Raw genomic sequence first — 224,909 nt, 5'->3', positions numbered from 1 at the left:
ACTCAGCTCGACACCCCGGGGCCGGCGATGAAACAGGCGCAGCCCCAGGCGCTCTTCCAACTGGCGAATCTGCTGGCTCACCGCGCCGGGGGTGATGTGCAGTTCTTCGGCACAGCGAGTGAAGGACAGGTGCCGCGCGGCACAGGAAAACACATGCAGCCAGACATAGGTCTGGGCATGAAACTGACGACTCATCGTTTAGTCCTGCTAAAGGATCTCTTAGGAATTTTCGTTGGTCAGCCGCGACTGACCCGGGCAGTATCGCCGACATTGCGCTTGGCCTACAAAAAATGGCAGCGATCCACCTTCCATTGCTTGTAAGGCTTTAGCATGGCTATCAGTGTTTTCGATCTTTTCAAAGTCGGTATCGGCCCCTCCAGCTCCCACACCGTAGGCCCTATGCGCGCCGCCGCCACCTTCGCCCAGGCACTGTTCGACCAGGGCCTGGAGCAGCAGGTGCAGCGGGTGCAAATCCGCCTCTACGGCTCGCTGTCGGCCACCGGCGTCGGCCATGCCACCGACCGCGCCAGCGTCATGGGCCTGATGGGCCAATGGCCAGACAGCATCGACCCCAGCAGCATCAACCCTTGCATAGCGCAACTGCGCGAAAGCGGCCAACTGCTGCTGGGCGGACGCACGCCCATCGCCTTTGACTGGCAGCAGGACTTGCTGCTGCTGGACGAAAGCCTGCCCTACCATCCCAACGCCATGTCCCTGAGCGCCTCCGGCGAGCAGGGCATGCTGCTGGAGCAGACCTACTACTCGGTGGGCGGTGGCTTCATCATCGAGGCCGCCCAGGTCGAGGCCGGTGCCGACGCCGCTGCCAGCGTCGAATTGCCTTACGACTTCAACAGCGCCGCCGAACTGCTGGCCCTGTGCAAGACCCACAAGCTGCGGGTCGGCGAACTGATGCTGGCCAACGAACGGGCCTGGCGCAGCGATGCGGAAATCCGCAGCGGCCTGTTGCATATCTGGTCGGTGATGCGTGAGTGCGTCGAACAGGGCCTGCGCCACGAAGGCACCCTGCCCGGCGGCCTCGACGTCCCGCGGCGCGCCGCCAAGCTGCACCGCAGCCTGCTGGAAATCGGCAAGCCGAACGTCATCACCTCGACCCTCTCGGCCATGGAGTGGGTCAACCTCTACGCCCTGGCGGTGAACGAGGAAAACGCCGCCGGCGGCCGCATGGTCACCGCACCCACCAATGGTGCGGCGGGGATTATCCCGGCGGTGCTGCACTACTACATGAAGTTCAATCACCAGGCCTGTGACGACGACGTCGTGAGCTTTTTCCTCGGCGCCGCGGCCGTGGGCATCCTGTGCAAGAAGAACGCTTCCATCTCCGGCGCCGAAGTCGGTTGCCAGGGTGAAGTGGGCTCGGCCTGCGCCATGGCCGCCGCCGGCCTGGCGGAAGTTCTCGGCGCCACGCCCGAGCAACTGGAGAACGCTGCCGAGATCGGCCTGGAACACAACCTCGGCCTGACCTGCGACCCGGTGGGCGGCCTGGTGCAAGTGCCGTGCATCGAGCGCAACGCGATTGCCGCGGTGAAGGCGATCAACGCCACCCAGATGGCCCTGCGCGGCAACGGCCAGCATTTCATTTCCCTGGACCGGGTGATCCGCACCATGCGCGATACCGGCGCCGATATGCACGACAAATACAAAGAAACTTCACGGGGCGGCCTGGCGGTGAGCTGGGTGGAATGCTGAGGAGCCTTGCCTGACCGTCCGTAAAACGTGAGCCCGAGCAAAAATAATAACGAGGCGATACCGATGACCGATGTACCGACACCTGCTGCCGAACACCCTGCTGTAGCCACACCCCGCGACACCGCGACAGCCCATCAGGGCTGGAGCAAGCACGACACCACCTGGATGCTCGGCCTGTATGGCACCGCCATCGGCGCCGGCACCCTGTTCCTGCCGATCAACGCCGGGGTCGGGGGCTTCTGGCCGCTGATCGTGCTGGCGCTGCTGGCCTTTCCCATGACCTTCTTCGCCCACCGCGGCCTGACCCGCTTCGTCCTCTCCGGACGCTCCGGGGACATCACCGAAGTGGTCGAGGAACATTTCGGGATCGGCGCCGGCAAGCTGATCACCCTGCTGTACTTCTTTGCCATCTTCCCGATCCTGCTGGTGTACAGCGTGGCCCTGACCAACACCCTGGGCAGTTTCATGGAGCACCAGCTGCACATGACGCCACCGCCCCGGGCGCTGCTGTCGCTGCTGCTGATCCTCGGCCTGATGGCCATCGTGCGTTGCGGCCAGGGCGTGATCGTGCGGGCCATGAGCCTGCTGGTCTATCCGTTCGTCGCCGCCTTGCTGCTCCTGGCCCTGAGCCTGATCCCCAACTGGAACGGCGCCTTCTTCGCCTCGGCCAGCGAAGGCATGGCCCTGCCGCTGTTCTTCAAGACCCTGTGGCTGGCGATTCCGGTGATGGTGTTTTCCTTCAACCACTCGCCGATCATCTCGGCCTTCGCGGTGGACCAGAAGCGCCAGTACGGTGCCCTGGCCGAGCGCAAGAGCAGCGGCATCCTGGCCACTGCCCACGGCATGATGGTGCTGACGGTGATGTTCTTCTGCTTCAGCTGTGTGCTGGCCCTGTCGCCGGCGGACCTGGTGGCGGCCAAGGAACAGAACATCTCGATCCTGTCCTACCTGGCCAACCACTTCCAGACCCCGGTGATTGCCTACGCCGCGCCGCTGATCGCCCTGGTGGCCATTACCAAGTCGTTCCTGGGCCACTACATCGGCGCCAGCGAAGGCTTCAAGGGGCTGATCGTGAAAAGCCTGCGCAGCCGCGGCCGTGTCCTGTCGGCCGGCAAGCTGGAAAAGATCACCGCGCTGTTCATGGTCCTCACCTGCTGGGCCGTGGCCACCTTCAACCCAAGCATCCTCGGCATGATCGAAACCCTGGGCGGCCCGGTGATTGCCTGCCTGCTGTTTTTGATGCCGATGTACGCGATCCAGCGGGTGCCTTCACTGCGCCAGTACTCGGGCCAGCTGTCGAACCTGTTCGTGGTGTTGATCGGCCTGATCGCACTGTCTGCGATCATTTACTCGTTCCTGCCCTGAAACGGACCGGAATAAAAAAAGCGGACCTTGCGGTCCGCTTTTTTATCCCTGCAATCATTGCCTCCCGCGGTTCCCGGCATGCCCCTTGCTTTGTTCGTCCTTGAGCCACACGGACGTAGACAACCCTCGGCGAACGACCGGCCAGTGGTCTGGAATCGCGAACCTATTGCGCGCCCTGCCGGTCAATGACTGCACGACCCAATCAAGCGGTGAGGCATCATGGACAACCCCTTCCAACTGATTACCGACACCTTCACCCCGGACTATCAGGTCAACCTGAGCATCCAGGGCCTGGACGGCAGCATCATGCTGACCCTGTCCCAGGCCGGTCGGGTGGTGGCCAAACGCATCATCAGCGCGGCCCAGCGCAATGACCCGCAACGCATCAAGCGCCTGGTGCAGAGCATCCAGTTCGGCATCGCCATCGAACAGGGCCACAGCGCCGTGGCCATCCTCGAAGCCATGACCAACGGCGACAACCTGGCGCAGTTGCCGCCCGCCGGCCACAAGCCCGCGCCCCAGGCCCTGAGGATTTAAAGCTCGCCCTTCTCCACTTCCGGGTGCTCGCCGGAGCCGGCGCCGAGCTTGCGCTGCGGATGCTCGATCTTCACCGAGGGAAATTGCGACGAGGCGTAGCGCACCACCAGAATGGCGAAGGCCAGCAACAGGATGCCGCCGCACAGGTAGATGATCCCCAGGTCCGGCGGATTGTGGTGGGAAACGTTGGAGATCAGCAGCCGGGTCAACGCGGTGATCGCCACGTAGATCAGGAAGCGCACCGGCATGTGGTTGGTCTTGAAGTAGATACCAACCATCGCCCCCAACTCCAGGTAGATGAACAACAGCAGGATATCATCGATCTTGATGTGCCCCGCCTCGATCATCTGCAAGAATTCCATCACCGCGGCCCAGGCGGTCACCGCACCGATGGCGAACAGCGCCAGGTAATGGAATGTCTCGACGAACAGGTTGCCCAGGGATTCGGCCAACTGATGGACGTTCTGCCGCAGGTTCTCGGCCCAATTGATTTTCACGATGGTTCTTCCTTAGGTCGGTTCGACCGGATGATGCGGATTGGACGTGACGGTTGTTCTGCATGCAGAAAAAAGGCCAGGAGCCGTCAATGAGATGGTGGCCGCCCGCAACGAGGCACGGCCCCGTCACAATCGGCCCGGGAAAAAAAATCCGTCTACATTAAAAAGCCACTATCCAAGGGAAAAGGATTCGCCTATTCTCTCGAACTGTATATAGATACAGTGTTTATACAGACCCATTATCGTGAAGGCATGTGAGGTGGTGAATGGCCGTCGAAGTGGTATACCGCAGCAGCCGAGATCTGGAGCGTTTGTTCATGGATAAAGCCGAAGCTGACCGTCATGACAAAATGCTCGAACTGGCTGAATTGCTGGCGCAAGTGTTGCAGAAAGCCGTGCCGTCGTTGAGCGAGCAGCAGGTGGAAGAAGCCGGGATCTACATGGCGAAAAATCGCGATGTGTTCGCCAAGGCATTCAAGAGCCAGCCGGATGCGTTGTCCGAGTTGCTCAGCGCCCCCGCACCCGTGGTGGAAGCGGTCGAGGCGCAGCAACCTGCCGAAGCCGAGGCGCCAGCCAAACCGGCGAAAGCGGCCAAGGCGGCAAAGTAGGTTTCACGCGAATTGAATCAGCCCTGTGTCCATGACCCAGGGCTTTTTTCATGCCTGCGGATAACCGAAAGCGGCGTGCACAACGGCCGCTCAAATGGCCCTTGGTCCTGGCAACTCGGGCAGATCGAGAGACTGGCCACGCAGTATGGAAGTGATCTTGCGCACAAAGGTCACCGGCAAATCAGTCGATTCGCCAAACAGGTCGACAAGGCCAACCTCCACCGCGCTGTCGACGAGGCTGGAGAACGCCTCGGTCTCCGAGGGCGGTATCAGAGCGACAAGGTCCTGTGGCCAGTCATCCCCGCGACCATTCAACGCCAGCAAGGCCCCGGCCCTCTCCCAGGCCAGTACAGAACCCCTGTCCGGATAATCCTTGAGGTGCCGGATCAGCGCATCGACAGCGCAATGGCGAATGCCCTTCCCCTGGCAGTACGCCTCCAGGCAGGTCGCAGCGTATCGCTGCAGATCCCTGACCGAACACTCGGCAAACCCCTGGTTCGCATCTGCCACGGTCATTGCCCAACGCCCCATACCCTGCAACCTGCCGAGCAATGGCCGGACGCGATATCCATGGCTTCCAGGATTCGGTCCTCGACCGCATCGGATGCATCAAGCCTGAGTAATGCCAGGTAGTTGTACACCGCCGCCGCCGAAAAGCCCCTGTCCCGGTACAGCACAAGAATATTGCGCACCGACTCCATATCCGCCCCCACCCGCAACAGGCAAGACAGCTGCTCATCCAGCCCACTATCCAGCGCTTCACGCATCGTCGAATACATTCCTTGTCCATTGGGCCCGCCAGGGGGCGGGTTCAGCGCCGCATTTTCGGGGCCAGATACTACAGAGGGCGTGGGCAAGGATGAAGGCCTGGGCCTAGCGATACAGCACCCGCTCCGCCAGCTCATCGGCCACCCGCGCCGGGGAGCGTTTTTCCGCCTGGGCGTGGGCGAAGACTTCGGTCAGCCGTGAACTGATCTTCGAGAGGTGGGCGGTGATGGTCGACAGCTCCTCGCCCCGGTGCTTGAGCGAGACATAAATCAGCCCGCCGGCATTTATCACATAATCCGGCGCATAAAGGATGCCACGACGTTCAAGCTGGTCGGCCACCTCCAGGTTGGTCAGTTGGTTGTTGGCCGACCCCGCCACCGCCGCGCAGCGCAATTGCGCCACGCTATGACTGTTGAGCACGGCCCCCAGGCCGCACGGCGCAAGGATGTCGCAGGGGGTGCTGAGCAGCGCATCGTTGGCAATCGGATGGGCGCCCAGTTGCTCCATGGCCAGTTGCACCTTGCCGGCATCGATGTCGCTGACCAGCAGTTCGGCCCCGACCGCATGCAGTTGTTCGGCCAGGGCGAAGCCGACGTTGCCCAGGCCCTGGATCGCCACCCGCAGGCCTTCCAGGTTGTCGCTGCCCAGGCGCGCCATGGCCGTGCTGCGGATGCCGGCGAACACCCCCATGGCAGCGTGGGGCGAAGGATCGCCGGCAGCGCTGGTGCTGGTGACATAGCGAGTCTGCTGGGCGATGCAGTCCATGTCGGCCACCGAGGTGCCGCTGTCGATGGCGGTGATGTAGCGGCCGTCCAGTTGCTCGACGCAGCGGCCAAAGGCCTCGAACAGCGCGGCGCGATTTTCCACATGGGCCGGGCGGATGATCACCGCGGTACCGCCACCTTGCGGCAATCCGGCCAGGGCGGCCTTGTAACTCATGCCCCGGGCCAGGCGCGCGGCATCTTCCACAGCACTGGTGGCATCGGGATAGGCCAGATAACGGCAACCGCCCAGGGCGGGCCCCAGGCGGTTGTTGTGGATGGCGATCACTGCCTTCAACCCGGTGCTGGGGTCGACGCTGAGGTGCAGCGATTCAAGGCGGGTGCTGTGCATGAGAGCAAACATCGACAGGCTCCCGAATCACTTCTGGTAGTCGCCAGTATAGGCTTGCGCCTGGAATTTGCTGCGCCGCGCAGGAATAAGCCGAGAGTGTTTGCAGGCATTGGGAAATAACCTGCAACCACCTGTGTCAGCACTGGACGAAGCGGCGCCACGAGGCTAAAACGAGGCATCCGTCGGAGGTTGAGATGAACCCGCGCCAAGCCTTTTTCGCCTGCCTGCACCGCTCGCCGCCCGCTCTGCTGGAGGCGGCCCTGTGGATTGCCGCCGAACACGCCCCGCAACTGGTCCCCGAACGCCAGCTGGAAGCCTTCAAGGAAATCCAACTGCAGATCGGCCACAGCCTGCCCCCTCTGCCGGCAAACGAACTGGGCCAGCCGCTGTTGCGCCGGATGAACGACCTGGGCTTCCAGCAGGACGAACACCTGCCCCTGCGGCCCCAGGCAGCGTTGATGGACAAGGTCCTGGAGACGCGCCGCGGACAGCCCCTGGCCCTGGCGCTGATCGCCCTGGAGCTGGCGCAACGCTTGCAGATTCCCCTGGTGGGCGTGAACTTCCCCGGGCACTTCCTGCTGCGGGTGCCCGGCGCCGATCATTTGCTCGATCCCTGCGGCGGACGCCGCTTGTACCCCGCCGACTGCCGGGAACTGCTGCAACGCCAATACGGTGCCCACATCAAGCTCAGTGCCGAACACCTGGTCAGCGCCGAGCCCACGCAGATGTTCCAGCGCCTGTCGCGCAACCTGCGCCAGCTGCACCTGTCCTACGACGACCACCTGGGGGCCCTGATCAATGCCGAGCGCGTACTGGAGCTGGGCAATGGTAGCGCCGCCGACTACCTGGCCCGGGCCAGCCTCTACCAGCGCCTGGAATGCCCGAATGCCGAGCGCTTCGACCTGGAGCACGCCCTGCTGCTCAGCGACGACCCGATCCAGCGCCTGCGCCTGACCGAACGCCTGGGGCACCTGCCGCCCAACACCATCGTGCACTGAATCCCCCCGCGGTTCCGCGCCTGCCGTGCAACAATGCCCGCCGCCCACCCGCCTGCTGCAAGGATGAAAAAGCATGAACAGCGCCGAACGCTTCCTCCAGGATTTCCACCAGCGCCACCCCGGCACCACGCCACCGGCCTTCGCCGGGCTGAGCCTGGCAGGGCGTGGTTCCTCCTACGACATACTGGCAACCACCCTCAAGGCCCTGCCACCCGAGGCGCGGGTGCTGGACCTGGGTTGCGGCGACGGTTTCCTGCTCGACCTGCTGGCCAGGCACCACCCCACGGCACGGTTGCTCGGGGTCGACATGAGCGCCACCGAATTACAGGCGGCCCATGTGCGCCTGGCGGGCCGGGGCCTGCTGCTGGAGGAGCGGGCGCAAGCCCTTTCCCTCGCCAGCGCCAGCGTCGACGCGGTGCTTTCCCACCTGGCGCTGATGCTCATGAGCGATATCGAGCAGGTGCTGCAGGAGGCTCATCGAGTGCTGGTCCCGGGCGGCCAACTGTCAGCGGTGGTCGGCCGGAAATTTCTCCTCGGGGAACTGGGCCAGCACTACCTGCAGGTGTTCCGCGCCGCTGCCCGACGCGACCACCTGGCACACCTGCCCCTGGTGGACCCACGGGCGCAGTCGGAGGATGGCTGGCGGCAACTGCTGGGTCGGCACTTCACCGCGCTGCACTTCGAAGACCTGGACCTGCCCTGGACGCCAACCTTCGAGGAACTCTGGGTTGCCCTCGGCGACACCTACGACCTGGATCGCCTGAGCCCTGCCAACCGCGCCAGGATGAAGCAGGAGCTGCACGACGCCACCCGGCACTTGCAATGCGCAGACGGCACCCTGCCCACCGGCTGGGGGCTGTTGCTGATACAGGCCAGGGCCGCATGACAGCAGCGCCCGGGCTCTGGCAGGATGGGCGGCTAACTCCAGGGAACGGACACAGCATGCTCATCAGAAAAGCCCACGGCGCCGACGCGCAACGGGTCTTCGACATTCGCAACCAGGCCATCAACCAGCAGTGCGCCGGCCATTACCCCGAAGCGGACCTCCAGGTCTGGACGGCTGGCGAACTGAGCGACTACTTCATCGAAGTGGTGGAAAACACCGGCCATGTCGCGGTCATCGACAATCAGGTGACCGCCAGCGGCATGCTCGACCTGGAGACCGGGCAGGTCGACGCGGTGTTCGTCGACCCGGCCTACATGGGACGCGGCATCGGCCGCAAGATGATGGAGTACCTCGAAGAACGGGCGCTGGAGGCCGAGTTGCCCCACCTGATCCTGGATTCGACCCTGAACGCCGCCGACTTTTATCGCCGCTGCGGCTTCGTCGGTGAGCGCATCGCCCAGTACCAGTCGCCCCGGGGCCTGACCCTGGCCTGCGTGCCGATGATCAAGCACCTGGCACGCTGAACCACCCTGCCCCTCAGGACTTGAGCGGGGCCTGCCGTTGCACGGCCGGCCCCGCCTCACCCGAGGCCGACGCCAGGGGCGAACGCACCTGGATGATCAACAACGCCGCAAGCAGGGCCGGAATCGCGCAGAAGAAGAAAATCTGCTGCACCGGAATATGCATCGCCAGCAGCATGCTGCCGAACAGCGGACCGAGGATCGAACCGAAACGCCCCACGCCCAAAGCCCAGCCGGTGCCGGTGGCGCGCACCTGGGCCGGGTAGAAGTTGCTGGCGAAGGCGTTCAGGGTCAGCTGGCCACCGATGATGCAGAAGCCCGCGGCAAACACGAACAGCACCAGGTAGCGCGGGTTGTCGTGGTTCAACCCCAGTAGCACGGTGCACAGTGCGGCGGCGCTGAGCACCGCGGCCAGCAGGCGCACCTTGCGTTTCAGGCGGTCGGCGAACCAGGCCATGCAGATCGCGCCGAGGGTGCCGGCAAAGAGGAACATCGAGGTCACCAGGTTGGCCTGCTGCAGCGCCAGGCCGCTCTCCAGCAGCAGCGTCGGCAGCCAGCTGATCATGAAATACAGCAGGATCAGGCTGACGAAAAAGGTCGACCAGATCAGCAGGGTCGGCCGCGCATAACCGTGGCGAAACAGTTCCAGCACCGTGAGCTTGCTGTCCGCCTGCGCTTCGTCGCGGCCCAGCTCGGCAGCCGGCGGCTGCCAGCCCGGAAGCATCTGTGCGGTGAGCTTGCGCAGCCGCGCATAGGGCGGTGCGTCCCGCAGCAGCCGCGGCAGCGATTCGGGCAAGCGCCAGAGCAGGAAAGGAAACAACAGCAGCGGGGTGATGCCACCGGCAAGGAACACCGCCTCCCAACCAAAGCGATCGATAAAGCCGGCGGCCACAAAACCACCGGCAGCACCGCCAAAGGAGAAACCACAGGCCGCCAGGGTGACCATCAGGGTGCGCAGGCGCGGCGGCGAGTATTCCGACATCAGCGCCATGGCGCTGGGCATCGCCCCACCCATGCCGATGCCGCAGATAAAGCGCGCCACCATCAGGCTCTGCAGAGAATGGGCGAACACCATCAGCACCGTTAGGCTGGCGTAAATCAGCACACAGCAAAGCAGGATGCGCCGCACGCCAAAACGGTCCGCCAGGGGCGTCACTGCCAGGGAGCCCAGGGTCAGGCCCAACAGGTTGGCGCTGAACACCGGGCCGAAGGCAGCATTTTCCAGGCCCCAGTCCTGAGCCAGAGCCGGCACCACATACCCCAGGACCTGGGCATCGTAGCCATCGGTGACCAACAGCAAGGCGAGAAGCAACAGGAGCAACCACTGGTAGCGGGACACCGGGCGGGCGTCGAGCGCCGCGCGAAAGCTGGCAATCTGATTTTGCATCGCAAGGTACCTGTTCGGTTTTTTATGGTGATGGGCAGCGGTGTTGCACAGGTCACCGGTGGTGACCGCTCGGGCCCCCTTGCGGGGCCCGGGTGATGCGGATGCCGCGCGGCCCCGGATGCCGGGGCCGCGCGCAGGCTCAGGCCGGGGTGTCCGGCTGGTTGGCCGGGTGCGCGGCCTGGAACGCCGGGTGTTCGGCCGCCAGGGCCGCGACCCGGAGAATCCGCGGGTAGTTTTCCAGGGACACCTTGAAACGCTCGGCCGCGTACAGCTGGGGAATCAGGAACACATCGGCCAGCCCCGGCTCGGCGCCGAAACAGAACCCCTGATCGCCGATCAGCTGTTCCAGGGCCGCCAGGCCCTGGCTGATCCAGTGGTCGATCCACACCAGCAACTGCTCTTCCTCATGCCCCCACTCGCGCAGCAAGTTGAGGGTGCTGGAGTTGTGCAGCGGATGGACGTCGCAGCCGATGATCGCCGCCACCGCCCGTTCCCGGGCACGGCTGGCCAGGTCCTCGGACAGCAGCGGCACCTGTGGATAACGTTCCTCCAGGTACTCGATGATCGCCAGGGACTGGATCAGCAGGTCGCCGTCATCGGTGCGCAGCGCCGGTACCCGCCCCTGGGGGTTGATCTCCAGGTATTCCGGCTGGCGGTTGGCGCCGCCCTTGGGCACCAGCAGGTTGACCGGGATGGCCTGGAAATCCAGGCCCTTGAGGGCCAGGGCAATCCGCACCCGATAGGACGCGGTGGAACGGTAGTAGGTATAGAGCTGCATGGGGCTCTCCCTTAACGCGCCGGTTGGACCGTGCCACGGCATTCGCCGAAGCCGATGGAGGCGAAGCCTTCGCGGCGGCAACGCCCGCGCAGGATGATTTCATCGCCGTCTTCGAGGAACTTGCGCACCTCGCCGGAGGCCAGCTCGATGGGTTTCTTGCCGCCCTCGGTGATCTCCAGCAGGCTGCCGAACTGGCCGCTCTGCGGACCGGACAAGGTGCCCGAACCAAACAGGTCGCCCGCCTGCAACTGGCAACCGTTGACGCTGTGGTGCGCGACCATCTGCGCCACGGTCCAGTACATGTACTGGGTGTTGCTCAGGGTCAGGCGGTGAGCCGGCAGGCCCTGCTCGCGCATGGCCTGGGTGATCAGCAGCACTTCCAGTTCGATGTCGAAGCCGCCAGCGGCCTGGTCGCGCGGGTCCAGCAGGTACGGCAGCGGTTGCGGATCGCCTTCCGGACGCTGCGCCTGGGCCTGGCGAAACGGCTCCAGGGCTTCGGCGGTCACCACCCAGGGCGAAATGCTGGTGATGAAGCTTTTCGACAGGAACGGGCCCAGCGGCTGGTATTCCCAGGCCTGGATATCCCGCGCCGACCAGTCGTTGAGCAGGCAGAAGCCGGCGATGTGCTCGGCAGCGTCGCCAATCGCGATCGGCTCGCCCATCTCGTTGCCCTGGCCGATCCAGATCCCCAGCTCCAGCTCGTAGTCCAGGCGCGCGCAGGGGCCGAAGGTCGGCTCGCTCTGCCCGGCCGGCAGGGTCTGGCCCTTGGGCCGGCGCACGTCGGCACCGGAAACCCGGATGGTCGAGGCCCGGCCGTGATAACCGATGGGCACGTACTTGTAGTTGGGCAGCAGGGGGTTGTCGGGGCGGAACAGCTTGCCGACGTTCTGCGCGTGCTCGATGCCCACATAGAAGTCGGTGTAGTCATTGATCTTGGCCGGCAGGTGCATCTGGCAATCGGCCGCCAGGGGCAGCAGTTTCGCGCCCAGGGCCTCGATCTTGCCGCGCAGGCTGCTGCCTTCGCCGAGCAACTCCAGCAGGCGCTCACGCAGGGCGACCCGGGCCGGGCGGCCGAGCTCGAAGAACGCGTTCAACTGACCACCACGGGCGGCTTGCACCGCGGCCTTGGCCTGGCCTTCGAACAGCCCGGCCTCCAGCGCCGCTTCCAGGTCGAAAATCTGTTCGCCGATGGCGACCCCGCTGCGGGGCGCCGAACCCTGGGTGCTGAAGACGCCCAGGGGCAGGTTCTGCAACGGGAAGTCGGGGTGACCGTTGGCGGACTCGACCCAGCTACGGGTGATGGTGGGCAAGGTCATGGGTTATCTCCGATTCGGGTTGAAGGTGACGGGCAGCGAGGCCCAGCAAGCATCGTAGTCGTTCTGCAGCTCCGGGCATTCCAGGGCGAACTGGCTCGGGCGCAGCACCTGGCTGGTTTCGAACATGAAGGCCATGGTGTTATCGATCTTGGCCGGCTGCAGCTCGACGTTGATCGCCTTGGTGCAGGTTTCGCCGTCCGGGCCGTGGGCGCTCATGCAGCTGTGCAGCGACGCCCCGCCGGGCAGGAAGCCTTCGGCCTTGGCATCGTAGGCGCCCTGGATCAGGCCCATGAACTCGTTCATCAGGTTGCGGTGGAACCACGGTGGACGGAAGGTGTTCTCGGCCACCATCCAGCGTGGCGGGAAGATCACGAAATCCAGGTTGGCCAGGCCCGGCACGCTGGTGGGCGAGGTCAAGACGGTGAAGATCGACGGGTCCGGGTGGTCGAAGCTGACCGTGCCGATGGTGTTGAAACGGCGCAGGTCGTATTTGTACGGCACGTTGTTGCCGTGCCAGGCGACGACGTTCAGCGGCGAGTGGTCGAGCTCGCAGCCCCAGAGTTCGCCGAGGTATTTCTGGATGAGCGTGGTGGGCTGGCGCAGGTCTTCGTAATGGGCCACCGGCGCCAGGAAGTCGCGAGGGTTGGCCAGGCCGTTGCTGCCAATGGGCCCGAGGTCCGGCAGGCGCAATGGCGCACCGTGGTTCTCGGCGACATAGCCACGGGCTTGCGGGTCCAGCAGCTCGACGCGGAATTTCAGGCCGCGGGGCAGCACGGCGATCTCCAGCGGCTCCAGCTGCAGCACGCCCAACTCGGTGACGATGCGCAGGCGGCCCAGTTCCGGCACCAGCAGCAACTCGCCATCGGCGTTGAAGAACACCCGCTCCATCGAGCGGTTGGCGCGGTAGTGATAGACGCTGATACCGGCCGGATGCTGCGCCGCCGAGTTGGCCACCATGGCCACCAGGCCGTCGATGAAGTCGGTGGGCTCGCCTGGAATCTGCAAGGGGCTCCAGCGCAGGCGGTTGGGGGTGACTTCGCCCAACGGGCCGCCTGCCAGTTGCCGCGCCAGCTTGGCAAAAGCCGGGTGCTTGGCCGAAGGCTGGATGCGGTACATCCAGGTGCGCCGGGCTTCGCTGCGGGTCATGGTGAAGGCGGTGCCGGAAAACAGTTCGGCGTACAGGCCGTAAGGGGCTTTTTGCGGGGAGTTCTGGCCGACGGGCAGTGCGCCCGGCAGGGCTTCGCTGGCGAATTCATTGCCGAAGCCCGATTGGTAGCTGAGGGCCGACGCCGAAGAATCGAGGTTCATGGAGCCTCCTGGAAGTTGGAATAGGCAGGGGCCCACTACTCCTTCACAAGAGTTATCGGCACGCCTGGGTTATTTTTATCGTAATCCAATTACGCATAACGTAATTTGATTGCCTATGAGCGTCAAGCTATAAAGACCGCCACTTGTCACGGGACCCCGACACCTCCATGGAAAAGCCGCGCAGCACCAGCGACAGCACCGGTAAACAGAAAGTCCGCTCGGCCGAAGTCGGCACCGACATCCTCAAGGCCCTGGCCGAACTGTCACCGGCCACTTCTCTTTCGCGCCTGGCCGAACATGTGCAGATGCCGGCGAGCAAGGTGCACCGTTATCTGCAGGCGTTGATCGCCAGCGGTTTTGCCGAGCAGAACACCGCCACCAATCATTACGGCCTGGGTCGCGAAGCCCTGCGGGTCGGCCTCGCGGCCCTGGGCAGCATGGATGTGCTGAAGGTCGGCGCCCTGCCCCTGGCGGAACTGCGGGATGAGCTGAACGAAACCTGCTTCCTCGCGGTGTGGGGCAACCAGGGCGCGACCGTGGTGCACATCGAACCGGCGGTACGGGCGGTGACCGTGGTCACTCAACTGGGTTCGGTGCTGCCGTTGCTCAGTTCATCCACCGGCCTGGTGTTCAACGCCTACCTGCCACAACGGGAAACCCTCGACCTGCGTCAGCAGGAACTGGCCGGCAGCGAGCCCCATGCACTGGCCGACCCCCAGGTTCACGATGCACTGGCGCAGCAGATTCGCCAGCGCGGCCTGCACCATGTCCACGGCCTGCTGATGCCCGGGGTCGATGCGCTGTCGGCCCCGGTGTTCGATGCCACCGGCAAGATCGCCGCCGTGCTGACCGTGGTGGGACCGACTTCGCTGTTTCACGCCGATGAACATGGGCCGGCGGCCCAGCGCCTGCTGGCGGCCAGCGCCGCCGTGAGCTGGCGCATGGGTTATCAGCCGCAGCCCGAGTAACCGCCCCCCCTCAGCTCATCAGCCCCAGGGCCTGGGCCTTGGCCACGGCCTGGGTGCGCCGCTCCACCCCCAGCTTGCTGTGGATCCTGCGGCCGTGGGTCTTCACCGTGTGCAGAGAGATGAACAACTGCTCGGCAATCTGCTGGTTGGAGCAGCCCTGGGCGATCAATTGCAGCACCTGCAGCTCCCGCAGGCTGAGCAGGCTCTCGTGATGCTCTGGCGGAGCCTGGGCCGCCATGGCTGGCGGGCTGTCGGCTGTCGCCAGCAAGCCGGGTTGCCGCAGGCGCAACTCGTGCAGGGCGTGGGGCAGATTGCAGCGCGCCGCCAGTTCCTGTCCGGCCTGCAGGGCCTGGGCCGCCAGAGCCTGGTCGCCGAGCCTGAAAGCCACCTCGGCCAGCACCAACTGCACCTGGACCTCCAGGCCCAGCATGCCGTGGCGCCGGGCCCGGGCCAGCAGCCCCTGCAAGCTGGCCACCGGTGCCTGGGCCCGCCCCAGATGCACCTCGGCCAGCACCAGCAGGCATTCGATACTCGGGATCAGCTCCAGACTGGCCGGCGGCGCCTGCAGTGCCTGGGGCCCGCGATAATGCCGCAGTACCCGGCTCAGGGCTTCGTGAGCCAGATCCGCCCGCCCCTGCTGCAGCCAGAGTTGGCTGCTGACCTGTAACAGCACGCCACGGTAGACGCTGTCCGGGATCTGCCGTTGCTGCATCAGTCGCTCGGCGTCTCGCAGGCGGACGAAGGCCTGGGCGTAGTCGCCCTGGTTGGCCGCCAACTGCGCCTCGCCGAGAAAGCCATACAAGGCGCGCTTGTCATGACTGACCAGGCAATCCTCAAGGCCCCGGCGAAAATACCCGGCCGCTTGCTGATCCTGCCCCTGGCGCAGGGCCAGACGCCCCAGGCGCAAGGCCAGGCGCCCCAGCAGGGGCGTGCCCCGCAGCGCTTGCCCGGACAATCGCTCGAGCACCTGCTCCAGCAGGCTTTGCGCCCGATGCGGCGCGCCGCGCTGTTCCAGCAGTTGGGCATGGTCGAGTTCCAACAGGCCCTCGAACAACTGCGCATCCTGGGCCCGGGCCAGGCACAGGGCTTGCCGATTGAGGGACTGGGCCACATCCAGCTCGCCGCACAGCAACGCTTGCTGGGTCAGGCCGGACAGACACAGCAAGCGGATGGTCCAGGCGCTGTCGTCCAACTCGTTCAGGGCTTCGCGAAAGTGCTGCCGCGCGGCCTCCATGCGCCCGCCCAGATGCAACAGCCAGCCCTGCTGCGCCTGCCAGCGGGCCAGCAGCTGGCGCTGGTCGGCGGCCGACGCCTGCGGCGTGAAACGGGCCATCTGGGCCATGCACTGCCCGGCCTGCTCGAAGCGTCCGGCAAACAGCATGGCCGCCACCAACAGCCCCAGTAACTGCGGACTGCCCAGCAACAACTCGGCGCCCTGGCGCTCGTGCAGTTGCAACAGCAGCAAGCCATTGTGGCGCTGGAACAGGAACTCGACATTGAAGTGCTCCAGCAGGCTGACCGCCACTTCATACTCCTGGGCCAGCAGCGCCTGCTCAAAGGCCGACTGCCAATCCTCCTGGGCGGTAAACCACTGGCAGGCCCGACGATGCCAGGAGCGTCCCGCAGGCCAGGCCTCATCGCGCATCAGCCGGGCCAGGGGCGCAAACACCTGCAGCCAGTCGGCACCGCCTTCCCAGGGTTCGATAAAGCAGCCCAGGTCCTGCAGGGTCCGCAGGTACCGGGCCCCTTCTCCGGCGCCGAACAGGTGCTCGCACAGCTCGGCGTTGAACCGCGGCATATGGGCCAGCACTTGCCAGACTTCCGCCAGTTCCGCCGACAGCACGCTGAACAGCTCGTGCTCCAGGTATTCGAGCAAGGTGTTGGGACGCCCGGGCTTGCAGGGTTGGCTGACCCACTCGCTGCCGTCGAGCAAGGCGATACGCACCCCCGCGCACCAGCCGCCGCTGCGTTGCAGGACGCGGCTGGCGGTCTGGGCGCACAACGGCTGCGGCAGGCGCTGCAGCAAGCGCTCGATATCGTCCTGGCTGAACGCCAGGGCGCTGCCGTCCAGTTCATGCAGCTGGTCGTCCAGCAACAGTCGTGGCCAGTTGCATTGAGGCCGGCGGCGACTGCCGATCCACCAGGTGAGCGCGGGGTTGTCGACGCTCAGCAAGCGGTCCAACAGCAGGTCCAGATCGGTCGCCGGCAGCCGGCAATAGTCATCGAGACACAGCCAGGCCGGGCCCGGCAGCTGGGCCAGATGAGCCAGCAGCGCAGCCGGTTCGGTCGCGGCCAGGCCCAACGCCTGGGCCAGGGCGCGACACAGGTCCTCGGGCGTCTGCCGGGTGCCGCCCAGGGGCAACCAGATGACCCGGCAGCCCTCGGGGGCCTGCTGCAGGCATTCGCTGAGCAGTGCGGTCTTGCCGCTGCCGGCGGGGGCGCACAACAATTTGACCCGCGCGCTGGAGAGCAGCAGGGGCTCACTCAAGTGGCGGCGTGGAGAATGATGGGAAGACAAACGGGGCATGAACCCGGGACGCTCTGGACAACGAGTCATGGCAGTCATTGCGGCGAGCCTTTTTATAGTTTTTGCCAGCGTGCCCCCACCCTAGCCCCGACCTCCCGGCCTGTTGAAGAAGTATTCAGCGGGCTGATCCCCTGCCATAAAAAAGGCGACCGGGCGGTCGCCTTTCGAGCGCCTGCGTCACCTGCGGCCTAGCGCACCCCGCTGGCGCGCAAGGCGGCCGGGGTGTAGTCGGCCGCCTTGGCGGCAAAGCCGAATTCCAGGCTGTGCTTTTCCTCGTTCTTCATGCCCAGGGCCAGGTAGCGACCGGCGTTGAGGTCATACAGGGCTTCCAGGGTGTAGGCCGGGACCTGATGGTCGTAGTAGTACTGCGCGTGACCTTCGGCGACCCGCCACAGCTGGCCACGGCCGTCGTAGTGATCCACCAGGGCCACCTGCCAGCTGTCCTCGTCGATGTACATGTGCCGAGTGGCGTAGATGTGCCGCTGGTTCGGCTTGACCGTGCCCACCACCTCCCAGACCCGGTGCAGCTCGTAGCGGGTCAGGTCCTGGTTGATGTGTCCGGCCTTGATGATGTCGTCGTACTTGAGGCTCGGCGAGTCCAGCTTGTAGCTGTTGTAGGGGATGTACATCTCTTTCTTGCCCACCAGCTTCCAGTCGTAGCGGTCAGGGGCGCCGGAGAACATGTCGAAGTTGTCCGAGGTGCGCAGGCCGTCGGCGGCAGTGCCCGGACCGTCGTAGGCCACTTGCGGGGCGCGGCGCACCCGACGCTGCCCGGCGTTGTAGATCCACGCCGAGCGGGGCTCCTTGACCTGGTCCAGGGTTTCATGGACCAGCAGCACGTTGCCCGCCAGCCGCGCCGGGGCGGTCACCGACTGCTTGAAGAAGTTCTGCACGTTGGCACCCTTGGCCGGGTCCAGGTCGGGAATCAGTTGCGGCGCCGCCACTTCCTCCTCAAAGCGGATCGAGGTGTAGCTGCCATTGGTCTGCGGGGTGGCCTGGGTGATGATGCGTTTCTGGTTGCCGCCGTGATAGCGGGTCAGGTGGTTCCACAGCACCTCGATGCCGTTCTTCGGAATCGGGAAGGCGTAGTAGCGGTTGCCGGTGAAGTTGGCCAGACCGTTGCCATCGTTGGTGGTGGTCACGTTCAGCGCGCTGCGCTTGGCCGACTCGTAGATCTCCGGTGGCAGGCCGACGCTGCGATGGGTCGGGTAGACCGGAATCCGGTAGCTGTCCGGGTAGCGCTTGAACATCGCCAACTGACCGTCGGACAGCTTGTCCTTGTACTGGTCCGCCGTGGCCGCGGTGATGATGAACAGCGGCTTTTCATTGGCGAACGGGTCGGCGAGAAAGCCCTTGCTGTCCACCGCCCCGGCGTTCTTCGGGAGGCCGCCGGTCCAGACCGGGATCGAGCCATCGGCGTTGCCGGCCTTTTGCGCCCCCAGGGGCGTCAGGCTGGTGCCCAACTGGGCGGCTTCTTGCGGGCTCACCGCGGCCATCAGGTTGGCCGCCCACAGGCTCAGTGCCAGGGCGCTGCATTGCAGAATCATGTTGCGCATTCAAGTGCTCCTTCTTGTGCCGGTTCAGAAATTCACGCCAAAGCTCAAGGCGAGGAAGTCCCGGTCGGTGAGGGTGTTGTAGCGCCCGCCAAAAAAGTCGGTGTAGCTGAGGCTGGCGGTGTAGGTATTGCGGTAGTCGGCATCGACCCCGACGCTCAGGGCCTTGGCGCCCTGGTTGAACAGGCCGTTGGGACCGTAGCCGTTGACGTCATGGGACCAGGACAGGTTGGGCTTGAAGTTGATCCCGGCGATGACGTTGCTGTAGTCGAGGATCGCCCGGGCCCGATAGCCCCAGGAGGTGGCGGTGACGAAACCGCCGGTATCGCCGCCATAGCCGTACTGGCCGTAGGCCGAGTCACGGCCGTAGCGCAGCTTGCTCTTGTCTTCCAGGCCGCCGACGTGGACGACCGCAGCCTCGCCCACCAGGGTCAGGCGGTCGGCCCCCAGCACCTGGTCGAAGAACTGGGTCATGGAGCTCTGGATCTGGGTGATTTCCTTGCGCCGGTAGCCGGTGTTGTCGGCGCCCAGGGCGGTCTTGATCGGCGACGCCGCGCCGCCGGCAATCGGGTTGAGCAGGGCCAGGGTCAGGTCGTTGGTGTTGACCTGCACCGGGGCGTTGGGGCGGTAGCTGATCTCGCCGGTCCAGGCGGTGCCGGTGGGCAGCGTGGTGGAGAAGCTGGCGCCATACAGGCGGATGTCTTCGGGGTATTCCAGGTAGTACTGGCCACGGCCGAGCATCACGCTTTGCACCAGGCTGGCTCCCGCGCCGGGAACCGTGGGCGCGGCCGCAGCTCCTGCGGCACCAATAGCCCCCAGGGTGGCCGGACTGATGTTGGCCGTGGTGGTGCTCACCACCGGGCTGCGCGCATGGTAGTTCATGAAATACAGGCCGTACTCGGTGTCATCGCCGAGCCAGCGCAGAGCGGCGCCCCACTGCCCGGAATCCCGGGCATCGCGGTCGCCGCCACGTGGCAGGATCACCCCTTCACGGGACACCTGAAAGCCCTGGCCGAACGCCGCGGCAACCGGTTGCAGGGGCGCGATCGCCGGGCTGCCGACGGTGTAGCCGGTGGTGCAGCCGTCGGCCACCACATCGTTGCCGAAGAAGGTGCCGCAGTTGTCCACCACGGTCTGGTCCCACTCCAGCTGATAGAAACCTTCCACGGTCAACTGGTTGGTCAGGCCCTGGGAGGCGAACAGCATGTTCACCGGCACCAGGCCTTCCTTGATCTCGGCCCCCGGGCGGCGAAAGGCCGAGACGTCCACCGGGTTGATGCTGTTGATGGAGTTGCCGATGAAGGTGCTCTCGCCCCAGCTGACCACCTGCTTGCCGGCGCGCACGGTGCCCGGCAGGTCGGCGATGGAGTAGTTGTGGTAGACGAAGGCGTCGAGGATCTGCCCGCCTGCGGACTTGGCGCCTTCCTTGCGGTTGTGATCGCTGATGGGCTTGAACTCGCGATCCTCGTCCTTGAGCTCGAAGTCGTACCAGTACTTGCCGCGCACGAAGACGCCGGTGTCGCCGTACTTGAGCTCCAGGTCATGCAGGCCCTTGAAGATCTTCGAGAAGGTCTCGCCCTTCTTGAAGTTCAGGCGGCCATCGTCGCCGGTGGAAGACTGCGCGGTCCCGCCGTTGACCGTGCCGACGAACGCGCGGTCGGCATCGCGCATGCCCCAGCTGGCGCCGACCGATAGCGACGAGTCGAACTGCCCTTCGATTTCCCCGATGTTGAACGAAACCGCTTGCACCTGGCTGCAACAGCCCAGTGCCACCGCGGCGGCCAACGCCTGCGGTGTGAAGATGGCGCGCATTGTTGTTTTTGTCATGCGTCTTCCCCGGTGAATGACAGGAGAAGTCACCCTACTGCCGGGGTGCCACGGCCGATAAGCGCACCAAGGAGGTATTCGCGTTGTCGCTCGAAAGGATGAATGCCCTTGCCTCTGGGGCGCTCCAGCGGTCTATCCATGGGCTGGATACGCCCCCATCAGGGGCGTCGATCCGATTGGCGGGCGCTCACTTGGAACTGTTGCTCAGGCTGTAACAGTCCTTGTCCTGAATCGCTATTTTTCCACGGCGGGCCAGGGCTTATTCTTGCCCCGCAGTCACGGCAAACAGCACCACGCCACTGCCACGGGAAGCACCCGGCAACCGGGTTCCCCGAATCAGTTTCCAGGCGGCTTGAAGGGGTTGGGTTCAGGTCGCGACACCGGGTTCACTGACGTTGATTTTGTAGCTCCTTGATCTAACGTCTTACTTTGGCCGCTGCTCTTGCAGCGGCCTTTTTTATGCGCGCAAGACAACCGCCACGTTGAACTTACAACCTGTCGTCATCCCCTTCGTCGTAGTGAAACTTGTGCAACAGACGATGCGCCACCGGAGACAGAATCAAGCCCAGCGTGGCGGCGAACACCAGGTTGGTATAAAGCCCGTAGGTGGCAAAAAACAGTTTGCCGCCAGGGGTTTGCGGCATGTTGATGGGCCCGATGCCGCCGAGGATCATGGCCGCGTCATACAAGGCGTCGTGAAAGGAAATGTCCTGCTCGAAGTACAGCAGACCGCTGATCCCCAGCAGCACCGAAAAGCTGATCAGGGCCAGGACCACCAGGCCATGAACACATAGACGCCGGATAAACAGCAGTCGCGACAGTACCGGCTGATCCTTTGATTCATACATCTCAAGCGCTCCTTGTGCGTTCGCCAACCGTCGAGCATAGAGACGAACGCCACAGGAGTAAAACCGCCGGGGCCCAGGCTCCGGCGGGTCATTGAACGGCTGTTTTCAAGCCGGGGAAGAGTGCCCGCCGATCAGCGCCGGACAACGCTGGTCCGCGCAGCGTCAGAGGGCGTACTTTTGCAGATTCTGCATCATCTCCTTCAGCGCCTCGATGTTGTCCTTGGGATGGGCCGCCCCTTCGAAATCGCAGATCTGCTGCCAGTGCGCCGCCACATCGTCGGGCGAAAAGCCCTGGCGCGGATCGAAACCGACGCCCAGGCTGCGCTCCCAACGCACCTTGCCGATCCAGCCGCCGCCCACTTCGAACAGGCCGGAGGTTTCCTGGCATTGCTCGCTGCCCAGGTACACCACCAGCGGGCTCACCAGTTCGGGCTTGAGCTGTTCGAACACTTGCGGCGGGATCAGCCCCTCGGTCATCCGCGTGCCACCGGTCGGGGCAATGGCGTTGACCAGGATGTTGTTCTTGCGCCCTTCGATGGCCAGGGTCCGGGTCAGGCCGTACAGGCCGAGCTTGGCCATGCCGTAGTTGGACTGGCCGAAGTTGCCGTAGATGCCCGATGTGGAGGCGGTGAAGATCACCCGCCCGTAGGCCTGGTCCCGCAGGTGCGGCCAGGCGGCACGGGTGACCTTGTAGGCCCCTTCGACATGCACCCGGTACACCAGGTCCCAATCGCTGTCGTCCATCTTGTGGAAGGTCTTGTCCCGCAGGATGCCGGCGTTGTTGACCACCACATCGACCCGGCCGAAGACGTCCAGAGCGTTCTGCACGATCTTTTCGCCATCGGTGACCGAGTCGTGGTTGGCCTCGGCAATGCCCCCGGCCTCACGGATCTGTGCCACCACCTTGTCGGCCGCGGAGGCGCTGGCGCCTTCGCCCTGGGCCGAGCCCCCCAGGTCGTTGACCAGCACCTTGGCCCCGTGCCTGGCGAACAGCAAGGCATGGGCCCGGCCCAGGCCGCCGCCGGCTCCGGTGATGATCACTACTTTGTCTTGCAAGCGCACAGATTCACTCATACCGAACTCCAGCAGGGCCAATGGACAATGGGCCGAGTGTCAGGCAGCCGGGCGGCGGTCACAATAAAAACGTCCGGACCTGAATGGTGCGCAATAAGACAGCGGGATAATTGCCCCGAGCGCTCAACAACGGGCTCCGGCAAGGGGCCACGGTGTGGCCCTGGTACTCAGGAGCCCACGGCCTGACGCGATGGCGACGACAGCCTGTCGCGAAAGCCCAGGTAATGCTTGAGCACCGGCAGCGGCGCCTCGATCTGCGGGTAATGGCCGATGCCCGGCAGCAGCACGGCGTCCGGCTCGGGGATCAGCTGGCGATAGCGCTCCACCATGTGTGCGCCGGAAATCGGGTCCTGGGCGCCGTCGATCACCCGCAGCGGCACTTCGCCGCGTTGCATGGCACTGACCCAACGCTCGCGCTGCAACCGCCGCTCGGGAATGTAGGCGATCAGCTTGTGCAGGATGCGCGGCCCGTTGTTGCTGTGCACCAGGCTCCAGAAGTCGTCCAGGACCGACTCGCTGGGACGGGTCTGGGGGCCGAAGATCTGCCGGAAGCTGTTCGCCAGGCCGTGGCGGCTGAAGGCCCGCCCAAGCATCCAGCCCAGCGGGCTGAGCAGGAGCTTCTGGGTCAGCACCGGGCGATGGGTTTCCGGAAACAGGCCGCCATTGAGAAACACGCAGCTGGCAATTGCGATGCGCTGTTCATAGTGCCGGGCCAGCAGCTCCTGGGCGACGCTGTCGCCATAGTCATGGGCCAGCAGGTGCAGCGGCTGGCGGACATGCAAATGAGCCAGCAGCGCCTGCTGCAAGTCCGCCTGTTCCAGCAGGCTGTACTCATGCTCCAGGGGCTTGTCCGAGTCGCCGAAGCCGAGCATGTCGCAGGCGATCACCTGATAACGCCGCGCCAGGGGCTGCCACAGGTAATGCCAGTCCCAGCTGGCCGTGGGAAAGCCATGGATCAACAGCAGCGGCTCGCCATGCCCCGCCACCCAGTAGCGAATGCGCCGGCCGCGGAACTCGAAGTCCTTGCCGCGCTTGCGCCAGACACATAGAGGAATCTCGGCAATAGGCATCAGACTTTATAACCCCGGTCGAGTTGATCGAGTTTGCGCAGCAGGGCCGGCCAGGCCAGCACCCCGCCCATGCCCTGGGCACTGCGGGTGACCCCGGCGATCATCGCCTTGGCCCCGCTCAGGATCGCCGGGGAAATGGCGATCAGCTCGGCGCCGCCACTCTGCGCCAGCACCTGAATCTCACAGGCACGCTGGAAGATGAACATCATCAGAAAGGTATCGGCGATGCTGGCGCCGCAGGTCAGCAAGCCATGGTTGTGCAGCAGCAGAAAGTTGTTGTCGCCCAGGTCGGCCTGCAGCCGCACCTTTTCCTCGGGGTTCAGGGCCACTCCTTCATAGGGGTGATGGCCCAGGCTCGACAGGACAAACAGCGACTGCTGGCTGATGGGCAGCACGCCCTGCTTCTGCGCCGACACTGCGACCCCGGCGGCGGTATGGGTGTGCAGCACACAGAGTGCATCGTGGCGCACCGCATGCACCGCGCTGTGAATGGTGTAGCCGGCCGGGTTGATCTCGTAGGGGCTGTCCATCAGCTTGTTGCCGGCCTGATCGACCTTCACCAGGCTGGAGGCGGTGATCTCGTGGAACATCATGCCGAACGGATTGATCAGAAAGTCTTCGGTGCCCGGCACCTTGGCGGAGATGTGGGTGAAGATCAGGTCATCCCAGCCATGCATCGCCACCAGGCGATAACAGGCGGCCAGGTCCAGGCGGGTTTGCCACTCGATGGCACTGACCTGGTTTTTCACACTCGCTGTCGATTGAACGGGGGCTGAGCTCACGGCAAGGACCTCGGTGACAGTTCTTATTGGAGGAAGAGGACCCTCAGAGTCTAGACAGCCCGCAGCGCTGGCGGAGTTGCATTGCCAGCCAGCTTGATGACCGAGCGGGTCAGCCGGAAAAAAGGCTCTGGCCCGGGGCTTTCACGTCAAAGCACCGACGCCAGCAAAGGGGCGGCGAACAAGTTCAACAGCCCGGTCAGCACCATCACCAGCCCGGCCACGGAGCCCTCTTCGCCGCCGACTTCGTGGGCCCGGCTGACTCCGGCACCATGGGCCCCCACCCCAAACAGGGCGCCCCGGGCCAGGGCGCTGCGCAAGGGCAGCCAGCGCAGCAGCACACCGCCAAGCATGGCGCCGAACACCCCGGTGAACATGACGAACACCGCCGTCAGTTCGGGCACGCCGCCCAGGTCATGGGCCAGGGGCATGGCGAACGGCGTGGTGATCGAGCGTGGCACCAGGGACAGGGTCACCGAGCTGTCCAGGGCCAACATCTTCGCCAGGCCGAAGGAACTGCCGATGGACGCGGCGCTGCCCGCCAGCATGCCCAGCAGCAGGGCCGACCAGTGGCGCATCAGCAGTTGCCGCTGCTGCCAGATGGGAATCGCGAAGGCCACGGTGACCGGCCCCAGCACCAGCATCAGCCAGTGGGTGTTGGCGGCGTATTCGGCGTAGGCGGTGTGCAGCGGCACGGCAATCGCCAGCAACAGGGCCGGCACCAGGATCAGCGGCGACAGCAGGTAGCGCCCGGTGCGCCGATAGATCCAGCGGCTGAACAGATAGGCCCCCAGGGTCAGGGCCAGCCAGAACATCGGCATCAGCTCAAGCTTCATGGCGCATTCTCCAGCGGCACACCCATTCCACGGTCAGTGCGGTCACCAGCATCACCAGCAAGGTGCTGATGCCGATCACCAGAAGGATCCGCCAGCCGTCCTCGCGCAGCAGGCTGCCGTAATCCAGCAGGCTCATCAGCGCCGGAATGAAAAACAGCAGCATCTCCGCCATCAGCAGGCCGGCCCCCAGTTGCAGCGCCGCCGGCTTGACCCAGCCCAGGGCGAAGGCCAGCAGCAACAGCCCCAGGCCGATGACTCCGCCGGGAATTGGCCAGGGCAGCCAGGCGGCCAGTTGGCAACCGAGAAAATAGATGGCCAGCAGCACCGCCAGCTCGTAAATCAGGCGGCTCAGGCGTTTACAGGTGGAAATGTTCATGGGATCAGGTCCTCTCAGGGGGCTATTTTATGAAAAGCCCCCGCATCACCGAAGCGAATTGTTAGACTCGAAACCATTCCAATCTGGAATCACCACCATGGATTTCAAACAACTGCGCAGCTTCGTCGAAGTGATGCGCCAGGGCGGGTTCACCCAGGCCGCCAAGACCCTGCACATCAGCCAGTCGGCCGTCAGCAAACAGATCGCTCAGCTGGAACAGAGCCTGGGCACGCCCCTGCTGGAGCGCCAGGGCTCGCACATTCACCTCACCGCCGCCGGCCAGGTGGTGCTGCAACGGGCCGAGGGCATGCTGCGCCTGCGCCACGAGCTGCTCAGCGAGCTGGACGACCTGAGCCAGCTGGCCCGGGGCGAACTGCGCCTGGGCCTGCCGTTGCTGGGCAGCGACGCGCTGTTCGCCAGCCGCTTTGCCGAATACCGCCGGCGCTATCCGAACATTCAGGTGTCACTGCTCGAAGGCGGCAGCCTGAATGTCGAGCAGGCGGTGCGCAATGGCGAGCTGGAACTGGGCGGCAGCCTGACCCCCAAGGACCCGGCGTTTGCCTACCAGCCCTTTTGCGATGAGCCGCTGGATGCCTTGCTGCCCGCCGATCATCCCCTGGCGATGAACGCCCAGGTGCGCCTGGAAGAACTGGCGGATACCCCCTTCCTCCTCTATCAGCGCAGCTTTGTGCTCAACGACCGGTTGCTCCAGGCCTGCCAGCAGGTGGGCTTCACCCCCAAGGAGGGCGGGCGCAGTGGTCAGGCGGATTTTCTCGCGGCGCTGGTGGCCGCCGGCCAGGGCGTGGTGTTGCTGCCCAGTGTGGTGGCCCGCGGCCTGGTGCGGCCGGGGGTGGTGCGCCTGACACTCAAGGCGCCGGACTACCTGCGTTGGGATATCGCCTTCATCTGGCGTCAGGGCGCTTATCTGTCCAAGGCAGCGCAAGCCTGGCTCGCGCTGCTGCGGGAACAGCCGGTCAGCCCCGCAGGGCGCTGATCAGCTCGGCCAGCCAGGGCTCGGCGTCGGTTTCCGGGGTCACGCTCTCGCTGGCGTCCAGGCGCAGCATCGGCAGCACTTCGCGCACGCCCAGTTCGGCGAACAATTCGCGCATCTGCTCACCGCCACCGCAAAAGGTATCGCCATAGCTGGAGTCGCCGAGGCCGATCACCGCCCCCGGCAGCCCGCGACAGGCGGCGGGCAACTGATCGCGAAGGCTCGAATACAGCGGCAGCAGGTTGTCGGGCAGTTCCCCCATGCCGGTGGTCGAGGTCACCGCCAGCAACGCCTGCGGCGCGAAGGCCTGGAGCTCGGCCAGACTGGCCCGTGGGTTGTGCCAGGCCTCCAGGCCCGCAGCGTTGAGGAGCTTGGCGGCGTGCCGGGCGACTTCTTCAGCCGTGCCGTAGACCGAGCCGGAAAGGATGGCGACTTTCATCAATCTGTTCCTGAAGCTGACTAAAAGACTGGGATATTACCAGCTACGGAGTAAAATCCCCTTCCTGGCATCCCGCGCCTCTGGAGAGCCCCAGTGGACAGCGTGCCAGCATGTCTTAGAATCCAGCACCAACTGATCGATAGCGGAACTTCGGGATGATCAACGCGCATCTTCTGCAACGGATGATCGACGCCTCCAACGACGGGATTGTGGTCGCGGAACAGGAAGGCGAAGACAACATCGTGATTTACGTGAACCCGGCCTTCGAGCGATTGACGGGCTACAGCGCCGATGAGGTGCTTTATCAGGACTGTCGTTTCCTGCAGTCCGGAGACCGTGACCAGCCGGGACTGGAGCGGATTCGCCAGGCCCTGGGCAAGGGCCAGCCGTGCCGCGAGGTGCTGCGCAACTATCGCAAGGACGGCAGCCACTTCTGGAACGAGCTGTCGATCACTCCGGTGTTCAACGACAGCGACCAGCTGACCTATTTCATCGGTGTGCAAAAGGATGTCAGCGCACAGATCAAGGCTCAGCAACGGCTGCTCCAGCTGGAACAACAGTTGGCCGCGGCACAGGCCGAACTGGCCGCGTTCAAGGCGACCGACGGACACTAATAAAATCCATCTTTCGTGGTCTGTAGGGATATTCCCCGCCGATCTGTACTCCACCCTTCGAGCAACATCATGCAGCGTGACGCCCTTCTCACTCAGGATGAACTGGATTTCATCCGGACCATGCAGCACAACCCGCAGCTCAATGTGCGCGACAGCACATCCAGCCTGCTGGTCAATGGCGGCTCGCAGATCCGTGACTTGCTGACCCGCCTGGCCGCCAACGAAAAGGTCACCATCCAGGCGCACTTCGACAATCAGCAGATGACCTTTCCCCTGCAATTGGTGGAAGACGAGTTCCATGCCCTGCATCTGCGCCTGGGTGTGCCGAGCATCTTCGAGGACGGCCCGATGGTCCGGCCCTGGCGCCTGGCGCTGGAAGAACCGGTGGCCCTGGAAAACGCCAAGGGCCAGCCGGGACGCCTGTGGGTGCGGGAAGTGTCGTTCAAGGGCGTGTTGCTGGAGATCCGCAACCGGACCCGGCCGCCCAAGCAGTTCGCCCAGTGGTTCAGCCCCTCGGGGTATGAGCGGATTGCCCTGCATGGGCGCTTCGAGCGCCAGACCGAAGCCGGTTTCTATGCCTATCGCCTGGATCAGCGTGATGTGGAAGAAACCGAGCGCCTGCGCCAGTTCATCCTCCAGCAGCATCGCCACAGCCATCCAGCCCTGCACGCCTGAGGCGGGCGGGCCAACGGCGGGCTCAGGTATCCAGGCGCCCGCTGAGGAACTGCCGCAGGCGCTTCTGCATCAGGCGTCCTTCATTCCCCAGGCAGGCCACCGGCGAACCGCTGAGACGCTCCTGCGTCAGGTCCGCCGCATCCCCGGCCAGCATCAGCGGACAATCCAGGGTCAGCGCCAGACGCTGGAGACGCTTGGGCAGTTCCGCCGTGGGCGCATGATTGGAAAACACCACCAGGGCCACGGGCTGGAGCTTCTCGCAGACCAGGGTCAGTTCCTCCAGAGGCGCCCCCGGACCCAGCAGACGCACACCGAGCTGGTCATGCCCGAGCATCAGCGCCGCCACCAACAGCTCCAGCTCGCGACACTGTTCGTTGAGCGCGGTCAGCAACAAGTACCGGCTCTGCCCGGCCCGCTGCAACAACAGACGCTGAGTGATCCGCGCGCGCAGGAAACCGTCCAGAAACAACCACTCGCTGGTCTGGCCGAAACCGTCCCGAACCTGCAGCAGTTGCTTCCAGAACGGCAGGAAGATGTCCTGGAACACCACTGACAGGGCGTAACTGGAAAAAATCTGCCCGTACAGACGCTCCAGCAACTCCTCATCGAAGGCGCTCACCGCCAGCTTCAACTGATCGCGCCACTGGCCGTACTCGCCTTGCAGGGCATCGTCCAGCGGCGCCTTGCCCTGCGCCTGGACAGCGCGGTTCTTGGCCAGGATCTTGCCGACCTTGCTCACCGCCACGCCACGCTCGATCCAGCCCAGAATCTCCCGCACCGCCTCAACATCGTGCATGGAATACAGGCGATGCCCACTTTCGGTGCGCGTGGGTTGAATCAGACCGTAGCGTCGCTCCCAGGCCCGCAGGGTCACCGGGTTGATGCCGGTCAGGCGCGCCACCTCACGAATCGGAAACAACTCGTCCTGAGCGACAGGGTCGGGGGCGGGCGTGACAGGGGCAAGTTCAGTCATGACGGGCATCTGGGGGAGAACACACCGGTAAACAAAGTGGCGCTCATTCTACTCTTCCCCGACGCAAATGCTTCAAGCCCGAGAAAAACCGACCGGCGTCGTTGGTCCCGCGCCAGCAATCGGGAATAATCCTTGCTTGTTTCAGGCGCGGCCCACTACCCCGGTGCCACGTCAAGCGCCTGCCTTATCCAGGCAGCGCACTGGTTTTACGGAGATACATAATGTCTACCTCACCCGTCACCCTGATGGTTGCCCGGCGCGTTGCCGACGGCCGTTACCAGGACCTGATCGCCTGGCTGCGCGAAGGCGAACAACTGGCCACCGACTTTCCCGGCTACCTGGGTTCCGGTGTCCTTGCACCACCGCCCGACGATGACGAATTCCAGATCATCTTCCGCTTTGCCGACGAACATACCCTGCACACCTGGGAGCACTCCGCCTCGCGTACCGCCTGGCTGGCCCGGGGCAGCGATCTGTTTGCCCACCCGTCGGAGCACCGGGTCAGTGGCATCGACGGCTGGTTCGGCGCGGCCGGACAGCGGCCGCCACGCTGGAAGCAGGCCGTGGCCATCTGGCTGGCATTCTTCCCGGTATCGCTGCTGTTCAACTTCGTCCTCGGCCCCTTGCTCAGTGATCTGAGCCTGCTGCCCCGGGTGTTTGTCAGCACCCTGGCGCTGACCCCGCTGATGGTCTATTTCTTCATTCCGCTGTCCACCCGCCTGCTGGCCAACTGGCTCAACAGCACACCGGCGCGCGTATTGCCGAGCGCCCCCTCGACGCAGAATCCGTGATTCGCCGGCAAGCCGGCTCCTGCAGCACCTGGCGCAACATTCGCGCTGAGCGCAGGAGCTGACTCGCCAGCGAAGAGCCGCGCAAGGTCGCTTTCGCCGACCAGCCCGTTGCCTGCAGGCACAGGTCCGCCCCTCGCTGGTATAGTTTTCCCACTACCCGCGACGCGAGCCCTCCATGAACGCCTCCCCCGCCCCGATCCTGATCACTGGCGCCAGCCAGCGTGTCGGCCTGCATTGCGCCCTGCGCTTGCTCGAAGACGGACAGCCGGTGATCGTCACTTACCGCAGCCTGCGCCCAGGCCTTGAAACCCTGCGTGAAAAAGGCGCGACCCTGCTGTTCGCCGACCTGTCCAGCGAGGCCGGAATCCTGGCCTTGATCAGCGAGCTGAAAACCCAAACCGACCGCCTGCGGGCCATCGTCCACAACGCCTCGGAGTGGCTGGAAGAAAGCCCGGGCGAGGAAAGCGCCGCCTTTACCCGGATGTTCAGCGTGCACATGCTCGCGCCCTACCTGATCAACCTGCACTGCGCGGAGTTGCTGCAGCGCTCGAGCCCCGCGGACATCATCCACATCAGCGACGACGTGACCCGCAAAGGCAGCAGCAAGCACATTGCCTACTGCGCCAGCAAAGCCGGGCTGGACAGCCTGACCCTGTCCTTCGCGGCGAAATACGCCCCGACAATCAAGGTCAACGGCATTGCTCCGGCCCTGCTATTGTTCAATCCCGACGACGACGCGGCGTACCGCGCCAAGACCCTGGCCAAATCCGCGCTGGGCATCGAACCCGGCAGCGAAGTGATCTACCAGAGCCTGCGCTACCTGCTGGACAACCCCTATGTCACCGGCACCACCCTGACCGTCAACGGCGGGCGACACATCAAGTAAGCCGGCCCCGCGAGGACCATGCATGAGCCTTTCCCTGCCCCAGCATTACCGCGAGATCCTCAAGGATCTGGGCGAAGACCCCGAGCGCGAAGGTTTGCTCGACACCCCCAAGCGCGCAGCCAAAGCCATGCAGTACCTGTGTCACGGCTACAGCCAGTCGCTGGAGGAGATCGTCAACGGCGCGCTGTTCGCCTCCGACAGCGATGAAATGGTGATAGTCGCCGACATCGAACTGTATTCGCTGTGCGAACATCACCTGCTGCCCTTCATCGGCAAGGCCCATGTGGCTTATATTCCCACCGGCAAGGTGCTGGGGCTGTCGAAGATCGCCCGCATCGTCGATATGTTCGCCAGGCGCCTGCAGATCCAGGAAAATCTCACCCGGGAAATCGCCGACGCGCTGCAGAGCGTGACCCAGGCCGCCGGCGTCGCGGTGGTGATCGAGGCCAAGCACATGTGCATGATGATGCGCGGCGTCGAGAAACAGAATTCCACCATGCACACCTCGGTGATGCTCGGCGCCTTCCGCGATTCGAGCACCACTCGCCAGGAATTCCTGCAATTGATTGGACGGAGCAAGTAGCAATGCCACAACTTCAGCCAGGAATGGCTCGTATCCGAGTCAAGGACCTGCTCCTGCGGACCTACATCGGAATCAACGAGGAAGAAATCCTCAACAAGCAGGATGTGCTGATCAACCTGACCATCCTGTACCCCGCCCAGGAGGCGGTGCGTGACAACGATATCGATCATGCGCTGAACTATCGCACCATCACCAAGGCGATCATCGCTCACGTCGAAGGCAATCGCTTCGCCCTGCTGGAGCGCCTGACCCAGGAACTGCTGGACCTGGTGATGAGCAACGACTCGGTGCACTACGCCGAGGTCGAGGTCGACAAGCCCCACGCCCTGCGCTTTGCCGAATCGGTGTCGATCACATTGGCGGCAAGTCGCTAGCGCCAAGCGGCCGGTCAGGGCGATTGGGCTTTGACTGGCCGCCGGCAGCTTGTAGCTTGCAGCTGTTCCCATCCTTCTACGTGCAGTGAGTCTTATGTCCCCTCAACAACGCCTGGAACTGGAAGCCGCGGCCTTTCGCCGCCTGGTGGCCCACCTGGACAACCGCAAGGACGTGCAGAACATCGACCTGATGAACCTGGCCGGGTTCTGCCGCAACTGTCTGTCCAAGTGGTACAAGGCCGAGGCCGATGAACGCCAGATCGAGGTCAGCCTCGATGAGGCCCGTGAAGTGGTGTACGGCATGCCTTACGCCGAATGGAAAAATCTCTACCAGAAAGAAGCCAGCGCCGAGCAGCAAGCGGCGTTCGCCAAAGGAAAGCCCCATGACTGACCTGAACACCCTGCGCGCCAGCCTGAACAGCGGCGAACATGCTTTTGCCGACACCCTGGCCTTTGTCGCCGCCGGTTACCACTACCAGCCCCAGGCGTTCAGCAACGGCGGCGTGGAAAACGCTGCCGGACAGAACGAAGGCTCGTGCAAGACCCTGGGCCTGGCCCTGCTGGAAGGCCTGAGCGACAACGAGGCCCTGCTGGCCTTTGGCGAACACTACCGCTCGGTACTGGCCACTCCCGAAGGCACTGATCACGGCAACATCCGCGCCCTGATCGCCCACGGCCTGGCCGGGGTGAAGTTCGCCGCCCAGCCGCTGACCCGCCGCTGATCCGGAGCCTGTAGCAGCCGGCTTGCCAGCGAAGGCGACAGCCTCGCCACCGACAAACCGGCTCCGACAGTGCAACCCCCATAAAAAAACCGGCTTGCGCCGGTTTTTTTATTGCCTGGAAATCAGTGTGCCGCGTTCTGCAGGCCGTCCAGGTAACGCTCGGTGTCCAGTGCCGCCATGCAGCCGGCGCCGGCAGAGGTGATGGCCTGACGGTACACGTGGTCGGCCACGTCACCGGCGGCAAAGATGCCTTCGACGCTGGTCGCGGTAGCGTTGCCGTCACGGCCGCCCTGCACCACCAGGTAACCGTCCTTGAGGGTCAGTTGGCCTTCGAACAGCGAGGTGTTCGGGGTGTGGCCGATGGCGATGAACACGCCGTCGACTTTCAGTTCGTCGAAGCTGCCGTCGTTGTTCTTCAGGCGCGCACCGGTCACACCCATGTTGTCGCCCAGGACTTCGTCGAGGTTGGCATTGAGCTTGAGGATGATCTTGCCTTCGGCCACACGGGCGTTGAGCTTGTCGATCAGGATCTTCTCGGCGCGGAAGGTTTCGCGACGGTGGATCAGGGTCACGGTGCTGGCGATGTTGGCCAGGTACAGGGCCTCTTCAACCGCAGTGTTGCCACCGCCGACCACGGCCACCGGCTTGTTGCGATAGAAGAAGCCGTCGCAAGTGGCGCAGGCGGAAACGCCCTTGCCCATGAAGGCTTCTTCCGAAGGCAGGCCCAGGTAACGGGCGCTGGCACCGGTGGCGATGATCAGGGCATCGCAGGTGTAGGTCGCGCTGTCGCCGGTCAGGGTGTAAGGCTTGGCGGCAAAATCCACGGCGTTGATGTGGTCGAAAACGATTTCGGTTTCGAAACGTTCGGCGTGCTCGCGCATCCGCTCCATCAGCGCAGGGCCGGTCAGGCCGTGCACGTCGCCAGGCCAGTTGTCGACTTCAGTGGTGGTGGTCAGTTGGCCGCCGGCCTGCATGCCGGTGATCAGCAGCGGCTTCAGGTTGGCACGGGCGGCATAGACGGCGGCGCTGTAACCGGCAGGGCCGGAACCGAGAATAATCACACGCGAATGACGTACTTCAGACATGACTCACTCCTATCGACCGGCCCAGGTGACCTGGCACGGAACGCCGGATTGCCGGCTGGAATAAAAAAGGACGGCGATACCTTGGGGAAGGCTTTGACTCGTCCGTCCAAAAAATAATGGGTGAAGCGTATAGAGGGGGCGAAGATTAAGGAAATACGGTTTAACAATCCAGCTCATAGGCGGTCTCTATCCTCTGCGGACTCATTTGAAAGGGTCTTTGTTACCGTTGATGTCGAGCTGATCGCACCACTTTCGCCCCCTGGGCAAAGCCGGTAAGGTCGGCGCGTTTTCCATCTGCTCGGAGCGCTCTATGCCCGCCCCCGTACTGTCCGGACCGCAATACCTGCGCGAAGGCCTGAAGCTGGTCCTCAGCCCTGGCCTGCGCCTGTTCGTGCTCCTGCCCCTGGCGATCAACCTGATACTGTTCGTCGGATTGATCTATTTCGCCGGCCACCAGTTCAGCCTGTGGATCGACAGCCTGATGCCGACCCTGCCGGACTGGCTGAGCTTTCTCAGCTACATCCTCTGGCCACTGTTCATGGTGCTGGTGGCGCTGATGGTGTTTTTCACCTTCACCATGCTGGCCAACATCATCGCCGCGCCCTTCAACGGCTTTCTATCGGAAAAGGTCGAAACCGTGGTCCGCGGCACCGATGATTTCCCGGCCTTCAGCTGGGGCGAGCTGATCGCCATGATCCCCCGCACCCTGTCCCGGGAAATGCGCAAGCTCGGCTACTTCCTGCCCCGGGCCATCGGCCTGTTCATCCTCTCGCTGATCCCGGTGATCAACCTGGTGGCCGCGCCCCTGTGGCTGCTGTTCGGCATCTGGATGATGGCTATCCAGTACATCGACTACCCGGCGGACAACCACAAGATGAGCTGGCAGGACATGCTCGCCTGGCTGCGGCAGAAGCGCTGGCAGAGCCTGGGCTTTGGCGGCATCGTCTACCTGGCGCTGATGATCCCCTTCGTCAACATCCTGATGATGCCGGCCGCCGTGGCCGGAGCGACGCTGTTCTGGGTGCGCGAACGCGGGGTGGAGAACCTGCCGGGCAAATAGGCTGCCGGCGTCATAAATCCATCATCCGCACGTCACAATGGCGACATGGCCTCAGTCGACACTGAGGCCATGACGACCGCTCTGCATATCACCCTCATCACTGAAACCTTCCCGCCGGAAATCAATGGCGTGGCCAATACCCTTGGCCGCCTGTGCGATGGCCTGCGCGCCCGCGGGCATCAGGTGGAGCTGGTGCGCCCGCGCCAGGGCTGCGACCAGAGTCGGCCCAGCGATGAAGCGCTGCTGCTGTGCCGCGGCTGGCCGCTACCGGGCTATCCGGGGCTGCAATGGGGTCAGTCGTCGATGCACAAACTGCTGCGGCGCTGGAAACGCCAGCGCCCGGACGTGCTCTACATTGCCACCGAAGGTCCCCTGGGACTGTCTGCACTGCGGGCCGCCCAGCGCCTGGGGATCTCGGTGGTCAGCGGCTTCCATACCAACTTCCAGCAGTACTCCAGCCAATACGGCCTGGGTTTGCTGACTCGTCTGCTGACCCACTACCTGCGCTGGTTCCACAATCGCTCGAAGCTGACCCTGGTGCCCAGTGTCAGCCAGCGCCTGGAGCTGGAGCGCCGCCACTTCGAACGCCTGGCCCTGCTGTCCCGAGGCGTCGACAGCCAGTTGTTCCATCCGGCCAAGCGGCTCAATGAGTTGCGCAGCCATTGGGGCCTGGGCAACGACGACCTGGCGGTGATCCATGTCGGGCGCCTGGCGCCGGAGAAGAATCTCGGGCTGCTCAAGCGCTGCTTCGAACAGCTCAAGGCCAGTTATCCACAGCGTCGGATGAAGTTGATCGTGGTGGGTGACGGCCCACAACGTGCCGCCCTGGAAAAAAACCTGCCCGAAGCCCTGTTCTGCGGCAGCCAGCGCGGCGAGGCACTGGCGGCCCATTACGCCTCGGGGGATGTGTTCCTGTTTCCCAGCCTGACCGAAACCTTCGGCAATGTGGTGCTGGAAGCCCTGGCGTCCGGCTTGGCGGTGGTGGCTTACGATCAGGCCGCGGCAGCCCAGCATATCCGCCATGGCTACAACGGCGTGCTGGCCATGCCCGGGGATGAAGGCGCGTTCTGTGAGGCTGCCGGCTGGCTGCTGGAGGAAGCGGAAACCCTGCGCCGGGTACGTCTCAATGCCCGGCAACACGCCAGCCGCCAAGGGTGGCCCGCCGTGATCGAACAGTTTGAAGATCAGTTGCGCAATGCCTGCCAGCCGGCTCCGGCCGGGGACTACGAGGCAATGATCGAAGCGGCGCTGCAAAAAACGCCAGGTACGGTCAAGACTCTCCAGGCGGTGAGAGGGCTGCCCCCCTCGCCGCCCGGAGCCGGACGTTAGACCAGGGTCATCAGGGCTTCGCGGCTGAACGGCAGAATGTCCTGCTCACGGCCTTCACGGACTTTCTGCGCCCAATCCGGATCCACCAGCAGGGCCCGGCCCACGGCCACCAGATCGAACTCGTCGTTGTTCAGGCGCTGCAGCAGGTTTTCCAGGCTGGCCGGCTGCGCCACCTTGTCGGTGTTGACCATGAACTGCAGGAACTCGCCGTCCAGGCCGACGCTGCCCACGGTGATGGTCGGCTTGCCAGTGAGCTTGCGGGTCCAGCCGGCCAGGTTCAGGTCCGAACCTTCGAACTCCGGCTCCCAGAAGCGCCGGGTCGAGCAGTGGAAGATATCCACACCGGCATCCGCCAGCGGCTTGAGGAATGCGCCCAGGGCTTGCGGAGTCTGTACCAGACGAGCGCTGTAGTCCTGCTGCTTCCATTGGGAAAAGCGCAGGATGATCGGGAAGTCCGGGCCGACGGCGGCACGCACGGCCTGGATCAGCTCGATGGCGAAACGCGAACGCTGGGCCAGGTCGCCGCCATATTCATCGGTGCGCTGGTTGCTGCCTTCCCAGAAGAACTGGTCCACCAGATAACCGTGGGCGCCGTGGATTTCCACGCCGTCCATGCCGATGCTCTGGGCATCCTTGGCGGCCTGGGCGAAAGCGGCGATCACCTCCCGGATGTCCTCGTGGGTCATGCCATGCACCACCACCTTGCCATCCTTGAGCTTCTCACTGGGGCCGTAGCCGGGCACGCTGGCATCCGGCTCGGTGCCCAGGCGCCGCACATTGCCCACATGCCACAGCTGCGGGACGATCTTGCCGCCCTCGGCATGAACCGCGTCCACCACCTTCTTCCAGCCGGCCAGGGCCGCTTCGCCATAAAACTGCGGCACGTTGGGGTAACCGTTGGCGGCCTGGTGTCCGACCGTGGTGCCCTCGGTGATGATCAGGCCCACGCCGGCGGCGGCACGGCGCCGGTAATACTCGATGACCTTGGCGTTGGGCACCCCACCCGGGGAAAACGAGCGGGTCATGGGCGCCATCACCACGCGGGTCGGCAGCTCCAGCGCGCCGAGTTGAAAGGGTTTGAACAAGGCTTGAACAGGCATGCTGCACTCCGACAAAAAGGCTTGAGTCGATATTCGACGCACAAGACTGCGCCGGGTACCGGCCCCGGCGCACTTATGATGGGGATAATATTCATCCCCCCAAGCCCTGCACAGCATTATTGATTTAAGTGATTTAGATGCAAAAACGCCGCATGAGAGCGGCGCGAGGCAGGCAAGAACAATGGGCCGGGCGGGTGCACCCGGCTGGCCGCTTCAGCTCAAGGCCTTCTCGATAGCCTGGACCACGGTGGGATCATCCGGCGCGGTGCGTGGCGAGAAGCGCGCCAGAACCCGGCCATCCTTGCCCAGGAGGAATTTTTCGAAGTTCCAGGTGATGTCCCCCGGAAACTCGGCCCCCTCGCCCGCCAGCAAACGGTACAGCTGATGCCGCTCGGGACCGTTGACCTCGAGCTTGCTGCTCAGGGGAAAGGTCACCCCGTAGTTGAGGCTGCAAAACTCCTGGATCTGCTGCTCGGTGCCCGGCTCCTGCCCGGCGAACTGATTGCAGGGCAGGCCCAGTACGCTGAACCCCTGGCCCTTGTATTGCTGGTAGAGATTTTCCAACGCCGCATATTGTGGTGTCAGACCACATTTGGAGGCGACGTTGACCACCAGCACGACTTGCCCCTTGAAGGGCGCGAGCGGCAGCTCCTGACCATCCAGGGCTTTCAATTTAAGGTCGTGAAAAGCACTCATGACGAACTCCAAATTCCTGTGTTCTTCCAGAAAACAGCCTCTCGACAGTACAGCCAAAAGCCGCGGACTAAAAAGGCGCCCTCGCAGGCTGTGTGAAAACGTCGCGAGTGCAGGCAAGACAAGGCAAAAACAGGCGAGGAAGCGGAGTTTAGGAGCCTAAATGAGCATTCCGAGCCTGTTTTTAACGCAGTATTGCCAAACGCAGTAGTTTTCACACAGCCTGCTCGGGCGCCTCTCCAGCACGCTTGAGCTTAGCGCAGAAAATCAGTGGTGATGGCCACCTTCGCCATGGACGTGGCCATGAGCGATTTCTTCCTGGCTGGCATCACGGATGGCAACGATCTTGACCTGGAAGTTCAGGCGCTGACCGGCCAGCGGGTGGTTGCCGTCGACGGTCACGTCGTCGCCGTCCAGGTCACGGATGGTCACGATCTGCATCTGGCCGTCCGGAGCGGAAGCGTGGAACTGCATGCCCACTTCCAGCTCGTCGACGCCTTCGAACATGCTGCGGCTCAGGGTGCTGACCAGTTCGGCAGCGTATTCGCCGTAGGCATCTTCAGGTTCTACGGAAACGTTCAGCTCGTCACCGACTTGCTTGCCTTCCAGAGCCTTTTCCAGACCAGGAATGATGTTACCTGCGCCTTGCAGGTAGACCAGCGGGGCGCCGCCGGCAGAGCTGTCGATGACCTCACCAGCGTCATTGGTGAGGGTATAGTCGATGGAGACAGCCTTATTGGCGGCGATCAGCATGGGGCGGGACCTTTTGCATAAGAATGAAGAGCGTCGAAGTTTAGCGAAGCAATCGCTCGAAAGCGAACGGAACCCGGACCAACGGAACGGGAAAAGCCGGCCGACAATTCGTGGATTTCATCAGGATGAAGACGGCCACTGGGTGGTGGAGCTGTCCTGCGGCCATACCCAGCACCTGCGCCACCAGCCCCCCTGGCAATCCCGGGCCTGGGTCCTAGACCCACAGCGGCGGGCAGAAAAAATAGGCCAGCCCTTTGACTGTGGCTGGTGTGCTCAGCCCCCGGGAAGCGATAACCTTAGCGCCTGACGATTCGGCAGACGGCCTTAGACCGTCGCCCTTGCCATGCACCTTCCGAGAATTCGCATGCAAACTTTTTTTATCGCGCCCACCGATTTTGGTGTGGGTCTGACCTCCATCAGCCTCGGGCTGGTGCGTACCCTGGAACGGGCCGGCCTCAAGGTCGGCTTTTTCAAACCCATTGCCCAGCCTCATCCGGGCGATACCGGTCCCGAGCGCTCCACCGAGCTGGTGGCCCGCACCCACGGTCTGAAACCGCCACAACCCCTGGGCCTGGCCCATGTCGAGCGGATGCTCGGCGACGGTCAGCTGGATGAGCTGCTGGAGGAAATCATCACCCTCTACCAGCAAGCCGCCATCGGCAAGGACGTGCTGATCGTCGAAGGCATGGTGCCGACCCGCAGCGCCAGCTACGCCGCCCGGGTCAACCTGCACCTGGCGAAAAGCCTGGATGCCGAGGTGATCCTGGTGTCCGCCCCGGAAAACGAAGTGCTCACCGAACTGTCCGGCCGGGTCGAGCTGCAGGCACAGTTGTTCGGCGGCCCGCGGGACCCGAAAGTGCTGGGTGTGATCCTCAACAAGGTGCGCACCGATGAAAGCATGGAGGCCTTCTCCGCACGCTTGAAGGAGCATTCGCCATTGCTGCGCAGCGGCGACTTCCGCCTGCTGGGGTGCATTCCCTTCCAGCCGGAACTCAACGCCCCACGCACCCGCGACGTAGCGGAGCTGATGGGAGCCCAGGTGCTCAACGCCGGCGACTACGAAAGCCGGCGCATGACCAAGATCATCATTTGCGCCCGCACCATGCGCAACACCGTGGAGCTGCTCAAGCCCGGCGTGCTGGTGGTGACGCCGGGGGACCGCGACGACATCATCCTCGCCGTGAGCCTGGCAGCGATCAACGGCGTGCCCCTGGCGGGCCTGCTGCTGACCAGCGACACCCTGCCCGACCCGCGGATCATGGAGCTATGCCGTGGCGCCCTGAACGCCGGCCTGCCGGTGCTGTCGGTCAGCACCGGGTCCTACGACACCGCCAACCAGCTCAATGGCCTGAACAAGGAAATCCCCATCGATGACCGCGAGCGCGCGGAAATCATCACCGACTTCGTCGCCAGCCACCTGGACGCCAACTGGCTGCACCAGCGCTGCGGCACCCCGCGGGAAATGCGCCTGTCGCCGGCCGTGTTCCGCTACCAGTTGATCCAGCGAGCCCAGCAGGCCAACAAACGCATCGTCCTGCCCGAAGGCAGCGAGCCGCTGACCGTACAGGCCGCCGCCATCTGCCAGGCCCGTGGCATTGCCCGTTGTGTGCTGCTGGCCAAGCCGGAGGAAGTTCATGCGGTGGCCCGGGCCCAGGGCATCGAGTTGCCCGAAGGCCTGGAGATTCTCGACCCGGACCTGATCCGCGAGCGCTACGTGGAGCCCATGGTTGCCCTGCGCAAGAGCAAGAGCCTCAACGCGCCCATGGCCGAGCAGCAACTGGAAGACCCGGTGGTGATCGGCACCGTGATGCTGGCCCTGGATGAAGTGGACGGCCTGGTATCCGGGGTGATCCACTCCACCGCCAACACCATCCGTCCGGCCCTGCAACTGATCAAGACCGCCCCGGGCTGCACCCTGGTGTCTTCGGTGTTCTTCATGCTGTTCCCCGAGCAGGTGCTGGTCTACGGCGACTGCGTGATGAACCCGCACCCCAGCGCCAGCGAGCTGGCGGAAATCGCCTTGCAGAGCGCCGATTCGGCGGCGGCCTTCGGCATCACCCCACGGGTGGCAATGATCAGCTACTCCAGCGGCGATTCGGCCAGCGGCGAAGAAGTGGAGAAAGTCCGCGAGGCGACCCTGCTGGCCCATGAAGCCCAGCGCTCATTGCTGATCGACGGCCCGCTGCAATACGACGCCGCGGCCAACGAGAACGTCGCCCGACAACTGGCGCCCAACAGCCAGGTGGCGGGCAAGGCCACGGTGTTCGTGTTCCCCGACCTGAACACCGGCAACACCACCCACAAGGCCGTGCAGCGCAGCGCCGATTGCGTGAGCCTGGGCCCGATGCTGCAAGGCCTGCGCAAACCCGTGAATGACCTGCCCCGGGGCGCCCAGGTGGACGACATCGTCTACACCATCGCCCTGACCGCGATTCAAGCCGCCAACCGACCCATGGATGTCTAAATGCTGGAATTTCTACCTGCCGTCGTGCGCGGGATCATTGCCTCGATCCTGCTGGCGCTGAACACCCTCCTGCTGTGCTCGTTCCTGTTCTGCGTGGCGATCTGCAAGGCCCTGCCCTTCGCCCTCACCCAGCGCTTGACTCACTGGCTGATGAACCACACCCACGAAGCCTGGATCAGCAACAACAAGGCCTGGATGCAGCTGGTGTGCCGCACCCGCTGGCATGTGCAGGACCTGCAAGGCCTGGATTACCAGCACTCCTACCTGGTCACCAGCAACCACCAGAGCTGGGTCGACATCATGGTCCTGCAGTACGTGTTCAACCGGCGCATTCGCCCGTTGAAGTTCTTCCTCAAGCAGGAGTTGATCTGGGTGCCGGTGATTGGCCTGGCCTGGTGGGCTCTGGGCTTCCCGTTCATGAAGCGCTACTCCAAGGCCTACCTGGAAAAGCATCCGGAGAAGAAAGGCAAGGACCTGGAAACCACCCGCAAGACCTGCGCGAAGTTTCGCAACAACCCGGTGGGCATCTTCAACTTCGTCGAAGGCACGCGCTTTACCGACGCCAAGCACGCCCAGCAGCAATCACCGTTTCGCTACCTGCTCAAGCCCAAGGCCGGTGGTATCGCCTTTGTGTTGGACGCCATGGGCGAGCAACTGCAATCGATCATCGATGTGACCCTGCACTACCCCGCTGGCCGGCCCGGTTTCTGGGACCTGTTGTGCGGCAGGGTCAAGGATGTGGTGGTGCGCTTTGAAGAGGTACGGATTCCGCCGCAGTTCATTGGCAAGAACTACGAACAGGACACGGCCTATCGCCAGGAATTCCAGGGCTGGATCAACCAGCAGTGGCTGGCCAAGGATGCGCTGCTGGAAGTGCTGCATCGAGAGTATCCGGCAAAATCCTGAGGGCCTCTTCGCTGGCAAGCCAGCTCCTATGGAGCTGTACCGTCCTGGCCGGGGAAGGCTAATTCAAGCGCACAAAAAAGCCCGCAGCCGATCACTCGACTGCGGGCTTTTGGCTACGGCTTAGATCGCGCCGCGGCTGCGCAGCAGGTCCAGCACCTGCTTGACGCTCTCTTCCACCGACAGCGCCTGGGTGTCGATCACCAGATCGGCATTGAGCGGCACGTCGTAAGGGAAGGATTCGCCCGGGATGTTATCCCCACCCGCCGCGTACAGGCCTTGCGGATCACGCTCGGCGCACACCGCAGGCGATGCCTGGACATACACCGTCAGCAGACGCTCCTTGCCGATCAGGTCCTTGGCCTGCTCGCGCCCTTCGGCACTCGGTGCCACGAACGCGGCCAGGGTCAGCAGGCCGGCTTCGTTGAACTGACGGGCGACGTGGGCCGCACGGCGCCAGTTCTCGGTCCGCCCGGCACGGTCCTGGGGCAGGCCCTTGTTCAGGTCGTGCCGCAGGTTCTGGCCATCGAGCACGTACACCGCACGACCCATGTCGAACAGCTTGCGCTCCACGGCGTAGGCCAGGGTGCTCTTGCCGGCGCCCGACAGGCCGCTGAACAGCACGGTGGCCGGTTGCTGGCCGAAGCGCTGGGCACGTTCTTCGGTGGCCACATGAGCCAGCTTGCCATGGTGGGTGGCGCTGCCATGGGCCACCGGCTGGGCGATGATCATGCCGGCGCCGACGGTGCCGTTGGTCAAGCGGTCGATGACGATGAAAGCGCCGGTGGTGCGGTTGCTTTCGTAGCCATCCAGGGCGATCGGTGCATCGAGGCTGATCTTGACCTTGCCGATCTCGTTCAGTTGCAGCGCGCTGGCCGCGCCCTCTTCCAGGGTGTTCACATCCACCTTGTGGTTGATGCTGGCGATCGAGCCCGGCACGTAGCTGGTCGCACGCTTGATGTCGTATTTCTTGCCCGGCAGCATCGGCTCTTCGGCCATCCACACCAGCATGGCTTCGAAGCTGTCGGTGACCGGCGGCACGTTGTCGGCATGCACCAGCAGGTCGCCGCGGGAGATGTCGATCTCGTCTTCCATGGTCAGGGTCACGGCCTGGCCAGGACCGGCCTGCTCCAGCTCGCCCTCGAAGGTGACGATGGACTTGACCCGGCTGCTCTTGCCCGACGGCAGCACCACGACTTCGTCACCCTTGTGCACGATGCCGCTGGCCAGGGTGCCGGCAAAACCACGGAAGTTCAGGTTCGGACGGTTGACGTACTGCACCGGGAAACGCAGGTCGGTGAAGTTGCGGTCACCGGCCACTTCCACGGTTTCGAGGATTTCCATCAGCGACTGCCCGGTGTACCAGGGCGAACGCTCGCTCTTGTTCACCACGTTGTCGCCCTTGAGCGCCGACATCGGCACGAAGTGCAGGCTGGTGGGCTGCAACTTCAGGCCCTGGGCAAACTTCAGGTAGTCGGCCTTGATCGACTCGAACACGCCTTCATCGAAGTTCTTGAGGTCCATCTTGTTGATGGCGACGACGATGTGCTTGATGCCCAGCAGCGAGGCGATGAAGCTGTGGCGACGGGTCTGGGTCTGCACACCGTAGCGGGCATCCACCAGGATGATCGCCAGGTCACAGGTGGAAGCACCGGTGGCCATGTTACGGGTGTACTGCTCATGGCCTGGGGTGTCGGCAATGATGAACTTGCGCTTGGCGGTGGAGAAATAGCGATAGGCGACATCGATGGTGATGCCCTGCTCGCGCTCGGCCTGCAAGCCATCCACCAGCAACGCCAGGTCGATGTCGTCACCGGTGGTGCCGACCTTCTTCGAATCCCGGGTGATGGCTTCCAGGTGGTCTTCGTAGATCATCTTCGAGTCGTGCAGCAGGCGCCCGATCAGGGTGCTCTTGCCGTCGTCGACGTTGCCGCAGGTGAGAAAGCGCAGCAGCTCTTTGCGTTCGTGCTGGCCCAGGTACGCGAGGATGTCCTCGCTGATCAAATCAGATTGATGGCTCATAGCGTTCAAGCTCCAAGCTGTAAGCTTCAAGCGGCAAGCTTGTCGGCGTACAGCTAGTCAGAATTTTTTTTGATCAAGCCGCAGAGCATTTTGGAAAGCTCGCGAGTTTCTTTAATCCAATTTTCAGCCAGCGGCTTTGCTATGTAGGCAATCTCACTGCCGATGATGATCTGCGTGCGCAACTCCCCGTTGGAAGCTTTTGCAATCCAGAGAAACCAGCTTTTCTCCCTGGCACTACGTCGCTCCATACCTTCAGCGATATTGGAGGGCACCGAGAGTGCCGAGCGAGTGATTTGATTCTTGAAACCAAAGTCCTCGCATCGTGCCATCTCTCTATAGATATCTACCGCCAGAGCCTTGCTTCTCTGCCAAACAACCAGTTTCTCGAAGTCCATGACGAGTCACTCGATGCTGGCTCACAGCAACCCGCTGTAAGCATCAAGCTGCAAGCTACGCATCACGCTTCTAACTTGCAGCTTGCCGCTTGTAACTTGAAGCTTAAAAGTACCCTTGACGTTTCTTGTCTTCCATCGAGCCGGCGCCATCGTGGTCGATGACCCGGCCCTGGCGCTCGGAAGTTCGCGTCAGGAGCATTTCCTGGATGATGTCCGTCAGGCTCTCGGCCTCGGACTCCACCGCGCCCGTCAACGGGTAGCAGCCAAGGGTACGGAAACGCACTTTCTTCTTGACGATGCGGGCTTTCTCTTCATCGGACAGATGCTCGAGGATGCGCTCGTCATCGATCATGATCAGGGTGCCGTTCTTCTCGATCACTTCACGCTCGGCGGCGAAGTACAGCGGCACGATCGGGATGCCTTCCAGGTAGATGTACTGCCAGATGTCCAGCTCGGTCCAGTTGGACAGCGGGAACACGCGGATCGACTCGCCCTTGTTGACCTTGCCGTTGTAGACGTTCCACAGCTCGGGACGCTGGTTCTTCGGGTCCCAGCGGTGCTTGCTGTCGCGGAACGAGTAGACGCGCTCCTTGGCGCGGGACTTCTCTTCATCGCGGCGGGCACCGCCGAACGCGGCGTCGAAACCGTGTTTGTCCAGCGCCTGCTTGAGGCCCTCGGTCTTCATGATGTCGGTGTGTTTGGCACTGCCGTGGGTGAACGGGTTGATGCCCTGGGCCACGCCATCCGGGTTGACGTGGGTGATCAGGTCCAGGCCCAGTTCTTCGACCATGCGGTCGCGGAACTTGTACATTTCCTGGAATTTCCACTGGGTATCGACGTGCATCACCGGGAACGGCAGCTTGCCGGGGAAGAACGCCTTGCGGGCCAGATGCAACATCACGGCGGAGTCTTTACCGATGGAGTACAGCATCACCGGGTTGTCGAACTCGGCGGCCACCTCGCGGATGATGTGGATGCTTTCCGCCTCCAGCTGTTTCAGATGCGTCAGTTTGTCGACCATGGCTACTCACGAAAGCTTTCTTATGGACGGCCATCGGGCCGTGTTCGAGCGGGGCATGCTAGCACAGCGACCTGCTTCTAATCAGGGAGCCAACTAGAACGAAACGATATATGAATATGCCGCCCGGTTAGGCAGCTAAATCGCATGCCCGGGCGGCCCATGCAGGGGTTAGATCGGGTTGGGGCAGTCGATGAACAGGTGCTCCAGGGCAAAGCGCCGGGCCAGATAGTCGCCCAGGGCCTGGACGCCGTAACGCTCGGTGGCGTGGTGGCCGGCGGCGATGAAGCTGATGTCGTTTTCCCGGGCACTGTGGAAGGTCTGCTCCGAGGCCTCGCCGCTCAGGTACAGGTCGACGCCGGCCTGCACCGCCTGGTCGATGTAGCCCTGGCCACCCCCGGTGCACCAGCCGACCCGGCGGATCATTTCGCTGCCTTCGATCAGCAGCGGTTCACGGCCCATCGCTTCCTGCACCCGCCGGGCAAAGTCCCGCGCCGTCATGGGTTCGCCCAAGGAACCGACCAAACCGACGACCTTGGGGTTCTCCGGGTCCAATGGGCCTTCCACGGTGATATCCAACTGCCGGGCCAACTGCACGTTGTTGCCCACCTCGGGGTGCAGGTCCAGGGGCAGGTGATAGGCCAACAGGCTGATGTCGTGCTTGAGCAGGGTTTTCAACCTACGCTGCTTCATGCCGGTGATGCAGGGGTTCTCGCCTTTCCAGAAGTAGCCGTGATGCACCAGCACCAGATCGGCCTTGGCCTCCACGGCGGCATCCAGCAAGGCCTGGCTGGCAGTCACGCCACTGACGATACGCATCACCTGCGGGCGCCCTTCGACCTGCAGGCCATTGGGGCAGTAGTCGGCAATGCGTGAACTGCCCAGATAACGGTCCGCTTCTTCCACCAATGTGCTCAGGGCAACGGCCATAAAAGACTCCTAAATATCCCGTTCAGAGGCGCGCGCGGCCTCGTATAATGCGCGACATTATGGGCCGTGCGCAGCCCTTCGTAACCACCCAGGACTTGCTCAATGCTCAAGGCTCTGCGTTTTTTTGGCTGGCCGCTTCTGGCCGGCGTGCTCATCGCGTTGCTGATTATTCAGCGCTACCCCCAGTGGGTCGGCCTGCCCAGCCTGGACGTCAACCTGCAACAAGCGCCTCAAACCACCAGTACCCGGCAGGGACCGGTGTCTTATGCCGATGCGGTGCTGATTGCCGCGCCTGCGGTGGTCAACCTGTACACCACCAAGGTCATCAACAAACCGGCCCACCCACTGTTTGAAGACCCGCAGTTCCGCCGCTTCTTCGGCGACAACCTGCCCAAGCAGCAGCGCATGGAGTCGAGCCTGGGTTCCGGGGTGATCATGAGCCCCGAAGGTTACTTGCTGACCAACAACCACGTGACCTCCGGCGCCGAACAGATCGTGGTGGCGCTCAAGGATGGGCGGGAAACCCTGGCCCGGGTCATCGGCAGCGATCCGGAAACCGATCTGGCGGTGCTCAAGATCGACCTGAAGAACCTGCCTTCGATCACCGTCGGCCGCTCGGAAAACGTCCGCGTCGGCGACGTCGCCCTGGCCATCGGCAACCCGTTCGGAGTCGGCCAGACCGTGACCATGGGCATCATCAGCGCCACCGGACGCAACCAGCTGGGCCTGAACAACTACGAAGATTTCATCCAGACCGACGCCGCGATCAACCCGGGCAACTCCGGCGGCGCCCTGGTGGACGCCAATGGCAACCTGACCGGGATCAACACCGCGATCTTCTCCAAGTCCGGCGGCTCACAGGGCATCGGCTTCGCCATTCCGATCAAGCTGGCCATGGAAGTGATGAAGTCGATCATCGAACACGGCCAGGTCATCCGTGGCTGGCTGGGAATCGAAGTGCAACCGCTGACTCAGGAACTGGCGGAGTCCTTCGGCCTGGCCGGACGTCCCGGGATCGTGGTGGCGGGGATCTTCCGCGATGGCCCGGCACAGAAAGCCGGCATGCAACTGGGTGACGTGATCCTCAGCATCGACGGCGAGCCGGCCGGCGACGGCCGTCGCTCGATGAACCAGGTGGCGCGCATCAAGCCGATGGAAAAAGTCGCCATCCTGGTGATGCGCAATGGCAAGGAACTCAAGCTGACGGCGGAAATCGGCCTGCGTCCGCCACCCGCACCGGTCAAGGAAGAAGACTAAAGCTGGGCCCGGCAATGCCGGGCTAACAGCATACATTCTCATTGGTCATGTTATATTGTTTCAATATTGCTATTGGAACAGCCCCATGACGTCCCGAAAAATCCTCCCCCTGGCCGGTCTGGCACTCGGCCTGCTGGCCGACCCCCTGCTCGCCGAAGAACCGCAAACCCTGGAGCTGGAAACCACCCGCATCAGCACCGAGTACGAGTCCGCCACCGGTCCGGTCAAGGGCTACCGGGCCACCCGCTCGGCCAGTGCCACCAAGACCGATACGGCAATCCGCGATATCCCGCAGTCCGTCAGCGTGATCCCCGCCAGCGTGCTCAAGGACCTGGGCAGCCACAATGTCGAACGCGCCCTGGAGTTTGCCGGCGGAGTCGCCAAGCAGAACAACTTCGGCGGTCTGACCCTGTATGAATACAGCGTGCGCGGCTTCACCACCTCGGAGTTCTACAAGGACGGCTTCAGCGCCAACCGCGGTTACCCCAGCACCCCGGACGCCGCCAACATCGAGCGCATCGAAGTGCTCAAGGGCCCGGCCGCCAGCCTCTATGGCCGCGGCGACCCTGGCGGCACGGTGAACATCGTGACCAAGAAACCCCAGCCCGAAGCCTTCACCACCCTGCAGACCAGTGCCGGCAGCTGGGACCGCTACCGCACCGCCCTGGACCTCAACACCCCGCTGGATGCCCAGGGCAACCTGCTGTCCCGGGTCAACCTGGCGGTGGAGGACAACCACAGCTTTCGCGACCACGTCGACAGTCGCCGGGTGTTCGTCGCCCCCTCCTTCAGCTGGCAGTTGAACCCGGACACAAACCTGCTGGTGGAAAGCGAATTCGTGCGCCACAGCTCGACCTTCGACCGCGGCATCGTCGCCCCCAACAACCGCTGGAGCGGCGTCTCGCGCTCGACCTTCCTCGGCGAACCCAGCGACGGCAACATCGACAACCACAACACCATGCTCCAGGCCGCCCTGGAACATCACCTCAACGACAGCTGGAAGCTGCGCCTGGCCAGCCACTACAAGGAAGGCAAGTTGTGGGGCTTCGCCTCGGAAACCCGCCCGTTGAATGCCGACCAGCACACCGTCAATCGGCGCTACCGCGAGCGCGACAACAACTGGCACGACAGCATCACCCAACTGGAACTGCGCGGCCTGTTCGACATCGGCAGTTGGCAGCACGAAGTGCTGATCGGCAGCGAATACGAGAACTACCGCAAGAACGAGCGGGTCACCACCCTCGCCGGCGGCGCCTACGCTGTCGACATCTACGACCCGATCTACGGCCAGGCCAAGCCCAACGGCAAACGTTCCGGCACGGACTTTTTCGAACATGTCGAAAGCCAGGCCCTCAACCTGCAGGACCAGATTGTCTTCAACGACCGCTTGCGCGGCATGCTCGGCGCCCGCTTCGAACATTTCGAGCAACGGATCGACGACCACACCACCGGCAAGCGCAGCCGCCAGAGCCACGACGCCCTGACCCAGCGCGCCGGCCTGCTCTATCAACTGACGCCGCAAGTGGGCCTGTTCGCCAATGCCTCCACCTCGTTCAAGCCCAACAACGGGCTGGATGCGGCCGGCAAGACCTTCAAGCCCGAGGAAGGGGTCGGTTATGAAGTGGGGATCAAGAGCGAGCTGTTCGACGAGCGTCTGAGCGCCACCCTCGCCGCCTTCCGCATCGACAAGGAAAACGTCCTGGCCCTGGACCCCGGCAGCGACTTCAGCCGCGCCGTGGGCAAGGCCCGCAGTCAGGGCTTGGACATGCAAGTGAGCGGCCAGTTGACTGACGCGGTGCGGGTGATTGGTGCTTATGCGCTGATCGATGCCGAAGTGACCAAGGGCGACCAGACGATCCCGACCGGCAGTCGCATACTCGGCGTGGCCAAGCACAGTGGCAGCCTGCTGGGCGTCTATGAGTTCCAGGACGGACGATTCAAAGGCTCGGACGTCGGCGCCGCCCTGACCTACGTCGGCGATCGCTCCGGCGAGGCCGGCGGCAGCTTCGAGCTGCCGGCCTATCGCACCCTGGACCTGCTGGCCCATTACAAGGCCAGCGACAACCTGACCCTGGGCCTGAACCTGAACAACCTGTTCGACGAGAAGTACTACGAGCGCTCCTACAGCAACTACTGGGTCACGCCCGGCGAGCCGCGCAACTTCACCGTCAGCCTGACACTCAACCTGTAGCCGGAAATCGCCATGCACAACCTCAAATCAATCGCCCTGCTGGGCCTGCTCGCCACCCTGGGTACAACCCAGGCCTCGGCCCACGGTCTGTGGACCGAACAGCGCCGCGGCAATATCGAAGTGATCTACGGCCACGGCGCCGAAGACGACGCCTTCAAGGCCCAGAAGATCAGTGGTGCCTGGGCCTACGACGCCGCAGCCAGAATGATTCCAGTGACCGTGCAACGCCTGGCTGACCATGCGCGCCTGCAACCACTCAAGCCACCGGCGGTGCTGGCGGTGGCGCTGGACAACGGTCCGTGGGCACAAACGGCGGACAAACGCTGGGTCAACCAAGGGCGCAGCAAAGTTGCGGGGGCCATCGCCTCGACCCACACCTTCAAGTACAGCCTGGCGATCTATCAAGCGGGGGCGAAGCTGCCCAGGCTGGAACAGCTCAAGCTGCTGATCCTGCCGGAAGTCGACCCGCTGACCGTGGGCCAGGGCAATAGCCTGCCGGTGCGGGTACTGCTGGATGGGCAGCCCGTGGCTGGGGTCAAGTTGATCGGCGACTACCGCAATGCACCGAGCACCCTGAGCACCGAAACCGATGCTCAGGGACGCGCTCAAGTGTTGGTGAGAAATGAAGGCTTGAACGTGATTGCCGCAGAGCTTGACGTGCCGCTCAAGGACGACCCGGATGTGGCTTCACGCGGCCTGTTCAGCTCCCTGACCTTCCTCGGCGAGCCGCACCACGAGTGAGAGCAGCCGGGGGGCTGCAGCTACAAGCGGCAAGCTTGTAGCTGCAGGCGAGAGGCTCCAAGCATTGGCTCTGGGCTTCTAACTTGCCGCTTGCGGCTTAAAGCTGCCCCAACCCGTCGATCAGCGCCTGGTTCTGCTCCGGCGTGCCGATGCTGATCCGCAGGAATTGGGCGATCCGTTCCTGCTTGAAGTGACGCACGATCACCCCTTGCTCACGCAGCTTGGCCGCCAGGCCGGCTGCGTCGTGCTGGGGGTGGCGGGCAAAGATGAAGTTGGCCGCCGACGGCAGCACTTCAAAACCCTTGGCCTGCAACTGCGCCACCACCCACTCGCGGCTTTCGATCACCAGCTGACAGGTCTTGGCAAAGTACTCGCGGTCCTCGAAGGCCGCCGCTGCACCCACAATGGCCAGGCGATCCAGCGGGTAGGAGTTGAAGCTGTTCTTGATCCGCTCCAGGGCCTCGATCAGGTCCGGATGCCCCACTGCCAGGCCCACCCGCAAGCCGGCCAGGGAGCGCGACTTGGACAGGGTCTGGGTCACCAGCAGGTTGGGGTAGCGGTCCACCAGGCTGATGGCAGTCTGGCCACCGAAGTCGATATAGGCTTCGTCCACGACCACCACCGAATCCGGGCTGGCCTGGAGGATCTGCTCCACCGCGTCCAGGGCCAGCAGGCAGCCGGTGGGCGCATTCGGGTTGGGGAAGATGATCCCGCCGTTGGGCTGGGCGTAGTCGGCCACACGGATCTGGAACTGTTCGTCCAGGGGCACCGCCTGGTAGTCGATGCCGTACAGGCCGCAATACACCGGGTAGAAGCTGTAGCTGATGTCCGGGAACAGCAGCGGCTTATCCTGCTGCAGCAGGCCATGGAAAATGTGCGCCAGGACTTCGTCGGAACCGTTGCCGAGGAAGACCTGATTGCCCTGCACCCCGTAATAGCGGGCCACCGCCTGCTTGAGCAGGTCGCTGTTGGGATCGGGATACAGGCGCAGGTTGTCGTTGAGCTCGGCCTGCATCGCCGCCAGGGCCTTGGGCGACGGGCCATAGGGGTTTTCGTTGGTGTTGAGCTTGACCAGCTTGGTCAGCTTGGGTTGCTCGCCCGGCACGTAGGGCACCAGGTTCTTGACGAACGGACTCCAGAATTTGCTCATGTTCATTGCCCCTGATCTTGGTCATCGACGATGCGGTATTCGGCGCTGCGGGCGTGGGCGGTCAGTGACTCGCCACGGGCCAGCACCGAGGCGGTCCGGCCCAGCTCGGACGCACCCTGCTCGGAGCAGAAGATGATCGACGAGCGTTTCTGGAAGTCATACACCCCCAGCGGTGAGGAGAAACGCGCAGTACCGGACGTCGGCAGCACGTGGTTCGGCCCGGCGCAGTAATCGCCCAGCGCCTCGGAGGTGTGACGGCCCATGAAGATCGCCCCGGCGTGGCGGATCTGCGGCAGCCAGGCTTGCGGGTCGGCCACCGACAGCTCCAGGTGCTCGGGGGCAATGCGGTTGGCCACGTCCATGGCCTGCTGCATGTCGCGAACCTGGATCAGGGCGCCACGGCCATTGATCGAGGTGTTGATGATTTCCGCACGCTCCATGGTCGGCAGCAGCTTGGCGATGCTCGCCGCCACCTTGTCGAGGAACTCGGCGTCCGGGCTGACCAGGATCGCCTGGGCGTCTTCGTCGTGTTCGGCCTGGGAGAACAGGTCCATGGCGATCCAGTCCGGATCGGTCTGGCCGTCACAGACCACGAGGATCTCCGACGGACCGGCGATCATGTCGATGCCGACCTGGCCAAACACATGGCGCTTGGCGGTGGCCACATAGATGTTGCCCGGGCCGACCACCTTGTCCACCTGGGGCACGCTTTCGGTGCCGTAGGCCAGCGCGGCCACGGCCTGGGCGCCGCCGATGGTGAAGACTCGGTCGACCCCGGCAATGCAGGCCGCCGCCAGCACCAGCTCATTGACCTCGCCACGCGGGGTCGGCACCACCATCACCACCTCGGTCACGCCCGCCACCTTGGCCGGGATCGCGTTCATCAGCACCGACGACGGGTAGGAAGCCTTGCCCCCCGGCACGTACAGGCCGGCGCGGTCCAGCGGCGTGACCTTCTGGCCCAGCACCGTGCCGTCGGCCTCGGTGTAGCTCCAGGAGTCCTGCTTCTGTTTCTCGTGATAGCTGCGCACCCGCGCCGCGGCCTTTTCCAGGGCTTCGCGCTGGGCCACAGTGATTCGGGTCAGGGCCAGCTCCAGGCGCTCGCGCGGCAGGATCAGGTCGGCCATGGAGGCCACTTGCAGGCCGTCGAAACGCTGGGTGAACTCCACCAGCGCCGCGTCACCGCGCTCGCGCACGGCCTTGATGATGTCCAGCACCCGCTGATTGACCGAATCGTCAGAGACACTTTCCCAGCTCAGCAGATGATCCAGATGACGGGCGAAATCCGGGTCGGCAGCGTTGAGTCGGCGAATTGCAGTCGGAGCGGTCATAGCGAAGGCCTCAATGATTGGCGAGTGCACAAAAGGGCAAGCTTGGATTTGCAAAGCTCAGGCGCCGCAAGACTACCAAGCCATCCGCGTGGGCACCTGAGCATTCTGGCTATGACGCGGATAGATGGGCGCGGCTCAAGGCCACGCATGTGAATCAGCCGCGGTGTCGCGATTCCACTGCCTTGCGCAGGGTGTCGATCAACGCCTGGATACGGGCGTGCTGCATCTTCATCGATGCCTTGTTGACCACCAGGCGGGAGCTGATGGTGGCGATCAGTTCCTGGGGCTCCAGGCCGTTGGCCCGCAGGGTGTTGCCGGTGTCGACCACGTCGATGATCTTGTCCGCCAGACCGATCAGCGGCGCCAGCTCCATCGAGCCGTAGAGCTTGATGATGTCCACCTGGCGGCCCTGTTCGGCGTAGTAACGCTTGGCCACGTTGACGAACTTGGTGGCCACGCGCAGGCGCCCCTTGGGTTCGACAGCGCCAATGGCACCTGCGGTCATCAGCTTGCACTGGGCAATCTGCAGGTCCAGCGGTTCGTACAGGCCCTGGCCGGAGTACTCCATCAGGACGTCCTTGCCGGCCACCCCAAGGTCGGCAGCGCCATGTTCGACATAGGTCGGCACATCGGTGGCGCGTACGATCAGCAGGCGAACATCGTCCTGAGTCGTGGGGATGATCAGTTTGCGGCTCTTGTCCGGATTCTCGGTTGGCACGATGCCCGCTTCAGCCAGAAGCGGCAGCGTGTCGTCGAGGATACGGCCCTTGGACAGTGCGATGGTCAACATGAGTAACGTAAGTCCTTCTGCGGCGACTGATGCCCGGACGCAAACGGCGCCAGACATGCGTCGAGCCTGAAGACAGGCTCGACGTGGAACAGATTCGGCTGTGGGCACCTCCCTGTGCCCGTCATGCTACTAGCCCGGTACGCGGCGGATCTTGGCGCCGAGCATCTGCAGCTTCTCTTCGATGCACTCGTAACCACGGTCGATGTGGTAGATGCGGTCGATCAGGGTGTCGCCTTCGGCCATCAGGGCCGAGATCACCAGGCTGGCCGAGGCCCGCAGGTCGGTGGCCATGACCGGCGCGCCCTTGAGGATTTCGGTGCCGGTGACGATCGCTGTGTTGCCTTCGACCTGGATCTTGGCGCCCATACGGTGCAGTTCGTACACGTGCATGAAGCGGTTTTCGAAGATGGTCTCGATCACCGCGCCCGTGCCTTCGGCAATCGCGTTCAGGGAAATGAACTGCGCTTGCATGTCGGTCGGGAACGCCGGGTACGGAGCAGTACGCACGTTGACCGCCTTGGGGCGCTTGCCGTGCATGTTGAGCTCAATCCAGTCGCTGCCGGTGGTGACTTCGGCGCCCGCTTCCTTGAGTTTTTCCAGTACGGCTTCAAGGATGGTCGGATCGGTGTCCTTGACCTTGACCCGGCCGCCGGTGACGGCAGCCGCCACCAGGTAGGTGCCGGTTTCGATACGGTCGGGCATGACCTTGTAGATCGCCGAATGCAGACGCTCGACGCCATCGATGGTGATGGTGTCGGTGCCGGCGCCGGAAATCTTCGCGCCCATGGCGATCAGGAAGTTTGCCAGGTCGACGACTTCAGGTTCGCGGGCGGCGTTCTGCAGCACGCTGCGGCCCCGGGCCAACGCCGCGGCCATCATGATGTTCTCGGTACCGGTCACGCTCACGGTATCGAAGAAGAAGTTCGCGCCGCGCAGGCCGCCTTCAGGGGCCTTGGCCTTGATGTAGCCGCCTTCGACATCGATCACCGCGCCCATGGCTTCCAGGCCGCGGATGTGCAGGTCAACCGGGCGCGAGCCGATGGCGCAACCGCCTGGCAGAGCCACTTCGGCCTCACCGAAGCGGGCAACCATCGGGCCCAGCACCAGGATCGAGGCGCGCATGGTTTTCACCAGCTCGTAAGGCGCCACCAGGGTCTTGATGGTGCGCGGGTCGATTTCGACACTGAGCTTCTCGTCGATCACCGGTTCGATGCCCATGCGACCGAACAGCTCGATCATGGTGGTGATGTCGTGCAGGTGCGGCAGGTTGGCCACGGTGACCGGGCCATCGCACAGCAGGGTTGCCGCCAGAATCGGCAGCGCGGAGTTCTTGGCCCCGGAAATGCGGATCTCGCCATCAAGGCGAACGCCGCCGGTAATAATCAATTTATCCATAACAGTCTCGACGCCCTTGGGCTCAGGTGCGCTCGGCCCAGGCCGCGCGGCTGAAAAATTTCATGGTGATCGCGTGGATGCTGCCATCGGCAATCCATGGATTCAAATGGGCATAGATGCTCTGCTGACGCTTGACCGGGCTCAAGGCCACCAGTTCGTCGCTAATCACGTTCAGCTGAAAGTTGCAGCCTTCGCCCTCAACTTCTACCTGAGCTCCGGGCAGCTTTCCCTCAAGAAAGCTCTTCACTTCGTTGGCCTGCATGCTCAACCTCAATCGGCGCCCTGTGCGCGCGGGTCGGACATCATACAAAAAAGCCCCGCGCCTGCGAACCCCGCATAGCAGGACTCTGACGGGGGGCTTCTATATAGATGTGGGTTACTACGGATGGAGGAGGATCTCGGTGACCCCGGATACCTCGGCGATTTCCCGCATGTCCTCGGGCAGGGCGCGAACGCTCACCGTCTTGCCCAGCCCCTGACCATCGCGAATGAAGGCCAGCAACAGGGCCAGACCGACACTGCTGGATTTTTCCACCGCCGAGCAATCGAGTACCAGGGCGGTGCCCGGGCTCGACTTGATCAGCGCCAGGCCCTGCTTGCGCAGGCCAGGGCCGCTGCGGTAATCCAGCACGCCGCTGATCAGCAGCTCCCCGGCGTCACCCAGGCGTACGGCCGACTCACTCATTGTGCAGCCTTATGGGCGGCATCTTCGGTGACTTCCTTGGCCTTGGCCACTTCGCCGGCCCAGCCGTCGATGGTCTTGTCCAGGTTGTTGCCGTTGCGCTGCATGGCGTCGGCGAACTGATCACGGAACAGCTTGCCGATGTTGATGCCGTTGATGATCACGTTACGCACTTTCCACTCGTCGTTGATCTTTTCCAGGGTGTAGGACACCGGATAGATAGCGCCGTTGTTGCCTTTGACCTGCATGTCCACGCTGGTACGGGTGCCGCTTTCATCCTTGGCCGGAGAAACGGTGATGCCCTGGTTGTTGTACTCGAGCAAGGCGTTGCCATAGAACTGCATCAGGCTGCGCTTGAAGTTCTCCTGGAAGCGCGCCATCTGCTCCGGTGTGGCCTTGCGCGAATACTTCACGGTCATGATGCTGCGGGAGATGCCGTCGGCATCCACCACCGGACCGACAATGCCGTTCAGGGCGTTGTAGAAATCGTTCGGGCTTTGCTTGTACTTTTCCTTGTTGGCCGCCAGATCCGCCAGCAGGCGGGTCGTGGTGTCCTGCACCAGATCGTGTGCGGAAGGTGCACCGGCCGCATTGGCCAGCAACGGCAGGGCCGCCAGCAGCACCAACAGGCCACGTCGCAAGATAGAGATCATCGAAAAACTCCTCATTTGGCGTCTTTGCTAACGGTATTGAGCAGGAATTTACCGATCAGGTCCTCCAGCACCAGCGACGACTGGGTGTCGTGGATGGTCCCGCCATCCTTGAGCAAGGCTTCTTCCCCGCCCACGCTGATACCGATGTATTTCTCACCCAACAGGCCAGCCGTCAGGATAGATGCAGTGGAGTCGGTCGGCAGATTATCCACACGTTTTTCCAGTTGCATGGTGACCCGACCGGTGAAGCTGTCGCGGTCCAGATCGATCGCCGTGACCTTGCCGATGGTTACCCCGGCCATGGTCACCTTAGCTCTGACCGTCAAACCGGCGATATTGTCGAAGTAGGCGTAAAGCTTGTAGGTATCGGTGCTTGCGCTCGGAGACAAGCCACTGACTCGCAGGGCAAGCAACAGCAAAGCCAGGATGCCGGCCAGCAGGAAAAGGCCGACACCGATTTCCAGGGTGCGGTTTTGCATCAGAAATCTCCAAACATCAAGGCGGTCAGAATAAAGTCCAAGCCGAGTACGGCCAACGAGGCGTACACCACGGTCTTGGTAGTGGCACGGCTGATCCCCTCTGAAGTGGGCTCACAGTCGTAGCCTTGGAATACGGCGATCCAGGTCACTACAAACGCAAAAACGATACTCTTGATCACACCATTGAGTACGTCACCGCTGAAGGTCACGCTGTTCTGCATGTTCGACCAGTAGGAACCTTCATAGACACCCAGCCAGTCCACGGCAACCCAAGAGCCGCCCCAGATGCCCACTACGCTGAAAATCATCGCCAGCAGCGGCAGGGAGATGAAGCCGGCCCACAGGCGTGGCGCGATGATGTACTTGAGCGGGTCGACCCCGATCATCTCCAGGCTGGAGAGCTGCTCGGTGGATTTCATGTTGCCGATCTCGGCCGTCAGCGCCGAACCGGCACGACCGGCGAACAGCAGCGCGGTAACCACCGGCCCCAGCTCACGCAACAGGGTCAGGGCGACCATCTGCCCCACCGCCTGCTCCGAACCGTAGCTGGAGAGAATGTTGAAGCCCTGCAGCGCCAGCACCATGCCGATGAAGACTCCGGACACGACGATGATCACCAGGGACATCACGCCCACGGAGTGCAGTTGCTTGATCAGCAGGCCGAAACTGCCGCCGATGCCGCCACGTCCCAACAGCGCGTGAAACAGGAACAGGGTGGAACGCCCCAGTACCGCCAGGACATCGATGCCTGAGCGACCGAAGAGGCGAACCCTCTCGATTAGCGATATTTTGCGCATCAGCGCTTCCCCAGAAGATCTGCGCGGTAATCCGTCGCTGGAAAGTGAAACGGCACCGGGCCGTCGGGATCCCCCTTCATGAATTGACGGATACGCGGATTGTCGGAGTCCATCAGTTCGTCAGGAGTTCCCTGACCCAATACCTGGCCATCACCGACTACATAGAGGTAATCGGCAATGCTCGCGGTTTCCGCAAGATCGTGGGACACCACGATGCTGGTAATGCCCAGGGCATCGTTGAGCAGGCGGATCAGCCGCACCAGGACGCCCATGGCGATCGGGTCCTGACCCACGAAGGGTTCGTCGTACATGAGAATCTGCGGATCCAGGGCGATGGCCCGGGCCAGGGCGACCCGACGCTTCATGCCGCCGGACAGCTCGTCGGGCATCAGGTCGACGGCACCACGCAGGCCCACCGCCTGCAGCTTGAGCAGGACAATGTCGCGAATCATCTCGTCCGGCAGTTCGGTATGCACCCGCAGCGGAAAAGCCACGTTCTCGAACACATCCAGATCGGTAAACAGTGCGCCACTCTGAAACAGCACGCCCATTTGCTTGCGCGCATCGAACAGATCGCTGCGCGAGAGGGTCGGCAGATTCTGGCCGTTGACCCACACTTCGCCGCTGCTGGGCCGCAACTGCATGCCCATCAAGCGCAACAGGGTGGTTTTTCCGCAGCCGGAAGGCCCCATGATGCCGGTGACCTTGCCCCGCGGAATACGGATATCCACGTTATTGAAAATGCTGCGCGCACCGCGCTTGAAGGACAGTCCCTTCAGCTCGACCGCGTAGGCGTTATCGGCACTCATCTAAACTCCTTGCGATGCAGCCTATCACTCGGACGCTTGGCTCCCTGCCGGGAGTACGTGCCCCTGGGCAGGCCGAACTGGCGGCGAACTATATCACTGCTGATACGACGCCCCCAAGGCCGAAGCCGTGAACGTTCAGGTCCAGGACAGGCGAAATCGGAGGAATCCTGATACCGGACGGACAAAGGCTGACGAACTTGCGTGAGGGATTTGTTCATTACCGCTATAATCGCCGCCTTTTCATCGGGCTATACGATTTCAGACATGAGCCAATCCAGCGACCTGATTCAATCAGCACAACGCACCATCCGCCTCGAACTTCAGGCCGTAGAAGGCTTGCTGCCCCATATCGACGCAGATTTCGTACGCGCTTGCGAGATGATTCTGGCCAGCAAAGGCCGAGTGGTCGTGGTCGGCATGGGCAAGTCCGGGCACATCGGCAACAAGATCGCCGCGACCCTGGCGAGCACCGGAACCACCGCTTTCTTTGTCCATCCGGCCGAAGCCAGCCACGGCGACATGGGCATGATCACCCGCGACGACGTGATCCTGGCCCTCTCCAACTCGGGTTCCACCAACGAAATCGTCACCTTGCTGCCGCTGATCAAGCGCCTGGGCATCCAGCTGATCAGCCTGACCGGCAACCCCGAGTCGCCGCTGGCCAAGGCCGCCGACGTCAACCTCAACGTCCATGTCGAGCACGAGGCCTGCCCGCTGAACCTGGCCCCCACCTCCTCGACCACTGCCGCCCTAGTCATGGGCGATGCCCTGGCCGTGGCCCTGCTGGAAGCCCGCGGGTTCACTGCCGAAGACTTCGCCTTCTCCCATCCTGGAGGCGCCCTGGGCCGTCGCCTGCTGCTCAAGGTCGAGAACGTGATGCACGAAGGCAACGACCTGCCACAGGTGCAACGGGGCACCCTGCTCAAGGATGCGCTCATGGAAATGACCCGCAAGGGCCTGGGCATGACCGTGATCCTCGAGGCCGACGGCCGCCTGGCCGGGATCTTCACCGACGGCGACCTGCGCCGCACCCTGGATCGCGCCATCGATATCCACCACGCCACCATCGATTCGGTCATGACCCCTCATGGCAAGACCGCCCGTGCCGATATGCTGGCCGCCGAAGCCCTGAAGATCATGGAAGACCATAAAATCAGCGCCCTGGTGGTGGTGGACAAGGAAGACCGGCCGATCGGCGCCTTGAACATGCACGACCTGCTGCGCGCGGGAGTGATGTAAATGAGTGCCGACCTGCTGCAACGCGGTAAACACATCAAGCTGGCGGTCTTCGACGTCGATGGCGTCCTGACCGACGGTCGCCTGTACTTCCTTGAAGACGGCAGCGAATTCAAGACCTTCAATACCCTCGATGGCCAAGGCATCAAGATGCTCATGGCCGCCGGGGTGCAGACCGCGATCATCAGCGGGCGCAAGACCCCTGTGGTGGAACGCCGCGCCAAGAACCTGGGGATCCCCCATCTGTACCAGGGCCGCGAAGACAAACTGGTGGTACTGGACGAGCTTCTTGCCCAACTGGGCCTAAGCTATGAACAGGTCGCCTACCTGGGTGACGACCTGCCCGACCTGCCGGTGATCCGCCGTGTCGGCCTGGGCATGGCGGTGGCCAACGCTGCCAGCTTTGTCCGCGAACACGCCCACGGCATTACCGTTGCCCGCGGCGGCGAAGGTGCCGCACGGGAGTTCTGCGAGCTGATCCTGCGCGCCCAGGATCGCCTTGAAGCAGCCAATGCCGCTTATTTATAGAGCCCTCCCATGCTGAGTAAAAAGATTCGCACCATCCTGATCTTCGGGACCATCGCCCTGCTGTTCGCGGCGGTCGGCTACTGGAACATCAGCCCGGAACGCTTCCTCGACAAGCCAGTGGTGCAGGTCGACGAGAGCGCCATCGACTATTACGCGATCAACGCCCGCAGTGTGCAGTACCTGCCCGACGGCAAACTGCAGTACGAAATGACCTCGGACAAGGTCGAACACATCAAGGCCAGCGAAGTGACACTGCTGACCAAGCCCGACCTGCAGATGTACCGCGGCACCACTTATCCCTGGCACGTCCAGAGCGAGCGCGGCGAAGTCAATCCGGACGGCACCGAGGTCGAGCTGATCGATTCGGTTCGGGTTTCCCGCACCGACGAGCACAACCGCAACCTGCTGATCACCACCAGCCGCATGACAGTATTCCCGCAGAAGCAATATGCGCAGACCGAGCAAGCCGTTAGAATCGACGGCGCCGACGGCGTGACCACTGCCAAGGGAATGAAAGCGTATTTGAAAGACGGCAGGATGAACCTGCTATCGAACGTAAGAGGACAGTATGAGGCTCGTTAAAACCCTCCCTATTTTGCTCAGTCTGGGCGCAGCACTGGGAAGCGTGAGCGCCTGGGCTCTGCCGAACGATAGCCAACAGCCAATCCGCATTCAGGCAGACGACGCCCAGCTGGACGACAAGAACGGCGTGGCCACCTACAAGGGCGATGTGATCATCACCCAGGGCTCGATGAAGATCACCGGCAACACCGTGACCATCACCCGATCCAAGACCGGCGAAATCGATGTCGTGACGTCGGTGGGCAACCTGGCCTACTTCGAGCAGCTGCAGAAGCAGACCGACCCGAAACCGGTCCAGGCCTACGCCGTGACCATCCAGTACCATGCCCAGCAGAACCGCATCGTGCTGATCGACAAGGCCAAGGTCATCAACGACGGCAACACCACCGAAGGCGAGAAGATCGTCTACGACACCGTCAAGCAAGTGGCTAACGCCGGTCGCGCCAACGGCAGCTCGGTCACCGCGCCACGTCCGCGGATCGACATGGTCATCCAGCCGAAAAAGAAAACCGACGAGCAAAAGGCCCAGTAATGGCAACTCTGAAAGCCCAGCACCTGGCCAAGAGCTACAAGAGCCGCCAGGTCGTGCGTGATGTCAGCCTGTCCATCGACAGCGGGCAGATCGTCGGCCTGCTCGGCCCCAACGGCGCCGGCAAGACCACCTGCTTCTACATGATCGTCGGTCTGGTCCAGGCTGATCAGGGCCGCGTCCTGATCGACGACCTGGATGTCAGCCACCAACCGATGCACGGTCGCGCCCGCGCCGGTATCGGCTATCTACCTCAGGAAGCCTCGATCTTTCGCAAGCTGTCGGTCGCAGACAACATCATGGCCATCCTCGAGACCCGCAAGGAGCTCGACAAGGCCGGCCGCCGCCAGGAGCTGGAAAGCCTGCTGCAGGAATTCCACATCAACCACATCCGCGACAATCTCGGCATGAGCCTGTCCGGTGGCGAGCGCCGCCGCGTGGAAATCGCCCGGGCGCTGGCGACCGCACCCAAGTTCATCCTGCTGGACGAACCCTTCGCCGGTGTCGACCCGATCTCGGTCGGCGATATCAAGCAGATCATCCATCACCTGAAGGCCAAAGGCATCGGTGTACTGATCACTGACCACAACGTCCGGGAAACCCTGGACATCTGTGAGACTGCCTATATCGTCAATGACGGGCAACTGATCGCCGAGGGCGACTCCGAGACCATCCTGGCCAACGAACTGGTCAAGGAAGTCTATCTGGGCCATGAGTTCCGCCTGTAACGGCTGAGGTGTCGGGCCAGACGCCAGAGCGCCGCAAACGATAAATCCCCACAAACTTTATTGTTACAGCGCTCTAGGCAAACACTTCAGTTTCAGGCATATAATTTGCTTATGTTTGGCGCTTCGGCGCCCTGTAGTGGATGGCGCATGTGCGCCGGCAAATAAGGTGTTAAGCCCCTGCCATGAAACCATCGCTAGTCCTGAGAATGGGCCAGCAGCTGACGATGACACCGCAGCTGCAACAGGCCATCCGCCTGCTCCAATTGTCGACCCTGGACCTGCAACAGGAAATCCAGGAAGCCCTGGAGTCCAACCCGATGCTCGAACGCCAGGAAGACGGCGACGACTTCGACAACAGCGACCCCCTGGCCGACAACACCGAGTCCAAACCCAATACCGAAATCCAGGAACCCTCCTACCAGGAAACCGCCCCCACGGTGGACAACCTCGAGGAAGGCGAATGGAACGAACGCATCCCCAACGAGTTGCCGGTGGATACCGCCTGGGAAGACGTCTACCAGACCAGCGCCAGCAGCCTGCCCAGCAGCGATGACGACGAGTGGGACTTCACCACTCGCACATCGGCCGGAGAAAGCCTGCAGAGCCACCTGCTCTGGCAACTGAACCTGGCCCCGATGTCGGACACCGATCGCCTGATCGCCGTGACCCTGATCGATTGCATCAACAATCAGGGCTACCTGGACGAAACCCTTGAGGAGATCCTCGAGGCCTTCGATCCGGAGCTGGACATCGAACTGGACGAGATCGAAGCCGTCCTGCATCGCATCCAGCAATTCGAACCTGCCGGCATCGGCGCACGCAATCTGGGCGAATGCCTGCTCCTGCAGTTGCGCCAGCTGCCGGCGAAAACTCCCTGGCTGAGCGAGGCCCAGCGCCTGGTCAGCGATTACATCGACCTCCTGGGCAGTCGCGACTACAGCCAGTTGATGCGTCGCATGAAGCTCAAGGAAGACGAACTGCGCCAGGTCATCGAACTGGTGCAAAGTCTCAACCCGCGTCCCGGCTCGCAGATCGAATCCAGCGAAGCCGAGTACGTGGTTCCGGACGTCATCGTGCGCAAGGACAACGAGCGCTGGCTGGTGGAGCTGAACCAGGAATCCGTGCCACGCCTGCGGGTCAACGCACAGTACGCCGGTTTTGTTCGCCGCGCCGACACCAGCGCCGACAACACCTTCATGCGCAATCAGTTGCAGGAAGCCCGCTGGTTCATCAAGAGCCTGCAGAGCCGCAACGAAACCCTGATGAAAGTGGCCACCCAGATCGTCGAGCACCAACGGGGCTTCCTCGAATATGGCGACGAAGCCATGAAACCCCTGGTTCTGCATGACATTGCCGAAGCGGTCGGCATGCACGAATCAACGATTTCCCGGGTGACCACGCAAAAATTCATGCATACCCCCCGGGGCATATATGAACTGAAATACTTTTTCTCCAGCCACGTCAGCACCTCGGAAGGCGGCGAATGCTCGTCCACGGCAATCCGCGCGATCATCAAAAAACTGGTGGCTGCGGAAAATCAGAAAAAGCCGTTGAGTGACAGCAAGATCGCTGGTTTACTGGAGTCACAAGGCATTCAGGTAGCCCGCCGGACCGTCGCCAAGTACCGCGAATCCCTTGGGATCGCGCCTTCCAGCGAACGGAAGCGGTTGATGTAACCGCCGGGCCGGCCACAGCGTTTCGGAGTGTGCCTGCAAGCTGGCTCAGCCAGCTGGTTGCAGGCATGGTCTAGGTGGCAGGCACCTCAGCCTGCCGCGTTATGCACTGGCAACGAAGGAGAAGCTGTATGCAAGTCAACATCAGTGGACACCAACTCGAAGTGACTGAACCTCTGCGCGCTTACATCGGCGAAAAACTCGACCGGCTGGAGCGGCATTTCGACAAGATTACCAATGTGCAGGTCACCATGGCCGTCGAGAAACTGAAGCAGAAAATCGAAGCCACCCTGCACATCCACGGTGGGGAGGTCGTCGCCAATGCAGAACATGACGATATGTATGCCGCAATCGACCTGCTCACGGACAAGCTTGACCGCCAACTGAAAAAGCATAAGGAAAAGCAACTCCACCTTCTCCAAGGCACGGGTCGCTAACACTCCCCTCCCATGATCCGACTTGAAAGCATCCTGACCCCCGGCCGTTCCCTGGTGAACGTGCCGGGCGGCAGTAAAAAACGCGCCCTCGAACAAATTGCCAACCTGATCAGTCGTGAAGTGCCTGATCTGGAGATGCAGGACGTCTTCGAGAGCCTGATCGCCCGCGAAAAACTCGGCTCCACCGGTTTTGGCAATGGCATCGCCATTCCCCACTGCCGCCTCAAAGGCTGCGAGTCGCCCATCAGTGCACTGATGCACCTGGACGCTCCCATCGATTTCGACGCCATCGACGGCGCCCCGGTCGACCTGCTGTTCGTCCTGCTGGTCCCGGAAGCCGCCACCGATGCTCATCTGGAACTGCTGCGGCAGATAGCCAGCATGCTCGATCGCAAGGAAGTCCGCGAGCGCCTGCGCAATGCCACCAGCAACGAAGCCTTGTATCAGGTTGTCCTGGACGAGCAAAACGGTCAGTAATCATGCGTTTGATCATCGTCAGCGGCCGTTCCGGCTCAGGTAAAAGCACCGCCCTCGATGTTCTTGAGGACCACGGCTACTACTGCATCGATAACCTGCCCGCCGGCTTGCTGCCCGAGCTGGCCGAACGCGCTTTGATTCACACTGAACTGGCGCAACCGCTGGTAGCGGTGTCCATCGACGCCCGCAACCTGCCCAGCCATCTGTCACGCTTCCCTGAACTGCTGGAAGAAGTGCGCAGCCGGCATATCCAGTGTGACGTTCTTTATCTGGATGCCGACGAGGAAACCCTGCTCAAGCGTTTCTCGGAAACTCGTCGTCGTCACCCGCTGAGCAGTGCCAATCGCTCACTGGCCGAAGCCATCCACGACGAAACCCAGCTGCTGGGCCCGATCGTCGATCTGGCCGACCTCAAGGTCAACACCACCAATCTGAACCTCTACCAACTGCGGGACACCATCAAGCTGCGCCTGTTGAACCAGCCGGAACCCGGCACCGCGTTCCTGGTGGAGTCCTTTGGTTTCAAACGCGGCATGCCGGTGGATGCCGATCTGGTGTTTGACGTTCGCTGTCTGCCCAACCCGTATTGGAAACCCGAGCTGCGTGCCCAATCCGGACTGGACGCCCCGGTAGCGGAATACCTGGCTGCGCAACCCGATGTCGAAGAGATGTTCCAGGACATCGAAAGCTATCTGCTCAAGTGGCTGCCGCGCTTCGCCGCCAGCAACCGCGCCTACGTGACCATTGCCATTGGCTGCACCGGCGGGCACCACCGCTCCGTGTACCTGACCGAGCGCCTGGGCAAGGTGTTGCAAAAAACCCTGAAGAACGTCCAGGTTCGCCACCGCGACCTTAGCTGAAAGGATCTACCCCGCGATGCCAGCTCTGGAAATCGAGATCATCAACAAACTGGGCCTGCACGCCCGCGCCTCAGCCAAGTTCGTCGGCGTGGCCGGCCAGTTCCCCTGCCAGATCCGCGCCGGCAGGACCCCGGAATCCATGGTCGATGGCAAAAGCATCATGGCCATGATGATGCTCGCCGCCGGCAAGGGCACCAAGATCCACCTCAAGACCGAAGGCGAGCAGGAACAGGAAGCACTGGATGCACTGGTTGCCCTGATCAACAACTACTTCGACGAAGGCGAGTAAGCACGAGCGGCATTCAGGCCAGTGCGGTATCCATCACCATCATCAGGCAGAAACCGATACACAGGCCGAGACTGGCAAGCTTGTCATGGCCATTGCGACGCGACTCCGGAATCACTTCATGAGTGACCACCAGCAGCATCGCCCCCGCTGCCAGGGCCAGGCCCAAGGGCAGCACCACCTGCGCCAGGCTCACCAGCCAGGCACAGAGCAAGGCAAAGACCGGCTCCACCAGGCCTGAAGCGGCGCCGATCAGGAACGCCTTGCCCCGCGACATCCCCGCCCCCGCCAACACCAGGGCAATCACCAGCCCTTCTGGTACATCCTGCAGGGCAATGCCCATGGCCAGACTGTCCGCATCCGGCATGCCGCCTCCGGCCGACACCCCCACCGCCATCCCTTCAGGAATGTTGTGGGCAATGATCGCGAAGACGAACAACCAGATCCGCGGGGCAATCACTGGATGCTCCGGCGTGCCCACCAGCAACTCCGGGCTGCCGCCGGAAATCTTGCGGTCCACCAGGAACAGAACAAGGGCCCCCAGCATGATGCCGGCACAGATCAGGCCGCTGGAGCCCCAGGCAGACAAGCCCAGGTCCTGGGCTGCGGCAATGCCGGGGACAACCAGTGAAAACGCCGTCGCCGCCAGCATCACTCCGGCACCAAAACCCAGCAGGGTGTCGCTCACCGCCACCGGCATTTGCCGGATCACCAGCACCGGGACCGCCCCCAGTGCCGTACCCAGCGCGCAAATGGAACCGCCTTGCAAGGCACGCAGCAGGCGCGGTTCCAGGCTTAGCCAGCTCAGCCCTTGAGCCACCAGCAAAGCGGTCCCCGCCAACAGCAACAGCGAACCGAAGGCATAGCGAAACATTCGTCCGCTGCTGATCGCCAGTGTTTCAGTGCCCATAGTCGGCCTTAGATCTTGTTTTCAGGATAAGGGATCAAGCCATCGCGGCCCGGTAGCGCTGAGCCACTTCCGGCCAGTTGATCACGTTGTAGAACGCGTTGATGTATTCCGGCCGCCGGTTCTGATATCGCAGGTAATAGGCGTGCTCCCACACGTCCAGCCCCAGAATGGGCGTATTGCCGTTCATCAGCGGACTGTCCTGATTGCCGCTGCTTTCCACCACCAGCTTTTTCTCCGGGGTCACGCTGAGCCAGGCCCAGCCGCTGCCGAAACGGGTCAGCGCGGCCTTGGTGAAGGCCTCCTTGAAGCGTTCGAAACCGCCCAGTTGCTGCTCGATGGCCTGCCCCAAGGCACCTTCGGGCTGGCCACCGCCGGCCGGGGTCATGACGGCCCAGAACAGTGAATGATTGGCATGCCCACCACCCTGGTTGATCACTGCGGCCCGGAGCGGCTCAGGCAGTTGCTGGACGCTGGCCACCAGTTTGTCGATCTCCCAACCGGCCCATTCGGTGCCCTCCACTGCGGCATTCAGGTTGTTGATGTAGGTCTGGTGGTGCTTGCTGTAGTGAATCTCCATGGTCTGCGCATCGATGTGCGGCTCCAGGGCGTCGTAGGCGTAAGGCAGTGCAGGCAAGGTAAAGGACATATCAATGAACTCCGAAAAAGGTGCCGCCGGCGCGCGGGCTGTCGGTCGACAGGCCCGTGACGTTGCCGCCCAGCAAGCGATGAGTGCGGGGGTATTCACCGTGCTCGCCGATGAAATTCAGCAGCTCGACGTAAGTCTTGCTGCTCTGGCGCCAGGCCGCTTCGCGCAAGGCCGGGTTCAGGCGACTGTCCTGCATGGTCTGCAGCAGGCGCTGATGGATGGCACAGAGGTATTCCGCGCTCTCCTCCGGCTGGTTCAGGCGTAGATGCAGGTCCGCCAGGTTGTGATGGGAAATCACGCAGGCCGCCACCGCTTCGTCGGCATCCGCCCAGCGCTCGAACAACACCTGGGCCAGCGCCAGCGCCTGCAGGTAGAACTCGCGAGCATCCACCAGTTCGCCCTGCATAAAGAGACGATTGGCCCTTTCGATCGTGCGTTTCCAGTGCTCCATGGTGCGCCTCCAAAACGGTGTCGAGGGTTACAGGCCGCCTGCGGTGAGTTTTTCCGGATCCAGCAGAGTTTCGAGCTGGCTACGCGGCAGATCGGTGAGTTCCAACGCCACATCGATCACCGGCCGTCCCTGCCTGTAGGCGGTCTTGGCAATTTCCGCGGCCTTCTGGTAACCGATGATCGGGTTCAGGGCGGTGACCAGGATCGGGTTGCGCGCCAGCGCTTCCTTGAGCTTGGGCTCATTGACCTTGAAGCTGGCAATAGCCTTGTCCGCCAGCAGCCGGCTGGAGTTGGCCAGCAGCTCGATGCTGCCCAGCAGGTTCTGGGCGATGACCGGCAGCATCACATTGAGCTCGAAGTTGCCCGATTGGCCGGCCACGGTGATGGTGCTGTCGTTGCCAATGACTTGGGCGGCAACCATCGCCACCGCCTCCGGAATCACCGGATTGACCTTGCCCGGCATGATCGACGACCCCGGCTGCAACCCTTGCAGCTCAATCTCGCCCAACCCCGCCAGCGGGCCGGAGTTCATCCAGCGCAGGTCGTTGGCGATCTTCATCAACGACACCGCGGTGGCCTTGAGCTGACCGGATACCGTCACTGCGGTGTCCTGCGAACCGATCAGGGCGAACAGGTTCTTGCCCGGGGTGAACGGCACCTGGGTCAGGTGGCTCAACTGCTGGCAGAAGCGCGCAGCGAACTCGGGGTGGGCGTTGATCCCTGTGCCCACAGCGGTGCCGCCCTGGGCCAGGGCCTGCAGGCTCGGCAGCAGATCCTGCAAGTGAGCGATGTTGGCCTTGAGCTGTTGCGCCCAGCCGTCCAGCACCTGGCTCATGCGCACCGGCATGGCGTCCATCAGGTGAGTACGCCCGGTCTTGATGAAGGGATGCACCTGCACCGCCTTGCGTTCGATGACGTCCACCAGGTGCACCAATGCCGGCAACAAGCGTTCGTGCAGGCTCAGGGCGGCGCTGACGTGAATGGTGGTGGGAATGATGTCGTTGCTGCTCTGACCACAGTTGACGTGGTCGTTGGGATTGACCGGTTCGCCCAACAGGCGGCCGGCCAGGGTCGCCAGCACTTCGTTGGCATTCATGTTGGAACTGGTGCCGGAACCGGTCTGGAAGATGTCCACCGGGAAGTGCTGCATGAAGTCGCCCTCCAGGAGGCCCTGAGCGGCATCGACAATGGCCTTGCCCTGGGATTGGCTCAGTTGCCCCAGCTCGACGTTGGCCCGGGCCGCCGCGGCCTTGGCCAGGATCAGAGCCCGGATGAAGGCTGCCGGCATGCGCTGGCCGCTGATGGGAAAGTTATCCACCGCCCGCTGGGTCTGTGCGCCGTACAGCGCCTGCTCCGGGACCTGCAGTTCGCCCATGCTGTCACGTTCGATACGGAAGTTACTCATCGGGAAATCCTTGCACCAGTTCAATCAGGGGAATGGAAGGCCGCAGCGACACCGTCGCCAACCGCCAGGCATGGCTTTGCCAGCGCTTGAGCCGGCACTTGCACAAAGACAACCGCTCCATGTCGCGCAGCGGGCGCCAGGCCTGATCCAGGCACAGGCTGCGCCAGTGCCAGGGCAATGCGGTATCGGTAGCGGTATCGATCAATAAACGGAAGGAGGTTTCAGCGACGCGCCACGCCGACATGGAGGTGCAACACGCCAGATAGCGCCCTTCGGCCAGGTAGTGCTCAATCAGACGCGGCTCATCCGGCTCCAGCGCGCAACGGATCTGGCGACTCATCCAGCGCCAGCTTTCGAGGTAGGGCTGCTCGTGCAAGGCAGAACTCATGACCTGGGCTCATTGAATAATGATTTTAATTATTAAATGATAATGAGAATCAAATCAATCTGACTTGTACGATTTTTGCCCAACTTCTGTAGGAGCCGGCTTGCCGGCGAATAGGCCCTTGAACCTGATATGGGGCGTCAGGACGCCTTCGCTGGCCAGCCAGCGCCTACGAAAATTGCGCGCATAAAAAAACGCGCCACCCGGGAAAGGTGGCGCGTTTGGTTGACTCAGGAGGAGGATCAGCTGCCGGCGACGGTCATGCGCTCGATCAGCACCGAGCCGGTGCGGATGTTGCTGCGCAGTTCCAGATCGTTACCCACGGCGACGATCTGCTTGAACATGTCGCGCAAATTACCGGCAATGGTCACTTCCTGCACCGCGAACTGGATCTCGCCGTTCTCGACCCAGAAGCCTGCCGCGCCACGGGAGTAGTCGCCAGTGACCATGTTCAGGCCATGGCCCATGAGTTCGGTGACCAGCAGGCCGCGTCCCATGCGCCGCAACAACGCAGCCTGATCTTCATCGCCATGGGTGACGAACAGGTTGTGCACCCCGCCGGCGTTGGCAGTGCTGGGCATGCCCAGTTTGCGCCCGGAATAGGTGCCGAGCACATAGGACACCAACTCGCCGTCCTTGACGAAGGGCTTGGCATAGGTGGCCAGGCCATCGCCATCGAATGCCGAACTGCCCATGGCGCGCATCAGGTGCGGCCGCTCGTCGATCGTCAGCCACTGGGGAAACAGCTGCTGGCCCAGGGCGCCTTCGAGGAACGAGGATTTGCGGTACAGGTTGCCGCCGGAGATCGCGCCGAGAAAACTGCCGAACAGACCGCCGGCCAGTTCTGCGGAAAACAGCACCGGCACTTCGCAGGTCGGCACCGGACGGGCACCCAGCCGGCTGGCCGCACGCTGGGCCGCGCGCTGGCCGATGCTCGCCGGATCCGCCAGCAACTGGCCCTGGCGATTGACGTCGTACCAGTAGTCGCGCTGCATCTGGCCGTTGGCCTCAGCGATCATCACGCAGCTCAGGCTATGGCGGGTCGAGGCGTAACCGCCGATGAAACCATGGCTGTTGCCATACACCCGGCACCCCTGGTGGGTGCTCAAGGTGGTGCCATCGGCATTCTTGATCCGGCTGTCGGCGGCAAAGGCTGCCGCCTCACAGGCCAGGGCCTGCTCGATGGCTTGCTCGGGCGTGATGTCCCAGGCATGGAACAGATCGAAGTCCTGCAGGTCCTTGGCCATCAGGGACGCATCGGCCAGGCCCGACGCTTCATCTTCCGACGTGTGCTTGGCTATCGCCAGCGCCGCAGCCACGGTTTCACGAATGGCCTCCGGACCGCTGGCAGAAGTGCTGGCCGAGCCTTTGCGCTGGCCCACATAAAGGGTGATGCCAAAGCCTTGGTCGCGGTTGAACTCCACGGTTTCCACTTCCCGCTGGCGCACCGACGTCGACAGCCCCTGCTCCAGGGACACCGCCACTTCGCAGGCACTGGCCCCCTGGCGCTTGGCCTCGGCAACAATCTGCTCGACTTGCTCCTGCAGGGCCGGCAAAGCCTGTGGGCCGACGCTTTGTGCTGCACTCATGCTGTTCTCCACTCAAATTCTGCTTTCGATTAAGGCCGGCGAGCGACCGAGCCGGACAAGCGGCCCTCGACTGGTTATCATGGCGGCGTTTCTTTGCGGACTGCCACCATGGTTGATTCTTACGACGACTCCCTCGATGGGGAGAAAAGCAAATCCCAGGTCAAACGCGAGCTGCATGCTCTGGTTGATCTCGGCGAGCGCCTTACCACCCTCAAGCCCGACCTGCTGAACAAACTGCCTCTGACCGACGCCTTGCGCCGGGCGCTGGCGGATGCGCCCAAGCACGTCGCCCATATCGCCCGCAAACGCCACCTGCAATTCATCGGCAAGCTGATGCGGGACCAGGACACCGACGCGATTCTGCAACTGCTTGACCAACTCGATGCCTCCACCCGGCAGTACAACGAACGCTTCCATAACCTGGAACGTTGGCGTGACCGCCTGATCGGTGGCGGCGATGACGTCCTGGAAAAGTTCGTCAACGAGTACCCGGATGCCGATCGCCAACAGCTGCGTTCCCTGATCCGTCAGGCCCAGCACGAGGTGGCCCATAACAAGGCGCCGGCCTCCAGCCGTAAAATCTTCAAGTACATCCGCGAACTGGACGAGACTCAACGCGGTCTGCGTTGAGCCCTCCACGGGCGAGCTGCCCGGCAGCTCGCCCGACGCCCTCCTTCCTATGCCCCAGTGCCACCCACGGTGATCGCATCGATCTTCAGGGTTGGCTGGCCGACGCCCACCGGCACCGATTGGCCATCCTTGCCACAGGTGCCAACGCCGCTGTCCAGGGACAAGTCATTGCCCACCATCGACACCCGGCTCATGGCCTCGGGGCCGTTGCCGATCAAGGTCGCGCCCTTGACCGGAGCGGTGATCTTGCCGTCTTCGATCAGGTAGGCCTCGCTGGTGGAGAACACGAACTTGCCGCTGGTGATGTCCACCTGGCCGCCGCCGAGGTTGGCGCAGTAGATGCCCTTCTTCACCGAAGCGATGATTTCCGCCGGGTCGCTCTCGCCCCCCAGCATGTAGGTGTTGGTCATGCGCGGCATCGGCAGGTGGGCATAGGATTCGCGCCGCCCGTTGCCAGTGCGGGCCACGCCCATCAGGCGGGCATTGAGCTTGTCCTGCATGTAGCCCTTGAGCACGCCGTTCTCGATCAGCGTGGTGCATTCGGTCGGGGTGCCTTCGTCGTCCACGCTCAGGGAACCACGGCGCCCGGCCAGGGTGCCGTCGTCGACGATGGTGCAAAGCTTGGAGGCCACGCTTTCGCCCATGCGCCCGCTATACGCCGAACTGCCCTTGCGGTTGAAGTCGCCTTCCAGGCCATGGCCCACGGCTTCGTGCAGCAGCACCCCGGACCAGCCGGAACCCAGCACCACCGGCAAGGTGCCGGCCGGTGCCGGAATCGCTTCCAGGTTGACCAGGGCCTGGCGCAACGCTTCACGGGCATAGCCCATGGCCCGGTCCTCGCTGAGGAAATACCGATAGTCGGTCCGCCCGCCACCGCCGTGGCCACCGCGCTCGCGGCGACCGTTCTGCTCGACGATGACGCTGACGTTGAAGCGCACCAGCGGCCGCACATCCGCCGCCAGGCCTCCGTCGGTGGAGGCCACCAGGATGCGCTCCCAGACCCCGGCCATGCTAACGCTGACCTGCTGGATACGCGGATCCAGGGCCCGGGTCGCAGCGTCAACGCGCTTGAGCAGCTCGACCTTTTCGGCGCGGCTGATGACCTCCAGTGGATTGTCCGGTGCGTACAGCTGAGCCACGTCCTGGGTCGAGAACGCCTGCACCGTACCGTTCTGCCCGGCCCGGGAGATCGAACGCGCCGCTCGGGCGGCGAGGCCCAGGGCTTCCAGGGTGATGGCGTTGCTGTAGGCAAAGCCGGTCTTCTCACCGGACTGCGCCCGTACCCCGACCCCCTGGTCAAGGTTGAAGCTGCCTTCCTTGACGATCCCGTCTTCCAGGGACCAGGACTCGGAAATCTGTCCCTGGAAATACAGGTCGGCGGCGTCGATGCCCGGGCCGGCCAGATCCCCCAGCACGCCCTGCAGGCTTTCGATGGTCACGCCGCCAGGGGCTAGAAGATGTTCACTGACTGAGGACAACAACCCGCTCATATGCTTTGGCCTTAAATTCGTCGTACTTATGCAAGCCGTTGAACGCCTTGCGAGAAAATGCGCCGGTGACTGAACACCGGCATCCGCGCCCGAATGGACGCCTGCTCACTGCTGTCGCGCTCGGCCAGCAGCACAGCCTCACCTTGATCCTGCTGCGCCAGCACTCGCCCCCAAGGGTCGACGATCGCGGCGTGGCCGTAGGTTTCCCGAGGGCCCGGGTGCACGCCCCCCTGGGCCGCCGCCAGCACATAGCACTGGGTCTCGATGGCCCGGGCCCGGATCAGCACCTCCCAATGCGCGGCACCGGTCACTGCGGTAAAAGCCGAAGGCGCGCTGATCAATTCGGCGCCGGCAGCGCGCAACTCGCTGTACAGCTCGGGAAAACGCAAGTCATAACAGACCGTCAGCCCTAGGCGCCCCACCGGCGTATCCGCCACCACCACGCGGTTTCCATGAGCATAGTCATCGGATTCGCGATAGCGGCCGCGATTGTCGGCCACGTCGACGTCGAACAGGTGCAACTTGTCGTAGCGCGCCACCCACTGCCCCTGGTCATCCACCAGCAACGAACAGGCGTTGGACTTGGCATCGGGCTGATTCTCAGGCGGCAGCGGCAGGGTGCCGGCGACAATCCATAACCTGAGGTCGCGGGCGGCCTGTTTCAACCACGGCAGGATCGGTCCCTCGCCCAGGGCCTCGGCGCGACCGATGGCGGCCATGTCGCGACGACCCATGGCCGCGAAGTTTTCCGGCAGCACCGCCAGCTTGGCGCCACCGGCGGCAGCGCGTTCGAGCAGGCTGCGGGCCTGCTGCAGATTGGCCAGAACATCGCTCTGGCTGACCATTTGAATCACCGCAAGAGACATGGCGTACTCCGTGTTGGGTAGGCCGCCATGCTACTCCATAGGCACGAATCGAGGATTCTCAAAACGGCTTGTCGAAGGTGATTTTCGGCTCTTTCCACGGGCCCTTGACGTTGTACTTGACGCTGGCGAAGCGCGCCACGCGGTCACCGATCAGCTTGTCGATCAGGAACAGCGCCCCACCCACCGCCGGAGCGCCGACAATCAGCGCGGCGATCGGCAGGTTGTTGGTCACCGGCAAGGTCACCAGCAACTTGGCGTCCACCTGATCGGCCACCATGTCCAGGGTGCCATTGAGCTCCAGATTGCTCGACGGCCCGGTCAGGGTGATCGGTTCACGGGTGACATAGACGCCGTTGCTCGCCACCAGCACGCCACGCACCCGGTCGTAGCTCAGGCCCTTGCCGAACAGATCGGAGAAGTCCAGGCGCAGCCGCCGGCCGATGGAGTTGAAGTTCAGCAGACCGAATACCCGCAGCGCCTGGGCGCCGCCCTCGACTTCAACGAACTGGCCCTTGCGCAAGGTGGCGTCCAGGCTGCCGGAGTAGCGCTTGAGGCCGACCCAGGCCGGCGAGCCCGGCCAGCGACCGTCAACATCCAGATGAAAGTCTTCGCTGGTTACCGTGGGCGCAAAGCCCCAGCCCTTGAGTACGTCGGCCAGGTTCTTGCCGCCAATGCGCCCGCGGTACCAGCTGTTGCTGGCACCGGCCTGGCCTTCCCAACCACCCTCGCCTTGCAGCTGCATGCCCTTGAGCCCCAGGTCGAGGCTGTTGAAGCTCATGCCCTTGGCGGTAGGACGCACCTTGAGCGCCCAGCGGCCGATCAGGTCCGGGCCCTGGAACAGTTGCTCGATGGCGATATCCAGCGGCGGCACATTCTTGGGGTCCACCGAAGCCAGCGGATCGGGCGCATTCTCGTCGGCCTGGGCCGCCGGGTCTGCGGCCGGCAAGCGCACGTATTGCATATTGATCGCCATCGGCGCCGCCTTGGCATCGGGGATGCCGACAGTGCCCTTGGCCTGCTGACTGTCAATCTGCAACGTCCAGGCGGCGGGCTGTCGGGTCAGCTGCAGGTTGACCTGATCCAGGCGGGTGCCAAAGGCGCTGAGCGTCCCGACCTTGAAGTCAGCACTGCTGAGCAACTGCTTGGCGCTGCCTCCCGGGTCCTTCCCGGCATAGCGGTCCACCAGGTTCTTCCAGGGCTCGACGTCCAGCTCGGACAAGATTCCGCGCACCCGCAGCCCTTTGCTGGTGGGCAGCAAGGCCGCGCCGTCGCCGAGAAACAGTTCCCCACGGCCCTCGCCGAGCTTGCCGCTGGGGGCGGCGAACGTGAAGTCGGCCAGCTCGCCGTAATCGAACCAGTAGCGGCGCTCGGCCCCTTGCAGGGTCATGCGGAACACACTGTTGCGACCGGTGCTGGCGCTCATGCCGAACGGTGCCGGCAGGTCCACCGCCACCCCCTTGAGACTGGAGCTGACCATCAACTGACTGTCGGCGCCATCGAGGTTCAGTTGCAACTGATAGGGCAGCTCGCCAGAGACCGGCAGCGGCTGGCTGACCTGCAACCAATCGGTGAGTTTCTTGATTGCCACCTGCCCCTTGGCCACCACCCGCGTATTGGGCTTGCCGGGCTTGCCATCGGCGAAAATCTGCGCGCTCACCGGCCGGTCGAAGGCCTGGGCACTGATGCCCTCGCCACTGAGCCCCTTGCTGCTGTCAAAGCGGAAGTCGCCCTTGAGCTGACTCAGCTCCAGTGCCGGCTCACTGAGCTTGAGGCGCGCCTTGTCGGTCTTGAAATCCACCACGATCTTCGGCTCTTCGCCCTTGACCAGCGGGATGTCCAGATCCAGCTTGCCTTGCAGGTCACCCTCGCCCTGCCAGCCGGCAAAGGTCGAGGCGGTGCCGATCGGCGCCTCCTGCAGGATCTTCACCCCATCGCCCAGGCCGCCGGCAAAACTGCCGTCGATCAACATGTGGCTGCTGTGCCCGCTGGCCACATGGGGAATATTGACGAAGACATCCCGCACCTTGGTGTCCAACAACTGGCCCTTGCTGGCGACGATGCGCACGCCGCTGTCTTCGACGAACACATCGCCACTGATCTTGCTCAGGTGCGGCCAGCCCGGCTGGAAGGCCAATTCAGCGTCATGCACCTTGAAAAACAGGCTGATGCTACGGGCCGCTTCGATGGCGTCATGGTTCAGCGAGCCCTGGTACTGGAAGAAGCCCTCATCCACCGCGCCCTTGAGAATCGCCGTGCGCAGCCATTCATCCAGCGCCGGGCTGAGTACCTGGGGCAGGTACTTGGCGGTGTAACGACCATCGCCCTCCACCAGGCCGACCCGCAGGTCCATGTAGTCTTCCTGGCTGTGGTCCAAGTGCAGCCGGATCAGGAAATCGCCGGCAATCTTGCCCTCCTCCCCCAGCACCTTGAGATACGGAGCGATCAGGGTGAAACCTTGTTTGTCCAGTTTCCAGGTCAGGGTGGCGTTGGCCTGGATGTACTGCCAGGGCTTGGCGAAGATCGGGTACAGGTGCAGGGAGAAATCCTTACTGTCCATGCGCAGCTCGCCCTGCCCCAGGTCGCCGCTGATGCTGCCGCTGACATTGCGGGCCGCCGGAGCGCCGTGATAGGCGTCGAAGCCGACCCGATCAAGGTTGGCGGCGAAGCTCAGGCGCTGGTCGCCGGTGTTCTGCGGGCGATAGTCGAGCAGCACATTGCGCAGCCCGCCGGTGACCTTCAAGCGCTCGACGGTGGTGGCCAGGCCTTCCGGCAGGGGTGCCAGGGCATTGAGGATCGGCGTGAGCGGTGTCAGATCCAGGCGATCGGCCTGCAGATGCCAGAGTTCTTCTTGATTGTCGCCGGCCAGGGTTTGCTGCAGTTGCAGGCGCGACTCCCAACGGGTCTCGCCAAGGCTCAGCGCCAGGGAGTCCAGTTGCACCTGCATGCCCTGATCACTGCGCTGGAAGAAGGCGTTCAACGCCAGGTTCTTCAGGGTGACCGGCGTGCGCTCGGCATAGGCGCCAGTGAGCTGGGGCGCATTCAGGCGCAGCGCCCCGCTCTGCACGCCGCCCTTGGCCCAGTTCAGCCACAGCTCACCGCCGGCCTTGAGTTCGGAGAGTTTCCATTGCTGAGTGACACGCGCCGGCAGCCAGCGTGACCAGTCGCTTTGCGGCAGGCTCAGGTACAGCTCGGCCTGGGCGTCGCGCCAAGCCTGCGCCTGGATCCGCGTGCGCAGATTGACGGCCAGGGGCTGCCCGTCCGGCAGGGTCAGACGCAGGTCAAGACGCTGGCGGCTGGGACCGGTGCGCAGGTTGAGGCCGACATAGGTCAGGGCCAGCGGCGCATGATCCTGCGGCAGCAAGGTGACCTGGCTGTCCAGCAGGGACAGTTCGGCAACCTGCTGCAAGCGGGTCAGCAGTTGCTCCGGGTCCATGGGCTGGTCCTGCTGCATCGGCAGGCCCTGCAATTGCCACTGGCCGTCCGCGCCTTCCTTGAGGCTCAGGCTCAGGCCACTGAGTTCCAGGCGCCCTATGCGCAGGTCACGGGCCAGGAGGCTGCCGAGCATGTCCGGGGCCACGCTGACCTGATCCAGGCGCAGGGCATTGGCCCCGTCGCCCACCGTCACATCGTGGGCCAACAGGATCGGTGACAAGCCGCTCCAGCGGCCCTCCAGACTGCCGATCTGCACCGGCAAGCCCACAGCCTGCTGCACCTTGGCTTCGACCTCGGCCTGGTACTCGGCCACCAACGGAGTCAGCTCCCGCCCCAGACTGACGTACAGGGCAATCACCACCAACAGCAACGCGCACAGGCCCAGGCCCCAGCGAGTCAGCGTGGCGAACAGACGGATCAGCCGCTCCATTTCAGTTGGCTCCCACGGCAAAAGTCATGCAGAAAGCTGAAGCCAGCCATTTCCACTGAGGTAAGACACGGGGACTCAGAGCAGCACCACGTCGTATTGTTCCTGGGAATACATGGTTTCGACCTGGAACCTGATGGTCCGGCCGATAAAACCTTCCAACTCCGCAACGTTGCCCGACTCTTCGTCCAGTAGACGATCCACCACTTTCTGATTGGCCAGCACTCGGTACCCTTCTGCCTGATAAGCCCGGGCCTCGCGGAGAATTTCGCGGAATATTTCGTAACAGATGGTTTCCGGGGTCTTCAGCTTGCCCCGCCCCTGACAACTGCTGCAGGGCTCGCAGAGCACCTGCTCCAGGCTTTCCCGGGTGCGTTTGCGAGTCATCTGCACCAGCCCCAGCTCGGTGATGCCGATGATGTTGGTCTTGGCGTGATCGCGCTCCAGCTGCTTCTCCAGGGTCCGCAGCACCTGGCGCTGGTGTTCTTCGTCTTCCATGTCGATGAAGTCGATGATGATGATCCCGCCCAGGTTGCGCAGGCGCAGTTGCCGGGCAATGGCGGTGGCGGCTTCGAGGTTGGTCTTGAAGATGGTTTCCTCAAGATTGCGATGACCGACGAAGGCGCCGGTGTTGACGTCGATGGTGGTCATGGCTTCTGCCGGATCCACCACCAGATAGCCGCCGGACTTGAGCGGCACCTTGCGTTCGAGCGCCCTTTGCACTTCATCCTCGACCCCGTACAGGTCAAAGATCGGCCGCTCGCCGGGATAGTGTTCCAGGCGGTCGGCAATTTCCGGCATCAGTTCAGCCACGAATTGCGTGGTCTTCTGGAAGGTTTCCCGGGAGTCGATGCGGATCTTCTCGATCTTCGGGTTCACCAGGTCGCGCAGGGTGCGCAAGGCCAGGCCCAGGTCTTCATAGATCACATTGGGTGCGCCGATGGTCTTGATCTGCGCACCGATCTGATCCCACAGCCGGCGCAGGTAGCGGATGTCCATGAGGATCTCGTCGGCCCCGGCCCCCTCGGCGGCGGTGCGCAGAATGAAACCGCCCGCTTCCTTGATGCCTTCCTGGGCCACGCAATCGCTGACCACCTGTTTCAGGCGCTCGCGCTCGGCCTCGTCCTCGATCTTCAGCGAGATGCCGACATGGGCGGTGCGAGGCATGTACACCAGATAGCGCGAGGGAATCGACAACTGGGTGGTCAGGCGCGCGCCCTTGGTGCCGATGGGGTCCTTGGTGACCTGCACCACCAGGCTCTGCCCTTCATGGACCAGGGCGCTGATGCTCTCCACCGCCGTGCCTTCGCGGGTGGAGATTTCCGAGGCATGGATAAATGCCGCGCGATCCAGGCCGATGTCGACAAAAGCCGCCTGCATGCCGGGCAGAACCCGTACCACCTTGCCTTTGTAAATGTTGCCGACGATGCCACGGCGCTGGGTGCGCTCGACGTGAACCTCTTGCAGCACTCCGTTTTCGACCACCGCCACCCGCGATTCCATCGGCGTGATGTTGATCAGAATCTCTTCACTCATGGCAGTGTCTCGTTCAGGCGTGTTCATAGAAGGCCGCAGCTGTCTTACACGGCGCTTTAGCGCACTGGAAGGTTTTGCCAACAGGGTATGCCGAAATGGCCGAGCAATTCTGCGGTTTCGCATACCGGCAAGCCGACCACGGCGGAATAACTGCCATTGAGCCCTGCGACAAACACCGCTGCAAGTCCCTGGATCGCATAACCACCGGCTTTGTCCCGGGGCTCGCCACTGGCCCAGTAGAGCGCCGCTTCTGCTGCCGAAACGGGACGAAAACGCACCAGGCTGCGCACCACTCGCGACTCGCAACGCTCGCCGTCGAGCAGGGCAATGGCGGTCAACACTTCATGCTCGCGGCCGGACAGGGCCATGAGCATGTCCAGGGCGTCGGCCTGGTCCCGCGGCTTGCCCAGGATCCGTCCATCGAGCACCACGGCGGTATCGGCTCCCAGCACACAGGCCGGAGCCTGGGACTCGCTGCTGGTGATCAGGGCGCGGCCGGCAGCCGCCTTGCCCCGGGCGAGGCGCTCGACATAGGCGGCCGGAGATTCGTCGGCCAGCGGCGTTTCATCGATATCGGCGCTGATGACGGTGAACGGCACGCCGATCTGGGTGAGCAGCTCACGTCGACGGGGCGAACCGGAGGCGAGGTAAAGCGGATTCATCAAGACATCTCCCTGTCGAGGTGCGGGCCAATGCCTGACCGAATTAGTTGATTTTGAAACGTCGACGCAAGCCACGCAGGCCAAAGCTGACCCAAGGCCATAACAAGGCGCTGACCAGGGCCGGCAGCACCAGGGCCAGGGTTGGCTGGCGATTGCCGGTCAGGGCGCTGAGCCAGAGCTGGACCAGCTGCGCCAGACCGAAGATCACCAGGATCACCAGGCTTTGCTGCCACATCGGGAACATCCGCAGGCGCTGCTGCAAAGACAGCACGAGGAAAGTGATCAGGGTCAGAATCAGTGCGTTCTGTCCCAGCAGGGTGCCGTAGAGCACGTCTTCCGCGAGCCCCAGGCACCAGGCCGTGACCATGCCGACCTTGTGCGGCAGGGCCAGGGCCCAGAAAGCCAGCAACAGGGCCAGCCACAACGGGCGCAGGACTTCCATGAACTGAGGCAGCGGCGACACGCTGAGCAACATGCCGATCAGGAACGTCAGCCAGACGATCCAGCCGTTTTGTGAATAGGGGGTGCCCGCCATTATTCTCTTCCTCCGGTGGTGGCCGGTGCTGCTGCCGCAGGCTTGGTTGCCGCCGGCTTCACCACGGGTTTATGGACCGGCTTGGCCGGTGCGTGGGCCGCGGGCTTGGCTGGAGTTGCTGGCGCAGCGGGCGCCGTGCTGGCGGGTGCAGCAGCATTTGCCGCCGGCTTGGGCACCGTGGCCGGCACCACCGGCGCCGCGTTGCCACCTTGCTGATCCTGGGCTTCCTGGGCCTGAGCGGCATCGTTGGCCCGTTCCTCGGCGGTACGCGGATCGCTGAACACCAGCAGCAGGTAACGGCTGCGGTTCAATGCGGCAGTGGGCACCGCCCGCACAATGGCGAACGGCTGGCCGGAGTCGTGGATCACTTCCTTGACCGTGGCCACCGGATAACCCGCCGGGAAACGCTGGCCGAGGCCGGAGCTGACCAGCAGGTCGCCTTCCTTTATATCCGCCGTATCGGCCACATGCCGCAGTTCCAGGCGCTCCGGATTGCCGGTGCCGCTGGCAATCGCGCGCAGACCGTTGCGATTGACCTGTACCGGAATGCTGTGGGTGGTGTCGGTGAGCAGCAGCACGCGGGACGTGTAGGGCATCAACTCCACCACCTGGCCCATCAGGCCACGGGCATCGAGCACCGGCTGACCGAGAAAGACGCCATCGCGCTCACCTTTATTGATGATGATGCGGTGGGTGAAGGGGTTCGGATCCATGCCGATCAACTCGGCCACTTCGACCTTCTCGTTGACCAGTGCCGAGGAGTTGAGCAGTTCGCGCAGGCGCACGTTCTGCTCGGTCAGGGCGGCAAGCTTTTGCATGCGCCCCTGCAGCAGCAGGTTTTCGGTCTTGAGTTTTTCGTTTTCAGCGACCAGTTCGGTACGACTGCCGAACTGACTGGCCACGCCTTGCCATAGCCGCTGCGGCAGGTCGGTGATCCAGTAGGACTGCATCAGCACCAGCGACATCTGGCTACGCACTGGCTTGAGCAGTGTGAAGCGGGCATCGACCACCATCAGTGCGACCGACAGCACGACCAGCACCAGGAGGCGCACGCCTAATGAGGGGCCTTTGGCGAAAAGCGGTTTAATAAGCCGCTCCTCCCAGGCAAATGTTGTGTTTATTCATACGGCATCAAACCGGCCTGGATGCAGATTGACAGAAGATAAACGCCACAGGCAGCACTGCAAAGTGCTGCCTGTGAGCGCAACAGCATAGATGCCCGCCGCGAAGTTATTCGCTGGAGAGCAGGTCCATGGTGTGTTTGTCCATCATTTCCAATGCACGGCCACCGCCGCGAGCAACACAGGTCAGCGGATCTTCGGCGACGATCACCGGCAGACCGGTTTCCTGGGCCAGCAGCTTGTCCAGATCACGCAGCAGGGCGCCACCACCGGTCAGCACCAGGCCACGTTCGGCGATGTCCGAGGCCAATTCCGGCGGCGATTGCTCCAGGGCGCTTTTCACCGCCTGAACGATAGTAGCCAGGGACTCTTGCAGAGCTTCCAGCACTTCGTTGGAGTTCAGGGTGAAGGCACGTGGCACGCCTTCGGCCAGGTTACGACCGCGCACGTCGACTTCGCGCACTTCGCCGCCCGGGTAGGCGGTGCCGATTTCCTGCTTGATGCGCTCGGCGGTGGACTCGCCGATCAGGCTGCCGTAGTTGCGGCGCACGTAGGTGATGATCGCTTCGTCGAAACGGTCGCCGCCAACCCGCACGGATTCGGCGTAGACCACACCGTTCAGGGAGATCAGGGCGATTTCAGTGGTACCGCCACCGATGTCCACGACCATCGAACCGCGAGCTTCTTCAACCGGCAGGCCGGCACCGATGGCTGCGGCCATAGGCTCTTCGATCAGGAACACTTCACGGGCACCGGCACCAAGGGCCGATTCACGGATGGCGCGACGCTCAACCTGGGTGGACTTGCATGGAACGCAGATCAGCACACGAGGGCTGGGCTGCAAAAAGCTGTTTTCATGAACCTTGTTGATGAAGTACTGCAGCATCTTTTCGCAGACGCTGAAGTCGGCGATCACGCCGTCCTTCATCGGACGAATGGCGGCAATGTTGCCCGGAGTACGACCGAGCATGCGCTTGGCCTCAGTACCAACCGCGACAACACTTTTCTGATTACCGTGGGTCCGAATGGCCACAACCGATGGTTCATTCAGGACAATACCGCGCTCGCGCACGTAAATAAGGGTGTTGGCAGTGCCCAGGTCAATGGAAAGATCGCTGGAAAACATGCCACGCAGTTTCTTGAACATGGGAAAGGGACCCTAGGCAACGCGTGGGTAAAAAAGTGCGGCAAACTCTAACAACGACAGGGATTTTGGGCAAGGCGCCAATATGTTAAATTGGCCGCTTTTCTGTGCACCAAACCCCACAATCGCGGCCATAAGACCGTAGAAATGCGGTAGTGTTCCGACAATCTAACACGCGGACGAAATCCGTTTTTGTTTTCCACTGGAGAATCCCATGGCGCTTGAACGCTCCGACGTGGAAAAAATCGCTCATTTGGCCAGCATCAAGCTCAATGAAGGCGATCTTCCACACATCACCTTGGCCCTGAACAGCATTCTCGGGCTGGTGGATGAAATGCAGGCAGTCGATACCGACGGTATCGAGCCCCTGGCCCACCCCCTGGAAGCCAGCCAGCGCCTGCGCGCAGACGTTGTGACCGAGTCCAATCATCGCGAGGCTTATCAGTCCATCGCACCAGCGGTCGAAAGCGGCCTGTATCTGGTTCCGAAAGTCATCGACTAAAGGGAAAGAGCCTGCAATGCATCACATGACTCTGGCCGAGATCGCCCGCGGACTCGCCGACAAGAAATTCTCTTCCGTAGAACTGACCCAGACCCTGCTGGCGCGCATCGCCCAGCTGGATCCGCAGATCAACAGCTTCATCAGCCTCACCCAGGACCTGGCCCTGAGCCAGGCCCAGGCCGCCGACGCCCGTCGCGCCAACGGTGAGAGCGGTGCCCTGCTGGGCGCGCCGATCGCCCACAAGGATCTGTTCTGCACCCAGGGCATCCGCACCAGCTGCGGCTCGAAGATGCTCGACAGTTTCAAGGCGCCCTACGACGCCACCGTGGTCGCCAAGCTGGCTGCGGCCGGGGCCGTGACCCTGGGCAAGACCAACATGGACGAATTCGCCATGGGCTCGGCCAACGAGTCGAGCTGGTATGGCGCGGTGAAGAACCCGTGGAACCTGGAACACGTGCCCGGCGGTTCGTCCGGCGGTTCCGCCGCAGCGGTTGCCGCACGCCTACTGCCGGCCGCCACCGCCACCGACACCGGCGGCTCGATCCGCCAACCGGCCGCCTTCACCAACCTCACCGGCCTGAAGCCGACCTACGGTCGCGTTTCACGCTGGGGCATGATCGCCTACGCTTCCAGCCTCGATCAGGGTGGCCCGCTGGCCCGCACCGCCGAAGATTGCGCAATCCTGCTGCAAGGCATGGCCGGCTTCGACCCGAACGACTCCACCAGCATCGATGAACCGGTGCCGGACTACAGCGCCGGCCTCAACGGCTCGCTGCAGGGCCTGCGCATCGGCGTGCCGAAGGAGTACTTCAGCGCCGGTCTCGACCCGCGCATCGCCGAGCTGATCCACAACAGCATCAAGGAGCTGGAAAAGCTCGGCGCGGTGATCAAGGAAATCAGCCTGCCGAACATGCAGCACGCGATTCCTGCGTACTACGTGATCGCCCCGGCGGAAGCCTCCTCCAACCTGTCGCGTTTCGACGGCGTGCGCTTCGGCTACCGCTGTGAGAACCCGGCCAACCTGGAAGACCTGTACAAGCGCTCCCGTGGCGAAGGCTTCGGCAGCGAAGTGCAGCGCCGGATCATGGTCGGTGCCTATGCCCTGTCCGCCGGCTACTACGACGCCTACTACCTCAAGGCACAGAAAATCCGTCGCCTGGTGAAGAACGACTTCATGACCGCGTTCAACGAAGTCGACATCATCCTCGGCCCGACCACGCCCAACCCGGCCTGGAAGCTCGGCGCCAAGAGCAGCGACCCGGTCGCTGCGTACCTGGAAGACGTCTACACCATCACCGCCAACCTCGCGGGCCTGCCGGGCCTGTCGATGCCGGCCGGTTTCGTCGACGGCTTGCCGGTCGGCGTGCAACTGCTCGCCCCGTATTTCCAGGAAGGCCGCTTGCTCAACGTTGCGCACCAGTATCAGTTGAACACTGACTGGCACACCCGCACCCCAACCGGCTTCTGAGGAGACACACATGCAATGGGAAGTCGTGATCGGGCTGGAGATTCATACCCAGCTCACCACTCAATCGAAGATTTTCTCCGGTAGCTCCACCGCCTTCGGTGCCGAGCCCAACACCCAGGCCAGCCTGATCGACCTGGGCATGCCCGGCGTGCTGCCGGTGCTGAACCAGGAAGCGGTGCGCATGGCGGTGATGTTCGGCCTGGCGGTAGACGCCGAGATCGGCCAGCACAACGTGTTCGCCCGCAAGAACTACTTCTACCCGGACCTGCCCAAGGGCTACCAGATCAGCCAGATGGAGCTGCCAATCGTTGGCAAGGGCCACCTGGACATCCCTCTGGAAGACGGCACCATGAAACGCGTCGGCATCACCCGCGCGCACCTGGAAGAAGACGCCGGCAAGAGCCTGCATGAAGAGTTCAACGGTTCTACCGGCATCGACCTGAACCGCGCCGGCACGCCGCTGCTGGAAATCGTGTCCGAGCCGGACATGCGCAGCGCCAAGGAAGCCGTGGCCTACGTCAAGTCGATCCACGCCCTGGTGCGCTACCTGGGCATCTGCGACGGCAACATGGCCGAAGGCTCGCTGCGTTGCGACTGCAACGTCTCGGTCCGCCCCAAGGGCCAGGTCGAGTTCGGCACCCGCTGCGAGATCAAGAACGTCAACTCGTTCCGCTTCATCGAGAAGGCCATCAACTCCGAGATTCGTCGCCAGATCGAGCTGATCGAGGACGGTGGCAAGGTGATCCAGCAGACCCGCCTGTACGACCCGAACAAGGACGAAACCCGTCCGATGCGCAGCAAGGAAGAAGCCAACGACTACCGTTACTTCCCCGATCCGGACCTGCTGCCAGTAGTCATCGAGGACGCCTTCCTCGACCAGGTGCGCGCCACCCTGCCCGAGCTGCCACCGCAGAAACGCGAGCGTTTCCAGGAGCAGTTCGGCCTGTCGACCTACGACGCCAGCGTCCTGGCCACCAGCCGCGAACAGGCGGACTACTTCGAGAAAGTCGCCAGCATCGCTGGTGACGCCAAGCTCGCCGCCAATTGGGTCATGGTCGAGCTGGGCAGCCTGCTGAACAAGCAGGGCCTGGAAATCGACGAAGCCCCGGTTTCCGCCGAACAGCTGGGCGGCATGCTGCTGCGGATCAAGGACAACACCATCTCCGGCAAGATCGCCAAGACCGTGTTCGAAGCCATGGCCAATGGCGAGGGCACTGCTGACGAGATCATCGACAAGCGCGGCCTCAAGCAAGTCACCGACACCGGCGCGATCTCCGCGGTGCTGGATGAAATGCTCGCGGCCAACGCCGAACAGGTCGAACAGTACCGCGCCGCCGATGAGGCCAAGCGCGGCAAGATGTTCGGCTTCTTCGTCGGCCAGGCGATGAAAGCATCCAAAGGCAAGGCCAACCCGCAACAGGTCAACGAACTGCTGAAAAGCAAGCTCGAAGGCTGATCGCGGTTTAACCGCAAGCGGCCCGGGCCGCTTGCGTGTGACGAGGGAGCGGGCTCCCGTTCGGTCGCGCAGCAACGGCATACCGGCCGGCGTCATTCCTGCAAGGAACATCGCCGCCGGCTTGCGGTCTGCCAGACAGACCGGCGGGAGCCCGCTCCCTCGCCACATCAACCATCGGAGCCCCCGAATGAAGCGTCTGGTTGCCACTAGCGCCCTGCTCGCTCTGCTCACTGGCTGCGCCACCAGCCACGTCATCGACCCTCGGGGCTATGACGAAACCGGCACGGCCTCCTATTACGGTGCTCGCCACCACGGCAATCGCACCGCCAGCGGCGAATCCTTCGATCAGAACGGCCTGACCGCCGCCCACCGCGAACTGCCCTTCGGCACCCGAGTGCAAGTCACCAACCTGGGCAACGACAAGAGCGTCGTGGTCCGTATCAACGATCGTGGCCCGCACACCCGCGGCCGCCTGATCGACCTGTCCCGCGCCGCCGCGCAACAGCTGGACATGCTGCGCAGCGGGACCGCCAAAGTGCGGGTCCAGGCCCTCAGCGACTGACCGACGGAGCCCAAGCCATTACCGCCTTTGCCGAACTGCCCCTACTCAGCCTGATCCAGCTCATCAGCGGCCTGGTGATGCTGATCGCCGGTGCCGAACTGCTGGTGCGCGCGGCCGTGCGCTTGTCGGCGCGCCTGCGGGTGCGCCCGCTGATCATGGGCCTGAGCGTCGTCGCCTTCAGCAGCAGCGCGCCACAGATGGCCATCAGCCTGCAAGCGACCCTGGCCGACAACACCGATATCGCCGTGGGCAGCGTGATCGGCAGCAGCATCTTCAACATCCTGGTGATCCTTGGCCTCTCGGCATTGATCATTCCCCTGCGAGTGTCCCGGCAGCTGGTGCGCCTGGATATCCCGCTGATGATCGGTGCCAGTGCGCTGGTCTTTGTCCTGGCCTATAACGAACGCCTCACCCCCTCCGACGGCCTGATCCTGCTGGCGGCCCAGCTGCTCTATCTGGTTCTGCTGCTGCGCCAATCCAGGCACCCGGCACGCCCGCCGCTGCCTAGCGCCACCGACCGCCGTGGCTACGCCCCGCGCCTGAGCAGCATGTTGCTGGTGCTTCTGGGGCTGGGGCTGCTGGTGTTCGCCGGTCACCTGCTACTGGGAGCGGCGGTCACCGTCGCCGACGACCTTGGCTTGTCGGAACGGGTCATGGGACTGACCGTGATCGCGGTCAGCACCTCCCTGCCGCAACTGGCCACCTCGCTGCTCGCCGCCGTGCAGGGCCAGCGGGACATTGCCGTGGGCAACGTGATCGGCAGCAACCTGTTCAATCTGCTGGGCGTACTGGGCTTTACCGCGCTGGTCGCGCCGACTCCGCTGTCGGTATCGCCCAACGCCCTGGACTTCGACCTGCCGGTACTGCTCTGCGTGGCCGTGCTGTGCCTGCCGGTGTTCTATTCGGGGTATCGCATCACCCGCGCCGAAGGCCTGCTGTTTCTCGGGCTGTACCTGGCCTACGGGCTGCACGTGGTGTCCTTCACCACGGGCATGCCGCTGGCCGGCAAGCTGGAACACTTGATGCTGTTTTTCGTCCTGCCAGCGTTGGTAGCGTTTCTGCTGTTCAGTTCGCTACGGGCCTGGCGCCGCCAACACAAGAGAGAAGCGCCATGAGCGAGAACAAGAAAAGCGGACTGCAAATGCGTCGCCAGGTGATGGGCGATGCCTTCGTCGATCGCGCCCTGGGCAACGCCACCGAGTTCACCCAACCGCTGCAGGACTTCGTCAACGAGCATGCCTGGGGCGGGGTATGGAATCGTGAGGGGCTGCCGCTGAAAACCCGCAGCCTGATCACCCTGGCCACCCTGACCGCCCTGAAATGCCCGCAGGAGCTGAAAGGCCATGTGCGCGGCGCCCTGAACAATGGCTGCACCGTGGAAGAAATACGTGAAGCCTTGCTGCATTGCGCGGTGTATGCCGGAGTGCCGGCGGCCATCGATGCGTTTCGCGCCGCCCAGGAAGTGATAGATACCTATCAACAAGCGCAGTGAATCCGCTGTTCGCCGACCAGTCGGCTCCTACCCTCGCCCTGTAGGAGCCGGCTGGCCGGCGAACAGCGTCAGATCCACCCGCCCCACTGCAAGACAAAGATCCCGATGTTGGTGGTCACCGCCGCCATCACCGTGGTGATGACGATAATGGCTGCCGCCAGCTCATGATTGCCATTGGCCGCCCTGGCCATGACAAAGCTCGCCGCCGCGGTGGGGCTGCCAAAATACAGAAACAGAATCCCCAGCTCCGCACCACGAAACCCGCACAGCCAGGCGCCGAAGGTGGCCAGCGTCGGCAGGCTCACCATCTTCAGCAAGCTCGAACTCATGGCCATCCGCCCACTGTTGCGCAAGGCCGCCAGGGACAGCGTGCCGCCAATGCAGATCAACGCCAGGGGCAGGGACATCTGCGCCAGATAGCGGCCCGAGGTTTCCAGCCAGCCGGGCAGGCCGATCTGCCAATAGGCGAACGGCGCGGCCACCAGCACGCTGACGATCAAAGGATTGCTGAACACGCTCTTGCAGATGCTCCAGGGATCGGACTTGATCACCGGGCTGTAGACCGCCAGGACAACGGTCGACAGGGTGTTGTAGAACAGAATCACCAGCGCCGCGAGCAACGCCCCCAGGGAAATCCCGTAATCCCCGTACATGCTGGCCGCCAGGGCCAGACCGATGATCGCGTTGTTGCCGCGAAATGCCCCCTGGGTATAGATCCCCCGATCCTCCTTGGGACAGCGCCAGATAGCCCAGCACCAGGCAAGGACGAAACAGGCCAGGGTGGCCACGGAAAAGTAGATCAGCACCCCGGGTTTTAACGAGGCATGCAGATCGGCGTGGACGATGCCGAGAAACAACAGCGCCGGCATGGTGACGTTGAAGACCAGGGCCGACGCGGTGTGGATGAAGCTGTCGTTAATCCAGCCGACGCGCTTGAGCACCAGCCCAAGAAACAGCATGGCAAAGACCGGCGCGGTGATGCTCAGGGTTTCGAAGAAGATTGCCAGCATGCGCGGGGGACCTTGAGCCTGTCGTTAGGGCGCTAATGATAATCCAATCGAACAATGCCGTCGCAATCGGCTTCTTGACGCCCGGTGATTTTCGATTATGCTGAAATTACTGTATATACATACAGTTAAATCAAGCATGACCATGACATATCAAGGAGCTAGAAATGTCAGGAATCTCTGCACAGATGCAGCAACAGTCACAACCGGCGGGCCAGATCATTGCCGACCTGGATCACCTGTTCAGTGAACAGGGCATCGCCATCACCGGCGATGGCGACACCCTGGTGCTGACCGCCGACGGCCACCACACCGTCAAGTACCACCGTCCGCAAGACCTTCCCCTGCCAGCGCACAACCCCCGCAAGGCATTGCCACAATTGCGTTTCGAGGGGGGCGAACACACCGCCATCGGTGACAGCACCCTGCTGCGCTTCGTCAAGGATGGCCCGGCCATTCCCGCCTGGCAGGTAGAACTGCACCTGCCCAACGGCCTGGCCCTGACCTACGGCCAGGTGGTGGCCCTGGGAGGCGACTTCTACGGCATTCCCGAGCAACCCATCTGTGACGGCGCCACCGCCGCCGAGCGGGTGCAGCGTTTCAACGCCGCCTTCAATTCCCTCGCGGTGCTGCCGGCCTCCAGGGACGAAGCCCGGCAGATCCTGGCCGTGATGCAGAAGGAGGTCCTCGCCGCCAATCAGGCGATCCGCGACGGCAAACAGCCCCACGAAGCCTATGACGCCCTGGGCGATACCTTGTCCGAAGAGTGGAACCGGATTACCGGCGGCGGCAGCGTGGTGTCCGCCCTGTTCCCCCTGGGCCGCTACCTGAAGCTGGCGGCCAACAACGCCGACCACTTTGGCGAATGGGCCCTGGCCGCCTATGTCGCCGGGCATACCGCCGCCCTGCAACAGGCGGCTCTGGCGGGCAAAACCGCGGACGACAAGCAACTGGAACTGGCCTACGCGATGAACGCCTTCGCCGACCACTTCCTCACCGACCTGTTTTCCGCGGGCCATGTCCGAGTGCCGCGCAAGCAACTGGCCGCGGTGGTCACCCCCAGCGACCTGGGCTCGTTGATCACCCGCTTCATGCACGACGAAGACAGCAAATTCGGCCTCAATGTCAGCAACGCCCTGGGCGAGCGCTGGCATGCCTACGGCGACAAGCGCTACTTCGACAGCGTCGATCACCGCAATCGCCAGCAGGTGAAGCAGGCCGTACAGCGTTCGGCGGATGAGATCTTCGCCTGCTACCTGAGCGGCAACTTGCCGGCTGCCGGCAGCTATGGGGCGCTTCAGGCACTGCCGGATCTGAACGCAGCGAAAACCGGCAATTTCTCGCCACTGTTCGTGATGAGCGGGGACAAAGTGCTGCGCCGCAGCGACGTCAACAACCTCAACGACAACAAGACCATCGACAACTGGTGGGGCTGGAGCACCTACCTGCTGCTGAAGAACTACAGCCCGAACAAACCGGCGGGCTATCTGGACACTCCAAGCGCAGTGCCGTCGATCCTCGCCGACGGCTGGCAGAGCCACAGCCCCAGTGAACTCAACTGGCTGCCAGGCCAGGCAGTGCGTTATGCCCTCAGCGAAACCAACGGCTTGAACGAGTCTTACATCGGCCCCTGGTCGGCCTATGTCGAACTGAGCGACAGCTTCCAGCCCACCCTGAACATCCCGCCTGGCACCCACAACAGCAGCGCCAGCGGACGCAATGTGTTCCGTCAGTTCCGCGGAGGCTCACCGGAGCTGATCGGCTCCATCGACAAGAACGCCAGTCGCTTCATCGATCGCAACGCCTGATAAGGACATCACCATGACAATCAACCTGAACCTGCAACTGGCCTCCGGCCAATCCCTGAAGGATGCACCTCTGGAGCTGTTGCTCAATGGCGCGCCCATTGCCCGGGCCCGCGTGGATGAACACGGCAAGGTGGTGTTCAACGCCAAGCCGGGCAGCGGCCAACTGGCCGTCCGCGTCGACCGTTCGATCCTCCATCAGCCCTGATCGCCCCTAGCGGGCTTGCCCGCGAAACGGCCTCAGCGCCATGGCTACGCCATGAGCCTGGGGCCAGCGACGCCCTGCCGGCAGCGCCCTCAAGCGGTGACAACCTGCTCCTGCAGATGCCCCTGCTCGATGCGCACATGCCGCGGGTGGAAACGCTTGAGACTGCTGCGGTGGCCGACACTGACAATGCTCAAGCCCGGCAGTTGATCGATCAGTGCCTGGTACAGACTGGCCTCGTCTTCCTCATCCATGGCCGAGGTCGCCTCATCCATGTACAGCCATTGCGGCGCATAGAGCAGCGCCCGGGCAAAGGCCAGACGCTGCTGTTCACCCGGGGACAACATGCGTTGCCAGTGGTTGCTTTCGTCCAGGCGCGCAACCAGGTGCGGCAGGCGGCAAGTCTCCAGGACCTGTGCATAACGCTCCTGGGCATAGCTGTCGCCGGCTTGTGGATAACTCAAGGCGTCACGCAGGCTGCCAATGGGCAGGTAAGGTTTCTGCGGCAGGAACAGGTAACGCTGATTGGGCAGCAGAATGCTGCCACGTCCTGCCGGCCATAACCGTCCCATGGCGCGCAGTAAGGTGCTCTTGCCACTGCCGGAGCGGCCACTGAGCATCAACCGCTCGCCGGGATGCACGGTCATCTGGGCTCCGGCCAGCAGATGACGGCCGTCTGCCAGGTCCAGGCTCAGGTCACGCACTTGCAATTGCTCGCCCTGATGCTGCACATCGATTGCCGGCGGGCACTCTTCGTTTTCGCTCATGGCCTGACGAAAGCTCAGCAGACGATCACAAGTGGCGCGCCAGGCGGCCAGATCCGAATAGGCGCTGATGAACCAGCTGAAGTTCTCCTGAACGTTGCCGAAGGCCGAGTTGATCTGCATCAGCTCGCCCAGTTCGATCTTGCCGGCGAAGTAGCGCGGCGCGGCGACGATGAACGGAAAGATGATCGCGATCTGACCGTAGCCGGCGGTGAAAAAGGTCAGGCGCTTGGACACCTTCATGATGTCCCAAAAGTTGTGCCAGACCTTGCCGAAGCGGCTGCTCAGGCGCTGGTTTTCGTTTTTCTCACCGTCGTACAGGGCAATACTCTCGGCGTTCTCCCGGACCCGCACCATGGAGAAACGCAGATCGGCTTCAAAACGCTGTTGCTGGTTGTTGAGGCCGATCAAGCGACGTCCGATCAAGTGGGTCAGCCAGCTGCCGACGGCGGCATACACCAGCGCACACCAGAACATGTAGCCGGGAATGGTGTAGCCGAACACCTCGATGCTGCCGGACACGCCCCACAATATGATCGAGAAAGACACCAGGCTGACCAGGTTGCGAATCAGCCCCAGGCCCAGGGACAGGGTATTGCTGGTGAAGCTGTTGAGGTCTTCGGAAATCCGCTGGTCCGGGTTGTCGGTGTAGCCGCCCTGCTCCAGCCGGTAGTAGTTCTTGTTGCCAAGCCAGCGGGCAAAATGTCTTTCGGTCAACCAGGCCCGCCAGCGGATGGTCAGCATCTGGGTCAGGTAGAGACGATAAACCGCCCCCAGAATTGCCACCGCGGCGATCCCGCAGAAATACAGGATCAGGCTCCAGAAGGCCGCCTCGTCCTTCTTCTGCAAGGCGTTGTAGAAGTCCTTGTACCAACTGTTGATCCACACCGAGATGGCCACGCTGAACAGTGACAAGCCAATCACGGCAATCAGCAGCAACCAGGCCTTGCCCTTTTCCTCACTGCGCCAGTAAGGAGTGATCATGGCCCAGACCCGTCGGAAGAATTGACCGCGCACAGCATCGTTGACCGCAGAGTATTCAGCGTTCTGATTCATCGTTGAGGCTCGATTGGAAGGAGGACAAGCATTGAGCCGATCTTAGTAGATCGGCTCGCTTTTTCACGATGTCCGGCGGACATTCGTTCAGTCGCGGTTCAGCGACGGACGGGGCGCTTCTGCAGTTTGCGCTGCAAGGTGCGGCGATGCATGCCCAGCGCGCGGGCGGTGGCGGAGATATTGCCTTCGTGCTCGGTCAGCACACGCTGAATGTGCTCCCATTGCAGGCGGTCCACGGACATCGGGTTTTCCGGCACCAGGGTGTCCAGGTCAGCGTGTTCGGAGAGCAGTGCGGCCAGCACATCATCGGCGTCCGCCGGCTTGCACAGGTAGTTGCAGGCGCCGCGCTTGATCGCCTCCACCGCTGTCGCAATGCTCGAGTAGCCGGTGAGGATCAGCACACGCATTTCCGGATCCAGCTCCAGCAGCTTGGGCAACAGCACCAAACCGGAGTCGCCGTCCATCTTCAGGTCCAGCGCGGCGTAGTCCGGCAGATCCTGCTGGGCGATGCTCAGGCCCTCCTCGGCAGAACCTGCGGTACTGACGCGAAAGCCCCGCCGGCTCATGGCCCGGGCCATGACCCGGGTAAAGGTGGCGTCATCGTCCACCAGCAACAGATGCGGCAGTTCTTCGCCTTCGACTTGGATCTCTTCACTCATGGTCGTCTCCTCGGGCGGCACGGGGCAGGCGTAGCTCAGTGAGCGTTCCGCCTTCCTCATGACTGTAGAGTTTCACTGAGCCGCCAGCACGGGTCACGCTGGCCTTGCTCAAAAACAGGCCCAGGCCGAAGCCTTTGCCCTTGGTGGTAAAAAACGGCTTGCCGATCTGCTCGGCGATGGCCAAGGGTACTCCGGCGCCGTGGTCGCGAATACTGATGGTGAGGTTTTCCGCATCCCAGTCCAGACGCACTTCCAGGCCCTCGGCACAGGCATCGGCTGCATTGTTCAACAGATTGAGCAAGGCCTGGGTCAGGTCCGGCGGCGGCGCCAGGCGCGGCACCGGCCCCTCTCCCAGGAGATGAAAGCGGTAGCTGGCCTCGGGGCGCATCAGGTGCCAGCGATTCAAGGCTTCGTCCAGCCACTGGGTGACGTCCTGCATCTCCACCGCCAGCCGGCGATTGGCCTCGGCGGCGCGCACCAGCTGTTGCAGGGTTTCCTTGCACAGCTTGACCTGGTCCTGGAGCACACTGAGGTCATCCTGCAACAGCGGGTCGGGATGGTCCTGGCGCATTTCCTTGAGCAATACGCTCATGGTCGCCAGCGGTGTACCCAACTCATGGGCGGCGCCGGCGGCCTGGGTCGCCACGGCCAGCAATTGCTGATCCCGCAGCCCCTCTTCGCGGCGGATCGCCCTCAGCTCTTCCTGGCGGCGCAGCTCTTCGGCCATGCGCGCGGCGAAGAAGGTGATCACTGCTGCCGCCAGGGCGAAGCTCAGCCACATGCCATAGACCTGCAGGTTTTCCCGGGCGATGGGGAAGGTCTGCAAGGGGTAGAAGCGGGCCAGCAGCAAGGTATAGAGCGTCAGCGCAATTCCCGAGAGCACCACCGAATAGCGCCAGGGCAAGGTCACGGCGGCGATCGTCAGGGGCACCAGGTAATAGGAGACGAAGGGGTTGGTGGACCCCCCGGAGAAGTACAGCAGCACGCTGTGGATAAACAGGTCACAGGCCAGTTGCAGGGCATATTCCAGCTCCGTCACCGGCCAAGAGGTGCGCAGGCGGATGGCCGTGAAGGCACAGAGCACCATGGAAAACATCAGGGTCACGCCCAGTTGCAGCCAGGGCAGGGGCAACAGGTCCAGCCAATAGGCGAGCCCTACCGAACCGGCCTGAGCGGCCAGCACCAGGGTGCGGATGAAGGTCAGCCGCCAGAGATTCTGACGGGTGGCGGACAGCAATTTTACGGGGGCGAGCATGAGCTCTCCTGATGAGCGCTCCAGGGCAATCGGCGGGAGTATAACCAAGCAGCCGCCGACGCAGGCAAAACTGCGGCAAAGCGTCACAGAAAAACAGTTGCAAGCCGCAGGCTTTCAGCTACAAGCGTAGTGGCTTGCCGCTTGCGGCTTGAAACTTGCCACTGCCTTACCTGTCTGAAGGTTTCACGCAGGTCGGGATCAACCCTGCGGACCGCACTCAAGGAGTTTCCATGCAGCATTTCAGTCGCAGCCTCGCCCTTCTGGCCCTCAGCACCGGCACGCTCACCAGCCTGCCCGCCCTGGCCGCCGATGAACTGCACTACAACCAGATTTCCCTGCGCGCCGAAGTCAGCCAGGAAGTGGCCCGCGACCTGATGATCGTGACCCTCTACAGCGAATCGCAGAACAGCGACCCGGCCAAGCTCGCCACGGAAATCACCACCACCATGAACAAGGCCCTGGAGCAGGCCCGCCAGGTCAAGGACGTGACCCTGCGCCAGGGCAGCCGCAACAGCTACCCGATCTACGACGGCAAGGGGCAGAAGATCACCGGCTGGCGTGAACGCGCCGAACTGCGTCTGGAAAGCTCCGACTTCGCCGCGCTGTCCAAGCTCACCGGTGAGCTGCTGGGCGACCTGAAAATGGGCGGCATGGACTTCGCCATCGCCGATCCGACCCGCAAGGCCAGCGAAGATGCCCTGCTCAAGGACGCGGTCAAGGCGTTCAAGGCCCGCGCGCAACTGGCCACCGATGCCCTGGGTGGCAAGGGCTACAAGATCGTCAACCTGAACCTCAACAGCAACGGTTATCCACAGCCCTACATGCGCGCGCCGATGATGATGAAGGCCGCCAGCATGGACTCGGCACCGGTGACTCCGGAAGTGGAAGCCGGCACCAGCCAGGTCAGCATGACCGCCGATGGCGCCATCGAAGTGCTGATGCCGTAACCCTTTCCCTGCCTCTTCCAGCGGCGATAACCTTCTGCAGAAAGGTTGTCGCCGTTTTTCATTACCAACTATTTCAATCCGGACCCGGGGAACTCGGTTCGCTGATGTTAGAGTTATGGCCCCGGTATGGGGCAGGTCAGATGTTACTGACGTCCGCCGGGTATACTGCGCCTTTCCTATAAGAGCCTCGTCAATGACCGCAGATCGCATCGGCGAACGCCTGCGTCGCTATCGCCGCGCCGCCAAGAAAACCTTGCGTCAGATCGCCAGTGAATCGGGACTGACCGCCAGTTTTCTCTCCCAAGCAGAACGCAACCTCACCGGGGTCTCCATCTCCTCCCTGGTCAACATTGCCAAGTCTCTGAACGTTCCCCTGAACGCCCTGTTCGACCAGCCGATTCAGGCGCAGCCCGACTCCCACGACGGCAAGCGGGTGCGCTACACCATCGAGGGCCAGCCTTTGGCCTACGAACGGCTGTCCAGTTCCTTTCCCGGCAACCTGATCAATGCGGTGAAGATGAACATACCGGTGGGTTATCAGTCGGAGCTGATCTCCCATGACGGTTCGGAGTTTTCGTACGTGCTTTCCGGGCAGATCGTCTACACCATCGAAGGTCAGCAATACCCGCTCAGCGCCGGAGACTCGGTGCACTTCGACGCGACCAAGAGCCATTTCCTGGCCAATGCAGGCCCTGGCCCGGCGGAAGTGCTGACCGTCACCACCATGGGCCTGTTCGACGATCATTCGGCGGCCTGAGCCAAGTCCACAGCCGTCAATGGAACCTCACAAGCGGCACTGCTGCGCAGAGAAATGTTAGTGAGGCTTAATTTTCGTTGACCACGATTTCAGCATGACTTAATTTCGGCATCGGCGAATCGACAATCAATCACATAACAAGCGATCGCCGTCGCCGCACAGGGTCGATGGGGCTGGATCAACGCCCCATAGCAAGGCGAGTTGCCACGGCCCACAAGGCCAATCCTCAGATCTGCCCTAGAAGAAGAAAAAATGAGGTTTGCATGTGTAAGACCTTTGCGCTTCAGGTTTGGCAAACAACGAGGCTGACCCACCCCTGCGGACGGTCGAACGCCTCCCGCAATCTCCACAGTGACAACCTCACTGCGAGCCAAGACTCCCACACCGCCGACGATGCGCTGTTCACTCGCCATCGCCTGCAAGGTCCCGGGCATCCGTCTCCCACGGCCTCCCCTAACCAAACGAACACCGTCATCCGCTCAGGCGGATGCCCCGCGCCCCTGTGTGCGCCAGCCAGGGCCTGGCGGCAGCCGGTCGGCACCCGCGCCAGCGACGCCCCCATTGGAGGCACGGCCCGCCCTGCCTGCCCAAGAAAAAGGCGACGTATGCACCAGAAACACCCCGCGCAAACGGTCAAATGCGTCAAGTTTTATACAAATGCGTCATTCCTGTACGTTCGTTCCACTCTTTGAGACTTGTGACAGCCCCGCATCTTGCATTGGGTATGGGGCCTGCATAAGTATCGGCGGGTCGACTCACAAGGTCGCCCTCTACACCAAAAATGACAACAAATCATGAGGCCACCATGTTCAAGAAAGCAGTCCTTCCGTTCTTAGTCAGCGCCGGCTTGCTTGCCAGCGCCCCCTTCGCCCACGCGGCGACTAACCTGGTGTTCTGCTCTGAAGGGAGCCCGGCCGGTTTCGACCCAGGCCAGTACACCACCGGAACCGACTTCGACGCCTCAGCCGAAACCCTGTACAACCGCCTCAGCCAGTTTGAACGGGGCGGCACCGCCGTCATCCCGGGCCTGGCCACCAGTTGGGACATCTCGGACGACGGTCTGACCTATACCTTCCATCTGCGTGAAGGCGTCAAGTTCCACACCACGCCGTACTTCACCCCGACCCGCACCTTCAATGCCGACGACGTAGTGTTCACCTTCACCCGCATGCTCGACAAAGACATGCCGTTCCGTAAGGCCTACCCCACCGAATTCCCGTACTTCACCGACATGGGGATGGACACCAACATCACCAAGGTCGAGAAAGTCGACGACAAGACCGTCAAGTTCACCCTCAAGACCGTGGACGCCGCGTTCATCCAGAACCTGGCCATGAGCTTCGCCTCCATCCAGTCCGCCGAGTACGCCGACAAGCTGCTCAAGGAAGGCAAGACCAGCGACATCAACCAGAAGCCGATCGGCACTGGCCCGTTCGTGTTCAAGAGCTACCAGAAAGACTCCAACATCCGCTACACCGGCAACAAGGACTACTGGAAGCCTGAAGACGTGAAGATCGACAACCTGATCTTCGCCATCACCACCGACCCATCGGTGCGCATTCAAAAGCTGAAGAAGAACGAATGCCAGGTGACCCTGTTCCCGCGTCCGGCCGACCTCAAGGCCCTCAAGGAAGACAAGGACCTGAAGATGCCTGAACAGGCAGGCTTCAACCTCGGCTACATCGCCTACAACGTGATGCCGGTGCTCAAGGGCCGTACCGACGCCAACCCGCTGGCCGACCTCAAGGTTCGCCAGGCCCTGGACATGGCCGTCAACAAGCCGCAAATCATCGACTCCGTCTACCAGGGCGCGGGCCAGCTGGCGGTCAACGCCATGCCGCCGACCCAATGGTCCTATGACACCAGCATCAAGGACGCCAAGTACGACCCCGAGAAAGCCAAGCAGCTGCTCAAGGAAGCCGGTATCAAGGAAGGGACGCAGATTACCCTGTGGGCCATGCCGGTACAGCGCCCCTACAACCCCAACGCCAAGCTGATGGCTGAAATGCTGCAATCCGACTGGGCCAAGATCGGGCTCAAGGTCAACATCGTCAGCTACGAGTGGGGCGAGTACATCAAACGCTCCAAGGGCGGCGAGAACCAGGCCATGATCATCGGCTGGAGCGGTGACAACGGTGACCCCGACAACTGGCTCGGCACCCTGTTCGGCTGTGATGCGCTCAATGGCAACAACTTCTCGAAATGGTGCGACAAGCCTTACGACGCACTGATCAAGCAAGCCAAGGCCACGTCGGATGTGGCCAAACGCACCGAGCTGTACAAGCAGGCGCAACACATCCTCAAAGACGCCGTTCCGATGACACCTATCGCACACTCGACGGTGTTCCAACCCATGCGCGCCAACGTGCAGGACTTCAAGATCAGCCCCTTTGGCTTGAACTCCTTCTATGGTGTCAGCATCGGCAAATAAGGCCCGGCAACGGCGGCGTCGCTGACGTCGCCGTTGTTTTACCGGCCCACACCGTAAGCACCCGGCCTACCTTCGACACACCGCCTCGACAAAGAGCGGTCCCACGAATTTAGAGCCGATTCTTACAGGGCTTTCAGGCACAGCGGATATACGCCCCGGCCTTCGACCCTTAACGTCGAGGCGAGGCAAGACTGCGTCTGTCGGCGGGCATTTGCTACAGCCATGGTTTGGCATCAATGACCTGTACAGGCTCCAGGAAGAAGCCATGGTCCATTGATCATCACAACAAAAAATGGAGATGGACCGTTATGCGTCATTCCCTGATTTTCTCCGCCCTGATAGGGGGCAGCCTGCTGGCCTCCAGCGCCATCTGCGGCGCCGCCGAGCGCAGCCTGGTGTTCTGTTCCGAAGGCAGCCCGGCGGGCTTTGACACGGCGCAATACACCACCGCCACCGACAACGACGCCGCCGAGCCGCTGTACAACCGCCTGGTGGAATTCGAGAAAGGCGCCACCAACGTGCTACCCGCCCTGGCCAAAAGCTGGGACATATCCGAGGACGGCCTCACCTACCGCTTTCACCTGCGTGAAGGGGTGAAGTTCCACAGCACCCCGTACTTCAAGCCCAGCCGCGACCTCAACGCCGACGACGTGCTGTTCACCTTCAATCGCATGCTCGACGCCGGACATCCGTTCCGTAAGGCCTACCCGACGGAGTTTCCCTACTTCAACGGCATGAGCCTGAACAAGAACATCGCCAAGGTCGAGAAAACCGACCCGCTGACCGTGGTCATGACCCTCAACACCGTGGACGCGGCGTTCATCCAGAACCTGGCCATGAGCTTTGCTGCGATCCTCTCCGCCGAATACGCCGAGCAACTGCTCAAAGCCGGCACCCCCGCCCTGATCAACCAGAAGCCCATCGGCACCGGGCCGTTCGTATTCCAGCGTTACCAGAAAGACTCGCAGATCCGCTACGCCGCCAACCCGCACTACTGGGACCCGAGCCGGGTCAAGCTCGACCGGTTGATCTTCGCCATCAACACCGATGCCTCGGTGCGGGTGCAGAAGCTGCGGGCCGGCGAATGCCAGGTGACCCTGCACCCGCGTCCCGCGGACATCGATGCGCTGAAAAACGACCCGAAACTGCAAGTCATCGAGAAGCCCGGCTTCAACCTCGGCTACATCGCCTACAACGTGCAGCACAAGCCCTTCGATCGCCTCGAAGTGCGCCAGGCCCTGGACATGGCGGTGAACAAGCCCAGCATCCTCAACGCCGTGTACCAGGGCGCCGGCCAGCTGGCGGTCAACGCCATGCCGCCGACCCAGTGGTCCTACGACGAAACCATCCAGGACGCGGCCTACAACCCGGAAAAGGCCCGCGAACTGCTCAAGGCCGCCGGGGTCAAGGAAGGCACGGAGATCACCCTCTGGGCCATGCCCGTGCAGCGCCCCTACAACCCCAACGCCAAGCTGATGGCCGAAATGCTGCAGTCCGACTGGGCGAAGATCGGCCTCAAGGTGAAGATCGTCAGCTACGAATGGGGCGAGTACATCAAGCGCACCAAGAATGGCGAGCACGACATCAGCCTGATCGGCTGGACCGGAGACAACGGTGACCCGGACAACTGGCTGGGCACCCTGTACAGCTGTGACGCCATCGGCGGCAACAACTACTCCATGTGGTGCGACCCGCAGTACGACAAGCTGATCAAGCAAGCCAAGCTAGTGACCGACCGCCAGCAACGCACAGAGCTGTATAAACAGGCCCAGCAGTTGCTCAAGCAGCAGGTGCCGATCACGCCGGTGGCCCACTCGATGATCAATCAGCCATTGAGCGCGAAAGTCGAGGGTTTCAAGGTCAGCCCGTTCGGCCGCAACACCTTCTCGGGTGTCAGCCTGGCCCCATAACCGATGAGCCAAAACCTTGGGGACGATTTTCGTCCTCACGCAGACGCTTTGCCTGAATTCGGCGATCAAGCCATATGCAAACGTTTGCGATGCCATGAATGAGTTCCAAAAACCAGCCGGCCGAAAAAAACCGGCATCTAAAAAAGAAAACAAAGGAGCTTCACCCATGAAACTGAGCAGCAGCGCATTGTTAGCCTTGGCTATCGGTAGCATCACCGCCACGGCCCATGCGGAGAGCGTCAGCCAGGACTTCGTCCCGACTGTACAGAACAGCACCAATGCCCAGGCCGAGGCCAAGGGTTTCATCGAAGGGCAGAGCCTGTCGGGCACCACGCGCAACTGGTACGCCAACGAGCTGAAACGCCGCAATGACCGTTTTTCCTACAACCACAATGGCGTGGACACCTCGACCCCACGCCGGATCAACTGGGTCCAGGGCACCATCCTCAACTACAGCTCCGGCTTCACCGAAGGCACCGTGGGGGTCAGCACCGAAGTCGCGGCCTACAACGCCATTGCCCTGGATCGTGACCGCAAGGACATCGCCGGCAAGAACAACCGCACCCTGACCCATTCCGACGGCGACGCCGTGGGCCAGTGGAGCAAGCTCGGCCTGGCCAACGTCAAGTTCCGCGTATCCAACACCACCCTGACCGCCGGCCGGCAGAACTTCAGCACGCCGATCGTCGACGTCATCGGCAACCGTGCGCTGCCTTCGAGCTTTGAAGGGGTGAGCCTGCACAGCGAAGAGTTCAACAACCTGTCGTTCGATGCCGGCACCTTTGACCGGGTATCGCCACGGACCGAACAGAGCCTGTCGAAATTCCGCTCCGAGTACACCAGCAACACCGCCGAAACCGACCGCGTGAGCATCGTCGGCCTCAACTACCAACCGCTGAAAAGCCTGAAGACCAGCCTCTACGCCTCCAAGGTGGAAGACTTCTGGAACCAGTACTACTTCGGCGCCACCCACGAGCTGGGCGACAGCTCGGTGCTGAGCCTGACCACCGGCCTGAACTACTACAAGACCGTCGACACCGGCAAGAAAGAGATGGGCGAGATCGACAACGATACCTACTCCCTGTCCATGGGGCTGACCCACCAGGCCCACAGCCTGACCTTCTCGTACCAGGAAGTCAGCGGCAACGAGTACTTCGACTACCTGCATGAAACCAACGGCATCTACCTGGCCAACTCCCTGCTCTCGGACTTCAACGGCCCGAACGAGAAATCCTTCCAGATCGCCTACGGCCTGAACATGGCCGAATACGGCGTGCCCGGCCTCAAGTTCAACGTCTACCAGGCTCGTGGCTGGGGCATCGACGGTACCCACTACACCGGCAGCGCCTACGGCGGCATCAACTCCGAAGGCAAACTCTACGGCGTGAGAACCATGGATGGCGAAACCCACTATGAATACGGCATCGGCGCCTCCTACGCCGTGCAGAGCGGGCCACTCAAAGCCACCGCGATCCGTGCCACCTACACCACGCACCGCGCCAGCAAGAACCAGGCCGACGGCAACATCAACGAATTCCGTCTGGTTACCACCATCCCGTTCAACATTCTCTAACCCACCAGTTGAAGGGCGGGTTCATGACGAATCCGCCGTTCAAGCTAATCTGGTTCAATCGATTGCAGAGGGTTCCTGATGAACATGCTTCCCCTGAAAGCGGCCATTGGCGCCGCCCTGCTGAGCGCCGCCCTCGGCGCCACAGCCAAACCCTTGGTGGTCTGTACCGAAGCCAGCCCGGAAGGCTTCGATATGGTCCAGTACACGACTGCAGTCACGGCCGACGCAGTGGCGGAAACCATCTTCAACCGGCTGGTGGACTTCAAGCCCGGCACCACTGACATCGAACCGGCCCTGGCCGAGTCCTGGGACATCAGCCCGGACGGCCTGCAATACACCTTCCACCTGCGCAAGGGCGTCAAGTTCCACAGCACCGACTACTTCACCCCGACCCGCGACATGAATGCCGACGACGTGCTCTGGAGCTTCCAGCGCCAGCTGGACCCAAAGCACCCCTGGCATGACAAGTCCAGCGTGGGCTTCCCCTACTTCGAAAGCATGGGGTTCAAGGAACTGCTCAAAAGCGTCGAGAAGATCGACGACCACACCGTGGTCTTCACCCTGACCCGCCGTGAGGCACCGTTCCTGGCCGACATCGCCATGGCCTTCTCATCGATCTACCCGGCGGAATACGCCGACAAGCTGCTCAAGGAAGGCAAGACGGCCGACCTCAACAGCAAGCCCATCGGCACCGGCCCCTTCATCTTCAACCGCTACGCCAAGGACGCCCAGGTACGCTTCAAGGCCAACCCGGACTACTTCCGCGGCAAGCCACCGGCCGACCCGCTGGTGCTGGCGATCACCATCGACAACAACGTGCGCTTGCAGAAGCTCAAGGCCAACGAGTGCCAGGTCGCCCTGTACCCCAAGCCCGATGACATCCCCAGCATCAAGGCCGACGCCAACCTCAAGGTCGACGAACTGGCGGCCATGACCACCGGCTACATCGCCATGAACACCACCCGCAAATACATGAGCGACGTGCGGGTACGCAAAGCCATCGACATCGCCTTCGACAAGGAAGCCTACGTCAACAGCCTCTACGGCAAAGGCAATGCGCTGGTCGGCACCGGCCCTTATCCGCCGACCCTGCTGGGCTTCAACAACAGCCTGAAGAACCCGCCCCGGGATCTGGACAAGGCCCGGGCCCTGCTCAAGGACGCCGGGGTGCCGGACGGTACGGTGATCACCCTGTTCACCCGCAACGGCGGCGGCCCGACCAACCCCAATCCCCTGCTGGGTGCGCAGATGATGCAGGCCGACCTGGCCAAGATCGGCCTCAAGCTCGAGATCCGCGTCATGGAATGGGGCGAGATGCTAAAGCGTGCGAAAAACGGCGAACACGATATGGTGTCGGCCGGCTGGGCTGGGGACAACGGCGACCCGGACAACTTCCTGACCCCGAACCTGAGTTGTGATGCAGCGAAAAACGGCGAAAACTACGCCCGCTGGTGCAACAAGGAGTTCCAGGAGCTGATCGACCAGGCCCGCGCCGACGCTGAACCTGCCAAGCGCGCCGCGCTCTATGAAAAGGCTCTGCTGGTTTTCCAACAGGACCAACCCTGGATTCCCATGGCCTATCCAAAAATGTTCACCGCCATGCGCAAGAACGTCGAGGGTTACCACCAGAGCCCCCTGACCACCAACAACTTCGCGACCACCCAAGTGAAGTGATAAGAAACGCCTGCCACCCTTGACCCCAAGGGTGGCGGGTACGCCTAACCGGCTGATTGAGGTACTTCAGAAGATGTTTAGTTTTATTGCCCGCCGTGTGGGGTTGTTGATCCCCACATTCTTCGGCATCACCTTGCTGACCTTCGCCTTGATACGCATGATTCCCGGCGACCCCGTGGAAGTCATGATGGGCGAGCGTCGGGTCGACCCCGAGATGCATGCCCAGGCAATGGAACGCCTTGGATTGAACAAGCCGCTGTACGCCCAGTACCTGGACTACATCGGCAAACTGGCCCACGGTGACCTGGGTGAGTCCCTGCGCACCCGCACCAGCGTGTGGAGCGAGTTCACCTCGCTGTTCCCCGCGACCCTGGAACTGTCCATGGCCGCCCTGCTGTTCGCCGGCATCATCGGGCTCTTGGCCGGGGTGATCGCCGCCCTCAAGCGAGGGTCGCTGTTCGACCACGGGGTCATGGGCATCTCCCTTGCGGGCTATTCGATGCCGATCTTCTGGTGGGGCCTGATCCTGATCATGTTCTTCTCGGTGAGCCTGGGCTGGACCCCGGTGTCCGGGCGCATCGACCTGCTCTACGACATCGAGCCCAGAACCGGCTTCATGCTCATCGACACCCTGCTGGCCGAAGACACCAGCGCCTTCTTCGACGCCCTGCACCACCTGATCCTGCCGGCCATCGTCCTGGGCACCATTCCCCTGGCGGTGATCGCGCGGATGACCCGCTCCTCGATGCTCGAAGTGCTGCGCGAGGATTACATCCGCACCGCCAAGGCCAAGGGCCTGTCACCGGCGCGGGTGGTGTTCGTCCACGGCCTGCGCAACGCCTTGATTCCGGTACTGACCGTGGTCGGCCTGCAAGTCGGCACCCTGCTGGCCGGTGCGGTCCTGACCGAAACCATCTTTTCCTGGCCGGGCATCGGCAAGTGGCTGATCGAAGCCATCGGCGCCCGGGACTATCCCGTGGTGCAGAACGGCATCCTGCTGATCGCCTGCCTGGTGATCATGGTCAACTTCGTGGTGGACATCCTCTACGGCTTTGCCAACCCACGCATCCGTCATCAGCGCTGAGATCAAGACCAATGAGCACTCCAACTACCTCAGTAGCAGTCGATCAAAGCCTGCTCTATCCGTCCGTGTACAAAGAATTCTGGCAGCACTTCTCCCGCAACAAAGGCGCGGTGGCCGGCCTGCTGTTCATGCTGCTGATCGTGTTCTGCGCGCTGTTCGCCCCCTGGGTGGCGCCGCACAACCCCAGCGAGCAATATCGCGACTTCCTGCTGACCCCGCCGGCCTGGCTCGAAGGCGGGCAGATGCAATTTTTGCTGGGCACCGATGAACTGGGCCGCGACCTGCTGTCGCGCCTGATCCAGGGCTCGCGCCTGTCGCTGCTGATCGGCCTGTCGTCGGTGGTGATGTCGCTGATCCCGGGGATCCTCCTGGGGCTGTTCGCCGGGTTCTTCCCACGTCTGCTGGGCCCGACCATCATGCGCCTGATGGACATCATGCTGGCCCTGCCCTCGCTGCTGCTGGCCGTGGCGATTGTCGCCATCCTCGGCCCGGGCCTGATCAACACCGTGATCGCCATTGCCGTGGTGTCCCTGCCCTCCTATGTGCGCCTGACCCGCGCCGCGGTGATGGGCGAGATCAACCGCGACTACGTGACGGCCGCGCGCCTGGCCGGTGCCGGCCTGCCACGCCTGATGTTCATCACCGTGCTGCCCAACTGCATGGCACCGCTGATCGTCCAGGCCACCCTGAGCTTCTCCTCGGCGATCCTCGACGCCGCCGCCCTGGGCTTCCTCGGCCTCGGCGTGCAACCGCCGACTCCAGAGTGGGGCACCATGCTGGCCTCGGCTCGCGACTACATCGAACGCGCCTGGTGGGTGGTGAGCCTGCCGGGCCTGACCATTTTGCTCAGCGTGCTGGCAATCAACCTGATGGGCGACGGCCTGCGCGATGCGCTGGACCCGAAACTCAAGAACGCCGCCTGAGGAGATTCCCATGTCACTGCTCGAAATCAAGAATCTCAATGTCCGTTTCGGCGACGCCAAGGCGGTGCCGGTGGTCGACGGCCTCGACCTCAAGGTCGACAAGGGCGAAGTGCTGGCCATCGTTGGCGAGTCCGGCTCCGGCAAATCGGTGACCATGATGGCCCTGATGGGCCTGATCGAGCACCCCGGCATCGTCACCGCCGACGCCTTGAGCTTCGACGGCCGCGACATGCTCAAGCTCAGCGCCCGCCAGCGCCGGCAGATCGTCGGCAAGGACCTGGCCATGGTCTTCCAGGACCCGATGACCGCGCTGAACCCGAGCTACACCGTGGGCTTCCAGATCGAGGAAGTGCTGCGCCTGCACCTGAAGATGTCCGGCAAGGCCGCGCGCAAGCGTGCCATCGAACTGCTGGAGAAGGTCGAGATCCCCGGCGCCGCCAGCCGCATGGACGCCTACCCGCACCAACTGTCCGGCGGCATGAGCCAGCGGGTGGCGATCGCCATGGCCATTGCCGGCGAACCCAAGCTGCTGATTGCCGACGAACCCACCACCGCCCTGGACGTGACCATCCAGGCGCAGATCATGGACCTGCTGCTCAACCTGCAACAAGAGCAGAACATGGGCCTGGTGCTGATCACCCACGACCTGGCCGTGGTGGCCGAAACCGCCCAGCGCGTCTGCGTGATGTACGCCGGACAAGCCGTGGAAGTCGGCCAGGTGCCGCAGTTGTTCGACATCCCCGCACACCCCTACAGCGAAGCGCTGCTGGCGGCGATTCCCGAGCACAGCCTCGGTGCCACCCGCCTGTCGACCCTGCCGGGCATCGTCCCCGGGCGCTACGACCGGCCCCAGGGTTGCCTGCTGTCACCCCGCTGTCCCTACGCCCAGGACAACTGCCGTCAGCAGCGTCCAAGCCTTGATCCGAAAGCCGCCAGCCTGGTGCGCTGCTTCTATCCGCTGAATCAGGAGGTGGCGTAATGGCCGTCGTTCTTACCGCCCGCGACCTGACCCGTCACTACGAAGTGTCCCGAGGCCTGTTCAAGGGTCACGCCACCGTGCGCGCCCTCAACGGCGTGTCCTTTGAGCTGGAGGCCGGCAAGACCCTGGCCGTGGTCGGCGAGTCCGGCTGCGGCAAGTCCACCCTGGCCCGGGCCCTGACCCTGATCGAGGAGCCGTCCTCCGGCTCGCTGAAAATCGCCGGCCAAGAAGTCGCCGGTGCCGACAAGGCCCAGCGCAAGCAACTGCGCAAAGACGTGCAGATGGTGTTCCAGAGTCCTTATGCCTCGCTCAATCCGCGGCAGAAGATCGGCGATCAACTGGCCGAGCCGCTGTTGATCAACACCAAGCTGTCGGCCGCTGAACGCCGGGAGAAAGTCCAGGCCATGATGAAACAGGTGGGCCTGCGCCCCGAGCACTACCAGCGCTACCCGCACATGTTCTCCGGCGGTCAGCGCCAGCGCATCGCCCTGGCCCGGGCGATGATGCTGCAACCCAAGGTGCTGGTGGCGGATGAACCGACCTCGGCCCTGGACGTGTCGATCCAGGCCCAGGTGCTGAACCTGTTCATGGACCTGCAGCAGGAATTCAACACCGCCTACGTGTTCATCTCCCACAACCTGGCGGTGGTGCGTCACGTCGCCGACCAGGTGCTGGTGATGTACCTCGGCCGGCCGGTGGAAATGGGCCCCAAGGAGGACATCTACACCCGCCCGCTGCACCCCTACACCCAGGCCCTGCTGTCGGCGACCCCGACCATTCATCCGGACCCGGACAAGCCGAAGATCAAGATCGTCGGTGAATTGCCCAACCCGCTGAACCCGCCACCCGGCTGCGCCTTCCACAAGCGCTGCCCTTACGCCACCGAGCGTTGCAGCACTGAAGAGCCGGCCCTGCGACCGCTGGACAACCGGCAAGTGGCCTGCCACTACGCCGAGCAATTCGTGCTGTAGCGGCCATGAAAAAGGCGCTCCCGATTACCTTCGGGAGCGCCTGAACCTTGTTCGACCCGCCCCTGGCGACGGATTGCGCATCAGTCCGTCGCTGGGGGTTTCTTTTAGCCCTGGCTGTCGCCTTCGCCCTCGTCGGTGGTCTGGTCGTCATCGCCGGAACTGCCGCCCTGGCCTTCATCGCCCGGCTCCGAGTCGGACTTGGCAAGCATCTGCACCGGTGCGCTATGGCTCGACTGATAACCCGGCTCTTTCACCTGCAGCAGGTTGTGGGCCCAGGCCGCCGAGGTTCCGAGCGACAGCATCACCAGCACTTTGATCAACAGCACAACGCGTTGGAAAATTCTCATGGTCGATTCCATCCCTTCATAGGTGAATCTTCGAAGGCTGCGAACCCTGCCGAACAGTGACCACAGCACAGTCTGAAACTAGTCGTGATCTCCCGGCTTTGCCAGATAGCCCCCTATCGATACCCAAGCCGTCCAAGCCCTTCCGACTAACGGCGTGCCCTGAAAAACACCACCCTCCGTAGGAGCCGGCTTGCCGGCGAAGAAACCCGCCAGCCATGCACCACAGCGTCCGCCGCCTTCGCTGGCAAGCCAGCGCCTGAGGGGCGGTGGGCCATTGCTGCGCGCAACAAAAAGCCCCGCTGTCTGCACAGCGGGGCTTCGGGGCTTGCCGGCGAACTTAGTGGTGTTCGCGGGTGGCGCGGAATTTCACGTCCGGCCAGCGCTCTTCCATCAGCGCCAGGTTGACCCGGGTCGGCGCCAGGTAGGTCAGGTGACCACCGCCGTCCAGGGCCAGGTTTTCCACCGCCTTGTTGGAAAACTCTTCGAGCTTCTTCTTGTCGCTGCAGTCGATCCAACGGGCGGACCACACGGTGATCGGCTCATAGGAGCACTCCACCTTGTATTCCTCCTTCAGGCGGCTGGCCACCACATCGAACTGCAGCACACCAACGGCGCCGAGAATGATGTCGTTGCTGCGCTCGGGGAAGAACACCTGGGTCGCGCCCTCTTCGGCCAGCTGTTGCAGGCCCTGACGCAACTGCTTGGACTTGAGCGGATCCTTCAGGCGCACGCGGCGGAACAGCTCCGGGGCGAAGTGCGGAATCCCGGTGAAGCCCAGGGCCTCGCCTTCGGTGAAGGTGTCGCCGATCTGGATGGTGCCGTGGTTGTGCAGACCGATGATGTCGCCGGCGTAGGCTTCTTCCAGTTGCTCACGCTCGGAGGAGAAGAAGGTCAGGGCGTCGCCGATGCGCACGTCCTTGCCGGTGCGCACGTGACGCATCTTCATGCCCTTCTCGTACTTGCCCGAGCAGATGCGCATGAAGGCGATACGGTCGCGGTGCTTGGGGTCCATGTTGGCCTGGATCTTGAACACGAAACCGCTGAACTTTTCTTCCTGCGGCGCCACGGCGCGCTCGTTGGCTTCACGGGGCAGCGGCAGCGGCGCCCAATCCACCACGGCGTCCAGCACGTGGTCGACCCCGAAGTTGCCCAGGGCGGTACCGAAGAACACCGGGGTCAGCTGGCCGTCGAGGAACTCCTGCTGGTTGAACTCGTGGCAGGCGCCCTGCACCAGCTCCAGCTGCTCGATGAAACGCTCGTACTCGTCACCCAGGTGGGCGCGGGCTTCGTCGGAATCGAGCTTCTCGATGATCTTGGTTTCGGTGCGCTCGTGGCCGTGGCCCGGGGTGTAGACGATGATGTAGTCGTCCGCCAGGTGGTACACGCCCTTAAAGTCGCGGTAGCAACCGATCGGCCAGGTGATCGGCGCGGCCTTGATCTTCAGCACCGCTTCGATTTCATCCAGCAGCTCGATCGGGTCGCGAATGTCGCGGTCGAGTTTGTTGATGAAGCTGACGATCGGCGTGTCCCGCAGGCGGCAGACGTCCATCAGGGCGATGGTCCGGGGCTCAACGCCCTTACCGCCATCGAGCACCATCAGCGCCGAGTCCACCGCGGTCAGGGTGCGATAGGTGTCTTCCGAGAAGTCTTCGTGGCCCGGGGTGTCCAGCAGGTTGATCATGTGTTCGCGATAGGGGAACTGCATGACCGACGTGGTAATGGAAATACCCCGCTGCTTTTCCATCTCCATCCAGTCGGAGGTGGCGTGGCGGTCGGACTTACGCGATTTGACGGTACCCGCCACCGCAATGGCCTTGCCCATCAGCAACAGCTTCTCGGTGATGGTGGTCTTACCCGCATCCGGGTGGGAAATAATGGCGAAAGTGCGGCGTTTCGCGACTTCGGCGGCCTGTTTGGTCATGGGAAATCGCCTGGCGGTGATCAAAAAAGGGCGCAGATTATAGCCCAGAGAACACCCCGCGGGCCACCGCTGCCCCCGTTGCCGGGGTCGCCGCGCGGCAGATAAACGGTGGCTAAATGCTGCCAAGTATGGAACCTTTTAAAACCTGGAGACGTCCACTCCCCTGTCACGCACTGTCGTCAGGGGCTGAAATATCAGCAAGTTAGCTTGACGAAGCTGCGCTCATGGCTCGTTCACCCGCCGCTTTGCCGGCATTCGACGAGCTGCTTTTCGCGCGCACTGTCCCGGCAGCCAGGAATGGCCCTGCCACACGGGAAAGTGCCCGCCGACCGACAAAAGGAGTCCGCCTGTGGCTATTCGCTATGGCAAAGGGCTGATAGGAGGGGTTGCGGTCATCGCCCTCCTGGCCCTGCTGGTCCACTGGATCGGCATCACGACGATCGAACACTACCGCGACGATCTACTGTTCTACCTGCAAGCTCATCTGTTCCTGGTCCTGGCGTCCATGCTCGCCGCATTGCTGGTGGGCATCCCCGCCGGCATCTTCCTCAGCCGCCCGAACATGGTCGGACGCGCCGAACGCTTCATGCAGGTGTTCAACATCGGTAACACCGTTCCCCCTCTGGCCGTCCTGGCCATCGCCCTGGGGATCCTCGGCATCGGCAGCGGCCCGGCCATCTTCGCGTTGTTCCTCGCCTCCTTGCTGCCCATCGTGCGCAACACCTACGAAGGCCTGAAAAACGTCCGGGGTTCCCTCAAGGAAGCCGCGGTCGGCATCGGCATGACGCCGCGCCAGGTGCTGTGGAAAGTCGAATTGCCCAACGCCGTGCCGATCATCATCGGTGGCGTGCGGGTGGCCCTGGCGATCAACGTCGGCACCGCGCCCCTGGCCTTCCTGATCGGCGCCAACAGCCTGGGCAGCCTGATATTCCCCGGCATTGCCCTGAACAATCAGCCGCAACTGCTGCTCGGCGCCGCCTGCACCGCGCTGCTGGCCTTGCTCCTCGACGGCCTGGTCACCCTGGCCAGCCGCCTCTGGCTGGAACGCGGTCTGCGCCCGTCCTAAGCCCGTCAGAGACAAGGAATCGACATGAAAAAACTAAGCCTGATACTCGGCTGTGCCCTGCTGTTCGCCGGGCTGGCCCACGCCGCGGAAAAACCGCTGATCCGCATTGGCGCCCGGGTCTTCACCGAACAGACCCTGCTGGCGGAAATCACCTCCCAGTACCTGCGCAGCAAGGGTTACGACACCCGCGTCACCGGCGGCCTGGGCAGCAACCTGGCCCGCAGCGCCCAGGAAAGCGGACAACTGGACCTGATCTGGGAATACACCGGGGTGTCGCTGGTGGCCTACAACCACATCGACGAGAAACTCGACAGCCAGCAGTCCTACGCCCGAGTCAAAGAACTCGACGCGAAAAAAGGCCTGGTCTGGTTGGCGCCGTCCAAGTTCAGCAACACCTACGCCCTGGCCCTGCCGGAGAACGTGGCCCGGGAACATCCGCAGATCAACAGCATCAGCGACCTGACCCGAGCCCTGGCCGAAAAACCCGAGGAGAACCGCCTGGTAGCCCTGGACACCGAGTTCGCCAACCGCTCCGACGGCATGGCCGGCATGGTTAAGCTGTATGAGATGAACCTGACCCGCAAAAACACCCGGCAAATGGATGCCGGCCTGGTCTACACCGCCCTGCGCAACGGCCAGGTGTTCGCCGGCCTGGTCTACACCACCGACGGTCGGCTCAACGCCTTCAAGCTCAAGCTGCTGGAGGACGACAAGCACTACTTCCCGGACTACACCGCCGCCCCCGTGGTGCGTCAGGCGTATCTCGATGCCCACCCGCAATTGGCGGCGGACCTCAAGCCGCTGGCGGCGCTGTTCGATGACGAAACCATGCGCCAGCTGAACGCGCGGGTCGACGTCGACCATGAAAGCCCTTCCGCCGTGGCCGCAGATTTCCTGCGCCAGCATCCGATCAACCACTGATAGAGAGGAGAAGACATGGAATTTTTAAACGCCTTTTCCCATCTCGATTGGGCCCAGGTCCTGCACCTGACCTGGCAGCACATCACCCTGGTGGGCATTGCCGTGAGCCTGGCGATTGTCTTCGGCGTGCCCCTGGGCATCCTGATGACCCGCTTCCCGCCCCTGGCCGGCCCGCTGCAGGCCAGCGCAACGGTGTTGCTGACCATTCCGTCCATCGCCCTGTTCGGCCTGCTGCTGCCGTTCTACTCCAAGTTCGGCCAGGGCCTGGGCCCGCTGCCGGCCATCACGGCGGTGTTCCTCTATTCGCTGCTGCCGATCATGCGCAACACCTACCTGGCGCTGACCGGCGTCGAACCGGGGATCCGTGAAGCCGCCCGCGGTATCGGCATGACCTTCGGCCAGCGCCTGCGCATGGTCGAGTTGCCCATCGCGGTGCCGGTGATTCTCGCCGGGGTACGCACCGCCGTGGTGATGAACATCGGCGTCATGACCATCGCCGCCACCATTGGCGCCGGCGGCCTGGGCGTACTCATTCTTGCTTCCATCAGCCGCAGCGACATGTCGATGCTGATCGTCGGCGCGGTGCTGGTCAGTCTCCTGGCCATCTTCGCCGACCTGCTTCTGCAATGGCTGCAACGCTCGCTGACACCAAAAGGACTGCTCAAATGATCGAACTTCAAAAGCTGACCAAGACCTTCCAAAGCAACGGCAAGACCATCACCGCCGTTGACTCCGTAAGCCTGACCGTCAATGAAGGCGAAATTTGCGTATTCCTCGGCCCTTCGGGCTGCGGCAAAAGCACCACGCTGAAGATGATCAACCGCCTGATCAAACCCACCTCGGGCAAGATCCTGATCAACGGCGAAGACACCACCGACCTCGACGAAGTCACCCTGCGCCGCAACATCGGCTACGTGATCCAGCAGATCGGCCTGTTCCCCAACATGACCATCGAGGAAAACATCGTGGTGGTGCCCAAGCTGCTGGGCTGGGACAAGCAGAAATGCCACGACCGTGCCCGCGAGCTGATGAGCATGATCAAGCTCGAACCCAAGCAGTACCTGCACCGCTATCCGCGGGAACTGTCCGGCGGCCAGCAGCAGCGCATCGGCGTGATTCGCGCCCTGGCGGCGGACGCCCCGCTGCTGCTGATGGACGAACCCTTCGGGGCGGTGGACCCGATCAACCGCGAGATGATCCAGAACGAGTTCTTCGAGATGCAGCGCGCGCTGAACAAGACCGTGATCATGGTCAGCCACGACATCGACGAAGCCATCAAGCTGGGGGACAAGATCGCCATCTTCCGCGCCGGCAAGCTGCTGCAGATCGATCACCCGGACACCTTGCTCGCCCACCCGGCGGACGACTTCGTCAGCAACTTCGTCGGCCAGGACAGCACCCTCAAGCGCCTGTTGCTGGTCAAGGCCGAAGACGCGGCAGACAACGCCCCGTCGGTGAGCCCGGAAACCCCGGTGGCCGAAGCCCTGGAATTGATGGACGAACACGACCGCCGCTACGTGGTGGTGACCTGCGCCGAGAACAAGGCCCTGGGTTATGTACGCCGTCGCGACCTGCACCGTCAGACCGGCACCTGCGCCCAGTTCCTGCGCGAATTCAACGCCACCGCCGCCTACGACGAGCACCTGCGGATTCTTCTGTCACGCATGTACGAGTTCAACCGCTCGTGGCTGCCGGTGCTGGATGCCGAACGAGTGTTCCTGGGGGAAGTGACCCAGGAATCCATTGCTGCCTACCTGAGCTCGGGGCGTTCACGGGGGATGAAGACCAATATCGTCTCACCGGCTGAAGCGGTGGTTGCCTGATCAATAAATAGCCAACAACGAACCTGTGGCGAGGGAGCTTGCTCCCGCTGGGCCGCGAAGCGGCCCCTCTTGGCAAAAAAGAGTGGAACTGCTGCGCAGTCCGCGAGAGCAAGCTCCCTCGCCACAAGGTTTTTTGTCCGCCAACACGCCGGAAAAAAATATCAACAGCCACTCCCTTGATCGCTGTCCGGCGACACCTTCCGAAACAGCCAAAATCCCCCTCACACCCGCCTCTCGCCGCTAACGTCGCCGATGTTGACGACTTGACACTTACCAGCCACTTGGCGCGCAAAAGCGTCGAACGTGCAGGTATTTTTAACACCCGTGAATTCTTCGGGAACATCTGTCCGTCATCTGTGTCGGCTACAAAGAGAGGTGTCGTCAACGCACGTCAGACAAGTGCAAAAACGCGACATTTTTTGTTGATCTCAGGCCCCTCACCGCCTAAAGTTCGCGCCGAACGTCCATGCTGGAAACGATCCATCCGGCTCAAGTACTGACGACGAGACAGCAAGGCCAAGGGCAGATTGCCCATGGCCTTTTTGCTTTCGGCGACATGCCTTGGGAAGTAGGCGAACCAAAGTGGGGATACGGAGGACGTTCATTTGCACCCATTGATTTCTAACGTTTGCCAGTAGGAGCTCCCAACGCATGTCGATTAACGTCGAAGACTATTTTGCGCGCGAAACCTTTCAAAAAATGAAGGCGTTCGCCGACAAGCAAGAAACCCCATTCGTGGTCATCGATACCCAGATGATCGCCCAGGCCTACGACGACCTGCGCGCCGGTTTCGAATTCGCCAAGGTCTACTACGCGGTCAAGGCCAACCCGGCCGTCGAGATCATCGACCTGCTGCACGAAAAAGGCTCCAGCTTCGACATCGCCTCGATCTACGAGCTGGACAAAGTGCTGAGCCGCGGCGTCAACCCGGCCAACATCAGCTACGGCAACACCATCAAGAAGTCCAAGGACATCCGCTACTTCTATGAGAAGGGCGTGCGCCTGTATGCCACCGACTCCGAAGCCGACCTGCGCAACATCGCCAAGGCCGCCCCGGGTTCGAAAGTCTACGTGCGCATCCTCACCGAAGGCTCCACCACCGCCGACTGGCCGCTGTCGCGCAAGTTCGGCTGCCAGACCGACATGGCCATGGACCTGCTGATCCTCGCCCGCGACCTGGGCCTGGTGCCTTATGGCGTGTCGTTCCACGTCGGTTCGCAACAGCGCGACATCAGCGTCTGGGACGCGGCGATCGCCAAGGTCAAAGTGATCTTCGAACGCCTGAAGGAAGAAGACGGCATCGAACTCAAGCTGATCAACATGGGTGGCGGCTTCCCGGCCAACTACATCACCCGCACCAACAGCCTGGAAACCTACGCCGAGGAAATCATCCGCTTCCTCAAGGAAGACTTCGGTGACGACCTGCCGGAAATCATCCTCGAGCCGGGCCGTTCGTTGATCGCCAACGCCGGCATCCTGGTCAGCGAAGTGGTACTGGTGGCGCGCAAATCCCGCACCGCCGTCGAGCGCTGGGTCTACACCGACGTGGGCAAATTCTCCGGCCTGATCGAAACCATGGACGAGTCGATCAAGTTCCCGATCTGGACCGAGAAGAAAGGTGAAGTCGAAGAAGTGGTGATCGCAGGCCCGACCTGCGACAGCGCCGACATCATGTACGAAAACTACAAGTACGGCCTGCCGCTGAACCTGGCCATCGGCGACCGCCTGTACTGGCTGTCCACCGGTGCCTACACCACCAGCTACAGCGCAGTGGAATTCAACGGCTTCCCGCCGCTGAAGGCGTTTTACCTGTAAGGGCAGTGGCTAGCTGTTAGCGGCAAGCTGCAAGAAAAAGCCCATGACGTGTCATGGGCTTTTTTATGCGTGCGATTCAGTGGCTCAACGATCTTCCCGGACATGCCAAATACGCAGGATGGACAAGGCCATGCCTTGAATCTCATAACGCACCTCGTAATGCCCCACCAGCAACCGTCGAACATCCCTCGGCTTGAATTCCTCCAACTGCTCTCCCAATCGAGGGTTGGATAGAAGCGCATCTGGAGCCCGCACGAGGGATTGCACGGTCCGAGCAGCAGCCGAGCGATTAACCTGAGCGAGAAATTCAAACAGCCGAGCCAGATCGGATAGCGCCTTGCTCGTCCATTTCAACTGTCTCATTTTGGTAAAGGCAGAGGCTTGTCGCCAGACAGACTCTCTGCCCAAGCCAGCACTGACTGATGATCGACAACCCTTCCAGCATCGACATCTGCCAAGGCCTCAAGCGTCAGTCGGCGGCGCTCTTCTTCCTGGTCAACCCAGGCCACCAATGCTTGCTTCACGATCCAGGCACGGGAGCGCTCCAAGCGAGAAGCCAGTTGATCGACCTTATCCGCCAGATCCAAAGGAATGTGGGCGGTCAGTACTTTTGTCGCGGGCATGAGGTAGACCTGCATCAGAATGATTAAAAGCGATTAGCCTTGAATCATAGTGATTTAAGCCAACACAGCAAGCCGCTCTACGTCCCGTTCATCACCCAATTGCGCTGCGCGCTGCTGATAAGCCTGGGCCAGTTGGCGAATCTCGGGATGCGTGGCATTAAGCAACTCGGCGCAAGCCACCCGCAGGAAGTTCAGATTGCCGCCGACCAGGGCGCGCTTCAGCCAATCCACCGCTTCGTCGATCCGCCCGGCATCGGCCAGCACCGCCGCATAGCTGAACTGTCCGCGAAAGTCTCCACCCTCGGCCGAGCGCCGGTACCAGTCCCGGGCCGCCTCGGGGTCGGCCGGACAGACCAGCCCTTCCTCCAGGTAACGCCCCAGCAGGTTCATCGATTTGGCATGGCCAAGGTCCGCCGCGCGGCGGTAGCAGGCCAGGGCCTGGGCATGGTTCTGTGCCACGCCACGGCCAGTGGCCAGCAGGTTGGCGTAGTTGTACAGGCCCCAATCCAGCCCCGCTTCGGCGGCCAATCGATAATGCCCGGCAGCGCGGGCGGCATCGGCCGGGCAGCCCCAGCCATGTTCATGGCAGCGCCCGAGCATGTTGCGGGCCATCAGGTGCCCGCCTTGGGCGGCGATGTCGAACCAGCGCAAGGCCAGGGCCTGGTCCTGCTGGATGCCGTGGCCGTCGAGGAGGATCTGCCCCAGCAGCGCCTGGGCCTCCACCAGGCCCTCGCCAGCAGCCACCAGGATCGCCTGGGCCGCGCGGGACGGGCTTTGCTGGAGCATGGCGCTCAGTTGTGCGCCGTCGAGGACTTCCTTGCGGCGAAGTTGAACAGTCACCGCCTACACCTCGACCCAGCGCCGCAGCAGGTTGTGATAGGTGCCGGTCAGGCGGATCAGCGAAGGATGCTCGGGCACGTCCCGGGTCAGTTCCTGGATCGCCCCGTCCATCTCGAACAGCAAGGCGCGCTGGCTGTCCTCGCGCACCAGGCTCTGGGTCCAGAAGAACGAGGCGTAGCGAGCGCCACGGGTCACCGGGTTGACCTTGTGCAGGCTGGTGCCGGGGTACAGCACCATGTCCCCCGCCGGCAGCTTGACCCGCTGCAGGCCGTAGGTGTCCTGGATCTCCAGTTCCCCCCCGTCATAGTCCTCGGGGTCGCTGAAGAACAGGGTCGACGACAGGTCGGTGCGCACCCGCTCCGCGCTGCCCTTGGGCTGGCGCACGGCGTTGTCGATATGAAAGTCGAAACTGCCGCCGGCGGTGTAGCAGTTGATCAGCGGTGGGAACACCTTGTGCGGCAAGGCGGCGGACATGAACAGCGGGTTCTGCCACAGGCGATCGAGCATCGCTGCGCCGATCTCCTGGGCCAGCGGATGCCCTTCCGGCAGTTGCAGGTTGTGCTTGGCCTTGGCCGACTGGTAACCGGCAGTGATCTTGCCATCCGCCCAGTCCGCCTGCTCCAGGGCTTCGCGGATGCGCCCCACTTCATCACGGGTGAACACGCCGGGGATGTGCAGCAACATGGCCAGGTACCTGAGCAGCGAAAGGTCGTCAATGATATTGATTCTTATTGACTGTGTAAAACCCGGTGACGAATGAGAACGCAAAAACCGTAAGGATAAATTGTAAAGATTGTAAATTCAGTGCGAATAGTAACGTTTCGCAATTGATAACGATTGTTTCTTTCCCCTATATTCCGCGACCTCAAATCCTTGGGGAGGGGAACCACCATGTCACGCCAACAACCACCATCCGCTGTCAGTTCACCGCGCCTGCTGGCCTCCGCCATTGGCGTGGCGATTACCGCCGGCTCCGCGGGCCATATGGTTCAGGCCGCCGAAGACACCCAGCAAAAGGCCGCGGGCAAGGCCATTGCCCTGGATGCCACCAGCATTAGCGGTGAGGCCCAGGACAACACCTCCTACCAGGTCGAAAAAGCGTCCTCACAGAAGTACACCGCTCCGCTGGTGGATACGCCGCGTTCGGTCACGGTGGTTCCACAGCAAGTCCTCAAGGACACCGCTGCCACCTCCCTGCAAGATGCGCTGCGCACAGTACCCGGCATCACCTTTGGTGCGGGTGAAGGTGGCAACCCTCAAGGCGACCGTCCGTTCATTCGTGGTTTCGACGCCCAGGGCGACACCTATCTCGACGGTGTGCGTGACACCGGCGGCCAGAGCCGCGAGATCTTCGACATCGAAACCATTGAAGTGAGCAAAGGCCCGAACTCCGCCTTTGGTGGGCGTGGCTCGGCAGGCGGCAGCCTGAACCTGACCAGCAAGATGCCCAAGCAGCAAGACTTCCTCAATGGCGGTTTCACCTACGGTTCCGACCAGACCCGACGCTACACCCTGGACGTCAACCGGCAGTTCCTAGAGGGTGCCGCGTTCCGTCTGAACCTGATGAGCCACGAACAGAATGTGGCTGGCCGCGACGCCGTCAATTACGACCGCTGGGGCGTGGCTCCCTCGCTGACCTTCGGCCTGGGCACCCCGACCCGGGTCAACGTCAGCTACTACCACATGGAAAGCGACGACCTGCCGGATTCGGGCATTCCCTATGGCTACAGCTCCGCGACCGCCACGGCTCACAGCCACGACAAGCCCACAGACGGTGGTGACAGCAGCAATTTCTACGGCCTGAAGGACCGCGATTTTCGCAAGACCCGCGCGGACATCAGCACCTTCTCCATCGAGCATGACCTGAGCGACACCATGACTCTCAAGAACACCCTGCGTCACGGCAGCACCGGGCAGGACTACGTTCTCACCCAGCCGGACGACAGCAAGTTCAACGTCAACCGTTACGGCACCGTATGGCGTCGCGCCAACAGCCGCGTCTCGACCACGGAAACCACCACCAACCAGACCGATCTGTTTGGCGAATTCAACACACTGGGCTTCAAGCACAACTATTCCACAGGCCTCGAATTCACCGGCGAAGAAACCCGTGTCAGCAGCTACACCGTCACGCCGAACAGCAACCCGACCTGCACCGCGGGCAAGGTCGGCAACAGCGGTGGCAGTTGCACCTCCCTGGGCAATCCGAACCCGGATGATGCCTGGACCGGCAGCGTTGCTCGCAACTACTACGGCACCAACACCAAGGCCACTAGCCGCGCCGCCTACGTCTTCGACACCATCGAGCTAGACCCGCAATGGCTGTTGAACCTGGGCCTGCGCTACGACACTTTCGACACCGTGGCCAACACCAACGCCGCCACGGGCCGCACCAAGCTCAAGAACGACAGCCAGTTCTGGAACTGGCAAGCCGGCTTGGTCTGGAAGCCGATGGAAAACGGCAGCGTCTATGCCTCCTACGCCACCTCGGCCACCCCGCCCGGCGCCCTGGTGGGTGAAGGTGCAGAGGGCAACCCCCTGGCTGCCGGCGCCAGTACCAGCGACCTGCAACCTGAAGAGACGGTCAACTACGAACTGGGCACCAAGTGGAACGTGCTCAACGACCGCCTGTCCCTCACCGCGGCGGTATTCCGCACCGAGAAGAAAAACACCCGAGTCCTGGTGGACGCGCTGACCTACCAGAACGCCGGTGAGTCCCGTGTCGATGGCCTGGAGTTGGGCGCCAGCGGCAAGATCACCGACAAATGGCAAGTCTTCGCTGGCTACAGCTACCTCAAGAGCGAGCTGGTTGATCCAGGCTTGACCGGTCGTAACGGCGTGATCACCGCAGGCGCGGCCTCGGCCAAAGGCAATGAAATGCCCAATACGCCGAAGAACAGCTTCAGCCTGTGGAGCACCTACGACATCACCTCCAAACTCACCGTCGGTGGTGGTGCGTTCTATGTCGACGAGGTATACGGCGACACCGGCAACACCGTGTATGTGCCGTCCTATACCCGCTACGACGCCATGGCCAGCTACAAGCTGACCAAGAACGTCGACCTGCAGTTGAACGTGCAGAACCTGACCGACAAGACCTACTACGACAAGGCTTACTCGGCGCACTTCGCCAACCAGGCCGCCGGCCGTACCGCGCTGATGAGTGCCAACTTCCACTTCTGATCCAGCGCAACACCCACCTGTGGCCCCGGCCACAGGCGCCCAAGCCCCACGCATTGCAATGCCTGGGGCTTTTGCGTGTAAAAACGAATGCTTCTCGACAACCCACGGCATACTGCGCGCCGTGTTTTCTCTCTCTGGACGAACAAGGCGAGTGACGTGTTGAAGAAAACCCTGTTCCAGCTGCACTGGTTCTTCGGCATCAGCGCGGGGCTGGTCCTGGCCCTGATGGGCATCACCGGGGCGACGGTGTCGTTCCAGGACGAAATCCTGCGCGCCCTCAACCCATCGGTGCTGCAAGTCGACCCGCTCCCCGCCGGGGCGCTGCCGCCCGCCGAACTGGTGGAGAAAATCCAGGCCGCCGAAGGCAAGACGGTGTCCATGCTCTGGGTGGAAACCGACAGCGGCAACGCCGCGCGGGTGTTCTTCACACCGCCGCCGGGCGAACGCCGTGGCCAGATGCGCTACTTCGACCCCTACACCGGCGAGCTCCTGGGTGACGCGGTCGGCCAGGACTTCTTCGGCTTCATGCTGCAACTGCACCGCTTCCTGGCCATCGGCGACACCGGCCGGCAGATCACCGGCGCCTGCACCCTGATCCTGATCTTCTTCTGCCTGTCCGGGCTGTACCTGCGCTGGCCGCGCCAGGTCGGCAACTGGCGGGTATGGCTGACCCTGGACTGGGCCAAGAAAGGCCGCGGCTTCAACTGGGACCTGCACGCGGTGTTCGGCACCTGGTGCCTGCTGTTCTACCTGCTGTTCGCCCTCACCGGCCTGTACTGGTCCTACGACTGGTACCGGGAAGGCCTGACCAAACTGCTCTCCGACTCGCCACACAGTGAGCGCCAGCGCGGCGGTCGCGGCGGCCCGCCACCCAAGGGCGAGGCGCCGCAGGCGGACTACAACGCCCTGTGGAGCAGCCTCTACAGCGCCGCCGGCAAGGACCTCAGCGCCTACAACATACGCATGCCGCCGGTGGCCGGGCAGCCGGCGACGGTGTTCTACCTGCTCAAGGATTCGCCCCACGATCGCGCCCTGAACCAGCTGACCCTGGATCCCGTCACCGGGGTCATCAGTCGCCACCAGCGCTACGCCGAGCAGAGCGTCAAGGCGCAACTGCTCACCAGCGTCTACGCCCTGCACGTGGGCAGCTACTTCGGCCTGATCGGGCGCATCGCCCTGACCCTGGCCTCACTGAGCATGCCGCTGTTCTTCGTCACCGGCTGGCTGCTGTACCTGGATCGCCGGCGCAAGAAGCGCCAGATCAAGGACGCACGCCAAGGCCTGGAAAGCAGCGCCGACGATGGCTCCGCGTGGCTGATCGGTTTCGCCAGCCAGAGCGGGTTTGCCGAACAACTGGCCTGGCAGACCGCCGGGCAATTGCAGGTTGCCGGGATCGCCGCCCGGGTCCTGCCCCTGGGCAACCTCAGCGAACAGGACCTGCGTGACGCCCAGCGAGCCCTGTTCGTGGTCAGCACCTTCGGCGACGGCGAAGCCCCGGACAGCGCCCGCGGCTTCGAGCGCAAACTGCTGGGCCGCGAGCTGTCGCTGCCGGGTCTGGAATACGCCGTGCTCGGCCTGGGCGACCGCCAGTACCCGCACTTCTGCGGTTTTGCCCGGCGCCTGCAGGACTGGCTGGCGAACCAGGGCGCCAGCACTCTGTTCGCCCCTATCGAAGTGGACAGCGGCGACAGCTACGCCCTGCGCCACTGGCAGCAACAACTGGGACAACTCATCGGCCATGCGCCGGTGGACCTGTGGCGGGCCCCAGCGTTCGACAACTGGACCTTGAAAAGCCGCAGCCTGCTCAATCCTGAGAGCAGCGGCTCCGGGGTCTACCTGCTGCAACTGCTGGCCCCCAGCGCCAGCAGCTGGCTGGCCGGGGATCTGGTGGAAGTCATGCCGCGCAACAGCCGTGGCGCAGTGGCGGACTTCCTCGCGGGCCTGGGCCTCTCCGGCAACACCCCGGTGCAACTGGACGGCCTGCAGGAAAGCCTCGAACAAGCCCTGGGCAGCCGCCAGCTCCCGGAAAACCGCGCCCATTTGATCGGCCTGCACGCCCAGGCCCTGGTGGATGCCCTGGTGCCCTTGAACATGCGCGAGTACTCCATCGCCTCGATTGCCGCTGATGGCTGCCTGGAATTGCTGGTGCGCCAGGAATGCCGCCCCGATGGCAGCCTGGGGATTGGCTCCGGCTGGCTCACCGAACACGCGGCGGTGGGTTCGAGCATCAGCCTGCGGGTAAGGCGCAACAGCGGCTTCCACCTGCCGGCCGAACCTCGCCCACTGATCTTGCTGGGCAACGGCACCGGCTTGGCCGGCTTGCGCAGCCTGCTCAAGGCACGCATAGCCGACGGCCAGCAACGCAACTGGCTGATCTTTGGCGAGCGCAATGCCGAGCATGACTTCTACTGCAAGGACGAACTGCAGGAATGGCGCACCCGCGGCGACCTGAGCCGCCTGGACCTGGCGTTCTCCCGGGACCAGGCCGAGAAGGTCTACGTCCAGGACCGCCTGCGCCAAGCGGCCGACGAACTGAAGAAATGGCTGGCCGACGGCGCCGCGATCTACATCTGCGGCAGCTTGCAGGGCATGGCTTCAGGGGTGGATCAGGTGCTCAACGAGGTACTGGGCGCAGACCAGGTCGAACGCTTGATCGAACAGGGGCGCTACCGCCGCGACGTTTACTGAGGCGTCAGACGCTTCGCCGGCAAGCCGGCTCACACCACTCCTGCGGCCCCACTCCTGCGTAGGAGCTGGCTTGCCAGCGAAGGCGCCCGTCAGAACAGCGCAAGGCTCAAGGCCCTCTTCGCCGGCAAGCCGGCTCCTACGGGACGGGGTGCTGGCGAGAAGGGTTACACCGGTTGCAGGTTGTGTTCGTACACCGCCACGCCATCCAGGTCCCGCAGGATCACCTTCAGCTCTGCCGTCTGCCCGTCGATCTGCACTTCGCCAAAGAACTGAAAACCGGCAAAGGGCGAGGTGTTCTGCGCCGGCGGCGCCTTCTGAAACACCACTTCCGGGCCGAAGGTCTTGTCCAGCACATTGGGCCCGAAACTCCCGGCATTCAGCGGGCCGGCGACAAACTCCCAGAAGGGCTCGAAATCCTGGAACGCCGCGCGATCCGGGTGGTAATGATGGGCCGCGCAGTAATGCACATCCGCCGTCAGCCACACATGGTTGCGCACCTGATACTTGCGCAGGTGCGCCAGCAATTCGGCAATCTCCAGCTCACGCCCCTGGGCCGGTCCGGGGTCGCCGTTGGCAATCGCCTCCCAGCGTGCCACGCCCGGGCTGACCTCGCCATCCGGCACACCCAGGCCAATCGGCATGTCCGCCGCCACCACTTTCCACTGGGCCTGCGAATCCTTGAGTTCACGCTTCAACCAATCCAGCTGCTCACGGCCCAGGAAGGGTTTCTCGCCACCAAGGTTGTCATCGTTGGCGCCGCGATAACTGCGCATGTCCAGCACGAACACATCCAGCAGCGGCCCATAGCTGAGCTTGCGGTAAATCCGCCCGCCGCCATCGGCGCTCTGCCGACGCATCGGCGCATACTCAAGCCACGCCTGCCGCGCGCGGCCCACCAGGGTCTGGATATCCTTGACCGCGTAGCGCTCGTCCAACTGCTTGCCGGGCGACCAGTTGTTGACCACCTCATGGTCGTCCCACTGCCAGATCTGCGGCACCTCGGCATTGAAGCGACGCAGGTTGTCGTCCATCAGGTTGTAGCGGTAATTGCCCCGGTACTCGTCCAGGGTTTCAGCCACCTTGCTCTTGGCCTCGGTGGTGATATTGCGCCAGACGCGCCCGTCCTCCACGGTCAACTGCGCCGGCACCGGGCCGTCGGCGTAAATGGTGTCGCCGCTGTGGATAAAGAAGTCCGGCAAACGCAGGCGCATGGCCTCATAAATGCGCATGCCGCCGATGTCCGGGTTGATGCCGAAGCCCTGGCCCACCGTGTCGCCGCTCCAGACAAAACGGATGTCCCGGCGTTGCGTCGGCGCACTGCGCAAATGGCCGAACCACGGCTCACTGGCCACACCGGATTGCGCATCCTCGAAGGTCACCCGATAGAAGATCGCCTGATCGGCCGGCAACCCGGTCAACTCCACCCGCGCCGTGAAGTCGGTCCGCGCATCGGCCAGGGGCGAGATGAAACGCCGAGGGTTGCTGAACATGCTTCGCGTGTCCCACTCCACCACCATCCGCGCCGGTCGATCGCTGCGGCTCCAGATCATCGCCTTATCCCCCAGCAGATCCCCGGACTGCACCCCATCGGTGAGCTGCGGCCGATCCTTGACCGACGCAATCACCGCCGGCGCCAGGCTCGGCAGCAACAGCCCCGCCCCGGCGATTTGCATGATCCGACGACGGCCGAGGTTGAACTCGCTCATGGTGACTCCCTGACAATGGTCAAAAGGCAACCTTAGTCAGCGGGGATGAAGGGGGTGTGACAGGACGGTGGCGAGGCTGCTTGCTCCCTCGCCACAAAAAAGCGGCTAGCTAAGCGCTCAAGAGGAAGCGTGGCGATTGCCATCAAGCAAGGCATCGACCACGCCACGGGCCATTTCCACCGAATGCACCAGGGACCAGATCAGGCCGCGCTCGATGCCGCTGGCCCGCTCGGTGATCTCGTCGGACACCTCCTCGGCCGCCTTGAGCAGCATGGACACGTGGAGCAAGGCTTCCTCGGCGCTGATACCGGGACGAACGCTGAAGGGCGAGTCGGTGCCCGCCGGACCCGCGGCGGTGGGGTGCAGAGCCGCAATCAACGAGCCGTTTACGCGGGTGTTGGCCAGCGCATGGCGAATGACTTCGTTGGCCAGATCGTGGTCGGAATTACGACGGGAAACAGAATGGGAAACAGGCGGATCGGGGACGATCTTTTTCATGGTGTAGCTCCTTGGGGTGGAGCCACCACCTGACGCTGCTAAACGTAAGGTGGCAGCTGTACGCGGGTTAGCAGACCGGTCCAAGGAATCCGGCGCACCCGAGGGCGCCCCACGCACAGCCGCCATAACAGAACTCGGCAGGCCAAAAGCCAACCGGGACAGGGGCCATACTTGCGTGTCTTGGAATCAGGCTGCTAAACCCGATCACTGAACATTCAGTGACGAACCGAGCCTAGAGAGCCGAGTACCCAGCCGCAAGCGCCAGGGAGTGTCTCGGAAACGCCTTACAAAAGAAAGAGACTTGGCCGACAGCAGCCTATGCCTGTGACTGAGTTTGCTCTCGAAATGGACACAAAATGTCTAGCGTCCTTCAGATCGCCGCATCTCCTGCGACGGGGTGCCGCCCAGAGCGTTCGCAGCCTGCGGCAGCGGCTACACAAAGCCGCCTATAGCCGCTGCTGAGCCCGCGAAGCTGCGAAAAGGACCGCAGGGCCTTGCTTGGCGATTGACCGACGAACCTCCGGCGCCTTCAAGATCGCCGCGTCTCCTCCGGAGCCGTTCGCAGCCTGCGGCAGCGGCTACACAAAGCCGCCTGTAGCCGCTGCTGAGCCCGCGAAGCTGCGAAAAGGACCGCAGGGCCTTGCTTGGCGTTTGACCGACGAACCTCCGGCGTCTTCAAGATCACTGCGTCTCCTACGACGGAGTGCCGCCCAGAGCGTTCGCAGCCTGCGGCAGCGGCCAAACGAAGCCGTGCCCTGTAGCCGCTGCTGAGCCTGCGAAGCTGCGAAAAGGACCGCAGGGCCTTGCTTGGCGATGTCCCGACGAGCCTCGGGCGTCTTCAAGATCACTGCGTCTCCTACGACGGAGTGCCACCCAGAGCGTTCGCAGCCTGCGGCAGCGGCTACAGCGGGTGCCGTTGCGGGATTGCGCCGCAACGGATGTGCCGTGGAGGTCAGCCCGCCTTGGCCGGTTCCAGGGCCAGTTCGACGGTCTCTGGTCGTTTCACTAGGGCATAGACAACCGCCGTCAGCAGACTCCCTGCAACAATCGCCAGCAGGTACAGCAGCGCATGGTTGATGGCATTCGGAATCAGCATGACAAACAGGCCGCCATGGGGCGCCATCAGTTTGCAGCCGAAGTACATCGACAAGGCCCCGGTCAGGGCGCCGCCAGCAATGCTCGCCGGGATCACTCGCAGCGGGTCCTTGGCGGCGAACGGAATCGCCCCTTCGGAGATAAAGCACAACCCCAGCACCAGCGCCGCCTTGCCGGCTTCGCGTTCGGTCTGGGCAAACTTGCGCCGGGCAATCAAGGTGGCAATCCCCAGGCCAATCGGCGGCACCATGCCCGCGGCCATGGTCGCGGCCATTGGTGCATAACTCTGGGACGCCAGCAGCCCCACCGAGAACGCGTAGGCCGCCTTGTTGATCGGCCCGCCCAGGTCGACGCACATCATCCCGCCCAGCAGTACCCCCAGCAGAATGGCGTTGGTGGTGCCCATGCTGTCGAGGAAATGGGTCAGGGCTTCGAGCATGCCCGCCACCGGTTTGCCCACCACGTAGATCATCACCAGCCCGGTAAACAGGCTGGCCAGCAGCGGGATGATCAGGATCGGTTTCAACGCCTCCAGGCTTTGCGGCAGTCGCACATATTGGCTGATTGCCTTGGCCGCATAACCGGCCAGGAAGCCGGCGACGATGCCGCCGATAAAACCCGCACCCAGGGTGCTGGCGAGCATGCCGCCGATCATTCCCGGCGCCAGCCCTGGCCGGTCGGCGATGGAGTAGGCGATGTAACCGGCCAGCAGCGGCACCATCAACTTGAAGGCGGTCTCGCCGCCGATCTGCATCAGGGCCGCGGCCAGGGTGCCCTGCTCCTTGAAGGCGGTGATGCCGAAGACGAAGGACAAGGCAATCATGAGGCCGCCCGCCACCACCATCGGCAGCATGAACGACACGCCAGTCAGCAGGTGTTTGTAGACCCCGGTCTTTTCCTGCTTGGCCGGTGCCGCGGCGCCTGGCGCGGTGGACTCCAGCTGGCCCTCGGCCAGGGCCTTGTTCAGGGTGGCCTCGGACTGTTTGAGGGCCACGCCGGTGCCGCAGCGGTAGATGCGCTTGCCGGCAAAACGCTCGGTGGCCACTTCGATGTCCGCCGCCAGCAGCACCACGTCGGCGGCAGCGATGGCTTCGGCGCTCAGCGGGTTGCGGGCGCCCACCGAGCCCTGGGTTTCCACTTGCAGGTCGTAGCCCAGGCGCTTGGCGGTCTGCTGCAAGGCCTCGGCGGCCATGAAGGTGTGGGCCACGCCGGTCGGGCAGGCAGTGATCGCCACCAGGCGCGGCGCGCGTTTGCCCGCCTCGACCACAGGCTCGGCACTGGCCTCGGTGGCGACATGGATCTGGGCCTCTTCGGCGCCGCGACGCAGCACCGCATCGACGTCCTGCAGAGCCTGGGACGGGGTGCTGCGATACACCCGCTTGCCGACAAAACGCGACATATCCACAGGCCCGGTGCTGACCACCAGCACCCACTCGGCGGCCTCAATGGTGGCCGCTGACAGTTGGCGTTCGGGGTGTGCGTCATCGTGCACTTCCACGCTGGTGCTCCAGCCCTGGCGCTGGGCCGCGGCGTCCAGCAGGCGGGCGCAGAGTACGCTGGTGACCATGCCGTTGGGGCAGGCGGTAATAATGGCTAACTTCATACGCAACCCTCTTATTGTTCTAGGAGGGGGTGCACGCGCACCCCCTGCTCCAGCCGGGCCAGTTGGGCCCTGTCGCTGATGCCAAAACCGATCTGGGTCACGGCCATGGCGGCAATCGCCGTGGCGGTGCGCAGGGTCTGTTCTAACGGCTGGGCACCGAGCAGGCCGTGGAGCATGCCCGCCAGCAGCGAGTCGCCGGCGCCCACGGTGCTGACCACGCTGACCTTGGGCGGAAAGGCCTGCAGGGACGGCGCGGCGCTGAACCAGTTGACGCCCTCGGCACCGTGGGAGATCACCACGTGCTCGACGCCTTGGGCCAGCAGAAGGCGCGCCGCCTCGACCTGCACCGCCACGCCAAGCACCGGGCTGCCGAGGACATCCGCCAGTTCCTCAGTGTTGGGCTTGATCAGCCAGGGCCCCGCCGCCAGACCGGCGCGCAGGGCGGCGCCGCTGGTGTCGAGGGCGACCTTCAGGCCCAGGCTTTTCAGGCGCAGCAACAGCGCCTGGAACCATTCGGGGCTGATCCCTCGCGGCAGGCTGCCGGCCACCACCACCGCGTCATGCCCGGGGGCGATCTGGTCCAGGCGCTCCAGCAAGGCCTGTTGCGCCGCCTCGCTGACCTCGGGCCCGAGGCCATTGATATCGGTGATGCGCCCGTCGTCTTCGGCCAGCTTGATGTTGCTGCGGGTGTCGCCAGGCACGCGGATAAAGGCATCGACAAAGCCGCGCTGGGTGAACAACGCGTCAAACGCCTGTGGATTGTTTTCCCCGAGAAAGCCACTGACGGTCAGTTGATGGCCGAGGTCGGCCAGCACCTGGGCCACGTTCAGGCCCTTGCCTGCCGCGTGGCTGTGCAGGGCGTTGCTGCGGTTGACTTCCCCGACCTCCAGGCGGGCCAGCTGCACCGTCAGGTCCAGCGCCGGGTTGAGGGTCAGGGTGAGAATTTTTGCCATTACATGGCCTCCACTAGGGCACGCACCTCATGGGCGCTGCCGACGGCCAAAGCCTGTTGAGCAAGGGTTTGCGCCTGGGTCAGGCTGAGCTCGCGAATCCGCGCCTTGACCTCGGCGATGCTGCGTCCGGAGACGCTCAGTTCATCCACCCCCAGGCCCACCAGCACCGGCACCGCCAGCGGGTCGGCCGCCAGCTCGCCGCAGACCCCGACCCACTTGCCGTGGGCATGGGCGGCACGCACGGTGATGTCGATCAGTTGCAGCACCGCCGGGTGCAGGCCGTCGGCCTGGGCGGACAGGCTCGGGTGGCCACGGTCGATGGCCAGGGTGTATTGGGTCAGGTCGTTGGTGCCAACGCTGAAGAAGTCCACTTCCTTGGCCAGCACCGGCGCTAGCAGGGCGGCGGACGGCACTTCGATCATGATCCCCAGTTGCAGGTCGGCCACCGGGATTTCCCGGCGCAGGCGCTCGGTCATGTCCCGGGCCTGGCGCCATTCTTCGACGCTGCCGACCATGGGGAACATGATCCGCAGCGGGCGGTTGTCCGCCGAGCGCAGCAGGGCGCGCAGTTGCGCTTCCATGATGAGCGGCCGCTGCAGGGTCAGGCGGATGCCGCGCACGCCGAGGAAGGGGTTTTCTTCCTTGGCGATCGGCCAGTAAGGCAGCGGTTTGTCGCCGCCCACGTCCAGGGTGCGCACCACCAGCGGACGCCCGGCAAGGCCGTCGAGCACACGGCGGTATTCGGCTTCCTGGGTGGCTTCGTCCGGGGCCTGGGGATGGGCCATGAAGATCAGTTCGGTGCGCAGCAGGCCGATGCCTTCGGCGCCGTTTTCCACAGCGGCGGCGACACCGGCGCTTTCGCCGATGTTGGCGAACACCTCCACCGCATGACCATCCGTGGTGCGGGCCTGTTGATGGCGTTGCTCGGCGGCGGCCTTGAGGCGTTGCTCGCGGGTGTCACGCTCTTCGGCGGCCCGCTGCAGGGTGTGGCTGTCGGCGTCGACATGCAGGCGGCCGCGCTGGCCGTCCAGCAGCAGGGGCGTGCCGGACTTGATCAGCAACACGCTGGCGCCCGCGCCCACCAGGGCCGGAATGCCCAGGGCCCGGGCGACGATGGCGCTGTGGGCGGTGGCGCCGCCGCGGGCGGTGAGAATGCCGGCGACGCGAGCCGGATCCAGGCGCGCGACGTCCGAAGGACCGACTTCGTCCATCACCAGGATGTAGGGCTGGTCCGGCTCGGCCGGGGTTTCGATGCCGCACAGTTGCGCCAGCACCCGACGGCCGATGTCCCGCAGGTCGGCGGCGCGTTCGGCGAGCAAGGCATCCTGCAGGGCTTCCTGCTGCTTGGCGGCGGTTTCGATCACGGTCATCCACGCCGCTTCCGCGCTTTCACCCTGCTTGAGGCGGGTGTCCACTTCGTCGGTCAGCTCGGGGTCGTCAAGCATTTCCTGGTGGGTGATGAAGATCTCGCGAATGGCTTTGGACTTGCTGCGCTGGACCAGCCCGTCGATGTCCTGGCGCACGTCGGCCAGGGCCTGCTGCAGGCGCTGGCGCTCGATGGCGGTGGACTCGCCCCGCAGCGGGTAGTCGATGGCTTGCTGGACCTGGATGTGGGCCGGGCCGATGGCGATGCCGGGAGCGGCGGCGATGGCCTGGATCAGGCTGCCGGAAGCCGGGGCGCAGATCGGCACCACGACTTCCTGCGGCTCTTCCCGGGGGGCGCTGGCCGCCGGCAGGGGCTCGACGGCTTCGCCGAGGCCGGCTTCGATGGCCGCCAACAGGGCCGGCAAGGCATCGGCGGCAATGCTCGGTTCCGCGATCAGCTCCAGCACCTGGCCGCGTCGGGCACCCAGGCTCAGCAGCTTGCTCAGGCTTTTCACCGAGACCGCCGAAGCCGCGCTATCGGCGATACGGATGCGGATCTCACCCTCGAAATTCTTCGCCAACTGCGCCAGCTCCTTGGCCGGGCGCGCATGCAGGCCGTGGGCATTGGCCAGGGCAATGCGGGCGCTGGGCCAGTCCGCGGGCAACTCGCCGCCGAGCACTTCCAGTACCGCGCGACTGCTGGTGGCGCGGCCCAATTCCTGGCCACGGCCTTCGATCAGCAGCGCACACAGGCGCTCCAGCAGGGCTTGATGGGCTTCCCCCAGGCTGGCCAGGCAGAACAGACCGCTCAGGGGCTGGCCCAGGTAGCGGATGGGTTTGTCCGGGGTGACGAACGCCAGCCCGGGGCGCAACACGGTCTGCTCGCTGTGCAACCACCACAGGCCGTCGCCCAGGGGCAACGCATCCACCTGTTGCAGCACCGCGGCAAAGCCGTTGCTCACGCACTCGGCCTGGCGTAGCAGGCGGGCGCCGCGCCAGACCAGTTCTTCGAAATCTTCCGCCGCCACCCCGAGGCCGATCATCTGCGCGTCCAGCGCCAGCTCCTGGGGCGCCCCCTGCAACAGCTTGAGCAGGGCCTCCGGGGAGCTGGCGCGACGCAGGGCCTGGCCCAGGTCGGTTTCTCCCAGGGCCCGGGTCAGCAGTTGCAGCAGGCGCAGGTGCTCGTCGGATTTGGCCGCGATGCCGATGGCCAGGTAGACGATCTGCCCGTCGCCCCAGTCCACACCGTCGGGAAACTGCAGCAGGCGCACGCCGGTGGCAAACACCTGATCGCGGGTTTCCGGGGTGCCGTGGGGGATGGCGATGCCTTGGCCGAGAAAGGTCGAGCCCTGGGCTTCGCGGGCCTTGAGGCCGGCCAGGTAACCCTCGGCCACCAGGCCGTCAGCCACCAGTTTATCGGCCAGCAAATGCAGCGCCGCGGACTTATCCACAGCCGTTTGGCCCATGGATATCTGCTCTACAGTGAGCTCGAGCATGGCTTCTCCTATTTAGCGCGGCAGGTGGCGGCGCTAGGTATTGTTTTAAGTAAGCAGCGTAGGCGTGTTTATGGCCACAAACGGGACTTGTTACCTGGCAGAGGTTTTTTTCCGCTTATGATCTAGCCTAGAAAATACGCCTGCTGAAACGTTTAATCTAGCAAGTTTGCTAAGTTACTCGATAATCTCGGCGCCTAGAAGTCCTTCCGCTCGATGGCCGGTTCCGACGTTGGTCGCCTGCCCAGATCAGGTAGGATTGGCGAAAATGTCGGGGCAAGCACCAAAAACAAGGAAATCCCGGGTTGAAACTCAGTGATATCGCTCGCCTGGCCGGTGTGTCCGTTACCACCGCCAGTTACGTCATCAACGGCAAGGCCGAACAACAACGCATCAGCAACGCCACCGTGGAACGGGTGCGCGCGGTGGTGGAAGAACATGGCTTTACCCCCAACCCCCAGGCCGCCGGCTTGCGCAGCCGGCACACCCGGACCCTGGGGTTCATTCTTCCGGACCTGGAAAACCCCAGCTACGCGCGCATCGCCAAGCTGCTGGAGCAAGGCGCCCGGGCCCGGGGCTATCAATTGCTGATCGCCAGCTCCGACGACGCACCGGACAGCGAGCGGCAATTGCTCCAGCTGTTTCGCGCGCGGCGTTGCGATGCGCTGTTCGTCGCCAGCTGCCTGCCAGCCGAAGACGACAGCTATGAGCAATTGCAGGCCCAGGGCCTGCCGATCATCGCCATCGACCGGGTGATGCCGGCGCAGCAGTTCTGCTCGGTGATCAGCGACGACCTGCACGCCAGCCTGCAACTGACCCAGAGCCTGCTTGAGCCCGAGCCCAAGCAGATCGTGCTGATCGGCGCGCGCCCGGAACTGAGCATCAGCCAGGAGCGCGCCGCCGGTTTCCGCCAGGCCCTGCAAGGCTTTGCCGGTGAGGTACTGATCGAGCATGGCGAAGCCTTCAGCCGTGAGTGCGGCCGGCAGTTGATGGAGGAGTTGCTGCAGCGCCTGGGCCACCTGCCGGATGCCCTGGTGACCACCTCTTATGTGCTGCTGCAGGGGGTGTTCGATGCCCTGCATGATTTCCCGCTCAAATCCCGACCGCTGCGCCTGGGAACCTTCGGCGACACCCAGTTGCTGGATTTTCTGCCGCTGCCGGTCAACGCCATGGCCCAGCAGCACCAACTGATTGCCGAAAAAGCCCTGCAACTGGCCCTGGCAGCGATTGAAGAAGGGCATTACCAACCCGGCGTCCAGGCCATCGCCCGGACCTTCAAACAGCGTATCCGGCAGGATTGATACCGTGGAGCTGATCGACAGCCACACCCATCTGGATTTTCCGGATTTCGACGACGACCGTGAGGCGCTGCTGGCCGACAGCCGCGCCCGGGGCGTTTCGCGAATGGTGGTGCTGGGGGTCTATCAGGCCAATTGGCAGCGGGTCTGGGACCTGGTTCAGAGCGATGCCAGGTTGTACGCGGCCTTTGGCCTGCACCCGGTCTATCTGGACGCTCATCAGCCCGCCGACCTCCGGCAACTGGGGGACTGGCTGACGCGATTGGCAGGGCATCCCCAGCTGTGCGCGGTGGGCGAGATCGGCCTGGATTACTTTCTGGAACAACTGGACCGCGAGCGCCAGCAATCGCTGTTCGAGGCCCAGTTGCAGCTGGCGGCGGACTTTCACTTGCCCGCCCTGCTGCACGTGCGGCGCAGTCACGCCGCGGTGATCGCCACCTTGAAGCGCTTCAAGCTCAAGCGCGGCGGCATCATCCACGCCTTTGCCGGCAGCCGCGAGGAAGCCCGGGAATACCTCAAGCTCGGTTTCAAGCTGGGCCTGGGCGGCGCCGCCACCTGGCCCCAGGCCCTGCGCTTGCGCAAGGTGATCGCCGAGTTGCCCCTGGAATCTGTGGTGCTGGAAACCGACTCGCCGGACATGGCCCCCGCCATGTATCCCGGCCAGCGCAACAGCCCGCAGCATTTACCCGCCATTTGCGCCGCCCTGGCGCAGATCATCGGCATCGCTCCCGAGCAACTGGCCAGCGCCAGCACCCGCAATGCCTGCGAACTGTTCGGCTGGCCTTCAGCCGGCCTGTAGCTGCAAGGGTCGGCGCAATCGCCGCCGGGCAATGCCCATCACCAGCAGGTAGCCCAGCAGCATCAGCGCCGAAAGGCTCAATTGCTGGGTCAGACTGACCAGTCCCAGCCACTCCAGTACCAGGGTCACCAACAGCAGCGTGGCGCACAGCACGATCATCAGCGCCCGCAGCCCGGCCAGGCCGCCGAAGCTTTTCAGGCGCTTGATCTGCACCGGGCAACTGAGCTTCAGGGGCTTGTGGCAATGGTTGCAGTTGAAGGGTTCCTGCAACGCCATGGCGTTGAGTTGCCAGGGTTCAAGATCAAGAAGGGTCTGGCAATGGGCGCAGCGGCCGCGGATTCCAGAAGTGACAGTCATCAGCACATGTCCTCAGGGCCATGGGAGGGTCATGGCCGACGGGGCGAGTCGCCCGACGTGGGACGCTCAAAAAAACAGACGCGCAGGAAAACAGGAAATCCGCCTGAGACAAAGACTTTAATTACTACAGTTTGTATGCGAGACGGCGGAGCACCTTTGGACAAGGCGCCCCGCCGACACTCGTTGCCGGCCGCGTCTAGACCCGGAAGGCGCCGATCAGTTGCTTGAGCTGCATCACTTGGGCCGAGAGCTGACGGCTGGCGTCCTCGGTCTGGTGCGCGCCCTCGGCGGTACGTTCGCCGGCGCGGTTGATCTCGACGATGTTCTGGTCGATGTCGTGGGCCACCGACGTCTGCTGCTCCACGGCGGCGGCAATCTGCTGGTTCTGGTCGACGATCATGCCCACCGCGCCGAGGATGTTTTCCAGGGCCTGCTGGACCTTTTCCGACTGGTCGACCGTACCGTTGGCCATGGCGTGGCTGCTGCCCATGGCCTTGACCGCCGCGCTGACACCGCCGTGCAGCTTGCCGATCATCTCCTCGATTTCCTCGGTGGACTGCTGGGTGCGCTTGGCCAGGGTCCGCACTTCATCGGCCACCACGGCAAAGCCCCGGCCCTGCTCGCCGGCACGCGCGGCCTCGATGGCCGCATTGAGCGCCAGCAGGTTGGTCTGCTCGGCAATGCTCTTGATCACTTCCAGCACCCGGCTGATGGACTGGCTGTCGCTGGCCAGCTGGTTGATCACCAGCACCGACTGATCGATCTCGCTGGCAAGGCGCACGATGCTGCCCTGCTGCGACTCCACCAGGCCACGACCGCTGACGGTTTCGTCGTTGACGCTGTGGGCGCTGCTGACCGCCGCCGCCGCGCTGCGGGCCACTTCCTGGGAGGTGGCGGACATCTGGTTCATGGCCGTGGCCACTTGTTCGATCTGACTGCGCTGACCGGCCACCGCCTGGTTGCTCTGGGCCGAGACGCTTTCCACTTGCCCGGCCTGGCGTTCGACTTCGCTGACGGTATGGCCGACCCGTTCGATCAGGTCGTGGATCTTGCGCACCGTGCCGTTGAACACACTGCCCAGCTCGCCCAGCTCATCACGGCTGTGGGCGGTGAAGGTGACGGTCATGTCCCCCGCCGCCACCTTGTCCATCATCGCCCCCAGGCGCCGCAAGGTGGTGCGGGTCGAGGCGTAGAAACCGCCGTACAGATAGACGATCGAGAGGAACACCAGGGCCAGGGCGGCCACCAGCAGCACCATGTGGCTGCGGTTCTGCGCCAGGCGTTTTTGCAGCTCGACATCGAGGAATTTCAGGGTGCCTTCGTTGAGTTGATAGGTCTGTGCCATCAGGCCGCTGATCTGGTCGTAGAAACCCTGCCAGGGGGCATCCAGGGTATCGGCCATCACCACCTGCTCCTCGAACAGTTCACTGGCCTGCTTGAGGCTGCTCTTGCTGGCGCTGGCCAGGCTGTCCAGGGCGTCGTGGGCGGCACGGCTCGAACCCAGGGCGTCCTGCAGCTTGAGCCCGTACTCGGCCTGGAGCTTTTCGATCTGCACCAGCAGTTCGTCGAAGCGGGTGCTGGATGATGAGTTGAGAAAACCCTGGCCCAGGGAATAGGCGCCCATGGCACGGCCCTCGCCGAGGGTTTGGGTCACTTGCGGGGTGATGCTGGTGATCAGGTCGCTGAGCTGGCGGATGTCGCCCTGGCCATCGCGGCTCAGGCCCGACTGGCTGGCGATGATCTGGCTGAACAACTGCGCGCTGCCCAGGAGCTTGCCGATCAGTCCGCTCTTGTTCAGCAGCGAGCTTTCCGTCTGCTGGGCCTTGAAGGCCGTCACCAGTTCATCGCGCTTGGCGTTGAACACCTCGACCTGCTGCGGATCGACGGTGACCGCCTGCAGGGCCTGCAGGCGGTCCAGCACGGATTTTTCCAGGGCCAGGATCTTGCCTTCCAGGTCCCCCGCCTTGCCCGATTGTCCGAGACCGGCGTTGATCTGCACTAGGTTGTTGAGCGTCTCCAGATCCCGGCGCAGGCTCAGGCTGCTGCCCAGCAGGTCGAGGCTTTGCAGCTCGACCCGGGTGCCCTGGAACTCGCGGTAGGAATCACGCACCAGATAGAAGTTGGTCACCAGCATGGGCACAAAGAACAGCACGCTGATCAGGCTGAACTTCATGCCGAAGCTCAGGCGGTTCATCAGCGCGACAGCGGGATAGAGCAAGCTCTTCACAAAGAAGTCTCCCTTTTCTTTTATTTTTATTGGCAGGCAGGCGAAGGCAGCAGATAGCCACTATTCGGCGCTCCGTCTGTATAGCTCAATTTCGGGGGAGGTTTTGTAACTTAAAGTTAACCGCTGCGGATGAGGGAGCATGCTCCCTCATTCGTTCAGGCCAGGACGGTCCACAGGGCAAAACCGGCGTACCAGAGCACGGCGGCCCGCAGCAGCAATTCCCAGATGCGGTCCAGGCTGTTGATGCCTTCGGGGCCGGTCAGGGGCGGCGGAATTTCGGCGGCCACCAGGCCGACCCGCTCCACCAGCTGGGCAGCACTGATGTGCCAGTTGAGCAACTCGTGAAGCATCACCCGGCTCACGGCCACGAAGTTGCCCACCAGGGCGAAGCTCGCAGCCAGCAGGCGCACGGGCAACCAGTCGAAGGCATGGCGCAGTTGCGCGGCCCGCTCCACCAGGGCGGGATTCTTGCCGTGCTCGGCAGCCAGGGCCAGCAGGCGGTAGCTCAAGGCCGCCACCGGCCCCAGCAGGAAGTACCAGAAGATCACCACAAAGAAGCTCTGGAAGGCCTGCCACAGCACATAGCCCTGCACCCGCTCCAGCAGTTGCTCGCCGCTGTCGGCGCCAATGTCCAGGTCACGCTTGGCGACATGCACCGCCGCTTGCAGGTCCTCGCGCCGCCAGGCGTCGCGAAACGGCCCGAGGCCCCCAAGCAGATCTCCGCGCCCCAGGGCGTAGATCACCACCAGCAGATGCAGCGGCAAGGCCAGCAGCCCGTAGGCCACCGGTTGCAGCACCAGCAACAGCAGACCGAGCAAGGCCACCGGCAGCAGCACCAGTATCAGCAACAGCCACCAGGGGTGTGCGCCCAGACGCGGGCTGGACTCCAGTTGCGCCAGGTTCTTCAGCCACCAGCCGTCACGCTGCACCCGCTGCCGCAAGGCCGAGAATTTCTCGACCCACACCGCTAGCAGCAACACCAGAAAACTCATTGTCCTTCCCCCTTTTCCAAGGCGGCACGATAGCGTGCCCAGTCGAAAGCCCGACCCGGGTCGGTCTTGCGCCCGGGCGCAATGTCGCTATGGCCACAGATCCGTTGTGTGGTGATGGCACTGTAGGCGGCCTGCAATTGTTCGGTCAGGGCATTCAAGGACCGGTACTGGGCCTCGGTGAACGGTAGCTCGTCGGTGCCTTCCAGTTCGATGCCAATAGAAAAGTCGTTGCAGGTATCGCGCCCCTCGAAGCTCGACACCCCCGCGTGCCAGGCCCGGTCCAGACAAGAGACAAACTGGGTGACCGCGCCGTCACGTTCGATCAGGAAATGCGCCGAGACGCGCAAATCGGCAATCCCGGCAAAATACGGGTGCTCTGTGACATCAAGGCGATTCTGGAAGAATTCCTGGACCTTGCCGGTGCCGAACTGCCCCGGCGGCAAGCTGATGTTATGAATCACCAGCAGGGAGATTTCCCCCGCGGGACGTTGATTGAAATTGACTGACGGGCAGTGCCGCACGCCGTGACACCAACCCGTGGCAGGGTCCAGCCGCATACCGATTCCTTCAACTAAAGCCTTGAGTGGCCCAGTATGCCGCGTTACCCCCTCGGGTTGCGATCACTTGCCGTGATTGAGTCGCTGCAGATTGCCGATCACCGACTCCAGGGCCCGGTCGAACAGCAGGGTGTCGTCCAGAGCCCGTACCGCGCCGCGCTGGAACTCCAGGGCCAGGCCCATGCGCGTGCGCTCCAGGACCTTCATCCCGGTGCGGTTGACGAACACGTACTTGGCCACGGGATGGGGGACAATCGCCGCCAGCTTGCAGCGCAAGGTGGTGTCCTCCTCTTCCTGGAACTCGACCCAGGCCCCCAGCCGCAATTGATCGACCAGCAGCAGGCTGGGGTCGTTGGCCGGCAGGACCAGGGGCGCAGCCTCCAGCGGTCCTTCCTCGGCAGAAGGCAGGACAATCTCCTGGGCGACCACGATCATGTGCGCAGGCTCGGCCGACGAAGCGCTCCCGCGCAGCAGCGGCGCCAGGGCCTGGCGCTCGAATGCCTGGAGGTGCAGGGCCTCCAGCTGGCTGAAGAATTCGCTGGTGGCAAAGGGATCGACCGCCGCACCGTTCAAACCGTCACGCAGGCCCTTGAGCAGCCCCGGCACCCGTTCCAGCAAGCGCATGGCCGCGTCCGCTTGCGGCTGGGGCTGCACACTCCAGATCAAGTCGTGCAGGGTGCGCTCGGCGGTCTGCCACTCGACGGAGTCATCGCCGTGCCTGAGGCAACTGAGCAGCAGCACCTGACTCCAGGCATCGCGAACAAAATCCACCACCTTGTGCGGCAGTACCTTGCCCAGCAGCGCCTCATTGAGTGCCTGCTCGACCCGGCGCCGGGCCAGTTCCGCCTTGACTCGTCCTTCCTCGGCGTCTCGGGTGCGCTGCTCCAGCAACTCGGCACGACGTCGTTCGTCGGCGGTAAAGGCGAGAAAGTCGGCCAGCAGTTCGGAGAAGATCGCCGGGTCGTCGCTGAACTCGCTCAACAGGCGCTGCACCACCTGTTCGATGCGCAGGTACAGGCTGTCGCGCTGGTGGTCGTCGCAACCGCCCCAGCCCATGGCCGCCGCGGCGATTTCATTGAGCAGGCGTCGAGCCGGGTGGTTGCCGCGACTGAAGAAGCTCTTGTCCAGCACCGCGACCTTGAGCATGGGAATCTGCAGGCGCCCGATCAGCGCCTTGAGCGAGTCTGGCAGGTTGCGATCATCGAGGATGCACTCGAAGAGCATGGCGATCAGGTTGATCACGTCCTCGTCGGCCACGTCCACCACCCGCGACTTGCCGCTCTTGACGCTGACCCGGGTGAGCAGTTGCTCCAGCTGGTTGCGCAGGTCGAAATCTTCCTGGGCGCTGGGGGGCGGTACGTATTGCTGCAGGTGCGAGAGCAGGCGCATCAGGTCGCGGGTGGAAATCGGCTGCGTCTCGGCGCTGGCTTCCAGGGTCGGCGCCACGCTGCCACGCACCTGCAGAAGCAAGGTCTGCAAGGCCGCGAAAACTTCCTGCACGCTCTCGTCGAGCTGGCATTGGCTGGGCTTGGTGCCTTCGCCAGCCTGTGCCTGGGCTTCGACCCGGGCTCGGTCCGAGGCTCGACGCGCCGGTGGCGGCATCAGCTCGGGCAGAATGCCGGTGGCGATCAACAGCTGGTTGGCTTCGCCAAAAAGCTGCTCGGCATCGCTGAGCACGTAACGCTCGAACAGCTTGAGGATGATCAACTTGACCTTGATCTCCACCCCCAGACTGCGCCCAGCCTGCAGGAAGTACTCACAAAGCAGCGCCGGCCCCAGGGGATTCTCCGCATCCAGCAGGCGTCGGCCCAGCAGCGCACTCAGGCGCTCCGTCAGTTGCCCGAGGGCAAAGCCTTCGCGGTTGAGGACCTTGGCCACCATGGCCTGCACCGCGACGTTCTTTTCCAGGTCATCCCGGGAGGGATCAAGGGACGGGTCGTATGCCACCGCGTGGGGAATGACCAGGGCGGGGTCGTATTGCACCAGGCTGGCAAAGGCTTCGAAAAACTTCTCCAGGAATGCGCGTTCGATGCTCTTGCGCTTCAGGCGCAGGTCGCGCATGGCTTCGAACAGGGTGTTCTGCTCGACATTGTTCTGGGCACGATCGGCCATTTCGAACAGGGTGTCGTCGGCATTATCAAACAGCTCCTGCAAACCGTGGCGCAGTTGCTGGGCGGCCTTGTCACGAACCTGAAGCAGAATCACCGGCAGGCGGGCAAGCGGCGAAGCGTTCGCCTGATCTGTAGCCGCCTTGTGCAAAGGCACTACATTCCCGTCGTTGTGCATCCAAGCCTCCTGGAAAGGTGTTTCTTCGGTTCGAGATCAAGATTCAGTCAAGCCGACGGCGCTCACAGTCGGTTCTCAGCGGAGGCGGGTGCACTCCACAGCACTGCGTTTAAAAGGGAGCCAAAGATACGTCAAAGCTATGACGTCAATTACAAGTCATATTATCTTGTAAAACTCCCCTCTTGCGCCAGCAGACTCTGTCGCCTCTCCGGAAATAACCCTCAACTCACCAAGAAAGTTCACTTATCCCCATCAGACAAAACGACGAAAGAGCGGTTCGCCAGAGACTCACCGGCACTTGCCGCCTTGGGTTCGCTGATCCCATGCCCCTATAATCGGCGCACCTTGATTGTGGAGCCCGTTATGCCGAATCTACGCCTCGCCGACCTGACCGCCGAAATCGAAGCCAACGTGCGCCGCGCGTTGCTGGAAGACATCGGCAGCGGCGACATCACCGCGCAATTGATCCCGGCCGAACGCCTGGCCAAGGCCACCATCATTACCCGCGAAGCCGCGGTCATCGCCGGCACAGCCTGGGTGGACGCGGTGTTCCGCCAACTGGATCCGCGGGTCGCCGTGCACTGGCAAGTGGCTGACGGCGAGCGAGTGGTACCCAACCAGGCGCTGTTTCACCTCGAAGGACCGGCCCGGTCGCTGCTCACTGGCGAACGCAGCGCGTTGAACTTCCTGCAACTGCTGTCCGGCGTGGCCACCCGTGCCCGCTATTTGGCCGACTTTGTCGCCGATACCCAGGTCAAGCTGCTCGATACCCGCAAGACGCTCCCTGGCTTGCGCCTGGCGCAGAAGTACGCGGTCACCTGTGGCGGCTGCCACAACCACCGCATCGGTCTGTATGACGCCTTCCTGATCAAGGAAAACCATATCGCAGCCTGCGGGGGCATCGCCCAGGCCGTCAGCGCCGCGCACAAGATCGCCCCGGGCAAGCCGGTGGAGGTGGAAGTGGAAAGCCTTGGGGAGTTGAAGCAAGCGCTGGCAGCCGGAGCCGACATCATCATGCTCGACGAACTGAGCCTGGACGACATGCGCGAGGCCGTGCGCCTGAATGCCGGCAAGGCCAAGCTGGAAGCCAGTGGCGGGATCAATGAAAGCACCCTGCGGCCGATTGCCGAAACCGGGGTGGACTACATTTCCATCGGCGCCATGACCAAGGACGTCAAGGCTGTGGACCTGTCCATGCGCCTGAGCCTGTGATGGATGAAAAACGCCAGCCTGGATCAGGCTGGCGTCGGGCTCAATCGTCGATTTCGTTGAGCTGCAGATAGTCCTCAAGGTCCATGCCCAGCGCTTCAGCAACCTCCTGATGCACCTCCAGGCGCATGGCCTTCAACTCCTCCGGTGTCTCGGCCACCAGATCGAGCACCAGCTCCCACGGCTCGATGCCGCGAGACTCTGCCTCGTCCTCAAACGCCCATTGCGCTTGCTGTTTCTGTTCTTCGGGGCTCAGGGCGCTGATTTCCTCTTGCAAGGAAGGCGTGGCAGCCAGGTACCGTTCAAGCGCTACGTCGATTCTTGCCTCTTTAGGAATCATCTCGTTCTCTCTGATCATGGGAATGGAAGATGGATCTGGATCGTGGGGATCTCTCTGCCGCAAAAAATCGTCGTGAACGGCGATTTATCTGGCCTTCAGAACCATTCGGGATCATCTGAAAACAGCATGCTGGTACTCAGACAGCAACCGAATATAGGACCTTTGAGCGACGATTTATATGACCTGATGCACCCATGAGGGAAAAATCGGCGAATTTGCGGGCCATCATCAGACACAGGCCCACCAGAAACCGCAGGAAACAAGGTTGCTCAGCCAGTTGTTGTGTCTTTTCTCAAGCAAACGCCTGCCTTGCCGAGTTCGAAAAATCTTCTGAGATTTTCCAGGATGTCGTACTGCTGGACTGTTCCATCGCGGGCAATATTCATTTCAGCCTTGGTCACCCACAAGTGTCCTTCCTTGCGTTGATTAGGAATAACGGAGAGCACGATATTGAACTTTGTAGCCTCAGGAGGCGTTCCGGCTGACTTGGGTTCATAAAAATTGAAAGTCAGCTGGTTATCATCATTGGGCGAGACGCTCTGCGCACTGACAACAGGCAGTCCAGCCTTCGCAGCTGCTGGAAAACGAGCCGAGAACAACACGTTTCTGCCCCGCACTTCTTTGGTGATCTCCAGATAATATTGTTCAGCATCTTTCACATTCGCCGGAGTCGTGCACTCTTCGCCCTCCATTGCAAAATACTGCCCCTCAAACTCATATGTAGGGGCCTTCTCGCAGGCTGCAAGGGCCAGCGACACTGCGCCAATCAACGCCAACTTCCACTTCTTCACGCTGAACACTCCATGATTCCCGGGCGCCATTATGGGCAATGCCGTTCGCTGGCACCACCTGATTCATGACCAGCATTAAGTAGCCGCACAAGCAACTAAGTACGACTCCCATCCCACCACGAAATCATTGGCCTCAAATGCCAACGGCAAAATGGCCAGAAGCACGATAGGCACTAACGAATATAAAAAAGCGAAGTTTCGGTTCGGCTTACTATTTACCGACTGTAAGAACCTTTAAAAATGCCATTCAACAATCAACTACAGGAGTAGCCAATTAAATAGAACAGCACGTCCAGCAATCCGCAGAATAAGCCGTGACGACTATCAATAATTTTTTATGAAGACTGCCCATGAACTCAACACAGGTTAAACCAGGCTGACAGCATTTCTTGAAGACGTATCTTTCGAGGGCGCTCATTCAGCGCGAGATGGGCTTTGCTGGAGGGACCATACAGTTGCAAACCGCTCCAAACTCGATTCTGGTGCCGGTGACAGGAATCGAACCTGCGACCTTCGCGTTACGAGTGCGCTGCTCTACCGACTGAGCTACACCGGCGTGGGCTAAAACCTAGCACCCGTACCCCGGACCAGCAACCAAGAAGCCTTGCCGCAGATAGCAAAACGCCCCGAACCAGTCGGGGCGTTTGCTTGTTCAGCATGAGGCTATAGGACGATTAAACGCCCGAAGCCTTGGCCGCTGCCACGTCTTTGATGGACAGCTTGATACGGCCGCGGTTGTCCACGTCCAGTACCAGCACTTCCACTTCCTGACCTTCTTTCAGGATGTCGGTGACTTTCTCAACGCGAGCGTCGCTCAGCATGGAGATGTGCACCAGACCGTCCTTGCCCGGCAGGATGTTGACGAAAGCGCCGAAGTCGACGATGCGCTCAACCTTGCCGAGGTAGATCTTGCCGATTTCGGCTTCCGCGGTGATGCCCAGAACGCGCTGACGTGCGGCTTCTGCCGCTTCCTTGGTTTCGCCGAAGATCTTGATCGAGCCGTCGTCTTCGATGTCGATCGAAGCCTTGGTCTCTTCGCAGATCGCGCGAATGGTGGCGCCGCCTTTACCGATGACGTCACGGATCTTGTCGGTGTCGATCTTCATCGCGATCATGGTCGGTGCGTTGGCCGACAGTTCGCTACGGGACTGACCGATGATCTGGTTCATCTGGCCGAGGATGTTCAGGCGAGCTTCCAGGGCCTGGCCCAGAGCGATCTCCATGATTTCTTCGGTGATGCCCTTGATCTTGATGTCCATCTGCAGCGCGGTCACGCCTTTGGCGGTACCGGCTACCTTGAAGTCCATGTCGCCCAGGTGGTCTTCGTCACCCAGGATGTCGGTCAGGACGGCGAACTTCTCGCCTTCTTTAACCAGGCCCATGGCGATACCGGCAACCGGTGCCTTCATCGGCACACCGGCGTCCATCAGCGCCAGGGAAGCACCGCACACGGAAGCCATGGAGCTGGAACCGTTGGATTCGGTGATTTCCGACACTACGCGGATGGTGTAAGGGAACACGTCGGCGGCTGGCAGCATGGCCTGGACCGAACGACGGGCCAGACGGCCGTGACCGATTTCACGACGACCCGCGCCGCCCATGCGACCACACTCGCCCACCGAGAACGGAGGGAAGTTGTAGTGCAGCATGAAGGGGTCTTTCTTCTCGCCTTCCAGGGTGTCCAGCAGCTGTGCGTCGCGGGCAGTACCCAGGGTCGCAACCACCAGGGCCTGGGTTTCGCCACGGGTGAACAGGGCCGAACCGTGGGTCTTCGGCAGGACGCCGACTTCGATGTTCAGCGGACGTACGGTGCGGGTGTCGCGGCCGTCGATACGTGGCTTACCGTTGACGATGTTTTCGCGAACGGTGCGGTATTCGATCTCGCCGAAAGCGGCTTTGACCTCGGCAGCCGAAGGCTGGCCTTCTTCACCGGAGAGCTTGGCAACCACTTGGTCTTTCAGCTCGCCCAGGCGCGCGTAACGGTCGGCCTTGACGGTGATGGTGTAAGCCTGGGAGATGGCTTCGCCGAACTCGGCACGGATAGCGCCCAGCAGTTCGGTGGCTTCTGGGGCAGCAGCCCAGTCCCAGGTAGGCTTGGCCGCTTCGGCAGCCAGCTCTTTGACAGCCTTGATCACCGACTGGAATTCGTCGTGGGCGAACAGTACCGCGCCCAGCATCTGGTCTTCGGTCAGCTCTTTGGCTTCCGATTCAACCATCAGTACGGCTTCTTCGGTACCGGCCACGACCATGTCCAGGCTCGAAGCAGCCAGTTGTTCGTAGGTCGGGTTCAGCAGGTAGCCGGTGCTTTCGTGGAAAGCCACGCGAGCGGCGCCGATCGGGCCGTCGAAAGGAATGCCGGAGATCGCCAGGGCAGCCGAGGTACCGATCATCGCAGCGATGTCCGGATCGGTCTTCTTGCTGGTGGAAACCACGGTGCAGACAACCTGCACTTCATTCATGAAGCCTTCTGGGAACAGAGGGCGGATCGGACGGTCGATCAGACGCGAGGTCAGGGTTTCTTTCTCGGAAGGACGGCCTTCACGCTTGAAGAAACCGCCAGGGATCTTACCGGCAGCGTAAGTCTTTTCTTGGTAGTGCACGGACAGAGGGAAGAAGCCCTTGCCTGGATCCGCTTGCTTGGCGCCCACCACGGTCACCAATACGCTGACGTCGTCGTCAACGGTGACCAATACTGCGCCGGAGGCTTGACGGGCGATACGGCCAGTCTCGAGGGTGACGGTCGACTGACCGAACTGGAATTTTTTGATTACCGGGTTCACGGTGTCCTACCTTCTTTGTGGCTCTTGGGGAAACTTGCTTCTTGCGAAATTCTTGGGCAATGCGGGGAATCGGCCCAGCCTTTATTGTCCAGGTAAAACAGTGCAGCAGATAAAACTTGAGGCTGGGAGCCTGCCATACGCCGGCGGAAAAACCGCTGACGCATGGCAAACAACCAACCTCATAGCGCAATCGCTGATTAGCGACGCAGACCCAGACGAGCGATCAGGGTGCTGTAACGGCTCAGGTCTTTGCCTTTCAGGTAGTCCAGCAGCTTACGACGCTGGTTTACCATGCGGATCAGGCCACGACGGGAGTGGTGGTCTTTACCGTTGGCTTTGAAGTGACCTTGCAGTTTGTTGATGTTGGCGGTCAGCAGTGCAACTTGCACTTCTGGCGAACCAGTGTCACCAACAGCTTGCTGGTAGTCGGTTACGATCTGAGCTTTTTCTTCAACGCTGAGTGCCATGTGGGCAATCCTTATATCAGGAAACTGTTCAAGAACAGTTTCAACAGGCCAGGGACAAATCCCTGTATCTATAAATGAGTAGTGACCGTGCCTGTTAACAGCCACCCTCGTCCGGTCATTCTGACCGAATCAGTCGACGCGGCGCGATGCGCCCGTCTTCGCTCACTTCACCGATACCGATGAAGCGACCGTTGTGATCCTGTACCCGCACCATGCCGAACTTCGGTGCATCCGGGGCACGTACCGGCTGGCCATTGAGCCAGTAGAACGCGCTGTGCTCCGAGAACTGCAGAAGCGGCCAATCCAGCAGGCCGCTGTCCGATGGCATCAGGAAGCGGTCCACCGCTTCGTTGCCGCCCTCGGCATGCACGGCTTCAAGCTCTTCCAGAGTGACCGTCTGGGCCAGGCTGAAAGGTCCGGCCTGGGTCCGTCGCAGCTCTGCAACGTAAGCACCGCAGCCGAGCTTTTCACCAATATCTTCCACCAGGGTGCGGATATAGGTGCCTTTGCTGCAGTCCACCGCCAGGCGGGCAGTGTCGCCTTCACAGGCGAGTAATTCCAAGCGCGCAATAGTAACAGAACGCGGTTCGCGCTCCACCACTTCCCCTGCACGAGCCAGTTTGTAGAGGGGCTGGCCATCGCGCTTGAGGGCGGAGTACATCGGCGGTATCTGTTTGATTTCACCGCGAAATTCCGGCAATACCGCTTCGATATCGGCACGACCAACGGTCACTTCACGGGTCTGCAAAACTTCGCCTTCAGCGTCCGCCGTGGTGGTGGTCTTGCCCAATTGCATCAGGGTTTCGTAACCCTTGTCGGAATCGAGCAGGTATTGCGAGAACTTGGTGGCCTCGCCAAAGCACAGCGGCAGCACACCGGTGGCCAGGGGGTCGAGGCTGCCGGTATGACCGGCTTTCTCGGCATTGAGCAACCAGCGGACTTTCTGCAGCGCCGCGTTGGAGGTGAAGCCCAGCGGCTTGTCCAGGAGGATGATGCCGCTGACGTTACGACGGATACGCTTGACCTGAGCCACCGCTTACTCCTTGGCGTCTTCAGGGGCAGGCGCGTCGCCATGCTGGCTGTCTTCAGCCACGGCACGCTCGATCAGGGCCGACAGGTGTGCCCCGCGAGCCACGCTTTCGTCGTAATGGAAGTGCAGTTGCGGCACGCTGCGCAGCTTCATTTCCTTGGCCAGTTGCATGCGCAGGAAACCTGCCGCCGAGTTCAGTACCTTGATGCTCTGGGCGATCTCTTCGGCGTTTTCCTGGCCCATCACGGTGATGAAAATCTTCGCGTGACCGACATCACGGCTGACTTCCACGGCGGTGATAGTCACCAGGCCGACGCGTGGATCCTTGACTTCGCGACGGATCAGCTGCGCCAGTTCGCGCTGCATCTGATCACCGATGCGTTGGGTACGGCTGTATTCTTTTGCCATGTCTTGTTACCTGTTACTGCCTCACGGTGAAACCCGTGTGGTCTGAAAGCGGCAAACGCCCGGCCTGGCAGGAGCCAGACCGGGCGTTGCGTTTAGAGGCCGCTGGAGGCGCCGGGCACTTGCATGCGGCGGGCCACCAGGGCTCTTGAAGTGCGCGAGTTAGAGGCTGCGAGCAACCTGGACCTTCTCGAAGACTTCGATCTTGTCGCCGACTTTGACGTCGTTGTAGCTCTTCACGCCGATACCGCATTCCATGCCGGCACGCACTTCGGAGGCGTCATCCTTGAAGCGGCGCAGGGATTCCAGCTCGCCTTCGAAGATAACGATGTCTTCACGCAGTACACGGATTGGACGGTTACGGTGCACGACACCTTCGATGACCATGCAACCGGCGATCGCGCCAAACTTCGGCGAGCGGAACACGTCGCGAACTTCAGCAACACCCAGGATGTTCTCCCGAACGTCGCTGCCCAACATACCGGTCAGGGCTTTCTTGACGTCTTCGATGATGTCGTAGATCACGTTGTAGTAACGCATATCCAGACCTTCTTGCTCGACGATCTTCCGTGCACCGGCATCGGCACGCACGTTGAAGCCGAACAGTACAGCGTTGGAGGCCAGTGCCAGGTTGGCATCGCTCTCGGTGATACCACCGACGCCGCCGCCCACTACGCGCACTTGCACTTCGTCGTTGCCCAGGCCGTTCAGAGCGCCTTGCAGAGCTTCCAGCGAACCACGGACGTCGGATTTGAGGACGATGTTGAGCGTCTTCTTCTCTTCCTGGCCCATGCTTTCGAAGATGTTTTCCAGCTTGCCGGCGTGAGCACGGGCCAGCTTGACCTCGCGGAACTTGCCTTGACGGAACAGAGCCACTTCACGGGCTTTCTTCTCGTCGGCCACTACGCTCATCTCGTCGCCAGCGTCCGGAGTACCGTCCAGGCCGAGGATCTCGACCGGAATGGAAGGACCGGCTTCCTTGATTGGCTTGCCGTTCTCGTCGAGCATGGCGCGCACGCGGCCGTAGTTCGAGCCGACCAGCACCATGTCGCCTTGACGCAGCGTACCGTCCTGAACCAGCACGGTGGCTACCGGGCCGCGGCCCTTGTCGAGACGGGATTCAACCACGACACCACGGCCAGGAGCCGAAGGAGTCGCCTTGAGTTCCAGTACTTCGGCTTGCAGCAGAACGGCTTCGAGCAGGTCGTCGACACCCGTACCCATTTTCGCGGAGACCGGTACGAACGGCGTATCGCCACCCCAATCTTCCGACGTCACGCCGTGAACCGAGAGTTCACTGCGGATACGGTCCAGGTCGGCGCCCGGCTTGTCGATCTTGTTCACCGCTACCACCAGCGGAACGCCGGCAGCTTGAGCGTGCTGAACAGCTTCAACGGTCTGCGGCATCACGCCGTCGTCCGCTGCAACCACCAGGATCACGATGTCGGTGGCCTTGGCACCACGGGCACGCATAGCGGTAAACGCGGCGTGACCTGGGGTGTCGAGGAAGGTGACCATGCCGCGCTCGGTTTCTACGTGGTAGGCACCGATGTGCTGGGTAATGCCACCGGCTTCGCCCGCGGCCACTTTGGCGCGACGGATGTAGTCCAGCAACGAAGTCTTACCGTGGTCAACGTGGCCCATTACGGTCACGACCGGCGCACGGGCAACCGCTTCACCTTCGAACTTCAGGGACTCGGCCAGGGAATCTTCCAGGGCGGTGTCGCTGACCAGGGTCACTTTGTGGCCCAGTTCTTCAGCAACCAGCTGGGCAGTTTCCTGATCCAGAACCTGGTTGATGGTGGCTGGAGTACCCAGCTTGAACATGAACTTGATGACTTCGGCAGCCTTGACCGACATCTGCTGGGCCAACTCGCCCACAGTGATGGTCTCGCCGATCTGCACGTCACGTACCACTGGCCCGGTCGGGCTCTGGAAACCGTGAGCGTTGCGTTTCTTCAGCTTGGCCTTGCCGCGACCACCACGACGGAAGCCATCGCTTTCTTCGTCGGTGGTACGTGGAGCAACACGCGGAGCTGGTGCCTTTTCCTTGACCGAAGCACGATGCGGAGCGTTTTTGCGCTCGCCATCGCCGCTGCGACGGTTGTCGTCGTTGCGGGACTTGTCCGGACGGCGCTGCTCGTCTTTCTTGCGCTCGGCCACTGGTGCCGGAGCGGCCACCGGTGCTTCTTGCACAGTTTCGACCACAGGCGCAGGTGCAGGGGCTGCAGCAGCTTGCGCAGCAACAGGCTCGGCAACCGGAGCAGGCTGGCGACGCGCTTCTTCTTCGGCGCGACGCTTGGCTTCTTCTTCAGCCTTTTGACGAGCAGCATTTTCTACTGCGCGACGTTCTTCCAGTTCGCGTTGACGCTCGGCTTCGATTTCTTCCGGGCTGCGCTGCACGAAGACTTTCTTCTTGCGCACTTCAACGCTGATGCTCTTGCTGCCAGCAACACGCAGGGTGCTGGTGGTCTTGCGCTGCAAAGTGATCTTGCGTGGTTCTTCCACTTTCGCCTTGTGGCTGCTTTTCAGATGAGTCAGCAACGACTGCTTCTCACTGTCGCTCACATGTTCCTCGGCGGCGGTGTGCGGCAGACCTGCCTCACGCATCTGCTGCAGCAGGCGCTCTACCGGTGTTTTGACCTCATCGGCCAGTTGTTTCACCGTGACTTGCGTCATGCACTTCTCTCCTCAGGCCGCGCCTAATTACTCGAACCAGTGGGCTCGGGCGGCCATGATCAACTTGCCGGCACGATCATCGTCAATGCCGTCGATGTCGAGCAGGTCGTCAATAGACTGCTCGGCCAGGTCTTCGCGGGTAATTACGCCGCGCACCGCCAGTTCCATCGCCAAATCCTTGTCCATACCCTCAAGCGAGAGCAGGTCTTCGGCCGGATGGGCGTCTGCCAGCTTTTCCTCAGTAGCGATGGCTTTAGTCAACAAGCGATCCTTGGCCCGAGCGCGAAGCTCGTTGACGATGTCTTCGTCAAAGCCGTCGATGTTGAGCATTTCTTCCAGCGGTACGTAGGCAATCTCTTCCAGGCTGGTGAAGCCTTCATCAACCAGAACCTGTGCCAGTTCTTCATCGACTTCCAGCTCATCGATGAAATTGCGCAGGATGTCGCCGGTTTCTGCTTGCTGCTTGGCCTGGATGTCCGATTCGGTCATCACGTTCAGGGTCCAGCCAGTCAATTGGCTGGCCAGACGCACGTTCTGACCACCGCGACCAATGGCCTGAGCCAGGTTGTCTGCGCCAACGGCGATGTCCATGGCATGGGCATCTTCGTCAACGATAATTGCCGCGACCTCAGCCGGCGACATGGCATTGATCACGAACTGCGCCGGGTTCTCGTCCCACAGGACGATGTCCACACGCTCGCCGCCCAACTCGCCGGAAACGGCCTGGACGCGCGAACCGCGCATACCAATGCACGCGCCCTGCGGGTCGATGCGCTTGTCTTTGGAGCGGACTGCGATCTTGGCCCGCGAACCCGGATCACGGGAGGCGGCCATGACTTCGATCAGGCCTTCGGCAATTTCCGGCACTTCGATACGGAACAGCTCGATCAGCATTTCCGGCGCGGTACGCGACAGGATCAGCTGCGGGCCGCGGTTCTCGGTGCGGATTTCCTTGAGCAGCGCGCGCAGACGCACGCCAACCCGGAAAGTCTCACGGGAGATGATGTCTTCACGGGCCAGCAACGCTTCGGCGTTGTTGCCCAAGTCGACGATCACGTTGTCACGTGTCACTTTTTTCACGGTGCCGGAGATGATTTCACCCAGGCGCTCGCGATAGGCATCAACTACCTGTGCGCGCTCGGCTTCGCGAACCTTCTGCACAATGACCTGCTTGGCGGTCTGGGCAGCGATGCGGCCGAACTCGATGGATTCGATTTTCTCTTCGATCACATCACCGACTTTAGCGTCGGGATGGGTTTCACGAGCCTTGCTCAACCAGGTCTCGACCGCTGGATCATCCAGATCGGCTTCTTCGACCACCGTCCAGCGACGGAAAGTCTCGTAGGAACCGGTGTGGCGATTGATTTCCACACGCAGGTCCACTTCGTCTTCAAAACGCTTTTTGGTAGCAGTGGCCAGGGCCAGCTCCAGCGCTTCAAAAATCACGCTTGCCGGTACACCCTTTTCATTGGATACCGACTCAACAACCAGCAGTACTTCTTTGCTCATCGTACGCCTCGCCTTTCGCAAGCCATTGGATCCGCGGGATCCGCGTCTCAGTCAAAACTGGGAATAATGTTGGCCTTGTCGATCATATCGATCGGCAACAGAAACTCGTGATCATCCACCTGCACCACGACGTCCTGCTCCTCCACCCCGCGGAGAAGGCCCTGAAAATTACGCCGACCTTCGAAGGGCGAGCGCAGCTTGATCTTCACTTGCTCACCGACATACTTGGCAAACTGTTCAAGGGTGAACAGTGGGCGTTCCATGCCAGGAGAGGAAACTTCAAGGGTGTATTCAACGGAGATCGGGTCTTCCACGTCGAGAACACCACTGATCTGACGGCTGACGATGGCGCAATCGTCCACCAACACACCGCCTTCTTTATCGATATAAACGCGCAACAATGAGTGGCGACCCTGAGCCGAAAACTCAATACCCCAGCATTCATAGCCAAGGGCCACGACCACCGGGGCCAACAAGGCCTGCAACTGTTCTAGCTTGCTCGACACCTGAACCCCCTCGTGCATGCTTGTGCAAATAAAAAATGGGCGAAGCGCCCATCCCGGAAACGCCGTTGAATAGCGGCGCTGTAAAGTGTCCAGCTAACAAAAAGCCCCTGAAAAGGGGCTCCGCTAAAACTGGTTGCGGGGGCCGGATTTGAACCGACGACCTTCGGGTTATGAGCCCGACGAGCTACCAGACTGCTCCACCCCGCGACAAAGCTGGGGCGGAAGTATACGACCGATCCCTTTTTGGGTCAATGTAACCTTCCACCTACAAGAAAGCCCGCAACAGCGGGCTCTCCTGACAATTGGTACCGAGAAGGGGACTCGAACCCCTACACCCTATGGGCACAACCACCTCAAGGTTGCGTGTCTACCAATTCCACCACCTCGGCATAGACTACGTTACTGCGTGAAACTCTTCTTACTTCTGCTCTGGAGCTGGAGGTACGTCAGTCGCACTGTTGGCCGACTTTTGCTCTTGGAGCACCGGAACATCATCAGAAGCCGGTTTTTGCTTTGGTACTTCAAGTACTGCTGGATCTGGCAAACCTACTTGAGTCAGCTGGTGAGCTTTCTCTTTAGCAAAGTAACCTAACCCCAAGCTGGTTATGAAGAAACCGGCGGCAAGTATAGCAGTAAACTTACTAAGAAAGGTAGAGGAACCTTGGCTTCCGAACACAGTATTTGAAGCACCTGCACCGAAAGACGCGCCAGCATCGGCACCTTTACCCTGCTGCAGCAAAACCAGAGCAACTACGCCCAGGGCACCCAGCAGATGAAAAACGACTACGACTGTTTCCAGCATTTTTTCAGTTTCCCGCGGCGCGACAGATCGCACCGAACTCATCTGCATTCAGGGAAGCTCCACCAATGAGCCCCCCATCGATATCCGGCATGCCGAACAGTTCGACCGCATTGGCCGCCTTCACGCTGCCGCCGTATAGAAGCCGCACTCCTCGTGCCACTTCAGAATTCTCTGCCGCCAACTGTGCGCGAATGGCTGCGTGCACATCCTGCGCCTGTTGCGGTGTTGCAGTCAGCCCGGTACCAATGGCCCAGACCGGCTCGTAAGCGATAACCGCATTGGCGAAAGCGCCAACACCCAACTCTTCGATGATGCTGCCCAGCTGACGCCCGACAACCTCCAGAGTCTTACCAGCTTCGCGCTGCTCAAGGGTTTCCCCTACACACAGAACCGGCTTCAAACCACAGGCCTGCGCTGCTGCAAACTTGCGATTGAGAGTCGCGTCACGCTCACCCATGATCAGGCGGCGCTCGGAGTGCCCAACCAGCACCAGGGAGCAACCTGCATCCACTAATTGACTCGGGGCGATTTCGCCCGTCAACGCACCTTGCATGGATTCCACCGCAGAGTTCTGCGCGCCGACCTGAATCGACTTGCCTTTCAAGCCATCAATCACTTGATTGATATACAAGCAAGGCGGGAATACCGCGACATCAACACCGCTTGGCAAGGCCAGATGACGAAGGCCGTTGATCAGCTCAGCGACGCTGGCGCGGGTACCGTGCATCTTCCAGTTACCAGCTACCATAGGGCGACGCATGCTGTACCTCGTCGGTCAAAGTGGGCGCAGATGTTACCCAACCAAAACAACACTGGCAAGCCGAAATCAGGCAGAAACTTCAGCAACCAGTTTTGCCAGCTCATCGGCGTAGGCTCGAACCTGCGCTTCATCGTCACCTTCGACCATGACACGCACCAGAGGCTCAGTACCGGACTTGCGCAGCAAAACCCGGCCACGCCCCGCCATAGCGGTCGTAACGCGCTCACAAGCCTCTTTCACAGCAGGATGCTCAACCGGACTGTCGCCGCCACCAAAACGGACGTTGACCAGCACTTGAGGGCATTTGCGCAGCCCCTGGCGTGATTGCGCCAGACTTTCACCACGCGCCTTGAGCGCCATCAGCACCTGCAGCGCGGCAATGATCGCATCACCGGTGGTCGCGTGGCGGAAGCACACGATATGGCCGGAATTCTCTCCACCCACCAACCAGTTGCGCTCAAGCAGCTCAGCAATCACATAACGGTCGCCAACATTGGCTCGCACAAAAGGAATACCCAGATCCGCCAACGCCAGCTCAAGACCGAGGTTACTCATGAGAGTACCGACCACGCCGCCTTGCAACTTGTCTCGCTCATGCAGATCACGAGCGATGATGAACAACAGTTCGTCACCGTCAACGATGGCGCCGGTCTGGTCGACCATCAGTACCCGGTCACCGTCACCGTCGAAGGCAATCCCCAGGTCCGCATGCTCTGCCAGAACTGCCGCCTGCAGTTGCGCCATATGAGTCGAACCGCAGTTCTCGTTGATGTTCAGGCCGTTAGGTTGCGCGCTAAGCACCGTCACTTGCGCACCCAGCTCACGGAACACACTGGGCGCTACCTTGTAGGTCGCGCCGTGAGCACAGTCCAGGACGATCTTCAGGCCGGCGAAGCTGGTGCTGGAAGGCACGCTGCTCTTGCAGAACTCGATATACCGCCCCGAGGCGTCATTGATTCGCGATACCTTGCCGAGTTTGCTCGACTCGACCACGGTCATCGGAGCGTCCAGCAACTCTTCGATCATCAGCTCTACTTCGTCGGGGAGCTTGGTACCTTCGCCCGAGAAGAATTTGATGCCGTTGTCATCGTGAGGATTGTGCGAAGCACTGATGACAATGCCCGCTTCGGCGTGAAAGGTGCGCGTCAGGTAAGCGATCGCCGGTGTTGGCATCGGCCCCAACAACATCACATCCGCGCCGGCGGCGGACAATCCGGCCTCCAGAGCCGACTCGAACATATAGCCAGAAATACGGGTGTCCTTGCCCACCAGCACACGGCAAGCCCCCATGCTGCGGAAAGCCATGCCTGCCGCCCAGCCGAGCTTGAGCATGAAGTCTGGAGTAATCGGGTATTCGCCCACACGACCACGAATGCCGTCGGTGCCAAAGTATTTCTTCGTCATAAGTACTCCATCATTCTTATTCGGCGGATTCCACTGCCGCAATCATTCGCACCACATCCACCGTTTCGGCAACATCATGGACGCGGATAATCTTCGCGCCCTTGGTCACCGCCAGCGCCGCAAGTGCCAGACTGCCGTGCAATCGCTCGGCTACAGGTCGACTCAGGGACTGACCAATCATGCTTTTGCGCGACACCCCAACCAGCAGGGGGCGCCCAAGGGCATGCAAGGTCTCCATATGCTTGAACAGACTCAAATTGTGCTGCAGGGTCTTGGCAAAACCAAAGCCCGGGTCAAGGACAATGCGCTCAGCCTCGATCCCCGCCGACGCACACGCGGCCATCCGCTCAAGCAGAAACTCACTCACCTCCCGAGTGACATCCTCGTAGTGCGGGTTGTCCTGCATGTCGCCAGGCTCACCGAGCATATGCATCAGGCATACAGGCAAACCTGTAGCGGCCGCCGCATCCAGGGCACCATCACGGCGCAATGCGCGCACATCATTGATCAACCCCGCTCCCAGGCGAGCAGTTTCGCGCATGACAGCCGGCGTTGAGGTATCAACGGAAATAACCACATCCAGCTCGCGACTAATTCGCTCCACGACCGGGGCTACACGCTCCAACTCTTCCAGAGGCGATACCGCACGGGCACCTGGCCGCGTCGACTCGCCACCGATATCGATCAGCGTAGCACCAGCCAGGACCATGGCCTCGGCATGCCGCAAGGCGACATCCAGCTGGCTGAAGCGACCGCCATCGGAGAAGGAATCGGGGGTTACATTGAGAATGCCCATGACATGCACACGGGCCAAATCAAGAACCCGGTTGCCGCAAGGCAACCGGGTGGAGGAAGGAACAGAAGTCATTTAAAACCTTAGTGGTCGGCAGCAGGGCCGCCGATGGGTGTTTCCGGACGTTCGTTTTGCACCACTGGAGGAGTAGTGCCCGAACCGCCCTCCCAATCACGAGGTTCACGCGGCGTGCGCCCGGCCATGATGTCGTCAATCTGATCAGCATCGATGGTTTCGTACTTCATCAGGGCGTCTGCCATGGCGTCCAGCTTGTCGCGGTTGTCGGTCAGGATCTGCTTGGCAGTGCCGTAGCACTGATCAATGATGCTGCGCACTTCAGAGTCGATCAGCTTCGCCGTTTCAGCGGACAAGCTGGCGTGCTGGCTGCCCGCACTACGACCCAGGAATACTTCGCCCTCTTCTTCCGCGTACATCAACGGACCGAGCTTTTCGGACAACCCCCACTTGGTGACCATGTTCCGGGCAATCTGACTGGCGCGCATGATGTCGTTGGATGCGCCGGTGGTCACACCGTCAAAACCAAGAGTCATCTCTTCTGCGATACGGCCACCATAGAGCGAGCAGATCTGGCTGATCAGGGCCCGCTTGGACAGGCTGTAGCGGTCTTCTTCCGGCAGGAACATGGTGACGCCCAACGCCCGACCGCGAGGAATGATCGAGACTTTGTAGACCGGATCATGCTCAGGCACGACTCGACCGACAATGGCGTGGCCAGCTTCGTGATAAGCGGTGTTCTGCTTTTCTTTCTCGGACATGACCATGGATTTGCGCTCAGCGCCCATCATGATCTTGTCCTTGGCCAGCTCAAACTCTTTCATTTCGACAATACGCTTACCGGTACGAGCCGCGAACAGCGAGGCCTCGTTCACCAGGTTCGCCAAGTCCGCACCGGAGAAGCCCGGAGTACCGCGCGCGATCACTGCCGGAGCGACATCTTCGCCCATCGGCACTTTGCGCATGTGAACCTTGAGAATCTGCTCACGACCGCGAATATCCGGCAGCCCCACCACCACTTGACGGTCGAAACGACCGGGACGCAGCAGCGCCGGGTCGAGTACGTCTGGACGGTTGGTAGCGGCAATCACAATGATGCCGTCGTTCATTTCAAAGCCATCCATCTCAACCAGCAATTGGTTGAGGGTTTGCTCACGCTCATCATGACCGCCGCCCATGCCGGCACCACGGTGACGACCGACAGCGTCGATCTCATCGATGAAAATGATGCATGGCGCATGTTTTTTGGCCTGTTCGAACATATCGCGAACACGGCTGGCACCAACACCGACGAACATCTCGACGAAGTCGGAACCGGAAATGGTGAAGAACGGCACCTTGGCTTCGCCGGCAATGGCCTTGGCCAGCAGGGTCTTACCGGTACCCGGAGGACCGACCATCAGCACGCCGCGAGGAATACGACCACCCAAACGCTGAAACTTGCCTGGATCACGCAGGAACTCAACCAGCTCGCCAACTTCCTCTTTGGCCTCGTCACAACCTGCGACGTCAGCCAGAGTGGTTTTCACTTGATCTTCAGAGAGCAGACGCGCCTTGCTTTTGCCAAAGCTCATCGGCCCACCTTTGCCGCCTGCCCCACCCTGCATTTGCCGCATGAAGAACATGAAGACTGCAATGATCACCAGGATCGGGAAGCTGGCGACCAACAGTTGGGTCCAGATACTTTGCTGCTCAGGTTGTTTGCCTTCGACCACAACATGGTTGTCAACCAAGTCGCCAATCAGGCCGTTGTCCTGAATCGCAGGGCGGATGGTCTTGAAGCTGTCGCCATCGTTGCGCTTGCCGGTAATAACGTAGCCATCAACAGCTACGCGCTCGACCTTGCCATCCTTAACTTGCTGGATGAAGTCGGAATAGTTGAGGGTCTGCGGCTCGTTAGGGCTGGAGAAGTTGTTCATCACCGTCACCAGGACGGCAGCGATGATCAACCACAGGATCAGATTCTTTGCCATGTCGTTCAATTAACTACCCTCTGAAGCAAGCTCCGCTACTGGCGCGCGCTTCGCATGATATTCACCGGCCTAACTTACTACATTACCTACAGCTCTGGCAGGCGCTGTCTGTAACCCTATGTGAAACTTAGACTACACAATATGCGTTTAATCTGACGGGGCGAAATACGAAAATCCTATCACCCCGGTCAAAAACCTTACTCACTCACTGCGACCCCGGAAGCCGCGCCCAAGCAGATACTGCTCTCGGGAACGGTCACGAGAAGACGTCGGCTTACGCATCTGTACCTTCTCGAACATCTGCCGAACGCTCTTGTGGTACTCGTCAAAACCTTCACCCTGGAAGATTTTGATCAGAAAATCACCACCTGGACGTAGTACACGGCTGGCAAGGTCCAGCGCCAATTCGCACAAGAACATCGCCCGCGGCATATCCACAGCCGCTAACCCACTCATATTGGGGGCCATATCGGAAATCACAAGGTCGACTTCCGAATTTCCAACAGCCTCGAGAATCTGTGCCAGCACCGCATCCTCGGTGAAGTCCCCTTGAATAAAGGTCACATCGGGAATGCTGTCCATCTCCAGGATATCGGAAGCAATCAGTCGCCCCTGACCACCAATCAGACGACTGGTCACTTGCGACCAGCCACCCGGCGCAGCACCCAGGTCGATAACACTCATGCCAGGACGGATAAGGCGGTCCTTTTCCTGGATCTCCAGTAGCTTGTAGCTGGCACGAGAACGATACCCATCTTTTTGCGCCATTTTGACGAATGGGTCGTTGAAGTGCTCTTTCAGCCAGTTATGGCTTGTCTTGGAACGGGCCACGGGCCACCTCAAAAATAAAACGGGTCGTGATTAACTGGGCGGTCCCGGACTCGCTCGGGTAAACTGGCCGCCGCTTTTTACAAGATCAGACGCAGGGGTCAGATTATGCCGCTCACTCAAGAGCAGAAGAAACAGTACAAATCCATTGGCCACCATCTGAAACCAGTATTGACTGTGGCTGACAACGGTTTGACCGAAGGTGTGCTAGCCGAACTTGAACGCGCCTTGAGCGATCACGAGCTGATCAAGATCAAGCTCAACATCCTTGAGCGCGAGTCGCGCCTGGAAGCCATTGCCGAACTGTGCAAAGCCGGCAAAGCGGATCTGGTGCAAGTTATCGGCAAGATGGCGTTGATCTACCGCAAGAACGCCAAGGTAAACAAGCAATTGTCGAACGTCCATCGTTTCCACTGACGTCGACAAGGGTCAAGGGTGTGCCTGGCGCACCCTTCCACCCCATCCCGGCACTGGCTGCAATACCAATACCAGACCGGAAAACCCCAGAACCAGATAGCTGAACAACTGCCAGCGCTGAGCCTCCGGCGGCAGAATGCGTACAGTGAAATACATCCCGCACGCATACATCGCCATCAACAGCAGTTGCCCCCGAATATCCCGCCATAGACTTTTCAGCCCTTCGGACTGAATCAGTACCGCCGCCTGCAGGATCAGGCATGCCGCCGAAAAACCCACCAACAACGCACTGAGCAAGGTGGAAATTTCTTCGATCAGCAAAGGGGCAAGACCAATCTGCCCCAGGGCGGGAAGCAAGCCGAGATGCAACAACCACAAGCCGCCAACCCACAACATCTGGGTCAGCTGCCAAAGCATGGCGCCCGCTTGCAGCGGGCGCCTTCTTTCAGATGTGACGGACTTCGACAATCTCATACTCGATAACGCCGCCAGGCGTTTTGACCGCCACCACATCACCCTCTTCCTTGGCAATCAAGGCGCGAGCGATCGGCGAACCGACGGAGATTTTACCGAGCTTGATATCAGCCTCGTCCTCACCAACGATCTGGTAGGTGACACTTTCGTCGGTTTCGACGTTAGCGATCTCCACCGTGGTACCAAAAATCACCTTGCCGCTATGAGGGATGGTCGTGACATCAATGACCACCGAGTTCTGCAAGCGGCCTTCGATATCACGGATCCGCGCCTCGACCATACCCTGCTGCTCACGAGCAGCATGGTATTCGGCGTTTTCTTTCAAATCACCCAACTCACGGGCCGTACCGATGTCCTGGCTGAGCTTCGGACGCACGACCTTGGTCAGGTGAGCATGCTCTTCTTCCAGGGCGCGAGCGCCCTGGACGGTCATTGGGTATTTATTCATGCCTTCAATCCTGCGTGTAGATCCTGCAAGCGACGCACGGTCTTTTCCGGACCGAACTTCAACGCTTCGCAGATAGCTTCGCCAGCAGCAATGGTGGTAGTGCAGTAGATCTTGTGCTGCAAGGCGTTACGACGAATGGAATACGAGTCAGCGATAGACTGACGACCTTCAGTGGTGTTGATGATCAGGGTGACTTCGTCGTTCTTGATCATATCGACCACATGCGGACGACCTTCAGTCACCTTGTTCACGCGACGCACTTTCAGGCCGGCCGCCTCGATCACCTTGGCGGTGCCTGCCGTCGCAACCACTTCGAAGCCCAAGTTGATCAGATCACGGGCTACGCCTGCAACCAGCGGCTTGTCATCATTACGCACGCTGATAAATGCAGTGCCGCCAGTTGGCAATACTTCACTGGCGCCCATCTGGGCCTTGGCAAAGGCTTCACCGAAAGTATCGCCCACACCCATCACTTCACCGGTGGACTTCATCTCTGGGCCGAGGATCGGGTCAACACCCGGGAACTTGGCAAAGGGGAACACCGCTTCCTTGACGCTGTAGAAGTTCGGAATGATCTCCTTGGTGAAACCCAGCTCTTTCAGAGTCTTACCCGCCATCACACGGGCAGCGATCATTGCCAGCGAGACACCGATGCACTTGGACACGAAAGGCACGGTACGGGAGGCACGCGGGTTCACCTCGATCACGTAGATCTGCTCACCCTGCAGGGCCAGCTGCACGTTCATCAGACCGACCACACCCAGCTCCAGGGCCATTTTCTTGACCTGCTCACGCATCTCGTCCTGGATGTGCGCCGGCAGCGAGTAAGGCGGCAGCGAGCACGCGGAGTCACCGGAGTGAACACCGGCTTGCTCGATGTGCTGCATGATTGCGCCGATCACCACATCGGTGCCGTCACAAACGGCGTCCACATCCATTTCGATGGCACAGTTGAGGAAGTGGTCCAGCAGCACCGGGCTGTCGTTGGACACCTGAACCGCTTCGCGCAGGTAGCGCTTGAGCTCTTCTTCCTCGTAAACGATTTCCATCGCCCGACCGCCCAGAACGTAGGACGGACGCACCACCAGCGGATAGCCAATCTTGGTCGCGGCACGAATCGCTTCGTCTTCGCTGCGCACGGTGGCGTTTGGTGGCTGACGCAGGTTCAGGCGCTCGACCATCTGCTGGAAACGCTCACGGTCTTCGGCACGGTCGATAGCGTCAGGGCTGGTACCGATGATCGGCACGCCGGCCGCTTCCAGGGCACGAGCCAGTTTCAGCGGAGTCTGGCCGCCGTACTGCACGATCACGCCTTTAGGCTTCTCGACGCGGACGATTTCCAGCACGTCTTCCAGGGTCACTGGCTCGAAGTACAGGCGATCAGAGGTGTCGTAGTCAGTGGAAACGGTTTCCGGGTTGCAGTTGACCATGATGGTTTCGTAACCATCGTCGCGCAGCGCCAGCGCAGCATGTACGCAGCAGTAGTCGAACTCGATACCTTGGCCGATACGGTTTGGACCGCCACCCAGGATCATGATCTTGTCGCGGGTCGACGGCGCGGCCTCGCACTCTTCTTCATAAGTCGAGTACAGATAAGCGGTGTCAGTGGCGAACTCGGCAGCGCAGGTGTCGACGCGCTTGTAGACCGGGAACACTTCCAGTTTGTGACGGTGAGTACGCAGGTTTTTCTCGGTCACACCCAGCAGCTTGGCCAGACGCTGATCGGAGAAGCCTTTGCGCTTCAGGCGGAACATCAGATCGCGATCGATGGCCGACAGACCCAGGGTCTTGACCCTCTCTTCTTCCTTGATCAGATCTTCGATCTGCACCAGGAACCAAGGGTCGATCATGTTCATGCCGAAGATCTGCTCGACAGTCATGCCGGCACGGAAGGCATCAGCCACGTACCAGATACGCTCGGCACCCGGCACGGTCAGTTCGCGCTTGAGCACGTTCATGCTTTCCGGATTGCTCAGGTCGAGCTTCGGATCCAGGCCGCAAACGCCCACTTCCAGGCCGCGCAGGGCTTTCTGCAGGGATTCCTGGAAAGTCCGGCCGATGGCCATGACTTCACCAACAGATTTCATCTGGGTGGTCAGGCGTGCGTCGGCCTTGGAGAACTTCTCGAAGGCGAAGCGTGGCAACTTGGTCACGACGTAGTCGATAGACGGCTCGAAGGACGCCGGAGTCTTGCCGCCGGTGATGTCGTTGGACAGCTCATCCAGGGTGTAGCCCACTGCCAGCTTGGCCGCGACCTTGGCGATCGGGAAGCCGGTAGCTTTCGAGGCCAGCGCCGAAGAGCGGGACACCCGCGGGTTCATCTCGATCACGACCATGCGGCCAGTGTTCGGGCAGATGCCGAACTGCACGTTGGAGCCGCCGGTTTCCACCCCAATCTCGCGCAATACCGCCAGGGAGGCGTTACGCAGGATCTGGTATTCCTTGTCGGTCAGGGTCTGCGCCGGAGCCACGGTGATCGAGTCACCGGTGTGCACGCCCATCGGGTCGAAGTTTTCGATGGAGCAGACGATGATGCAGTTGTCCTTCTTATCGCGGACCACTTCCATCTCGTACTCTTTCCAGCCGATCAGCGATTCGTCGATCAGCAGTTCCTTGGTCGGCGACAGGTCCAGACCGCGGGCGCAGATTTCTTCGAACTCTTCACGGTTGTAAGCAATACCGCCGCCGGTGCCGCCCATGGTGAAGGACGGACGGATGATGCAAGGGAAGCCCAGCTTGTCGAGAACCGCATTGGCCTCTTCCATGCTGTGAGCGATACCGGAACGTGGGCACGCCAGGCCGATGGACTTCATCGCGGCGTCGAAGCGCGAACGGTCTTCGGCCTTGTCGATGGTGTCGGCGTTGGCACCGATCATCTCTACGCCGAACTTTTCCAGAACGCCTTCGCGCTCCAGGTCCAGGGCGCAGTTCAGAGCCGTCTGGCCGCCCATGGTTGGCAGCAGCGCGTCCGGACGTTCTTTCTCGATGATCTTGGCAACGGTCTGCCACTTGATCGGCTCGATGTAAGTGGCGTCGGCCATGGCCGGGTCGGTCATGATCGTGGCCGGGTTGGAGTTCACCAGGATGACCCGGTAACCCTCTTCGCGCAGGGCCTTGCAAGCCTGGGCGCCGGAGTAGTCGAATTCGCAGGCCTGGCCGATTACGATCGGGCCAGCGCCAAGAATCAGGATGCTTTTAATGTCTGTACGTTTTGGCATGGGTTGTCACTCAAATCCGCAGGTCAGTCGGCAAGCCGTCTTGAACATTCTCTGAGGCGCCTGAGGGGATTCCGCCGGACTCGCCGGGGCCACCCTCAAGCGCTGCTCGCTACACTTTCAAGGCGAGCGCTTAGCGTCGCTTGGCCATCTCGTTGATGAAGCGGTCGAACAGCGGCGCCACATCGTTCGGGCCCGGGCTGGCTTCAGGGTGGCCCTGGAAGCTGAACGCGCTCTTGTCGGTACGCTCGATACCCTGCAGGGTGCCGTCGAACAGCGACTTGTGGATCGCCCGGACGTTACCCGGCAGCGTGGCTTCATCCACGGCAAAGCCGTGGTTCTGGCTGGTGATCATGACCACGCCGGTATCCAGGTCCTGGACCGGGTGGTTGGCGCCGTGGTGACCATGACCCATCTTCAGCGTCTTGGCGCCGGAGGCCAGGGCCAGCAGCTGGTGCCCCAGGCAGATGCCGAATACCGGAATCTCGGTATCGAGGATCTCCTTGATCGCCTTGATGGCGTAGTCGCAAGGCTCGGGATCGCCAGGGCCGTTGGACAGGAATACGCCATCTGGATTGAGAGCCAGGACGTCGCTCGCCGGCGTCTGGGCAGGCACCACGGTCACGCGGCAGCCACGCTCGACCAGCATGCGCAGAATGTTCAGCTTGACCCCGTAATCGTAGGCAACCACGTGGTACGGCAGGTCAGCGGCTTCGAGGGTGGCGTGGCTGTCGGTCTTCAGATCCCAGACAGTCGAACGCCACTCGTAGCTTTGCTTGGTGCTGACGACTTTCGCCAAGTCCATGCCTTTGAGGCCCGGGAAGGCGCGGGCTGCGGCAATCGCCGCTTCTTCGGAGATGTTGTCACCGGCCATGATGCAGCCGTTCTGCGCACCTTTCTCACGCAGGATGCGCGTCAGGCGACGGGTGTCGATACCGGCGATCGCCACCACATTGTTGGCTTTCAGGTAATCGGACAGGGACAGGGTGTTACGCCAGTTGCTGGCCACCAGCGGCAGATCACGAATGACCAGGCCGGCCGACCAGACGCGGTCGGACTCGGCATCTTCCGGCGTGGTGCCGGTGTTGCCAATGTGGGGATAAGTCAGGGTAACGATTTGCTGGGCGTAGGAAGGATCGGTAAGGATTTCCTGATAGCCGGTCATTGCGGTGTTGAACACCACCTCACCAACGGTTTGACCGTCGGCTCCAATGGCTTCGCCACGAAAAATGCTGCCATCAGCAAGGGCGAGTATGGCTGGCTTAGTCAAGAAGACCTCCCGTAAATAGAGCCTGAAAGGGCGATCGCAGGTTGCAAAAAAGCGGAATGACGTATAGACACGTCACCCCGCTTCTTCGTCGAATTATCTGCGCGCTTTTAGTGGACACACTAAAGCTGTAGCTTACAGAAAAAGGCTTTTTCGGTCCACCGCTAATGAGCCCTAAAGGCAGAGGAATGCGACAGAACATCGCCTAGCGGTGCGAAGCGGGGTTGAAAGACAACCTCAACCCCACTTCAGATGCTTCTCAACGCAGATCAAGCACATCCTGCATGTCGTAAAGACCGGCCTCACGACCATCCAGCCAGAGGGCAGCACGTACCGCTCCCTTGGCAAACGTCATGCGACTGGACGCCTTGTGAGTGATCTCCAGACGCTCGCCTTCGGTGGCGAACAACACGGTGTGATCCCCCACCACATCGCCGCCGCGCACAGTGGCAAAGCCAATGGTTTCCCGCTCACGCGCACCGGTATGACCTTCGCGACCATAAACCGCAACCTGCTGCAGATCACGCCCCAAGGCATTGGCGATCACCTCACCCATGCGCAGGGCCGTGCCCGACGGCGCATCGATCTTGTGTCGGTGATGGGCTTCGATGATTTCGATGTCCGCGTCATCACCCAGGACCCGCGCTGCCATATCCAGCAGTTTCAGCGACAGGTTGACCCCGACACTGAAGTTGGCGGCGAAGACGATGGGAATATCCTTGCTCGCCTCGACCAGCAACTGCTTTTCCTTGGCCCCAAGACCAGTGGTGCCAATCACCATGGCCTTGCCCGCCTTGCGGCAGAACGCCAGGTTCTTGAGCATCACTTCCGGCAAGGTGAAGTCGATCAGCACATCGAACTCATCAACGACTTTTTCCAGGCTGTCGGACATTGGCACGCCAAGACGCCCAAGAGACGCCAGCTCACCCGCATCCGCACCGACCAGCGAACTGCCCGGCCGAACGATCGCGGCCGTCAGACCGGAGAGCGGCGAACGCAGCTGCACGGCCTCGACCAAAGTCTTGCCCATGCGCCCTGCGGCACCCATCACAGCTATACGTCGCATGCCCTACTCCTTACAGGTCGCCGAAGAAGCGCTTGACGCCCTCGAACCAGCCAGTGGTTTTCGGCGAGTGAGAGTTATCGCCATCCAGCGAACCACGCAGCTCTTCCAGCAATTCCCGCTGGCGACGACTCAGATTCACCGGCGTCTCTACCGCAACCCGACACATCAGGTCGCCAGCACCGCCACCACGCACAGGAGCAACACCCTTGCCGCGAATCCGGAACTGCTTGCCAGTCTGAGTCCCCTCGGGAATCTTCAGCTTGACCCGACCATCCAGGGTCGGAATCTCCAGCTCGCCGCCCAACGCCGCATCGACGAAACTGATAGGCACTTCACAGAACAGATGCTTGCCGTCGCGCTGGAAGATCGCGTGCTCACGCACATTGATCACCACATAGAGGTCGCCGGTCGGACCACCCTGGGTCCCCGCCTCACCCTCACCGGAAAGACGAATACGATCCCCGGTATCGACACCGGCCGGCACTTTGACCGACAGCGTCTTGTACTCTTCGACACGACCTTCGCCGCGGCACGAATCGCACGGATCGGAAATGATCTTGCCCTGGCCATGGCAACGCGGGCAGGTCTGCTGCACCGAGAAGAAGCCCTGCTGCATGCGCACCTGACCAATGCCACCGCAAGTCGGGCAAGTCACAGGTGACGAGCCTTTCTTGGCGCCCGAACCATCGCACGGCTTGCAATTGACCAGCGTCGGCACACGGATATTTACCGTGGTGCCACGCACCGCCTCTTCCAGATTCAGTTCCAGGGTGTAACGCAGATCGCTGCCGCGCTGCGCGCCGCCGCGGGAACCACCGCGACCACCACCGAAGAAATCACTGAACACATCACCGAAGATATCGGAGAAATTCTGACCACCGAAACCGGCACCGCCGCCACCCATGCTCGGATCGACACCGGCATGACCGTACTGGTCATACGCTGCACGCTTACTGGAATCGGACAGCACTTCGTAGGCCTCGTTGGCCTCCTTGAACATATCCTCCGACGCTTTGTCGCCGGGATTACGATCCGGGTGATGCTTCATCGCCAGGCGGCGGTAAGCCTTTTTCAGCTCCGCTTCGCTGGAGCCGCGCTCCACACCCAACACTTCGTAATAGTCACGCTTTGCCATAAGTCTTTGCACTCTTAAGGACGTCCGGCAAACCCTCCTGAGCTCTGCCAAACTCGCTGAGCCCCAATACAGGCCCGGACCCAACTCACGTCAATTCAACGATCCTGGTCTTGGATAGACGACCCGATTGCAGGTCGACGACTGCGGTCGTCGCAACCGGAAAGCAGGAGCTTCTCCGGCCCGACCGCCAGCGCACAAACGGAGGCTGTACGCCGTCAAAAATTCACTGACTCCAGACACGCCAACGCGGGAGCAAGCTCCCGCGCGGCGACATCCTACCAGTCACCGCCCAAAGGCAGTCAACCGGCCGACCAACAAGCTATTACTTGTGGTCTTTAACTTCTTCGAACTCGGCGTCGACAACGTCATCGGCTTTTTCAGCGGACTCGGCGTGTGGTGCCGCGCCCTCTGCAGGCTGAGCCTGTTCGGCGTACATCTTCTGAGCAACCGGAGCCGAGACCTTCGACAGCTCTTCGACCTTGGCTTCGATGGCAGCCTTGTCGTCGCCTTTGACAGCGGCTTCCAGGGCGACCACAGCAGCTTCGATGGCGGTCTTTTCTTCTGCGGTGACTTTGTCACCGGCGTCAGCCACCATCTTGCGAGTCGAGTGCACCAGCGCATCACCCTGGTTACGGGCAGTGGCCAGCTCTTCGAACTTGCGATCCTCTTCCGAGTTGGCTTCAGCATCACGGATCATCTGCTGGATTTCTTCATCCGACAGGCCGGAGTTGGCCTTGATCACGATCGACTGAGTCTTGCCGGTAGCCTTGTCCTTCGCACCTACGTGCAGAATGCCGTTGGCGTCGATGTCGAAGGTCACTTCGATCTGCGGCACGCCACGTGGAGCAGGTGGAATGTCGGTCAGGTCGAACTTGCCCAGGGACTTGTTCTGCGCGGCTTGCTTACGCTCGCCCTGCAGTACGTGAATGGTCACTGCGCCCTGGTTGTCATCGGCAGTCGAGAACACTTGCGATTTCTTGGTTGGAATCGTGGTGTTTTTCTCGATCAGCGCGGTCATCACGCCACCCATGGTTTCGATACCCAGGGTCAGCGGGCTAACGTCCAGCAGCAGTACGTCCTTCACGTCACCGGCCAATACCGCACCCTGGATGGCAGCACCCATGGCAACCGCTTCGTCCGGGTTAACGTCCTTGCGAGCTTCCTTGCCGAAGAAATCGGTTACAGCTTTCTGCACCAGAGGCATACGGGTCTGGCCGCCGACCAGGATCACATCGTTGATCGAGCCAACGTCGATACCAGCGTCCTTCAGAGCGATACGGCAAGGCTCGATGGTGCGCTGAACCAGGTCTTCAACCAGCGATTCCAGCTTGGCGCGGGAAATCTTCACGTTCAGGTGCTTAGGACCGGTGGCGTCTGCAGTGATGTAAGGCAGGTTCACGTCGGTCTGCTGGCTCGAGGACAGCTCGATCTTGGCTTTTTCAGCAGCTTCTTTCAGACGCTGCATGGCCAGCGGGTCACCCTTGAGGTTCATGCCGCTTTCTTTCTTGAACTCGTCAACCAGGTAGTCGATCAGACGGATGTCGAAGTCTTCACCACCGAGGAAGGTGTCACCGTTGGTAGCCAGCACTTCGAACTGGTGCTCGCCATCGACTTCAGCGATCTCGATCACGGAAACGTCGAAAGTACCGCCACCCAGGTCGTAAACGATCACGGTGTGATCGCCCTTGGCCTTGTCCATACCGTAGGCCAGCGCGGCTGCGGTTGGTTCGTTGATGATGCGCTTGACGTCCAGACCGGCGATGCGGCCAGCATCTTTGGTGGCCTGACGCTGGCTGTCGTTGAAGTAGGCCGGAACAGTGATGACCGCTTCGGTCACCGCTTCACCGAGGTAATCTTCGGCGGTCTTCTTCATTTTCTTGAGAATTTCAGCCGAGATCTGTGGCGGAGCCATTTTCTGGCCGTTCACTTCAACCCAGGCGTCGCTGTTGTCAGCCTTGACGATCTTGTAAGGGACCATCTGAATGTCTTTCTGCACAACTTCTTCGTCAAAACGACGACCGATCAGACGCTTTACGGCGTACAGGGTGTTGTGCGGGTTGGTGACTGCCTGGCGCTTGGCCGACTGACCTACCAGGATCTCGCCATCGTTGGCGTACGCAATGATCGACGGGGTGGTCCGCGCGCCTTCGGCGTTTTCGATAACTTTTACGTTGCCGTTTTCAAGAATGGAGACGCACGAGTTGGTGGTCCCCAAGTCAATTCCGATAATTTTGCCCATGTTAACTCTCCCGAAACTTTGGATTTGGATGCCGCAGCCGTGGTGGCAAACTGCGGTAGCACTTAAACGCTTGACTGATAAATGGGGGCTCTACAGCCGTTTTCAAGCCTTTTCGTCAATCGAAGGCGAAACGGGTGCAGGAACCTTGCTGACCACGACCATGGCCGGGCGCAGCAGGCGACCATTGAGCTGATAGCCCTTCTGGAACACCTTGAGAACACTGTTGGGCTCGACGTCTGCGCTTTCCTGCATGGCCATGGCCTGGTGCTGTTCAGCGTTGAACGGCTCGCCATGCGGATCGATGGCTTCCAACTGATAACGCTTGAGGGTGTCGTGGAACATCTTCAAGGTCAGCTCGATGCCTTCACGCATCGGACGGATGCTCTCGTCGTCCGGGTTGGACAGCTCCAGGCCGCGCTCCAGGCTGTCGATCACCGGCAGCAAGTCGCCGGCAAACTTTTCCAGAGCGAATTTGTGAGCTTTCTCCACGTCTTGCTCGGCGCGGCGGCGGACGTTCTGCAGATCAGCTGCAACACGCAAAGCCTGATCTTGCGCACCAGCCAGTTGCTCTTCGAGCACTTGTACACGAGCCGCCAGGTCTTCACCCGAAGCCTCGGGAGCCTGATTGGCGTCTAGATTTTGCGTATCCAGAGTCTGTTCGTCAGCCATGAAATTCTCCTTTCAATATCGTCAGTGAGCCAGGCCCACTCTTCTGCCCTGCTATATGGGGTCGCATTTTCAGGGTTCAAGCCCGCCACCACAGCAAAAGTCGTCAGCCTTCAGTAAATCCCGATAACAGTGATTACCGAACGCGCTAAAAAGACAAATCAACCAAGCGAATCGAGCTAAGGGAAAGCATTGTCAGCCCAAAACAAAACACTGTATAAATAACCAGACATTTAGTTTGGGAGCGGCCTTCATGCTGGTGCACCTGTCCGTACACAATTACGCCATCGTCGAACACCTGGATCTGGAACTGGATCGCGGGATGAGCGTCATCACAGGCGAAACCGGCGCCGGCAAGTCGATCATGCTCGACGCACTCGGCCTGACCCTGGGCGACCGGGCCGACAGCGGTGTGGTACGACCAGGAGCCGACAAGGCCGACATCCTCGCCACCTTCGACCTGGCGGACATTCCCGAGGCCCGCACCTGGCTGGCCGAGCGCGACCTGGACAACGACGGCCCCTGCATCCTACGCCGGGTCATCACCGCCGAAGGGCGCTCACGCGGCTATATCAATGGCTCGCCCTGCCCGCTTGGCGACCTCAAGGCCCTGGGCGAGCTCTTGATCGACATTCACAGTCAGCATGAACACCAGTCGCTGCTCAAAACCGATACCCATCGCCGCCTGCTGGATGAATATGCCGGCGCTACCGATCTTGCCCGCCAGGTACAACTGGCAGCCCAACGCTGGCGCCAGACCCGCCAGGAGCTGGAGCGCCTGTCCAATTCCGGCGATGAGCAGCGCGCCCGCCATCAACTGCTGAGTTATCAGCTTGAAGAGCTGGAGAATCTCGGCCTGGGAGAAAACGAACTCGAAGAGCTGGAGCAGGAACACAAGAACCTGACCAACGCCGAAACCCTGCTGGGCATCTGCCGCCAGGTGGTCGAACAGTGCAGCGAAAGTGACTCCGGCAATGTCCTCAACGCCTTGACCGTCAGCCTCAACCGCCTGTCCAGCATCGGCAACTCGACAGGAGCATTAGGCGAGGCCACCAACCTGCTGGCCAGCGCCCAGATCCAGGTGGAAGAAGCCGTGGGCGAATTGAATCGCTTCCTCGATCACTTCGATGCCGACCCGGCACGCCTGCAACAGCTGGAGGAACGCCTGGACTCCATCTATACCCTGGCACGCAAGCATCGCATCCAGCCCTTCGAACTGGCGGCCATGCAGCAAACCCTGCTGGATGAAATCGAAACCCTGGACGCCAACGACGAGAGCATCGAGCGCCTCGGCGAAGAGCTGCAGTCCTTCGCCCGCCACTATCAGGAGAAAGCCCAGGAACTGAGTCGCTTGCGGGAGCAGGCGGCCACCGGACTGGCCAGCGCGGTAGAACTGGAAATTCAGCGCCTGGGCATGCCCGGCGGACGCTTCACGATCGAGCTGCGAGCCAACACCAGCGATGAGCTGCTGCCCAACGGCCTGGAGCAGGTCGAACTCCTGGTCAGCGCCAACCCGGGACAACCGCTCAAGGCGCTGGCCAAGGTCGCCTCGGGTGGCGAGTTGTCACGCATCAGCCTGGCGATCCAGGTCATCACGGCACAAACCTCACGAGTGCCTACCCTGGTGTTCGACGAAGTCGACGTAGGGATCGGCGGCCCGACTGCCGAGATCGTCGGCCAATTGCTGCGGCGTCTCGGCGAGCGCGGCCAGGTGCTGACGGTTACTCACCTGCCACAAGTTGCCGCCCAGGGGCATCAACATCTGTTCGTGCACAAGGTCCGTGGCAACAACGCGACCCATACCGCCGTTTCCAAACTGGGCAAGAACGAAAGAATCGAGGAAATTGCCCGCATGCTGGGCGGTATCGATTTGACCAAGGAGTCCCTGGCCCACGCCAAGAAAATGGTGGTAACCACCAAGGCCTGAGGTTTTAGCGCTTCTTTTATATAGGCACAAAGCACGAAGGCGACCCTGAGGTCGCCTTCGATCGTTTCACGACTATGCCAGTCGCGTGAGGGGCTTACTTCTTCTTGCGCACATACAGCACAAGATTGTGATCCACCAACTCGAAACCGTGCTTTTCGACAATCGCCTTCTGAAGCTTTTCGATTTCCTCGTCGAAGAATTCGATCACTTCACCAGACTCCACGTTGACCATATGGTCGTGGTGACCGCCATCCGCCAGCTCGAATACAGCGTGACCGCCATCAAAGTTATGGCGCACCACCAGTCCGGCTGCTTCGAATTGAGTCAGTACACGGTAAACCGTGGCCAGACCGACATCCTCACCAGCTTCCATCAGCGCCTTGTAGACATCCTCGGCGCTCATGTGCCGCTGCTCAGTAGAATCGAGCATTTGTAGAATTTTGACCCGTGGCAGAGTCACTTTAAGGCCGGCTTTACGTAGTTCGCTATTTTCAACCATGGTCAGCTTTCTCGCCGATGCTGCTTCGCAGCTTCTCTTAATGCGGGTATGATCGGGGTTTACGTTGTCCCAGCCAAGATAGTGGAAGTCGCCCACCGATGCAAAACACCAAGCTCTTGCTAACCAGTTTCACATTCGTGGGACTGCTCGCACTCGCCGGTTGTTCATTCCCCGGGGTTTACAAAATCGACATCCAGCAGGGCAATGTCGTGACGCAGGACATGATAGACCAGTTGCGCCCGGGAATGACCCGACGGCAAGTAAGGTTTATCATGGGCAACCCTCTGTTGACCGACACGTTCCATGCCGATCGCTGGGATTATCTCTACAGCCTGCAACCTGGCGGCGGTGAACGCCAACAGGAACGCGTCAGCCTGATCTTCAATGGCAACGACCAACTGGTCAGCCTGGCCGGCGACTTCATGCCTGGCGTGAGCCGCGACGAAGCCCTGCTTGGCAAAGAGAGCGGCAACACCGTCACCGCTCCTGCCGAGAACGCCGAGAAGCCAAAAGCCGAGAAGCCGGTCAAACCGGGCTCGCTGCTGGACCAGATCCAGAAAGATGTGGATGGCGTCAAAACCGTACCAGTGCCTATTCCTGAACCACTGGATACCTCTCCGCAATAATTTGTGGCGAATAAAAAAGCCCGGGCATTCCCGGGCTTTTTATTGCCTGTCACTGGCTATCACTGTCCGCGCTTACGCACCTGAGCGGCCTTGGCAGCACGCAAACGCCGAACCTCTTTCGGATCCGCCAACAGCGGACGATAAATTTCGATTCGATCCCCTGCCTGAACCAAATGCTGCTCAGGATTCATGACCTGCTTGCCGAAAATACCCACCGGACAGTTCGCCAGATCCAACTCGGCAAAATGCTCACCTATGGAAGAAGCCAGCAGCGCACCGCGAAGAGTCGAGCCCTGGGGCACCCATACAGTGATCAGCAACTGTCGATCGACTGCGGCGTAAACCACCTCGATCGAGATCAGGGACTCAGCCATGCAGTTGCTTGGCCCGCTGACAGAATGCATCCACCAGGGTATTGGCCGCCTGATTGAACAGCGGCCCTAACGTGGCCCGCACCAAAGGCCCCGCATAATCAAAAGACAGATCAAGACTGATCTTGCAGGCCTTCTCTCCCAACGGCTTGAACACCCACAGACCATGCAATTGATTGAACGGGCCCTCTTCCAGGTTCATCTCGATCGACTGGCCGGGTACCAGGGTATTACAGGTCACAAAACGCTGACTCATGCCGCCCTTGGCCACCGCCAGACTGGCACGCATCCGCTCCTCGCTGTTTTCCAGCACCTCGGCCGAAGAGCACCAGGGAAGAAACTCCGGGTAACGGGCCACATCATTGACCAGGTCATACAGAAACTGCGCCGGATAGGGCAAAAGGGCCGAACGTTGAATATGGGTCGTCATGTGAGCTTCATTTCCACAACTGGGCGGCAAACACCACAAGAATGCCGACGGGCGCCACATAGCGCATCAAAAACAAGGCCAGGGTGAACAACAACGGACTGCGCAACGACAACTCATCACGAACAGCCTCACGGCCCATCACCCAACCTGCAAACACCACGAAGCACAAACCGCCAAGAGGCAACATGATCCGCGAGGTGAAAAAGTCGATCACACCAAAGAAGTCCAGACCGCCGGCCGCGCCCCATCGGTAGAGATGAAAAACGCCGCCTTCGTTCACGAAAAACTTGGCCTGCTGCCAGATATTGAAGGAAAACACCGTCCCCAATCCCACGAACCAGCAGCTGAACGCCAGCCAGAATGTCACCCAGCCGCGGCGGATTTTAGTCCTCTCGACGAGATAAGCCACCATCGGCTCCAACAAGGAAATGGCCGAGCTCCAGGCAGCAATCGCCACCAGGATAAAGAACACTACGCCCATAAGCTGGCCGAACGCCACATTACCGAAGGCGAACGGCAGACTGATAAACATCAAACCAGGCCCTTCGCTGGGGTTCAGCCCGGCAGCGAACACAATGGGAAACAAGGCCATTCCCGCCACCAGGGAAACAAAGGTGTCCAGCAGCGCCACCCCTACCACAGTGCCGGACAGGGACGAATGCTTCGGCATATAGGCGCCGTAGATCATGATCGAACCGACACCGACGCTGAGGGAAAAGAACGCATGCCCCATGGCCGGCAGCAGCCCATCCAACAAGCGGTCCAGGCTGAAATCGAACATGAAATGCAGGCCCTGCATGAAATGCCCGGTGGTCATGCTGTAACCCAGCAGCACCAGCAACATCACAAACAGCAGGGGCATCATGACCCGCAAACTGCGCTCCAGCCCTGCAACCACCCCCTTGGCAATCACCCAGGCCGATAGCAGCATGAACAGCGTGTGCCATAAGGTCAGGCGCCAAGGGTCGGACGTCACGGCAGAGAAATAAGCCCCGACCTGGTCCGCCGTCACACCCTGGAAATCCCCTCGCCCCATATCGATGATGTAGTCTAGGGACCAACCACCCACCACGCTATAAAAGGAAAGGATCAATAGCGCCGTGATCATTCCGGCAAAGGCGCCCCAGGACCACTTGGCCGAATGCCCGGCCTCCAGGGCCAGCGCCTTCAGGGCATTGGCCGGACTTTGCCGCGCACGACGGCCGATCAGGGTCTCTGCCAGCATCACCGGCAACCCGATCAGCGCAATACACGCCAGAAACACCAGGACAAAGGCACCACCACCATAGACGCCGACCATGTAGGGGAATTTCCAGATGCTCCCCAGGCCCACGGCCGAACCAGTTGCAGCGAGTATAAAGACCCAGCGGCTTGCCCAGCCGCCGTGGACAGAGACCCTGTCTGTCGACATCGTTAACGCGCCCAACCGAAAAAAAAGAGGCCGCATTGTCCGGGATTCAATCAACCTGCTCAAGCACGCTGCGTCACCGTAGCCGACGCGCGCGCAACTCCCTATAATGCCGCCCCTATGGCTAAACAGAAGAAACACCCAACAGGGACCATCGCGCAAAACAAAAAGGCGCGTCACGATTACTTCATCGAACATCGGTTCGAGGCTGGACTGGTCCTGGCCGGCTGGGAAGTAAAGAGTCTGCGGGCGGGCAAGGCACAACTGGTGGACAGTTACGTGCTGCTCAAGGATGGCGAGGCCTGGCTGTTCGGCAGCCATTTCACCCCGCTGACCACCGCCAGCACCCACGTCATCGCCGACCCAACGCGCACGCGCAAGCTGCTGCTTAACCAGCGCGAGCTGGAAAAGCTGTTCGCTGCCGTGCAGCAGAAGGGTTACGCCTGCGTGTGCCTTTCGCTCTACTGGAGCAAGCACCTGGTCAAGTGTGAAATTGCACTGGGCAAGGGCAAGAAGGAATACGACAAGCGTCACACCGAACGCGAGCGCGATTCCGATCGCGAGCTGCAGCGTGCGGTGCGGACCAAGGGCAAGGAAGACTGATCTTCCTGCCTTGAGGTCGCTTTCGCCGGCAAGCCGGCTCCTACAACACCCAGGTAGGAGCCAGCTTGCCGGCGATTTGCATTACATGCCCTTGCGCCGTTCGGCCCGGGCTACTCGCTGCACTTCCTGGCGTACTTCTTCGAGCACCTCCTGCACATAGAGAATGTGCCGGCTGGAAACTTCCCGCGCTTCTTCCGCACGCCCCTCGATAATCGCCTGGTACAGGTCGCGGTGCTGGCTGATCAGCATGTCGCGGGTTTCCGTACGCTGCTTGTACATGCCACCGATGTTGGTCACCACGTTGCGCTTGAGCAGATCGAACAAGCCGCGGATGGTGTGCAGCAACACCGCGTTATGACTGGCCTCGGCAATCGCCAGGTGGAACTTGGCATCCGCCGCGCCCTCCTCGATACGGCTGACATCGTCGGAGCGGGAATAACAATCCTGCAGCTCCTCGAAGGCTTGAGTCAGCCGCTCACGATCCACCGCCGTCGCCCGCAGCGCCGCGTAATAAGCGCAAGACGCTTCCAGGGTATGGCGGAACTCCAGCAGATCGCGCTGGGCATCGGTGTTGTTTTCCAACAGGTGCAGCAGCGGATCGCTGAAGGTCGAGCCCAGGGATTCCACCACATAGTTGCCGCCGCCCTGACGACTGATCAGCAAGCCCTTGGCCGTCAGTTTCTGGATCGCCTCGCGCAATGAAGGACGTGACACCCCAAACTGCTCGGCCAGGGCGCGTTCGGCCGGCAGCCGCTCACCGGCCTTCAAGGTGCCTTCGAGAATCATCCCTTCCAGGCGCTCGACAATATCGTCGGACAAACGGCGCTGGCGTATCTGATCAAACCCCATAACTCACTCTCCACCCTCCCGACCCTTCGCCGGGGGGCTCTATTCTGGCCTATTCACGGCGCGCCAACACCTGGCAGAAGGCAGCCATTTGCACCGATCAGATGGCCGCGCCATAGCGCATTCGACAAAAGTTTTAGGGCGGCAAATTGACACACCGAGCACAAGGCTTTTACCCTAGCCAACAGCGATTGTAAATTGGTCTTACCAATTAACCAAGACGCTAGCAGTGCCTGACCAACAACAATTAGGGGCCACCCCATTATGCAAACCTGGCAACAGCTCTATAGCCCGCTTGGCAGCCTCGGCCTGTCCGCCCTCGCCGCCGTCATCCCGATCGTGTTCTTCTTCCTGGCTCTGGCCGTGTTCCGTCTCAAAGGACACGTCGCCGGGAGTATCACCCTGGCCTTGTCGATCCTGGTGGCGATCTTCGCCTTCAAGATGCCCGCCGACATGGCCTTCGCTGCCGCTGGCTATGGATTTGCCTACGGTCTGTGGCCCATCGCCTGGATCATCGTCGCCGCCGTGTTCCTCTACAAACTGACCGTGAAGAGCGGCCAGTTCGAAATCATCCGCAGCTCGGTGCTGTCAATCACCGACGACCAGCGCCTGCAGGTGCTGCTGATCGGTTTCTGCTTCGGTGCCTTCCTCGAAGGTGCGGCAGGTTTTGGCGCACCGGTGGCGATCACCGCCGCCCTGCTGGTGGGCCTGGGCTTCAACCCGCTGTACGCCGCCGGCCTGTGCCTGATCGCCAACACCGCGCCCGTAGCCTTCGGCGCCCTGGGGATTCCGATCATCGTTGCCGGCCAGGTGACCGGCATCGACGCCTTCAAGATCGGCGCCATGACCGGCCGCCAACTGCCGCTGCTGTCGCTGTTCGTGCCGTTCTGGCTGGTGTTCATGATGGACGGCCTGCGCGGCGTCAAGGAAACCTGGCCTGCCGCGCTGGTGGCCGGCCTGAGCTTTGCCGTGACCCAGTACTTCACCTCGAACTTCATCGGCCCGGAACTGCCGGACATCACCTCGGCCCTGGCCAGCCTGATCTCCCTGACCCTGTTCCTGAAGATCTGGCAGCCCAAGCGCACCGCCGGCGCACAGATCGCCGGTGCCACCTCCAGCGCGGCCGTGACCGCCAGCGCCGGCGGCTTCGGCCAGCCACGCAGCACCGTCGCTTCGCCCTACAGCCTGGGGCAGATCTTCAAGGCCTGGTCGCCGTTCCTGATCCTCACTGTGCTGGTGACCATCTGGACCCTCAAGCCCTTCAAGGCGATGTTCGCCGCCGGCGGCTCGATGTACAGCTGGGTGTTCAACTTCGCCATCCCGCATCTGGATCAGATGGTGATCAAGATGGCGCCGATCGTGACCACGCCGACCGCTATCCCGGCGGTGTTCAAGCTCGACCCGATCTCCGCCACTGGCACAGCGATCTTCTTCTCGGCGCTGATCTCCATGCTGGTGCTGAAGATCAACGTCAAAACTGGTCTGACCACTTTAAAAGAGACCTTCTACGAGCTGCGCTGGCCGATCCTGTCCATCGGCATGGTGCTGGCGTTCGCCTTCGTCACCAACTACTCGGGCATGTCCTCGACCATGGCCCTGGTCCTGGCGGCCACCGGCGCGGCGTTCCCGTTCTTCTCGCCGTTCCTCGGCTGGCTCGGGGTGTTCCTCACCGGTTCCGATACCTCGTCCAATGCCCTGTTCAGTTCGCTGCAGGCCACCACCGCGCACCAGATCGGAGTCAATGACACCCTGCTGGTGGCGGCCAACACCAGCGGCGGCGTGACCGGCAAGATGATCTCGCCGCAATCGATCGCCGTGGCCTGCGCCGCCACCGGCCTGGTAGGCAAGGAGTCGGACCTGTTCCGCTTCACCCTCAAGCACAGCTTGTTCTTTGCCACTATTGTCGGCCTGATCACCCTGGCCCAGGCCTACTGGTTCACCGGCATGCTGGTGCACTAAGCAACACCGAAAGAACCGACGCCGCCTTCACCCGCGGCGTCCGCATTCACCACCCGGTCTGCAAGGCTGCTGAAAGCTTGCTGGTTTATCTTTCAGCCGCCGCAACGGACGAATAACCGGGACCACCCGGAGACACGCCTGATGAGCGAGCTTTTCTACAACGCCGTGCCCAATGCGACCCGCGTCGCACCGCCGCTGGCCGAACCCCGGCAGTACCCCAGCGCGAAACCTGCGCGGGTCTACCTGTTCGGCACCTGCGTGGTCGACCTGTTCTATCCCGAAGCCGGGATGGATGCGATTCACCTGCTGGAACGCGAAGGCATTCGCGTGGACTACCCGCAAGGGCAAAGCTGCTGCGGACAACCGGCCTACACCTCGGGTTACACCGAGCAGGCGCGCACCGTGGCCCGCTCGCAACTGGCGCTGTTTGCCGGTGACTATCCGGTGGTGGTGCCCTCGGGTTCCTGCGCAGGCATGCTGCGCGAGCATTACGCGGACTTGTTCAAGGACGAGCCCGAAACCCTGAAACAGGTGCAGGCCCTGGCTGCCCGCACCTATGAGCTGGCCGAGTTCCTGCTGCACGTGTGCAAGGTGCAGCTCAAGGACAGCGGCGCGCCGGTCAAGGTGGCCCTGCACACCTCCTGCTCGGCCCGTCGGGAAATGAACACCCACCTGCACGGCCGTGAGCTGCTGTCACAGCTGAGCAATGTGGAACGGGTAGAACACAGCCACGAAAGCGAATGCTGTGGCTTTGGCGGGACTTTCAGCGTCCGAATGCCGGACATCTCCGGCGCCATGGTCGCGGACAAGACCCGCGCGCTGAAGGAATCCGGCGCGCATCAGGTACTGAGTGCCGATTGCGGCTGCCTGATGAACATCAACGGTGCGCTGGAGAAACAGCAAGAGGCCTTGCGCGGCCAGCACCTGGCGAGCTTCCTCTGGCAACGTACCGGAGGTGCGCAATGAGCACCCCTGAGCTGATTCCGACCACCACCGTGGCGGACGATTTTCGCACCCGGGCCCACCAAGCCCTGGGTGATAAACAACTGCGAAACAACTTTCGCAGCGCCATGGATTCACTCATGGCCAAGCGTGCGGCCTCGTTCAGCGATGCCCACGAAAGAGAACACCTGCGCGCCCTGGGCAATGCGATTCGCGCCCGGGCGTTATCCAAGCTGCCCGACCTGCTCGAGCGCCTGGAACAGAACCTGACCCGCAACGGTGTGACAGTGCACTGGGCGGAAACGGTGGACGAAGCCAATGGCATCGTCCTCTCGATCATCCGCGCTCACGAGGCGCGGCAAGTGATCAAGGGCAAATCGATGGTCAGCGAAGAGATGGAAATGAACCATGTCCTCGCTGAACAAGGCATTGAATGCCTTGAGTCGGACATGGGCGAGTTCATCGTCCAGCTCGACCACGAGAAGCCTTCACACATCATTATGCCGGCGATCCACAAGAATGCCGGTCAGGTCGCGTCCTTGTTCCACGACAAACTCGGCGTGGAGTACACCAAGGACGTTGACCAACTCATTCAGATCGGTCGCAAGGTCCTGCGGCAGAAATTCTTCGAAGCCGACATCGGCGTCTCCGGCGTCAACTTCGCCGTGGCCGAGACCGGCACCTTGCTGCTGGTGGAAAACGAAGGCAACGGGCGCATGTCCACCACCGTGCCGCCGGTGCACATCGCCGTCACCGGGATCGAGAAAGTCGTCGAGAACCTGCGCGATGTCGTTCCGCTGCTATCGCTGCTGACCCGCTCGGCCCTGGGCCAGCCCATCACCACCTACGTCAACATGATCTCCGGCCCGCGCAAGGAGCATGAGCTGGACGGCCCCCAGGAAGTGCACCTGGTGCTGCTGGACAACGGCCGCAGCCAGGCCTTTGCCGACAGCGAACTGCGCCAGACCCTGAACTGCATCCGCTGCGGCGCCTGCATGAACCACTGCCCGGTCTACACCCGGGTCGGCGGCCACACCTACGGCGAGGTCTACCCGGGGCCGATCGGCAAGATCATCACCCCGCACATGGTGGGCCTGGCCAAGGTGCCGGATCACCCCAGCGCCTCGTCGCTGTGCGGTGCCTGTGGCGAAGTGTGCCCGGTGAAGATCCCGATCCCGGCGCTGCTGCGGCGCCTGCGGGAAGAGAACGTCAAGGCCCCGGACAGCCCACATCAAGTGATGCGCGGCCAGGGCAGCAAGTACTCGCGCAAGGAACGTTTCATCTGGAACGCCTGGGCCCGTCTCAACAGCTCGCCGACCCTGTATCGCCTGTTCACCCTGGCCGCCACCCGCCTGCGCGCCCTGACCCCGAGCAACGTCGGCCCCTGGACGCAGAACCACAGCGCGCCCAAACCCGCCGCCCGGTCGCTGCATGACCTGGCCCGTGAGCACCTGGACAAGCAGGGAGATCGCTGATGAGCGCGAAACACAACATCCTCGCCAAATTACGCAACAGCCTGACCGGCACCACGCCGATTGTGGATAACTTCGACGAGGCGCTGGTCACCGAGCCTTACAGCTACACGGCGGAGCAACGCATTCCGCAGCTGCGCAAACAGATGGAAGCGGTGCACACCGAGATCCACCTGAGCACCGCCGCCGGCTGGCCGGAACTGCTGGCAAAGCTGCTGCAGGAGCGCCAGTTGCCCAGCCTGCTGATCGCACCGAGCACGCCCCATGGCCAGCGGGTCACCCAGCACTGGGCCGAGCACCCGCACCTGCCGGCGCTCAAGGCCTACGACCGGCCAGTGGAAGAATGGAAGGCCGAGCTGTTCAACGACACCCCCGCCAGCCTCACCGGCACCCTGGGCGCGATCGCCGCCACCGGCAGCCTGATCCTCTGGCCGACCCGGGAAGAACCGCGGCTGATGAGCCTGGTGCCGCCGGTGCATTTCGCCCTGCTCAAGGCCAGCGAAATCCGCGACAACTTCTATCAGGTGCAGCAACAGATGAACTGGGCCGCCGGCATGCCGACCAACGCGCTGCTGGTGTCCGGCCCGTCGAAGACCGCTGATATCGAACAAGTCCTGGCTTACGGCGCCCACGGCCCGAAAGACCTGGTGGTGCTGATCCTGGAGGACCAATGAGCCTACCGGCCGCTTTTCTGCGTGACGCCCAGCAACTGATTCCCCAGGAGCGGCGTTTCGACGACCCGCTCTCGACCCTGGCCTTCGGCACCGATGCCAGCTTCTACCGACTGATCCCCAAGCTGGTGATCCGCGTCGAATCCGAGGACGAAGTGGTCGCCCTGCTCCAGCTGGCCCAGCGCGACCGGGTGCCGGTGACCTTCCGCGCCGCCGGTACCAGCCTGTCCGGGCAGGCCATCAGCGACTCGGTGCTGATCGTGCTGGGGGATAACTGGAACGGCAAGGAGATTCGCCACCAGGGGTCGCAGATCCGCCTGCAACCCGGGGTGATCGGCGCCCAGGCCAACGCCTGGCTGGCGCCGTTCGGGCGCAAGATCGGCCCCGACCCGGCCTCGATCAACGCCTGCAAGATCGGCGGCATCGTCGCCAACAATGCCAGCGGCATGTGCTGCGGCACCGCGCAGAACACCTACCACACCCTGGCCGGCATCCGCCTGGTGCTGGCCGATGGCACGCGCCTGGACACCGAGGATGAGGCCAGCGTCAGCGCCTTCCGCGCCAGCCATGGTCCGTTGCTGGAGCGCCTGGCCGAACTGGGCCGCAGCACCCGCGCCAACAGCGAGCTGGCAGCGAAGATCCGCCACAAGTACCGGCTGAAAAACACCACTGGACTGTCCCTCAATGCCCTGGTGGATTTCGACGAACCGCTGGAGATCCTCAGCCACCTGCTGGTGGGTTCCGAAGGCACCCTGGGCTTTATCAGCGCGGTGACCTACGACACGGTGATCGACCACCCGAACAAGGCCTCGGCGCTGATCGTGTTTCCCGATGTGGAAACCTGCTGCAACGCGGTGACCGTGCTCAAGAGCCAGCCGGTGTCGGCGGTGGAACTGCTGGACCGTCGCAGCCTGCGCTCGGTGCAGGACAAGCCCGGCATGCCGGCTTTCGTCCAGCAGCTCTCGGCCAACGCCTGCGCGCTGCTGATCGAGTCCCGCGCCGCGTCCTCGTCACTACTGCACGAGCAACTGGCGCAGATCATGAATTCCCTGGCCGCCTTCCCGGTGGAAAAACAGGTGGACTTCACCGAAGACCCGCAGGAAAACGCCAAGCTCTGGGCGATCCGCAAGGACACCTTCCCGGCGGTGGGCGCGGTGCGCAAGACCGGCACCACGGTGATCATCGAAGACGTGACCTTCCCTGTGGAACAGCTGGCCATCGGCGTCAACCGCCTGATCGAGCTGTTCGACAAGCACCACTACGACGAAGCGATCCTGTTCGGCCATGCCCTGGAGGGCAACCTGCACTTCGTCTTCACCCAGGGCTTCAACAGCAGCGAGGAAGTGAACCGCTACCAGGCGTTCATGGACGATGTGGCGCAACTGGTGGCGGTGGAATTCGGCGGCTCGCTGAAGGCCGAACACGGCACCGGACGCAATATGGCGCCCTTCGTCGAGCTGGAATGGGGCAGCGACGCCTACCAGCTAATGTGGCAGCTCAAGCGCCTGCTGGACCCCAACGCCATCCTCAACCCGGACGTGGTGCTCAGCGAAGACCCGCAGATCCACCTGAAGCATCTCAAGCCGCTGCCGGCGGCCGACGAGATTGTGGATAAGTGCATCGAGTGCGGCTTCTGCGAGCCGGTGTGCCCATCCAAGGGGCTGACCCTGAGCCCGCGCCAGCGCATCGTCATCTGGCGTGATATCCAGGCGCGCAAACGCGCCGGCATCGACACCTCCGAGCTGGAGGCGGCCTATCAATACCAGGGCATCGACACCTGCGCCGCCACCGGCCTGTGCGCCCAGCGCTGCCCGGTGGGCATCAACACCGGCGAGTTGGTGAAAAAACTGCGCGGCGAGCACGCCACCCACAGCGGCACCGCCGACTGGCTCGGCTCGCATTTCGCCAGCACCTTGCAGGGCGCGCGCTTCACCCTGCACGTGGCCAACGGCGCGCGCATGCTCCTGGGGGCGCCGCGGCTGAGCAAGCTGTCGGCGAGCCTGACGCGCCTGTCCAAAGGCCGGGTGCCGCAGTGGAACAACGCCATGCCCCAGCCGGAAAAGGCCATTCGCTTCAGCCCGAGCGTCAGCGACGCGCGCCCGCGAGTGGTGTACCTGGCGGCCTGCGTGTCCCGAGTGATGGGGCCAGCAGCAGGCGACAAGGAACAATCGTCGCTCTACGAAAAAACCCGCAGCCTGCTGGAAAAGGCCGGCTATCAAGTGGTGCTGCCGGACAACCTGGACAACCTCTGCTGCGGCCAGCCCTTCGCCTCCAAGGGCTACGCCACCCAGGCCGAGGACAAGCGCCAGGAACTGATCGGCGCCCTGCTGCACGCCAGCCGTGGCGGCCTCGACCCGATCTACTGCGACACCAGCCCCTGCACCCTGCGCCTGGTGCAGGACCTGGGGGACGTGCGCCTGGACCTCTACGACCCGGTGCGCTTCATCCGCACCCACCTGCTGGAACGCCTGGAGTTCACCCCACAGGAAGCACCGATCGCCGTGCACGTCACCTGCAGCACCCAGCACCTGGGCGAGAGCCAGGCCCTGATCGAACTGGCCCGGCGTTGCAGCAAGAATGTGGTGATCCCCGAAGGCATCCACTGCTGTGGTTTCGCCGGCGACAAGGGCTTCACCACCCCGGAACTCAATGCCCACTCCCTGCGCAGCCTCAAGGACGCGGTGCAGTATTGCAGCGAAGGCATTTCCACCAGCCGCACCTGTGAGATCGGCCTCAGCCAGCATGGCGGGATCGACTATCACGGGCTGGTCTACCTGGTGGACCGGGTCACCCGGGCCAAGGCGGTCTGACCTAAGGGGCGATACACAAGGGGCGGTTTCGCCCCTTTTTTGTACCTGCTCGAACGCGATAAGGGCGGCAGCGTTTCATCGCAAAAAAAACCGAACCCCGGCACCCGGCCAGGGTCCACTTTCCAGGCCCGCACAAAAAGGGCTTCGCCCCACTCGGCCGCCTGTCCTGTTGACCGGCAGCACCGAGCCCCTGCAATCAAGGAGATCACCATGAAGCGTTCCGCACTGGCTGGACTGTTCATTACCGCCGCGATGCTGGCCTCCCCGGTGTTTGCCGCCGGGCAAGAGGACCTGTGCCAGATCAACCTGCAAAAGATCAGAGACGCCAAGGTCAGCACCGAGGCCATGAGCTCGGACCTGAGCAGCGACATCGACGCCACGGTGCAGCAAGCCACCGCCGAGCACGCCAAAGGCACCGAGCAAGGCACCAAGAACTGCATCTCCCTGACCACCCAAGCGCTCCAGCGCTTGCAGAACAACACCAAGGGCGATCAGTAGGCCGATGCATTGGCCAACCTTCGGGTTGGCCTTCTGCGCTCGGTTAGCGTAGAATCCGTCCACCTGTTGGTAATGCACAACAGGTTCGGGGCCGTTTAGGATTCGACGCCGGTTGCGAAACTTTAGGTGCATGCCGAGTTGGTAACAGAACTCGTAAATCCACTGTTGCAACTTCCTATAGTTGCCAATGACGAAACCTACGGGGATTACGCTCTCGCTGCGTAAGCAGCCTTAGCCCTTCCCCCCTGGTACCTTCGGGTCCAGCAATCATCAGGGGATGTCTGTAAACCCAAAATGATTGTCATATAGAACAGAATCGCCGTGCAGTACGTTGTGGACGAAGCGGCTAAAACTTACACAACTCGCCCAAAGCACCCTGCCCGTCGGGTCGCTGAGGGTTAACTCAATAGACACGGCTAAGCATGTAGGACCGACAGCGGAGTACTGGCGGACGGGGGTTCAAATCCCCCCGGCTCCACCAAATGAAGCAGTACAAAAAAGGCACTTGGCGATTATCGCAAGTGCCTTTTTTGTGCCTGACTGGCTGGTTTTGCTCACCTATGCCAGCTTAATGACGGCCTGCTGAGCACAGCTCAACAGCTGTGCGGATACTCGAGTGAGCCTTCGTACCCAAGCACATTGCCAAGTATGTGGTTGTGCACCTGCACGAGCCGCACCACACACCTGAGTTCTGGCTACGCCTCGAGCGCGTCATGCCAGACTACGCACAGCGAAAGACCTGGTTGGCGGAACATGGGATCGAAGTTGAAGGGGTGTGAAGCTCTTCCTCTGACAGGGAGATGCTTGAGGCTAAAAAACCGAAACGCCAGCCAACTTGGACCGCGCCTTCGTTCCCCCAAAGCAGCGTTAAGTCTCTTTCTATTGTGCGAACTTTCCTAGAAACTCCTAGCCGCTTGCGCCTACCCCCTCACCCTGGCTAGCCTCGATCCGTCACTGCACATTCAGTGACCGGGTTTAGCAGCCCGGAATCGATTAGGCGCACAGCGCCGCCATCTACGTGGCGTTTTTTAGGCTCCGTTTTATGGCGGCCGTGCGCAGGGCACCTTCGGGTGCGCCGGGTTCCTAATCGACCGGTACTGCTAACCTGCGAACGGCCGCCACCCTATCGTTTAGCAGCGACGGTGAAGGTTCCTACCATCGATTAGGAGTTGCACCATGAAAAAGCTCGTGCCCGATCCGCCTCTCACTGCTGCCCATCGCGGCAGAAACCCTGAACACGATCTGGCCAATCAGCAGATCCGGCAGAAGCTGTCACTTCAGCCTGCCGATGCCTCTCTGATCCAGTCACTGAAGCAAACCATCAGTACCCCAGTAAGTCGCGACTCTCTGTTCTCGGTACGCGGCGGCATCACCGCCGAAGAAGCCCTACTCCACGTCTCCCTGCTGCTAAAAAGCGCCGAAGAAGTCTCCGATGAAATCACCGAGCGCGGCAGCGGTATCGAGCGCGGTCTGATCTGGTCCCTGGTGCACTCGGTGGAGATGGCCCGGGCCGTGGTGGATGCCTTGCTCGATGGCAGTCGCCATAGGCCCTAGCTGAAGTAGCAGGACTAGCAAAAGCACAGCGCGGCAGCACGACCTGCCGCGCTGTCTCCTCAAACAAACCGCCCCGCCCTGAGCGCCTTCAAAAAGGTGTAAGACGCACGGTTCAAGGTCTCTCCCGGATCGGTGGTCACGCTCACCGAGCGCACGATGCGCTGGCTTTCCAGGCGCAGGAAGTTCAGTGGGTCGCCCGCTGTGGAGCGGCTCAGCAGTTCCAATAGCAGGGTCACGCCCATGCGCGTGACCGGCAACCTCGGTTTTAATCGCTACTGGGTCGTGGACGGCTCGACCAGTGGCCGCAGCCCCACGATCAACCCAATCGGCAACCACAGCACAACCCAATAAGGATTGGGCCGAGTGAACACGCTCGAGATATCCGAGACCATCGCCACCAGGGCGAACACCAAAGTCGCCAGGGCCACACGCGCAGCAGGATCGGCACGCAAGCGCCACGCCTTGAGGAGCGCGGTACCGAGCAACAGCACGAACAAGACAAAGCCGACGATCCCGTACTCGAACCACAGTTGCAAATACAGACTGTGGGCGTGATACACGATATCGCCCCAGGGATAGCGATAGACCAAGTTGACTCCGGCACCCTTGCCTAGGGCCCAGAACTCGGACAAATGGGCCAGCCAGTTCAGCCAGATCGGACCTCGCTGGCTGGCACCCAGAAACCATTCGTGCTCAACCCGCGACCAGAACACCGCCATCATCAGCAGTATCAACAGTGCACCGATCAGCAGCAGGACACGAGCACGCCGTTGCGGGCTGAGCACCAACAGGGTCAAGCTGCCCGCCAGGGTCGAGAACCAGGCACCACGCGAGAAGGTCAACAGCACATACATCAACAAGCCTGCCAGACCGACCAGTACAGGCAACCAGGCCCAGGCCTTGAGTTCACGCTCCACCAGGACGCTGAGCAGCAGAACGGCGAAAATCCCGTAGTAAAGGCCAGCCGGGATGGGGTATGAGAAATCCGCGAAACCATGCCAGCCCAACTCTTGCAGCCGACCGGTGCTTCTGAGTACCTCGTAGGCCAGCGGCTTATCCAGAACAACGAACTGAACGATCAGTGTCAGCCAGGCAAAACAGCAGGCGAGCAGCACCGCGAGAGCCAGGGGAATTTCGATCACGCCTTTGCGCACCAGCTGGCCGACCACGAACACATAGAGCAAGATCAGCAGCGCCACCTTCAGCAAATAGCCCGGCGCCTTCCAGGAATCGTCAAAGCAGCTCCGTAGCACCACCCAGCCCAGCAGGGCCAGCAGTATCAGCGCGCTGGGTTGGCGCCACCAGGAGAGCGCAAAACGTTCGGCAATAAGCAGAATCAGCGCCGGTACGAACAGCAACAGGTAAACCTGTGTGGCCTGGCGACTGCCGTCGTTATTGAACAGAAACCCGCTCAGTTGCACGAACAGGCCCAGGGCCAACAAAGCCTGGCCGGGTCGGGACAGCAAAATCCGCAAGGGTTCATAAGACATGACTGCTCCTGCTTTCAGCACTGGGCTCTGACCTTGGCCCGCGTCGCAAGCCTTATACGGGTAACGACCAGCAACAGTAAGTAGAGGCTGTTACTACGCACGTAGCGCCAGAGCAGGCGACGAGGTTCGAGCAACAAGCGAAACAACCACTCCATGGCAATCCTCTGAACCCAGCGCGGCGCTCGAGGTAACTGGCCGGAGAGCACGTCGAACGAGCCGCCGACCCCCATGCCTACCCGGACGCCCAAGTTCGGCCAGTGGGTGTGCAGCAGCAATTCCTTTTTGGGTGAGCTGATGCCGACAAACAGGATATCCGCACCGCTGGCGCGGACATCTTGAATTACTTTCGCCTCTTCGCCGGCCGTGAAGTAACCGTTGCGCAGGCCGGCAATGCGCAGGCCGGGATAACGGGCCTGCAAACGCTCTGCCGTCAACTCAACCACCTCCTGGCGGGCTCCGAGCAGGTACACCGAAGCACCGGTCGCGGCCGCCATTTCACACAGCAGGCCCATCAGGTCGATACCCGCGCAGCGCGGTGGCGTCTTGATTCCCAGCGCCTTGAGTCCCAGAGAAATACCCGCACCATCGATATGGACACGCTCCGCCTCATGCAGCGCCTGCATCAGGAACGGGGTAGCGCGCGCGTCGACCAGCTTGGCGACATTGAGCCCTTCCAGGCGCAGTCGACAGCCATCCGTGAGAGCGTGCCGGGCCTGTTCGATCATCTCCTGCGGGCTGAGCAGGTCCAGAGGACAACCCAGAAACTCAATGCGGCGGCTATCCGGAGTGCTGTTCATCGATGATGGGCTCAGTTTGGTAGCGAGTGGACGAGGTGCTGCGTAGCGTGGCTCCGCAAAGCAGCCAGAAGGCGCCCGTGCCGGAGACGGTGAGCAGGTGCTCGGAGCTGATCAAGGTGGTGGACAGGCCCAGCGTCAACCAGAACATCGCCAGCAGCATCGGCTCAGGGTGCCTACGATAACGGTTCAACAAGGCCAGGGCCATGTTCAGGTAGAACCAGAGAAACAGCAGGGCGGCAGGCAGGCCGAGCTGGAACGCAATGCTGAAGATTGCCCCTTCGCCACCGCCGATCAGCGTCTGTTGCTGCTGGGCCGCCTGCGCGCCCTGGGCGCCGAGGCCGGCACCCAGCAACAGCACCTTGGGCAGATCCAGCAGGTTTTTCTGCAACGCCTGCCAGTGGCCGATGGTTGAGCCATCCAGAAAATTGATGCTCATCTGCACGATGCCATAGGAGAACATCGCAATCCCCCCGCAGACGCCAGCGGCCACCAACCAGCGTATGGCGCGGTAACGGAACAGCGAGGTACCCGTGGCCAGGTAACCGATCAGGGCCAGGCTGCCGGCGAGCATGGCGCCGCGCGTTCCCGACATCCAGATTCCCACGAACAGCAAACCACTGAGCAGCAGGCTGAGATAGCCAGCACGTCGCTCCGACCAGGCGATGGCAGCCACAGCCACGACTGCCAGGAACATGCCCTGCGCCAGGGGGGACGCCAGCAGGCCCGCCGCCCGCCGTTGCAGGTCGACGCCGCCGTAGAAGTTCCATGGCAAGCCGCTTTCCCAATCGGCGCCCAACACCATGCCCTTGATATCGCGCATATAACGCGGATAACCAATGGTCTCGGTCCAAAACGTTGTGTGCTGCTGCTCCCAGGCGCCAAACACTGTGCTGGCAATGCCCAGCAGCACCAGCAAGGCGACGCAGCTGCGCAACTGTTCAGGGCGGCGCACGCAGTAGAAACCCAGCAGAAAAAACAGCACGGGAATCATCAGCGTGCCGTAGGAGCCCAGCAAGATGCTCGGCGTCATGCTTGCCCTGTTGACCAGCAGGTAGCACAGCGCCAGGGCGCTGTAGGCCACCAGCGGCAGCAACAGGCGGCTTGGCAGACGGGTGCTGAGTAGACAGCACGCGGCGAGCACCACCACCAAAACGTCACGCAGGTTGCGCAGCAACCCCACGCCTGGCCAGGCACCGTCGCCATACAGCCAGGCGCTGACCAGATCCCCCAGGTGCACCCAGAGGATGATCAGCAACACGATCCTGAACCTCATCGCCGCACCTGCTCTGCACAGTGACGGCGATGCTGGCGCCAGCGCTGCCACTCGCCTAGCAAGCCCGCCCCCAGCACACGCATGGCCATGGCTTTGAGCAGCGCCTTGATCCGGTCCCGGTACCCCCAGCCGACCCGTGAGATCCACTGATCGACAGCGTCCACCTGCTGTTGCGCTGCCGGCGCCACAGGCTGGCTGACCGGCGTCGTCGGGCGCAGCGCCTCCAGCCACAGCGTCCCCTCCAGCGCACCGACCGGATGGGCGCCGCAGTACAACACCTGCAGACCGGCCGCTTCGGCCAGGCGCCGCAGGCTGTCGGCACAGAAGTAACTCAGGTGCGCCGGATGGACGAACAGCCGAGTCTGCCAGTCGCTCATCAGGTCTGGCACCTCCAGCCACAGGCGGCCCCCGTCCCGCAGTCTTTGCGCGGCGTGCTCAAGAAAACCGCGTGGGTCGATCAGGTGTTCGAGTACATGGAAGGCCACCACTGCATCCAGGCTCTGTTCCGGCAGGGTTGCCAGGCTCTCGACAAAGCGCACCGATGCCTGCCCGAGCAAGGCCTGGCGTTGCGCGGTGTCCGGCTCGCTGGCGCTCAGTTGCAGATCGGGCCGTTGCTGCGCGGCCTGCCCGAGAAAGGCACCGAAACCTGCGCCCATTTCGAACAGTTGCCCTTGCGGCGGCAGGTTCGCGTCAATCAGGGCAAACCGTTTGCGCGCCACGTCGGCATCGCCACGCCAGGCAAAAAAACGCACCGTGCTGCGCCAAGGTATTTCGGCAGGAAACAGGCGGCGATACGGGCCGCTATAAAAACGCAGCAGCCCGGCTGCACTGAAACCGGGGGCCAGATACACCGTGGCGCAATAGCCACAACGCATGAGGGCCTGCCCGGAGTGGGCATAGACCTCCGGCCAGAAGTAGCGCTGTGCGGCGCTGCTGCCACACACACGGCACTGACCGGCATCCGCCGCCAGGCCCCAGTCGTGGAACCGTTCAGGCATAGATGCTCCGGTACCAGAGCGCGACTGACAGTGCCAGCCACAGGGTGCTGTGACATTGCGGCCTGGCCAGGTGCCGGCGCAGTGCGCTCAGGTCGACAAAGTCGTTCAGTTGCGCAGGCAGATCCTCCAGCAGCTCACGCCAGGGCAACTGCGCCACCAGGAACTGTTCGGCATGGCCGAATCCGGTACTTTTCGGCGTGGTCACCAGCCGATCCGGCAACACCCCCTTGAACGCATCGCGCAGCAGGGACTTGGAGAGACCGGCCCCTATCCGCTCCAGGGCCGGCGTACGGAACGCCCGCTCGACCAGGCGATGGTCCATGAATGGGCTACGCAGTTCGATGCCGGCACTCATGCTGTTGCGATCAGCCATACGCAGTGCCATGGGCAACAGATTATCCAGTTGGTCCTCGCGCATGCGCTGCTCCAGGGGACTGGACATCCGCTGGCGTATCAGCGCCAGGCGCTGCTGCTGAGACTCCCACAACCCGGCGCTCATCACCCCGACACTCGGACGATGACGACGCAATAGCGGCCCTATCAGCGCTGGTGGCAGGTCCCAGACCAGGCGGTTGAACAGCAAGCTGACAGGAAAGGTACGCAGCCTCAAGCGCTGGACCACCTGCATCAGGTGCCCGGACCAGAGCGCATCTCGGGCCGCCACCGAGTGATAACGGGCCGAATAGCCGCCGAACAGCTCATCGGCCCCTTCGCCGGAGAGCACCACCTTGAATCCCTGTTCGGCGATGGCCCGGTAAGTCCTGAAACTGGCCAGCACCGAGGGCGTACTGAAGGGCTCGCCCTGTACCGAGATCAGGTTCATCAGCTCGTCCGCCGATGGGATGGGGGTAAAGCGCAGCACGTGGTGCCGGTCGTCATGGCCACCTTCGGCCATGAACAACGCGGCCCGTGCCGACTCATCGAACCCGCGCTGCTGGGCATCGCGGTAGCCGTAGGTGAACGCCGCGTCGAGCCGCTGCCGGGGCTGCTGGCTGGCGTTGAGCGCCACCCGGGTGATGATGGAGCTGTCCAGACCGCCGGACAGCAGGCTGGCCACCGGCACATCCGCCTGCAGACGCAGGTGCACCGCGTCCTCCACCAGTCCCCGCAGTTCTAGGCTGGACAGCGGCTCGGCACTGCCGGGTGCGGGCCATTGGTGATAAGGAGCCTGACTGAATCGGCCGGTCCGGCTCATGCGCCCGACCACGCCAGGTGGGACGGCCCGCACCCCCTGGAAAAAGGTGGCCGAACCCTGTTCGGAAAAACCCGTGATCAGGAAGTCGAACAACTTTTCAGGATTCGGGGCCGGATAACCGCCAAGCATCTGGGCAATGGCGCCGATTTCACTGGCCAGCACCATCTGCTGACCGTCGTGATGCAGATACAGGGGTTTTACCCCCAGCCGGTCACGGCTATACACCAGGCCGCCACTGGGCGCATCCCAGATCACCACGGCCCACATGCCGTTGCAGCGGGAGAAAAGCCCCTCGCCCCAGACACGCCAGCCGTGCAGCAGCACCTCGGTATCACCATCGGTCACGAAGACACAGCCAAGCGTACGCAGCTCATTACGCAGCTCGACAAAGTTGTAGATGGCACCGTTGAACACCAGCGCCGTGCCAGTGATCGGGCATCGCATGGGCTGCTCGGCGGCGCGGCTGGTATCGAGGATAGCCAGGCGGCGGTGCCCGAGCAGTGTCGGTGGCGCCGTCTCGACCATCAGCAGGCCCTCGGCATCGGGGCCACGACGGGCCAGGCTGGCCAATGCCCGGCTGGCCCGTTGCTGCAGGTCGGCTGCCGCGCTCAGGGCGCGTACGGCGATCAGCCCGCACATGACCGGTACTCCTGCCTATTCATCCATCACCCCTGTGCAACGTGGTTCGATATAGCAAGGACGCCGGCCCAGCAAACCGATCATGGCCGGGACTGCCAGCATGATGGCCAGGCCGGTGGCCCAGCTCGTTTGCGCCGCCGCGCAGGTTGCCAACGCCCCCGCCAAGGCGAGCATGCCCCAACGCCCAGGGCGCAGCCTGAGCATGACCAGCAATACGCTCATCACCAACAACATACCCACGACCCTGGCCCACAACACGGACGCTGGCGCGTCGCTCCAGGCGGCCATGAGCTGCAGCACCGCACTGGCACCTAGCCCCAGAAGGAACGGCCGCACAAACTGCCCTTCGCGACGCTCGCCAATAAGCAGCAGCACGAGAAAACCGCTGGAGGCGGACAGGCCCCAGGCCAACACCACCAGCCCTGCCAACGCCAGCCACTGACGCGACTCGATCGGCAGTTCCAGGCTTTGCGCCAGTGTGCCCAGCAACAGCATGTTGGCGGTCGCCCAAGCCAGCAACGAAGCCACCGCCACGATCCGCTGGCGACCACCCGCGCTGCTGGCCTGGCCCAGCAACAGGCGGGATAACTGGCCCTGTACGCCAGAAAGGCCACTCAAGACATGGTTCAGCAGCAGAAAGACCGGCATGAACCCTGGTACCAGGGGCGCCAGCAGAAAAGGCGTGAGCCGGTCATGCAAGGTGCCGGACACGCTTAATGCACACAGGTGCAGCGCCGCCCTCAACTGGCCTTTGCCCAATAACGGCAACCACAACAGCCGCTGACCGCTCATGGCGAAATTGACGATGGCCTGGGTGAGATACCCCAGGCTTACCGCCAGCCCTGCGCTGGCAGCCGCTGACAGGGGCAGGCTGACGCTGACCGGCCACCACAGCAGCAACCCGGCCGGCCAGGCGATCTGCGCCGCCATCAGCCCGCGCAGACGCTGGCCGGCCGCGATCAGCGGGGCGGAAAAATTGAACAGCGCAAACAGGCTGGCGGGGGCGGCGCTGAACAGGTACTGCCGCCCGGCCTGGTCATCGCTGTAGAACACCCAGCCAGTCAAGGCAAGGCCCATCAACACCAGGGTCGCGAGCAACCGCTGCCCGAGCGCGCAACGCCAGGTCACCAGCCAGTGGCTGGCATGGCGGTCTTCTCGCAGGAACAACGAGGCGTAGCCCAGGTCGGCCAGGAAGATCAGGGTCAGCAACAGCAGGTGCGCCAGGCCGACCACTGCGTAGGTGGTCGCCCCCAGCGACTTCAAGAGAACGATCTGGAACGTCAGGTTGGCCAGTTGACCGATAGCGAAGGTCACGGCCGCCAGCACAAACGATTGGCTGAGGGACCCGCCGTTAGCTGCGAGCCCCTGTCGCTCTGGAGAAACGGACGAGCGTGGTCGCGTCGGACCCACGCTTACCGCACCTGGTCCGGAAACACGACCAGGCGCAGGGCCTCGGCAAACGCCAGGCGGGGCTGCCAGCCCAGTAACTGCAGGGTACGGCGGGGATCGCCCAACTGACTGGGGCGGTCGACCCGCCGTTGCCGGGCCGGGTCAACTTCCACCTTGACCTGCACGCCGACGATGTCTCCGAGTTGCTGCACCAGTTGTTCCACCGAGTGCTCCACCCCGGAGCACAGATTGAACACGTCAAATGGCACATCTGTACGCGGGTCGTGCAGCATGGCGATCAGGCCGCGGGCGATGTCATCGGCATGCAGGTAGTCGCGCCTGGGCGTCAGGTTGCCCAGGCGTATGCAGCCATCGCTCGATTGGCGCAATTGCTTGAGCACATCGGGGATCAGATGGGCGTTAGGGTCATCATGGCCCACCGCGTTGAAAATCCGCGCCACCCGACCGATTCGCCCGCCGCGTCCGCTCCAGAACTGCAATTGCTGCTCGTTGCAGTGCTTGGACAATGCATAGTTGTCACAGGCTGCCAAGGGGCTGGACAGCTCCGACAGCGGCCCTTCCTGCCAAGCGTAGACCGCGCCGCTCGAGGCAATCACCACGCGGTCTACCTGCGCCGCCTCAGCCGCAGCCAGCAGCCTTTCGGTACCCACCACGTTGACGTCCAGGCAATGGGCGCGCTGATTCTCGCAGGTGGGAATGTGGTGCACCGCCGCCAGATGCAGGATGGCATCGGGGCGCCAGGATGCCAGCAACTCGGCCAGTCCCTGGGCATCGCGAAGATCACCCTGGACCGTCCAACTGGCCTCGGGCGGCATCGCAAGGCCGCTGGAGAGATTATCCAACACCGCCACTTCACCGCCGGCAGCACGCCACTGCCGAACGACACGGCGCCCCAACATGCCGGCGCCGCCGGTCACCAACAGGCGCATCACGGCCTTGGCTCCACAATCAGCCTGCTGCGGATCGGGCGTGGCAGCCACAACAGCACATCGCGCCCTTTATGCAGCGCCACGTACAGCGCAAGCACAATGGACAACGCCACGAACACCAGCACGAAGGCCGCGACGCCCATTATCAACGGGTTGCGCAGCGGTACCGGCGCCGTGGAAATCGCCGAGCGCGTCTTGATACCGATGGCTTGCTGCCGGGACTCGGCCTGGGTGAGTTTGAGGTTGATGTCCTCGGCTGCTTCCCGAGCGCTGGCGTCCAGTTGTGCCGCGTTGGCAAGCAACTTTTCGCGGTTGCTCTTGAGCTTGTCGAGAATGACCTGTCCCGAGGTTGCGTTGCGGATCGTTTCGTCCATGCCAGCCAGCAGGCGCTCGGTCCAGTCGAGCTTGTCCAGTTCACGCTGGGCCGCTCGCGCCTTGGCCTGCAGTTCGGAAACCGTGCTTTCCAGAGCCACGATCTGCGGCAAGGGCGACAGGTATTTGCCACCACCATCGCTGACCGAAAACAGGGTGCTGGTTTCCAGATGGCGCAGATCAGGGTAGCGCTCCAGCAACTGGCGCATGTCGGCGATGCGCTGGCGGTTCTGTTCAATCTCGAACTCGGCCTTGAGCACATCCAGCTTGAGTTGCGGACGATGATCGAGGGCCGCCTGGCTGGTCCTCACCAAGTCGATCAGGCTATTGGCCAGAAAGGCTTCGCGTACTTGCCGGGCAAGGGTATTGATGGTCAGGTTGGCCTGTTCCTCGTCGGACACCCGCAGGGCGAACTCCAAGCCAAGCCCCGTGCTGCTCTGGATTTGCGCGACAGGAATATCCCGGGCGTCGTCCCGATTGAGGGAGGAGCGATAGCGCACGCTCTGGATCCAGTACTGGGGATTGAGCGCGCGGTTGCGCAACTGCAGGTGTCCAGGGCCGACTTCTTGCCGGTCGTCGCCGAAGGCGTGATCGACCCAGCGTTTGTCCCAGAGAAACGACTGCGCCTGCCGCCATTCTTCAAGCGTTACCTTCGGCACTTCGAGCAGCGCGGACACGCTATACAGCGGGCGACTGGCTACCCAGGCAGCCACAGTACACGCCGCCAGCAGCGCCAAGAGCAGCAGCAAGCGGCCAAACCGCTGATAGAACTGCAGGGCTCGCAGCGCCAGCTCCGCCAGCGAAATTTCATCGTAAGGCCCAATAGGTCTTGCTGTAGGCGTTGTATGCATCATTCCAACCTGATGGGCCTGCCTGCACAAACGTGAAGGTGGTCTGCTAGTCACGGGGCAAAGTGCGAGAATTTGACACAGCGACCAGGCCGCTGCAATGCGCTGACCGTGTTTGGAACGGCCAATGAATAGAGACAGGTCGTTACCATCGTCTTGCGGACTGCTAGAGTGCTGCCTCTTTTACGGACTCCTTCGATTCAATGCGGGAACAGGCATAGATGGCATTTTCTCTGCTCAATCAGCTTCGCCAGATCAATCGACATCTGGTCGAGCTTCCCTGCCCTGGCTGCGGGCAAAACGATCCACAGCTTATCTGGCGATATGACCGTTATTTTCTGCGAGTCAATCTGTCGACCTGCCGTCATTGCAGCCTGGTTTATCTGGCGCGTGGCCTGAAGGGCGACACCCAGGCACGCTTCTACAGCCAGCTATACCCCCGCCTCATGCGACAACCACCAGCCAGCAAAGCGATGTGGAACTATCGGCTGCTCGCAGGCTATCGCTTTAGCGAGATCAGCGCCGTTGTAGGTCAATGCCAATCGGTGCTGGATATCGGTGCCGGCCTGGGGTTTTTCCTGGATGCCTGTCGCGCCCAAAACTATGAACACTATATGGGCCTGGAGCCAGGCGGCCCTCAGCGCGATCATGCGGTACAGGTGCTGGGCTTGGGCGAACACGTTCGCCCTGAAGAGCTCGACGAACACACGCAACTGCCTTTCGCACCTCGGCTGGTGACATTGTTCCATGTCTTGGAGCATCTTCAGGAGCCGGGCAAAGCACTGGCTCGGATAGCCAAGCTGATGGATCCGCTGGGCTGGCTGGTGATCGAGGTCCCGGATATCGAGGCTGACTGGCCCGAGCTTGGCCTGTTGCAGGTGCATGTTTCGCACCGCAGCTATTTCTCGGCGCAAACCCTTGAGGCATTGTTGAGCGCCAATGGGTTTCATGCCCAGCACTGGCGCCGGGAAGCCCACGGAATCTACGAAGGCAATCTGCGCGTGTATGCGCGGCTCAACGCACCGGCGACACCTACCGTCGCGCCACTACCACCGCAGGCGAACGACATCCGAGCTCACATCCTCAAACAGATTCGGCCTCTGAGTCTGCGTAACGGCTATCCGCGGATGGCGTGGCGGCTTGCTCGTCTCTAGAGGGGGCCGAGACCGCTACACGCTCAGGCTCACAGCGCCCATGGCCGCTGCGCAACAGCGCCATCGGTGTGGCCAGCAGAATAAACAGGTCCAGCCACAGCGACTGGCGCGCAATGTATTCGAGGTCATCGCGCACCCGTGAGGCCATATCGGATACGGCGCGGGTTTCCCCACGCCGACCACGAATCTGGGCAAGCCCGGTGATACCGGGCCTGGCGGCTTGCCGCGCGGTGTAACCACAGACCTTGGCGCCATAATGCAGGTCATGAGCGACCGCATGGGGCCGTGGGCCGACCAGGGACATATCACCGCGCAACACGTTGATCAGCTGTGGTAGCTCATCAATGCCCCAGTAACGCATCCACTTGCCGAGCGGCGTGACACGCGGGTCATCGAGGCGCGCCTGGGGCGCCAGCAGGTCACTACCAGCGGCCACCCGCATGCTGCGAAACTTCAGCACGGTAATGATCGAGCCCTGCAAACCCAGGCGCTGCTGACGAAACAGCGCCGGCCCGCCGTCCTGCAGGCGAACGATCAGTCCGATAACCACCAGCAGCGGCGCACAGCCGCAGAGCAGTACGGCCGCGACGAGTAGATCGAACAAGCGCTTGGCCGCCGCAGCTCCTGGCGAAAAAGCATGCACATCCTGCATGGGCAGCGTGGGGCACCCGCCTTCCAGATGCTGGGGCGGCGTTGCGTGCAGGCAGGTATCGAAAATCACCACCTGTTCTGACAGCTGCCGGCTTGGCTGCTGCGTCAGCAGGCCCAGGGCCTCTTCATGCGACAAGCGAACGGCGGACTGCCCATGCTGTTCCGTGAACTGACTGACATGTGGGCAAGCGCCCGCCAGCACGACCCTGGGCACGCCGGGACGCCAGGCTGCGACCCGATCATTGCCCACCTCGAGCAGGGCAAGCGTGACACTGGCCAACAGCAGCCAGCCCAGCGACCACGACACCGATAACGAATAGCCGAACAGCCCCGCCAGACAGGCCAGCACGCCCAATCCCAGAAGCAGTTGCCCGATCCCGGTAGCCAGGCGTTCGGCCAGGCGATGGCGGGGACGTATCAGTGCCCAGTCCAGCCCCATGAACTGCAGCGCGGCCGCCAATGCCAGGCCCCAGGTGCCAGGCCAGGGAACCCCGGACTCGACGACCCAACCTGCCGACAAGGCACTGGCGGCAACGCCCAGGCCACGAACCAATAAACGAGAGAGCGGAATGGCAAGAGTCAAACTTCGTGCCCCCGCTGGCGCAGCGCCAGCCGCAAAAGGCGCACGAACGGATAGAGAAAGCTCAGCCCGCGCGGCAGTGCCAGCCACTGGAGGTCCTTTGCCGTCGGGCTCAGCCAGCCCACCAACGCCTGCCAACGGGCCGCCAGCGTGTCCTGCAAGGCAATGTCCAGGCTCACGCGTTTGAACAGACCTTGGCCCATCGCCACCTGGTCATCGCTCAGAGACCTGCGCAGCGCATCCAGTGCCAGCTCGACCATCTCCCGACTTGCCCGGCAAGGTCGGCGCACCTGCTGCAGAGGCGCCGGAACCTGCAGGCCGAACAGCAGGGTCAGCAGGCTGAGGCAGGTATCCAGCATCGCGCAGGTGCCGCTGCGCTTTACCTGGCTGGCGAGCAGCTCAAGGTCCAGGTCGGGGCACTGCAACAGCGCGTGTATATCCATCAGCCAGATCAAGCGGCGGAAGCAGTGCTGGTTGGCGTGGGCAATCAAATACGGCAGCGCATAGGCCGGCGCCAGGCAGATCACCTCGGTACCTTGCAGGTCGAGCACCTGGGTCATTCGCTGCGGGGCGTGGAGCAAATGCTGGTGACGCAGAAGGCGGCGGTGCAGCTCGATCCGCGGCAGCTGCCCGTGAGCGAGCACCAGTTCATGGGTGGCATCGGGCAGGGGCCACTGTTGGCCAGGAGCCACGTGATAGCCCATGTCCTGCAATATGGCCAGGGCCTCGGGCCACTGTTCCGTCGGCAGCAGTACATCCAGGTCCACACCACCCCGTGCGCCAAGATTGCCGTAGGCCTGCACGGCCAGCGCCGGCCCTTTGAGCGCCAGCGGCTGCAGACCTCGCGCGGCAAATCCCGTGACCAGGCGCTTGAGCCCGGCCCCCAGCGCCAGGGCCCGTATGGCAATGCGCTGGCGTTCGGCATTCAGCGCTGCCAAGCAAACGGGGGCCTGGCTTTTTAACCTGTCGGGCTGCATCAAGCCCGCCACCCCATGGTGGCGGATGAACTGGCAAAGGGCGGGCACGGCGGGAGCGCTGAACGGCTGCTCAAAACCCATCAACCACAAGGTTGCCTGCAGCAGTTCGACATGATCTCCATGGAGGTCATCGGCGTTCTGCCCGGGAGCGCTGGCGGTACATTGAGAATGGGATATGGCCATAACGGGGCGTGCATCCTGTGCACTAGACAAGCGGCTGATGGTAGTTGGCAACTCAACTGCCTAGCTGTAGCGTGGCTGGCATAAGAGAAATCGGATCTTACCCCATGAAGTCATCCGCCTGGCTACGAGAATCTTTCTCGGAGCACGTCGAATACATACGCCAGCAGTTCGGCCCGGATGCGGCAGATGTTCGCCATGAGCTGTTCTATCTGCACGCAGGAAGAAGCCAGGTCGCGGCCGGAGTCCGCGCCCTGGGGGCCCTGCTGCGTGATTCCTGGCTATTGCTCAGGCACAAGAACCCTGGCCTCAACGTGCAAGGGCACAAGCAAGCCATCCTGTTGACCACCCTGGCTGGCGTGAGTGGCTGGAGCACCCTGGAGCGGGCACTGCCCGCCCTGGCAGCGGCGGGCTATGCGCCGCTGGTGCTGTTGCACCCGCGCCTGGCCATCGATGATATCTCCCCAGGTCTGAACTGCATCCGCCCCGCGCGACCAGGCCTGCAGGCGTGGCGCTCGGCCTTGCACGTGTTCATCGCCACGCTGAGGCAACAGCAGCCGCTGCTGCTCGCCAGTTGCCTGGCCCGCCGCGCGCTCTGGACCGCCAGCCTGCGGCGGACCCTGATAGGCAGCCGAGGCGTCGTGCTGTTGCACAACGATTTCGATCTGATGAGCCGCGCCGCGATTGGCCAGGGGCTGCCCAGCATCTGCGTGCAACACGGCATTGCCACGGATGAGTTCTTCCCGACCCGGGCCGACTGCTACTTGGTATGGGGAAACGCCAGCCGTCAGGTGTTCGAGGCCAATGGCACCCCGAGCACGCAACTGGTAGAGGACGCATTGGGCCGGGGTCAGCAGCCGGAGCAGGCTGCGCGTGCCCCTGAGGGCATTGCCCTGCTCTCGCAGACCCATGCCCGGATACTGGGCGAGGGCATTGGCGAAACCCTGGCGACCTTTGCCCACGCGCTGCTGCAAATCGCCCCGGATACCCGCATTCTGCTGCACCCTCAGGAAGACCAGCCCTACAGCGGTGCGGCCGCATGCGCCACTCGCCGTCCACCGCACCCGGAGCTGCAACCCCGGGCCGCCATACCGCAGCTGGTGGTGGGCTACTGCTCCACCGCCATGCTGGAGGCAGCGCTGGCCGGGCATTGGGTGGTGGCGTTGCAGTTGGCCTTGCCTGGAAACCGGGCGGTACGCCAGGCAATGGCGGCGCCTTTACAGGCCGCGACAGCCAAGCAAGTGGCCGGCCTCTATCAGCGTCTGCGCGATGACCCGGCCTTTCGCCAGGCCACCGGACAGGCCCAGGCCCAATGGTTGCGCAGCCACTTTGCCAGGCAAACCAGCGGGCTCGCCGGCTTGCTGCAACAGCTCCAGCAGCCGGCAACGCTGGAGTCCGTGGCATGAAGATACGGGTACTGCATATCAGCAAGGAGTTCGACCCCCTGTCCAGTGGCGTGGCCCGTCATATCCAGGGGTTGGCCACGGCCATACAGGCCGATGACAGCACCCGCATCACCATCCTTGCCCCGCAGGTCAATGTGGCCGGCGACGGGCTCGACGTACGCCAGGGGGGGCATCGAAGCCTCTGGTCCGCCCTGGCCGAGCATGACCTCGTGCATGTGCATGGCGCCCGGACCCCAATTGCCGCATTCGCCGCACTGCTGGCCGTCGTCCGTGGCCGGCCCCTGGTGTACACCCCGCACTGTTACTACGACACGGGCTCCAGGTGGCGACAACTGCTCAAGCGCCTGTGGGACTGCACCGTCGAGCGCCTGATGGTGCGCGCCGCCAGCGCCGTGGTGCTGCTGCACAAGGGCTGGGAGGGCGACCTTGACCGGCGCGGCTTGCAGCCCACGCGGACCCTGATCATTCCCAACTGTATTGATGATCACCGTCAACCTGCCGTCGCCAGTCCGGTGCCGCTGGAGGGGGCGCCCGCCTTGCTGTCCATCGGGCGTCTAGATCCGGTCAAACGCCTCGACGATGTGATTGCTGCGCTGAAGACGCCCCCCCTGGCCCAGGCCATTCTGCACATCGTCGGTCAGGGCAGTGACCGCCCACGCCTGGAAGCCCTGACGGCACAGTGGGGTCTGTCCTCGCGGGTGCGCTTTCATGGCTGGCAGGACGATGCCGTTACCCAACAGATGATGGCCGGCTGCAAGACAATGGTGCTGGCTTCCGAACGCGAAGGCATGCCGACGGTCATCCTCGAGGCGTTGCTGGCCGGTGTGCCTATCGTCTGCTCGGATATCGAGGGGTGCCGCGCCATCACCGACGCCGTTGGCTGGAACGGCGTGTTCGCCCTGGGCGACATCCCGGCCCTGGGCGCGCGTGCCGCCCAGTGCGCGCAAAGCCAAGTACCGGCCAGTGTGGTAGAGGCCGTTCGCCAGGGCTTCACCTGGCAGCGCAAAGCCGCCGAGCTGGTGACCTTCTACCAGCAGGCCGTGCAGCGATCGCGGCCTACCGGCTGGATGAAAAGGCTGGTGCGCTATTTGACCGACTACGACAACCCGCGCGCGCTCGCTACGCGGCTGCGCAGCCGGCGTATCGGGCCACTGCGGGACATGATCGAGCAGGCATACGCCCGGCATGGCCATGTCAATCTGCTGGATGTGGGAGGGACACAAAAATACTGGAAAATTTTGCCGGCGACCTACCTGGCCTCACGCCGTGTATCCATCACGCTGCTCAACACTCAGCCCGTACGTCAGCCCCCCCTGCACCCCTTCAGTGTACTGTGCGCTGATGGCTGTGACCTGAGCCTGTTCGAGAACGGTGCCTTCCATATCGTGCATTCCAACTCCGTGATCGAGCATGTAGGCAGTCCGGAGCGTGTCGAACGTTTTGCCCGGGAGCTTGTGCGCGTCGCCGAACGCTACTTTATCCAGACACCGGATTTCTGGTTTCCACTCGAACCGCACTGCATGACGCCTTTTTTTCACTGGCTGCCGCGTCGCCTCAGGGTCGGACTGGTACGCCAAGTGGCACTGGGGCACTGGCAACGCGCCGCGAACCACGAACAGGCCGAGTTTCTCGTCGATAGCGTCCGCCTGCTGACCCGTCGGCAGATGCAGGTTTTGTTCCCCACTGCCCGTATCATCCGCGAACGAATCCTGGGCTTGCCCAAATCCTTGATCGCCGTAGGCCCATGAAACTTGTGAAACCCTTTGCACTGTTCGACCTTCCACCGCGGGCACTGGCCTTCGTCAGACGCTCTGGCGCCAGCACGTCCAGCATTGTGTCGATGCTGGCGCTGCTGCTGGGCAAGGCCGCCATCGATACGCTCTGTGCGCTGCTGGTGGCGATCCTGTTGGGCTCGCTGCTACCGACGGTGCGTACCTCCTCCGGTTGGTATGCGCAGCTTGAAATGCAGTGGTCAGCGTTTGCCGGTAGCGGCGTATCCGCGCTGCCCCTGCTGGTGGTGGCCCTGGTGCTGGGCAAGGGCGTGCTGGCGCCGCTGCTGTCTGCCGCGCGCAGCCGGCTGATCGACGCCTGGACACTGATGATCTCGTTGAGCATTTTCCAGCACGAACTGGACCGCCCCGTTGCCCAGCTCTCAAACACAACGGCGCAGGGCAGCAATGTGGCCGTCAACTACATGGCGCCCAGAATCGTCATAGGCACCCTCCTGCCCAGCCTGGAGCTGCTCACCGAAGTATTGGTGGTCGCTCTGCTGCTCTGTGTATTGCTGGCTCTGGAGCCCCTGGCGACGGCGATGCTGCTCGGTGCGTTGCTGCTGGCCGCCGGCGCTGGCGGCGCCTTGTCTGTGGTGCTCAACGACATCAGGGAAACGCGCAGGGGCGAAAGCCAGGTGCTGATGCAGCGCTGGGTCACCGACAGCATTGCCTGCCTGCGCGAGATACACCTGTATGGCCGCGTGCAGGCGGTACTGGAGCGCTATTACCCAGTGGCCAAACGCTTCGCCAGAGCCACGGCCCGGGAACGCACGCTGATGGAGGTCCAGTCCCCCGTCATGGAGCTGTTTTTCCTGATGATGCTGGTGCTGTGCGTACTGGTAGCCAGCAAGGGAAGCGGGCAAACGGACCTGCATGCAATGGCCTTGTTTTCAGCCGTGGGCTTGCGTTTGCTGCCAGGTTTTCGGCGGGTGCTGTTCAGCCTGCAGACGCTGCGCTTGTCCCGCCCGTATTTTGAGGAGTTGACCTCGCCCGACTCGCCCTCCCGAACAGCCCCAGAGGCCGTCCAGCAGCACATGGCACCTGCTCGCGCCCCGCTCCAGCCAGTGCTGCTGTGCGAGGCACTGGAGTACCGGTACCCCCAGGCCAGCCAGGCAGTGATCCACAACCTGAACCTGAGCATCGGCCAAGGGGAGTGGCTGGGTCTGGTCGGCGAGTCGGGCGTGGGCAAATCGACATTGGTGGATGTTCTGATTGGTGAGCTGCAGCCAAACCAGGGCACGCTGCAATGGCTCGACCTGCCAGCGGAGCACCGGGCCATCGGTTACGCCTCCTCCGGCACCACGCTGATTCCAGGCACGCTGCGCGACAACGTGGCCTTTCTGGGTTCCGGTGCAGAGCAGACGCTCAACGACGCACTGGCCATCACCGGTGTCGACGCTCTGCTGAACCGCCTTCCCCAAGGCCTGGACACTCCGGTGGAGGCCTTCGAGCAACAGCTATCGAGCGGCGAGCGGCAACGCATCGGGCTTGCTCGCGCGGTTGCCCACGCCCAGGTGCTGCTGGTTCTGGACGAAGCCACGGCAGCCCTGGACCAACTGAGCGAGAGCCGCTTTCTGCAAGCCCTGCGCGCCGCAAGGCCCGAGCTTGCCGTGGTGCTGATCACCCATCGCCTCACCGCTTTGCGCCATACCGACCGTAACATGCTGATGGTCGACGGCGCGCTCAAGGACTTCATTTGTCCGCCCGAGCCGGAACCGACTATCGATTTTGCAGGGCGTTCCCACTCATGCATCTAGCCTTTGTACTGGGCACGCGCCCCGAAATCATCAAGCTTTCCTCGCTGATTAGTGCCTGCATTCGGCAAGGTATCCGCTATACGTTGATCCACACCAACCAGCACTACGCCGCGGCCATGGACAAGCTGTTCTTCGACGAACTCGAGCTGCCTCTCGCGCATTTCAATCTAGGGGTGGGGTCTGATGTCGCGGGCTCGCAAGTGGCGCGCATGGTCATGGGAATCGAACCGGTACTGCAGGCCGTTAGGCCGGACTATGTGATTGTCCAGGGCGACACCAACAGCTCGTTGGCCGGAGGGCTCGCTGCGCGCCAGGCTGATATCCCGATTGCCCATGTCGAGGCTGGTTTACGCAGTTTCGACAAATCTATGCCGGAAGAAACCAATCGAATCCAGCTGGACCACATGTCCGACTTCTGGTTCTGCCCCTCGGCATTGCAGGTCGAGCTACTGGCCAATGAGGGCATCCACGGCGCCAATGTGCATATCACGGGCAACACCGGCATCGATGCCACCCTGCGCTATGTGCACAGCTCCCGGGCACGCTCGGGAATCCTGGAAAGGCTGGGGGTGCAAGCCGAAGGCTACCTGCTGCTGACCTGTCACCGGCCTTCCAACACCGACGACATCGCGCATTTCGCCAGACTGATCGAAGCCGTTCAGCGCTTGGCTGAAGCGCGCAACAGGCCAGTGATTTTCCCCGTCCACCCACGGCTGGGCCGGGAGCACTGGAAAATCATCGACAGCTCGTCGCCTATAAAGACCACAGATCCCCTTGGCTATATCGACATGCTGGCCTTGCTACAAGGCGCCGATCTGGTACTGACCGACAGTGGCGGCCTGCAGGAGGAAGCCTGCGTGCTGCAGCGCCGCTGCCTGGTGCTGCGAGCCAATACCGAGCGCCCGGAAAGCCTGGACAGCGGGGGCTCCAGGCTGGCGCCCGTGGTGACGCAAAACAGTTTGATCGATGCTGCAGATGAACTGCGTCATTCAAGCGTTACCTGGAGCAATCCATTTGGCGACGGTCAGGCCTGGCAACGGATTTTGCAGGTGTTGCGAGATGACTTCGGCACACGCCGGGCATAACGCCAGTAAAGGCCCGCAGCGATCCCCGCGGGTCCAGACTGCAGATTAAGCGCTAGCGCGTCATGTTCGATGAGGCAAGGGGCGCTGGTCGCTTGCGGTAGATGCCGTCGTCCCCCGGTACGCCGGGCAGCAAGCGGTCGTCCCGTCCATAGATCGGCGAAGCCTGCGCCGCCTCGCCGTGCAGGCACTCGAACAGACCCGCCGCGCCCGTGTCGCCGAGACGGAAGTTGGCATGGCGGATCACCAGCAAACCACCCGGCTTGAGCACCCTGGCCAGGTCGCCAAGCACGCGATCAAAGTCGGCGAAGCGAATCCAGGCAGAACAGTCAGTGGGGCTCTCGCCCAAGGCGCCGTGGCGGAAGACGGCCATCGCCATCACCAGGTCATAGCTGGCGGTCATTTCCAGCGCAACGTCACCCGCACATACGAAGCTCAGGCGGGGCTCTCGCCCCTCACGCTGCCATCGCGCCCGGCACCGGCCAATACGGCCCGCATCGATATCCACGCCACGGATATGGGCCTGTCGAAAATAGCGGGCCAGGCTGAACACTTCCTCGCCGGTAGAGCAGCCGAACGATAGGAGGCGCGTTTGCGGAGTGTCTGCCAGTACCTGGCGAATTGACTGGAACAACTCGGGGTAGCGATCTTCTCGCGTCGTGCCGTATGGCTGAAACAAGCCTTGTGGACGCCGTCGCATCAGGAGTGCAGAACTCCGTCGTTCACCGCCGCGCAAAACCTGCACCAAGAAACGCACCCATTCGTGAAACAACCAAAGACTCCTCATTTCGCTTTACCGTAATCTCCACGACAAGGAAACTGTCCACCAACAAACGATGCGGAGCGGGTTACCTTGACCACCACCAGCACGGACTTTCTGAACCTCAAATTGGGTAAGTCCACTATTGGGCAAAATCTCCTGATCGCACGCGAAAGAGGCGATGTAGTTCTGCATGAAGATGACACCTGGGAACTGTCGCGTCCTGTCCAATTGAATGAAACCTGGGTAGTTGGTCCCATCCGCACACCATTCCCCTGCGGGAAGCTCTTGGGCTTCCTGTTCCGTCAGGCCTACGGTCGAGCGGCCGTCCCGGTAGGCTGCCGCCACTGCTTCAAGGTCCAGATACGCCCAGCCAACTTGGAACAGCTGATTGCGACCCAGAAGATCGCGCATGACCTACCCTATGCCTACAAGGCCGGCGCCAGCCTGAATGCACGCTACCAGGCCGGTCCCTACCGAGTCCTGTTCCATCTGGATGGACTGCAGAATGCCCGCGAAGCTTACCAGCAGGTACTTGAAAAAGTACTCGATACACCTGAGCTTGGCGCCAGTGTCTCGGTCAGCATAAAGCGTGGCTGCTCCGAATATGAGGTCCATTGCGGCCCTTCAAGCGAATTCACCTTCAGCGATGATCTCGCCGCCGCCGAGTTGGAGTTGCTGAAGCGACTGCGTCAGCCTGCTCCGCCAAAGCCGAAGCAGCACACGCTGACGATGATGAACTGGATGCAGGTTGCCTATCAGTTGGGTGACGAAAGCTACAAGAAATTCACCCAGGGCAGACCTTTGTACCCTGAGCCTGTCTGTTACTCGGCAAAACCTTAGCCAATCCCCAATTGCCAAAATGCGAGCAGTTGATATAGCTTGATCAGCGGACTTACAGGAGCAAGAAGATGGCCGAACAAGACACTAATGAATCCAACGAAACCGAGTCCCAACGTAAAGCCTGGGAGAAGCCAGAAATCGTTGAAGTCTCCATATCGGATGTGACCACCTCTATTTTCGCCACAAGCGGCAATGACGGTACGGTTGGCTTTTCGAACGTCTCCTGACCGGCATGCTCCGTCACTGTAAATCCCTGGCTCATCGATGAGCGCATTTGCCGGTCTGCTTTCCGCTCAGGCCATCCCTGCGGAACTACCTGAACATTTTGCAGCAGCACTGGATGCGCCAGGGCTCGAGCAATCCCGGCACTGGTCTCACCCGGGCCTTCACTTTACCCATCGTCTACGTATAACAGCCCCGGAGGATCATCAGGATCATCAGCCCGCACTTCGGCATGATGTCCCTCTGGTGTTGGTATTTGACGGTTACCTGATTAATCGCATCGAGCTGATAGACGCTCTGGCGCTACCCAGGGAAGCACATGGCTGGGCCGACAGCGCCATTGCCTTTGAAGCAATGGCGCGCTGGGGAGCGCGCGGTCCCGAGCGCATGCTCGGAGATTTTGCGCTAGTGGTGTGGAATGTTGCTGATCGTAGTCTACTGCTCGCACGTGACGCAGTTGGTCAGCGCCCCTTGTACTATCACCAGAAGGACGGGCTCTTTGCTTTCGCCACAAACCCGGCAGCCCTACTGGCAGTTCCCGGCATCGATCGCGAGCTAGACGAAGAGCACTTCGTCGCCCTGCTCTCGGACTTGCCCGTGGCCGACAACGGCACACCTTACAAGCATCTGCGCCTTCTACCTGCAGGCTCGGTGGCAATACTGCGCTCGGGCCAACTCAAGCAACATTTCTACTGGACGCCTGAGCAACGAACCGAGCTCCGCTTGCCCAGAGAAGAGGAATACGTCGAGGCAGCACGCGAATTGTTCGAGCGTGCAGTCAAAGACTGCCTGAGGATCGAAGGCCCGGCATTTTCCTCGCTCACAGGAGGATTGGACTCCTCCGCCGTGTCGGTGACGGCCGTGAAACACCTGCCAGGCAACTCATTGACCACCATCACCTGCCTGCCCGCCGCCAACACCGAGCTGCTGGATTCAAATCAGCACTACATGAGTGAGCGACGTTATGTAGAGAGCATCTGCGAACAGACACCCGGATTGCAGCCTCTGTTTTTCAATGGGCCAGTGCAGCATCGATGGGATACCGACTGGCTACAGATGTTCCAGCTGACAGGCGTCCCTTGGCGAAATGTGATGAACCTGGCCTGGATGGGCTCCGCCCGGGATCACATAAGGCGGCAAGGTGGGCGTGTACTGCTGACCGGAGCGCTCGGCAATGTGACTTTGTCTTGGGATGGACAGGGCACCCTTACTGGCTTGATGAGGGATGGCCGCTGGCTGAAGGCCTTTCAGGAATCACTCGCCCAGGCCCGCACGAGCGGACAAAACGCGGCCATTGCGCGCCAGATATGGCGCTCCACCCTGGCCCCGTTTGCTCCAGAGATCATTCAGCAATCAATAGCAAAACTGCAAGCCAGGTCGAGCGCTTCCGAGTGGGGGCATCTCTATCCAATTGACCCGATGATAAAGGCGCGCATTCGAACCGAAGAGGGGGCCAAGCGGCGCAAGCAAATGGCTTCTATGGCTAGCTGGCAGCTACGCCAGGCGTGGTTCCGGGAGCGCCAGTCAGCGCTACAGGCAACGGGACTTGTACGTGCCCTGCATGGCTTCGAGGTTCGCGATCCGATGGCTGATCGGCGCTTGCTGGAATTCTGCTTTTCACTTCCCGACAGCCTCTACCTGCAAGGTGGCGTAACTCGTCTACTCGCCCGTCGAGTCACAGCGGATCGCCTGCCTGGCGAGGTGGTCAACAACCGCAAACGCGGCATGCAATGTCCTGAATACCTTCATCGAATGAGTATGGTGCGCCCTTTCCTCGGCGAACGACTCGAAGAGCTGGAGGCTTCCCCGCTGGCCCAACGCCTGCTGGACCTTAAACGAATGAAGGCCCTCCTTTCGAACTGGCCGAACCGACCAGCGAGTCCTGAGCATCTGATCGTTCTACACCGAGGTCTTCACTTTGGCGCATTCCTGCGTTGGATCGAAACTGGCCGCCAGTTCCAGGGTTGACCTTCATCGACTCAAGCGCCCAGGCCCTTGCCTAACAATAAGCAAGGCGCGCTCTGACCGACTCGGTGGCCTCTTCAATACGGCGTAGCTGCGCATCGTTCAATCGCTCACGCCACCCTCCAGCACGCCCCTCTCGGAAGAAGCGAGAGGCGCGTTGCGGCCGCTCACTGAAGCCATGGCTGGCCTCCGCAGCCTGCAGCCGGTCGAAGCGAGTGGCATCCAAGGCTTGCTCCAGGCGCTCGTCATCTAACGGCCAACCACAATATTTGATGACACAGGCAAAGCTTTCCCAGGGCTTCTCCAACATGTCTTCATAGCGAATGAGCAAAGGACTCCAAGGCGCGGGCAGATCGATCCAGCTCAGTACATGCTGACTCCAACTCCCCAGTCGTTGCGGCAGCTGATCCATGAGTCCGAGCTTTTGGTCACACAGGATAGCTGTCTCGTCCAGGAGAAGGTCGATCGCCCTATCCACACTGAAACCGATGTGCCCGGCCAGCGACAACACCACATCTCGAGGATCACGCACGATATAGACCGCTCCCAGGGTATTGGTGGCCGGGAACAGTGGCTCCCCCCCAGGGGTCAATTGCCAGGCGTCATGCACCTTGTTGAACAAAGGTTCGCGGGCCTCTGTCACCTGCAGCTCATACATGCGCGGACGCAATCTCAACAACTCATCAGGCAGCAAGTCAGACGAGGCGACGCCCAGAAGCTCGTCGAAGCGGCGACGACTGCTGGCGATAGGAGCGAAGTTCTGCTTCTGCGAGAAGTCTGGCTTTGATCCGCCGAGGCGATAACTGTTGAGGACCAAGCGCAGCCAAGTGTTGCCAGACTTGGGGTAGGACGCCAGCCAGTAAAAGCCACTCATGCCTGATGGGCCGTCCCGGCGTGAAACGCGACGATGCGCTGGACAAGTTCATCCAAATGTTCAAAGCCAGAAAGCTGTCGAACCAGAACATGTCGCGCAACGCCAGCCGCCAATCGCATTGCCAGTGAGAAGTGGGCGCCCTTACCAGAGGCAACCGTCATGAGAATCCGCTCCTGATACAGGGCCTTGGAGAACCGAACCGAGGCGGGTAAACCGCCGACCTCTTCCAGACCTGCATGCCTGGCATCTTCGACTCGCTCAAGGTGGTACAACGCTGCCAGCTTCAGAGGGGCGCCTACGGCGAAGTGCTCGGCCCCTAAGCCAACGGAGAATTTGTCCATATCCTGGCGTACACGCTCTGCGTCACCCATGCCATGGCCAAACTGGCTCATTGCATCCCGCCAGAGCTTGACCCTGGGGAAGGTGGGCAACGCAACGGCACCTCGCTCCTGGTCGAGGCTGACCACCGTGACATCGTCTGCCAGAATCGGGTAACCCCGCCGCATGAAGGCAGATGCCAGGGTCGATTTACCTGTTCCCGAAGGCGCCGTGAAGGCAACTGCAATATCCCCCTGGGGAGATGGCAGTTTCACGCAACAGGCATGCAAAGGTAAGACGGTACGGCGCTGGCAAACAATTGCAAACACGGTACCGAACAAAAATGTCCTTACTGCGGGGAGATCCGCAGAGAGGCTGGGCTGTACCCGAATCGTACGGCCATCGTGTGCTATTCGGTAAGTCGCAACTGACTCGATAGTGAAGCGACAGGTTCCATCAGTGCTCATTTGCAGAACCGGACCTTCGTATTGAGGGTCCAGCAGTCGCGCCTCAACTGCTCCAAGTTCGATATTCAGGTCTATCGGAGCCTGTAGGTCCCCTGTCCAGGGCAGTAGCTCCGGCAACGGCAAATCACTGCGCACACGCCAGCCGCAAAGAGAGTAATCGTCATACATGGTGTGACACCTAGTCTTGCCGCCGCAAAGCGCGAACGTTGCCAATATTCTCCGCCCCGCAAACGATCCCACCGTCTTGCCCCGGTAACACCAGCCATGCATGTGCGCCTATAGATTCACCGTCTCTGCGTACACCCAGGCATAGTACGGAACGCTTCCCCCGCAGGCGCAACATGCAGGCCGCCACCAACGCTTGGCGCAGACAAAGAGGTTTCCAGGGAAGGCGCCTGGCCGCGACGGCGACCGCATCTCCCACTGCACGAGCCATGGGCGACAAGGCGGGATTCAAATCAGACGATGCCGGCTCAATGCGGGCCCCACTCAAACTCAGCAAAAGGCGCCACGAAAACAGTCGGCAGAAGATAGGCGTGAGCGAAAAAAAGAGGGCGGCTTCAATGACACGAAGACGGTGAGCGCTGATCAAGCCTGGACCTCAATGAGCTCACGACTCACCAGCTTGCTCAGCAACTCCATGACATCCTGGCGAATCACCTGGATGTCTGCGTCATACTCGGCTACCAGTGCCTCACACAAGGTATCTACACGCACAGGCGATGCGAGTCGCTCCCAAATATCGCTGGCCACGGAGTTAAGGCCGAAGTAATGCCACTGGGACACGCTCATTAGCACCAGTTCTCCACCGATTTCGGCTGCCAGCACGCTGGCATTCCTGATGACAGTCGCCTCTCCCGTGATATCGCTCATTCTTGGCTCCGTCGCCCCAGTCAAACGCAGCTCATAATGCCGAGCCTTCCATGTATCTACAAGCCCGCAGACTGGCCGAGCCAGGGTCTGTCAACGCTGGCCAGAGTACGTCTCAAGATCAGCGGACAAGAGCGCTATGCCGCGGTGTCGATCTTGCCCATAAACAGAGGGAACAAATTCCGGGATTAGGTGCTATCCAGGGGCATACATCCACATGCATGGAAGCCCAAATTGCCAAGGCAGATGGCCCAGCGATAAGCACTCCCCCGGTATCAGGTGCACTCAGTGAAGATGGCCCGGGCCGTGGTGGATACCTTGCTAAATGGCAGTCGCCACAGGCCAACGCTGAAGTAGAACACCCCACGAAAGCACGGCGCGGCAGCTGGACCTGGCGCGCTGTTGCTTGATGATGAAGGGCTTCAGCGCTCCGACATCACCACCATCACCTCCGCATCCTCCTCCCCTTCCGCCAGGTAGATATGGCCGACACTGCTGGTGAAGTAGGCCGTCTCCTGCGGGCCGATGCTCACGGCTTCCCCCGTCTCGAACTGAATCCGCACCCGCCCCGACAGCACCAGGGCGAATTCCTGCCCGGGGTGGCGGATGTAGTCCTCGAACTGCTGCAGCTCGCGGGCAAAGATCCGCGCGTACATGGGGGTCATGCTGCGCCCGGGAAAGTCGCCGGCCATGGGGTGGTAGTCGTAGTTGCCGGTGCTGTAGCCGGGGGCGTCGGCGATGGTGGTGCTGACCACGGTCGGTTGCACCTGGGCGTTGCGGGTCTGGGTCAGGTTCGGCGCGGGGGTGAACAGTTGGGCGATGTCGACGCCCAGGGCGCGGGCCGCCGCGGCGAGTTTTTCGTAGCTGACCGAAACCTGGGCCAGCTCCATTTTCGACAGGGTCGACAGCGCGACGCCGGAGCGTTCCGAGAGCTGCTTGAGGGTCAGCTTCTGGTTTTTGCGGATGGTCCGCAGGCGTGCGCCGACCTGGGTTCGGTCGATCAGTGGATGGGCGTGGGAGCTCGAGGCGGGCTGGGCTCGGTCGGAACTCATTGGGGCTCTCTGTCAGGCAAATAAGGGCAACCGCGACGCTGGCCGGGGCACGTGGCGAAATATTAACCCATGACCCCGGGTTGACTGGAAAATTCTCATATCTTACATTTCTCGTATGTGAGAATTTTGACCCCTGTCATTTTCCAGCCATTCAGGAACCCCGGCATGCACGCGAACCAATGCTTCGACTTCGTCATCATCGGCGCCGGTATTGCCGGTGCTTCCCTGGCCTATCGGTTGGCCGGGCAGGCCAGCGTGCTGGTGCTGGAACGTGAATCGCAGCCGGGCTATCACTCCACCGGGCGCTCTGCGGCGATGTTCATGGAGGCCTACGGCACTCCACAGATCCAGGCCCTGACTCGCGCCAGCCGGGCGTTCTACCAGCGGCCGCCGCAGGGTTTCTGCGAACACCCGTTGATGGAGCCCCGTGGCTGCCTGTACGTGGCCAGCGAGGAACAGCTGGACCAGTTGCAGCAGACCTACGACGAAACCCGCGCCCGCTCCGCCAACGTGCGCCTGATCACGGCCGAGCAGGCCCGGGCCCTGGTGCCCTGCCTGCGCCCCGACGCCGTCGCCGGGGCGATGCTGGAAACCGCCGCCCAGGACCTGGACGTGCACGCCCTGCACCAGGGCTTCCTGCGGGCCATGCGCCGGGACGGTGGGCAGCTGGAGTGCGACACGCACATCGTCGAAGCCAGCCGCGAAGACCGCCACTGGAACCTCACACTCAGCGATGGCCGTTCCCTGCAGGCGCGCAATCTGGTGAACGCTGCCGGCGCCTGGGTCGATGACGTGGCCCAGCTGTGCGGCGTGGCCCCCATCGGCCTGCAACCCTGCCGGCGCAGCGCCTTCACTTTCGACGGCCCGCTGGATGAAGATTTCAGCCGCTGGCCGGCGGTGATCGGCATCGACGAAAGCTTCTACTTCAAGCCCGACGCCGGCCAGTTGCTCGGCTCCCCGGCCAATGCCGACCCAGTGCCGCCCCAGGACGTGATGCCCGAAGAGCTGGACATCGCCACCGGCATCTACCACATCGAGAACGTCACCTCCCTGAGCATCCGCCGCCCGCGCCACAGCTGGGCCGGCCTGCGCTCCTTCGTCGCCGACGGCGATCTGGTGGTGGGCTGGGATGACAGCCGCGAAGGCTTTTTCTGGCTCGCCGCCCAGGGTGGCTACGGCATCCAGTCGGCGGCCGGCGTCTCGCAACTGGCCTGCGCCCTGCTGCTGGGCCACCCGGTCCCCGAAGAACTGCTGAGCCAGGGCGTCGATGCCCAGGCCCTGGCCCCCGCTCGCTTGCGTTAACCCACCCAGCCCACGAGGCCCTTGCCATGTCCACTGATATCCAGCGTTACCCCAGCCACCTGCCCTACCCCTTCTCCCGGGCGATCCGCGTCGGCGGCTTCCTGTTCCTCTCCGGCCAGGTGCCGATGAGCGCCGAAGGCGAAGTGGTGCACGGCGACATCCGCGTGCAGACCGAGGCCGCCATGGCGCGCATCGGCGAGACCCTGGCCGCGTGCGGCGCCGGCTTCGACCAGGTGGTGAAGAGCACCGTCTGGCTCACCGACATGCAGCACTTCGCCGGCTTCAACGAGGTCTACCAGCGTCACTTCAAGAACGGTTTCCCGGTGCGCTCCACCGTCAGCGCGCAACTGGCGCTGGGGGTCGATGTCGAGATCGAAGTCCAGGCCTGGGTCGGCGAAAACTGAGTCACCCGCCCCAGCCCTCAAGTGCGATGCCCAGGACCGCCACGCCAATAGATGACGCGGCCGTCCACCCCACATAACAACAACAAATCGAGGCTAATCGTCATGAAAGAAAGTCTGAAGATCGCCGGCGCCTTCGTCGGTGTGATTGTCGGTGCGGGGTTCGCCTCCGGTCGTGAACTGCTGTTGATGTTCGTCGACTTCGGCGCCTGGGGCCTGGCGGGCGCGGTGGTCAGCGCAGCGCTGTTCACCTTCCTCGGCATGGCCCTGGCCAGCATGGGCAGCCGCCTGCGGGCAGCGTCGCACAAGGACGTGGTGCAGGCCCTGTGCGGCAAACACCTGGGCGCGCTGGTGGACCTGATGATCACCTTCTTCATGTTCGCCGTGACCGTGGTGATGCTGGCCGGCGGCGGTGCCCTGCTGGAGCAGCAGTTCGGCATTCCAGCCATCGCCGGCAGCGTGCTGGTGACCCTGATCGTGGTCGCCATCGTGTGCCTGGACGTGCACAAGGTCATCGGCATGATCGGCGCGGTGACGCCCTTCCTGATCATCACCGCGGTGGGCGTGGCCCTGTATGGCGCCGCCACCCGCGACCTGAGCTTCGGTGAACTCAATCAACTGGCGGCCAAGCAAGAAGCCGGCGCCAGCCACTGGCTGCTGGGGGCCTTGCTCTATGTGTCCTACAACATCGTGGCCGGGGTGCCGATCCTGGCGATCATGGGCGGCGCGGCCAAGGGCGAGAAACAGGCGATGTGGGGCGGCATTCTCGGCGGCGCGCTGCTGGGCCTGCTGATGCTGGTGATGAGCCTGGGCCTGCTGTCGCGCCTGGACAGCGTGGCGGACCTGCCGATGCCCATGCTGTCGATCGCCGGCGAAGTCTCCCCGGCCCTGGGGCTGCTGATGGCGCTGATCATCTTCTGCATGATCCTCAACACCGCCGTGGGCACCCTGTACTCCTTCTCCGCGCGGCTGTTGCCGGCCGGCACCCGGCAGTTCCGCCTCGGCTCCATTGCCGCCGGTGCCCTGGCGTTTGTCGGCAGCCTGGTGGGCTTTATCAGCCTGGTGGGGCAGGTCTATCCGTTCTTCGGCTACCTGGGGTTCCTGCTGATTACCGCGGTGGTGATCGGCTGGCTGCGGCCCCGGCGGCTGGCGGTGGCATAAGCACTTGATGGCTCTGGCACCCGGGAGGAATTCCCGGTGCCTTGAGCTCAACCCAGCCCTGTAGGAGCGAGCTTGCTCGCGAAGCTCCCAAGAGCGCCGCATTCCTCCAGCGAACGCGCGTTATCGTTGACGTCCATCGCGAGCAAGCGCGCCCCTACAAGGCTCATGGCGGGAAAAGTCAAGCCGGCCCGGACAGGCCCCGCTCCATGATCAACGTCAACTCCTCGCCCTCGTAATGCTCGCGGACCCGGACAAACCCCAGGCGCGCATAAAAGCCTTCGGCGGTGACCGACGAGGGCACCACCAGCGAGGTCAAACCCGAGTCCAGCGCCGCCTGCTCGACCGCGGCCATCAGTTGCCGGCCCAGGCCATGGCCGTGGTACGCCGGATCGACAAACACCGAGCGCACCGCGCGCCCGTCAAGGCTGGCGGTGCCCAGCAGTTTCCCGTCCACCAGGGCGACGAACATTTGCCGACGCCGCATCAGTTGCAGGACGGCGTCCGGGGTAAAGCTGTCTTGCACCCGCTCGATCACATGGGCGGGATAGTCCTGGGCATTGCTGGTGAGCAGGGCCGCCAGGATCACTTGGCTGACCCTCGCGGCATCGGCCTCTAGGGCCGGACGAACTTGGCATTCCATGACCACTCCCTGGTTTCAACGCGGATCGCAGGGGCCAAAAATACGACCCGCACCACTCGCTGCCAAGGACTTACTGCAACTGAAACACCAAACAGGGATTGTCATTCAAGCGTCCCTCGTACACCGGCGGCTGGTTTTCCAGCGAGGTGCCCAACAGCTTCTCTCGATCCTTGCGCGCCACGATCACCCAAGAGCCGTGGGGCAGCGTGTCCAGTTGCCCGGGGGCGTCGCCGGCGACAAACAGCGGCTGTTCGTCGTGGTCCAGGTTCATCATGTAGCGCACCGCCCAGGTGTCCTGGCCCAGGTTGAAGAACACCAGGGGACCGTGTTCGGCCGCGCGCAGCTGCTCCACGTCGCTGACGAAGCCCTGGGTGTCGAATTGCCGGTCCTTGCCCGGGTCCACCACCGCCACCAGCAGGGTCCATTGCGCCGCCAGGGCCAGGGCGCTGAGCAACACCAGGCGCCGCCCGAAGCTGCCCCGGGTGTGGCGCCAGCAGTACAGCGCCAGCAGTTGCAGCAGGGCAAAGATCGCAATCAGCAACGGCATCGACACCGGCGGCCAATAGCCGTGCTTGTGCCAGCTGTGTTTGAGCACGAACAGCACCAGGATGCACAACCCCGGCAGCACACCCACCAGCCACAGGTAGGCACTGCGCACCTTGCCCATTTGGCCCCGAACCATGAGCAGGCCGTAGGCGGCCACCGCGGCGAACATCGGCACCATGGGCAGGATGTAATAGGCGCGCTTGAAGTGCGGCACCGACAAGCCCAGCAGGATCATCAGGCCGCAGGCGCCGAGCCGCAGCACCAGGCGCAATTGCGGGTCGGCATGGCGCCGGAACACTTGGCTGCGCAGCATCCATAGGGTCACCAGGGCCAGGGGCACCACCGGGAAATAGCGGTACAGCGCCAGCTGGAAGTAGAAGTAGAACGGCTCGCCACTTTCATCCAGGCGCCCGCTCACCTGCATGTTGTAGACCTGATGGACAAAGGCCTCGCCGCCGCTGACATAGGCCAGCTGCATCAACAGCCACCAACAGCCGGCCAGCACCAGCAGGCCGCCGCAACCGTAGCCGAGCACGCGCTTGAACAAGGTGCGGCGCGCCTCCTGGGTGCGGCTGTCTCCCAGCAGCCAGTAAGTGCAGACCACGCCGCAGACTTCCACCAGCCCCAGGGGCCCGCGAATGGCGAAGGCCAGCACGAACAGCGGCAGCACCAGCCATGGCCGCAGTCGCGAGCCGCGCTGCTCGCCGCTGTGCAGCAGGTAGAACGCCCCCAGGCACAGCAGCGAGATCATCTGGTCCAGGCACACCGAACGGGACTTGTCCAACAGCTGGCTGGTCAGCGCCGTCAGCAGTACCGCGAGCAGCGCCCAGGTGCGCCCCATGGGCGCCAGCAAGCGGTACAGCAGCGCCAGAACCCCCGCCGAGGCCAGGGCCGTGGGCAGCACATTGGCCAGGTGGTTGGGCGCGCCGAACAGCTGGGCGCACAGGTAGCTGAAATAGGTCGCCGTGCCCGGGTAATCCGGGTACGGCTGGCCATAAGTGGTGGGGAACAGACTCGGCCCGTGGCGGAACATCTCCTGCAGAAACAGCGCCCAGCGCCCATCGAAACCCTGGGGCTGCTGGTCCCAGATGCCAAAGGTGAACAGCAGCAGGGCCGCCAGGTAGATACCCCAGGACTCAATCCCGAAACGCGTTTCTCGAACCATCTTCGCCCCACCAGAAAGTGCCGTGCCATAAGCTCGGCGTAAGGCTGAACATGGTGCGCGCGCCCCCCCTGAACGGTGACTGAACGAGGATAAAAAACCCGCCTGCCCCACCGACTGTCAGCGACTGGGTGATTGCCGGCCGAACCTCCGGCGCCTTCAAGATCGCCGCGCCTCCTCCGGAGCCGTTCGCAGCCTGCGGCAGCGGCTACACAAAGCCGCCTATAGCCGCTGCTGAGCCCGCGAAGCTGCGAAAAGGACCGCAGGGCCTTGCTTGGCGATTGACCGACGAACCTCCGGCGCCTTCAAGATCGCCGCGTCTCCTCCGGAGCCGTTCGCAGCCTGCGGCAGCGGCTACACAAAGCCGCCTGTAGCCGCTGCTGAGCCCGCGAAGCTGCGAAAAGGACCGCAGGGCCTTGCTTGGCGATTGACCGACGAACCTCCGGCGCCTTCAAGATCACTGCGTCTCCTCCGGAGCCGTTCGCAGCCTGCGGCAGCGGCTACAGGGACCGGCGGCCCAGGGCCGAAAACCGGCGCCAGTCGAACTGCCCCACGGCCAGCGCCAGCAGGATCAGGCCCATGGATACAGCCTCATCGACCCCGACCCGCTGCCCCAGGATCAACACCGACCCGGCCATGCCGAACACCGGGATCAGCAACGACAAGGGCGCCACCCGAGAGACCGGATACTCGCGCAGCAACAGGTTCCAGCCCCAGTAACAGAAGTGCGTTGCCACATAGACCTGAAACATCAGCGACAGCAGCGCACTGACGGACACCTGCCCGGCCAGTTGCAGAAACGGCGCACTCCCGTGGCTTACCCAGGTCAACGCCAACAGCGGCAACGGCGCCAACAGGCTGGCCCAGACCACGAAGGCGAACACCTCGCGAACCCCGCAGCGCTTGATGATGACGTTGCCCACACTCCAGCTGAAGGCGCTCACCAGCAGCAAGGCGTAACCCAGGCTGGTGGCGTGCCCGGGGCTGTCGCCGATGATTCGCAGCAGCCCCCACAGCGCAATGGCCGTGGCCAGAATCTGTTGCCAGCGCAGGCGTTCGCCGAACAGCAGCACGCCCCAGCCGAGGGAGAAAAAGGCGCTGAACTGGATCAACAGCGACGCCGTGCCCGGCGCCACGCCCTGATCGATCCCCAGGTTGATCAGGGCCCACATGGCCACGCCGAATATCAGCCCGTAGGCCGCCAGCCAGCCAAACCCTACCGGCGGGCGCGGCACCAGAAATACCCAGGGCAAGGCCGCCAGGGTGAAGCGCAAGGCGGTGAGCAGCAACGGATCGATACTCGCCAGCCCAAGCTTGGTGATGGGAAAGTTCAGGCCCCACAAGGCGGTCACCAGCAGGGCCAGGAACAGGTGTTTTTTCTGCATGTCGCGCGGTCCAGGAAAGGCGGCCGCGAGCAAATCCCCGGCCGGGACCGAACTATCGCCGCAGCACGCCATGGCCCGCTTGCAGTATCAGGTCAACTATCAGTAGATTCGGGCCATGCAATCTATCGCTATCGATCCCTACGAAAACATCCCCCGAGACGCGCGGGTCACGGCCGTCGACTATGCGGACGGCCAGCACTTCGCCGAACACCAGCATCGACGCGGGCAATTCGCCTACGCCGCCACCGGGGTGATCAGCGTCTACACCGAACAGGGCAACTGGGTGGTGCCGCCGCAACGGGCAATCTGGGTGCCGGCCGGGGTGACCCACGCCATGCACATGCGCGGCCCGGTGACCCTGCTCAACACCTATGTGCGCCCCCGGGCGGCACAGCGCCTGGGCTTGCCGGCGCAATGCGAGGTACGGGAAGTGTCCGAGTTGCTGCGCCAACTGCTGCTGCGGGCCATGCACCTCCCCGCGCTCTACGCCAGGGACGGCGTGCAGGGGCAATTGATGAACCTGCTGCTGCATGAAATCGCCAGCATGCCGGCCTTGACCCTCAACGCCCCGCTGCCGGACGAGCCGCGGCTGGCCAGGGTCTGTCGCGCGTTGCTGGAACAGCCGTCGCTGGAGTTGGGGATCGATGCCATAGCCGAGCGCGCCGGCATGAGCCGTCGCACCTTCACCCGGCTGTTTCGCCAGCACACCGGCATCAGTTTCGTCGAATGGCGCCAGCAGGCCTGCCTGTTGGCGGCCGTGGTGCGCCTGGGCCGTGGCGAGGCCGTGACCCGGGTCGCCAGCGACCTGGGCTACAGCAGCCCGAGCGCCTTCAGCAGTGTGTTTCGCAAGGTCCTGGGCGAGGCGCCCAGCCGTTACTTTGCCCGGGCCCGGGCCTGAAGGACCCGAGCCAGAGCTAGGCCGTGCTAGAGGAACACGGCGGACAACATCCCCAGCGCACCGAGGCAGAAACCGATCAAGGCACCGCGCCCGGGCGCCTGCTGGAACAGCGCCCAGATCACCAGCGGCTCCAGGAGCAGCAGCGAGGTCACCGAGACCACGGTGATGATCCAGATATCGCCCACCGCCACGTAACCCAGCCAGTAGGCCGCCAGCAGGCAGATACCGCCCAGGCACATGATCAGCACCGGCAGCGCCAGTTCGGCACCGGAGGTGTTGCCGGAATGGGCCAGCCGCGCCACCACCACTTCACTGTAGATGGCGCAGAACTCGCCCAGCACCATCAGCCCTACAGCAGAAACTCCGAGTAATTCTTTGGACATGTAACAAACCCCTTGGTATTGAGAGCCCGATTTTTCAGCTCCCAGGCATTGATCGCTCCGCTGATGGAGCCGGAATCACGATGCGCAGGGGTACGGGGCAACTCGGTAATCGTCAGGAACTTGAACATGTCCATCTCCTTCTGGGTGGGTGACGCAAGCCGGGCCCGTGAACAGTCGACGGGCCGCTGCCTGTATAAGGGATTTTCTGCCCCGACGTCATCCACCAAAGAACATTGACCGCAAAAAAACCACGCAAACTCCACAATCAAACCGCCTGCTTGCCGATAGCCTGGGTCCGGTCATCCTCTGCCTGAAGCCCGTGCCCACCATGTCCCAAGCGCCCCAATCCGTTCGCACCCTGAACCGCGGTCACTGGATCGCCACCTATTTCATCGGCGTCGCCGGGCTGGCCCTGGCCCTGGTGCTGGTGGTCAACCTGATACTGCTGACCACCAGCCAGCACCCGTGGAGGGCGCTGCTCGACTCCCTGTCGTTCAGCGTGGCGGTGCTGATGGTGAGCCTGGTGCTGATTACCCTGATCGCCGCCTTGCCGTGCATCCTGTTCTTCTGGCTGGCCCAGCGCTTTACCTGGCGCCGCCTGTGGATCTACCTGGTGAGCGGAGCCCTGGCGGCGCAGTTCGCCATACCCGTGATGACCCAACTGCTCCCTGAACTCTTCAACCTCCCGCACGGCGTCAGCGCTGCGCTGCACTATTTGCAGCTGGCATCGATGTTCGGCGGCTGTGGGGTGTTTCTGGGGGTAGTGTTCTGGTGGCGCAGCGGGCGTCACTTGCGCTGAGCCGAGCCTTTATTCACCAGCGGCCCGACGCCAAGGCACCCTTGAGCAGGGCCAGAGCAGCCACCCATATAGCGACCTTTGCCATGTCCGTAACCACTCCACCCCCACGCAGCGTGCAGCCGGAAGACTGGTTCGCCGCCTACTTCATCGGCGTCACGGCCCTGGCCACGGTGCTGGCCCTGCTGCTGATGCTGACGATGCTGGCCAGCGCCGGTTCGTTGAACGGCGACATCATTCTGCAGACGCTGTTCGTGGGCCTGCTGACCCTGGTGGTCAGTGGCGTGCTGACCGGCATTATCACAGCCCTGCCCTGCGCCCTGTTCTTCTGGCTGGCCCAGCGCTTTGCCTGGCGCAACGTGCTGATCTACCTGTTCAGCGGCGCTGTGGCCGCCATGCCGACCATTCCCGTGGTCGCGAGCCTGGCCCCTTCCAGCTTCTATTCCGACCCGGCCGAAGAGGAACCGCTACCCGAGGGTTTGCCGCGCTACCTGCCACTGGCGCCGCTGTTCGGTTGTGCGGGGGCCTTCCTCGGCGGCGTCTTCTGGTGGCGCAGCGGGCGCCACCTGCGCTGACCGCGACAACCTCTACAACGAGGCGCCGGGCTCGGCCTCGCGGGCCACCACCACCTTGCCCAGCAGGCCGCCCTGCTCCACCCGGGCATGGGCCCGGCGCAAGCTGTCGGCGCTGAAGGGGTGAATGACTTCATTCAAGGTGCTGCGTATCACGCCCTGGTCCAGCAGTTGCCCCAGCCGGTTGAGGATGTGGTGCTGCTCGATCATGTCCGGGGTCTGAAACAGCGCCCGGGTGAAAACCATCTCCCAGTGCAGGGACACGCTCTTGGCCTTGAGCGGCAGCGCATCGAAGAAGTCGTGATCGTCGATCAGCGCAAGATGGCCGTGAGGCGCGATGATTTCGCTCAGCTCGGCATAGTGCCGGGCGGTGTGGGTCAGGGCGGCGATATGGCTCGGCGGCGGCAGGTCGAGGGCGGCCACTTGCGGCACCAGCGAGCGGGAATGATCCAGCACCTGATGGGCCCCCAGGTCCAGGCACCACTGGCGGCTGTCCGGCCGCGAGGCGGTAGCGATCACCGTCAATCCGGTCAGCTGGCGCGCCAGTTGGATCAGCACCGAGCCCACGCCACCGGCACCGCCGACAATCAGCAGCGAGCCCTGCCGGGACAGGTCGCCGGGCACCCGGCCCAGGCGTTCGAAGAGCAATTGCCAGGCGGTCAGCGCGGTCAACGGCATGGCCGCCGCCTGGGCAAAGGACAGGCGCTTGGGCTTGTGTCCCACCAGGCGCTCATCGACCCGGTGCAGCTCGGCATTGGCCCCCTCGCGGGTGAAGGTGCCGGCGTAGTACACCGCGTCCCCGGGAGCGAACAGGGTCACCGCGCTGCCCACCGCGCGGACCACGCCACTGGCGTCCCAACCCAGGGTGCGCACGTCGTCCGGCACCCTGACCTTGCCGGCGCGGACCTTGGTGTCCAGCGGGTTGACCGACACCGCCTCGACCGCCACCAGCAGGTCATGGGGTTCGAGTGACGGCTCGGCCCGATCCAGGTCGTAGAGGGCTTGGGGATCGGACAGCGACGAGCCTTTGAGGTAGGCGATGGCCTTCATTGCAAAACGTCCTTGGCGTTGGAAAGCGCACACTTAAATCCCCCATGCCCTGCTCGCACAAGTAGGGTACTTTTGCGTACCTGCTACGCAAAAGGACCGTCAGGCGATGAAAAACAAACACTACCAGGACATTCCGGGCTGCCCGGTGGAGGTCACCCTGGACCTGATCGACGGCCGCTGGAAAGGCGTGATCCTGCATCAATTGCTGGCCAACGAGTTCCTCCGTTTCAACGAGCTGCAACGCCGCCTGCCGGGGATTTCCCAACGCCTGCTGACCAAGCAATTGCGTGACCTGGAAGGCGCCGGGCTGGTCTCGCGCGCGGTGTACGCCGAGGTGCCGCCACGGGTCGAATACCGCCTGACCGCCGAAGGCCGATCGCTGCAACCGGTAATCGAGGCGCTGTCCGCCTGGGGCCACGGGCGCATCCAGCGCCGCCGACAGGAAGCCGCCCTCCTCTAGCGGTCATTATTCCCCTTACTGCAGGTCTCGCCATGCCAGCCCAAGCGGATGCTTACCCAAGGTTCAAGATCTACCAGGGCACGACCCTGCTCGGCTGGTCCGCCCTGGAATCGAATGACCCGCCGATGGGCGTGGCCTGGGGCCAATTCATCGCCGCCCCGGCCTACGCCGCGCTCCAGGAGCAGGTGCGGGCACTGACGGGGGCCGCGGACCAAA

213 protein-coding genes, 3 tRNA genes, 1 other RNA gene and 3 pseudogenes (2 of these 220 cut by a window edge) are annotated in these 224,909 nt (G+C 62.5%); 93 read left to right on the top strand and 127 right to left on the bottom strand.

Translation table 11 applies throughout. The annotated features are described in order from the left end of the window. A protein-coding gene (locus tag PST29_RS05000) for a LysR substrate-binding domain-containing protein (protein ID WP_060837600.1) crosses the window boundary here: on the bottom strand, positions 1-195 show its 5' portion. 753 nt of this gene lie to the left of the window's left edge; 195 of the gene's 948 nt are visible here — the first part of the coding sequence; the start codon lies at positions 193-195; its stop codon lies beyond the left edge, outside the window. A 135-nt stretch (positions 196-330) separates the two neighbouring features. On the opposite strand from PST29_RS05000, the gene PST29_RS04995 reads away from it, so the two are divergent. The 3 genes from PST29_RS04995 to PST29_RS04985 all read left to right on the top strand — a co-directional run bounded on the left by PST29_RS04995 (position 331) and on the right by PST29_RS04985 (position 3,609). Next, complete coding sequence (locus PST29_RS04995) at positions 331-1,707, top strand: L-serine ammonia-lyase (protein ID WP_060842515.1); 1,377 nt, start codon at positions 331-333, stop codon at positions 1,705-1,707. A 63-nt stretch (positions 1,708-1,770) separates the two neighbouring features. Further along, on the top strand, positions 1,771-3,072 hold the full coding sequence (locus tag PST29_RS04990) for a serine/threonine transporter (RefSeq protein ID WP_060842514.1): 1,302 nt from the start codon (positions 1,771-1,773) through the stop codon (positions 3,070-3,072). A 219-nt stretch (positions 3,073-3,291) separates the two neighbouring features. Continuing rightward, positions 3,292-3,609 carry a DUF3509 domain-containing protein gene (locus tag PST29_RS04985; RefSeq protein ID WP_060837597.1) on the top strand — a complete coding sequence of 106 codons (318 nt, stop codon included), beginning with the start codon at positions 3,292-3,294 and terminating at the stop codon, positions 3,607-3,609. On the opposite strand, the gene PST29_RS04980 is transcribed toward PST29_RS04985, so the two are convergent. Continuing rightward, positions 3,606-4,106, bottom strand: a complete 501-nt coding sequence (locus PST29_RS04980; protein ID WP_016968029.1) for a phosphate-starvation-inducible protein PsiE — start codon at positions 4,104-4,106, stop codon at positions 3,606-3,608. The genes PST29_RS04985 and PST29_RS04980 overlap by 4 nt on opposite strands. Positions 4,107-4,372: 266 nt before the next feature. Between PST29_RS04980 and PST29_RS04975 the strand changes: the two are divergent. Beyond that, positions 4,373-4,627 (top strand): annotated as a pseudogene (locus PST29_RS04975) (YebG family protein); the annotation flags it as partial. A 177-nt stretch (positions 4,628-4,804) separates the two neighbouring features. On the opposite strand, the gene PST29_RS04970 reads toward PST29_RS04975, so the two are convergent. From PST29_RS04970 to PST29_RS04960, 3 genes are all read right to left on the bottom strand, one after another. Beyond that, entirely contained in the window at positions 4,805-5,230 is a 426-nt protein-coding gene (locus PST29_RS04970) for a hypothetical protein (protein ID WP_060845070.1), read from the bottom strand. After that, the gene (locus PST29_RS04965) at positions 5,227-5,493 is read right to left on the bottom strand and encodes a hypothetical protein (protein ID WP_232513198.1); all 267 of its coding nucleotides are present in this window, start codon (positions 5,491-5,493) and stop codon (positions 5,227-5,229) included. The genes PST29_RS04970 and PST29_RS04965 overlap by 4 nt, the downstream gene beginning before the upstream one ends. A 94-nt stretch (positions 5,494-5,587) precedes the next feature. Continuing rightward, positions 5,588-6,607: a Leu/Phe/Val dehydrogenase gene (locus tag PST29_RS04960; RefSeq protein WP_060837593.1), complete on the bottom strand. Its 1,020-nt coding sequence runs from the start codon at positions 6,605-6,607 to the stop codon at positions 5,588-5,590. A 182-nt stretch (positions 6,608-6,789) separates the two neighbouring features. On the opposite strand from PST29_RS04960, the gene PST29_RS04955 reads away from it, so the two are divergent. The 3 genes from PST29_RS04955 (at position 6,790) to PST29_RS04945 (ending at position 9,003) form a co-directional block, all read left to right on the top strand. Then, positions 6,790-7,593 carry a SirB1 family protein gene (locus PST29_RS04955; RefSeq protein WP_060842512.1) on the top strand — a complete coding sequence of 268 codons (804 nt, stop codon included), beginning with the start codon at positions 6,790-6,792 and terminating at the stop codon, positions 7,591-7,593. Positions 7,594-7,666: 73 nt separating this feature from the next. Next, complete coding sequence (locus PST29_RS04950; protein ID WP_060837591.1) at positions 7,667-8,479, top strand: class I SAM-dependent methyltransferase; 813 nt, start codon at positions 7,667-7,669, stop codon at positions 8,477-8,479. Positions 8,480-8,535: 56 nt separating this feature from the next. Beyond that, entirely contained in the window at positions 8,536-9,003 is a 468-nt protein-coding gene (locus PST29_RS04945; protein WP_015634198.1) for a GNAT family N-acetyltransferase, read from the top strand. 13 nt (positions 9,004-9,016) lie between these two features. Here the strand turns inward: PST29_RS04945 and PST29_RS04940 are convergent, their stop codons facing one another. The 4 genes from PST29_RS04940 to hmgA form a co-directional block, all read right to left on the bottom strand. Beyond that, positions 9,017-10,387, bottom strand: coding sequence for an MFS transporter (locus PST29_RS04940; RefSeq protein WP_060842511.1), 1,371 nt, complete (start codon positions 10,385-10,387; stop codon positions 9,017-9,019). 139 nt (positions 10,388-10,526) lie between these two features. Beyond that, the gene (gene maiA, locus PST29_RS04935) at positions 10,527-11,165 is read right to left on the bottom strand and encodes a maleylacetoacetate isomerase (RefSeq protein WP_060837589.1); all 639 of its coding nucleotides are present in this window, start codon (positions 11,163-11,165) and stop codon (positions 10,527-10,529) included. 11 nt (positions 11,166-11,176) lie between these two features. Then, on the bottom strand, positions 11,177-12,481 hold the full coding sequence (gene fahA / locus PST29_RS04930; RefSeq protein WP_060842510.1) for a fumarylacetoacetase: 1,305 nt from the start codon (positions 12,479-12,481) through the stop codon (positions 11,177-11,179). Positions 12,482-12,484: 3 nt separating this feature from the next. Beyond that, positions 12,485-13,789 carry a homogentisate 1,2-dioxygenase gene (gene hmgA / locus PST29_RS04925; protein WP_060837587.1) on the bottom strand — a complete coding sequence of 435 codons (1,305 nt, stop codon included), beginning with the start codon at positions 13,787-13,789 and terminating at the stop codon, positions 12,485-12,487. A 167-nt stretch (positions 13,790-13,956) separates the two neighbouring features. Between hmgA and PST29_RS04920 the strand changes: the two genes are divergently transcribed. Next, positions 13,957-14,757 carry an IclR family transcriptional regulator gene (locus tag PST29_RS04920; protein WP_060837586.1) on the top strand — a complete coding sequence of 267 codons (801 nt, stop codon included), beginning with the start codon at positions 13,957-13,959 and terminating at the stop codon, positions 14,755-14,757. Between the two features lie 10 nt (positions 14,758-14,767). Here PST29_RS04920 and PST29_RS04915 read toward each other — a convergent pair whose 3' ends face one another. From PST29_RS04915 to PST29_RS04875, 9 genes are all read right to left on the bottom strand, one after another. Continuing rightward, positions 14,768-17,323 (bottom strand): LuxR C-terminal-related transcriptional regulator, encoded by a 2,556-nt coding sequence (locus tag PST29_RS04915; protein WP_060842509.1) that lies wholly within the window; start codon positions 17,321-17,323, stop codon positions 14,768-14,770. A gap of 149 nt (positions 17,324-17,472) precedes the next feature. Next, complete coding sequence (locus PST29_RS04910; RefSeq protein WP_060842508.1) at positions 17,473-18,840, bottom strand: DUF1329 domain-containing protein; 1,368 nt, start codon at positions 18,838-18,840, stop codon at positions 17,473-17,475. Between the two features lie 24 nt (positions 18,841-18,864). Continuing rightward, positions 18,865-20,664 (bottom strand): DUF1302 domain-containing protein, encoded by a 1,800-nt coding sequence (locus PST29_RS04905; protein WP_060837583.1) that lies wholly within the window; start codon positions 20,662-20,664, stop codon positions 18,865-18,867. 488 nt (positions 20,665-21,152) lie between these two features. Continuing rightward, positions 21,153-21,512 (bottom strand): hypothetical protein, encoded by a 360-nt coding sequence (locus tag PST29_RS04900; RefSeq protein WP_060837582.1) that lies wholly within the window; start codon positions 21,510-21,512, stop codon positions 21,153-21,155. A gap of 162 nt (positions 21,513-21,674) precedes the next feature. Next, on the bottom strand, positions 21,675-22,586 hold the full coding sequence (locus PST29_RS04895) for an SDR family oxidoreductase (RefSeq protein WP_060837581.1): 912 nt from the start codon (positions 22,584-22,586) through the stop codon (positions 21,675-21,677). A 167-nt stretch (positions 22,587-22,753) separates the two neighbouring features. Further along, positions 22,754-23,656 (bottom strand): alpha/beta fold hydrolase, encoded by a 903-nt coding sequence (locus PST29_RS04890; RefSeq protein ID WP_060842507.1) that lies wholly within the window; start codon positions 23,654-23,656, stop codon positions 22,754-22,756. Beyond that, positions 23,656-24,438 (bottom strand): class II aldolase/adducin family protein, encoded by a 783-nt coding sequence (locus tag PST29_RS04885; protein WP_060842506.1) that lies wholly within the window; start codon positions 24,436-24,438, stop codon positions 23,656-23,658. Before PST29_RS04885 ends, PST29_RS04890 begins: the two co-directional genes overlap by 1 nt. Positions 24,439-24,584: 146 nt before the next feature. Further along, positions 24,585-25,271 carry an LrgB family protein gene (locus PST29_RS04880; RefSeq protein WP_060837578.1) on the bottom strand — a complete coding sequence of 229 codons (687 nt, stop codon included), beginning with the start codon at positions 25,269-25,271 and terminating at the stop codon, positions 24,585-24,587. Next, complete coding sequence (locus tag PST29_RS04875; RefSeq protein ID WP_060842505.1) at positions 25,261-25,647, bottom strand: CidA/LrgA family protein; 387 nt, start codon at positions 25,645-25,647, stop codon at positions 25,261-25,263. Before PST29_RS04875 ends, PST29_RS04880 begins: the two co-directional genes overlap by 11 nt. A gap of 97 nt (positions 25,648-25,744) precedes the next feature. Between PST29_RS04875 and PST29_RS04870 the strand changes: the two genes are divergently transcribed. Continuing rightward, positions 25,745-26,641 carry a LysR family transcriptional regulator gene (locus PST29_RS04870; protein WP_060837576.1) on the top strand — a complete coding sequence of 299 codons (897 nt, stop codon included), beginning with the start codon at positions 25,745-25,747 and terminating at the stop codon, positions 26,639-26,641. On the opposite strand, the gene PST29_RS04865 is transcribed toward PST29_RS04870, so the two are convergent. Continuing rightward, entirely contained in the window at positions 26,622-27,077 is a 456-nt protein-coding gene (locus tag PST29_RS04865) for a flavodoxin (RefSeq protein ID WP_060837575.1), read from the bottom strand. The two genes, PST29_RS04870 and PST29_RS04865, sit on opposite strands and share 20 nt — an antisense overlap. Before the next feature lie 155 nt (positions 27,078-27,232). On the opposite strand from PST29_RS04865, the gene PST29_RS04860 reads away from it, so the two are divergent. Next, the gene (locus PST29_RS04860) at positions 27,233-27,691 is read left to right on the top strand and encodes a PAS domain-containing protein (protein ID WP_060837574.1); all 459 of its coding nucleotides are present in this window, start codon (positions 27,233-27,235) and stop codon (positions 27,689-27,691) included. 69 nt (positions 27,692-27,760) lie between these two features. Further along, complete coding sequence (locus tag PST29_RS04855) at positions 27,761-28,366, top strand: hypothetical protein (protein WP_060837573.1); 606 nt, start codon at positions 27,761-27,763, stop codon at positions 28,364-28,366. Positions 28,367-28,388: 22 nt separating this feature from the next. Here PST29_RS04855 and PST29_RS04850 read toward each other — a convergent pair whose 3' ends face one another. Then, a complete protein-coding gene (locus PST29_RS04850; protein WP_060842504.1) occupies positions 28,389-29,348 on the bottom strand; it encodes a MerR family transcriptional regulator in 960 nt (319 codons plus the stop codon). A gap of 212 nt (positions 29,349-29,560) precedes the next feature. Between PST29_RS04850 and PST29_RS04845 the strand changes: the two genes are divergently transcribed. The 6 genes from PST29_RS04845 to PST29_RS04820 all read left to right on the top strand — a co-directional run bounded on the left by PST29_RS04845 (position 29,561) and on the right by PST29_RS04820 (position 32,695). Then, the gene (locus PST29_RS04845; RefSeq protein WP_016964754.1) at positions 29,561-30,130 is read left to right on the top strand and encodes an antibiotic biosynthesis monooxygenase; all 570 of its coding nucleotides are present in this window, start codon (positions 29,561-29,563) and stop codon (positions 30,128-30,130) included. A 175-nt stretch (positions 30,131-30,305) separates the two neighbouring features. Continuing rightward, positions 30,306-31,016 carry a dihydromonapterin reductase gene (folM, locus tag PST29_RS04840; RefSeq protein WP_060842503.1) on the top strand — a complete coding sequence of 237 codons (711 nt, stop codon included), beginning with the start codon at positions 30,306-30,308 and terminating at the stop codon, positions 31,014-31,016. Between the two features lie 22 nt (positions 31,017-31,038). Beyond that, on the top strand, positions 31,039-31,599 hold the full coding sequence (gene folE, locus PST29_RS04835; RefSeq protein WP_060837570.1) for a GTP cyclohydrolase I FolE: 561 nt from the start codon (positions 31,039-31,041) through the stop codon (positions 31,597-31,599). Between the two features lie 2 nt (positions 31,600-31,601). After that, the gene (folX, locus tag PST29_RS04830; RefSeq protein ID WP_060837569.1) at positions 31,602-31,973 is read left to right on the top strand and encodes a dihydroneopterin triphosphate 2'-epimerase; all 372 of its coding nucleotides are present in this window, start codon (positions 31,602-31,604) and stop codon (positions 31,971-31,973) included. 94 nt (positions 31,974-32,067) lie between these two features. Next, on the top strand, positions 32,068-32,364 hold the full coding sequence (locus PST29_RS04825) for a DUF1244 domain-containing protein (RefSeq protein WP_060837568.1): 297 nt from the start codon (positions 32,068-32,070) through the stop codon (positions 32,362-32,364). Next, positions 32,357-32,695, top strand: a complete 339-nt coding sequence (locus PST29_RS04820) for a HopJ type III effector protein (protein WP_060842502.1) — start codon at positions 32,357-32,359, stop codon at positions 32,693-32,695. Before PST29_RS04825 ends, PST29_RS04820 begins: the two co-directional genes overlap by 8 nt. Before the next feature lie 122 nt (positions 32,696-32,817). On the opposite strand, the gene trxB is transcribed toward PST29_RS04820, so the two are convergent. After that, the gene (gene trxB, locus PST29_RS04815) at positions 32,818-33,780 is read right to left on the bottom strand and encodes a thioredoxin-disulfide reductase (RefSeq protein ID WP_060837566.1); all 963 of its coding nucleotides are present in this window, start codon (positions 33,778-33,780) and stop codon (positions 32,818-32,820) included. 310 nt (positions 33,781-34,090) lie between these two features. Here trxB and cysZ point away from each other — a divergent pair, with 310 nt between their 5' ends. Further along, complete coding sequence (gene cysZ, locus PST29_RS04810) at positions 34,091-34,840, top strand: sulfate transporter CysZ (RefSeq protein ID WP_060842501.1); 750 nt, start codon at positions 34,091-34,093, stop codon at positions 34,838-34,840. Positions 34,841-34,885: 45 nt separating this feature from the next. Then, positions 34,886-36,169: a glycosyltransferase family 4 protein gene (locus PST29_RS04805; RefSeq protein WP_060842500.1), complete on the top strand. Its 1,284-nt coding sequence runs from the start codon at positions 34,886-34,888 to the stop codon at positions 36,167-36,169. Here the strand turns inward: PST29_RS04805 and PST29_RS04800 are convergent. The 3 genes from PST29_RS04800 to PST29_RS04790 form a co-directional block, all read right to left on the bottom strand. After that, positions 36,166-37,269, bottom strand: a complete 1,104-nt coding sequence (locus PST29_RS04800) for an NADH:flavin oxidoreductase (protein WP_060842499.1) — start codon at positions 37,267-37,269, stop codon at positions 36,166-36,168. The two genes, PST29_RS04805 and PST29_RS04800, sit on opposite strands and share 4 nt — an antisense overlap. Positions 37,270-37,482: 213 nt before the next feature. Then, positions 37,483-37,965, bottom strand: coding sequence for a glutathione peroxidase (locus PST29_RS04795; RefSeq protein ID WP_016964799.1), 483 nt, complete (start codon positions 37,963-37,965; stop codon positions 37,483-37,485). Positions 37,966-38,229: 264 nt separating this feature from the next. Beyond that, positions 38,230-38,715, bottom strand: coding sequence for an FKBP-type peptidyl-prolyl cis-trans isomerase (locus tag PST29_RS04790; RefSeq protein WP_016964800.1), 486 nt, complete (start codon positions 38,713-38,715; stop codon positions 38,230-38,232). Here PST29_RS04790 and PST29_RS30715 point away from each other — a divergent pair. From PST29_RS30715 to PST29_RS04780, 3 genes are read left to right on the top strand one after another with little or no spacing between them, the layout of a single operon-like run. Further along, positions 38,684-39,022 (top strand): DUF3565 domain-containing protein, encoded by a 339-nt coding sequence (locus tag PST29_RS30715; protein ID WP_082729318.1) that lies wholly within the window; start codon positions 38,684-38,686, stop codon positions 39,020-39,022. The two genes, PST29_RS04790 and PST29_RS30715, sit on opposite strands and share 32 nt — an antisense overlap. 57 nt (positions 39,023-39,079) lie before the next feature. Continuing rightward, positions 39,080-41,179 (top strand): phosphate acetyltransferase, encoded by a 2,100-nt coding sequence (pta, locus tag PST29_RS04785; protein WP_060837562.1) that lies wholly within the window; start codon positions 39,080-39,082, stop codon positions 41,177-41,179. Then, positions 41,180-42,085 carry an acyltransferase gene (locus PST29_RS04780; RefSeq protein WP_060842498.1) on the top strand — a complete coding sequence of 302 codons (906 nt, stop codon included), beginning with the start codon at positions 41,180-41,182 and terminating at the stop codon, positions 42,083-42,085. A 120-nt stretch (positions 42,086-42,205) separates the two neighbouring features. On the opposite strand, the gene cysN is transcribed toward PST29_RS04780, so the two are convergent. From cysN to PST29_RS04760, 4 genes are all read right to left on the bottom strand, one after another. Then, the gene (gene cysN, locus PST29_RS04775; RefSeq protein WP_060837560.1) at positions 42,206-44,104 is read right to left on the bottom strand and encodes a sulfate adenylyltransferase subunit CysN; all 1,899 of its coding nucleotides are present in this window, start codon (positions 44,102-44,104) and stop codon (positions 42,206-42,208) included. Between the two features lie 53 nt (positions 44,105-44,157). Then, positions 44,158-44,499: a four helix bundle protein gene (locus tag PST29_RS04770; RefSeq protein ID WP_060842497.1), complete on the bottom strand. Its 342-nt coding sequence runs from the start codon at positions 44,497-44,499 to the stop codon at positions 44,158-44,160. A gap of 103 nt (positions 44,500-44,602) precedes the next feature. Further along, entirely contained in the window at positions 44,603-45,520 is a 918-nt protein-coding gene (gene cysD / locus PST29_RS04765) for a sulfate adenylyltransferase subunit CysD (RefSeq protein ID WP_011059289.1), read from the bottom strand. Positions 45,521-45,688: 168 nt separating this feature from the next. Then, positions 45,689-46,447: a Nif3-like dinuclear metal center hexameric protein gene (locus PST29_RS04760; RefSeq protein ID WP_019093347.1), complete on the bottom strand. Its 759-nt coding sequence runs from the start codon at positions 46,445-46,447 to the stop codon at positions 45,689-45,691. A 102-nt stretch (positions 46,448-46,549) separates the two neighbouring features. Between PST29_RS04760 and algW the strand changes: the two genes are divergently transcribed. The 3 genes from algW (at position 46,550) to PST29_RS04745 (ending at position 50,636) form a co-directional block, all read left to right on the top strand. Beyond that, positions 46,550-47,704 carry a Do family serine endopeptidase AlgW gene (algW, locus tag PST29_RS04755; protein ID WP_060837558.1) on the top strand — a complete coding sequence of 385 codons (1,155 nt, stop codon included), beginning with the start codon at positions 46,550-46,552 and terminating at the stop codon, positions 47,702-47,704. A gap of 85 nt (positions 47,705-47,789) precedes the next feature. Beyond that, on the top strand, positions 47,790-49,895 hold the full coding sequence (locus PST29_RS04750; protein WP_060842496.1) for a TonB-dependent siderophore receptor: 2,106 nt from the start codon (positions 47,790-47,792) through the stop codon (positions 49,893-49,895). 12 nt (positions 49,896-49,907) lie between these two features. Next, on the top strand, positions 49,908-50,636 hold the full coding sequence (locus tag PST29_RS04745) for a DUF4198 domain-containing protein (RefSeq protein WP_060842495.1): 729 nt from the start codon (positions 49,908-49,910) through the stop codon (positions 50,634-50,636). Between the two features lie 97 nt (positions 50,637-50,733). Here PST29_RS04745 and hisC read toward each other — a convergent pair whose 3' ends face one another. From hisC to PST29_RS04695, 10 genes are all read right to left on the bottom strand, one after another. Beyond that, positions 50,734-51,786, bottom strand: a complete 1,053-nt coding sequence (gene hisC / locus PST29_RS04740; RefSeq protein ID WP_060845069.1) for a histidinol-phosphate transaminase — start codon at positions 51,784-51,786, stop codon at positions 50,734-50,736. Between the two features lie 2 nt (positions 51,787-51,788). Beyond that, the gene (hisD, locus tag PST29_RS04735; protein ID WP_047283941.1) at positions 51,789-53,117 is read right to left on the bottom strand and encodes a histidinol dehydrogenase; all 1,329 of its coding nucleotides are present in this window, start codon (positions 53,115-53,117) and stop codon (positions 51,789-51,791) included. A gap of 154 nt (positions 53,118-53,271) precedes the next feature. After that, complete coding sequence (gene hisG, locus PST29_RS04730; protein ID WP_016968619.1) at positions 53,272-53,907, bottom strand: ATP phosphoribosyltransferase; 636 nt, start codon at positions 53,905-53,907, stop codon at positions 53,272-53,274. A gap of 129 nt (positions 53,908-54,036) precedes the next feature. Continuing rightward, a complete protein-coding gene (gene murA, locus PST29_RS04725) occupies positions 54,037-55,302 on the bottom strand; it encodes a UDP-N-acetylglucosamine 1-carboxyvinyltransferase (RefSeq protein WP_011059281.1) in 1,266 nt (421 codons plus the stop codon). Positions 55,303-55,324: 22 nt separating this feature from the next. Next, positions 55,325-55,564 carry a BolA family protein gene (locus PST29_RS04720; protein WP_016966651.1) on the bottom strand — a complete coding sequence of 80 codons (240 nt, stop codon included), beginning with the start codon at positions 55,562-55,564 and terminating at the stop codon, positions 55,325-55,327. A 117-nt stretch (positions 55,565-55,681) separates the two neighbouring features. Then, on the bottom strand, positions 55,682-55,987 hold the full coding sequence (locus tag PST29_RS04715) for an STAS domain-containing protein (RefSeq protein WP_047301785.1): 306 nt from the start codon (positions 55,985-55,987) through the stop codon (positions 55,682-55,684). Next, positions 55,984-56,637, bottom strand: a complete 654-nt coding sequence (locus PST29_RS04710; RefSeq protein ID WP_060837555.1) for an MlaC/ttg2D family ABC transporter substrate-binding protein — start codon at positions 56,635-56,637, stop codon at positions 55,984-55,986. Before PST29_RS04710 ends, PST29_RS04715 begins: the two co-directional genes overlap by 4 nt. 11 nt (positions 56,638-56,648) lie before the next feature. Beyond that, complete coding sequence (mlaD, locus tag PST29_RS04705; RefSeq protein ID WP_016966648.1) at positions 56,649-57,116, bottom strand: outer membrane lipid asymmetry maintenance protein MlaD; 468 nt, start codon at positions 57,114-57,116, stop codon at positions 56,649-56,651. Further along, a complete protein-coding gene (gene mlaE, locus PST29_RS04700) occupies positions 57,116-57,913 on the bottom strand; it encodes a lipid asymmetry maintenance ABC transporter permease subunit MlaE (protein WP_016966647.1) in 798 nt (265 codons plus the stop codon). The genes mlaD and mlaE overlap by 1 nt, the downstream gene beginning before the upstream one ends. Next, positions 57,913-58,722: an ATP-binding cassette domain-containing protein gene (locus PST29_RS04695; RefSeq protein WP_016966646.1), complete on the bottom strand. Its 810-nt coding sequence runs from the start codon at positions 58,720-58,722 to the stop codon at positions 57,913-57,915. Before PST29_RS04695 ends, mlaE begins: the two co-directional genes overlap by 1 nt. Positions 58,723-58,986: 264 nt before the next feature. Between PST29_RS04695 and PST29_RS04690 the strand changes: the two genes are divergently transcribed. The 10 genes from PST29_RS04690 to PST29_RS04645 all read left to right on the top strand — a co-directional run bounded on the left by PST29_RS04690 (position 58,987) and on the right by PST29_RS04645 (position 66,061). Continuing rightward, positions 58,987-59,961: a KpsF/GutQ family sugar-phosphate isomerase gene (locus tag PST29_RS04690; protein WP_060837553.1), complete on the top strand. Its 975-nt coding sequence runs from the start codon at positions 58,987-58,989 to the stop codon at positions 59,959-59,961. Next, complete coding sequence (locus tag PST29_RS04685) at positions 59,962-60,486, top strand: KdsC family phosphatase (protein ID WP_060842494.1); 525 nt, start codon at positions 59,962-59,964, stop codon at positions 60,484-60,486. 9 nt (positions 60,487-60,495) lie between these two features. Next, positions 60,496-61,068: an LPS export ABC transporter periplasmic protein LptC gene (lptC, locus tag PST29_RS04680; protein WP_016966644.1), complete on the top strand. Its 573-nt coding sequence runs from the start codon at positions 60,496-60,498 to the stop codon at positions 61,066-61,068. Further along, positions 61,055-61,600, top strand: coding sequence for a lipopolysaccharide transport periplasmic protein LptA (lptA, locus tag PST29_RS04675; protein WP_011059271.1), 546 nt, complete (start codon positions 61,055-61,057; stop codon positions 61,598-61,600). Before lptC ends, lptA begins: the two co-directional genes overlap by 14 nt. Beyond that, complete coding sequence (gene lptB, locus PST29_RS04670) at positions 61,600-62,325, top strand: LPS export ABC transporter ATP-binding protein (RefSeq protein ID WP_011059270.1); 726 nt, start codon at positions 61,600-61,602, stop codon at positions 62,323-62,325. The genes lptA and lptB overlap by 1 nt, the downstream gene beginning before the upstream one ends. Positions 62,326-62,507: 182 nt before the next feature. Continuing rightward, positions 62,508-64,001 (top strand): RNA polymerase factor sigma-54, encoded by a 1,494-nt coding sequence (locus tag PST29_RS04665; RefSeq protein ID WP_060842493.1) that lies wholly within the window; start codon positions 62,508-62,510, stop codon positions 63,999-64,001. A gap of 128 nt (positions 64,002-64,129) precedes the next feature. Further along, positions 64,130-64,435, top strand: coding sequence for a ribosome hibernation-promoting factor, HPF/YfiA family (hpf, locus tag PST29_RS04660; RefSeq protein ID WP_016966642.1), 306 nt, complete (start codon positions 64,130-64,132; stop codon positions 64,433-64,435). Between the two features lie 12 nt (positions 64,436-64,447). Next, a complete protein-coding gene (ptsN, locus tag PST29_RS04655) occupies positions 64,448-64,912 on the top strand; it encodes a PTS IIA-like nitrogen regulatory protein PtsN (protein WP_060842492.1) in 465 nt (154 codons plus the stop codon). 2 nt (positions 64,913-64,914) lie between these two features. Then, positions 64,915-65,772: an RNase adapter RapZ gene (gene rapZ / locus PST29_RS04650; RefSeq protein WP_016966640.1), complete on the top strand. Its 858-nt coding sequence runs from the start codon at positions 64,915-64,917 to the stop codon at positions 65,770-65,772. 16 nt (positions 65,773-65,788) lie between these two features. Next, entirely contained in the window at positions 65,789-66,061 is a 273-nt protein-coding gene (locus tag PST29_RS04645; RefSeq protein ID WP_060837549.1) for an HPr family phosphocarrier protein, read from the top strand. Between the two features lie 13 nt (positions 66,062-66,074). On the opposite strand, the gene PST29_RS04640 is transcribed toward PST29_RS04645, so the two are convergent. The 6 genes from PST29_RS04640 to pmbA form a co-directional block, all read right to left on the bottom strand. Then, a complete protein-coding gene (locus PST29_RS04640) occupies positions 66,075-66,968 on the bottom strand; it encodes a ZIP family metal transporter (protein ID WP_060842491.1) in 894 nt (297 codons plus the stop codon). A 34-nt stretch (positions 66,969-67,002) separates the two neighbouring features. Continuing rightward, the gene (locus PST29_RS04635; RefSeq protein WP_060837547.1) at positions 67,003-67,614 is read right to left on the bottom strand and encodes a superoxide dismutase; all 612 of its coding nucleotides are present in this window, start codon (positions 67,612-67,614) and stop codon (positions 67,003-67,005) included. A 1-nt stretch (position 67,615) separates the two neighbouring features. Then, positions 67,616-68,065: a hypothetical protein gene (locus PST29_RS04630; protein ID WP_060837546.1), complete on the bottom strand. Its 450-nt coding sequence runs from the start codon at positions 68,063-68,065 to the stop codon at positions 67,616-67,618. A 27-nt stretch (positions 68,066-68,092) separates the two neighbouring features. After that, a complete protein-coding gene (locus tag PST29_RS04625; RefSeq protein WP_060837545.1) occupies positions 68,093-69,469 on the bottom strand; it encodes a class II fumarate hydratase in 1,377 nt (458 codons plus the stop codon). Beyond that, a complete protein-coding gene (locus PST29_RS04620) occupies positions 69,462-69,857 on the bottom strand; it encodes a hypothetical protein (RefSeq protein ID WP_060842490.1) in 396 nt (131 codons plus the stop codon). The genes PST29_RS04625 and PST29_RS04620 overlap by 8 nt, the downstream gene beginning before the upstream one ends. A 239-nt stretch (positions 69,858-70,096) precedes the next feature. Beyond that, on the bottom strand, positions 70,097-71,443 hold the full coding sequence (gene pmbA, locus PST29_RS04615; RefSeq protein ID WP_060837543.1) for a metalloprotease PmbA: 1,347 nt from the start codon (positions 71,441-71,443) through the stop codon (positions 70,097-70,099). Positions 71,444-71,551: 108 nt separating this feature from the next. Between pmbA and yjgA the strand changes: the two genes are divergently transcribed. Next, positions 71,552-72,073, top strand: a complete 522-nt coding sequence (gene yjgA / locus PST29_RS04610) for a ribosome biogenesis factor YjgA (protein WP_016966626.1) — start codon at positions 71,552-71,554, stop codon at positions 72,071-72,073. A 47-nt stretch (positions 72,074-72,120) separates the two neighbouring features. On the opposite strand, the gene tldD is transcribed toward yjgA, so the two are convergent. The 8 genes from tldD to mreB form a co-directional block, all read right to left on the bottom strand. Continuing rightward, positions 72,121-73,563, bottom strand: coding sequence for a metalloprotease TldD (tldD, locus tag PST29_RS04605; protein ID WP_060837542.1), 1,443 nt, complete (start codon positions 73,561-73,563; stop codon positions 72,121-72,123). A gap of 26 nt (positions 73,564-73,589) precedes the next feature. Then, positions 73,590-74,429: a carbon-nitrogen hydrolase family protein gene (locus PST29_RS04600; protein WP_060842489.1), complete on the bottom strand. Its 840-nt coding sequence runs from the start codon at positions 74,427-74,429 to the stop codon at positions 73,590-73,592. Positions 74,430-74,487: 58 nt separating this feature from the next. Next, the gene (locus PST29_RS04595) at positions 74,488-78,291 is read right to left on the bottom strand and encodes a YhdP family protein (protein WP_060842488.1); all 3,804 of its coding nucleotides are present in this window, start codon (positions 78,289-78,291) and stop codon (positions 74,488-74,490) included. A gap of 75 nt (positions 78,292-78,366) precedes the next feature. Beyond that, positions 78,367-79,824, bottom strand: a complete 1,458-nt coding sequence (rng, locus tag PST29_RS04590; protein ID WP_060837539.1) for a ribonuclease G — start codon at positions 79,822-79,824, stop codon at positions 78,367-78,369. 56 nt (positions 79,825-79,880) lie between these two features. Continuing rightward, positions 79,881-80,486: a Maf family protein gene (locus PST29_RS04585; RefSeq protein WP_060837538.1), complete on the bottom strand. Its 606-nt coding sequence runs from the start codon at positions 80,484-80,486 to the stop codon at positions 79,881-79,883. Between the two features lie 43 nt (positions 80,487-80,529). Then, the gene (gene mreD, locus PST29_RS04580; protein ID WP_016963426.1) at positions 80,530-81,021 is read right to left on the bottom strand and encodes a rod shape-determining protein MreD; all 492 of its coding nucleotides are present in this window, start codon (positions 81,019-81,021) and stop codon (positions 80,530-80,532) included. Then, positions 81,021-82,109, bottom strand: a complete 1,089-nt coding sequence (mreC, locus tag PST29_RS04575; RefSeq protein ID WP_082729176.1) for a rod shape-determining protein MreC — start codon at positions 82,107-82,109, stop codon at positions 81,021-81,023. The genes mreD and mreC overlap by 1 nt, the downstream gene beginning before the upstream one ends. A 142-nt stretch (positions 82,110-82,251) precedes the next feature. Next, positions 82,252-83,289 carry a rod shape-determining protein MreB gene (gene mreB, locus PST29_RS04570; protein WP_002555108.1) on the bottom strand — a complete coding sequence of 346 codons (1,038 nt, stop codon included), beginning with the start codon at positions 83,287-83,289 and terminating at the stop codon, positions 82,252-82,254. A 211-nt stretch (positions 83,290-83,500) separates the two neighbouring features. Here mreB and gatC point away from each other — a divergent pair, with 211 nt between their 5' ends. The 6 genes from gatC to PST29_RS04540 all read left to right on the top strand — a co-directional run bounded on the left by gatC (position 83,501) and on the right by PST29_RS04540 (position 88,766). Continuing rightward, positions 83,501-83,788, top strand: a complete 288-nt coding sequence (gene gatC / locus PST29_RS04565) for an Asp-tRNA(Asn)/Glu-tRNA(Gln) amidotransferase subunit GatC (RefSeq protein WP_041115970.1) — start codon at positions 83,501-83,503, stop codon at positions 83,786-83,788. 16 nt (positions 83,789-83,804) lie between these two features. Further along, the gene (gatA, locus tag PST29_RS04560; protein WP_060842486.1) at positions 83,805-85,256 is read left to right on the top strand and encodes an Asp-tRNA(Asn)/Glu-tRNA(Gln) amidotransferase subunit GatA; all 1,452 of its coding nucleotides are present in this window, start codon (positions 83,805-83,807) and stop codon (positions 85,254-85,256) included. Positions 85,257-85,266: 10 nt separating this feature from the next. Then, complete coding sequence (gatB, locus tag PST29_RS04555; protein WP_060842485.1) at positions 85,267-86,712, top strand: Asp-tRNA(Asn)/Glu-tRNA(Gln) amidotransferase subunit GatB; 1,446 nt, start codon at positions 85,267-85,269, stop codon at positions 86,710-86,712. 187 nt (positions 86,713-86,899) lie between these two features. Continuing rightward, positions 86,900-87,274, top strand: coding sequence for a septal ring lytic transglycosylase RlpA family protein (locus tag PST29_RS04550; RefSeq protein WP_060837535.1), 375 nt, complete (start codon positions 86,900-86,902; stop codon positions 87,272-87,274). A 50-nt stretch (positions 87,275-87,324) separates the two neighbouring features. Beyond that, entirely contained in the window at positions 87,325-88,389 is a 1,065-nt protein-coding gene (locus PST29_RS04545; RefSeq protein WP_082729175.1) for a calcium/sodium antiporter, read from the top strand. After that, positions 88,386-88,766: a carboxymuconolactone decarboxylase family protein gene (locus PST29_RS04540; protein ID WP_060837533.1), complete on the top strand. Its 381-nt coding sequence runs from the start codon at positions 88,386-88,388 to the stop codon at positions 88,764-88,766. Before PST29_RS04545 ends, PST29_RS04540 begins: the two co-directional genes overlap by 4 nt. A 68-nt stretch (positions 88,767-88,834) precedes the next feature. On the opposite strand, the gene PST29_RS04535 is transcribed toward PST29_RS04540, so the two are convergent. Then, entirely contained in the window at positions 88,835-89,776 is a 942-nt protein-coding gene (locus PST29_RS04535) for an AEC family transporter (protein ID WP_060842483.1), read from the bottom strand. 164 nt (positions 89,777-89,940) lie between these two features. Between PST29_RS04535 and PST29_RS04530 the strand changes: the two genes are divergently transcribed. Next, a complete protein-coding gene (locus PST29_RS04530; RefSeq protein WP_060842482.1) occupies positions 89,941-91,581 on the top strand; it encodes a hypothetical protein in 1,641 nt (546 codons plus the stop codon). 13 nt (positions 91,582-91,594) lie between these two features. Then, positions 91,595-91,786 carry a hypothetical protein gene (locus PST29_RS04525; RefSeq protein WP_060837530.1) on the top strand — a complete coding sequence of 64 codons (192 nt, stop codon included), beginning with the start codon at positions 91,595-91,597 and terminating at the stop codon, positions 91,784-91,786. Positions 91,787-91,875: 89 nt separating this feature from the next. Here PST29_RS04525 and PST29_RS04520 read toward each other — a convergent pair whose 3' ends face one another. The 3 genes from PST29_RS04520 to PST29_RS04510 form a co-directional block, all read right to left on the bottom strand. Next, the gene (locus PST29_RS04520) at positions 91,876-93,603 is read right to left on the bottom strand and encodes an ABC transporter ATP-binding protein/permease (protein ID WP_060842481.1); all 1,728 of its coding nucleotides are present in this window, start codon (positions 93,601-93,603) and stop codon (positions 91,876-91,878) included. 98 nt (positions 93,604-93,701) lie between these two features. Further along, a complete protein-coding gene (locus PST29_RS04515) occupies positions 93,702-94,262 on the bottom strand; it encodes a response regulator transcription factor (RefSeq protein WP_016968400.1) in 561 nt (186 codons plus the stop codon). Beyond that, positions 94,255-95,517 (bottom strand): ATP-binding protein, encoded by a 1,263-nt coding sequence (locus PST29_RS04510; RefSeq protein ID WP_060837528.1) that lies wholly within the window; start codon positions 95,515-95,517, stop codon positions 94,255-94,257. Before PST29_RS04510 ends, PST29_RS04515 begins: the two co-directional genes overlap by 8 nt. 230 nt (positions 95,518-95,747) lie before the next feature. Between PST29_RS04510 and PST29_RS04505 the strand changes: the two genes are divergently transcribed. The 10 genes from PST29_RS04505 to PST29_RS04460 all read left to right on the top strand — a co-directional run bounded on the left by PST29_RS04505 (position 95,748) and on the right by PST29_RS04460 (position 108,766). After that, complete coding sequence (locus PST29_RS04505) at positions 95,748-96,464, top strand: SIMPL domain-containing protein (protein WP_060842480.1); 717 nt, start codon at positions 95,748-95,750, stop codon at positions 96,462-96,464. A gap of 193 nt (positions 96,465-96,657) precedes the next feature. Further along, positions 96,658-97,221, top strand: a complete 564-nt coding sequence (locus tag PST29_RS04500; RefSeq protein WP_060837526.1) for a cupin domain-containing protein — start codon at positions 96,658-96,660, stop codon at positions 97,219-97,221. 805 nt (positions 97,222-98,026) lie between these two features. After that, complete coding sequence (locus PST29_RS04495) at positions 98,027-99,652, top strand: ABC transporter substrate-binding protein (RefSeq protein ID WP_060837525.1); 1,626 nt, start codon at positions 98,027-98,029, stop codon at positions 99,650-99,652. A 308-nt stretch (positions 99,653-99,960) separates the two neighbouring features. Then, complete coding sequence (locus PST29_RS04490; protein WP_060842479.1) at positions 99,961-101,562, top strand: ABC transporter substrate-binding protein; 1,602 nt, start codon at positions 99,961-99,963, stop codon at positions 101,560-101,562. Positions 101,563-101,728: 166 nt separating this feature from the next. Continuing rightward, entirely contained in the window at positions 101,729-103,135 is a 1,407-nt protein-coding gene (locus tag PST29_RS04485; RefSeq protein ID WP_060837523.1) for an OprD family porin, read from the top strand. Between the two features lie 78 nt (positions 103,136-103,213). Next, positions 103,214-104,809, top strand: coding sequence for an ABC transporter substrate-binding protein (locus tag PST29_RS04480; protein WP_060837522.1), 1,596 nt, complete (start codon positions 103,214-103,216; stop codon positions 104,807-104,809). 73 nt (positions 104,810-104,882) lie between these two features. Beyond that, positions 104,883-105,893 carry an ABC transporter permease subunit gene (locus PST29_RS04475; protein ID WP_060837521.1) on the top strand — a complete coding sequence of 337 codons (1,011 nt, stop codon included), beginning with the start codon at positions 104,883-104,885 and terminating at the stop codon, positions 105,891-105,893. A gap of 11 nt (positions 105,894-105,904) precedes the next feature. Further along, complete coding sequence (locus tag PST29_RS04470) at positions 105,905-106,816, top strand: ABC transporter permease subunit (RefSeq protein WP_060842478.1); 912 nt, start codon at positions 105,905-105,907, stop codon at positions 106,814-106,816. Positions 106,817-106,826: 10 nt separating this feature from the next. Then, a complete protein-coding gene (locus PST29_RS04465) occupies positions 106,827-107,795 on the top strand; it encodes an ABC transporter ATP-binding protein (RefSeq protein ID WP_060837519.1) in 969 nt (322 codons plus the stop codon). Continuing rightward, entirely contained in the window at positions 107,795-108,766 is a 972-nt protein-coding gene (locus tag PST29_RS04460) for a peptide ABC transporter ATP-binding protein (RefSeq protein WP_060837518.1), read from the top strand. The genes PST29_RS04465 and PST29_RS04460 overlap by 1 nt, the downstream gene beginning before the upstream one ends. Before the next feature lie 104 nt (positions 108,767-108,870). On the opposite strand, the gene PST29_RS04455 is transcribed toward PST29_RS04460, so the two are convergent. Together PST29_RS04455 and PST29_RS04450 are read right to left on the bottom strand one after the other, a co-directional pair. Then, positions 108,871-109,113 carry a hypothetical protein gene (locus tag PST29_RS04455; RefSeq protein WP_060837517.1) on the bottom strand — a complete coding sequence of 81 codons (243 nt, stop codon included), beginning with the start codon at positions 109,111-109,113 and terminating at the stop codon, positions 108,871-108,873. A gap of 337 nt (positions 109,114-109,450) precedes the next feature. Then, positions 109,451-111,034, bottom strand: a complete 1,584-nt coding sequence (locus tag PST29_RS04450) for a peptide chain release factor 3 (protein ID WP_060837516.1) — start codon at positions 111,032-111,034, stop codon at positions 109,451-109,453. Positions 111,035-111,383: 349 nt separating this feature from the next. On the opposite strand from PST29_RS04450, the gene PST29_RS04445 reads away from it, so the two are divergent. The 5 genes from PST29_RS04445 to PST29_RS04425 all read left to right on the top strand — a co-directional run bounded on the left by PST29_RS04445 (position 111,384) and on the right by PST29_RS04425 (position 116,659). Continuing rightward, positions 111,384-112,100 carry an ABC transporter permease gene (locus PST29_RS04445; protein WP_060842477.1) on the top strand — a complete coding sequence of 239 codons (717 nt, stop codon included), beginning with the start codon at positions 111,384-111,386 and terminating at the stop codon, positions 112,098-112,100. 24 nt (positions 112,101-112,124) lie between these two features. Then, the gene (locus tag PST29_RS04440; protein ID WP_060842476.1) at positions 112,125-113,021 is read left to right on the top strand and encodes a glycine betaine ABC transporter substrate-binding protein; all 897 of its coding nucleotides are present in this window, start codon (positions 112,125-112,127) and stop codon (positions 113,019-113,021) included. 15 nt (positions 113,022-113,036) lie between these two features. Beyond that, positions 113,037-113,690, top strand: coding sequence for an ABC transporter permease (locus tag PST29_RS04435; RefSeq protein ID WP_060842475.1), 654 nt, complete (start codon positions 113,037-113,039; stop codon positions 113,688-113,690). Continuing rightward, positions 113,687-114,844: an osmoprotectant ABC transporter ATP-binding protein OsmV gene (locus PST29_RS04430; RefSeq protein WP_060837512.1), complete on the top strand. Its 1,158-nt coding sequence runs from the start codon at positions 113,687-113,689 to the stop codon at positions 114,842-114,844. The genes PST29_RS04435 and PST29_RS04430 overlap by 4 nt, the downstream gene beginning before the upstream one ends. Before the next feature lie 651 nt (positions 114,845-115,495). Continuing rightward, positions 115,496-116,659, top strand: coding sequence for a type III PLP-dependent enzyme (locus PST29_RS04425; protein ID WP_047301731.1), 1,164 nt, complete (start codon positions 115,496-115,498; stop codon positions 116,657-116,659). An 84-nt stretch (positions 116,660-116,743) separates the two neighbouring features. Here PST29_RS04425 and PST29_RS04420 read toward each other — a convergent pair whose 3' ends face one another. Genes PST29_RS04420 through PST29_RS04405 form a run of 4 tightly spaced genes read right to left on the bottom strand, consistent with a single transcriptional unit; the run spans position 116,744 to position 118,806 of the window. After that, positions 116,744-117,022: a type II toxin-antitoxin system RelE/ParE family toxin gene (locus PST29_RS04420; RefSeq protein WP_060845068.1), complete on the bottom strand. Its 279-nt coding sequence runs from the start codon at positions 117,020-117,022 to the stop codon at positions 116,744-116,746. Beyond that, a complete protein-coding gene (locus PST29_RS30705; protein WP_082729317.1) occupies positions 117,019-117,282 on the bottom strand; it encodes a CopG family ribbon-helix-helix protein in 264 nt (87 codons plus the stop codon). Before PST29_RS30705 ends, PST29_RS04420 begins: the two co-directional genes overlap by 4 nt. Positions 117,283-117,336: 54 nt before the next feature. Next, complete coding sequence (locus PST29_RS04410) at positions 117,337-118,122, bottom strand: tetratricopeptide repeat protein (RefSeq protein WP_060842473.1); 786 nt, start codon at positions 118,120-118,122, stop codon at positions 117,337-117,339. Positions 118,123-118,125: 3 nt separating this feature from the next. Beyond that, entirely contained in the window at positions 118,126-118,806 is a 681-nt protein-coding gene (locus PST29_RS04405) for a Fe2+-dependent dioxygenase (protein WP_060842472.1), read from the bottom strand. A gap of 207 nt (positions 118,807-119,013) precedes the next feature. Here PST29_RS04405 and PST29_RS04400 point away from each other — a divergent pair, with 207 nt between their 5' ends. Continuing rightward, positions 119,014-121,305, top strand: a complete 2,292-nt coding sequence (locus tag PST29_RS04400) for a TonB-dependent receptor (RefSeq protein ID WP_060842471.1) — start codon at positions 119,014-119,016, stop codon at positions 121,303-121,305. A gap of 156 nt (positions 121,306-121,461) precedes the next feature. Further along, entirely contained in the window at positions 121,462-123,993 is a 2,532-nt protein-coding gene (locus tag PST29_RS04395) for a PepSY domain-containing protein (protein WP_060842470.1), read from the top strand. Positions 123,994-124,157: 164 nt separating this feature from the next. Here the strand turns inward: PST29_RS04395 and PST29_RS04390 are convergent, their stop codons facing one another. From PST29_RS04390 to ptsP, 5 genes are all read right to left on the bottom strand, one after another. After that, the gene (locus tag PST29_RS04390) at positions 124,158-125,699 is read right to left on the bottom strand and encodes an alkaline phosphatase D family protein (protein WP_060842469.1); all 1,542 of its coding nucleotides are present in this window, start codon (positions 125,697-125,699) and stop codon (positions 124,158-124,160) included. Positions 125,700-125,816: 117 nt separating this feature from the next. Next, complete coding sequence (locus tag PST29_RS04385; protein WP_060842468.1) at positions 125,817-126,197, bottom strand: hypothetical protein; 381 nt, start codon at positions 126,195-126,197, stop codon at positions 125,817-125,819. Between the two features lie 952 nt (positions 126,198-127,149). Further along, positions 127,150-128,895: a PTS fructose-like transporter subunit IIB gene (locus PST29_RS04380; protein WP_060842467.1), complete on the bottom strand. Its 1,746-nt coding sequence runs from the start codon at positions 128,893-128,895 to the stop codon at positions 127,150-127,152. An 11-nt stretch (positions 128,896-128,906) separates the two neighbouring features. Further along, the gene (gene pfkB / locus PST29_RS04375) at positions 128,907-129,848 is read right to left on the bottom strand and encodes a 1-phosphofructokinase (RefSeq protein ID WP_060842466.1); all 942 of its coding nucleotides are present in this window, start codon (positions 129,846-129,848) and stop codon (positions 128,907-128,909) included. Then, positions 129,848-132,709: a phosphoenolpyruvate--protein phosphotransferase gene (gene ptsP, locus PST29_RS04370; RefSeq protein WP_060842465.1), complete on the bottom strand. Its 2,862-nt coding sequence runs from the start codon at positions 132,707-132,709 to the stop codon at positions 129,848-129,850. Before ptsP ends, pfkB begins: the two co-directional genes overlap by 1 nt. A gap of 302 nt (positions 132,710-133,011) precedes the next feature. Here ptsP and cra point away from each other — a divergent pair, with 302 nt between their 5' ends. Both cra and PST29_RS04360 read left to right on the top strand, forming a co-directional pair. Beyond that, positions 133,012-134,007, top strand: a complete 996-nt coding sequence (gene cra, locus PST29_RS04365) for a catabolite repressor/activator (RefSeq protein WP_060842464.1) — start codon at positions 133,012-133,014, stop codon at positions 134,005-134,007. A gap of 4 nt (positions 134,008-134,011) precedes the next feature. Then, entirely contained in the window at positions 134,012-134,803 is a 792-nt protein-coding gene (locus PST29_RS04360) for a TatD family hydrolase (protein WP_060842463.1), read from the top strand. Here the strand turns inward: PST29_RS04360 and PST29_RS04355 are convergent. The 6 genes and pseudogenes from PST29_RS04355 to PST29_RS04335 all read right to left on the bottom strand — a co-directional run bounded on the left by PST29_RS04355 (position 134,789) and on the right by PST29_RS04335 (position 141,222). Further along, entirely contained in the window at positions 134,789-135,160 is a 372-nt protein-coding gene (locus tag PST29_RS04355; RefSeq protein WP_060837498.1) for a hypothetical protein, read from the bottom strand. The genes PST29_RS04360 and PST29_RS04355 overlap by 15 nt on opposite strands. Before the next feature lie 196 nt (positions 135,161-135,356). Beyond that, entirely contained in the window at positions 135,357-136,061 is a 705-nt protein-coding gene (locus PST29_RS32690; protein ID WP_442966406.1) for a methyl-accepting chemotaxis protein, read from the bottom strand. A gap of 153 nt (positions 136,062-136,214) precedes the next feature. Further along, positions 136,215-136,418 (bottom strand): annotated as a pseudogene (locus PST29_RS32685) (HAMP domain-containing protein); the annotation flags it as partial. A 1,124-nt stretch (positions 136,419-137,542) separates the two neighbouring features. Continuing rightward, a complete protein-coding gene (gene ampE / locus PST29_RS04345) occupies positions 137,543-138,379 on the bottom strand; it encodes a regulatory signaling modulator protein AmpE (protein ID WP_060842461.1) in 837 nt (278 codons plus the stop codon). Then, positions 138,376-138,936, bottom strand: coding sequence for a 1,6-anhydro-N-acetylmuramyl-L-alanine amidase AmpD (gene ampD / locus PST29_RS04340; RefSeq protein WP_060842460.1), 561 nt, complete (start codon positions 138,934-138,936; stop codon positions 138,376-138,378). Before ampD ends, ampE begins: the two co-directional genes overlap by 4 nt. A gap of 63 nt (positions 138,937-138,999) precedes the next feature. Next, a complete protein-coding gene (locus PST29_RS04335; protein ID WP_060842459.1) occupies positions 139,000-141,222 on the bottom strand; it encodes a DUF1631 domain-containing protein in 2,223 nt (740 codons plus the stop codon). 363 nt (positions 141,223-141,585) lie between these two features. Here PST29_RS04335 and nadC point away from each other — a divergent pair, with 363 nt between their 5' ends. Continuing rightward, a complete protein-coding gene (nadC, locus tag PST29_RS04330; RefSeq protein ID WP_060837493.1) occupies positions 141,586-142,434 on the top strand; it encodes a carboxylating nicotinate-nucleotide diphosphorylase in 849 nt (282 codons plus the stop codon). Positions 142,435-142,474: 40 nt separating this feature from the next. Here nadC and PST29_RS04325 read toward each other — a convergent pair whose 3' ends face one another. From PST29_RS04325 to rlmE, 18 genes are all read right to left on the bottom strand, one after another. Then, positions 142,475-142,771 carry a DUF6388 family protein gene (locus PST29_RS04325; protein ID WP_042942084.1) on the bottom strand — a complete coding sequence of 99 codons (297 nt, stop codon included), beginning with the start codon at positions 142,769-142,771 and terminating at the stop codon, positions 142,475-142,477. A 269-nt stretch (positions 142,772-143,040) separates the two neighbouring features. Beyond that, on the bottom strand, positions 143,041-143,562 hold the full coding sequence (locus PST29_RS04320; protein ID WP_082729316.1) for a hypothetical protein: 522 nt from the start codon (positions 143,560-143,562) through the stop codon (positions 143,041-143,043). Positions 143,563-144,042: 480 nt separating this feature from the next. Continuing rightward, positions 144,043-144,118 (bottom strand) — tRNA-Thr (locus tag PST29_RS04315). Between the two features lie 118 nt (positions 144,119-144,236). Further along, positions 144,237-146,342: a polyribonucleotide nucleotidyltransferase gene (gene pnp, locus PST29_RS04310; RefSeq protein WP_016967781.1), complete on the bottom strand. Its 2,106-nt coding sequence runs from the start codon at positions 146,340-146,342 to the stop codon at positions 144,237-144,239. A 197-nt stretch (positions 146,343-146,539) separates the two neighbouring features. Continuing rightward, positions 146,540-146,809 carry a 30S ribosomal protein S15 gene (rpsO, locus tag PST29_RS04305; protein WP_060837491.1) on the bottom strand — a complete coding sequence of 90 codons (270 nt, stop codon included), beginning with the start codon at positions 146,807-146,809 and terminating at the stop codon, positions 146,540-146,542. Positions 146,810-146,924: 115 nt separating this feature from the next. Then, positions 146,925-147,842: a tRNA pseudouridine(55) synthase TruB gene (truB, locus tag PST29_RS04300; RefSeq protein WP_060837490.1), complete on the bottom strand. Its 918-nt coding sequence runs from the start codon at positions 147,840-147,842 to the stop codon at positions 146,925-146,927. A gap of 3 nt (positions 147,843-147,845) precedes the next feature. Then, the gene (gene rbfA, locus PST29_RS04295; RefSeq protein ID WP_016967778.1) at positions 147,846-148,247 is read right to left on the bottom strand and encodes a 30S ribosome-binding factor RbfA; all 402 of its coding nucleotides are present in this window, start codon (positions 148,245-148,247) and stop codon (positions 147,846-147,848) included. 159 nt (positions 148,248-148,406) lie between these two features. After that, the gene (gene infB, locus PST29_RS04290) at positions 148,407-150,923 is read right to left on the bottom strand and encodes a translation initiation factor IF-2 (protein WP_060837489.1); all 2,517 of its coding nucleotides are present in this window, start codon (positions 150,921-150,923) and stop codon (positions 148,407-148,409) included. Positions 150,924-150,950: 27 nt separating this feature from the next. After that, the gene (gene nusA, locus PST29_RS04285) at positions 150,951-152,432 is read right to left on the bottom strand and encodes a transcription termination factor NusA (RefSeq protein WP_011059201.1); all 1,482 of its coding nucleotides are present in this window, start codon (positions 152,430-152,432) and stop codon (positions 150,951-150,953) included. 47 nt (positions 152,433-152,479) lie between these two features. Then, entirely contained in the window at positions 152,480-152,938 is a 459-nt protein-coding gene (rimP, locus tag PST29_RS04280; RefSeq protein ID WP_041120545.1) for a ribosome maturation factor RimP, read from the bottom strand. A gap of 130 nt (positions 152,939-153,068) precedes the next feature. Further along, a tRNA-Met gene (locus tag PST29_RS04275) sits at positions 153,069-153,145 on the bottom strand. Between the two features lie 96 nt (positions 153,146-153,241). Beyond that, positions 153,242-153,327, bottom strand: a tRNA-Leu gene (locus tag PST29_RS04270). 29 nt (positions 153,328-153,356) lie between these two features. Continuing rightward, complete coding sequence (gene secG / locus PST29_RS30700) at positions 153,357-153,740, bottom strand: preprotein translocase subunit SecG (protein ID WP_015634120.1); 384 nt, start codon at positions 153,738-153,740, stop codon at positions 153,357-153,359. A 4-nt stretch (positions 153,741-153,744) separates the two neighbouring features. Beyond that, the gene (tpiA, locus tag PST29_RS04260) at positions 153,745-154,500 is read right to left on the bottom strand and encodes a triose-phosphate isomerase (RefSeq protein ID WP_011059200.1); all 756 of its coding nucleotides are present in this window, start codon (positions 154,498-154,500) and stop codon (positions 153,745-153,747) included. A gap of 66 nt (positions 154,501-154,566) precedes the next feature. Then, positions 154,567-155,904, bottom strand: a complete 1,338-nt coding sequence (gene glmM, locus PST29_RS04255; protein ID WP_016967235.1) for a phosphoglucosamine mutase — start codon at positions 155,902-155,904, stop codon at positions 154,567-154,569. 16 nt (positions 155,905-155,920) lie between these two features. Next, positions 155,921-156,772 carry a dihydropteroate synthase gene (gene folP, locus PST29_RS04250; protein ID WP_060842457.1) on the bottom strand — a complete coding sequence of 284 codons (852 nt, stop codon included), beginning with the start codon at positions 156,770-156,772 and terminating at the stop codon, positions 155,921-155,923. 8 nt (positions 156,773-156,780) lie between these two features. Further along, on the bottom strand, positions 156,781-158,685 hold the full coding sequence (gene ftsH, locus PST29_RS04245; RefSeq protein ID WP_060837486.1) for an ATP-dependent zinc metalloprotease FtsH: 1,905 nt from the start codon (positions 158,683-158,685) through the stop codon (positions 156,781-156,783). Between the two features lie 201 nt (positions 158,686-158,886). Then, a complete protein-coding gene (gene rlmE / locus PST29_RS04240; protein ID WP_016967229.1) occupies positions 158,887-159,516 on the bottom strand; it encodes a 23S rRNA (uridine(2552)-2'-O)-methyltransferase RlmE in 630 nt (209 codons plus the stop codon). A gap of 105 nt (positions 159,517-159,621) precedes the next feature. On the opposite strand from rlmE, the gene PST29_RS04235 reads away from it, so the two are divergent. After that, positions 159,622-159,930 (top strand): YhbY family RNA-binding protein, encoded by a 309-nt coding sequence (locus PST29_RS04235; protein WP_007920867.1) that lies wholly within the window; start codon positions 159,622-159,624, stop codon positions 159,928-159,930. Positions 159,931-159,942: 12 nt separating this feature from the next. On the opposite strand, the gene PST29_RS04230 is transcribed toward PST29_RS04235, so the two are convergent. From PST29_RS04230 to grpE, 8 genes are all read right to left on the bottom strand, one after another. Then, positions 159,943-160,347: a hypothetical protein gene (locus tag PST29_RS04230; RefSeq protein ID WP_060842456.1), complete on the bottom strand. Its 405-nt coding sequence runs from the start codon at positions 160,345-160,347 to the stop codon at positions 159,943-159,945. Between the two features lie 28 nt (positions 160,348-160,375). After that, on the bottom strand, positions 160,376-160,852 hold the full coding sequence (greA, locus tag PST29_RS04225; RefSeq protein ID WP_060837484.1) for a transcription elongation factor GreA: 477 nt from the start codon (positions 160,850-160,852) through the stop codon (positions 160,376-160,378). Further along, positions 160,849-164,070, bottom strand: coding sequence for a carbamoyl-phosphate synthase large subunit (gene carB / locus PST29_RS04220; RefSeq protein WP_060842455.1), 3,222 nt, complete (start codon positions 164,068-164,070; stop codon positions 160,849-160,851). The genes greA and carB overlap by 4 nt, the downstream gene beginning before the upstream one ends. Positions 164,071-164,200: 130 nt before the next feature. After that, positions 164,201-165,337, bottom strand: coding sequence for a glutamine-hydrolyzing carbamoyl-phosphate synthase small subunit (gene carA / locus PST29_RS04215; RefSeq protein WP_060837482.1), 1,137 nt, complete (start codon positions 165,335-165,337; stop codon positions 164,201-164,203). 256 nt (positions 165,338-165,593) lie between these two features. Further along, the gene (dapB, locus tag PST29_RS04210; protein WP_060842454.1) at positions 165,594-166,400 is read right to left on the bottom strand and encodes a 4-hydroxy-tetrahydrodipicolinate reductase; all 807 of its coding nucleotides are present in this window, start codon (positions 166,398-166,400) and stop codon (positions 165,594-165,596) included. A 10-nt stretch (positions 166,401-166,410) separates the two neighbouring features. Continuing rightward, on the bottom strand, positions 166,411-167,535 hold the full coding sequence (dnaJ, locus tag PST29_RS04205) for a molecular chaperone DnaJ (RefSeq protein ID WP_016967224.1): 1,125 nt from the start codon (positions 167,533-167,535) through the stop codon (positions 166,411-166,413). A 322-nt stretch (positions 167,536-167,857) separates the two neighbouring features. Next, a complete protein-coding gene (dnaK, locus tag PST29_RS04200) occupies positions 167,858-169,774 on the bottom strand; it encodes a molecular chaperone DnaK (RefSeq protein WP_016967223.1) in 1,917 nt (638 codons plus the stop codon). Between the two features lie 102 nt (positions 169,775-169,876). Continuing rightward, positions 169,877-170,443: a nucleotide exchange factor GrpE gene (gene grpE, locus PST29_RS04195; protein WP_047301678.1), complete on the bottom strand. Its 567-nt coding sequence runs from the start codon at positions 170,441-170,443 to the stop codon at positions 169,877-169,879. 250 nt (positions 170,444-170,693) lie between these two features. Between grpE and recN the strand changes: the two genes are divergently transcribed. Beyond that, a complete protein-coding gene (gene recN / locus PST29_RS04190) occupies positions 170,694-172,367 on the top strand; it encodes a DNA repair protein RecN (RefSeq protein ID WP_060842453.1) in 1,674 nt (557 codons plus the stop codon). 94 nt (positions 172,368-172,461) lie between these two features. Here the strand turns inward: recN and fur are convergent, their stop codons facing one another. Next, complete coding sequence (gene fur / locus PST29_RS04185) at positions 172,462-172,866, bottom strand: ferric iron uptake transcriptional regulator (protein ID WP_011059185.1); 405 nt, start codon at positions 172,864-172,866, stop codon at positions 172,462-172,464. Between the two features lie 98 nt (positions 172,867-172,964). On the opposite strand from fur, the gene PST29_RS04180 reads away from it, so the two are divergent. Beyond that, positions 172,965-173,492, top strand: a complete 528-nt coding sequence (locus PST29_RS04180) for an outer membrane protein assembly factor BamE (protein ID WP_060837477.1) — start codon at positions 172,965-172,967, stop codon at positions 173,490-173,492. 59 nt (positions 173,493-173,551) lie between these two features. Here the strand turns inward: PST29_RS04180 and PST29_RS04175 are convergent, their stop codons facing one another. Genes PST29_RS04175 through PST29_RS04165 form a run of 3 tightly spaced genes read right to left on the bottom strand, consistent with a single transcriptional unit; the run spans position 173,552 to position 175,704 of the window. After that, positions 173,552-173,866: an RnfH family protein gene (locus PST29_RS04175; RefSeq protein WP_060837476.1), complete on the bottom strand. Its 315-nt coding sequence runs from the start codon at positions 173,864-173,866 to the stop codon at positions 173,552-173,554. Further along, positions 173,859-174,293, bottom strand: a complete 435-nt coding sequence (locus tag PST29_RS04170) for a type II toxin-antitoxin system RatA family toxin (RefSeq protein ID WP_016967218.1) — start codon at positions 174,291-174,293, stop codon at positions 173,859-173,861. Before PST29_RS04170 ends, PST29_RS04175 begins: the two co-directional genes overlap by 8 nt. A gap of 7 nt (positions 174,294-174,300) precedes the next feature. After that, positions 174,301-175,704 carry a sodium-dependent transporter gene (locus tag PST29_RS04165; protein WP_060845067.1) on the bottom strand — a complete coding sequence of 468 codons (1,404 nt, stop codon included), beginning with the start codon at positions 175,702-175,704 and terminating at the stop codon, positions 174,301-174,303. A gap of 117 nt (positions 175,705-175,821) precedes the next feature. On the opposite strand from PST29_RS04165, the gene smpB reads away from it, so the two are divergent. Continuing rightward, positions 175,822-176,304 (top strand): SsrA-binding protein SmpB, encoded by a 483-nt coding sequence (gene smpB, locus PST29_RS04160; protein ID WP_022642145.1) that lies wholly within the window; start codon positions 175,822-175,824, stop codon positions 176,302-176,304. Positions 176,305-176,385: 81 nt separating this feature from the next. Here smpB and PST29_RS04155 read toward each other — a convergent pair whose 3' ends face one another. Further along, positions 176,386-177,153 (bottom strand): FCD domain-containing protein, encoded by a 768-nt coding sequence (locus PST29_RS04155; protein WP_060837475.1) that lies wholly within the window; start codon positions 177,151-177,153, stop codon positions 176,386-176,388. Between the two features lie 261 nt (positions 177,154-177,414). Here PST29_RS04155 and PST29_RS04150 point away from each other — a divergent pair, with 261 nt between their 5' ends. From PST29_RS04150 to PST29_RS04115, 9 genes and pseudogenes are all read left to right on the top strand, one after another. Next, on the top strand, positions 177,415-179,109 hold the full coding sequence (locus tag PST29_RS04150; protein WP_060837474.1) for a lactate permease LctP family transporter: 1,695 nt from the start codon (positions 177,415-177,417) through the stop codon (positions 179,107-179,109). A gap of 141 nt (positions 179,110-179,250) precedes the next feature. Beyond that, positions 179,251-180,075, top strand: coding sequence for a (Fe-S)-binding protein (locus PST29_RS04145; RefSeq protein ID WP_060837473.1), 825 nt, complete (start codon positions 179,251-179,253; stop codon positions 180,073-180,075). Then, positions 180,072-181,526: a LutB/LldF family L-lactate oxidation iron-sulfur protein gene (locus tag PST29_RS04140; protein ID WP_060837472.1), complete on the top strand. Its 1,455-nt coding sequence runs from the start codon at positions 180,072-180,074 to the stop codon at positions 181,524-181,526. Before PST29_RS04145 ends, PST29_RS04140 begins: the two co-directional genes overlap by 4 nt. Next, entirely contained in the window at positions 181,526-182,197 is a 672-nt protein-coding gene (locus tag PST29_RS04135) for a LutC/YkgG family protein (RefSeq protein WP_060837471.1), read from the top strand. Before PST29_RS04140 ends, PST29_RS04135 begins: the two co-directional genes overlap by 1 nt. Beyond that, entirely contained in the window at positions 182,194-185,004 is a 2,811-nt protein-coding gene (locus tag PST29_RS04130; protein ID WP_060842452.1) for an FAD-binding and (Fe-S)-binding domain-containing protein, read from the top strand. Before PST29_RS04135 ends, PST29_RS04130 begins: the two co-directional genes overlap by 4 nt. Positions 185,005-185,214: 210 nt before the next feature. After that, positions 185,215-185,502, top strand: a complete 288-nt coding sequence (locus tag PST29_RS04125) for a hypothetical protein (protein ID WP_016967212.1) — start codon at positions 185,215-185,217, stop codon at positions 185,500-185,502. An 87-nt stretch (positions 185,503-185,589) separates the two neighbouring features. Beyond that, positions 185,590-185,983: a transfer-messenger RNA gene (gene ssrA, locus PST29_RS04120) on the top strand. Between the two features lie 145 nt (positions 185,984-186,128). After that, positions 186,129-186,281: pseudogene (locus PST29_RS30695) on the top strand (M48 metallopeptidase family protein); the annotation flags it as partial. 397 nt (positions 186,282-186,678) lie between these two features. Continuing rightward, positions 186,679-187,056, top strand: a complete 378-nt coding sequence (locus tag PST29_RS04115; protein WP_060842451.1) for a hypothetical protein — start codon at positions 186,679-186,681, stop codon at positions 187,054-187,056. 59 nt (positions 187,057-187,115) lie between these two features. Here the strand turns inward: PST29_RS04115 and PST29_RS04110 are convergent, their stop codons facing one another. The 9 genes from PST29_RS04110 to PST29_RS04070 form a co-directional block, all read right to left on the bottom strand. After that, the gene (locus PST29_RS04110) at positions 187,116-187,298 is read right to left on the bottom strand and encodes a hypothetical protein (RefSeq protein WP_060842450.1); all 183 of its coding nucleotides are present in this window, start codon (positions 187,296-187,298) and stop codon (positions 187,116-187,118) included. A gap of 30 nt (positions 187,299-187,328) precedes the next feature. Continuing rightward, on the bottom strand, positions 187,329-188,495 hold the full coding sequence (locus PST29_RS04105) for an O-antigen ligase family protein (RefSeq protein ID WP_108544887.1): 1,167 nt from the start codon (positions 188,493-188,495) through the stop codon (positions 187,329-187,331). A 65-nt stretch (positions 188,496-188,560) separates the two neighbouring features. After that, on the bottom strand, positions 188,561-189,343 hold the full coding sequence (locus PST29_RS04100; protein ID WP_082729171.1) for a WecB/TagA/CpsF family glycosyltransferase: 783 nt from the start codon (positions 189,341-189,343) through the stop codon (positions 188,561-188,563). Beyond that, on the bottom strand, positions 189,324-190,616 hold the full coding sequence (locus PST29_RS04095) for a hypothetical protein (RefSeq protein WP_060842448.1): 1,293 nt from the start codon (positions 190,614-190,616) through the stop codon (positions 189,324-189,326). The genes PST29_RS04100 and PST29_RS04095 overlap by 20 nt, the downstream gene beginning before the upstream one ends. Then, positions 190,613-191,614 carry a class I SAM-dependent methyltransferase gene (locus tag PST29_RS04090; RefSeq protein WP_060842447.1) on the bottom strand — a complete coding sequence of 334 codons (1,002 nt, stop codon included), beginning with the start codon at positions 191,612-191,614 and terminating at the stop codon, positions 190,613-190,615. Before PST29_RS04090 ends, PST29_RS04095 begins: the two co-directional genes overlap by 4 nt. After that, entirely contained in the window at positions 191,607-193,448 is a 1,842-nt protein-coding gene (asnB, locus tag PST29_RS04085) for an asparagine synthase (glutamine-hydrolyzing) (RefSeq protein WP_060842446.1), read from the bottom strand. Before asnB ends, PST29_RS04090 begins: the two co-directional genes overlap by 8 nt. A 15-nt stretch (positions 193,449-193,463) precedes the next feature. Next, a complete protein-coding gene (locus tag PST29_RS04080) occupies positions 193,464-194,762 on the bottom strand; it encodes a hypothetical protein (protein ID WP_146189179.1) in 1,299 nt (432 codons plus the stop codon). Positions 194,763-194,860: 98 nt separating this feature from the next. Continuing rightward, positions 194,861-195,787 carry an NAD-dependent epimerase/dehydratase family protein gene (locus PST29_RS04075; RefSeq protein ID WP_060842444.1) on the bottom strand — a complete coding sequence of 309 codons (927 nt, stop codon included), beginning with the start codon at positions 195,785-195,787 and terminating at the stop codon, positions 194,861-194,863. Further along, on the bottom strand, positions 195,787-196,872 hold the full coding sequence (locus tag PST29_RS04070) for a hypothetical protein (protein WP_129405366.1): 1,086 nt from the start codon (positions 196,870-196,872) through the stop codon (positions 195,787-195,789). Before PST29_RS04070 ends, PST29_RS04075 begins: the two co-directional genes overlap by 1 nt. A 356-nt stretch (positions 196,873-197,228) precedes the next feature. Here PST29_RS04070 and PST29_RS30690 point away from each other — a divergent pair, with 356 nt between their 5' ends. Next, on the top strand, positions 197,229-198,161 hold the full coding sequence (locus PST29_RS30690) for a class I SAM-dependent methyltransferase (protein WP_082729169.1): 933 nt from the start codon (positions 197,229-197,231) through the stop codon (positions 198,159-198,161). On the opposite strand, the gene PST29_RS32355 is transcribed toward PST29_RS30690, so the two are convergent. Further along, the gene (locus PST29_RS32355; RefSeq protein ID WP_232513196.1) at positions 198,091-199,395 is read right to left on the bottom strand and encodes a sugar transferase; all 1,305 of its coding nucleotides are present in this window, start codon (positions 199,393-199,395) and stop codon (positions 198,091-198,093) included. The genes PST29_RS30690 and PST29_RS32355 overlap by 71 nt on opposite strands. Continuing rightward, on the bottom strand, positions 199,392-200,450 hold the full coding sequence (locus PST29_RS04055) for a nucleotidyltransferase family protein (protein ID WP_258230329.1): 1,059 nt from the start codon (positions 200,448-200,450) through the stop codon (positions 199,392-199,394). Before PST29_RS04055 ends, PST29_RS32355 begins: the two co-directional genes overlap by 4 nt. 206 nt (positions 200,451-200,656) lie before the next feature. Here PST29_RS04055 and PST29_RS04050 point away from each other — a divergent pair, with 206 nt between their 5' ends. The 4 genes from PST29_RS04050 to wecB are packed head-to-tail and all read left to right on the top strand — an operon-like array spanning position 200,657 to position 206,569. After that, the gene (locus PST29_RS04050) at positions 200,657-201,955 is read left to right on the top strand and encodes a hypothetical protein (RefSeq protein ID WP_108544157.1); all 1,299 of its coding nucleotides are present in this window, start codon (positions 200,657-200,659) and stop codon (positions 201,953-201,955) included. Next, on the top strand, positions 201,952-203,703 hold the full coding sequence (locus PST29_RS04045; protein ID WP_060842440.1) for a glycosyltransferase: 1,752 nt from the start codon (positions 201,952-201,954) through the stop codon (positions 203,701-203,703). The genes PST29_RS04050 and PST29_RS04045 overlap by 4 nt, the downstream gene beginning before the upstream one ends. Continuing rightward, on the top strand, positions 203,700-205,484 hold the full coding sequence (locus PST29_RS04040; protein WP_082729167.1) for an ATP-binding cassette domain-containing protein: 1,785 nt from the start codon (positions 203,700-203,702) through the stop codon (positions 205,482-205,484). The genes PST29_RS04045 and PST29_RS04040 overlap by 4 nt, the downstream gene beginning before the upstream one ends. Continuing rightward, on the top strand, positions 205,475-206,569 hold the full coding sequence (gene wecB / locus PST29_RS04035; protein ID WP_060842438.1) for a non-hydrolyzing UDP-N-acetylglucosamine 2-epimerase: 1,095 nt from the start codon (positions 205,475-205,477) through the stop codon (positions 206,567-206,569). The genes PST29_RS04040 and wecB overlap by 10 nt, the downstream gene beginning before the upstream one ends. Before the next feature lie 52 nt (positions 206,570-206,621). Here wecB and PST29_RS30680 read toward each other — a convergent pair whose 3' ends face one another. Then, entirely contained in the window at positions 206,622-207,338 is a 717-nt protein-coding gene (locus PST29_RS30680) for a class I SAM-dependent methyltransferase (protein WP_159426268.1), read from the bottom strand. Positions 207,339-207,419: 81 nt separating this feature from the next. On the opposite strand from PST29_RS30680, the gene PST29_RS04025 reads away from it, so the two are divergent. The 3 genes from PST29_RS04025 (at position 207,420) to PST29_RS04020 (ending at position 210,359) form a co-directional block, all read left to right on the top strand. After that, positions 207,420-208,169 carry a hypothetical protein gene (locus PST29_RS04025; RefSeq protein WP_060837454.1) on the top strand — a complete coding sequence of 250 codons (750 nt, stop codon included), beginning with the start codon at positions 207,420-207,422 and terminating at the stop codon, positions 208,167-208,169. Positions 208,170-208,237: 68 nt separating this feature from the next. Continuing rightward, positions 208,238-208,396, top strand: coding sequence for a hypothetical protein (locus PST29_RS32090; protein WP_159426267.1), 159 nt, complete (start codon positions 208,238-208,240; stop codon positions 208,394-208,396). Between the two features lie 37 nt (positions 208,397-208,433). Further along, a complete protein-coding gene (locus PST29_RS04020; RefSeq protein WP_082729165.1) occupies positions 208,434-210,359 on the top strand; it encodes an asparagine synthetase B family protein in 1,926 nt (641 codons plus the stop codon). 31 nt (positions 210,360-210,390) lie between these two features. On the opposite strand, the gene PST29_RS04015 is transcribed toward PST29_RS04020, so the two are convergent. The 5 genes from PST29_RS04015 to PST29_RS04000 all read right to left on the bottom strand — a co-directional run bounded on the left by PST29_RS04015 (position 210,391) and on the right by PST29_RS04000 (position 213,937). Continuing rightward, entirely contained in the window at positions 210,391-211,230 is an 840-nt protein-coding gene (locus PST29_RS04015) for a sulfotransferase domain-containing protein (RefSeq protein WP_060842435.1), read from the bottom strand. After that, on the bottom strand, positions 211,227-212,183 hold the full coding sequence (locus tag PST29_RS31535; protein WP_129405362.1) for a hypothetical protein: 957 nt from the start codon (positions 212,181-212,183) through the stop codon (positions 211,227-211,229). The genes PST29_RS04015 and PST29_RS31535 overlap by 4 nt, the downstream gene beginning before the upstream one ends. Positions 212,184-212,193: 10 nt before the next feature. After that, positions 212,194-212,607: a lasso peptide biosynthesis B2 protein gene (locus tag PST29_RS32680; RefSeq protein ID WP_082729164.1), complete on the bottom strand. Its 414-nt coding sequence runs from the start codon at positions 212,605-212,607 to the stop codon at positions 212,194-212,196. Then, positions 212,604-212,888 carry a PqqD family protein gene (locus PST29_RS04005; protein WP_060837450.1) on the bottom strand — a complete coding sequence of 95 codons (285 nt, stop codon included), beginning with the start codon at positions 212,886-212,888 and terminating at the stop codon, positions 212,604-212,606. Before PST29_RS04005 ends, PST29_RS32680 begins: the two co-directional genes overlap by 4 nt. 419 nt (positions 212,889-213,307) lie before the next feature. After that, positions 213,308-213,937: a helix-turn-helix domain-containing protein gene (locus PST29_RS04000; protein ID WP_060842434.1), complete on the bottom strand. Its 630-nt coding sequence runs from the start codon at positions 213,935-213,937 to the stop codon at positions 213,308-213,310. A 165-nt stretch (positions 213,938-214,102) separates the two neighbouring features. Between PST29_RS04000 and PST29_RS03995 the strand changes: the two genes are divergently transcribed. The 3 genes from PST29_RS03995 to PST29_RS03985 all read left to right on the top strand — a co-directional run bounded on the left by PST29_RS03995 (position 214,103) and on the right by PST29_RS03985 (position 216,801). After that, positions 214,103-215,239, top strand: coding sequence for an NAD(P)/FAD-dependent oxidoreductase (locus tag PST29_RS03995; protein ID WP_060842433.1), 1,137 nt, complete (start codon positions 214,103-214,105; stop codon positions 215,237-215,239). A gap of 26 nt (positions 215,240-215,265) precedes the next feature. Then, a complete protein-coding gene (locus PST29_RS03990) occupies positions 215,266-215,643 on the top strand; it encodes a RidA family protein (RefSeq protein ID WP_060842432.1) in 378 nt (125 codons plus the stop codon). Positions 215,644-215,745: 102 nt separating this feature from the next. Continuing rightward, positions 215,746-216,801, top strand: a complete 1,056-nt coding sequence (locus tag PST29_RS03985; RefSeq protein WP_060842431.1) for a YkvI family membrane protein — start codon at positions 215,746-215,748, stop codon at positions 216,799-216,801. 178 nt (positions 216,802-216,979) lie between these two features. Here the strand turns inward: PST29_RS03985 and PST29_RS03980 are convergent, their stop codons facing one another. The 3 genes from PST29_RS03980 to PST29_RS03970 form a co-directional block, all read right to left on the bottom strand. Continuing rightward, positions 216,980-217,441: a GNAT family N-acetyltransferase gene (locus tag PST29_RS03980; protein WP_060842430.1), complete on the bottom strand. Its 462-nt coding sequence runs from the start codon at positions 217,439-217,441 to the stop codon at positions 216,980-216,982. A 70-nt stretch (positions 217,442-217,511) separates the two neighbouring features. Further along, positions 217,512-219,152 (bottom strand): ArnT family glycosyltransferase, encoded by a 1,641-nt coding sequence (locus PST29_RS03975; RefSeq protein ID WP_060842429.1) that lies wholly within the window; start codon positions 219,150-219,152, stop codon positions 217,512-217,514. Between the two features lie 497 nt (positions 219,153-219,649). Beyond that, positions 219,650-220,534, bottom strand: a complete 885-nt coding sequence (locus PST29_RS03970) for an EamA family transporter (protein WP_060842428.1) — start codon at positions 220,532-220,534, stop codon at positions 219,650-219,652. A gap of 115 nt (positions 220,535-220,649) precedes the next feature. Between PST29_RS03970 and PST29_RS03965 the strand changes: the two genes are divergently transcribed. After that, positions 220,650-221,432, top strand: a complete 783-nt coding sequence (locus tag PST29_RS03965; protein WP_060842427.1) for an AraC family transcriptional regulator — start codon at positions 220,650-220,652, stop codon at positions 221,430-221,432. Positions 221,433-221,458: 26 nt separating this feature from the next. Here PST29_RS03965 and PST29_RS03960 read toward each other — a convergent pair whose 3' ends face one another. After that, entirely contained in the window at positions 221,459-221,776 is a 318-nt protein-coding gene (locus PST29_RS03960; protein ID WP_011059155.1) for a hypothetical protein, read from the bottom strand. A 5-nt stretch (positions 221,777-221,781) separates the two neighbouring features. Next, positions 221,782-221,943: a hypothetical protein gene (locus PST29_RS32215; RefSeq protein ID WP_164990710.1), complete on the bottom strand. Its 162-nt coding sequence runs from the start codon at positions 221,941-221,943 to the stop codon at positions 221,782-221,784. 200 nt (positions 221,944-222,143) lie between these two features. On the opposite strand from PST29_RS32215, the gene PST29_RS03955 reads away from it, so the two are divergent. Together PST29_RS03955 and PST29_RS03950 are read left to right on the top strand one after the other, a co-directional pair. Then, the gene (locus PST29_RS03955; RefSeq protein ID WP_232513195.1) at positions 222,144-222,614 is read left to right on the top strand and encodes a hypothetical protein; all 471 of its coding nucleotides are present in this window, start codon (positions 222,144-222,146) and stop codon (positions 222,612-222,614) included. Between the two features lie 83 nt (positions 222,615-222,697). Then, complete coding sequence (locus tag PST29_RS03950; protein WP_173664401.1) at positions 222,698-223,186, top strand: hypothetical protein; 489 nt, start codon at positions 222,698-222,700, stop codon at positions 223,184-223,186. A 12-nt stretch (positions 223,187-223,198) separates the two neighbouring features. On the opposite strand, the gene PST29_RS03945 is transcribed toward PST29_RS03950, so the two are convergent. Further along, positions 223,199-224,233, bottom strand: coding sequence for a zinc-binding alcohol dehydrogenase family protein (locus PST29_RS03945; RefSeq protein WP_060842424.1), 1,035 nt, complete (start codon positions 224,231-224,233; stop codon positions 223,199-223,201). A gap of 106 nt (positions 224,234-224,339) precedes the next feature. Between PST29_RS03945 and PST29_RS03940 the strand changes: the two genes are divergently transcribed. Beyond that, the gene (locus tag PST29_RS03940) at positions 224,340-224,693 is read left to right on the top strand and encodes a winged helix-turn-helix transcriptional regulator (protein ID WP_060842423.1); all 354 of its coding nucleotides are present in this window, start codon (positions 224,340-224,342) and stop codon (positions 224,691-224,693) included. Between the two features lie 32 nt (positions 224,694-224,725). Next, positions 224,726-224,909 carry the 5' end (the start) of a hypothetical protein gene (locus tag PST29_RS03935; protein ID WP_173664400.1) on the top strand. The gene runs 185 nt beyond the window's last position, so the window shows 184 of its 369 coding nt (coding positions 1-184); the start codon lies at positions 224,726-224,728; its stop codon lies off the right edge, out of view.

This window comes from Pseudomonas sp. St29, assembly GCF_001547915.1.
GTDB lineage: Bacteria > Pseudomonadota > Gammaproteobacteria > Pseudomonadales > Pseudomonadaceae > Aquipseudomonas.
Note: the sequence above shows the minus strand (reverse complement) of the source record. Positions and strands in the feature narration are given on the sequence as shown.

What these genes read in the sequence shown, in the direction of transcription:
- PST29_RS04400 (WP_060842471.1), top strand. Translation starts at nt 119,014, where the DNA reads ATGTCACGCCAACAACCACCATCCGCTGTCAGTTCACCGCGCCTGCTG.
- dnaK (WP_016967223.1), bottom strand. Translation starts at nt 169,774, where the DNA reads ATGGGCAAAATTATCGGAATTGACTTGGGGACCACCAACTCGTGCGTC.
- PST29_RS04825 (WP_060837568.1), top strand. Translation starts at nt 32,068, where the DNA reads ATGTCCCCTCAACAACGCCTGGAACTGGAAGCCGCGGCCTTTCGCCGC.
- PST29_RS04110 (WP_060842450.1), bottom strand. Translation starts at nt 187,298, where the DNA reads ATGGGCGTGACCCTGCTATTGGAACTGCTGAGCCGCTCCACAGCGGGC.
- PST29_RS04075 (WP_060842444.1), bottom strand. Translation starts at nt 195,787, where the DNA reads ATGCGCCTGTTGGTGACCGGCGGCGCCGGCATGTTGGGGCGCCGTGTC.
- PST29_RS04780 (WP_060842498.1), top strand. Translation starts at nt 41,180, where the DNA reads ATGCTGGAATTTCTACCTGCCGTCGTGCGCGGGATCATTGCCTCGATC.
- mlaE (WP_016966647.1), bottom strand. Translation starts at nt 57,913, where the DNA reads ATGCGCAAAATATCGCTAATCGAGAGGGTTCGCCTCTTCGGTCGCTCA.
- cysZ (WP_060842501.1), top strand. Translation starts at nt 34,091, where the DNA reads ATGCCCGCCCCCGTACTGTCCGGACCGCAATACCTGCGCGAAGGCCTG.
- PST29_RS04540 (WP_060837533.1), top strand. Translation starts at nt 88,386, where the DNA reads ATGAGCGAGAACAAGAAAAGCGGACTGCAAATGCGTCGCCAGGTGATG.
- PST29_RS03940 (WP_060842423.1), top strand. Translation starts at nt 224,340, where the DNA reads ATGAAAAACAAACACTACCAGGACATTCCGGGCTGCCCGGTGGAGGTC.
- PST29_RS04635 (WP_060837547.1), bottom strand. Translation starts at nt 67,614, where the DNA reads ATGTCCTTTACCTTGCCTGCACTGCCTTACGCCTACGACGCCCTGGAG.
- PST29_RS04645 (WP_060837549.1), top strand. Translation starts at nt 65,789, where the DNA reads ATGCCAGCTCTGGAAATCGAGATCATCAACAAACTGGGCCTGCACGCC.
- secG (WP_015634120.1), bottom strand. Translation starts at nt 153,740, where the DNA reads ATGCTGGAAACAGTCGTAGTCGTTTTTCATCTGCTGGGTGCCCTGGGC.
- gatB (WP_060842485.1), top strand. Translation starts at nt 85,267, where the DNA reads ATGCAATGGGAAGTCGTGATCGGGCTGGAGATTCATACCCAGCTCACC.
- PST29_RS04995 (WP_060842515.1), top strand. Translation starts at nt 331, where the DNA reads ATGGCTATCAGTGTTTTCGATCTTTTCAAAGTCGGTATCGGCCCCTCC.
- PST29_RS04100 (WP_082729171.1), bottom strand. Translation starts at nt 189,343, where the DNA reads ATGAACAGCACTCCGGATAGCCGCCGCATTGAGTTTCTGGGTTGTCCT.
- PST29_RS03990 (WP_060842432.1), top strand. Translation starts at nt 215,266, where the DNA reads ATGTCCACTGATATCCAGCGTTACCCCAGCCACCTGCCCTACCCCTTC.
- PST29_RS04510 (WP_060837528.1), bottom strand. Translation starts at nt 95,517, where the DNA reads ATGCTCGCCCCCGTAAAATTGCTGTCCGCCACCCGTCAGAATCTCTGG.
- PST29_RS32215 (WP_164990710.1), bottom strand. Translation starts at nt 221,943, where the DNA reads ATGTTCAAGTTCCTGACGATTACCGAGTTGCCCCGTACCCCTGCGCAT.
- ampE (WP_060842461.1), bottom strand. Translation starts at nt 138,379, where the DNA reads ATGAGTTTTCTGGTGTTGCTGCTAGCGGTGTGGGTCGAGAAATTCTCG.
- PST29_RS04600 (WP_060842489.1), bottom strand. Translation starts at nt 74,429, where the DNA reads ATGTCTCTTGCGGTGATTCAAATGGTCAGCCAGAGCGATGTTCTGGCC.
- PST29_RS04905 (WP_060837583.1), bottom strand. Translation starts at nt 20,664, where the DNA reads ATGACAAAAACAACAATGCGCGCCATCTTCACACCGCAGGCGTTGGCC.
- PST29_RS04890 (WP_060842507.1), bottom strand. Translation starts at nt 23,656, where the DNA reads ATGCCTATTGCCGAGATTCCTCTATGTGTCTGGCGCAAGCGCGGCAAG.
- PST29_RS04525 (WP_060837530.1), top strand. Translation starts at nt 91,595, where the DNA reads ATGACAATCAACCTGAACCTGCAACTGGCCTCCGGCCAATCCCTGAAG.
- ptsP (WP_060842465.1), bottom strand. Translation starts at nt 132,709, where the DNA reads ATGCTCGAGCTCACTGTAGAGCAGATATCCATGGGCCAAACGGCTGTG.
- PST29_RS04495 (WP_060837525.1), top strand. Translation starts at nt 98,027, where the DNA reads ATGTTCAAGAAAGCAGTCCTTCCGTTCTTAGTCAGCGCCGGCTTGCTT.
- recN (WP_060842453.1), top strand. Translation starts at nt 170,694, where the DNA reads ATGCTGGTGCACCTGTCCGTACACAATTACGCCATCGTCGAACACCTG.
- PST29_RS04685 (WP_060842494.1), top strand. Translation starts at nt 59,962, where the DNA reads ATGAGTGCCGACCTGCTGCAACGCGGTAAACACATCAAGCTGGCGGTC.
- PST29_RS04855 (WP_060837573.1), top strand. Translation starts at nt 27,761, where the DNA reads ATGCAGCGTGACGCCCTTCTCACTCAGGATGAACTGGATTTCATCCGG.
- PST29_RS04380 (WP_060842467.1), bottom strand. Translation starts at nt 128,895, where the DNA reads ATGAAGTTAGCCATTATTACCGCCTGCCCCAACGGCATGGTCACCAGC.
- PST29_RS04795 (WP_016964799.1), bottom strand. Translation starts at nt 37,965, where the DNA reads ATGAGTGCTTTTCACGACCTTAAATTGAAAGCCCTGGATGGTCAGGAG.
- PST29_RS30715 (WP_082729318.1), top strand. Translation starts at nt 38,684, where the DNA reads ATGGAGACAGCCTTATTGGCGGCGATCAGCATGGGGCGGGACCTTTTG.
- PST29_RS03960 (WP_011059155.1), bottom strand. Translation starts at nt 221,776, where the DNA reads ATGGTGCTGGGCGAGTTCTGCGCCATCTACAGTGAAGTGGTGGTGGCG.
- PST29_RS04550 (WP_060837535.1), top strand. Translation starts at nt 86,900, where the DNA reads ATGAAGCGTCTGGTTGCCACTAGCGCCCTGCTCGCTCTGCTCACTGGC.
- PST29_RS04505 (WP_060842480.1), top strand. Translation starts at nt 95,748, where the DNA reads ATGCAGCATTTCAGTCGCAGCCTCGCCCTTCTGGCCCTCAGCACCGGC.
- ampD (WP_060842460.1), bottom strand. Translation starts at nt 138,936, where the DNA reads ATGCGGCTGGACCCTGCCACGGGTTGGTGTCACGGCGTGCGGCACTGC.
- PST29_RS31535 (WP_129405362.1), bottom strand. Translation starts at nt 212,183, where the DNA reads ATGTATGACGATTACTCTCTTTGCGGCTGGCGTGTGCGCAGTGATTTG.
- PST29_RS04130 (WP_060842452.1), top strand. Translation starts at nt 182,194, where the DNA reads ATGAGCCTACCGGCCGCTTTTCTGCGTGACGCCCAGCAACTGATTCCC.
- mlaD (WP_016966648.1), bottom strand. Translation starts at nt 57,116, where the DNA reads ATGCAAAACCGCACCCTGGAAATCGGTGTCGGCCTTTTCCTGCTGGCC.
- PST29_RS04895 (WP_060837581.1), bottom strand. Translation starts at nt 22,586, where the DNA reads ATGAGTGAATCTGTGCGCTTGCAAGACAAAGTAGTGATCATCACCGGA.
- PST29_RS04115 (WP_060842451.1), top strand. Translation starts at nt 186,679, where the DNA reads ATGAAAAAGCTCGTGCCCGATCCGCCTCTCACTGCTGCCCATCGCGGC.
- asnB (WP_060842446.1), bottom strand. Translation starts at nt 193,448, where the DNA reads ATGTGCGGGCTGATCGCCGTACGCGCCCTGAGCGCGGCAGCCGACCTG.
- folE (WP_060837570.1), top strand. Translation starts at nt 31,039, where the DNA reads ATGAGCCTTTCCCTGCCCCAGCATTACCGCGAGATCCTCAAGGATCTG.
- nadC (WP_060837493.1), top strand. Translation starts at nt 141,586, where the DNA reads ATGCCGAATCTACGCCTCGCCGACCTGACCGCCGAAATCGAAGCCAAC.
- PST29_RS04800 (WP_060842499.1), bottom strand. Translation starts at nt 37,269, where the DNA reads ATGCCTGTTCAAGCCTTGTTCAAACCCTTTCAACTCGGCGCGCTGGAG.
- PST29_RS03965 (WP_060842427.1), top strand. Translation starts at nt 220,650, where the DNA reads ATGCAATCTATCGCTATCGATCCCTACGAAAACATCCCCCGAGACGCG.
- lptA (WP_011059271.1), top strand. Translation starts at nt 61,055, where the DNA reads ATGAGGCTCGTTAAAACCCTCCCTATTTTGCTCAGTCTGGGCGCAGCA.
- PST29_RS04490 (WP_060842479.1), top strand. Translation starts at nt 99,961, where the DNA reads ATGCGTCATTCCCTGATTTTCTCCGCCCTGATAGGGGGCAGCCTGCTG.
- PST29_RS04790 (WP_016964800.1), bottom strand. Translation starts at nt 38,715, where the DNA reads ATGCTGATCGCCGCCAATAAGGCTGTCTCCATCGACTATACCCTCACC.
- PST29_RS04040 (WP_082729167.1), top strand. Translation starts at nt 203,700, where the DNA reads ATGAAACTTGTGAAACCCTTTGCACTGTTCGACCTTCCACCGCGGGCA.
- PST29_RS04860 (WP_060837574.1), top strand. Translation starts at nt 27,233, where the DNA reads ATGATCAACGCGCATCTTCTGCAACGGATGATCGACGCCTCCAACGAC.
- PST29_RS04910 (WP_060842508.1), bottom strand. Translation starts at nt 18,840, where the DNA reads ATGCGCAACATGATTCTGCAATGCAGCGCCCTGGCACTGAGCCTGTGG.
- hmgA (WP_060837587.1), bottom strand. Translation starts at nt 13,789, where the DNA reads ATGAACCTCGATTCTTCGGCGTCGGCCCTCAGCTACCAATCGGGCTTC.
- PST29_RS04015 (WP_060842435.1), bottom strand. Translation starts at nt 211,230, where the DNA reads ATGAGTGGCTTTTACTGGCTGGCGTCCTACCCCAAGTCTGGCAACACT.
- dnaJ (WP_016967224.1), bottom strand. Translation starts at nt 167,535, where the DNA reads ATGGCAAAGCGTGACTATTACGAAGTGTTGGGTGTGGAGCGCGGCTCC.
- PST29_RS03980 (WP_060842430.1), bottom strand. Translation starts at nt 217,441, where the DNA reads ATGGAATGCCAAGTTCGTCCGGCCCTAGAGGCCGATGCCGCGAGGGTC.
- wecB (WP_060842438.1), top strand. Translation starts at nt 205,475, where the DNA reads ATGCATCTAGCCTTTGTACTGGGCACGCGCCCCGAAATCATCAAGCTT.
- PST29_RS04465 (WP_060837519.1), top strand. Translation starts at nt 106,827, where the DNA reads ATGTCACTGCTCGAAATCAAGAATCTCAATGTCCGTTTCGGCGACGCC.
- PST29_RS04125 (WP_016967212.1), top strand. Translation starts at nt 185,215, where the DNA reads ATGAAGCGTTCCGCACTGGCTGGACTGTTCATTACCGCCGCGATGCTG.
- PST29_RS04150 (WP_060837474.1), top strand. Translation starts at nt 177,415, where the DNA reads ATGCAAACCTGGCAACAGCTCTATAGCCCGCTTGGCAGCCTCGGCCTG.
- PST29_RS04520 (WP_060842481.1), bottom strand. Translation starts at nt 93,603, where the DNA reads ATGAATCAGAACGCTGAATACTCTGCGGTCAACGATGCTGTGCGCGGT.
- PST29_RS04665 (WP_060842493.1), top strand. Translation starts at nt 62,508, where the DNA reads ATGAAACCATCGCTAGTCCTGAGAATGGGCCAGCAGCTGACGATGACA.
- PST29_RS04640 (WP_060842491.1), bottom strand. Translation starts at nt 66,968, where the DNA reads ATGGGCACTGAAACACTGGCGATCAGCAGCGGACGAATGTTTCGCTAT.
- PST29_RS04760 (WP_019093347.1), bottom strand. Translation starts at nt 46,447, where the DNA reads ATGGCCGTTGCCCTGAGCACATTGGTGGAAGAAGCGGACCGTTATCTG.
- PST29_RS03985 (WP_060842431.1), top strand. Translation starts at nt 215,746, where the DNA reads ATGAAAGAAAGTCTGAAGATCGCCGGCGCCTTCGTCGGTGTGATTGTC.
- murA (WP_011059281.1), bottom strand. Translation starts at nt 55,302, where the DNA reads ATGGATAAATTGATTATTACCGGCGGCGTTCGCCTTGATGGCGAGATC.
- PST29_RS04870 (WP_060837576.1), top strand. Translation starts at nt 25,745, where the DNA reads ATGGATTTCAAACAACTGCGCAGCTTCGTCGAAGTGATGCGCCAGGGC.
- smpB (WP_022642145.1), top strand. Translation starts at nt 175,822, where the DNA reads ATGGCTAAACAGAAGAAACACCCAACAGGGACCATCGCGCAAAACAAA.
- PST29_RS04585 (WP_060837538.1), bottom strand. Translation starts at nt 80,486, where the DNA reads ATGAATCCGCTTTACCTCGCCTCCGGTTCGCCCCGTCGACGTGAGCTG.
- PST29_RS04165 (WP_060845067.1), bottom strand. Translation starts at nt 175,704, where the DNA reads ATGTCGACAGACAGGGTCTCTGTCCACGGCGGCTGGGCAAGCCGCTGG.
- PST29_RS04880 (WP_060837578.1), bottom strand. Translation starts at nt 25,271, where the DNA reads ATGAAGCTTGAGCTGATGCCGATGTTCTGGCTGGCCCTGACCCTGGGG.
- rng (WP_060837539.1), bottom strand. Translation starts at nt 79,824, where the DNA reads ATGAGTGAAGAGATTCTGATCAACATCACGCCGATGGAATCGCGGGTG.
- PST29_RS04455 (WP_060837517.1), bottom strand. Translation starts at nt 109,113, where the DNA reads ATGAGAATTTTCCAACGCGTTGTGCTGTTGATCAAAGTGCTGGTGATG.
- glmM (WP_016967235.1), bottom strand. Translation starts at nt 155,904, where the DNA reads ATGACGAAGAAATACTTTGGCACCGACGGCATTCGTGGTCGTGTGGGC.
- PST29_RS04850 (WP_060842504.1), bottom strand. Translation starts at nt 29,348, where the DNA reads ATGCCCGTCATGACTGAACTTGCCCCTGTCACGCCCGCCCCCGACCCT.
- yjgA (WP_016966626.1), top strand. Translation starts at nt 71,552, where the DNA reads ATGGTTGATTCTTACGACGACTCCCTCGATGGGGAGAAAAGCAAATCC.
- PST29_RS04770 (WP_060842497.1), bottom strand. Translation starts at nt 44,499, where the DNA reads ATGGACTTCGAGAAACTGGTTGTTTGGCAGAGAAGCAAGGCTCTGGCG.
- PST29_RS04420 (WP_060845068.1), bottom strand. Translation starts at nt 117,022, where the DNA reads ATGAGACAGTTGAAATGGACGAGCAAGGCGCTATCCGATCTGGCTCGG.
- hisC (WP_060845069.1), bottom strand. Translation starts at nt 51,786, where the DNA reads ATGAGCAAATTCTGGAGTCCGTTCGTCAAGAACCTGGTGCCCTACGTG.
- PST29_RS04875 (WP_060842505.1), bottom strand. Translation starts at nt 25,647, where the DNA reads ATGAACATTTCCACCTGTAAACGCCTGAGCCGCCTGATTTACGAGCTG.
- PST29_RS03970 (WP_060842428.1), bottom strand. Translation starts at nt 220,534, where the DNA reads ATGCAGAAAAAACACCTGTTCCTGGCCCTGCTGGTGACCGCCTTGTGG.
- algW (WP_060837558.1), top strand. Translation starts at nt 46,550, where the DNA reads ATGCTCAAGGCTCTGCGTTTTTTTGGCTGGCCGCTTCTGGCCGGCGTG.
- PST29_RS04990 (WP_060842514.1), top strand. Translation starts at nt 1,771, where the DNA reads ATGACCGATGTACCGACACCTGCTGCCGAACACCCTGCTGTAGCCACA.
- PST29_RS04470 (WP_060842478.1), top strand. Translation starts at nt 105,905, where the DNA reads ATGAGCACTCCAACTACCTCAGTAGCAGTCGATCAAAGCCTGCTCTAT.
- PST29_RS04405 (WP_060842472.1), bottom strand. Translation starts at nt 118,806, where the DNA reads ATGTTGCTGCACATCCCCGGCGTGTTCACCCGTGATGAAGTGGGGCGC.
- PST29_RS04625 (WP_060837545.1), bottom strand. Translation starts at nt 69,469, where the DNA reads ATGAGTAACTTCCGTATCGAACGTGACAGCATGGGCGAACTGCAGGTC.
- PST29_RS04900 (WP_060837582.1), bottom strand. Translation starts at nt 21,512, where the DNA reads ATGTATGAATCAAAGGATCAGCCGGTACTGTCGCGACTGCTGTTTATC.
- gatC (WP_041115970.1), top strand. Translation starts at nt 83,501, where the DNA reads ATGGCGCTTGAACGCTCCGACGTGGAAAAAATCGCTCATTTGGCCAGC.
- tpiA (WP_011059200.1), bottom strand. Translation starts at nt 154,500, where the DNA reads ATGCGTCGCCCTATGGTAGCTGGTAACTGGAAGATGCACGGTACCCGC.
- fahA (WP_060842510.1), bottom strand. Translation starts at nt 12,481, where the DNA reads ATGACCTTGCCCACCATCACCCGTAGCTGGGTCGAGTCCGCCAACGGT.
- PST29_RS03945 (WP_060842424.1), bottom strand. Translation starts at nt 224,233, where the DNA reads ATGAAGGCCATCGCCTACCTCAAAGGCTCGTCGCTGTCCGATCCCCAA.
- PST29_RS04170 (WP_016967218.1), bottom strand. Translation starts at nt 174,293, where the DNA reads ATGACGACCCATATTCAACGTTCGGCCCTTTTGCCCTATCCGGCGCAG.
- pmbA (WP_060837543.1), bottom strand. Translation starts at nt 71,443, where the DNA reads ATGAGTGCAGCACAAAGCGTCGGCCCACAGGCTTTGCCGGCCCTGCAG.
- folX (WP_060837569.1), top strand. Translation starts at nt 31,602, where the DNA reads ATGCCACAACTTCAGCCAGGAATGGCTCGTATCCGAGTCAAGGACCTG.
- PST29_RS04000 (WP_060842434.1), bottom strand. Translation starts at nt 213,937, where the DNA reads ATGAGTTCCGACCGAGCCCAGCCCGCCTCGAGCTCCCACGCCCATCCA.
- PST29_RS04430 (WP_060837512.1), top strand. Translation starts at nt 113,687, where the DNA reads ATGATCGAACTTCAAAAGCTGACCAAGACCTTCCAAAGCAACGGCAAG.
- PST29_RS04820 (WP_060842502.1), top strand. Translation starts at nt 32,357, where the DNA reads ATGACTGACCTGAACACCCTGCGCGCCAGCCTGAACAGCGGCGAACAT.
- tldD (WP_060837542.1), bottom strand. Translation starts at nt 73,563, where the DNA reads ATGAGCGGGTTGTTGTCCTCAGTCAGTGAACATCTTCTAGCCCCTGGC.
- grpE (WP_047301678.1), bottom strand. Translation starts at nt 170,443, where the DNA reads ATGGCTGACGAACAGACTCTGGATACGCAAAATCTAGACGCCAATCAG.
- PST29_RS04450 (WP_060837516.1), bottom strand. Translation starts at nt 111,034, where the DNA reads ATGACCAAACAGGCCGCCGAAGTCGCGAAACGCCGCACTTTCGCCATT.
- PST29_RS04970 (WP_060845070.1), bottom strand. Translation starts at nt 5,230, where the DNA reads ATGACCGTGGCAGATGCGAACCAGGGGTTTGCCGAGTGTTCGGTCAGG.
- PST29_RS04005 (WP_060837450.1), bottom strand. Translation starts at nt 212,888, where the DNA reads ATGAGCGATATCACGGGAGAGGCGACTGTCATCAGGAATGCCAGCGTG.
- PST29_RS04865 (WP_060837575.1), bottom strand. Translation starts at nt 27,077, where the DNA reads ATGAAAGTCGCCATCCTTTCCGGCTCGGTCTACGGCACGGCTGAAGAA.
- PST29_RS32690 (WP_442966406.1), bottom strand. Translation starts at nt 136,061, where the DNA reads ATGTCCGCCACCTCCCAGGAAGTGGCCCGCAGCGCGGCGGCGGCGGTC.
- PST29_RS04095 (WP_060842448.1), bottom strand. Translation starts at nt 190,616, where the DNA reads ATGAGGTTCAGGATCGTGTTGCTGATCATCCTCTGGGTGCACCTGGGG.
- PST29_RS04475 (WP_060837521.1), top strand. Translation starts at nt 104,883, where the DNA reads ATGTTTAGTTTTATTGCCCGCCGTGTGGGGTTGTTGATCCCCACATTC.
- ptsN (WP_060842492.1), top strand. Translation starts at nt 64,448, where the DNA reads ATGATCCGACTTGAAAGCATCCTGACCCCCGGCCGTTCCCTGGTGAAC.
- PST29_RS04620 (WP_060842490.1), bottom strand. Translation starts at nt 69,857, where the DNA reads ATGAGTTCTGCCTTGCACGAGCAGCCCTACCTCGAAAGCTGGCGCTGG.
- PST29_RS04595 (WP_060842488.1), bottom strand. Translation starts at nt 78,291, where the DNA reads ATGGAGCGGCTGATCCGTCTGTTCGCCACGCTGACTCGCTGGGGCCTG.
- PST29_RS04385 (WP_060842468.1), bottom strand. Translation starts at nt 126,197, where the DNA reads ATGAAAAAGATCGTCCCCGATCCGCCTGTTTCCCATTCTGTTTCCCGT.
- mreD (WP_016963426.1), bottom strand. Translation starts at nt 81,021, where the DNA reads ATGGCGGGCACCCCCTATTCACAAAACGGCTGGATCGTCTGGCTGACG.
- gatA (WP_060842486.1), top strand. Translation starts at nt 83,805, where the DNA reads ATGCATCACATGACTCTGGCCGAGATCGCCCGCGGACTCGCCGACAAG.
- PST29_RS04480 (WP_060837522.1), top strand. Translation starts at nt 103,214, where the DNA reads ATGAACATGCTTCCCCTGAAAGCGGCCATTGGCGCCGCCCTGCTGAGC.
- PST29_RS04020 (WP_082729165.1), top strand. Translation starts at nt 208,434, where the DNA reads ATGAGCGCATTTGCCGGTCTGCTTTCCGCTCAGGCCATCCCTGCGGAA.
- PST29_RS04435 (WP_060842475.1), top strand. Translation starts at nt 113,037, where the DNA reads ATGGAATTTTTAAACGCCTTTTCCCATCTCGATTGGGCCCAGGTCCTG.
- PST29_RS04945 (WP_015634198.1), top strand. Translation starts at nt 8,536, where the DNA reads ATGCTCATCAGAAAAGCCCACGGCGCCGACGCGCAACGGGTCTTCGAC.
- folM (WP_060842503.1), top strand. Translation starts at nt 30,306, where the DNA reads ATGAACGCCTCCCCCGCCCCGATCCTGATCACTGGCGCCAGCCAGCGT.
- PST29_RS04630 (WP_060837546.1), bottom strand. Translation starts at nt 68,065, where the DNA reads ATGGAGCACTGGAAACGCACGATCGAAAGGGCCAATCGTCTCTTTATG.
- PST29_RS04235 (WP_007920867.1), top strand. Translation starts at nt 159,622, where the DNA reads ATGCCGCTCACTCAAGAGCAGAAGAAACAGTACAAATCCATTGGCCAC.
- PST29_RS04425 (WP_047301731.1), top strand. Translation starts at nt 115,496, where the DNA reads ATGTCGATTAACGTCGAAGACTATTTTGCGCGCGAAACCTTTCAAAAA.
- hpf (WP_016966642.1), top strand. Translation starts at nt 64,130, where the DNA reads ATGCAAGTCAACATCAGTGGACACCAACTCGAAGTGACTGAACCTCTG.
- maiA (WP_060837589.1), bottom strand. Translation starts at nt 11,165, where the DNA reads ATGCAGCTCTATACCTACTACCGTTCCACCGCGTCCTATCGGGTGCGG.
- PST29_RS04355 (WP_060837498.1), bottom strand. Translation starts at nt 135,160, where the DNA reads ATGACTGTCACTTCTGGAATCCGCGGCCGCTGCGCCCATTGCCAGACC.
- PST29_RS03975 (WP_060842429.1), bottom strand. Translation starts at nt 219,152, where the DNA reads ATGGTTCGAGAAACGCGTTTCGGGATTGAGTCCTGGGGTATCTACCTG.
- PST29_RS04390 (WP_060842469.1), bottom strand. Translation starts at nt 125,699, where the DNA reads ATGAGCGAGTTCAACCTCGGCCGTCGTCGGATCATGCAAATCGCCGGG.
- infB (WP_060837489.1), bottom strand. Translation starts at nt 150,923, where the DNA reads ATGACGCAAGTCACGGTGAAACAACTGGCCGATGAGGTCAAAACACCG.
- PST29_RS04965 (WP_232513198.1), bottom strand. Translation starts at nt 5,493, where the DNA reads ATGTATTCGACGATGCGTGAAGCGCTGGATAGTGGGCTGGATGAGCAG.
- rpsO (WP_060837491.1), bottom strand. Translation starts at nt 146,809, where the DNA reads ATGGCACTCAGCGTTGAAGAAAAAGCTCAGATCGTAACCGACTACCAG.
- PST29_RS03995 (WP_060842433.1), top strand. Translation starts at nt 214,103, where the DNA reads ATGCACGCGAACCAATGCTTCGACTTCGTCATCATCGGCGCCGGTATT.
- PST29_RS04055 (WP_258230329.1), bottom strand. Translation starts at nt 200,450, where the DNA reads ATGGGTTTTGAGCAGCCGTTCAGCGCTCCCGCCGTGCCCGCCCTTTGC.
- PST29_RS03950 (WP_173664401.1), top strand. Translation starts at nt 222,698, where the DNA reads ATGTCCGTAACCACTCCACCCCCACGCAGCGTGCAGCCGGAAGACTGG.
- PST29_RS04050 (WP_108544157.1), top strand. Translation starts at nt 200,657, where the DNA reads ATGAAGTCATCCGCCTGGCTACGAGAATCTTTCTCGGAGCACGTCGAA.
- PST29_RS04805 (WP_060842500.1), top strand. Translation starts at nt 34,886, where the DNA reads ATGGCCTCAGTCGACACTGAGGCCATGACGACCGCTCTGCATATCACC.
- PST29_RS04325 (WP_042942084.1), bottom strand. Translation starts at nt 142,771, where the DNA reads ATGATTCCTAAAGAGGCAAGAATCGACGTAGCGCTTGAACGGTACCTG.
- PST29_RS04710 (WP_060837555.1), bottom strand. Translation starts at nt 56,637, where the DNA reads ATGATCTCTATCTTGCGACGTGGCCTGTTGGTGCTGCTGGCGGCCCTG.
- pta (WP_060837562.1), top strand. Translation starts at nt 39,080, where the DNA reads ATGCAAACTTTTTTTATCGCGCCCACCGATTTTGGTGTGGGTCTGACC.
- PST29_RS04045 (WP_060842440.1), top strand. Translation starts at nt 201,952, where the DNA reads ATGAAGATACGGGTACTGCATATCAGCAAGGAGTTCGACCCCCTGTCC.
- PST29_RS04715 (WP_047301785.1), bottom strand. Translation starts at nt 55,987, where the DNA reads ATGAGTGAGTCGGCCGTACGCCTGGGTGACGCCGGGGAGCTGCTGATC.
- PST29_RS04155 (WP_060837475.1), bottom strand. Translation starts at nt 177,153, where the DNA reads ATGGGGTTTGATCAGATACGCCAGCGCCGTTTGTCCGACGATATTGTC.
- PST29_RS04530 (WP_060842482.1), top strand. Translation starts at nt 89,941, where the DNA reads ATGTCAGGAATCTCTGCACAGATGCAGCAACAGTCACAACCGGCGGGC.
- PST29_RS04745 (WP_060842495.1), top strand. Translation starts at nt 49,908, where the DNA reads ATGCACAACCTCAAATCAATCGCCCTGCTGGGCCTGCTCGCCACCCTG.
- PST29_RS04940 (WP_060842511.1), bottom strand. Translation starts at nt 10,387, where the DNA reads ATGCAAAATCAGATTGCCAGCTTTCGCGCGGCGCTCGACGCCCGCCCG.
- PST29_RS04690 (WP_060837553.1), top strand. Translation starts at nt 58,987, where the DNA reads ATGAGCCAATCCAGCGACCTGATTCAATCAGCACAACGCACCATCCGC.
- PST29_RS04950 (WP_060837591.1), top strand. Translation starts at nt 7,667, where the DNA reads ATGAACAGCGCCGAACGCTTCCTCCAGGATTTCCACCAGCGCCACCCC.
- PST29_RS04915 (WP_060842509.1), bottom strand. Translation starts at nt 17,323, where the DNA reads ATGACTGCCATGACTCGTTGTCCAGAGCGTCCCGGGTTCATGCCCCGT.
- PST29_RS04140 (WP_060837472.1), top strand. Translation starts at nt 180,072, where the DNA reads ATGAGCACCCCTGAGCTGATTCCGACCACCACCGTGGCGGACGATTTT.
- PST29_RS04230 (WP_060842456.1), bottom strand. Translation starts at nt 160,347, where the DNA reads ATGCTTTGGCAGCTGACCCAGATGTTGTGGGTTGGCGGCTTGTGGTTG.
- PST29_RS32090 (WP_159426267.1), top strand. Translation starts at nt 208,238, where the DNA reads ATGGCCGAACAAGACACTAATGAATCCAACGAAACCGAGTCCCAACGT.
- hisG (WP_016968619.1), bottom strand. Translation starts at nt 53,907, where the DNA reads ATGTTGACCATCGCACTGTCCAAGGGCCGTATCCTCGACGACACGCTG.
- cysN (WP_060837560.1), bottom strand. Translation starts at nt 44,104, where the DNA reads ATGAGCCATCAATCTGATTTGATCAGCGAGGACATCCTCGCGTACCTG.
- PST29_RS04335 (WP_060842459.1), bottom strand. Translation starts at nt 141,222, where the DNA reads ATGCACAACGACGGGAATGTAGTGCCTTTGCACAAGGCGGCTACAGAT.
- PST29_RS04145 (WP_060837473.1), top strand. Translation starts at nt 179,251, where the DNA reads ATGAGCGAGCTTTTCTACAACGCCGTGCCCAATGCGACCCGCGTCGCA.
- dapB (WP_060842454.1), bottom strand. Translation starts at nt 166,400, where the DNA reads ATGCGACGTATAGCTGTGATGGGTGCCGCAGGGCGCATGGGCAAGACT.
- PST29_RS04135 (WP_060837471.1), top strand. Translation starts at nt 181,526, where the DNA reads ATGAGCGCGAAACACAACATCCTCGCCAAATTACGCAACAGCCTGACC.
- rbfA (WP_016967778.1), bottom strand. Translation starts at nt 148,247, where the DNA reads ATGGCAAAAGAATACAGCCGTACCCAACGCATCGGTGATCAGATGCAG.
- fur (WP_011059185.1), bottom strand. Translation starts at nt 172,866, where the DNA reads ATGGTTGAAAATAGCGAACTACGTAAAGCCGGCCTTAAAGTGACTCTG.
- PST29_RS04175 (WP_060837476.1), bottom strand. Translation starts at nt 173,866, where the DNA reads ATGGCTGAGTCCCTGATCTCGATCGAGGTGGTTTACGCCGCAGTCGAT.
- greA (WP_060837484.1), bottom strand. Translation starts at nt 160,852, where the DNA reads ATGAATAAATACCCAATGACCGTCCAGGGCGCTCGCGCCCTGGAAGAA.
- mreB (WP_002555108.1), bottom strand. Translation starts at nt 83,289, where the DNA reads ATGTTCAAGAAACTGCGTGGCATGTTTTCCAGCGATCTTTCCATTGAC.
- PST29_RS04985 (WP_060837597.1), top strand. Translation starts at nt 3,292, where the DNA reads ATGGACAACCCCTTCCAACTGATTACCGACACCTTCACCCCGGACTAT.
- PST29_RS04955 (WP_060842512.1), top strand. Translation starts at nt 6,790, where the DNA reads ATGAACCCGCGCCAAGCCTTTTTCGCCTGCCTGCACCGCTCGCCGCCC.
- PST29_RS04535 (WP_060842483.1), bottom strand. Translation starts at nt 89,776, where the DNA reads ATGCTGGCAATCTTCTTCGAAACCCTGAGCATCACCGCGCCGGTCTTT.
- PST29_RS30705 (WP_082729317.1), bottom strand. Translation starts at nt 117,282, where the DNA reads ATGCCCGCGACAAAAGTACTGACCGCCCACATTCCTTTGGATCTGGCG.
- PST29_RS04920 (WP_060837586.1), top strand. Translation starts at nt 13,957, where the DNA reads ATGGAAAAGCCGCGCAGCACCAGCGACAGCACCGGTAAACAGAAAGTC.
- PST29_RS04180 (WP_060837477.1), top strand. Translation starts at nt 172,965, where the DNA reads ATGCAAAACACCAAGCTCTTGCTAACCAGTTTCACATTCGTGGGACTG.
- PST29_RS04460 (WP_060837518.1), top strand. Translation starts at nt 107,795, where the DNA reads ATGGCCGTCGTTCTTACCGCCCGCGACCTGACCCGTCACTACGAAGTG.
- hisD (WP_047283941.1), bottom strand. Translation starts at nt 53,117, where the DNA reads ATGACCGCTCCGACTGCAATTCGCCGACTCAACGCTGCCGACCCGGAT.
- PST29_RS04960 (WP_060837593.1), bottom strand. Translation starts at nt 6,607, where the DNA reads ATGTTTGCTCTCATGCACAGCACCCGCCTTGAATCGCTGCACCTCAGC.
- lptC (WP_016966644.1), top strand. Translation starts at nt 60,496, where the DNA reads ATGCTGAGTAAAAAGATTCGCACCATCCTGATCTTCGGGACCATCGCC.
- PST29_RS04845 (WP_016964754.1), top strand. Translation starts at nt 29,561, where the DNA reads ATGTCTACCTCACCCGTCACCCTGATGGTTGCCCGGCGCGTTGCCGAC.
- cysD (WP_011059289.1), bottom strand. Translation starts at nt 45,520, where the DNA reads ATGGTCGACAAACTGACGCATCTGAAACAGCTGGAGGCGGAAAGCATC.
- PST29_RS04485 (WP_060837523.1), top strand. Translation starts at nt 101,729, where the DNA reads ATGAAACTGAGCAGCAGCGCATTGTTAGCCTTGGCTATCGGTAGCATC.
- folP (WP_060842457.1), bottom strand. Translation starts at nt 156,772, where the DNA reads ATGACTTCTGTTCCTTCCTCCACCCGGTTGCCTTGCGGCAACCGGGTT.
- ftsH (WP_060837486.1), bottom strand. Translation starts at nt 158,685, where the DNA reads ATGGCAAAGAATCTGATCCTGTGGTTGATCATCGCTGCCGTCCTGGTG.
- pfkB (WP_060842466.1), bottom strand. Translation starts at nt 129,848, where the DNA reads ATGGCAAAAATTCTCACCCTGACCCTCAACCCGGCGCTGGACCTGACG.
- PST29_RS04440 (WP_060842476.1), top strand. Translation starts at nt 112,125, where the DNA reads ATGAAAAAACTAAGCCTGATACTCGGCTGTGCCCTGCTGTTCGCCGGG.
- PST29_RS04090 (WP_060842447.1), bottom strand. Translation starts at nt 191,614, where the DNA reads ATGCCTGAACGGTTCCACGACTGGGGCCTGGCGGCGGATGCCGGTCAG.
- PST29_RS04500 (WP_060837526.1), top strand. Translation starts at nt 96,658, where the DNA reads ATGACCGCAGATCGCATCGGCGAACGCCTGCGTCGCTATCGCCGCGCC.
- PST29_RS04750 (WP_060842496.1), top strand. Translation starts at nt 47,790, where the DNA reads ATGACGTCCCGAAAAATCCTCCCCCTGGCCGGTCTGGCACTCGGCCTG.
- PST29_RS04515 (WP_016968400.1), bottom strand. Translation starts at nt 94,262, where the DNA reads ATGAGTGAAGAGATCCAAGTCGAAGGCGAAGAACTGCCGCATCTGTTG.
- PST29_RS04695 (WP_016966646.1), bottom strand. Translation starts at nt 58,722, where the DNA reads ATGAGTGCCGATAACGCCTACGCGGTCGAGCTGAAGGGACTGTCCTTC.
- PST29_RS30690 (WP_082729169.1), top strand. Translation starts at nt 197,229, where the DNA reads ATGGCATTTTCTCTGCTCAATCAGCTTCGCCAGATCAATCGACATCTG.
- rapZ (WP_016966640.1), top strand. Translation starts at nt 64,915, where the DNA reads ATGCGTTTGATCATCGTCAGCGGCCGTTCCGGCTCAGGTAAAAGCACC.
- carB (WP_060842455.1), bottom strand. Translation starts at nt 164,070, where the DNA reads ATGCCAAAACGTACAGACATTAAAAGCATCCTGATTCTTGGCGCTGGC.
- PST29_RS03955 (WP_232513195.1), top strand. Translation starts at nt 222,144, where the DNA reads ATGTCCCAAGCGCCCCAATCCGTTCGCACCCTGAACCGCGGTCACTGG.
- nusA (WP_011059201.1), bottom strand. Translation starts at nt 152,432, where the DNA reads ATGAGCAAAGAAGTACTGCTGGTTGTTGAGTCGGTATCCAATGAAAAG.
- PST29_RS04720 (WP_016966651.1), bottom strand. Translation starts at nt 55,564, where the DNA reads ATGCAGGCCAACGAAGTGAAGAGCTTTCTTGAGGGAAAGCTGCCCGGA.
- lptB (WP_011059270.1), top strand. Translation starts at nt 61,600, where the DNA reads ATGGCAACTCTGAAAGCCCAGCACCTGGCCAAGAGCTACAAGAGCCGC.
- trxB (WP_060837566.1), bottom strand. Translation starts at nt 33,780, where the DNA reads ATGTCTGAAGTACGTCATTCGCGTGTGATTATTCTCGGTTCCGGCCCT.